Raw genomic sequence first — 225978 nt, forward strand, 5'->3', positions numbered from 1 at the left:
TCTGCGTCTCCCCAATCGGCAGGACCGAATAGAACCACGCCAAGACGAGCACGATACCCGGCTTCATCAGTTCGGAAGGCTGAAGCGTCATGAACCCGAGATTGAGCCAGCGCTGACTTCCGCCCCCGATCCCGCCGATCAGTTCGACGAGCACGAGCAGGAAGCACAAGCCGGCATAGACCGGTATTGCTAGCTTGCTGAACAACTCGCGCGGAAGGCGCGCGATGATCATGGCCACGACGAGGAAAACCCCGAAACGAAACAGGTGGGACAACGACCAGATCTCGAACCGTCCACCGGCTGCCGAATCAAGCACGGCGGCCCCGAAGCTGACCAGCGCTATCAGCGGCAGCAGGACGCTCCACGGCTGTCTGGCGATTGCTGCCGGAACATAGGCGCGAGGCATCATTGTCCTCCCGTACTTGCCACTGTGCCGGCGTTCGTGCCGGGAACGGCATTTGCAACAGCGGGAGCGGCGGCAGGCTTTGCAGTCACACCTGTAGGTTGCTCTGGCTCAGGGGCCGGTGCGGCGGCTTCAGTCTGTACGGTCTGCGGATCGCCTGCGGGTTTGCGACCCTGCTCGACGCGTTCCGTCAGGTCCTCATCGTCGGGGAGGGGCTTGGCGGTGGTTTCGCCATATCTTGCTGCGAAGGCATCGTAGCGCGCTGCCATGCGCTGTTGAACGTTGCCGCCCCACTGCTTCTCGAAGTCCTCGAGCACCGCCATGGCCTTGTCGGGTGCAAATATGTAGGTCATCACGTCTCGCGCGATCGGGTAGGCGGCACCAGAGCCGCCACCGTGTTCAATAACCACTGCGCAAGCGTATTTCGGTTTGTCGAATGGCGCAAAACAGATGAAGTGGCCGTGGTCCCGATACTTCCACGCACCGCTCTTGCCGTTGGCGATGTTGAGGCCGACGACCTGCGCGGTCCCGGTCTTTCCCGCAAGCAACACATTGTCGACCGGCAGGCGCGCCCGGCCCGCAGTCCCACGGCCGTTGACCACCTCGCTCATCGCCGAGTGAATATAATCGAGGTGTTCCTGCGAGAAGCCCATCGGCTTGGGCAACGGTGCGTTACGGTCCAGCAGCAGCCGTGGCATGACCTGCCGTCCCGAAGCTATGCGAGAGGCCATGATCGCCTGCTGCAGCGGATTGACCAGCATGTATCCCTGGCCGATCGTCGCGTTGACGGTGTCGTAGACCGCCCACTCCTTGCTGTACTTCTTGAGCTTCCATGCCGGGTCCGGCACCGTGCCATAGGACTGGCCGGGGTACGGCATCGGAAATTCCTGCCCAAGCCCGAGGCGGCGTGCCATCGCCGCGATCTTGTCCATGCCGATCTGCTGCGCGAAGTGGTAGAAGTACACGTCACACGACTGGTAGATGCCCTTGGCCATGTCGACAGAGCCATGGCCGCGCCTGTTCCAGCAATGGAACACGCGGTTGCCCACGCGAAGCCCGCCACTGCAACCGACGCTGGCATTAGGATCCAGTCCCGCCTCGAGAAACGACAGCGCGACCATCGGCTTGACCGTCGAGCCGGGGGGATAAAGCCCGCGCAGAACCTTGTTGCGCAGCGGCACGTGGTCGTCTTCGGACAGCATCTTCCATTCGATGCGTCCGATCCCGTCGGAGAAGCTGTTGGGGTCGAAGCACGGCATCGATGCCATGGCGAGGATGTCGCCGGTCTCGCAATCCATCACGACCACCGAGCCGGATTCCAGACCAATGCGGCGAGCAGCGTAATCCTGAAGTCCGGCGTTTATGGTAAGGGCGATAGGTTTGCCCGGCACATCCTCGCGCGTTCCCAGATCGCGCACGATCCGCCCCGAGGCCGTAGCCTCGACACGTCGTGCGCCCGGTACACCGCGCAACCGGAATTCAAAATGCTTTTCCAGCCCGTCCTTGCCGATCTTGAAGCCCGGCGTGATGAGCAGAGGATTGCGCTCTTTCTCGTAATCTTCCGCTGATGCTGCGCCAACGTAGCCAACGAGGTGCCCGACCGAGGCTCCTGCCGGATAGAAGCGCGAATAGCCGCGCTGCGGAATGACGCCGGGCAATTCGGGCAAGCGCACGCTGACAGCGGCGAATTTCTCCCAATCGAGGCTCGAAGCCACTTCGACAGGCTGGAAGCCGCGAGCCTTGTCCAGCTTGTCGCGGACATCGCGCACCTTGTCCGGTGGAAGCGCCAGAAGTCCCGCCAGCATGCTCATGGTCTTGTCGGGATCGGCGACGCGGTCGGGAATAAGATCGACGCGGAAATCCGCGCGATTGGCGGCGAGCGCCTTGCCGAAGCGGTCGAGCACCCAGCCGCGCCGTGGCGGGATCAACGTCAGGTTGACGCGGTTGCTTTCCGATGCCGCCTGGTACTTCTCGTTCTGCGCGACCGCGAGATAACCGAGCCGCGTGGCAAGCAGCAGGCCGACTCCGGTCTGCAACGACCCAAGCACGAATGTGCGCCGCTCGAACCGGTTGGTAAGGATCGCCGTGGTTACCGGCAACTTCTGCCGCATCGTCAAAGTCTCTTGAGCGGGATCAGGCGTACGCGATCCAGCAGGGCGACAACGCCGGTGACCACCGGATAGAGCGCGATTGAGACGAGAACCTGCGGAACGATGACCAGTGGCAAGGGATAGCCGGCGGCAATGCCGGCGAATGTCGCGCACAGCAGCAGATAAGTGGAGACCAGGGCCGATGCCGCAAGCCAATCCTGTGCAAAGCCACGCCAGAGAAATCGTTCGTCAAGCACTTCCATGGCCAGCATCGTTGCCGACCACAGCACAATTCCCGATCCGAACGGCTGGCCCGAGTAAAGATCGTCGAAGGCGCCGAGCGGAAGACCTGCCCAAACCGGAAACATCCCGGGCCTCACCATGCGCCAGGCGAGGAATACAAGATAGGCCAGCGGCGGCAAGACCGGCGCCGAGGCGATGATGGGCGAAAAGCTGGCCATCGATGCAAGCATCACCGTCGCCCACGGTAGTCCGCGAGCCACGGCAGGATGCGGAGCCCGGTTGATCCGCTTGCGCGCAATCTGCCCTGTTTCGGCGTCCAGTCCTGCGATCATCAAGGTGCCTCGGGCGCGGATTGCGCACCGGCCTTCTCACCCTGTTCCAATTGCTGGAGGGCCTGGGCGCTGTAAGCGGGCTCGACTATGACGAACTCGTTGTCAGCCGGATCGGCGGCGAGGTGTCCGGTCGCGCCATCGCGGTGCGGATCTGTCGCCACAGCAACCGGAATGCCGGGTGGATAGAGCCCGCCCGATCCCGATGTCACGAAAACGTCGCCCTTGCGCACCGGATTGATGCCCATGTTGATCAGGCGGATGTCGATACGCCCGTTGGAAGCGCCTTGCACGAAGGCGGCAAGCCCATCGCTGGCGCGTCTTACTGGAACCACATTGTCCGGATCGGTGACAAGCAGGACGCGCGCCGTGCTTGGGCCCGTTTCCACGACACGGCCGATCAGGCCCGAAGCGGCGCGGACCGGCAAACCCGGCTGGACGCCGCGCACGGCGCCTGCATCGATGATTGCAAAACGCCGCGTGCTAGACGCGGTTGATCCAATGAGGTGTGCGGTGGCCACGGGACGGCGGCCGGTGTCGACGATGCCGAGGAGCGCCTTCAGCCGGCGATTCTCTTCGCGCAGCGATTGCATGCTGATGGCCTGGGCGCGCGCTGCTTCCACTTCGCGACGCAGTTCGGCATTCTGGCGCCCGGCATTGAAGTAAGCGCCCACGGCGGCAAAGACTCCTTGGCTCGATTCCCTGGTCTGGGCGCCAGCCTTGCCCATCGGCCGCGCAACTTCAGCTGCGGCACTGCGGGCAAACGAGAACGCACCGGGGTTGATCAGCGATGTGACGAGCACGATCAGGCCGACCACGATGCCGGCAATGGCGATCACGTAGCCGGTGAAGATCCCGTACTGCGCCCTGCGCGAATAGCCCGGGCGCCGGTCCTGCGACCGCGCCATCCGTTCACCCCTTCAATCCGGCGCAGTTGCCTGCGCCGCGATGCAACACGCTTGCCTTGTTCGACCCGCCCAATGGCTCAAGCCGTCATCAACACGCCGCGATAGATGGGATCTTCCATCGCGCGGCCCGTTCCGAGCGCCACGCACGACAGCGGATCCTCGGCCACGCTAACGGGCAGGCCGGTTTCCTCACGCAGGTGCTCGTCAAGGCCGCTGATCAGCGCGCCGCCGCCGGTAAGCACGATGCCCTGGTCAACGATGTCCGCGGCAAGTTCCGGCGCGGTATTTTCAAGCGCGATGCGCACGCCCTCGACGATCGCGCCGATCGGTTCGGACAGCGCTTCGGCGATGTTCGCCTGCGTGATCGTGATTTCCTTGGGCACGCCGTTCACGAGGTCGCGCCCCTTGATGTGGATCGTTTCACCGATTCCGTCAGCCGGGGCCGTGGCGATGCCGTAATCCTTCTTGATTCGCTCTGCCGTAGCTTCGCCGATCAGCAGGTTGTGATGACGGCGCACGTAAGAGACGATCGCTTCGTCCATCTTGTCGCCGCCGACGCGAACCGAGGTCGTGTAGGCAAGACCGCGCAGCGACAGCACGGCAACTTCGGTGGTGCCGCCGCCGATGTCGACGACCATAGATCCGACCGGTTCGGTCACCGGCATGTCGGCGCCGATCGCTGCCGCCATCGGTTCGAGGATCAGGTAGACCTGGCTGGCGCCTGCATTGCTGGCAGCATCGCGGATAGCGCGGCGCTCGACGCTGGTGGAGCCCGAGGGCACGCAGATCACGATCTCGGGATAGCGCAGCAGGCTCTTCGACCCGTGCACCTTGCGGATGAAGTGCTTGATCATTTCTTCGGCCACTTCGATGTCGGCGATGACGCCGTCACGAAGCGGACGGATGGCCTCGATATTGTCGGGCGTCTTGCCCATCATCATCTTGGCATCGTCGCCCACGGCCTTGACCCGCTTGATGCCGTTGATCGTTTCGATGGCGACGACGGAAGGTTCGTTCAGCACAATGCCGCGATCCTGGACATAGACCAGCGTATTGGCTGTGCCGAGGTCGATCGCGATGTTCTGCGAACCGAATTTGAAGAATCGGGAAAAGATCGAAGCCATCAGGAAATCCGTGATAATCTGCGGTTTGGCGCACGGGCACACGCCAGACCCCTCCAGAATGAGCGCCCGAGAAGGCGGCTTCCTAGCAGGCGTTCCTGCCAAAGCCCATGGGTTTGTCCCTGTTTGGATGGATAACTTCACCGCTTTGTCTCGAAATAAGTCGGGTTCGGCGCTAGGCGTTGTCTTCCCATGAGAGTCATCCGCCGTCTTCCCGAAACACTGATCAATCGCATCGCTGCAGGCGAGGTGGTCGAACGTCCCGCAAGTGCCCTCAAGGAACTGGTCGAGAACGCGATCGACGCTGGTGCCAGCCATGTGCACGTGCGGCTGTCAGAGGGCGGCCTTGCCCTGATCGAAGTCTCGGATGACGGTTGCGGCATGCGTCCGGACGAGATCGAACTGGCCCTGGAACGCCACGCCACGTCCAAGCTTCCGGACGAGGCGATCGAGATGGTCGAAACCCTCGGGTTCCGTGGCGAAGCGCTTCCCTCGATCGCGTCGGTCGCCCGCGTCACCATCGAATCCCGACTGCAAGGCTCTGCCGAGGGCTGGAAGCGCGTCGTGGACAATGGCGCACTGGTTGCCGAAGGACCCGCCGCATTGCCGCCCGGCACACGCGTCCGCGTCGAGCATCTGTTCGAGAAGATCCCGGCGCGCCGCAAGTTCCTGCGCAGCCCCCGTTCCGAATGGGCCGCTGCCTCGGACGTGGTGCGACGGCTGGCCATGGCGCGCCCCGACCTTGGATTCACGCTGGAACATGACGGCCGGCGGGCGCTGCACGTTCAGGGCGGCGAAACGCTCGAGGCACGTGTAGCGCAGCTTGTGGCGCGCGAACTTGCCGGGAATTCGGTCGAGGTCGATCTATTCCGGGGTGACTATCATCTCACCGGTATTGCCGGCCTGCCGACCTACAATCGCGGCGTTGCCGATCACCAGTATCTCTTCGTCAACGGACGTCCGGTGAAGGACCGCCTTCTGATCGGTGCGGTGCGAGGGGCCTACGCCGACATGCTGGCGCGCGATCGCCATGCCGTGCTGGCGCTGTTCCTGCAGGTCCCGGCAAGCGAGGTCGATGTCAACGTCCACCCCGCCAAATCCGAAGTGCGTTTCCGCGATCCGGCGCTGGTACGTGGCATGGTTGTCTCTGGCCTGCGCCATGCGCTTTCCACCGGCGATCAGCGCAGCGCCCAGGCGCCGTCCGCCAGCGCCATGGCCGCATGGCAGTCTGAACCGATCACGCCAGCCCCGTCTTTTCCTGTCAACGCCCCGCAGGGGAGCATGTTCGCGCAGCAATGGCGGCCCGAAGGTCGCGTGTCGGAGGCAGGGCAGGCATGGCGTGGATACGAGCAGGCCATCATGGCGCCGCCGCAGGCACGTGCAGAAGTGGCAGCGGATGCGGTGGCCGACGCAGACCTCCATCCGTTGGGTGTCGCCCGAGGGCAGGTGGCAAACACCTATATTGTCGCCGAAGCGCAGGACGGCCTCGTCATCGTCGACCAGCACGCGGCGCACGAACGGCTCGTTCTGGAGCGCCTGCGTGCCGGCGGCGCAGGGCAGGGGACCGCACCTTCGCAGGCGCTGCTCATTCCCGAAGTCGTCGAACTGGAGGAAGTGGCCTGCGACCGCCTTGAAGAGGCTGCGCCAAAGCTGGCCGAATTCGGCCTGATGCTCGAACGCTTCGGACCCAACGCGATGCTCGTCCGCGCCGTTCCGGCAGCCCTGGCCAAGGGCGATCCCGCCAAGCTCGTCGCCGATGTGGCCGACGATCTTGCACACCATGGCGACGCGCTGCTCTTGGAAGAGAAGCTGGACCTTGTCCTTGCCACCATGGCCTGCCACGGCTCGGTGCGCGCGGGTCGCCAGCTATCGGTGGCGGAAATGAACGCCCTGCTGCGCGAGATGGAGGTCACTCCCCGTTCGGGCCAATGCAATCACGGCCGGCCGACCTGGGTCAAGCTGGCGCATGGCGACATAGAAAAGCTGTTCGGGAGAAAATGATGATCAGGCTGATGCTGCCCGTGACTGGGCTGAGCGTGCTTCTGGCGGCTTGCTCCGAAAAGGAGCCTACCGACGCCGAGGCGATTGCCGCGGTCAACGCAGCGCAGGATATGAAGCCGCCTGTCAAACCGCTCGATCTGCAGCCAATTCTCTATCCGGACATCACGCAGAACAAGCTTCACGGTGTGGGCTGTGCGTTCGTTGCCGATGGCGGCGGGCTGGGTGCAGTCCTGCTGGCGCAGGACAAGCGCGGGGTGATCAAGGTCGCTGAAAAGGTCGAGGTCCTTGCTCCCGATGCGGGCTCTGCAAAACTGCCGAAGGGGAGCTGGTCCCGCTACACCGGCAAGGCCTACGCCGTGACGCTGGCCGTGATCGGCGAGGTCAAGGCGGTGGGAGCAACCGACCAATTCAAGGGCAAGATGATCGTCACCGATGCGTTTGAGCGTCCGGCCTACGAAGCTACCGGCGACGTCCAGTGCAAGGCCATCTGACCAGTCAGACGTCGCGGACCCGGATCAGGCCGATGGACTTCATCGTCATCACCAAAGCGCCCTCCTGATTGAAGACCCGGATGTTCGAACGAAAGCTGCCCATCTCCGGCCGCGACGAACTGCGCTTCTTGTCGACGATTTCGGTCTCTACGCTAAGCGTGTCGCCGGGATAGACAGGCTTGAGCCAGCGGATTTCGTCGAGCCCGGGCGAACCAAGCCCGGCCTGCTTGCGCTCCTTCAGGTTCTCAACGAGCATTGCCATTGTCATGGCGCAGGTATGCCAGCCGCTTGCCGAAAGCCTGCCGAAATGCGTCTGCGCTGCAGCTTCGTCACTCAGATGAAACGGCTGCGGATCGTACTTGGAAGCAAAGTCGATGACTTCGTCACGCTCCACGGCATAGCTGCCGAAACGCTGGACAGTACCCGGCTCGATATCCTCGAAATACATCATGCAGGCATCGTTGCCTGCATGCACTGACAAGTCAATCGTCCGATTAAATACCCAGTGCGCGGAGCGTGCCGGGTTTGGGTGCGGGGTCGGGAATGATCCGGTAGCGCGCCGTGATCAGGCTGAACACGCCAAACAGCAGTAGCCCGACTGCAACCAGCGTGAAGGCTGTCCCCATGTCGCGAAGGTCGTTGATGGCGCCACCGAGCGAGACAACTTCGCTGCTGCGCCCGAACCACGCCGTTCGCAACAGCGACCAGCCGATCAACGTCATCACGACAGCCCGGGCCGCGTGTCCTGCGCGGCCGATCCAGCACGTTGCTGCAGGCGCATTGGACGAAATGTGCCGCATGAAACCGGCCGTCACGGCATTCTTTGCCTGCAGAACGGCGGCGACACACAGTCCTGCCCCGACAGCGCCCAGCGCCGTTTCGCCAAAAGGATAGGTCAATACGTTGGCTGCCATCTCGCTTGAACTGTCCTCGCCCGCATGGCGCGCGCCGGCAGCGATGCGGGTTGCTGTCCACGCCATGGCGATATGAACGATGGCGCTGGCAAAGTAGCCGAGGCGCTGCATGATGCCCTTCAACGACGAACCCTTGCGTTCAATGTCGAAGAAGGCCGCCGAGAGGCGATAGAGCGCATAGCCGACCAGACCCGCCGCTGCGATGTAGAGGACGATATATCCGCCCGGGATGGCATTCAGCACGCGAAACGAATCGCCAGCGCCATCGTCCACGCTCGACGTCCCGGCCGTCAGCGCAAGATAGCCCAGCAGCACGTAGACAAAACCCCGAGCTGCAAAGCCGAGCCTTGCCAGCAGGACCACATGTTCCGACTTGTCTACCACGTCATTCCTCTCTCATTGCGGAGGCGTAACGCACAGGCTGGCCGCTGGTGCCACGCCGTTCGATCAAGTCATCGCCGGCATGGTCAGCATCCACAATGTCATGCCGACCATGACGAAGTTTTCCGTCAGCGAGACGAAACCCAGCGGCACGCGGCCCGAGCCACCGACGCACGCGCACTTGAGCTCGCGCTTCTGCACATAGACTGCGTAGAACACCGAGACGCCGCCAATCGTACCGATGAAGAGTGCGATCGGGATGGAGAGCCAGGGCAGGGCGCGTCCCGCCATCAGCACCCCTGCCAGCGCCTCGCCGAAGGGATAGAGGTAGGCGTACGGCACCCAGCGCCGCGCAAGCAGATCATAGCCCAGAAACATCGTCGCGAACCGGTCGACATCCTGCAGCTTCAGCATAGCGAGCAGGGCCATTGCAAAGGCCACGAACCATTCTGCCGCCCTGATGGTGAAGGGCGAGCCGAAAACGGCGTGACTCACGGCCATGGCGAGAGCTGCAGCAATCGCAAAGACCGCAAGCACGGGCACATAGCTGACAGCATCGGGATCGGCGACCTCCAGGCCAAGATGCCGCCGTGTGTCGTCGTGCCCCCCGATGCGCTCGCCATCGATGAACACTTGCGGCGTCGTCTTGACGCCATGCTCCGCCTTGAAGGCGTCGGTTTCCTCGCGAGTGCGGAGCCAGTTGTCCTCCACCCGATAGCCCTTGCTCTCGAGCAGGTGTTTCACTTTCACGCCGTAGGGGCAAATGTGCTTGGGCATGACCATGCGGTACAGCGTGGCGGTGCGATCCGGTCTGGATGGACTTGTCATGCTATGACCTTTACCCTGCGTACCATGGTACGGAGTCAAGAGAAATGGCGATGACGATTTCCGGGCTCGCCCGCAGCGCGGGCGTCGGCGTGGAGACCGTACGCTTCTATCAACGCAAGGGTCTGCTGGATGATCCTCGCCCAAGTCAGAGCGGGCGGCAGGGGCAAAAGCATTATGGCGAGCAGGACGTGCGTCGGCTTCATTTTGTGCGCAGCGCGCAAGGCGCAGGCTTCACCCTTGCCGAGATTTCAGAACTGCTCGCGCTTGACGCAGGGCATGACCGTCTGCGCGCAAGGGAGATGGCTCGCACCCGCCTTGCCGCAATCGATCAGGAAATCGACCGCCTGGAAACAGCGCGACAGGCGTTGCGCAAGCTTGCGATGGAATGCGCCAAGGGCGATGCCGGGCCATGCCCGATCATCGCTGCCTTCGAAGCGCAGGGCCAGGTTTGACGGTCAGACGTTGAACTTGAAGTGCAGAACGTCGCCGTCCTTCACCACGTATTCCTTGCCTTCCTGACGCAGCTTGCCGGCATCGCGTGCCGCGCTTTCACCGCCTAGGCTGACGAAATCGTCAAAGGCGATCGTCTCGGCACGGATGAAGCCACGCTGCATGTCGGAGTGGATTTCCCCGGCCGCTTCCGGGGCCTTGGCGCCGAGATGCACGGTCCAGGCACGCGCTTCCTTCGGCCCGACGGTGAAGAAGGTGATGAGATGCAGAAGCTCGTACCCGGCGCGGATCACGCGCGCGAGGCCCGTTTCGTGCAGACCCATCTCCTCAAGGAACACCGAACGCTCCTCCGGGTCCATCCCGACAAGCTCGGATTCGATCGCGGCTGAAACGATCACGGCGTTGGCGCCTTCGGCCTTGGCCTTTTCAAACACCCGCGCCGAGAAGGCGTTGCCCTCTGCTGCGCTCTCTTCCTCGACGTTGCAGACGTAGAGCACCGGCTTTGCCGTGAGCAACTGGGCTTGTGCGAAGACGCGGGCTTCCTCGTCATCCCTGGGCTGCGTCAGACGGGCCGGTTTGCCCTCACGCAAGAGTTCCAGCGCCTGCCCAAGCACCGAAGCGATGATCTTGGATTCCTTATCGCCAGCCTTGGCCTTCTTCTCGGCCGCCGGCACCCGCTTCTCGAGGCTTTCGAGATCGGACAGCATCAGTTCGGTTTCGACTGTCTCGGCGTCGGAAATCGGATCGACCTTGTTGTCGACATGCTGGATGTCGTCGTTCTCGAAGCAGCGCAGTACGTGAACGATGGCATCGACTTCACGGATATTGCCGAGAAACTGGTTGCCCAGGCCTTCACCCTTCGATGCCCCCCGAACAAGGCCCGCAATGTCGACGAAGCCAAGCTGGGTAGGAATGATCTTCTGGCTTCCGGCGATCTTGGCCAGCGTATCGAGCCGCGGATCGGGCACACCGACGTTACCGACATTGGGCTCGATCGTGCAGAATGGATAGTTTGCTGCCTGCGCCGCCTGCGTCTCGGTCAGTGCGTTGAACAGCGTCGACTTGCCGACATTGGGAAGCCCGACGATCCCGCAACGAAAACCCATCTTCAAATCCTTGGACACGGCACGCGGCCCGAAAAAGGACGTGCAGCCTGCTTTACATCGACGGCGCGATGGTATGCTATCGTTTCAAGGTCAAGGGGAGAGTCCGGGTCTTGCAAAGGTACTTTGCAGTCATGCTGGCGTTTTGCCTGCTCTTTTCGGCGATGCCAGCCGAGGCGCGCGTCGGCGATGCCGGCAAGGTCAAGGTTACCACGCTGTCGACCATGCTGGCCGATGACGGCTTTGGCGAATGGGGCTATTCGGCGCTGGTTGAGGTCGACGGGCACAAGATCCTGTTCGATACCGGAGCGAGACCCGAAGTTGTCCTGCGCAATGCCGAAGAACTGGGGATCGACCTGTCGCAGGTCGAAGATGTCGTCATCAGCCATTTCCATGGAGACCATACTGGTGGGCTGCTGACCTTGCGGCGAGCCATGCTGGCGCGCAACCCAAGGGCACTGGCACGATTGCACGTCGGCGCCGGAATCTTTGAGCAGCGTTTCGCCAAGGGGATCGCTGCCAACAGTTTCATAGCGACCGCTGCGGCCTATCGCGAAACCGGTGCCGACATCATCGAACACGCAGGGCCAGTCGAAATTGCGCCAGGTGCCTGGTTCGGTGGCCCGGTCAGGCGCATCTATGACGAACGCAACGTAAGTCCCGGACTGTTCCTGCGACGCGACGGCACCGAGCTTGCGGACACCGTGCCCGAAGACAGTTCGCTGATCATTCCCACCGAGGAGGGAGCCGTGATCGTGACCGGCTGTGGACATGCCGGGATCATGAACATCGCCGAGCAGGCGCGCACGCTGACCGGCAGCCGGTCAATCCTGGCAGTAATCGGCGGCATTCACCTGTTTGACAGGCCTGACAGCGTCCTGGTCGAAACCGCAGCGAGGCTCAAGGGACTGCGCTACCTCCTCGGGGGGCATTGCACCGGTGTCGAAGTCACGGTCCGCCTGCGCGAACTGCTGGGCCTTGATCGGCATACAGCGGTGGTCGAGGCGGTTGGATCGACCTTCACACTCGGCATCGGCATCGATGCCAGGCGGATCGCCGGCTGGGCCGGATAAGGCAATTTTATCATTTCCTTAGGTGGTTGCGCGTAGGCAAGGGCACTCTTCCCGGAGTGTCCTGATGAGATTGCGCGCCCTGCTGCTGACTTTGCCGCTGCTCGTCACGGCATGCACTGATACCCCTGAGCAACGTGCAGCGCGCGCTCGCGAATCTTATGCTGCCCACGATTACCGCGCTGCCGAGGTCGATCTTGCGGCAGCCTTGCAGGTCGCGCCCGCAGACCCGGCGCTGCTGGAACTTCACGCGCGAAACGCCCTTGCGCTCGGTGATGGCATTGCCGCCGCAGCGTCGCTGGAGAAACTCCCGCAGAACCGGCGCCCGGCAGATTTCGCGCTGCTTGCGGGCGAGGCATCGCTCATGCGGGGCCTGCCGGACGAGGCTCTTGCTGCGCTCGGTCAGGAAAGATCGCCAGCCGCCCAGCGCATTCGCGCGCTGGCCTACCTCGCCAAGGATGATCGCACTGCAGCCGCGCAGGCGTTTGAACAGGGGACTGCCGGGATAGCCGATGCACGCCTGTTGGCAGATCATGCCCGATTCAGGCTCATGAACGGGGATTTGGGGCAAGCCCGCGCGCTCGCAGACCGCGCCCGCGCAGCCGATGCCGGCTCGCTTGATGCCTATCTTGCCGACGCCGAGGTCGCGACCGCGGAGGGGAGGCTGGCGCAGGCTCTGGCCGCTTACGACGCTGCCGCGAAGGGGTATCCCGGCAATCTCGCCGCGCTTTCGGGCAAGGCTGCCGTACTGGGCGATCTTGGCCGGAACGCGGAGATGGACAAGGTGCTTGCCGCGCTGGCCGACGTTCGTGGTGGTGGACAGGTTGCCTATCTTCAGGCGCGAGCCGCGGCTGCGCGCGGAGATTGGTCGGCTGTCCGCAGCATCCTCCAGGCCAACGAGAGCCAGTTGGCAGATCGCGAAGAGGCCAGCGTTCTCTATGCGCAGGCGCTGGTCAGGCTGAAGCAACCCGAACAGGCCCGCGCCCGGCTGCAGCCCTTGCTCACGCTCAATCCCCAAAGCGCGACGCTTCGCCGCGAACTGGCCAAGGCGCAACTGGCGGCAGGCGACGCAAGCGGCGCAACCGAGACGATGCGACCTTTTGCCGAGGTACGCACCGCCGATGCCGAGGACCTTCGCCTTCTGGCCACTGCCGCCGAGAAGTCGGGCGATCCCGAGGCGGCCATCCTTGCGCAGAAGGCGCGCTTTCCATCGCCACAGGCGCTCGCTGCGACCCTGGCGCAGGCAGACACCGCAATGCGGCAATCGAACTGGGGTGATGCCATTGCCGCCTATGAGCGCATTCTCGCCGTGACGGATGGCAAGAACCCATTGGTGCTCAATAACATGGCCTATGCGCAGGGGCAGTTGGGCAATACGGCCAAGGCACTGGATTTTGCCGAGAGGGCCTGGCGTGTCGCCCCGGCCGAGCCATCGGTGCTCGATACGCTGGGATGGCTGCTCGTGGAAAGCGGCAAGGACCGCGCCCGAGGCCTGCGTCTGCTGCAGGAAGCGGCGGGCAAGGCGCCCGCCAATGCCACGATCGCCAGGCACCTGCGAGCGGCGCAGCGGGGATGACAAAGGCGCGCCGATGGTCCCAGGCTCGTTGACCGAACCTGCGGGACTGTCGGCGGCACCTTTTCAGATGGCGATTGCCTGACGCTTTGCCGCGCGATTGCGGCGTGAAAGGGCAAGGCCGATCAGGCCCGCACCGAAGAGGCCGAGCATGCCCGGCTCCGGCACAGGTGTTCCGCCCGTGGAACCGCCGGTAGAACCCCCGCTTGTGCTGGTCATCGTGCCTGACCCACTTGCCGAGGTGATGCCGTGGACGCCCGAGATCGACTGGTAGCGGACGTAGAAGTCGCTCAGCGTCAGCGCGCTTACGGGTGCGGCGAAGCTCAGCGTGAAGGATCCCGTGCCGCTTTCGCCCATCAGCAATCCGCCACTGCCGCCACCAGCGCAGCTTCCGGTCGTGGCGTCCTTGAAGCAGACGTCGACGGTGCCGATCCCGTTGGGATAGGTCGACGAGAGCGTAGTGTAGGCAAAGGCGCCGGTGCTCGAAGCCGAAGTGATGTTGGGGTCAGTATTGAAAGCGAAGCTCGAAAGGCGAGAGCCGGTGACGGGCGATGTGCTCGTATTGGCGACGCTGTAGTCGACGGTGTAGTTATTGCCTGACACCCCCGTCAGCTTGAACGTCGTCGAGCCGGAAAGTCCGTCGATGGCAGTGCCGCCTGAAAATCCGTCGTAGTTCAATGAGAAGCTTGTGCCGATGTCGCCCGAGCCAAGCGTGATGGAATCTGCATAAGCTGGTGCAGCAAGCGCCATGGCGGCTCCGGCAGCAAGCGCGGAAATAACTTTGCTGATGGTCATCGTGACGCTCCTGCAAGACGGAAATTGGTTAACAGCAGCGTGGCAAAATCCGTGCCAAGTGCCGAATTCAGTCATTTGTAATCCTTAATGAAAGGGCGTTCGTAAACTTTCCCGACAACGATATCGTTTGCAGCCGAAACCGAATTTCACGAAAGATTCAGCGATCTAAGGCATAGCATTACGCCATGTGGAACTGTGCATCGACATCGTTGAGCCTGGCGCTTGTCCTAGCTCTTGCGGCGTGCGGCGACAGTGCGGCAGACAAGCTTGCCCGCGCGCGCCAGGAACTGGCCGACATGGAACTAGCCGCAGCCCGTGTCGATCTTGCCAGCGTCCTCGCCGAGAAGGGCGATGATCCTGCCCCGTTGCTGATGCTTGCCGAAGTGCAGCTGCGCCTTGGGGATGGCGATGGTGCAGCCGCGACTGCCGCGCGTCTTGAGCGTGTTGCGAAAACGCGGCCAGAGGTCCGGCAGATCAAGGCCGAAGCCGCCTTGCTGAAGGGGGATCCGACCACGGCGCTTGCGCTCGTGGGTGGTGACCAAGCCCCAGCGGCGCTTCGCATTCGTGCAAGCGCGCTCCTGGCCCTGGACGACAATGTCGGCGCGCTCGCTGCCTTGCGGCAGGGAGCAGCGAAGGGTGGTGACGCACGGCTCCTTGCCGACTACGCCCGCTTCCTGATCGATGCCGGCGATCTTGCCGGAGCCGATCAGCAGATCGCAGCGCTCCAAAAGGCCCGCCCCGACGATTTGGATGGCTATCTCCTGTCAGCCGACGTCGCGGCGCGGCGTGGACGCTACGATGCGGCGCACATGACGTTGGCGAAGGCAGCCGGTCGCTATCCACGCATTCCCGACCCGCTATTGGCGCGAGCGACCACCTATGATCTGCAAGGCAAGCTCGACGCAGCGGTCGCCATGACGGCAAAAGCTGCCGAACTGGCGCCTGATGACACACGCGTGCGTGATCTGCAGGTCCAGTTCGCCAGCATGAAGGGCGAATGGGAGAAGGTCCGCGCTCTGCTTTCTCGCCAGGAAAAGACATTCGATCCGATATCTGCCAACGGCTTGAGCTATGCCGAGGCGATGCTGCGGACGGGCCATCCGGAGCAGGCCCGCGCCATGTTCCACCGCGCGCTGACCCGTTCGCCCAACAATCCCTTCTCGCGCGTGATGCTGGCCGAGGCACAACTGGTCGTAGGTGATGCGGCGTCTGCCTACACCACCGTGCTTCCGCTTGCCCAAAGCGTTCTTGCTGGCCCGCGCGAAATTGAGATCGCCGCAAAGGCCGCAGAGGCGCTTAACCGCCCGGATACGGCAGCATGGCGAGCGCGGCTGGTCGCGGCGAACGAGGGCACGGCTGCAAAGCTGGCCGGAGAGGGGCAGGCGGCTCTTGCGCGGGAAGATTGGCAGGCCGCCGTGGCCGCTTACAGGCAACTGCTGCAACTGGGCGAGGATGCCGATGTTCACAAGCGCCTCGCGCTGGCGCTAAGCCATTCGGGTCAGCCCACCGAGGCTATCCGCTCAGCTGACCGGGCGCGCGCCTTGCGTCCGGATGATCCCGACACTGTCTATGTCGCCGGACTCGTCCGTGTGCGTGGCGGGCTTGATCGTACAACCGGGTTGGCCCTGTTGCGGCAGGCCACCGAGGCTGCGCCCGGAAACGTCGTGTTTCAGCGCAGCCTGGCAACGTATGGAGCGCAGGGAGGCGGCTGAGCCGCCGAGGGCTCAGGCGCGCGGCTTGGTCTTGCGCGAGCGGGCGTAGCCGACGCCGAGCAGGCCAAGTGCCATCATGCCAAGCATGCCCGGTTCCGGCACGGCCGTACCGCCTGATGTGGTCCCGCCAGATGTGGTGCCGCCCGTTGTGGTCGTCGTGCCACCAGTCGTGCCGCCCGTCGTTGTGCCGCCCGTTGTCGTGGTGGTCCCGCCCGTGGTGGTCGTTGTGCCGCCCGTCGTGGTCGTGCCACCGGTGGTGGTGCCGCCGCACAGGCTCGAGCCGCCGCTGTGGCCGCAGTTGCAGTAGTGCTTGTGGAACAGCGACCAGGTGGCGTGCGCAGGCGTGGCCGCTGCAAGACCGGTGGCAGCAGTAGCTGCAATCGCAAGAGCACGGATCTTCATACTAACCCCCTTTGGTTAAGTGAAATCTGCTCAAAGCTTAGCAAAGATGGTGCCAGATCAATGAAAACAATAACTTAGGCAGTTAACGTAAGTTTGGACAAGCAGCGCCTGTAAGGCTGGGCTACAATTTGCATTGCTGGACTATTGCCGCAGTGTCAGCGTTGCTGGCGCAGAGCCACATCGCTCATGAAGCGCACGTCGTCGCCAGCCGCCAACCTGTCGGCCTCGGAGGCAACAGCGCCCAGCATGTCGACAAGATCATCCTGCTCGGCCTTGGCGAAGGGGCCGAGTACGTAACCTGTCACCCGGTCCTTGTGCCCCGGGTGGCCGATGCCCAGGCGAACACGGCGAAAATCGGCTCCCAGATGCTGGTCGATTGAACGCAAGCCATTGTGACCCGCCGTGCCGCCGCCCTTCTTCACCTTGACCTTGAAAGGCGCGAGATCGAGCTCGTCATGATACACGGTCAACGCTTCAAGGCCCAGCTTGTAGAAGCGCATTGCCTCGCCCACTGCGCGGCCGCTTTCGTTCATGAACGTCGCCGGCTTTAGGAGCAGGACTTTCTGGTTGCCGATCCGCCCTTCCTGCAGCCAGCCCTGGAACTTCTTCTGCACCGGGCCAAAATTGTGCACCTCGGCAATCGTGTCGAGGGCCATGAAGCCGACGTTATGCCGATGAAGCGCATATTGCGGACCGGGATTTCCGAGGCCGACCCAGAGTTGCATCTTGCTGCTTTCCTTCTGTTGCGCGCTGTCGTTGGCGAAGGGGCGCCTTGCCAGATTGCCGCGCGCAAAAAAAGAACCCCTCCGGCTTTCGCTGGAAGGGCTGCTTTTTGCGCTCCTGCCGGGGCAGGTGCGACGAGACTATCAGCCTTCGGCTTCGGTCTTGGTCGTGTCGCCTTCTTCGCTCTTCAGCGAGGAAGGAGCAACGATCGTCGCGATGGTGAAGTCGCGGTCGGTGATCGCCGGCTTCACGCCGTTGGGCAGGGTCACCGCGCTGATGTGGATCGAATCGCCCACTTCGTAGCCCGAAACGTCGACGACGATGTCATCGGGGATCGAACCGGCGGCGCAGATCATTTCCAGCTCGTGGCGAACGATGTTGAGCACGCCGCCCTTCTTGAGGCCGGGCGACTTGTCTTCGTTCGCGAACACGACGGGCACGTTGACGTGCACTTCGGCGTTCTTCGAGACGCGCAGGAAGTCTGCGTGCAGCGGGCGGTCGGTCACCGGGTGGAAGGCTACGTCCTTGGGGAGGGTACGGACAGTCTTGCCGCCCACAGTGATCTCGACGATCGAGTTGAAGAAGTGGCCGGTGCCCAGCGCCTTGTTCAGCGCCTTTTCTTCGAGGTGGATCGCGACGGGTTCTTCATTGCCACCATAGATCACGGCGGGGGTGCGGCCTTCGCGACGCAGAACACGGGAGGCTCCCTTGCCTGCCCGATCGCGCGTCTCGGCCGACAGGTTAAGCGTTTCGCTCATGTGTCAGTACCTTCAGCTATGTTAAAACACGTTTCCTCCGCCACGCCTCCAGGGATGACCATGACAGGGAAGCGGCGGCCCTTAGCGGGTTTGCCGCAAAACGCAAGCTTTCAAGGCACGCGCCGGATCTGCCAACCCCGCGCCATCATCAGGCGTTGCAGGCTGTCGGAGCCCGCAAGATGCGCAGCGCCCACGGCCACGAAAGGGTGTGCGCCACTCTTGAGCATAGCGTCCAGTTGATCCGCCCAGGCCCGGTTGCGGTCGGTCAGCAGGGCTTGATGCAGGCCGGCATCGGCCAGGAAGCCAGCGTTCGCTTCTCGCGCTATGCCAAGATCATCGCCGCGCAACCATAGCGCCACCATGTCGGCTTCCTCGTCCTTGTCGCTGGCCGCCTCGAGGGTCACCTGTTCAAGCAGAACCTGCTGCTGCCGTGCAGGGAGGGCATCGAATATGCCGAACTGGCTGTGGATCGTCTCGAACCCGGCAACCGGTTTGCTGCCTGCCAGCCTGCGCAAGGCGGGTTCGGCACCGCTTGCCGGATCGGCGCCCGCCTTCTGCCCGGCAATCGCCGCAAGTTGCAGCGCCACCGCCCAGCTTTCGGTATCGGCAAAGTCGCCATCGTCGAGACCTAGCTTGCGATAGACCTGCGCCAGCTTTGCACGGTAGGGCGGCGCCAGGCGTTGCGAGGGTGGAGGCAGGCCTTCGGTTCCGGCAAGATCGGCCAGCGCATCGCCCGCCACCATCTGGTCAAGCGGTTCGGCAATTTCCAGCACCAGCCGGTCGGATCGTTCGAGCGCCTTGCTGATGGTGGGGCGAAGCCACTCGACCTGCGGGGGCAGGGCGTGAACGGTGCCAAGCATATAGCCGTGCACTGCTCCGGTGCCATCCTCGATCTGCCAGAGTGCCACGCGGGTCGCCTGTTCTGCCGGAGCCTTGCCCCTTTCGAGCCAGGCGAAGACCATGCCCAGCACCAGCGCCGGGACGACAGCCCATAACAGGCGCGGGACAAGGCGCTTCACGGCATTCATTGCACGCGGGTGGACGCCACGCCTTGCTGCTTGAGCACATCCTGCACGCTGTTCAGGCCGGCGAGATGCCCTGCGCCCACGGCGATGAAAACCGTGCCGGGCTGGTCCAGGCGCTTGCGTATCCATCCGGCCCAGTTGCGATTGCGCTGGTACAGCAGTGTTTCGGCCATTTCCGGATCGTCCATGTTCTCGTTCATCAGCTTGCCAAGGCCCTCGGGATCGCCCGTGCCCCACTCGTCGGTCATCGCGCCGATGATGGCAAAGCTCTTGTCGAAGTCGCGCACTGCCTCACCCAGAAACTTGAGCTGCGCCTCGCGCGGCAACTGATCGAACAGTCCCAGCTGGTAATCGATGGTTTCAAGCGCGCCGAGCTTCTTGCCCTTGGCCAAAGCGGCCTTGCGCAACACTGCTTCGGCTCCGGATTCCGCTCCATATCCCGCCATCGCGTATGGCATGACCCCAAGAGTGATGCCGGCAAGCCACGGTTCGAGCTGGTCGAATGCTTCGGCGGGAATCTTCAACCGGGCCAGCAATGCTTCGTAGGCGGTGCGATCCGTCTCGCTCATGAGCGAGCGCAATGTTTCCCCCTTGAGCAAACCTATCGCCATCACCGCCTTCTGCTGTTCGCCCGCCGCCTCGGGAATTTCCGTTACGAGTTCCGACGAACTGTCCAGCGCCTGCTGAAGCGGACCATCCAGCCAGGTCAGACCCTTGGGAAGGGCGTGGATCGTGCCGAACAGGTAGATCGTGGTGTCCTCGTCGGCCACCTTCCACAGTGCCGGCTTGACCTGCTTCGGCGCGGGGGCTGCCGCAGTCGCAGCAGGTGCCTGCGCGCTGCCAGATCCGGCGAAGGACAGAGCGGCGAGGGCAATCGTCGCGGCGAATGTACGAAAGGCGCGTTTCATCATCAGGCTCCTTTTGCCCGTGAACAGGTTGCAGGGAAATGAAGGTTTGAAGGTCAGGCTTCAGAGATGGCGCTGGCGAAACCAGATCGCGCCCCATATGGCCATGGTGGCCAGGTAGATCGTCATTCCATCAACCGCAGGCAGAAAGCCCCCGCGATTGCCCAGCCACCAGATCGGCGTCACGGCGCTGTAGAAGTAAAGCCCTGCCAAGGCCCCGGTGCGGTAGGATTGCTCCTCATGCTCGTCGATGTTGCGGTGCCAGAACCATGTGATCGGCGCGATGACGACCACGATAACGGCGATAAGCGCCGCAGCAACGCCAGAGGGCAGAGGCCCGGCGGCCATGTCGAACGGCTGTTCGGGCGCGTCGCTTGCGAAGCTCATCCACACCCCCATGAGCAGCCCGATCGCGGTTGCCACCACCGCGCTGATCGTCGCGCGACGGGCGCGGGGTGTGAGCGGGCCATTCTCGCGATAATACCGTCGCGCGCTCACCCAAGCGAACCAGAATGCAGCCAGCGTGAGGGCAGCGAACACGCCCATGATCACCCAGCCCGCCGGCTTGACCTGCTCTTCCTTGCCAAACGCATCGAACAGGCCGGCCGCAGCGCCGGAGAAGAACACGGCCGCCACCGTTGCGCCGAACATGCGCATGGCGAGCTTGCCGAGGCTCATGGCAGGCGGGTCGATCTGGTCGTCAGTCATGTTGGAAACCATCATCGAAGATCTCCTCGATACGAAGCTGGAACAGGCGCGCGATACGGAAGGCGAGGGGGAGCGAGGGATCGTGCTTGCCCGTCTCGATCGCGTTCACCGCCTGCCGCGAAACGTCGAGATGCAAGGCGAGGTCGGCCTGGCTCCATTGCCGCTCCGCACGCAAGACTCTCAACCGGTTGTTCATGTCATGGTGACCTGTCCATATGTCAGGTTATGCTGACAATATGTCGTGATTCGCTGACTGTGTCAAGAAGACCTGACAGAGGCGTGAAAACGGTGCTTCCCGGTTGATTTGGGCGGGCGCATCGGCCAAAGCCGCGCGACCATGGCCGATACTGATAAAGCACCACTCAGCCTGCAGGACATGATCCTGCGCCTTCATGCTTTCTGGAGTGAGCAGGGCTGCCTGATCCTCCAGCCCTATGACATGCGCATGGGGGCAGGGACCTTCCACACCGCGACCACGTTGCGCGCCCTGGGGCCGGAGCCATGGAACGCCGCTTTCGTGCAGCCCTGCCGCCGCCCGACCGACGGCCGCTACGGCGAAAACCCCAATCGCCTGCAGCACTACTACCAGTATCAGGTGATCCTGAAGCCGAGCCCCGAGAACCTGCAGGAACTCTACCTGCAGAGCCTCGTCGAGATCGGCATCGACCCGCTGGTGCACGATATCCGCTTCGTCGAGGATGACTGGGAATCCCCCACGCTGGGCGCATGGGGTCTTGGCTGGGAAGTCTGGTGCGATGGCATGGAAGTCACCCAGTTCACCTATTTCCAGCAGATGGGCGGCTTCGATTGCAAGCCCGTCGCGGGCGAGCTGACCTACGGCCTTGAGCGCCTCGCCATGTACATCCAGGGCGTCGACAACGTCTATGACCTGAAATTCAACAATCACGGCGTCAGCTACGGCGATGTGTTTCTCGAGAACGAGAAGCAGATGTCGAAGTGGAACTTCGAGGTCGCCGATACCGACAGTCTGTTCGAAGGCTTCCGCCGCGCCGAGGAAGAGTGCAAGCGCAGCCTCGATGCTGGCGTCCCCATCGCCGCCTATGAGCAGGCGATCGAGGCCAGCCACCTGTTCAACCTGCTGCAGGCCCGCGGCGTGATCTCGGTGCAGGAGCGCGCCAGCTACATGGGCCGCGTCCGCGATCTCGCGCGCGGCTCTTGCGAGGCCTACATGGAAAAGAACGCCGACCAATGGGCGGCCAAGTACCCGGAGTGGAGCAAGTGACCGATTTCCTTCTCGAACTGCGCAGCGAGGAAATCCCGGCCCGCATGCAGGCAGGCGCCCGCGCCGATCTCGAAAAGCTGTTCCGCAAGCAGCTTGACGCCGCTGGCCTCAAGGCGGGCGACATCACCGTCTGGTCCACCCCGCGCCGCCTGGCGCTGATCGCCCGCGACCTGCCACTGGCGACCGAGGCCGTGTCCGAGGAAACCAAGGGCCCGAAGACTTCCGCCCCCGAACAGGCCCTCGAAGGCTTCCTGCGCAAGACCGGCCTGACCAAGGACCAGCTGACCCAGCGCGATGGCGTCTGGTTCGCCGTTACCGAAAAGCCCGGCCGCGCGACGAAGGACGTGCTCGCCGAAGCCATCCCCGCCATCATCCGCGCCTTCCCCTGGCCCAAGAGCCAGCGCTGGGGCGCAGCCTCGCTCTCCACGGAATCCCTGCGCTGGGTGCGCCCGCTCTCGGGCATAGTCGCCATCCTCGGCGAAGATCTGGTAGAGTGCGAAATCAGCGGCGTGAAGTCCGGCTACGCCACGCGCGGCCATCGCTTCCACTGCCCCGGCGAAATCACCATCGGCAGCGCCAGCGACTACGCCGAAAAGCTGCGCGCCTGCCACGTCATCGTCGACCATGTCGAACGCGAGGCCATGGTGCGCGAGAAGGCCAAGGCCGCCGCTGAAGCCGCAGGGCTCGTGTTGGTCGAGGACGAAGGTCTGGTGATCGAGAACGCCGGCCTCACCGAGTGGCCGGTCCCGCTGCTAGGGCGCTTCGACGAAGCCTTCCTCGACGTGCCGCCCGAGGTCATCCAGCTCACCGCGCGCGTCAATCAGAAGTACTTCATCTGCCGCGATAGCGCCGGAAAGCTCGCCAACGCCTTCGTCTGCACCGCCAACATCGAAGCCAAGGACGGCGGCGCCGCCATAGTCGACGGCAACCGCAAGGTCCTCGCCGCGCGCCTGTCCGATGCCCGCTTCTTCTGGGAGCAGGACAAGAAGAAGCCACTCGCCGAGCAAGCCCAGAAGCTTTCCCGCATTACCTTCCACGAAAAGCTTGGAACAGTGGCGCAGCGTCATGAACGCTTCGTGTCGCTGGTCGATGATTTGCAGGGTCAGTTGAGTGCTTCGGTCCCCGCCGCGAAGCAGGCCGCGAGTATTCTAAAGTCGGACCTAGTGACTGAGATGGTTGGCGAGTTTCCTGAGCTCCAAGGTCTCATGGGGGGATATTATGCGGAGGCAGAGGGCCTGCCGCTTAACGTCGCCGAAGCCGTGCGCGATCACTACAAGCCCGCAGGGCAGGCTGATGCTGTGCCTTCCGAAGGGCCGTCGATTGTCACTGCGCTAATTGATAAAGTGGACGCGCTGGTCGGTTTCTTTGGTGCCGACCTCAAGCCCACCGGTTCGAAGGACCCGTTTGCGCTTCGTCGCGCAGCCCTCGGATCGATCCGCCTCATCACTGAGAACAACCTGCGTTTGTCACTCGGCCAATTGTTCAACGCAGCCGCTCAACTGTATCGAAATCAGTCCATTGCCGTCGAAAATGCGTCGGAGGACCTCCTTGCTTTCTTCGCCGACCGCCTCAAGGTCCAGCAACGCGAAGCCGGCGTCCGCCACGACCTTATCGACGCCGTGTTCGCGCTCGGCGGCGAGGACGATCTCGTCCGCCTGCTCGCCCGCGTCCATGCCCTGCAGGCTTTCGTCGGCACAGAGGATGGCACCAACCTGCTCGCAGGATACAAGCGCGCAGCCAACATCCTCAAGAAGGAAGGCTTCGCCGCCAACCCCAACGCCGGGTCGGAAGGCGAGGGCGTCGTCCCGCCCACCGGCGAGGAAGACCCGCTCGCGCTGGTCGATGATCCCGCGCTCGAAGGCGTCGCTGCGCAGTTCGCGCATCCCGAATGTAACTACGCCCGCGAACCTGCCGAGCAGGCACTGGTCGACGCGCTCAATTCTGCGGAACCGCAGGCGGCAGGCGCCGTTGCGGCAGAGGACTTCACTGCGGCCATGGCGGCGCTGGCGAGCCTGCGCGCTCCCATCGACGCGTTCTTTGATCAGGTGACCGTCAATGATGCGGACGCTAACAAGCGTTCCAGTCGCTTGGCGCTGCTTGACCGGTTCCGTGCTGCAGTGCACAAAGTTGCGGACTTTTCGCGCATAGAGGGCTAAGAGCGGGCCGACTCCGGGCCCGTTCCGGCAAGAACAGACTTACGCAGGGAGCCTCGTTGGCGGCATGAGCGCATACGTATTCCATTTCGGCGGCGGCGCATCGTCTTCGGACGCGCGGGCCAAGGACAAGACCATCGTCGGCGGCAAGGGCGCGAACCTTGCAGAAATGGCGGGCATCGGTCTGCCGGTGCCCCCGGGCTTCACCATTAGCACCGAAGTCTGCACGGCCTACAACGCCAGCGGTAAGACCTTTGACGAGCCCTTGCGTGCAGGCGTGGCCAATGGCGTTGCCCACATCGAAAAGGCTACCGGTCGCACCTTCGGCGATGCCACCAACCCGCTGCTCGTCTCGGTCCGCTCGGGCGCGCGCGTCTCGATGCCCGGCATGATGGACACCGTCCTCAACCTCGGCCTCAATGACCAGACTGTCGAGGGCCTTGCCGCAGGGTCAGGCGATCCGCGCTTTGCCTGGGACAGCTACCGCCGCTTCATCCAGATGTACTCCGACGTGGTGCTCGGCCTCGATCATCACCGGTTCGAGGACGCGCTGGAAATCGTCAAGGAAGACAACGGCTTCTTCAATGATGTTGAACTGGGCGCAGAGCACTGGCAGGCGCTCGTCGGCGAATACAAGGCCATCGTGGCAGACCAGCTTGGCCGCCCGTTCCCGCAGGACGTCCACGAACAGCTCTGGGGCGCGATCGGCGCCGTGTTCGATTCCTGGGAATCTGACCGCGCCAAGGTTTACCGCAAGCTCAACGACATCCCGCACGACTGGGGCACCGCCGTCAACGTGCAGGCCATGGTCTTTGGCAACATGGGCGATACCTCGGCCACTGGCGTCGCCTTCACCCGCGATCCTGCGACTGGCGAGAAGGCCTATTACGGCGAGTGGCTCGTCAATGCCCAGGGCGAGGACGTCGTCGCGGGCATCCGTACCCCGCAGTACCTGACGCTTGCCGCGCGCGAGCGGGCAGGGGCCAAGCCGCTGTCGATGGAAGAGGCGATGCCCGGCGCCTATGGTGAACTCGCTGCCGTGTTCGAGCTGCTGGAAAAGCACTATCGCGACATGCAGGACATCGAGTTCACTGTCGAGCAGGGCAAGTTGTGGATGTTGCAGACCCGCTCGGGCAAGCGCACTGCCAAGGCTGCGCTCAAGATGGCGGTGGACATGGTGGCTGAAGGCCTCATCGACGAGGCGACTGCCATCAAGCGCATCGATCCGATGGCGCTCGACCAGTTGCTGCACCCGACGCTCGATCCCAAGGCAGTGCGCGACGTGCTGACCAAGGGCCTTCCCGCATCGCCGGGCGCCGCTTCAGGCGCGGTGGTGTTCGACGCCGATACCGCACAGGCCCGCGCCGAGCGTGGCGATGCCGTCATCCTCGTCCGCGTCGAAACCTCGCCGGAAGACATCCACGGCATGCACGCGGCAAAGGGCATCCTCACCGCGCGCGGCGGCATGACCAGCCACGCTGCCGTGGTCGCCCGCGGCATGGGCCGTCCTTGCGTGTCGGGCGCATCGGGCGTGTCGATCGACATGGCCTCGCGTACCGCCCGCATCGGCAACCGCGACATCAAGGAAGGCGATGTCATCACCCTCGACGGTTCGAACGGTGACGTCATGGCTGGTCTCGTGCCCACCGTCGAACCGGAACTGGTCGGCGATTTCGGCACGCTGATGGTCTGGGCCGACAAGCATCGCCGCATGAAGGTGCGTACGAACGCCGAAACTCCGCTCGATTGCCAGGTCGCACGCCAGTTTGGCGCCGAAGGCATCGGCCTGTGCCGCACCGAGCACATGTTCTTCGAAGCGGGGCGCATCAGTGCCGTGCGCCAGATGATCCTCGCCGATGACGAAGCTGGCCGCCGCACGGCGCTGGCCAAGCTGCTGCCGGAACAGCGCAGCGACTTCCAGTCGATCTTCGAGGTCATGGCGGGCCTGCCCGTCACGATCCGCCTGCTCGATCCGCCGCTGCACGAATTCCTGCCCCACGCCGATGCCGAGTTTGCCGAGCTGGCCGAAGCCACCGGCCTTGGCGTCGAGCACCTCAAGCGTCGTGCCGGGGAACTCCACGAGTTCAACCCGATGCTCGGCCACCGCGGCTGCCGCCTCGGCATCACCTTCCCCGAAATCTACGAGATGCAGGCCCGCGCCATCTTCGAAGCGGCTTGCGACGTTGCCGACAAGAGCGGCGAGGCGCCGATCCCCGAGGTCATGATCCCGCTCGTCGCCACGCGCAAGGAACTCGAGATCCTGCGCGCGCTCGTCGATCGGGTCGCTGCGGACGTCTTCGCCGAGAAGGGCCGGACGCTGGAGTACATGGTCGGCACGATGATCGAACTGCCGCGCGCCGCGCTGATGGCGGGTGAGATTGCGCAAGAAGCCAAGTTCTTCTCGTTCGGCACCAACGATCTCACGCAGACGACGCTTGGCGTCAGCCGCGACGACGCCGCGCGCTTCCTCAACCCCTATGTCGATCAGGGCATCTACCCGCGCGATCCGTTCGTCAGCCTCGATATCGAGGGCGTCGGCCAACTCGTCGAACTGGCTGCCGAACGCGGCCGCAAGACGCGGCCCGACATCAAGCTCGGCATCTGCGGAGAGCATGGCGGCGATCCGGCCTCGATCGCTTTCTGCGAGAAGACCGGCCTCGATTACGTTTCCGCCAGCCCCTACCGTGTGCCCATTGCCCGTCTGGCCGCGGCACAGGCCGCATTGGGCTGATGACCTGCCTTGGCGTGTCTCCCCATGGGAGCACGCCAATGAGGCGCACCGGATTTCTGGCGGGCCGTTCAGAACTTGGGTGGCCGCAAGGGTTTTGCCCACCCGCTTAGAGTCAGGATCTCGAACCGTTCGGTCACCTTGCCATCCGCCTCGCGCCGCGCGTCGAAGGCTTCCATCGCCCGCGCAAGTGCCTTCCTGGCCAACGGCGCTCCCGGGTTCGCCAGCGCGTTGCCAAGCCCTTGCGCGCGAATGTCGGCGAGAAGACCTGAGAGTGATCTGAACCGCACTTGCAGCGCGTGGCTGTCGATCACCGGGTCGGCAAATCCGCAGCGCTGCAGCAACTGCCCTCCGGCGCGCACGTCGACTTGCGGGTGGATGCGGGGGGAAGGGCGCTCAGCATCGGCTTCCAGCATTATCGCGCGCAAGGTCTGCAGTGACCCAGCACCCATGAAGCTCGCGATCATCAAGCCGCCGTTGGCGAGTGCGCGTCGTAGGTGGACCAGCGCGCCGGGCAGGTCATTCACCGTATCGAGCGTGCCAAGGCTGGCGATGAAATCGAACGGCTCGGCAAAGGCATAGGGCGCCTCTTCGTTCAGCGGATCTGCGCCCAAGGCAGGGTCAACATTGATGACTGTGCACCCGGTGCTGCGCAGTTGCGCGGCAAGCGCTCCGCTCCAGTCGCCGATGATCAGCGCGCGAGCAGGCTCATGGCGCAGGAAGGACAGCCGCTCCAGCGAGTCCTCCACCATGTCGTCGAGGATGTATCGCGGCGCGTCTGGCATGGCCTGAAGCTTCGCCATGCGGCGTCGGACAGCATTGCGCCGGTTTGGAGCGAAAATTGTTGGGGGTGTACTCGCCATTTGAGGGCACTGCCCTGCTGCGGCGCGCTTGCCAAGAGGCGCAATCGTGCGAGGGTATGGCCATGCGACTGACATCGGCCCTTGCTCCCATTGTCGATTTCGTCTTCCCGCCGCGTTGTCCGCTGTGTGGAGACCCGGTCGCGATCCACGGCGGGCTGTGCCTGGGCTGCTGGGGCAAGCTGGTCGTGCCGTCGGGTACCTCCTGTACATTGTGCCAGCGGCCGATGGGCGAGGCGCATGGCGCCGAAGCGGAACTGGTTTGTGCGCCGTGCATGGCCGATCCGCCAAAGCACGCCGGCATCGCCGCTGCCACGCTCTACAACGAACCGTCGCGCCGACTCGTGCTCTCGCTCAAGCATGGCCGCCGGATCGGCCTAGTCCCGATGATGGCGCGGATGATGATAGCACGACTGCCGCCGCTGGAGGGTGAGTGGCAGGTTGTTCCGGTCCCGCTCCACCGCTGGCGATTGATGCAGCGCGGCTTCAACCAGTCGGCTATGCTTGCGCAAGCGATCGCACGCAGCACCGGACAGCATCTGCTGGTCGACGCGCTCGTGCGTACGAAAGCCACTCCCTCGCTCGGTGGATTGAACCGCAAGGCGCGCGCGCGCACGCTCTCGGGCGCGATCACTGCGGCGCCATCGCGGCTATCTCGCCTGGCGGGGGCCAACGTGCTGCTCGTCGACGATGTGATGACCAGCGGGGCGACGACGGGCGCCTGCATGACCGCTTTGCGAAAGGCCAAGGTAGCGCAGGTTCGCATCGCCTGCTTTGCGCGCGTCCTTGACGAAGCGCTTGACACTGCAGGCGCCAATGGTCCTGCAGATTTCACGTTGATGGAAGCCTGAGCGCAAAAAGGAAACGCCCGGAACGACAGTCCCGGGCGTCCTCGTGACGAATTTTCGCGGGCGTTGCGTGGCTCGCAATAACGACGACCCCCCAGTCGTCTCGCCTTGGTCCCTCAACATCCAGTTGACATCCCGCGCGGCCATTGAAGCCTGCTGCTGGGGATGCCATCTGGTCCCTCATCAAGTTTCCCTGAACGTTGGCGCTCGGTCCAGTGCCAAGCCTTTGTGGTGATTGCCACTTTGCCTGACAGTTCAGTTCGCGGTTCCCTCAAACCGCTGAGACTTCATCACCCATTCATGACCGCGACGGAAGCAAATAGTATGCGCAGGCGTGGATTTATCCATGCTGTGTGGTTATCCTGCAACAAAACCGCCATGTTTGGCGAAGGAAAGGTCATACGCTCTTGTCCCAGTCCGAAGATGCCGCCCGGCGCGAGCAGGGCGCTGAATTCCTGCCGCGCTTCGATGCCAACGGCCTGCTAACCGCCGTCGCCGTCGACCATCGTACCGGCGAGCTGCTGATGCTTGCCCACATGAACAGCCAAGCCATTGCGAAAACACAGGAAACCGGGTTCGCGCACTTCTTCTCTCGTTCGCGCGGAAAGCTTTGGATGAAAGGTGAAACGTCGGGCCACGTGCTGAAGATCATCGAGATCCGCGTGGATTGCGACCAGGACGCGCTTGAGTTGAGAGTCGAGCCCGCGGGTCCTGCATGCCACACCATGGCGCGCACCTGCTTCTATCGGCGACTGAACAAGGATCGCAATCTCGAGCGCATCGCTGATTGACGCTTACGTAAAGGTTAGTTAGCTTGTTGGCATGTCACAGCAAGCCGTCGCGATTCCGCCCGCATCCGAGCACACTGGCCATCTCGATCAGCCCGATGCCCTGAAGCGTGACCAGTTCACGATTTCCGATCTTTCAGGCGAATTCGGCGTAACCGCGCGTGCGCTCCGTTTTTACGAGGATGAAGGGCTGATCGCACCCGAGCGTGTGGGGCTTTCCCGTATCTACTCCAAGCGGGATCGTGCGCGCCTGGCGTGGATCATGCGGGCAAAGAACGTCGGGTTCAGCCTGGCCGAAATCCGCGACATGATCGATCTCTACGACATGGGAGATGGCCGCGCCGAACAGCGCCGCGTTACCATCGCCAAGTGTCGCGAACGGATCGAGAATCTGCGCCGCCAGCAGGCTGACATTGCTGCGACCATCGATGAACTGACCAGCTTCGTCGATCTCGTCATTGCCAAGGAGCGGTCCGAAGGCCGCAATCCTGACGTCTAAAGGGACAGGACAACATGCCGATCTACAACGCGCCCACCCGCGACACCCGTTTTGTCGTCAACGAACTGATCCGCCTCGAAAGCTACGGCAACCTGCCGGGCTTCGAAAGCGCGTCGCCGGACATGACCGATGCGATCATCGAGGAAGCCGGCCGCTTCGTTTCCGAAGTGATTGCGCCCCTCAATCTTTCCGGGGATCGGGAAGGCTGCACCCGTCATGCCGATGGCAGCGTGACGACGCCGACCGGGTTCAAGGATGCCTATCGCCAGTACGTCGAGGGTGGCTGGGGCACGCTTTCCGCGCCGGAGCAGTTCGGCGGGCAGGGGCTGCCGCACGTGATGGGCTTCATCATGGAAACCTTCCTCGCCACCGCCAACCAGGCGTTTGCGATGTATCCGGGCCTTGCCAATGGCGCGATCTCGGCGATAATCGCAAAGGGCTCGCCCGAACAGCAGGCCAAGTACCTGCCGAAGATGGTCACCGGCGAATGGCTCGGCACGATGAACCTGACCGAGCCGCACTGCGGCACCGACCTCGGCATGATCCGCACCCGCGCGGAGCCGCAGGCCGATGGGTCCTATGCCATCACCGGCACCAAGATCTTCATCTCGGCCGGCGACCATGACCTGACCGACAACATCATCCACCTCGTCCTTGCCAAGACGCCCGGCGCGCCGGAATCGAGCAAGGGCATCTCGCTGTTCATTGTCCCGAAGTTCATCGTCAATGACGATGGATCGCTCGGCGAGAAGAACGGGGTGACCGTCGGCTCCATCGAAGAGAAGATGGGGATCCACGGCAACGCCACCTGCGTCATGAACTACGATGGCGCCAAGGGCTGGCTGGTCGGCGAGGAGAACAGGGGCCTCGCCGCGATGTTTGTGATGATGAACGCGGCGCGCCTTGGCGTGGGCATGCAGGGGCTGGCGCAGGCCGAAGTCGCATACCAGAACGGCCTTGCCTATGCTCTCGACCGCCGTCAGGGCCGCGCGCTGACCGGGCCGGCCGATCCGCAGGCCAAGGCCGATCCGATCATCGTTCACCCCGACGTGCGCCGCATGCTTATGGACGCCAAGACCTTCATTGAAGGCATGCGTGCGCTTTGCCTGTGGGGTGCCCTGCAGGTTGATCTGTCGCACAAGGCGGCAACCGAAGAAGAGCGCCAGACCGCCGACGACCTGATCAGCCTGCTTACCCCGGTGATCAAGGGCTACGGCACTGACATGGGCTACAAGGTCGCTACCGACATGCAGCAGGTCTGGGGCGGCCACGGCTACATCGCCGAGAACGGCATGGACCAGTTCGTGCGCGATGCCCGTATTGCCATGATCTATGAAGGCACCAACGGCGTGCAGGCGATGGACCTCGTGGGCCGCAAGCTGGCGCTCAATGGCGGCCGCGCCATCCAGGCGTTCTTCGCGCTTGTCGATGCGGAATGCGCCGAGGAAACCGCCGACGAGACGGTCAAGCTGGTGGCCGAGCGCCTTGCCAAGGCCAATGGCGAACTCAAGGCCGCGACGATGTGGTTCATGCAGAACGCGATGGGCAATCCCAACAACCTCGGCGCAGGCGCCTATGCCTACATGACGCTGACCGGCATCGTGTCGCTCGGCCTGATGTGGCTGCGCATGGCGAAGGTCGCGGCTGCAGCGATCGCAGATGGCACTGAGGACAAGGCGTTCTACGAGGCCAAGCAAACCTGCGCTCGTCACTGGGCAACGCGCTACACCACAGAAGCCGGGGCGCTGCGCCGCCAAGTGGAAGCGGGAGGCGAGACGATCATGGCGCTGACGCCGGAGCAGCTCGCCATCGCCTGAAGCATGGCGGGTGAGGCGGCAGGGGAGGCGGCAACGCTTCCCCGGTCAGCCGAGCACTTCGTCAAGCAAGCCCAGCAATGCCGCCCAGCTTTGCCGGTCGGCGCTGGCTTCATAACCGATGGCGGCCATGCCGCGCGCGTCGCTGCCCGGGTCGGTGAATCCGTGTTTCACGCCGCTGTAGCTGTGGAAGTGCCAATTGGCGCCCGCAGCGTCCATTTCTTCCCAGAACGCCATTACTTGCGCACGCGGCACCATGGGATCGGCATCGCCATGGCAAACAAGAATGCGTGCCCTGACAGAGCCGGACTTGGCGGGGGCCTGCGTGTCGAGCAAGCCGTGAAAGCTTGCCGCCAGGACGAGATCGGCCCCGTCTCGCGCCAGTTCGAGCGCGGCTTGCCCGCCCATGCAATAGCCGACTGCGGCAACGGGCAGCCCTTGCGCTTCGGGCTGGGCGGTCAAGGCTGCTAGCCCTGCGTGCAGGCGCTGGCGGTAACCCTCGGCGCTCGCGCGCAAGGGCGCTGCAAGCTCTCGCGCGTGATCGAAATCGCGGACCTGCACGCCGTAGAAGTCCGCGATCAGCACCAGATAACCCGCCTGCGCCAGCATATGGGCGCGGCGGACCATCGGCGTGTTGCAGTTGGCGATCGTTGGCAGCACCAGCACGGCGGCGCGGGGCGCGCCCTCGGGCTTTACCAGAAAGCCGGTGAGGGCAACGTCACCGTCGGCGTAATCGACCTGTTCGACCGCCATTGCGGTTACTCCGGCAGGAAGTCCGGCACGGAGAGATACCGCTCGCCGGTATCATAGTTGAAGCCGAGCACGCGGCTGCCGGCAGGCAGGCTCTTTAGCTTCTGGGCAATCGCGGCAAGCGTTGCGCCCGAGGAAATGCCGACGAGGATGCCTTCCTTCGCCGCGCACTGGCGCGCCATCTCCTTGGCGTCGGCGGGATCGACGGTGATCGCGCCGTCGATCGACTGCGTGTGCAGATTGCCGGGAATGAAACCGGCGCCGATGCCTTGGATCGGGTGCGGGGCGGGCTGACCGCCGGAGATGACCGGCGAAAGCGTCGGCTCGACGGCATAGGCCTTCATCGCCGGCCAGTGCTTCTTCAGTTCTTCTGCACAACCCGTCAGGTGACCGCCGGTGCCCACGCCGGTGATCATCACATCGATCGGATCGCTGGCGAAGTCCTTGAGGATTTCCTGCGCTGTCGTGCGCACATGAACCGCGACGTTGGCCGGATTGTCGAACTGCTGGGGCATCCATGCGCCTTCGGTCGATTCGACCAGTTCCTTTGCCCGCTCGATCGCGCCCTTCATGCCCTTTTCACGCGGCGTCAGGTCGAACGTCGCGCCATAGGCGAGCATCAGGCGGCGCCGTTCGAGCGACATCGATTCGGGCATGACCAGCACCAGCTTGTAGCCCTTTACCGCCGCCGCCATGGCCAGGCCGATGCCGGTGTTGCCTGAAGTGGGCTCGACGATGGTGCCGCCGGGCTTGAGGCTGCCGTCAGCCTCTGCCGCCTCGATCATGGCGAGGCCGATCCTGTCCTTGATCGAGCCGCCGGGATTTGCGCGCTCGTTCTTCACCCATACCTCGTGGTCGGGAAACAGGCGGGACAGGCGAACATGCGGGGTGTTGCCGATAGTGGCTAGAATAGAATCCGCTTTCATGTCGCTTGCTCCTTTGGTGAAGGGATTGGTTGGAGTCTTGGGGGTAGCCTAGGCCTATCTGTATCGTGCTGCAAAGGTTCGCGCGTTCTTCAGTTCCGGGAAAAGGAAGAACCAGGCCGCGGTCACGGCAATCGCGCTGACCCCGCCGAAGATCACCGCGCCGACCGCGCCGATGAGCGCGGCCGCCACGCCGGACTGCATCTCGCCCAGTTCGTTGGAAGCCGAGATGGCAAGGCCGGAGATCGAGGACACGCGCCCGCGGACGTTGTCCGGGGTGTGCAACTGCACCAGCGTGCTGCGGATGAACACCGAGACCATGTCGCCCGCGCCAATGCCGACGAGCATCAGCAGCGAAAGGTAGTAGTTCGTCGACAGGCCGAAACCGATCGTGAAGAGGCCATAGAACACCACGCCCAGCAGCATCTTGTTGCCGACATTGTGCGTGATGGGGCGGCGCGCGAGTACCAGCGCGACAAGCGCCGCGCCAAGGCCAGGCATCGCGCGCATCAGCCCAAGGCCGTCGGCACCCACCGGCTGTCCATCGATGAACAGGATGTCCCGCGCGAAGACCGGCAGCAGGGCCGTCGCTCCGCCAAGCAAAACCGCAAACAGGTCGAGGGTCACGCAGCCCAGCAGGAACCGGTCGTTCCAGACGAAGGTCAGCCCTTCGAGGATCTGGCGCACCGGGTGCACTGCGCGGTTGCTCTCGGGCGGGGGCAACCGGCGAATGCCGAATATGCAGATCGCCGATAGGGCCAGAAGCCCAACCGCCGTCCAATAGGGCAGGGAAGGGTGCCCGGCGAAGAGCAGGCCGGCGATTGCAGGTCCGCCGACAGAGCCGGTCTGCCATGCCATCGAATTGATCGCCACGGCCTTGGGCATCAATTCTGCCGGAACGACATTGGGGGCGACTGACGACAAGGCCGGGCCGATGAAGACCCGCGCCGTCCCGTGCAGGGCACCCAGGCCGAACAGCAGCGGCAGGGACAGTGCCCCGCTGTAGGTGGCGATTGCCAGGGTAAGCGCCACGGTCATGTCGAGGCAGATCGAAAGTCCGGCCACGTTGCGGCGGTCGAACCGGTCGGCGACGACGCCGGCCACGGGGGTCAGCAGGAACAGCGGCAGAAATTGCGCAAGGCCAAGCAGGCCGAGCTGGAACGCTGCCTGCGCGATCGACATGCCGTACTGGCCGCGCGCAACGTCATAAAGCTGATAGCCGAGGATAACGACCATCCCCGACGTCGCCAGTACCGAAAAGAACCGCGACACCCAGAACCGGCGATAGTCCGGAATGGCGAGCGGTGTCGTCGGCAAGCGATCGGGCGAGAGCTGCGCTGCAGGGGGCGTGTCGTTCACGCCGCGCTCATAACCAGAGCGATGGGACCTTGCCAAGAAAGCAAAGTTTTATGCGATACAGGAAAGCACAGCGCATTGGCCGCGCGGCCGGTCAGTCGCTGCGCGGTTTCACCGTCGGCTGAAGCGCGCGGATCATCTTGTTGAAATCGTCGAGGCGGATGATCCGCTCGAACTGGAACCCGGCGCGGTCCCCGTCGGTCCAGACGAGAAAGGCCTCGATTCGCCCCACCACCGGCAGTCGCACGGTCACCCGCTCTCCGCGTCCAAGGTTGTCGACGTCAGTGGCCATGAAGCCCGTGGTCGAGACGTTGGCGAAATGCAGCATCACGTCGCCAAGCGCGCGATGTTCGCCGATGACCGGCAGATTTACGGGGTGCCTGGTCGAACGACGCAGGTCGGTGACCGAAAGCTGTGCTCCGCCGCGCATCGTTCCTCCTCGGCGCTAGAGTGACTATGCCGAAGGGTATATGTCCAAAATGGCGAACAATTCGTAAAGCCGGCGGCAAGTCCTTGCCGGAAGCGGCACGGACTTGCCGTTAGCAAGGCGGAAACTTCCCCGTTCCGGCAAAATCAGGCGCGGCGCAGAATCCCGTGCTTCTTCTTGCCCGAAGACACGCGAATTTCGTTCTGGCTGAGAGAGATAACGTGCGAATCGTCGGTGATTGCAACGCCTTCGACGCGCGCCCCACCGCCTGCGATGAGGCGCTTGGCCTCGCCACGGCTTGCCGCAAAGCCCAGCCCGGCCAGTGCGTCGACAAGACTCACCGTGTCGCCCGCAACCTCCAGAACGGGTAGGTCCTGCCCCAGCCCGCCACCGGCAAAGGTTGCAGCAGCAGTTGCCTCGGCCGCCTTTGCAGCCTCGTCGCCGCGAACAAGGCGGGTGACCTCGTTGGCCAGGACGACCTTGGCGGCATTGATCTCGCTGCCCTCGAGCGCTTCCAGCCGCACGATCTCGTCCAGCGGCAGGTCGGTGAACAGGCGCAGAAACTTGCCGACGTCGCGGTCGTCGGTGTTGCGCCAGAACTGCCAGAAGTCCCACGCGGGCAGGGCGTCCTCGTTGAGCCATACGGCGCCAGCGGCGGTCTTGCCCATCTTCTTGCCATCAGCCGTCGTCAGCAGCGGCGTCGTCAGGCCGAACACCTCGCGCCCATCCTTGCGGCGGGTGAGTTCGATGCCGTTGACGATATTGCCCCACTGGTCTGACCCGCCCATTTGCAGGCGCACATCCATCTCCTTGTTGAGATGGCGGAAGTCGTAGCCCTGCAGGATCATGTAGTTGAATTCGAGGAAGGTCATCGGCTGTTCGCGTTCCAGCCGCAGCTTGACCGAATCGAAGGTAAGCATGCGGTTTACGGTGAAGTGCGTGCCGACTTCCTGAAGCAGTTCGATATAGCCGAGCTTGCCGAGCCAGTCGTGGTTGTTGACCATCACCGCGTCAGTCGGGCCGTCACCGAACTTGAGCAGCTTGGCGAAGACCGTGAAGATCGAGGCGATGTTGTCCTCGATCGTCTGGTCCGAAAGCATCTTGCGGCTTTCGTCGCGGCCGGTCGGATCGCCGATACGCGTCGTACCACCGCCCATCAGCACCACCGGCTTGTGCCCGGCCTGCTGCAACCTGCGCAGCATCATGATCTGCACAAGACTGCCGACGTGAAGCGATGGCGCGGTGGCATCGAAGCCGATATAGCCCGGCACCACGCTCCCGGTCGCCAACTTGTCGAGCCCTTCGGCATCGGTAAGCTGGTGGATGTAGCCGCGCTCGTCGAGCATACGGAGGAGGGTGGACTGGTACTGGGTCATCGGTGCCTTCTTTCCTGTGGCGGCGCGCCTAGCACGGAGAACAGCGCTTGGAAACGTTCGAGCTTCATGCCCACCCGGCAACGCCGCCGCTTGCCGTAACCGGCCTTTCCGCCCGCTTCCTGACGGTGGACGGGCAATGGTCGACCTTGCGCTGGCGTGTCGAGGGCGCAGGCTCGTTGGTGCTGCCACCCTTTGCCGGGAAGGTGCGCAGCGATGGCCTGTGGCAGGCCACCTGCTTCGAACTGTTCGTGAAGCCCCGTGGCGGGCAGGGATACGCCGAATTCAACTTCTCGCCGTCCCAAGCCTGGGCCGCCTATGATTTCAGCGCCTATCGCGAGGGCATGACGGACCGACCTGTTCCACGCTCGCCAGTCTGCACACCGCGCCAGGGACAGTCCGTCCTCATCTTCGATGCCGCGCTGCCGACCGGCGCGCTTCCGGCTTTGCCCTTCGAATTCGGGCTGACTGCCGTGATCGAGGAGGAGGGCGGTCACAAGTCCTATTGGGCCATCGCCCACCGCCCGGATCGCCCAGACTTTCACCACGCATCTTGCTTCGCCGGCGCGCTTGAGGCACCGCGCGTTTCATGAAATTCGGTATCGACCGGCTGCTTGCCGACCCCGCCCTGAGGAAGCCGCTTGATGGCCAGCGCGTAGCGCTTGTCGCCCACCCTGCTTCCTTGACCGAAGGGCTGGTTCATTCGCTCGATGCGCTGATTGCGGCGGGCGTAAACGTAACGTCGGCGTTCGGGCCGCAGCACGGGCTGAAGGGCGACAAGCAGGACAACATGGTCGAGACCGCGGACGAACTCGATCCGCTTTATGGCATTCCGGTGTTCAGTCTTTATGGCGAAGTGCGCCGCCCGACCAGCCAGATGATGAGCACGGCCGACGTGTTCCTGTTCGACCTGCAGGATCTCGGCTGCCGCATCTACACCTTCGTCACCACGCTGCTCTACCTGCTCGAAGCGGCGCATGGCACCGGCAAGGCGGTGTGGGTACTTGACCGGCCCAATCCGGCGGGCCGTCCGGTTGAGGGCACCACTCTGCTTCCGGGCTGGGAAAGCTTTGTCGGCGCAGGCCCCATGCCGATGCGCCACGGCATGACTCTTGGCGAGATGGGCGCGTGGTTCGTCGATCACTTCAAGCTCGATGTCGATTACCGCGTTATCGCGATGGAAGGCTGGTCGCCTGATGCCGGCCCCGGCTTCGGCTGGCCTGAAGATCGCATCTGGGTAAATCCCTCGCCCAACGCCGCCAGTCTCAACATGGCGCGCGCCTATGCGGGCACCGTCATGATCGAAGGGGCGACATTGTCGGAAGGGCGTGGCACGACCCGGCCGCTTGAGGTGCTATTCGGCGCGCCAGACGTCGATGCCAAGGCCGTCCTTGCTGAAATGCAAAGCTTTGCGCCGCAATGGCTGCAGGGCTGCGCGATCCGCGAATGCTGGTTCGAGCCGACCTTCCACAAGCACGCAAAGACCCTGTGCAGCGCGCTGATGGTCCATGCCGAGGGTTCTTTCTACGACCACCACGCCTTCAGTCCGTGGCGGCTGCAGGCCCTGGCCTTCAAGGCGATCCGCCGGCTCTATCCTGACTACCCGATCTGGCGCGACTTCCCTTACGAGTACGTGTTCGACAAGCTCGCCATCGACGTGATCAACGGCGGCACGGCCTTGCGCGACTGGGTGGACGACATGGGCAGCAGCGCCGCCGACCTCGAAGCGATTGCCAGCGCAGACGAGGCCGCGTGGATCGACGAACGGCGCCGCTTCCTGCTCTACTGACCGTGCCCGATGCTGGTGCGGTTCAATGCTTCTTGCGCGTCAGTTCGCGCATTGCACCGTCCAGCCCTTCAAGCGTGAGAGGGTACATCGATCCGCCGATCAAGTCCTTGATCATCTTGGTCGATTGCGAATAGGTCCACTGCTTTTCCGGCACCGGATTGAGCCACACGGTTGCCGGATAAGTCTGCGCCATGCGGTGCATCCACACTGCGCCGGCTTCCTCGTTGAAGTGCTCGACGCTGCCGCCAGGATGGCTGATCTCGTAAGGGCTCATTGCCGCATCGCCGACGAAGACCACCTTGTAGTCGTGCCCGAACTTGTGGAGGATATCCCAGGTCTTGGTGCGGTCTGACCAGCGGCGCTTGTTGTCCTTCCAAACGCCTTCATACAGGCAGTTGTGGAAGTAGTAGAATTCCATGTTCTTGAATTCCGCCGTGGCGGCGCTGAACAGTTCCTCGACCAGCTTGATGAACGGGTCCATCGAGCCGCCGACATCCAGAAACAGCAGCAGCTTGACGGCGTTGCGCTTTTCCGGGCGCATCTTGATATCGAGCCAACCTTGCCTTGCGGTGCCCTCGATCGTGCCATCCAGATCGAGCTCGTCCGCCGCACCTTCGCGGGCAAAGCGGCGCAGGCGTCGCAGCGCCACCTTGATGTTGCGGGTGCCAAGTTCGCGCGTGTTGTCGAGATTGGCGAATTCCCGCTTTTCCCAGACCTTCAGCGCGCGCTTGTGCTTGCTCTCGCCGCCGATGCGGACACCTTCGGGATTGTAGCCGGAATTGCCGAACGGGCTGGTGCCCCCGGTGCCAATCCATTTGTTACCGCCCTGATGGCGCTTTTCCTGTTCCTCGAGCCGCTTTTTCAGCGTCTCCATGATCTCCTCCCACGAGCCGAGGGACTTGATCTTTTCCATCTCTTCTTCGGACAGGAACTTCTCGGCCACAGCCTTGAGCCAGTCTTCGGGGATGTCGACCGGGCGCTGGCCATAGTCGGTCAGCAGACCCTTGAAGACCTTGTTGAACACCTGGTCGAAGCGATCGAGCAGGCCTTCGTCCTTCACGAAGGTTGCACGGGACAGGTAATAGAACGCTTCGGGCGTCTGTTCGATCACGTCCTTGTCCAGTGCTTCGAGCAGCACGAGATGCTCCTTGAAGCTGGCCGGAATGCCGGCGGCACGCAATTCGTCGACGAAGTTGAAAAACACGGTTCGGCCGCTCCTGACTCTTAATCGGATGGTTAAGCGCTCGCGGGCGATGGAGCAAGCCCCCCGGAACGCCAATGCCTCGCCCGCATCGGGCCAATTAGCGGTTGAGCCGTGTTCTGGCACCGCTAAGCAGGGTAGAACATGGTTAAGGGGTGTTTACCATGAGTCGCTTGCGCGGGCCGTTTGGTGCACTCGCCGCAGTGTTCGTCCTGATCGGGCTTGGCCTGGCGGGCTGGTTGCTGCTTGCGCAGCCGGAGCGAGCAGAGGCGCAAGTCGCCGAAATTACCGAGCCTGTCGTCCAGCCCCTTCCAACCGCGCCGGCCAAGCCAGCCGGGCCGCCGCCGGTGACGGACGTCCTGCAATCAGGCACTCTGATCGTGATCAGCAAGGCAACGCAGCGAATGCACGTCTTCCGCGATGGCGAGATGTGGTCTGCCTCACCGGTTTCGACCGGGCGTCGCGGCCACTCCACGCCGGCGGGCGTATTCCCGATCCTCCAGAAGCGGGTCTATCATCGCTCCAACCTCTACAGCAACGCGCCGATGCCCTACATGCAGCGCCTGACCTGGAGCGGCATCGCGATCCATGCGGGGCATCTGCCGGGCTATCCTGCGTCGCACGGCTGCATCCGTGTGCCGCGCAGCTTTGCCAAGGCGCTGTTCGACTTGACGAGGGCCGATCGGACGACGGTGGTCGTCACCAATGATCCCGTCCGCTCGGGCGAGGAGGCGGTGACCCTGGCCCTGAACACGCAGGCAGCCCGGCCTGTGCTGCCTGCGGCGGCGCCCCCGCCGGTGCGACTGGCTGCTCAGGCTGGCCCTGGTGCCCTGACGACCGGACAGACCATTCAGCTTGCCGCTGCCCCCACGGCCTACGAAGCTGAAGCGCACTGGCAGCAACTCGTCGCGACCTATCCCGAACTCGGCGGCTTCCGGAAGGTCGTGGTTCCGGCGGTGGTTAATGCGCGGCAGGTCTACCGCCTGCGCGCCAGCGCTCCGGGCGCCCACGCCTATTGCAGCGCGCTGCGCCGCCGCGGGCAGGATTGCTTCAACGTGATCTGATCCCTCAGCCGGTCGGCGGCGGGGCAGGGGGTTGGCGGGGCCAGCTCTCGACCGTTGGATCTATCTGCGCCCAGCCCGGTGCGTCATCCGTCCAGATCACCGCCTCGGGTCGCAAGCCGTGGTTGGGGTCAAGAGCCCCGAACCGCACCGTCTTCAGGTGCATTCGCCCCGAACTTTGTCCGAAGATCTGTGTGCCGCACGAAGGGCAGAAGTGAAAGGTCAGCGTGTTGCCGCTGGCGGATTGCCACGTCCCGTGTGACAGCGTGCCGGCGATGGCGACATCCTCGGCGTTGAAGATGGCGTTGTTGGTCGGGCCTCCCGCCGCGATCTGCTGGCACTGACGGCACCAGCACTGCCGCGCGGCGACCGGTTCGCCCGAAATCTCCAGCCTGACCGAACCACAGGCACACCGTCCGCTATAAGCCATCGACCGACCTTCCTTTCCGCGCCAGCGCGATTGGGTATTGTTAGTGTTACATACAATTGTCTATGGTGCATCCACTCGGAGAGGATAAGACCATGACGCTCAAGCTTTACAGTTTCGGACCAGCCGCCAATTCGATGAAACCGCTGCTGACAGTCTTCGAAAAGGGCCTCGATGTCGAGAAGCATCGTCTCGATCCGGCAAAGTTCGAGCATCACACAGACTGGTTCAAGGCGATCAATCCGCGCGGGCAGGTGCCAGCACTTGTCGACGGCGAGAAGGTCGTGACCGAATCCACCGTGATCTGCGAATACCTCGAAGACGAGTACCCGACCGAGGTCTCGCTCCGTCCAGCCGACAGCTTTGGCCGCGCGCAGATGCGGATCTGGACCAAGTGGGTGGACGAATACTTCTGCTGGTGCGTCTCGACGATCGGTTGGCACCGCTATGTCGGCAACATGGTCAAGGGCCTGACCGATGCCGAGTTCGAAGCGAAGGTCGCCGCGATCCCCGTGGTCGAGCAACAGGTGAAGTGGCGTCGCGCCCGCGAGGGCTTCCCGCAGGACATGCTCGACGAGGAAATGCGCAAGATCGCCTATTCGGTGCGCAAGCTGGACGACCATCTGGCCGATCACGAATGGCTGGTACCGGGTCAGTACACGCTGGCCGACATCTGCAACTTCGCCATCGCCAACGGCATGCAGTTCGGCTTTGCTGAGCTGGTCAACAAGGACGACACGCCGCACCTTGTCCGCTGGATCGAGCAGATCAAGGCGCGCCCGGCCGTGCAGCAGATGTTCGCGCAGGTCGAACTCGAGCAGCTGGGCCGGCGCGACTGATGGAATGAAGCCCCCTCCCGCGCAGGAGGGGGTTATGACGATCAGTTGCCCGGACGTCGCGCCATGAAGGCCAGCTTTTCGAACAGCATGATGTCCTGCTCGTTCTTGAGCAGGGCGCCGTGCAGCGGTGGAATGGCCTTGGTCGGATCGCGGTTCTGCAGGACATCCAGAGGCATGTCCTCGTTCAGCAGCAGCTTGAGCCAGTCGAGCAATTCGGAGGTGCTGGGCTTCTTCTTCAGGCCCGGCACTTCGCGGATCTCGTAGAACACTTCCATGGCCTTGGTGACCAGCGTCTTCTGGATGCCGGGGAAGTGGACGTCGATGATCGCCTGCATCGTGTCGCGATCGGGGAACTTGATGTAATGGAAGAAGCAACGGCGGAGGAATGCGTCGGGCAGTTCCTTCTCGTTGTTCGAGGTGATGACGACGATCGGGCGTTCCTTCGCCTCGATGCGCTCCTGCGTCTCGTAGACGTCGAAGCTCATGCGATCGAGTTCCTGGAGCAGGTCATTCGGGAACTCGATGTCGGCCTTGTCGATCTCGTCGATAAGCAGCACCGGCAGCTTGGGCGCGGTAAAGGCTTCCCACAGCTTGCCCTTCTTGATGTAGTTGCTGATATCGTGAACGCGCTCATCGCCCAACTGGCCATCGCGCAGGCGAGCAACCGCATCGTATTCGTAGAGGCCCTGCTGCGCCTTGGTCGTGGACTTCACGTTCCATTCGATCAGCGGCGCGCCGACCGCCTTGGCGATTTCATGTGCCAGCACGGTCTTGCCAGTGCCGGGTTCGCCCTTGACCAGAAGCGGGCGGCGCAGCAGAACGGCAGCGTTCACTGCAACCTTGAGATCCTCGGTGGCGACGTAGTTGCTGGTGCCTTCAAAACGCATCGGCGGTTCCTGTTCTTAATCGTCTGGTTAAGCGATAGGGCGCTCCACGGACCTGTGCAAGAGGCTGCTTTACTGACGCACGCGTCATCATCCTTTCGCTCTGATGACACCTGCGTCAGAAATGGCCGGGGTAGCTGACACGGGCGTCACTTAATTCCGGTATCAAAATGTCGCTGCCAGGATTTGGTAGCTGGTCCCTGATTGCTACTGCGCCGGCCTGCGTGTAGGCGCGCGGCAGATGTTCTCGTGGCGCATGGATCCGGCAGGAAACGGCTATCAGGTATCGCCGCGCGAGCGGGCGGGATCGCTGGTCTTCGCCGCTGTTGCCAGTGCGCTGGTGTTCCTGATCATGTGGAAGATGGGCGCGGTCACCGGCTTTGGCGGTGGCGAGAGTTCGAGGCTGACCGCGATCGACCTGTCGTCTGAAGGACAGGAAGAGAAGAAGGCAGCGCAGCCGGAAAAGACCCAGAAAGACAAGGCGAAGTCACAGGAAGCGGCTGTCCCTGCGACTCCGGTTACCGCACCGCCACCCGTGCCCGTACCGGGGAAGGTCGAGTGGCCTGAAGGCTTCATCGAGCTTTCCCGCAATGACTATCTCGCGACGGACATAGCGAAGATGAAGCGCCGGGAATCGGGCGGGGGAGTCCCAAGCGCTGGCGGCAGCCCCGGCGATTCTGCCAGCGTTGGCCAAGGCCCGGGCGGTGTGCGTCTCTATGCCGCACAGTGGTATCGCGAACCGACCGATGCCGAGATCGGGCCTTACATGCCGCCGCGCCGCACGAACGGCGATTGGGCGATGATCGCCTGCAAGACGGTTGAGAAGTACCACGTCGAGGATTGCCAGGAATTGGGTGAAAGCCCGCCGGGATCAGGCCTTGCCCGCGCCATCCGGCAAGCAAGCTGGCAGTTCCTGGTGCGTCCGCCGCGCGTCAACGGCAAACCGCAGATCGGGGAATGGGTGCGGATTCGCTTTGATTTCCGAGCAAGGAAAGCAGATACAGCACTCGAAGATTAGGCTATTGGCTGGACGGCAGACCTAAGTTCTTTGCCATGAGTGCTGCGAGTTCAGGATCTGTCTTTGCGATGTGCTGGGTCATCGCGACCATGATTACCTGTTCGATCTGCTTGTCCATGCCGGGGGGAGAGTAGGCTACCCATTTCGCATCAATCTTCTGCTTTTCGGGATTGAGGGCGAAAAGGTTCTTGCCCGGGTCTGTCAGATAAAACCCTATCAGGGCCAGCTTGCTGCGCTCCGAGACTTCCGCCTGAAATCGACCTACCGTAGTCTTGTCGTCAGCAGCGAGATCCTGCGTGGTGGGGTTCTGCTCTGCCACGAGGGAGTTGATGACGCTCTGGTTAGAGCGCACGATCGTGATTTCGTCGAGAGCATTGCTGCCGATTGGCGAGCTCCAGAACTCGGCCGTGGTATTTGCATCCTCGACAGATAGATTCTTTCGGTAAAGGTTCGCCAGATCCTCCCGATAAAGCGGGATCGCCATGGTCATGGCATCTTTCATCAGCGGCTCCAAAGCTTCGACAATTGCCTGGTCGAGGCCTGGGAATTCCTCATTCAGGGAGGCCAGCTCCTTATCCTTCTCCATGACGGTCGCAACAGTGGCCGCGGCGAACGGCCTAGCCTGAGCAATCATTCGATCCTGCGCAACGAGCGCCGCTGCCAGCCGATCAAAGCCATCCGCCGGTCGGACCTGTACGGCATCGTTGGTTTGGGCAGCCGCCGTCGCGGAGGGGCCAATCGCGGTCAACGCCAGTATGACAGCCGCCGGCCAGGAGGACATGTTCACGCGTCGATCAATTCGGGATCGATCTCGCTTGCACGGTTCTGGATGAACATGAAGCGCTGGGCGGGATCGCGGCCCATCAGGCGGTCAACGAGTTCCTTCACCGCCGCGCGGCCCTCGTATTCCGGGGGGAGGGTGATGCGGATCAGGCTGCGGGTGGCAGGTGCCATGGTGGTTTCCCGCAACTGCTGCGGGTTCATTTCGCCGAGGCCCTTGAACCGGCCGACTTCGACCTTCTTGCCCTTGAACTTGGTCGCTTCCAGTTCGGCGCGGTGCGCGTCGTCCTTGGCGTAGGCCGAGGTGCTGCCGCTGGTCAGGCGGTAGAGCGGGGGCTGGGCAAGGTAAAGGTGCCCGCGCCGGACGAGTTCGGGCATCTCCTGGAAGAAGAACGTCATGAGCAGGGTGGCGATGTGCGCGCCGTCCACGTCTGCGTCGGTCATGATGATCACGCGGTCATAGCGCAGCGCATCGGGGTTGCAGTCCTTGCGCATGCCGCAACCCAACGCGAGCGCGAGATCGGCGATTTCCTGATTGGCGCGGATCTTGTCAGCCGTTGCGCTGGCGACATTGAGGATCTTGCCGCGGATCGGCAGAATCGCCTGCGTCTTGCGATCACGCGCCTGCTTGGCGCTGCCGCCTGCCGAGTCACCCTCTACGATGAAGAGTTCGGTCTCGCCTTCACCCTCGCCCGAGCAGTCGGTCAGCTTGCCGGGGAGGCGCAGCTTGCGGGCGTTGGTGGCGGTCTTGCGCTTGACCTCGCGCTCCGCCTTGCGGCGCAGACGCTCGTCCATGCGCTCCATCACCGCGCCAAGCAGCGCCTTGCCGCGCTCCATGTTGTCGGTGAGGAAGTGGTCAAAATGGTCGCGCACGGCCGCTTCGACCATGCGGGCGGCTTCGGGGCTGGTCAGGCGGTCCTTGGTCTGGCTCTGGAACTGGGGATCGCGTATGAAGACCGAGAGCATGATCTCGCTGCCGGTGATCATGTCCTCGGGCGCAATGTCCTTCGCCTTCTTCTGGCCGATCAGTTCGGCAAAGGCGCGGATGCCCTTCGTCAGCGCCGCGCGCAGGCCCTGTTCGTGGGTGCCGCCGTCAGGCGTGGGGATGGTGTTGCAGTACCAGCTGTAGGAACCGTCGGACCACAGCGGCCAGGCGATGGCCCATTCAACGCGGCCGTTTTCCTCGCCGTTCGGCCCGAGCGGGAAGTCCTGCCGTCCGGCGAAAGGCACCGAGGTTACGCATTCGCGGCCCGAGACCTGTTCGGCGAGGTGATCGGCAAGGCCGCCGGGGAACTGGAACACGGCTTCGGCGGGCACGTCTTCACTGACGAGCGAGGCGGCGCATTTCCAGCGAATCTCCACGCCCGCGAAAAGGTAGGCCTTGGAGCGGACCAGCCGGAACAGGCGGGCGGGCTTGAACTTCGCATCCTCACCGAAGATTTCGAGATCGGGCACGAACGTGACCTGCGTACCACGCCGGTTGGGTGCGTTGCCGACTTTCAGCAACTTGGTCGTCGGGTTTCCGCGCGAGAACTCCTGCGCGTAAAGCTCCTTGTTGCGGGCCACTTCGATGCGGGTGAGGCTGGACAGGGCATTGACCACCGAGACGCCGACGCCATGCAGGCCGCCGCTCGTGGCATAGGCCTTGCCAGAGAACTTGCCGCCCGAGTGCAGCGTCGTCAGGATGACCTCAAGCGCTGATTTTCCGGGATATTTCGGATGCTCATCGACCGGGATGCCACGCCCGTTGTCCGAGATCGTCAGCCGATTGCCCTCTTCGAGCATGACCTCGATGCGGTTGGCGTGACCGGCAACAGCCTCATCCATCGCGTTGTCGAGCACTTCGGCAGCAAGGTGGTGCAGCGCGCGCTCATCCGTGCCGCCGATGTACATGCCGGGGCGGCGGCGGACGGGTTCAAGGCCTTCGAGGACTTCGATGGCCGAGCCATCGTACGTTTCGGCAGCGCTGGTGGCGGGGAGCTTGTCGAAAAGGTCGTCGGACATGTGAACGGGTATAGAACACGAAGCCCGACACGCAAGCGCCCAAGCCGCCTTATCCGGCGTTTTAGGCGCGCGAAGGTGAAGGGCAGGTGAGCGGTAGGTGAGGCACAGGTCAGGCGCAGGCGGCCCGACCTGTGACGCAGGATTGGCTCAGAACCTGGCAGGTGCCGGAGACACCGTGGCAAATGTGCCTGCGCCAACCTCGCGCACTTCCATCGCCCGTTCCGCCATCCCGCTTGCCGTGAAGCGGAACACGCCATCGAGGCCGATGAACCCTTGCGGATCGTAGAGCTTGGCGGTGGGGAAAGTGGTGCCGGGCTTCCAGTTGCGCGCGACGTTAAGCGTCAGCAGGACGCTGTCATAGCCGAGCGTCGCCAACCGCGAGGGGGTGGCGCCGAAGCGGCCAGTGTAGGACTTCTCGAACTGACCGAAGCGCTGGTCCGAGACGGTGGCGAACCAGGCGCCGCGCATCGCGGCCGAGCGGGCAATCGCCCCATCGCCGCTCCACAGTTCGGTGCCAAGCAGCTTCACGCCCTTGCCGGCCAGTGGCCCCGCCTGCAGCGCGATGCGGCTGCCATCGGCAATGAGCAGGGCGTCAAACCGGCCCTTGTCCTTGGCGCGGCGCACGGCGCTGGCAACCGATGTGTTGCCGCGATCGTAAGTTTCGATGGCGGAAAGGGCGATGCCGTTGGCCTGCGCTGCCTGTGTCAGACCAGCCGTGGCGCGCTGGCCATAATCGCCGGTGGGGATGATCGCCGCGACCGACTTGATGCCGCGCGCCTTGGCAAAGCCGAGCACGCGGGCGATCGACTGTCCCGGTGCCTGGCCCATCACGAAGACATCGCGCGAGGCGACGGCGCTGTCGTTCGAATAGGTGATCATCGGCACCTTGGCGGGACGCGCCGCCGCTGCCACCTGCGTCACGTCGCTGGACAGAAGCGGCCCGAGAATCAGCTTGTTGCCATCGGCGATGGCGCGGGTTGCTGCAGCGCCGGCGCCAGTGGCGGTATCGTAGGTCGTGATGCGCATGTTGGCGGCGTTGGTATCGAGCAGCGCCATCGTCGCGGCATTGGCGATGGACTGCCCGACGGCGGCATTGGCACCGGTCATCGGCACCAGCAGCGCGACCCGGTGACGCCCTGCGTCGGTCGGCAGGACATTCGCATCCGGGCCCTTTTCGACCGGTTCGGTGACCGGCGTCGAACCCTTCGGGATGACCGCGCAACCGGCGAGCAGCGTCAGCGTGGCCGCAACGACCAGCCGGCGGGAATGGCGAAAACCGGTAAGACGTTCTTCGCCCTGGACTCTGTCGTTCATTCCCCGCGCACCCTCTTGTCGCTGTTCGCCCTTGTCGGACAATGCCGGCCGGTCCAATGACGATGCCATGGACACGCAACCCCTCACGCCCGGTCTGTATATTGTCGCGACCCCGATTGGCAATCTTGGTGACGTAACCCGTCGCGCGATAGACACGCTTGAGCGCTGCGCTGTGGTCGCTTGCGAGGATACCCGTGTGACCGGCAAGCTGTTGAATCTTTTAGGCCTGCACCGGCCGCTGCGGCGCTATGACGATCATGCAAGCGAGGCCGCGCGCGAGGCGCTGCTTGCCGAAATGGGCCATTCTCCGGTTGCGCTGGTATCCGATGCAGGCACGCCGCTGATCTCTGACCCGGGTTACCGTCTGGTGCGCGAGGCGCGGGCGCGCGGTATCACGGTGACCTCGATCCCCGGAGCGAGCGCGGTGGTGACCGCCCTTTCGATGGCGGGACTGCCAACTGATCGCTTCCTGTTCGCCGGGTTTCTGCCGGGAAAGGACAAGGCGCGAGCCGACGTGCTCGACGAGCTTTCGGCCGTGCGCGCGACGCTGGTGTTCTACGATACAGGGCCAAGGCTCGTGGCGTCGCTGGAGGCTATCGCGGAACGTTTGCCCGGACGAGAAGTGGCCGTGGCGCGCGAGTTGACCAAGTTGCACGAGGAATGTCGCGCGGGACCTGCGCAAGAGCTGGCAGCGCATTACGCGGCCAACCCCGCAAAGGGTGAGATCGTGTTGCTGATCGGTCCTCCCGGTGAAGCCGAGGCACCGACCGAGGATGTGATCGATGCAGACCTGCGCGCCGCGCTGGCCGAGATGTCGACATCGCAAGCTGCGGGCAAGGTGGCCAAGGCCCATGGGCTGGACCGAAAGGCGCTCTATGCGCGCGCAATGGCGCTGAAGGAATGAACAGGGCGCAGGCCGAACAGCAGGGGCGCAAGGCCGAGTGGCTGGCGGCCTGGTGGCTGCGGCTGCAGGGATGGCGCATCCTTGCGCAGCGCGTGAAGCTCAAGACGGGCGAAGTCGACCTTGTCGCGCGCAAGGCGCGGACAGTGGCATTCATCGAGGTGAAGTGGCGAAAGGACGCGTCGCAACTGGGGGCCGCGATAGACGCACACCGCTTGCGCAGGGTAGCCAGGGCGGCCGAGGCGATTGGCGCCAAGTACGCCCGACCGGGGGATGACCTGCAGATCGACGTGATCCTGATGGCGCCCGGCAAATGGCCGCGCCGGATCGCCAATGCCTGGCAGCCCGGCGCTTAAAAATGTTTCTTGGGTCGGATTGCCAAGGGTCGGCAACCCGGCGCCTGACGCGAGAAATTAGTGGGCGGGCTTGTGCTCTTCCTTATGCTCGCCATCCTTGTGCTCGTCGTGCTGCCCGTCGTGATGCTCGTCCTTCTTTTCGCCCTTGTGCTCGTCATGCGGGGCGCTGGTCGGATGCGGATCGGGATTGGCGATGCCCTGCGACGACCAGCCGAGAACGGCAATTCCAGCGACGGCGACGGTGAACAGCTTGCGCATCTTTGGCTCCTTGCGATGGGGACGGCGCCTCAATGGCGCGAGGCGAAAATGGTCGCACAAGCCACAATTCGGCTTTAAGGCGCAGCTTAGATAAACACCTGAGGATCAGTGCAAGCATGACTCTTCGCGTCGCGGTCCAGATGGACCCGCTCCACTCGATTAATATTGCTGGAGATTCCAGCTTTGCGCTGATGCTTTCGGCGCAGGAGCGCGGCCATGAGATTTACCATTACGACGTGGGATCGCTGACGCTTGACGAGGATGACCGCCTCATCGCGCACGCCCGTCCCGTAACGGTGCAGCGCGTGGTCGGCGATCACTACAAGGCGGGTGAAGTGCGCCGGCTGGACATTGGGCGCGACATCGACGTGGTGCTGATGCGCCAGGACCCGCCGTTCGACATGGGCTACATCACGGCAACGCACCTGCTCGAGCGGATCGAGGGCGAGGCGCTGGTCGTCAACAATCCGGTCAGCGTGCGGAACGCGCCTGAAAAGGTGATGGTGCTGGACTACCGGCGTTTCATGCCGCCAACGATCGTGACGCGATCGGTCGAGGAGGTGCGGCTGTTCCAGAAGAAGCACGGCGCCGTGGTGGTCAAGCCGATCCACGGCAACGGCGGCAAGGCGATCTTCCGGGTCGGCCCTGAAGGCGAGAACCTCGGTGCGCTGTTCGAAGTGTTCAACCAGACCTGGCCCGAACCGCACATGGTCCAGGCGTTTCTTCCCGAAGTGGCCAAGGGCGACAAGCGCATCGTGCTGGTCGATGGCGAGATTGCCGGTGCCATCAACCGCAAGCCGGGCGAGGGCGAGTTCCGCTCCAACCTTGCCGTTGGGGGCTATGCCGAAAAGACAGAACTGACCGCGCAGGAGCAGGAAATCTGTGCCGCTCTGGGGCCGGAGCTGAAGCGTCTCGGCCTGATCTTCGTCGGGATCGATGTGATCGGGGGCAAGTACCTGACCGAGATCAACGTGACATCTCCGACCGGGATCGTGGCCATCGACAAGTTCAACGGCACCGATACGCCGGGCATGATCTGGGACGCGATCGAGGGCCGCCTGTAAAAGCGCAAGCGGCCACAGGCGTTTTGGCAGGCGGCGGAGCCTTTGGCGGCCCGGATGCGTTACCCCTTCCATGAATGACTGGATCGTCCACCTGATCGAAGGCGGCGGCTATTGGGGCATCGCGTTCCTGATGGTCATCGAGAACGTGTTTCCCCCGATCCCATCGGAAGTCATCATGGGACTGGGCGGCATCGCGGTGGCGCGCGGGCGCATGGAGTTCTGGCCGCTGATGCTGGCGGGCACGGTGGGATCAACGCTTGGCAACTACTGCTGGTATCTGCTGGGGCGCAGCCTTGGCTATGAGCGGCTGCAGCCATTCGTGGACAGGTTCGGTCGCTGGCTGACGGTCGAGTGGCGCGATGTCGAAAAGATCGTGCATTTCTTTCGCCGGCATGGGCAATGGGTGGTGTTCGTGGTGCGGTTCGCGCCGTTCATGCGCACCATGATCTCGCTTCCTGCGGGACTGACGCGGATGGGGCATGTCCGCTTCCTGCTGTTCACTTTCGCCGGTGCGGCGATCTGGAATGCGATCCTCAGCGGTGCGGGGTTCTATCTCGGACGCAACTTCGGCGAGATCGAGAAATATACCGGGCCCATTGCCACGGCTACCCTCGCGATCGTGGCGATCGGCTATGTCTGGCGCATTCTCACGTGGAAGCCGCGCGGCCAATAGACGGGTTGACTACGCGGGGGCACCCGGCTCTTGTCTGGGTCACCAGCCCCGGGCTGGGCATATGTAAATTTATCTAACCAAAGGCATTATCAATGGCTGTCAAAGCGATGTGCATCGTGACGCGGAGCGAGGAAGGCCGGGGGGCCTATGCCGTGCGCATGGACAATGACGAGAACGTCTATTTTCCCCTGAGCGTGACCGATGCGCTGGAACTGGAAGAGTTTGACGAGGTCGAGGCCATCCTGGTGAAGAACGACCGGCCGGAACCCGCGTGGCGGGCGATACGCGCTCGATTGCCAGTGGAGGACTGACGTCCCGCGCATGAAAAAAGCCCCCGCAGTGCGAGGGCTTTTTGCTTTTGCTCAGGCGTCCTTGGCGAGCCAGTCTTCCAGCCACTTGATCGTGTAGTCGCCGGAAAGGAAATCGGGCTCTGACAGCAGGCGCTGGTGGAGCGGGATCGAGGTCTTGGGACCTTCGATGACCATCTCTTCAAGCGCGCGCTTCAGGCGCATGATGCAGCCTTCGCGGGTGCGGCCGTAGACGATCAGCTTGGCGATCATCGAGTCATAGTACGGCGGGATCTTGTACCCGGCATAAAGCCCGGAATCGACGCGGACGTGCATGCCGCCGGCTGCGTGATAGCTCTTCACCAGGCCGGGCGAGGGCGCGAAGGTGAAGGGGTCTTCCGCGTTGATCCGGCACTCGATGGCGTGGCCCTTGAACTCGATCTCGTCCTGGCTGACCGAAAGCGGCTTGCCATCGGCGATACGGATCTGTTCGCGGACAAGGTCGACGCCGGTGATCGCTTCGGTAACGGGATGTTCCACCTGCAGGCGGGTGTTCATCTCGATGAAGTAGAACTCGCCGTTTTCCCAGAGGAATTCGATCGTGCCGGCGCCGCGATAGCCCATGTCGGCCATGGCCTTGGCGACGATGCCGCCCATGCGGTTGCGCTCTTCGGTGGAGATGACCGGCGAGGGCGCCTCTTCCAGTACCTTCTGGTGGCGGCGCTGCAGCGAGCAGTCGCGCTCACCCAGATGGATCGCGTTGCCGTTGCCGTCGCCGAAGATCTGGAATTCGATGTGGCGGGGGTTGCCGAGATACTTCTCGATATAGACGGTGGCGTCACCGAAGGCGGCCTTGGCTTCGCTGCCCGCCTGCTGGATCAGCGTTTCGAGCTGTTCAGGGCTGTTGCAGACCTTCATGCCGCGACCACCGCCGCCCGATGCGGCCTTGATGATCACCGGATAGCCGGCCTTCTCGGCAATGGCCTTGGCTTCTTCGAGATCCGACACCGCACCGTCAGAACCCGGCACCAGCGGCAGGCCGAGGGCACCGGCCGTACGCTTGGCCTCGATCTTGTCGCCCATCGTACGGATGTGCTCGGGCTTGGGGCCGATCCAGGTGATGTCGTGCGCTTCGACGATCTCTGCAAACTTGGCGTTCTCGGAAAGAAAGCCGTAGCCGGGGTGGATCGCGTCGGCGTGGGTGATTTCCGCTGCCGAGATGATCGCCGCGACGTTGAGATAGCTGTCCTTGGCCGCCGGCGGGCCAATGCACACCGCATGGTCGGCAAGGCGCACGTGCATCGCGTCGGCGTCGGCGGTGGAGTGCACCGCGACCGTCTCGATACCCATTTCATGCGCGGCACGGTGGATGCGCAGCGCGATTTCGCCGCGGTTGGCGATAAGCAGGCGCTTGATGGCCATACCCTGCGCTCTTACGCGATCACGACCAGCGGCTGGTCGAATTCGACCGGCTGCGCGTTTTCGACCAGGATCGCCTTTACCACGCCGGCAGCGGGTGCGGTGATCGGATTCATCACCTTCATCGCCTCGATGATCAGCAGGGTTTCGCCTGCCTTCACGCTCTGCCCGACGCTGACGAAGTTGGCTGCGCCAGGCTCGGCTGCCAGGTAGCACGTGCCGACCATCGGCGACTTGATCGCGTCGGCATCGGCTGCCGGAGCGGCCACAGCTGCGGCGGCGGGCGCTGCTGCAGGTGCCGCGGCAACGGGGGCAGGCGCGGCAACGGCCACCGAGGCCATCGGCGCTGCCGTCAGCTGGCGGGCGACGCGGATCTTGCGTTCGCCATCTTCGACTTCGATTTCGGACAGGCCGGTTTCGGCCAGCAGCTCTGCCAGTTCGCGTACCAGCTTGCCGTCGATCGCCATGTTATCGGCCTTGTCGCCGCGTTCGTGACCCATTGGAATTTCCTCGCGGGGTATGAATTCAGACCGCGCGCCATGCCCCCAAGTCGGCGGACTGGCAAGTGGCAGCGGTCAGCGGAAGTGGAAAAACGCCTGTTTCAAAGGCGCGCGGCGGCCTCGAGCGCGACGATATAGCTGTTTGCACCGAAGCCGCATACCGTCCCTTGCGCGGCCATGCCGACATAGGAATGGTGGCGGAAGCCCTCGCGCTTGTGCGGATTGGACAGGTGGACCTCAATCACCGGGACCTTGATCGACTTGATCGCGTCATGGATGGCGACCGAGGTGTGGGTATAGGCGCCAGCGTTGAGCAGGACAGCCTTTACGCCTTCGGCTTGCGCCTCGTGCAGCCAGTCAACGAGGTGGCCTTCGTGGTTCGACTGGCGCATGTCGATCTCCAGGCCGAGCTCTCTGCCCCGATCCTCCAGCATTCCGGCGATATCGTCGAGAGTCTGCGATCCGTAGATCTCCGGCTCGCGCAGGCCGAGCAGGTTGAGGTTCGGACCGTTGAGCACGTAGATTGTCGCGCTGTCGGCCGTGGAATTTGACATGTTGGTTCCCCGATATGTGGGGACCCTGATAACCGTTGGGGCCGGTGGTGCAAGAGCGCGCGCACGATGCGGCGGTTGCCAGCGCTCAGTTGCCCGCGATCATCGGGGGAGGCGGAGCCTCGATGGTGTTCTCATAGATGGCACTGTCGGCCGAACCGTCGGTGACGCCGCCATCGACAGGTTCGCCGTAGTTATCCGGTCCGCCCGCCTCGGCAGGAGGCGGGGCGGAGCCGCCGGTGGCCGCCATGCTGAGCGCCTGCTGCGATCGCTTTTCGGCCGCGTCGACCTTGGCCTCGAGCGCGGCCAGACGCGCCTCGGTCTGCGGATCGGCGCTCTTGCCGCAGGCGCCGAGCGCTGCGCAGATTGCCAGAATGGCGAGCCTGGCGCCGCGGCGCTTGTGGCCCGCAAAGCCCGATCGTCCAATCGGGGCTATGTCCGACGTCGTTGTCATGCGCAGCGGTCTAGCATGCGGAAGTTACCAGAAAATAACCAAGATCGCGCCGCACTTCCTAGGGATCAGCGGTCACTGCCGCGGGCTTTGCCCCATTGGCGCGCAGCGGTGTAGCCGAGGTAACCAGTGCCGAACAGGGCGTAGAGCGGTTCGGGCAGGCCGTTGAGGTAGCCATTGATGCCCGACGCGATGTTGTGCGCGGCATCGGGGCGGAAGGCCGCGATCAGGCCCATCGGCAGCGACCACAGCAGCATGGCGTACATCACATAAAGGAATCCGGGCCGTGCGCGGCTGGTCCAGGGATCGGTGGACTGCGCTTCGGCGACGATGGCCGACATGCGGGTGCGCAACTGGTCGAGTTCCTGCGTACCTTCGAGCTTGAGGAGTTCGAGCTTGGCGCGATCGCGCGCGTCCTTATCCGGGATCACCTTGTCGATGATCGAGGAAATCGGAGATATCAGCGTTTCGAGAATACCCATCGCGTTCGTCCTTGCAGATGCGGAACGCACGCTGACATAACCATATCGGTTCGTGTAGGAAAACGGTTTCGGACGCAAAAAAGCCCGCCTGCGCCGTGGCGCTTGCGGGCTTCTTGATTGGTCGGGACGAGAGGATTCGAACCTCCGACCCCCACACCCCCAGCTCGCCTTTTGCACCCGCGAACGCGACCGATAAAGCATTAAAAAATCACAAAATATCTTGAGTCCCCTTACTTTTTTGGCATCATCGATCTTGCGCTGGTGGTGCATTTGTTCTATTTATGTTCCGTACCGTTTCGACATTTTGCACCACCAGTGCACCACCAGAAATGGGACGAGAATTAGAAGGCAGAACTGAAATGCGCATCAGCTTGACGCGGGACTTTGTCAAAAAGGTCCCGATCCCGGATCGGCCGGTTGACTACCGCGATACACGTCTCAAGGGCCTCATCTTGCGTGTCATGCCAACGGGCGTCAAGTCTTGGTATTGTGAGTATGCACGCGCCAAGCGGGTCTGGCTGGGACGGGTCGATGCGGTCGGGTATTCGGAGGCGTTCGAGGCGGCGCAGAAGATTCTGTCGGAGTTCTATCGGGGCATCGATCCGATCGAGGCTCGCAAGCCAGCACCTGATGTCCCCACATTGTGTGACTTCTTGGACGGTGACTATGCAATCTGGGCACGGGCCAATCAGCGGGCGCACGAGCAAAATCTTGGGAGGCTAAAGGCGACCTTCAAATCGCTCCTTGCCAAAAAAATGGATGCGATCTCGGCCTTGGATATTGAACGCTGGCGGGGAAAGCAGGTCGAACGTGGCCTCAGCCATCAAACGCTCAACCGAGATATCTCTTCGATCAAGGCCTGCTTCAACAGGGCGGTCGATTGGGAAATCCTGGACAGAAATCCTATCACGAAAGTGAAGAAGGCGAGGACCGACGATCGTGTGAAAGTGCGATTCCTGTCCGGCGAGGAGGAGGAGCGGCTACGGAATTCGCTTGACCAACGAGAAATACGCCGGCGTCAGGAGAGGGCTTCAGCCAATGCCTGGAGGATCGCGCGAGGCTATGAGCCGTTGCGAAACATGCATGAATTGCTGTTCACTGACCATTTGAAGCCCTTGGTCCTTTTGTCGATCAACACCGGGGCAAGACGAGGCGAACTTTTCGATTTGACTTGGGAAAACGTTGATTTGGACCGACGCTTGATGACCGTCAGTGGTATGACCGCTAAGTCGAAACGGACTCGACATATTCCACTCAATCGAGAGGCGACTTGGGTGTTGAAGGGCTGGCAAGAGCAGACCGAGAAGTCGAGCGGGCTTGTCTTCGTCAATGACGATGGGCAGCGTTTTGATCGAGCGAACACCTCGTGGAGAGGGCTGCTGAAGCAAGCGGAGATCGTGAACTTTCGTTGGCACGACATGCGCCATCACTTTGCATCCAGGCTCGTAATGGGCGGCGTAGATCTCAACACCGTGCGTGAGTTGCTTGGCCACAGCGATTACGACATGACGCTTCGTTACGCGCACTTGGCGCCTGAGCATAAAATGAAGGCGGTCGAAGTTTTGGACCGACAGGACCTTCATGTTGCTGCTTGATCATCCCAATGATCGAGACAAATGATGATCACGCAACCCTTCGGCCTAGTTCATCTGTACCGCCGCGCCTGTCCAGTCGACCACAAGTCGATCATACCCATGCTGCGCGCCTTCGACCGTCACTCGAGATCCAAGAAGATCCAAGTCCAAATCGAGGCGGTCCAAGATCCAAAGGTCGCCTGAATCAGTCAAAATGCTCGGCCCGTGCCCATCGTCGCTGAGTACGCCGCTCACGCGCATGCGTCGATTGTTGCCATTCCCGAACATCGAACTCACTTGGCTCCCCAGAACGAAAGGACGTTCCGCACGTAGGACGGGGTCTCACCGTTGAGCGGAATGCCGCCGGCGCGCTCGACGGCACCAGGCCCTGCATTATAGGCCGCGACCGCGAGATGGACGACTCCAAACTTGTCCAGCATCTGGCGCAGGTATTTGGCTGCGGCCCACAAGTTCGCACGCGGATCGAACCGATTGGACACCCCAAGCTCGCGCGCCGTCTTCGGCATCAGCTGACCAAGTCCCGCAGCGCCGGCACCGCTCACCGCGAATGGATTGTAGCGCGATTCTGTCCAGATCAGCGCATCGAGGAGCCCGGTGGGCAATCCATATTGCGCTTCGGCGGCATAAACGTGGGGCAGGTAGACAGCACGCCGAAAACTTGGCTGAGTTTCTGAAGCTTTCTTGATTTTGTGCGGCGTGGATGCACCCAGGCCGGTCGGCTGGTTTGGTCTCAGGGTAGACCCTGCAATCTGCACAGGCGCTTGCCAGACGCCGTGTGTCACGAGCTGGAAGTCTTCCGCCGATCCATCAACCCGGTAGCCGGCCGCTGCGCTTTCCGGCCGCATGGCAGCCAACTTTTCATTTTGGGCGAGGGCAGGCCTTCCCGCCAAAAGTGCCGCTGCCGTGAGCAGTTTCCCGATCGTTTTTTGCGCCATGTGCAATTCCTTCTCTGGCCGAATCGGAACGGAACATATATAGAACACAGTTTGTAGGAAAACCGATTGTCAGCGGCGCAGAGCGGAGGCTGCGCGGGTGGAGGCATGTCATGATGGAGATGCCTCATGTCCAAAGGTCACGGCCGCGATGCGCTCGAAACGCGTGCCAGGAAAATCGTTGAGCAACTGGGCGGGACTTGGTCGCGCTCAAAGGGTATGTGTTGCTGCCCGGCCCATGCCGATCGCACGCCCTCGCTCAGCATCACGCTCGGCAAGCGGGCGATCCTCGTCCACTGCTTTGCTGGCTGCACCAACGAAGCGGTCATGCAGGCCATGGCTAGGCTCGGGGTGCGGATCTCGGACCTGTTCAATGGACCTGGTGGCCCGATCGCGATCCAGCCGCGCGTTGACGTCACCGATCGCAATGCGTTTCGGCTATGGCTCGAAGCCTCGGCCTTGGCTGGCACACCGGCTGAGCGCTATCTCGCGGGACGGGGAATCGCCGTTTCATCGCCCGACTTGCGCTTCCATCCACGCATGCCGCTTGGACCCAAGGGCTCGGTGCGTTTCCTGCCCGCGATGGTCGCTGCGGTGCGCAACGATGCCGGCGTCCTGGCGCTGAACCGGACCTTCCTTGATCCAGAAAGCGACCGCCTCGCGTCGTTCGAGCAGCCCAAGCGCTCGCTTGGCAGCCCGGGCTCAGGCTCGGTGCGCCTTGCCTTTCCGCGCGGCGGGCGCCTTGGTCTTGCCGAAGGTGTAGAAACGGCGCTTTCGGCTATGCAGCTTTTTGGCATTCCCTGCTGGGCGACGCTTGGCAACGAGCGGTTCGGTTTGGTCACGATCCCGGAATCGGTGCGCGAGCTCCACTTGTTCGTCGACAACGATGCCGGAGGGCGGCTCGCCGAGGAGCGCGCGCGCGAAGTCCACGCCCGCGAAGGCCGCCGGATTGTCGCCCGGCCGCCGCCGGGACACGGTGACGACTGGAACGACGAGTTACTGCGCCGAATTCGCGCGGCCGCTTGAGCATCGCAGGAGAGGAAAGAGGTCTTGGGGCCTGGTGAGGCCCCGGAAGGACTTGGGCCTCGTCAGGAGGATCCCGATGTCCAACGCTTCACCCGCATTCGCCTTTCCCGTTCCCACCGAACCGCTGGTGCTCACCGCAGGGCGCGATCTCGCCGCCAGGCTGGCTGCCCGTCAGATCGTTTCGCGCACCGTGCTCAATACAGTTATGGCCGAACACTTCGGCGGCAGCGACGCTGCAGGCCGCTGGTCGGTGCGCGACGCACACGCCGCGCTCGAACTGGCCCAGGTGCTGTTGCTGCATGGAGCGGCATCGCTGACCGGCGACATGCCGACCAACGTCGCCGAGCGCGTCTTTGATCGCCTCGAAGCGCAGGTACCCAGCCAGACTACGCGCAGCGACGAGCAGATCGAATGGCAGCAGTTTGCAACGCCGCCGCGGCTTGCCTGGATTGCGGCGCGGGCCTGCGCGCTGTCAGCAGGTGACCAGATGCTCGAGCCCTCGGCCGGCACCGGAATGCTCGCGGTCTGGGCCTCGAAAGCTGGCGCGCGCCTGGCGCTCAATGAGATCTCGCCGCTTCGCCGAGAATGCCTGCAAGCCTTGTTTTCGGCGGAACCGGTGACTGGCCATGACGGCGAGCTGATCGACGAGCTGCTCGCAGCCGATGTCGCGCCGAGCGTGGTGCTGATGAACCCGCCCTATTCGCATGGGATCGGGCGCGGCCACGATGGGCGCACCGGCGCGCGGCACCTCCGCTCGGCCTGGAAGCGGCTGATCCCCGGTGGACGGCTTGTCGCGGTGATGCCCGAATGGTTCGATCTGCCGCGCTTCCTCCATGGCCTGGCCGGCCCGGTGGCGCTTCGTCTCAACGCCGCGATCGAGCGTGCTTTCGTCACGCAAGGCACTTCGATCACAACGCGGCTGTTGGTGCTCGACAAGGCCGAAGGCGGCGACAGTCCCGTCATCGCCAAGCCGACCAGCTTCGCCGAACTCTGCTTCCTGGTCGATGACTTGCCGGAGCGCGGATTGCAGGTCGACGAGCCAGCGGTGGCGACAAAGGCGTTCACGCCGCTTCGCCTCGTCGCGCCCGGCCGCAAGCCAGTCCCGCTCGCACCTTGCCAGGTTGCCGCACCGCCCGCAATTCAGCCGCTTGTCTACCAGGCGCTCACAACGCCTGCGCCGATTGCCGAGCAGGTCGGGCACTATCTCCCATACCGGCCGAGCCGCATCGCGATTGAAGGTGCGGCCGACCATCCAACCCCGCTGGTCGAATCCGTTGCGATGGGCTCGATCACCGCACCGGTGCCGCATGCCGTACCGCAACTGCCTGCGGACCTGATCGCCAAGGGCATTCTCTCGGCGGCGCAAGCCGAGACCCTGATCTATGCGGCGAGTGCGCACGCCCGCGATCTTTCCGGTCGCTACGAGCCCGAGGATAAGGGCTGCGCCTTGAAGGCGAGCGCCGAAGGCACTGCCTACCGCATGGGCTACTTCCTCGGTGACGGAACCGGGGCCGGAAAGGGACGGCAGGTCGCGGCAGTGATCCTCGACCGCTGGGTGCGAGGCGAGCGCCGTCACATCTGGATTTCCAAGAACGAAGCGCTGCTTGAAGATGCCCGACGCGATTGGTCGGCGCTTGGCGGCCTGCCGATCGACGTCCAGCCGCTCGGCCAATGGAAGCTGGGCGTGCCGGTCGGGATGCGCGAGGGCATCCTGTTCGTCACCTATCCGACGCTGCGTTCGGGCCGCAGCGATGCGACCCGGCTTGAGCAGATCCTCGATTGGGCGGGAGACAATTTCGACGGGGTGATCGTGTTCGATGAAGCCCACGCCATGGCCAATGCAGCGGGTGGCGAAGGCTCGCGCGGCAAGGTCAAGGGATCGGAGCAGGGCGTCGCCGGGGTGCGCCTGCAGAACCTGTTGCCGCGTGCCCGCGTTCTCTACGCGTCGGCCACCGGCGCCTCTGACGTCAACAATCTCGCCTATGCGACCCGGCTAGGTCTGTGGGGGCCGGAGACTGCATTCGCCAACCGCGAGGCCTTCGTCGCCGACATCCGTGACGGCGGGATTGCCGCGATGGAACTCGTGGCCCGGGACCTCAAGTCGCTTGGACTCTACACTGCACGGGCGCTGTCCTTCGCCCGGGTCGAATACGAGATCCTGGAGCATTGCCTGACTGCCGACCAGATCGCGGTCTACGATGCCTATGCCGAGGCCTGGGCGATCATCCACGCCAACTTGCGCGATGCGCTCGAAGCAACCCGGATCGTCGATCAGGACAGCGGCGACACCCTCAATTCCGGAGCCAAGGCGGCAGCGCTGTCGATTTTCGAAGGCACCAAGCAGCGCTTCTTTGCGCAATTGCTGCTCTCGATGAAATTGCCGAGCTTGCTCCCGGCGATCGAGGCCGCGCTTGCCGAAGGCAATGCCGTGGTGGTGCAGCTGGTCTCGACGGCTGAGGCGATGTTGGGACGCCGCCTTGCCGAACTGTCGGACGCCGAACGCGAGGCACTCGAGATCGACCTGTCTCCCCGCGAATACGTGATCGACTACCTCACCAAGAGTTTTCCGGTGCGGCTGATGGCGGTATTCACCGACGAGAATGGCAAGGCACGCTCCGAGCCCATGAGCGTCGATAGCGGGGCGCCGGTCCTGTGCCGTTCAGCGCTTGCCGCGCGCGACCGGATGATCGAACAGCTCTGTGCGCTCCCGCCGATTGCCATCGCGCTCGATGCGATCATCGAGCGGTTCGGAGTTGAACAGGTCGCTGAAGTGACCGGGCGAACACGCCGCCTGATCGTCGGCCGTGACGGATGTCAAAAGCTTCAGTCGCGCAGCCCGCGCGCCAATCTGGCCGAAACGCAAGACTTCATGGACGGATCCAAGAGCATCCTGGTGTTCTCCGATGCTGGGGGTACCGGACGCAGCTATCATGCCGATCTGGCCGCGAAGAACCAAGCGCGGCGTGTCCATTTCCTGCTCGAACCGGGCTGGCGCGCCGATGCGGCGATCCAGGGGCTCGGGCGGACCAACCGCACCAACCAGGCCTCGGCGCCGCTGTTCCGCCCGGTCACGACCGACGTACGGGGCGAACGCCGGTTCATCTCGACGATCGCCCGGCGTCTCGACAGCCTCGGCGCACTGACCCGCGGCCAGCGCCAGACGGGCGGACAGAACCTGTTCGATCCCGCCGACAATCTCGAAAGCAGCTACGCCAAGGAGGCGCTTCACCGCTGGTTCGGACTGCTGTTTACCGGAAAGCTCGAAGCGGTGACGCTAGCGCGGTTCGAGGACCTGACCGGTCTCAGCATCGAAGGTCCGGACGGATCGATGGCCGAGGATCTCCCGACGATCCAGCGCTGGCTCAACCGCATCCTCGCGCTGCCGATCGCGCTCCAGAACGGCATTTTTGACGAATTCCTCGGGCTGGTCGAAGCGCGGATCGATGCCGCCCGGCAAGCCGGCACGCTTGATCTCGGGGTCGAGACCATCGCGGTCGAGCATTTCGAGATGATCTCCGACACCTTGCTGCGCACCGACGCGATGTCGGGCGCAACGACGCACCTGCTCGAACTCGAGATAGCTCGCGCCTTGAAGCCGCTTTCCTTGGCCCGCCTGGAAGAACTCTACGGGTTGACTGAGAACCGCCAGCAATTCCTGCGCAACAGCCGTTCGGGCCGGGTCGGGCTGCTGGTCCCGGCGCGCAGCCTGATGGCCGACGACGGCACCCGGGTCTCGCGCTTCGAACTGGTCCGACCCTTGAAGCGCGGTCATCTGACCGCCGATCAACTCGAAGAAAGCAGCTGGGAGCCGATTGGCGCAGACGAGTTTCGTTGGTTGTGGAGCCAGGAGGTCGATGAGGCGGCTTCGAGCCCCAAGCGCGAACGGCTGCATCTGGCCACCGGGCTGCTGCTGCCAGTTTGGGACAAACTACCCTCTGATTTCGTCCGCGTCAGTCGGATTTCAGCACGCGACGGACGCTCGCTGCTTGGGCGCGAAGTGCCGCCTCACTGCATGCCCGAGCTCTGCCAGGCGCTCGGGGCAAAGGGTGATCCGGCCTTTTCAGCCGAGCAGATCGCCAGCTCTGTGCTGGCCTCCGGACGGCCGATGCCGATCAAGGCGCGCGAGCCGCTCACGCTGAAACGCAGCCTGGTGAACGGAGCGCAGCGACTTGAGCTTGCGGAATGGTCGGCGGCGCGGCTCGACTGGTACAAGGCCCAAGGCTGCTTCACCGAGATCATTCGTTACCAAACGCGATTGTTCGTTCCCTTGGGCGGAGCAAGCAGGGTTCTGGCTCTAATCAGCGAAAGCCCGAGCTAGTTCCCGGGTCTTGGCGATCGCGCCAGTTTCACGCCGAGTCTCCGGCCCGAAATTCGCCGAACCAGTCGCTTCCCTCCGACTTGGCCCTGCACCAGGTTCCCCACTCAGCATCGCACGAAGTTGCCCCCCAAGAGTCTTTTTGAGCGCCTCAATAAGGAGGTCGAGAGGCGGCCGATGTCATCGGCATCTTCCCCAACAGTGAAAGCATCATCCGCCTCGTCGGTGCAGTCCTGCCGGAACAGAATGATGAGTGGCAGCTCCAGCACCGCTACATGCAGATCGAGGGGATGACGGAGCTCAATTAACTCATGACCGAGGAGGAAGATCAGCACCTACAAATCACTGCAAAAGCGGCCTGACGATGACCCTTGGCGAGCGCCAAAATTACATCAGATCGACGGACGAGACCCGAAATTATGGGCTTTCTGCCTCGCCAATCCAAGACTCGTTGGCTGTTTTGGAGCTGGCGATATCACCGCTCGATGCGGTGTATTCGGCACACCTAGCTCTCATCATAACCGCGCCGTCAGTACTGCTGCTCCGGGACATGGAGAACAAGCCCGTCAAGCCGATCATCAAGCGTGATCTGGCAAGCGAGCCGACTTTCTTCCGTGGTCCCTTCGGCAAACTGAAGCAAATCGGCCTCCATGCTCCCATCGGAAAGGCATCCGACCCGGTCGATCCATGAGGGATCGACATGGACGTGACATGTAGCACAAGCGCATTGGCCACCACAATCGCCGTCGATTCCCGGAACATCGTTGAACAGTGCCGCTTCGCGCGCCGACATACCGGATGCGATTTCAACGGGAAACCGGCGACCATCATGGGCAACAAAGGTGACCTTGACCATAGAACTGCAACTTTCCCTTGGCGCGTAAATCAATGCGCGTGAAGTTTGACTGGCAGGCGGGTGATGCCGCGAACGAGATTGGAAAGCAGGCGCTCGGGCTCGCCAACGACCTCCACGAAGTGGAAGCGCTTCTGGATTTCCTCCCAGATGATCCGAAGCTGCAATTCGGCCAGGCGGTTGCCCATGCAGCGATGGATGCCATAGCCGAACGAAAGGTGTTGGCGCGGGTTCTTCCGGTCGATGATGAATTCTTCGGGCCGGTCGATCACCGTTTCGTCGCGGTTGCCCGAAAGATACCACATGACGACTTTGTCACCCTTGGCGATGCGCTTCCCGCCGATCTCGCTGTCTTCCAGCGCGGTTCGGCGCATGTGGGTGAGCGGGGTCTGCCAGCGGATGATTTCGGGAACCATATTGCCGATCAGGGCAGGGTCGCGCCGCAATTTGTCATACTGATCAGGATGCCGGTTCAGCGCCAGGACTCCTCCGCTGATCGAATTGCGGGTAGTGTCGTTTCCGCCCACGATCAGAAGCAGCAGGTTACCCAGGAATTCGAGGAACGGCATTTCGCGCGTGGCGGACGAATTCGCCATCATCGAAATCAGGTCGGTGCCCCCCGGCTGGTCGATTCGTTGCTCCCAGAGCCCTTTGAAATACATCGCACACTCGATCAGCTCGTCGCGGCGCTGTTCGAAGGAATCGACTATTCCCGCTCCAGGTATGGCGGTCGTGACGTCGGACCAGCGGGTCAGGCGGGCTCGCTCTTCCCAAGGGAAATCGAACAGGGTCGCCAGCGTCATCGTGGTCAGCTCGACCGAAACGCTTTTGACCCAGTCGATCTCCTCACCGACCGGCAACGAATCAAGAATTTCTCCGGCACGTTCGCGGATCACGGGCTCGAGCAGCAGCAGGTTCGAAGGCGCCACTGCCGGAGTGACCGCCTTGCGCTGCGCGTCATGCTTGGGCTGGTCCATGGCGATGAACATCTCAAGTTCGAGATTGCTCTGGTCGCTGTGCATGTCTTGGATCGCAATCCCGCCCAGCTTGGCTTCGGATGAATAGACCTTGTGATTGGTGTCGACCGCCATGATGTCGTTGTATCTGGTGATCGACCAGTAGGGGCCATAGGCGCTTTCGGCGCAGTAGTGGACCGGATCCTCACGTCGCAGCCGCTCGAAGAAGGTCCCGACCTTGTCGCTCTGGAACAGGCTGGGGCGAGCAACGTCGATTTCCGCAAGAGGGATGTCGGCAACAGCCCGGGCAAGCTCGGCACCGTCCAGTTCCTGCGGAATTGTTTGAGTGGTCATGGTCACCTCCCTCATCTCGGTCTGCTCTTGGGCTGGATTAAGGGCAGATCGCCGATTCGTCAATAAGTAGTATAAGAGTTTATCCAGAAACCTCCAGTGTATGGCAGTTTGTGCGGGAGCATTGACAGCATTTCGATTAATTCTTATCAGAGTTTGATGAAATCCAGCCCAAGCCCTGTCCTCCCAGCGGAGCCTGCCGCAAACTTTGGCCAGACCAAGGCCAAGCGCGCCCTGGTGCTAGCCCGCGAGATTGTCGAGGATATCGAGAGCAATGCGCAGGGACCGGGTGACCGGCTTCCCCACGAGGACGCCATGCTGGCGCGCTATGATGTGGCACGCGCCACGCTGCGCGAGGCTCTGCGTTTTCTCGAATTGCAGGGTGTGATTCATCTCACTCAGGGTCGGGGCGGTGGGCCGGTTATAACCCGTCCGCAGACAGCCGATTTCGCCAGTTCGATGGCGCTGATTCTGCAATTCATGGATACCGACCTTCGAGCCCTGCTCGAACTGCGCGAAGCGATTGCCCCGACGGTTGCGGCGCGGGCCGCGGAAATGGCCACCGTCGCCGATCTTGCTGCGCTCGAGGCTTGCCTCGCGCGGCTCGAGCGCGAGCGGGACGGTCCGGAATTCGAGGAAACCAATCGTCGGTTTCACGATCTGCTGGGCTGGGCCAGCGGAAACTCGACCTTCGGTCTGTTGGTCTCCGCTTTGCACCTGTTGACCCGCAGCATGTCGGAAGGTCTGGGCTATTCGGCGCAGGAGCGCGAAACCCAGTTGCGGTGCCTCGGTCGCGTGCTGCAAGCCGTGCGGATGCGCGATGCTGTGGGTGCCCGGCGCCAGATGGAACGGCTGACCGATGGATCGACCCAATATCTGGCAGAGCGTAGTCCTGCATTGCTCGCGCAAAAGGTCCGCTGGGGGAACGCAAACCGGGAAGCCTGAAGGGGAGAGAGACAATGGCCTTGACCAGCCGCATTTGTGATCTGCTGAATATCGAATACCCGATCGTCCTGGCCGGAATGGGTGGTGCAAGCGTTCCAGCGCTGGCGGCTGCGGTTTCCAATGCCGGTGGGCTAGGCGTTCTGGGCGCCGCAGCCTGCGCGCCAGAGCGACTGCGGGAATGGATCCGCCAAACCCGCGAACTGACCGATAAGCCGTTTGGGGTCGATACCCTGCTGCCGGCCTCTGTGCGCCTGGGCAAGTCCCCGCAAAGCGGTGCCGCGCCCGCCGATCCGATGGGGCTGGCGGCCGAATATCGCCAGTTCGCGGAGGATTTCATGGCCCGCGAAGGGCTGGTGAGGGCTGACGGCGAGGCGGCAAGGCGTGCGATTGGCGGACGCGATGCCGAGGGCGGCCCGCCGCTGTTCTCGAAGGAGTTCTTCGAAGCGCAGATGGAAGTGGTGATCGAGGAGAAGGTGCCGGTCTATGCCGCCGGCCTTGGCAATCCCGGCCCGTGGATGGACCGTCTCCATGCCAACGGTACGATCGTCATGGCCGTGGTCGGCAAGGTCAAGCACGCGCAGCAGGTGGTCGAAAGCGGAATCGACGTGATCGTCGCCCAAGGCCATGACGGTGGCGGACACAATTCACCGATCGGGACAATCTCGCTGATCCCGCAGGTGGTCGATGCTGTGGGCGACCGGGTGCCGGTGCTGGGCGCGGGCGGCATTTCCGACGGACGCGGGGTGGCCGCGGCCTTCATGCTGGGCGCGCAAGGGGCCTGGGTCGGCACCGCGTTCCTTGCCACCGAAGAAGCGGGCATCGAGGACTTCCAAAAAGAAGCGATCGTCGAGGGCGGAGATGCCGATACCGTGGTCAGCCGCTCGATTACCGGCAAGCCGGCGCGGATGATCCGCAACAAATGGGCCGACGCCTGGGTTGACGCGGGCAAGGAACCGTTGCCAATGCCTTATCAGTCGATGATTTCGGGCCCGGTCATGGCTGCCGGAATCGAGGCCAGGCGCAAGGATATCCTGCCCGGCTTCGCCGGACAGGGGATCGGTCTGATCCACGCGGTGCGCCCCGCCGCCGCAGTAATGGCCGATCTGGTTTCCGAAGCCGAACGTGCACTCGCGCTTGCCAGCCGTTTCCGGTGATCCAGGGGCGACGCGCATGACCGGATTTTCCGACAAAGCCGCAATAACCGGAATTGGCGAGACAGATTTCGTCAAGGGCACCGAACGCAGCGCGGTCGACATGATGCTGGAAGCCTCGCGCCGCGCGATCGCCGACGCGGGATTGAAGCCGGGCGATATCGACGGCATGATCCCGCCGCCGATTTATACGACGTCCGAGGAGTTGGCCGCCAACCTTGGGATCGATGTGCTGCGTTATGCCGCGACGGTCCACATGGGCGGTGCAAGTCCGACGACTGCGTTGCAAAACGCGGCCATGGCTATCGCCGCGGGCCTGTGCGACCATGTCCTTGTCACCCTTGGCTGGAACGGGTTCTCCGCGCTGCGCTCCAAGCCCGGCGCGCCGGCGACGCGGTCGATGAACATGACCACGCTGACCAACACGATCCAAGGCTATTATATCCCCTATGGGGTTTTTCTGCCGGTGCAGATGTATGCCTGGCTGGCGACACGTCACTCCCAACTGTTCGGGGTCGGACCAGAGGCGATGGGCGCGGTGGCGCTGGCCTGTCGCAAGCATGCCCAGCTAAACCCCAAGGCCTTCACCTGCGGTCGTCCACTCGACTGGGATACCTACGCCACATCACGCTGGATTTCTGAGCCATTCCGGCTTTACGACTGTTGCCTTGAAACCGACGGAGCCTGCGCGGTGGTGGTCTCGCGCATCGACAAGGCGCGTGACATGCCCCACGTGCCGGTGACGATTGCCGGGGCTGCGGAAGGGCACCCATATCCGGCCGACGACATTCCCTCGCGTCCCGATCCGTTCAAGATCGGGCTTTCCTACGCCGCTCCGAAAGCCTTCGAGATGGCCGGAGTTAGCCGTGAGAACATGGACTTCCTGCAGATCTACGACTGTTTCACCTACGTGGTGCTGCTGCAGCTGGAAGCTCTGGGTTACTGCGAGCCAGGAGGGCAACTCGATTTCGTCCGGGACGGACAAATTGAACTTGGTGGGCGCTATCCGCTAAACACTCACGGCGGGTTGCTCAGTGAGGCGCATGTCTGGGGCCTCAATCATGTGGTCGAGGCGGTCCGACAGCTGCGTCACGACTGCGGCGATCGGCAGGTCGAGAACGCCCAGACCGGCTTGGTCACGGGCTGGGGCGATCTGGGCGACGGCAGCATCGCCATCTTGCGGAGGTTCACATGAGCCACGATGCAGAACTTCCTCCCAAGCAGCGGCATGAGGCTCAACCCCCCCCTGCCAAGCCGCGTCCGCGTCCGCAGGACCCCGTAGAGCAGGAATTCTGGCGGCTGTGCCAGGATGGCCAGCTGCATTTCCAGCGTTGCTCCGCCTGCGGCACCTGGCGCCATCTGCCGCGCTACATGTGCGCCCGCTGCGGTTCTCCCGAGTTCGCCTGGGAGCCCAGCACCGGCAGGGGCACGTTGTTCACGTGGACCGTCACGCACCAGGCCCTACACCCGGCATTTGCCCACGAAATCCCGTTCATTGCGGCTGTAGTAGAGCTGGAGGAAGGGGTGCGCATGGCGACCCGGCTGATCGAATGCGCTCAGGACCGAGTCAAACTCGACATGCCGGTCGAACTGACCTTCGAGCCGCTGGGGGACGATTTTCGGCTGCCGGTGTTCCGGCCGACCGCGAGTGGAGAGCACGCGCCATGAACCTCGAATATGGCCCCGAATACGAGCGCTTCCGCGACGAAGTGCGCGATTTTCTCGCCCGCAATGGCAAGCGTGCGCCGGAATCGGCACAGCGTGCGGCGCGTCCGACGACCGACGCGGTCGCCTGGCAGAACCTGCTGCTGGAACATGGCTACACCGCGCGGACCATTCCGCGCGAATATGGCGGCTACGGCGCTGAGCCAGACATCCTTGAAGCGCGGATCATCGCCGAGGAATTTGCCCGTGCTTGCGTGCCTGGGGGGCTGTCCAACCAAGGCGTCTCGATGCTGGTTCCGACCCTGCTTGAACTCGGCACCGAGGAGCAGAAGCGCCGCTGGATCGAACCCACCCTGCGCGGTGAGATCGTCTGGTGCCAGGGCTATTCGGAACCCGGCGCGGGCTCGGATCTGGCCAGTCTGCGCACTAGCGCGCGCGAGGAAAACGGCCACTTCGTGATCAATGGACAGAAGATCTGGACCAGCACCGCGCGGCAGGCCGACATGATCTTCTGCCTGGTGCGGACCGAGACCGAGGCACCCAAGCACGCGGGCATTTCTTATCTGATCTTCTCGATGGACTTGCCGGGGATCGAGGTTCGCCCGCTCAAGACAATGACCGGGCACGCTGAATTCAACGAGACGTTCTTCACCGACGTGCGGGTGCCGGTCGATCAGATCGTCGGCCAGCGCGGCCAGGGCTGGTTCGTCGCCAATGCGACGCTCGGCCACGAGCGCGGGATGCTTGGCGATCCTGATGCGCTGGAAAACCGCCTGTTGGCGCTGATCAGGCTGATGCAGGAGGAGCAGATCGGGTCCGCTCGCGCTATTGACAATCCCGTGCTGCGCGACCGTCTTGTCGCTCTGCAGGCGGAAGTCGCGGCGATGAAATACAACGGGATGCGCGTGCTTTCGAACCAGCTTAAAGGTGAATCAGGGGGTATGGCAAAGCTGATTGTCAAGCTGCAGAGCTGCGAACTGGCACACCAGATTTCGGCCCTGGCGATCGACGCGATGGGCGAAATGGGCATCCTCTATGCCGAAAGCCCGCGTGAGCGCGAGGGTGGCGTCTGGCAATGGAACTATATGTTCCAGTTGGGGCTGATCATCGGCGGCGGTACCGCGCAGATCCAGAAGAACATCATCGCCGAACGCGGCCTCAACATGCCGCGCGAGCCGCGTCTTGCGCTGGACGCCGCCCAGAGCCGGAAGGAAGTCGCCTGATGGATTTCGGTCTTTCCCCGGAACAGGAAATGCTTAGGGACACGGTCGGGCGCTGCCTTGCGGAAACCTGCCCGCTCGATCATGTGCGCTCCTGCTCGGAAACAGGCAGCGCGGTCAGCGATCAGGTCATGGCTGCGCTACATGATATCGGGCTGACCGGTCTGTTGGTGCCCGAAGTGCATGGCGGGCTAGGGATGACGCTGCTCGATGCAGCGGTGGTGGCCGAGCAGCTTGGCCGGGCTGTTGCCCCTGCGCCGTTCCTGGCGCTCAGCGTGCTCGCCCCGCTGGCGCTGATGCTGGCGGGCTCGGCCGCGCAGCAGGCTGAATGGCTGCCCCGGATTGCTTCCGGCGCGGTACGCTTCGGCGTCGCGATCGCGGGCATCGTCGAGGAGCGCGACGGAGTGAGAGTCCGGGCCGACGGCGGCAGACTGACCGGCACCGCGCTGTTCGCGTTAGATTTTGCGGGGGCGGATTATTTCATTGTCGGCGATGTTTCGGGGAGGCTCCATCTGCTGGCCGCCGCATCGACCGGAGTCGAGCGGATCGCCTTGCAGACCATCGATACGACCCGAAGCATCGGCGAGTTGCGGCTGACCGGCGCAATCGCCGAACCCCTTGCCGACGATGGCGGCCTTGCGGCGCGGCGGCTGCGCGATGCCGGGCGGGTCTTGCTCGCGGCAGACAGTCTCGGGGCGGGCGAAGCGATGATCGAGAAGGCGGTCGCCTATGCCGGAGAGCGCGAGCAGTTCGGGCGGGTCATCGGCAGCTTCCAGGCGGTCAAGCATATGTGCGCAGAAATGGCCGCTCGGCACGAACCTTGCCGGGCGCTGGTGTGGTATGCCGCGCACGCCTTCGACACCAATCCCGAGGAGGCGGCGCTGGTGGCCTGCCACGCAAAATCGCTCACTGGCGAGGTTCACCGCTTCGTGGCGCGAACCGCGACGGAGGTGCACGGCGGGATGGGCTTTACCGACCTGCTTGGACTGCACTTCTGGTTCAAGCGGATCGGCTTCGACCGCCAAGTTCTTGGCGGGCCGGAGCGAGTAAGGTCCGACGCAGCGCAGCTACAGGGATTGACCGCAACGACATAGAACGACGGGTCGGGAGAGAAGAAGATGACCGATTGGAATTTCGGCGACATACTGGATGCGATCGAAGCGGCGCTTCCTCGCGATGCCCCGGCGCTGATCCACGGAGATCGGCGGATCAACTGGCCTGAAATGGCCGCGCGGTCCAACAATCTTGCCCGCGCGCTGCGTGCCAGGGGGCTTGAACCCGGGGCCAAGATTGCCTTCTACATGCGCAACCGGCCGGAATACGGCGAATCGATGGCCGCCTGTTTCAAGGCCCGGCTGACCCACGTCAATATCAACTACCGCTACAAACCGGACGAGGTGCTTTACATCTTCGATGATTCCGATGCCGAGGCGATTGTCTACAGCAGCGAATTCCGCGATTGCATTGTCGAATTGAAGGACCGGCTGGGGAAGGCCCGGATCTTTGTCGAAATCGGCGATCCGGCGGCGATCGCGCCGTTTGCCGAACCCTACGAGGCGTTGGCGGCGCAAGGCGACGGTTCGCCGCTGGGCATAGCCCGTTCGCCCGACGACATGCTGTTCATCTACACAGGTGGGACCACCGGCATGCCCAAGGGGGTGATGTGGCGCCACGATGACCTGCGGCGGGCGCAGCTCGATTCCGCCGGCCTGCTTGGTCCAGCGCCACACGACATGAACGAAACCGTCGCGATGATCCGTACTGACGGACCTGGCCGGGTGTTCCTCCCCGCTTGTCCGATGATGCATGGAACAGGTCTCCTCTCTGCCCTTGGCACGCTGATGGGGGGAGGCTGCATCGTAACGCTTGAGAACCCGTCGTTCGACGCCGACGAGTTATGGCGGGCTGTCGAGAAGCACCGGGTGCAGTCGGTCGCAATCGTCGGCGATGCTTTCGCCAAACCGCTGCTTGCTTCGCTCGACAACGCGCCGGGGCGTTACGACACCTCGAGCCTTATTTCGATCCTCTCGTCAGGGGTCATGTGGAGCCGCGAGGTCAAGGACGGGCTGATCCGGCACATTCCGCAGGTCGCGTTGATGGACGCCTTCGGCGCATCAGAGGGGCTTGGCTATGGCCTGTCGGTCACCACTGCACAAGGGTCCGTCCAGACCGCCAAGTTCGTGATCGGCGAGCATTGCGACGTGTTCGACGAAAGCGATGCAAAGGTGGAAGCCGGCAGCGGGATCCCTGGCTTCATTGCCCGCAAGGGTGCCATTCCAATGGGCTATTACAAGGATCCGGAAAAGTCTGCGAAAACGTTCCGGACGATCGGCGGCGTGCGCTACTCGATCCCCGGCGACTGGTGCCGGGTGGAGGCTGACGGCAGTCTGATACTGCTGGGCCGGGGCAGCGTCTGCATCAACACCGCCGGGGAAAAGGTCTATCCCGAAGAAGTCGAGGAAGTGCTCAAGACCCACCCATCCGTGGCTGATGCTCTCGTGGTTGGCGTGCCTGACGAGAAATGGGGCCAGGCCGTGACCGCAGTGGTCTGCATGGAGGATGGCGCCACGTTCGACCTGGAAGCACTCAAGGCCCATGTCCGCCGGCAGCTGGCCGGGTACAAGACCCCTAAGACAGTCTATCAAGCTGGTATCGCTCTGCGCGCGTCGAACGGCAAGGCTGACTACGCCGCAGTGAGAGACTTCGCGATAAGCCAGGGCGCAGCGGTGTGAGCGGCGGGTCAGTCGGTGACTGTGAGGCTCTGATCGTCGGTGCCGGCTTCAGCGGGGTCTATCTGCTTCACCGCCTGCGCGAGGCCGGCTTCGACGCCAGGTTGATCGACGCGGCCGAAGAGCCGGGTGGCATCTGGTACTGGAATTGCTACCCCGGCGCGCGCGTCGATTCGCAGGTTCCGCTGTACGAACTTTCGCTGCCCGAACTTTGGCGCGACTGGACATGGAGCGAACGCTATCCCGGATGGCGCGAGCTGCGCGGCTATTTCCGCCATGTCTGTGACCGGTTTGGGCTTTGGCCCCACATGACCATGGGGACCCGCATGGCGGGCGCCGAGTGGGATGAAGGACAGCGCAAGTGGCGGGTCACGACCGGAAGCGGCGAAACGATCACTGCGCGCTTTCTGCTGCCCTGTCTCGGGTTTGCCGCAAAGGCCTATGTGCCCGAAATCGCCGGACTGGAGACCTTTGCGGGCGAATGGCACCACACGGCCCACTGGCCGCAGCAAGGGCTGTCCATGGCCGGACGTAAGGTGGCAATCGTCGGCACCGGAGCCAGCGGTGTCCAGGTGGCGCAGGAAGCCGCAGCAGAAGCGGCTCAGGTCACCTTGCTACAGCGTACGCCGATTCTCGCGCTGCCGATGCGGCAGGAATCGTTGACTGTTGAACAGCAGGAGCGGGAGAAAGCAGATTACCCGGCGATCTTTGCCGCCCGTCTCCAGACTGGCGGTGGCTTCGATACAGGCAGAATCGACGCTTCGGCGCTCGAAGTCGACGAGGAAGAACGGCACCGTCTGTTCGAGCAGCAGTGGCAGGCCGGAGGTCTGCGTTTCTGGTACGCCAATTTCGCCGATCTGCTGACCGACGAGCGTGCCAACCGTCACGCCTACGATTTTTGGCGCGACAAGACCAGGGCGCGGATCGCCAATCCAGCCTTGCACGAGATACTGGCGCCGAGTGAGCCGCCGCACCCCTTTGGAACCAAGCGCCCTTCGCTCGAGCGGAACTATTACGAGATCTTTGGCCAGGACAATGTCACGCTGGTCGATCTCGCGCAGGCGCCGATTCAGCGGATCGTGCCCCAGGGGATCGAAACCGCCGATAGGTTGATCGAATGCGACCTGATCGTGTTCGCCACCGGCTTCGACGCCGGACGCGGCGGGCTGACGCAAATCGAGATCAGGGGGCGGGACGGTCGCAGCCTGACCACTGCCTGGCATGACGAGGTGACCGCCTATCTCGGCTATGCCGTACATGGATTTCCCAACATGGCCTATCTTTACGGACCGCTCAGTCCTTCGGGCTTTTCCAACGGCCCGACCGCGGCAGAAATCCAGGGCGATTGGGTCCGCGACCTTCTGGTGAAGCTGCGCGAAGACAACTTCACGCGTTTCGAGGCGGACATAGCCGCGGAGCGCGAATGGACCGAGAGCGTTGCAGCGATCGGGGCCATGACGCTCTTTCCCCGGGCAAAGTCCTGGTACATGGGCGACAACATTCCGGGCAAGCCGCGCCAGTTGCTCAATTATCCCAGTGTCGTTGGCTTCGCCATGATCTGCGATGAAGTGGCGGCGGACGGATACCGCGGCATCACGCTAGCATGAACGAGGAACCAAGACCGATGAACTTGGCCACATCCGACATTGCGCCGGAATGGGCGCCCGACCCGTCGGTCCTGCCAGCCTGGTTTATCGACGCCATGGCTGTTCCGCGCGAGGAAGGTTTCATAACCGTCGATGGCGTGCGTATGCACTACTTCCGATGGGGCAATCCGGCCGCGCCGCCGGTGCTGATGACTCATGGCTTCCTTTCGCACGCCCGCTGCTTCGCCTTTGTCGCCCCGTTTTTCGCCCACGATTACCACGTGGTCGCCTATGACCTCTCGGGCATGGGCGACAGTGACGTGCGCCCCGACTGCGACATGGCGGCGCGCGGACGCGAGATGGTCGGGTTTGCAGAAGCGTTGGGCCTTCTCGGCCATGCCCGCAAACCCATCGTGGTGACCCACAGTTTCGGCTCGGCAGTGGCGCTGGAGGCTCTCGAACTCGCCCCGGCCACTTTTGGCGGGGCGGTGATCTGCGACATGATGGTTCTGCGCCCGTCGGAACTGGAAAAGTACAGAAGCGATGGCCGTACCAGCCCTGGCTCCGGCGATCCCAACCGGCCTCATCGCCGCTATCCCGATTACCTGAACGCCCGCGCGCGGTATGTGCTGTCCCCGCCTCAGCCGGTGGCGGAACCGTTTCTGATGGATTACATGGCCTATCATGCGCTGCGCCGCGAAGGGACCAACTGGACCTGGAAGTTCTCACCGGCAGTGTTCAAGCGCGACAATTCACAACGCTTGTGGCTTGAGATTGGCCCTCGCCTGGTCGCTGCACCCGGTCGGAAGGCGATTATCCATGGCGAAAAGAGCCAGCTATTTACGCGGGATTCATGCCAGTACGTGCGTGAACTGGGCGGGGTGGACATCCCCATCATCGCGGTTCCCGAAGCCCGACATCATTTGATGCTCGATCAGCCCTTGGCCTTCACCGCTGCCTTGCGTGCGGTAATCGAAGGGTGGTCCAAAAGTGACTGATCGAAGCTACGGCGATGGCAAGAATACCTTCGAGAAGGATGGGCCGGTCCGGGATCAACTGAATTGCGATCGCGACCAAGAGTGTTGATGAAGCTAGAGCCAGGGAGACAGACATGACCGACGCACCTCAGATCCCCGACCCGAAACCCGCAGCGACGGTGCTTCTGGTCCGCGATAAGCCCGAATTCCAGGTGCTGATGGTCAAGCGCCACCACCAGATAGATTTTGCGTCGGGCGCCCTGGTTTTCCCCGGGGGAAAGACGCATGGCGGCGACACCGACGAGCGCTGGGCCGAGCATGCAATTGGATGGGATGAACTGGATCTGGTGCAGCGAACCTTGCGGATCGGAGCGATCCGCGAGGCGTTCGAGGAAACCGGAATTCTGCTGGCACAGACCGCCCAAGGCACGCCTTTTGAGGACCCGTGTGACGCATCGGTCCGAAGCGCGGTCGATGCTGGTCATGTCGCTTTCATCGATGTCGTTCGCGAGTTGGGTGTCCACCTCAGGCTGGACGAACTGGCTATCTTCGCCCGGTGGATTACCCCGACCATGATGCCCAAGCGGTTTGACACCTGGTTCTACGCGATGAGCGCTCCCGCGGGACAAGTGGCGGCGTGTGATGGGCGCGAGACTGTCGATGCGGAATGGATCTCGCCGTCAGAGGCGATCCGATTGGCAGCGGTGGGCGAGAGGACCATCATTTTTCCAACCTTGATGAACCTGAAGCTGCTCGCCGAGGCAGAAAGCGCGCAGGATTGCCTTTCGCGTGCGCGGAAACGCAGGCTGGTCACGGTGCTACCCGAGGTCTCGATCGAGAATGGCGAGCGTGTCCTGGTGATACCGCCCGACGCAGGCTATGGTCCCGTTTCGCAGCCGCTGAGGACGCTCGGTGCCTGACTCAGAGTAGACCTGCGGTGTTGACCTTCGCGTTCCGTCGAGGCCCGGTTTCAATCTTCTAGGTTCGAAGACATGATCGCGAGCATGTCCTTGACTGTGTCCGCCTGTTCTTCGGAAATCCCGGTCAGGACCCGTTCGTAGATCCTGTCGGCTGCCGTGCGCAGCGAAGGAAGAATTTCGATCGCCTTGGGAAGCAGGTGAAGCGCCCAGATTCTTCGGTTGCCTTCGGCGGAGCGCCGCTCGACGAAGGCGGCTTTTTCCAGCTGGTCGATCACGTGCCCGACACTGGCTCGTTCCATTTCGAGGTGCTTGGCCAGTTCGGTCTGGGTGAGGCCGGGGGTCCGGTAAATATATCCAAGCGCGCGCCACTGGGTGCGGGACAGGCCGAATTTGACTGTACTTGCGTCGAAGAGCTTGCGCAGCTTGCGCGGCACCTCCTCGAGCAAGAAAACGAGCTCGTCTGCCTCGGTGAGATAACCCTTGCCTGGCGCTGAATTTCCCATGGAAACGACAGCTAACGCATCTGGCAATGCATGAAAAGTCTTTACTGTAAAAAATATTACAGTAAGAGATAATCATGGTTGCTGATCTGACACTTTTTGGCCACTGTGGGCACAGAATCGCAGCCAGCGCCGAAGGTCCTGACGGGGGAATGCCGGTCTTGCTGGCGCACGGTGGTGGCCAGACGCGATGGTCATGGAAGAGTATTGCGAATCTCCTGGCGGAACACGGGTTTCGGGTGATTGCCCTCGACCTGCGCGGCCATGGCGATAGTGCATGGGCCACAGACGGGGCATATGCGATGGCCGACTTTGCTGGCGATTTGGCTGCCATTGCCAGCGCAATGGATCGCAAGCCTGCACTGGTTGGTGCTTCGCTGGGCGGCCTTGCGGGGATCTTGGCCGAAGGCGAACACGGCCCGAACCTATTTGCATCGCTAACTTTGGTCGATGTTACCCCGCAATTGGATGCTGGCGGTGTCGCGCGCGTGATAGGCTTTATGGCAGCCCATGCTGGCGAGGGGTTCGCCTCACCTGACGAAGCGGCGCGCGTGATTTCCGAATATATTCCCAATCGTCCAAGCCGCCGTGCTTCACCCGGCCTGGCGCGTTACCTGCGGCAAAAGGCGGATGGTCGCTATTACTGGCACTGGGACCCTGCGTTTGTGACTGGAGTCATGCGCCAGGACGAAGATCAAAGCGAGGATCGTGGCTATGGCAAGGTAGAACTCAGCGAAGCTGCGCGAAGGCTGACCCTTCCTGTTCATCTTGTCCGCGGTGGATCAAGCGATCTCGTCTCGCCGGAGGCCGTGGCCCATTTCCGCGAACTGGTTCCCCATGCAGAATACAGCAATATTGCAGATGCAACGCATATGGTCGTTGGCGATCAAAACGACCTCTTTGGCGAAACAGTCGTGGATTTCCTGATCCGCACCCATGCTCGAAAGGGGGGAGAATGACCGACAAGCCATCGTTTCCACAACTGGAGGCCTTGCGTGAATTGCTGCTCGTCGCCCCGTTCCATCGCTGGCTCGGGCTGGATATTGTCGCAGTGACCGCTGACGAGTTGATCCTCGAGATGCCGTGGCGGGATGAAATCGTCTCCAACCCGATGATCGGATCGGCGCACGGCGGTATCCTCTCCGCCCTGATCGATCTTACCGGACTCTATGCGATCAATGCACTGGGCGGCTCGGCACGCGCCACCGCCGACATGCGCGTCGATTTTCACCGCCCGGCGACCGCGGGTCCGCTCCGTGCGATCGGCAGAGTGGTCAAGCTCGGCAAGCAGTTAAGCGTCGCCGAGACCCGGATCGAGGACCCGGATGGGCGGTTGCTCGCCAGCGGCAGGGGGGCCTATGTCGCCTAACCGCCGACTGCTGCTGGCGGCCTCGGCGATCCTGGCGCTCGCTGCCTGCGTTCCGGTGCCAAAAACCGGCATAAGGCCGGTGATGCAGACCGCCGATAGCATCGGATCGGCGCAGACCCTTGCCGCGCGGGGTGACAGTGTCTGGCCGCCAGATCAGTGGTGGCGGCTTGCCGGCGATCCGCAACTTACGGCGCTGATCGAGGAAGGGCTGGCGAACTCCCCGCAGGTCGCCGTGGCCATGGCCCGGATCAGACGCGCCGAGGCCGAAGCACAGCGTGTCGGCGCGGGCCAGCTGCCCGCCATCGGTGTGGACGGCGAGGCCGGTGTCCGGCGGCAGAGCGGTAACACGGGTATTCCCGCCGAGTTCCTCCCCGATGGCTGGAAGGATTACGGTCAAGTCTCGCTGACTTTCGGCTTCGATCCCGATTTGTGGGGGCGCAATCGCGCCGCCCATGCCGCTGCAACTTCAGAAGCACGCGCGGCCGTGGTCGACGCGGCCCAGGCACGGCTTGTCCTTTCGGTTGCGATCACCGCCGCCTATGCCGAGCTTGGGCGTTACTACAGCGAGCGAGATATGGACGAGGCGCTCCTGGCCAATCGCCGCGCCACCCGCGATCTAATTGGACAGCGCGAGGGCAACGGGCTCGACAACCGCGTCAGCCTGCGCCGGGCCGATGCCGAAGTCGCGCGCGCTGAAGGCAATCTGGCCGCGGCCGATGAGAGCATCCGGCTGCGGCGCAATCAGCTGGCCGCGCTTGTTGGCGCGGGACCGGATCGCGGCCTGGCGATCACGCGTCCACTACCGATTCCTTCGACTCCTGCGGGTCTTCCCAAAGGCGTAACCACCGAACTGCTTGGCAGGCGTCCGGACATTGTTGCAGCCCGCGAACGGGTCGAAGCGGCTTCGAGCCGGGTCAAGGTAGCGCGCGCCGGGTTCTTCCCGTCGATAAACCTGCGCGCATTGATTGGTCTGCAGGCGATCGGCCTTGGCAATCTGATCGATACGTCTTCACAATTCGGGTCCGTTGGACCGGCGATCAGCCTGCCGATCTTCCAGGGCGGTGCCTTGCAAGCGCAATATGGCAGCGCCCAGGCCGGATATGACGAGGCTGTCGCCGTCTATAACCAGACGGTGATCAGCGCCTACCAGCAAGTCGCTGATGCGGTCACCCAGCGCGACGCCGCCGACAAACGGCTTGCCGCAGCCCGCTCTGCGCTGTCAGCAAACGAAGATGCACAGGCGTTGTTGCGAACGCGCTACGAGGCGGGGCTGGCGAGCTATCTTGACGTGCTTAACAGCCAAGCCGGTTTGCATGAGCTGCAACTCGCGGTGGTAGACCTCGAAATATACGAGCGCGGAGCGACCCTGGCGTTGATCCGGGCGCTTGGCGGCGGCTTCGGAACAGAGGCCAAGACATCCAAGGAACCGGCAGGATCATGAACGAAGCTACGAGCGAAACCCCTCCCGTCGATCCTGCCCTGTCGGACGCGAGAAAGGCCGCACGCAAGCTGTGGCTACGGCGACTTGCCGTGGTGCTGGCACTGATCGCGCTGGGCTGGGGCATCTGGTATGTGCTGGTCGCACGCAACTATGTCAGCACCGACAACGCCTATGTGAATGCGCAAATGGCGCAGGTGACACCGCTGATTGCCGCTCCCGCAGTCGAGGTTCTGGTCAAGGAAACCCAGCTGGTCAAAGCTGGTGACGTGCTCGTCAGGCTCGACCAGGCTAACGCTCGAATTGTTCTGGCGCAGGCAGACGCGGATTTGGCGGCAGCTCGCCGCCGCTTTCGCCAGACTCTTGCCAACAACACAGCGCTGGCTGCGCAAGTCGATACATCGAGTGCGGGCCTGGTGCAGGCGTTAGCGCAATACCGAATGGCATTGGCCGAACATGAAAAGGCAAAGATCGATCTACGCCGCAGAGAAACCGTTGCAGCCAGCGGAGCCGTCTCGGGCGAGGAAGTGACCCAGGCTCGCAAGGCTTACGCAACCACGCTCGCCGCACTTGACGCCGCACGCGGCGTGATTGCGCAAGCCGGATCGTCGAGGCGTGCGACCCAAGGCCAGTTTGCCGCCAACGATGCGCTGGTGCGCGGCCTGAGCGAAGATACCGATCCTGCCGTCCTGGCCGCAATGGCCAAGCGCGATGCTGCGCAGCTCGATCTCGACCGGACCGAAATCCGTGCGCCAATCGACGGCGTAGTCAGTCGCTTGCAGGTCCAGGTCGGGCAGCGCCTCAACCCGGGCCAGACGATCATGACAATTGTCCCGCTGGCCAATGTCTATGTCGACGCCAATTTCAAGGAAGGGCAGTTACACCGGGTGCGCCTTGGCATGCCCGTGACGTTGACCGCTGCCATCTATGGATCGAGCGTGACCTACCACGGCAGGGTTGCCGGCTTTTCCGGTGGCACCGGCTCGTCGATGGCGGTGATCCCGGCGCAGAATGCGACCGGCAACTGGATTAAGGTGGTCCAGCGACTGCCCGTTAGGATCGAGCTGAGACCTGACGAGTTGAAGCAACATCCTCTGCGGGTCGGCTTGTCGATGGACGTCGAAATCGACGTGTCGGGAGACTGAGCGCAGATGAACGGTGCTGCACAGGCTTCGGCAGGTTTTCCGCCTTCGCTTCGGCTCATCGCCGGGCTGACGCTGGCCTTTGCGAACTTCATGGTGATCCTCGACCTGACGATTGCCAACGTGTCGATTCCGAGCATCGCGGGCGGGCTCGGCGTCACTTTGGAACAGGGCGCCTGGGTCATTACCTCTTACGCGGTTGCGGAAGCGATCTGCGTACCCTTGACCGGATGGATCGCGGGACGGTTCGGGTCGGTTCAAACCTTTCTGTTCAGCATGGCTGGGTTCGGATTGTTCTCGCTGCTCTGTGGGCTGTCGGTTTCAATCGAAATGCTGGTTATTTGCCGCATCGGTCAAGGCATCTTCGGTGCCTTTCTGATGCCGATGTCGCAAACCTTGTTGTTGCGGGTCTTTCCACCTGAACAGCAGAACATTGCGATGGGAATGTGGGCGATGACCCTGCTCCTGGGCCCTGCGCTTGGACCGATCATCGGAGGCTGGCTGACCGACAACTGGTCCTGGCACTGGATATTCCTCATCAACGTGCCCATCGCTGTCCTCGCGGCTTTCGCTGGCGCTGTTCTGCTTCGCCGGGTCGAAACCGACCGTCAGGTGCTTCCGATCGATATTATCGGGCTCGTCCTGCTGGTGGTCTGGGTCGGCTGTCTGCAGATAATTCTCGACATTGGCCGCAACCATGACTGGTTCAGCGATCCACTGATCGTCGCCCTGGCGATCACGTCGGCCATCGCGTTTTTCATCTTTGTCGTCTGGGAACTCACCGAGGATCATCCGGTGGTCGACCTGCGCGTCTTGCGACACCGAGGGCTGAGCATCAGCCTTGCTGTCCTCGCGATTGGCTTCGGAGCCTATTTTGCCGGCTTCGTGATCATCCCCCAATGGCAACAGGCCTGGCTTGGCTACACCGCAACACAGGCCGGCTTTGCGTCGTCATTCACAGCTATCGGCGGGCTATTGACCGCGCCGATTGTCGTAATGCTGATGGCGCGCTCCGATCCCCGCGCCCTGGTTTCCGCTGGAATCGTTTGGCTGGCTGTTATTGGGCTGACTCGGACGTTTTGGACAAGCGACAGCGGTTTCTGGACGCTGACCCTACCGCAATTTTTCCTGGGGCTGGGCATGACGTTCTTCATGCTGCCGATCATCAACCTGACGCTGAGTACCGTGAACGAAGATGAGGTAGCATCTGCTGCCGGTCTTCAAAGCTTCATGCGCACGATAGCAACGGCTTTTGCCACTTCGGTTTCATTGACTTACTGGGGTGACACCCAACGCGCTGCGCGCAGCGATATCGTCGCCGTTTTGGAACCAGGCGCGGCGGGCGGATCAATTTCCGGGCTGGGCTTCTCGCCCGACGCGGTGCTTCAAATGTTCAGCAATATGGTTGAGGCGGAGGCTACGACACTGTCTGTAATTCATATCTTCTGGACGACATCCGCGATCTTGCTCATCGCTGCGGCCCTGATCTGGCTGGCACCGCGTCCTAAGCGAAGCGGAAGCATGTCGATGGGGCATTGACCCGGTGAGGTATACCGCACGGACATCTTCTGCCCCGACACAACTTTGGCAAAGATGACCGCCGTAAGTCAATGTTTCTATCGAGGCACGGTTTTGGGCGGTACGCGCATGGGCAGTTCGTAGGCAGCAGCTTTTATGAACGGAAGCTTAGCGAGGCATCCGTCCGCATCCGCTTGGACATAAGCGACGGATATCTGACAAAAGGAACAGAACAACAAATTGAGAGCTTGTTTTTCTTGGTGAAACCTAAGTGGATCGAACCCGCGTTTCGGCGGCGTGCGGGGCGCATTGCTGCCAGTTGCCACTTTGTAGCGCGTCGAGAACCTGGACGCCTGGTGGGCTTGCGGACACATCATCGCAAATAAGAGGGGAGGGAGCTTTGACCTGATTGAGCCATTGGGCGTCGATGGTCGATGCGCCGGGCTCGCATTCAGGAGTATTTCCCATGATCAAGACGATCCCGCTGAACAAGCTCGTTCAGTCCCCCCGAAATGTCCGTCGCCATGCCGATCCCGCAGCCGACGCCGAGCTCAAGGCGAGCATCGCCGCGCGCGGCCTGTTGCAGAACCTCATCGTTAGCCCCGGCACCAAGGGCAAATTCGAGGTCGAGGCCGGCGAACGCCGCCGCAAGGCCATGCTGGCGCTGGCAGAGGACAAGGTACTGTCCAAAGACCACGAGGTGACTTGCCTGGTTCTCGAGGACACCGCCGAGGGTGCGATCGAGACAAGCCTTGCCGAGAACTTCCACCGCTTGGCGATGAATCCCGCCGACGAGGCCCAGGCCTTTGTTGCGCTGATCGATGGGGGGGCCTCGGTCGAGGATGTCGCCCGCCGCTTCGGTCTTACCGTCCGCTTCGTCGAGGGCCGTTTGCGCCTTGCCAGACTGGCACCGGTTGTCTTCGCGGCGCTGGCCTCGGGTGAGATCACGCTCGACATGGCCAAGGCCTATGGCGCAACCTCGGACCAGGAGATCCAGGCGCGGGTCTTCGAGCAGATTTCTTCGGCCTACTATGCTCCCAATCCCGACTCGATCCGCCGCATGGTTCTCACGGGCACCGTGCGAGGCATTGACCCGCGCGCACGGCTCGTCGGGCGCGATGCCTATCTCGCTGCTGGCGGCCGGATCGAGCGCGAACTTTTCGATGACGAGGACAGTGAAGCCTGGGCCGATGTCGCGCTTCTCGAAGAGCTCGCTGCCGCGAAGATGGCAGAACAGGCAGAGGCGCTCGCTGCCGAGCAGGGGCTTGCCTGGGTCAAGCCGACCCTCGATCCCTACGCAAGCCACGACCTCGTCGAAGGCCTGGTTCGGCTCCCTGCCGAGCCCGCCCCGCTCACCGAAGCGGAACTCGCCCGGCTCGACGAGCTCGACACCTCTTACGACGAGCACGCAGCGGTTCTGGAGGACGAGAACAGCGCCGAGGAAGCGATCGCTGCAGCCGAAGCCGCGATCGCAGCGATCGAACGCGAATGCCAGGACATTCGCGCCCGCCCGCCAGTAATCTTACCCCAACTCAAGGCTGAGGCGGGGATGATCCTGGTGCTCTCGCGCGACGGCACTCCGGTTCTCCAGCCGGTGTTCTATGGCGAACGCCAGGTCGATCCGGCAGGTGATGACGATGGGATCGAGGTGGTCACCGACGAAGGCAGTGAAAGCCCGCGCCGCTCGGCATTGTCGAAGCGCCTCGTGGACGAGCTCGCGATGCAGCGCCGCGACGTTCTCGCGCTCCATGTTGCATCCGATCCGGCCCTCGCACTCGACCTGATGGTTTTCACGCTCGCCGACGCCGACACGCTCGACTACCGCGCGCGGGCCGCAACGACCTTGCGAGGCGGGGTGCCTTCCGGACCGATCACTGGGTTCGAGGCCAGGGACGCGGCGGCGAGTGCTTCGCTTGCCGAGTTCCGGTCGGGTCTCGACGAGCACTGGCGCGCTGGGGCCAGCGTTTCAGAGCGGTTCGAGCAGTTCCGTGCGCTTTCCGACGAAGCCCGTGCGGCCTGGCTCGGCCATGTCGTCGGGCGCTCGCTCGAAGCCAGTCTCAACATGGCAGGCGAACGCCGGATCGAGTTCCACGACCATCTCGGCAGTCAGATCGGGATTGATATGGCGGCGTGGTGGCGCCCGACCGCGGCGAACTACTTCGACCGCGTCTCGAAGGCGGTGATCCTTGACGCTCTGTCCGCCGTCGGCGGTCCGGGCCTCGCAAGCCGGTTCGCCTCGGTCAAGAAGGGTGACCTGGCTATGAGCGCCGAGCGCGTCTTTGCCGGGACCTACATCACCGAGGTCGAGGTGCGCGACCGCGCGCTGGCCTGGGTGCCGGAGGTCATGCGCTTTGCCGGTGCTGCGCCGGTCGAGGCCGAAAGGCTCGAGCCGCAGCTCACCGAGCCGACCGAGGACGCCGTGGCCGCCGGAGGCGCCAACGACGACGATCAGACCCCCCGCGAGCTGGCTGCCTGACCTCCTCCTGACAGGCAGACCACTCGTACACCAGAAGCGGTCCCTTGGCTTTGCGCTGGGGGGCCGCTTCCTTTGTTTTCCCTATTCATGTGGAAAAGCGCGGATTTGCCTTGGTTTGCGCTGCCAAACGCTCCTACCGAGCGCGCTCCGTTAAACGAAGGAACCACTTCACATGAACAATGCTGACCTCGCCGAGAAGATTGCCGAAGCAAATGGCCTGACCAAGGCCGACGCCCGCAAGGTCGTCGACGGCGTTTTTGCCGCGATTGCCGATGCCGCCGCGAGCGGCGACGAGATCGCGATCAATGGTTTTGGCAAGTTCAAGGTCAAGGCCAGCGCCGAGCGTGAAGGCCGCAACCCCTCGACCGGCGCGACCATCAAGATTGCTGCTTCGAAGAAGCTGGCGTTTGCGCCCGCCAAGGCGGTGAAGGATCGCCTTAACGGCTGATCTGTCTCGGCCCTGCGTCGCCGGTTTTCCGGTGCCGCAGGCCCGTCCGGCGCTGACATTTCAATCCAAGCGCCGATCTCAGAGAGGGGAGGGAGCCTGAGCCTGGGCGGACCTGACCGGCGGTTGTGTCGCCCGATTGGTCAGTCGTCCGGATCAGGAGACCCCTCATGGCCTATCGCAAGTCTTCGCAGGGCGGACTTTCGCCCGCGACCCGCATTACCCAGGAAATCATAACCCGCCTCGAAGCCGGGACCAAGCCGTGGATCCAGCCCTGGCGCGGGGTTCCGGTGTCACGACCCTTGCGCGCTTGCGGGATTCCCTATCGCGGCATGAACGTGTTCTGGCTTTGGATGGTCGCGGACATGTGCGGCTACGCCTCGCCCTACTGGATGACCTACAACCAGGCCAAGAGCCTTGGGGCGCAGGTCCGCAGGCACGAGAAGTCGACCATCGCGATCTTTTACAAGAGCTACACCAAGGAGGTGGAGGCCCCTGACACCGGCGAGAAGTCGGACGAAGCGCGCCGGGTGCTGAAGGCCTATCCGGTGTTCAATGCCGACCAGGTCGAGGGACTGCCCGAGCGGTTCCATCCAGCTGCCGCGCTCGATTTGGTCGAGCCTGAAGGCCGCGAGGCGGAACTCGACGCGTTCTTTGCGAGAATCCCGGTTAACCTTCGCCACCAGGGCGGTGAAGCCTATTACGAACCAACCCCTGACCGGGTCACGATGCCGCCTGAGCACCTGTTCGCCGGCTTCGACCACTACTATGCGACGCTTGCCCATGAACTGTCGCACTGGACCGGCCATTCCAGCCGCCTGAACCGCGACCTCAAGAACCGCTTCGGCACGGCGGCCTATGCAGCCGAAGAACTCGTCGCTGAGCTTTCGAGCGCGATGCTTGGGGCCGAGCTCGGGCTGCCGGTCACGCACCTCGATAGCCACGCGAGCTATATCGAACATTGGCTGAAGCTGCTGCGCGATGACGACCGCGCGATCCTTACCGCCGCCGCCAAGGCAGAGGAAGCCTCAAGCCTGCTGCTGAAGCTCGGCGGGCGCGCTCTGGCGGACGACGCGGCCGAGCCCGACGACATCGCACTCGCAGCCTGAAGGAGGAGATCATGGGCCGATCGGTCAGCTATCCCAGCGGTGCCCTTGTCGCTTTCACCGTGCTTGAGGTCGAAGACAAGGACGACTGGGAGTTCGAATACGAATGGCTGCGCGGCGATCTAGCCGAGCGCGCTGCCGCCGCCTTTCCCTCGCTTGCCCCGCACGAGGGCTGGCGCGGGCGCGAAGACCGGATCCTGATGCGCAACGCGTTCGCGGACTTCGGGGTTTCGGTTTATGGCAGCCTGGTCGCGGTCTGGATCGCCGAACGTGACGATGGCGCCTACTGGGACCTTGAATGGCGCACCGCCCGCTCTCCCCGCGCACAGCGCTGGCTTCGCCAGATCGCAGCACGCTTCGATGCGCTGTTCGGCGACTACGATTGCGTCGGCCACATGTCGAACGGGGAAGGCGTCTATCGCAAACGCGCGGCCTGAGGCCGGGCCGGTGCCAAGAGTGTCTGCATGGCACCCTCCTGATCTCAGCGGATCAGCGCAGCTTCTGGCTCCTGCCACGCGAGAGAGGCCCTGGGCCAGCCGGCGGCCCCCGCGCAACCCGGCTTGATCAGGCCCGTGTTGGCCGGTCCCTGACGGGCCTCGGCCTGCCCGCGCCAGCCTGACCAAGCGGGTTTCCCTGCGGTGCGCGTTGCCGCCCAAGACTGGCCCTGACGGGCTCTCGCTGGCGAAGCCAAGAGGCAAGCGTCGGCTGCACACCAGTCAGGAGGATACGTACATGCATACCAGCTTCACCGACCAGCTCGCCGGTCTCGATCTTGCCGGATTTTCGATTGGTCCTGCACCGCTGAACACCAGCGATTTTCCGGTCCGCGAAGCCGTGGTCCAGACGCTCGAAGCAGTCTGGTCCGATCTCTTTGCGCTGGTCTCCGGGACCGCGCTCGAAGCCGACGCCGAGGATCTGGGTTGGGCCTTCGTCAATCTCTTCCACCGTTCTGCCCACCGCAAGTCGACCGCGCTCGACCGCGCCACCGACGAAGTCCGCGCACTGGTCGCGACGGCCGATGGCTCCGAGATCCACACCTCCGAGCTCGAAACCCAGGTCGAGCGAGCGCAATGCGCCGAAGCCGCGATGCTGGCGCTCGAAGAGATGCGCGAGATCGCTGCTGGCCTCTACCTCAACGAGTTCGGTTCGTCCTGGAAGCCGGTCTCGAGCTCGCGCTTCAACCACGGCGCCATGCTCACCTCGGCGCTGGTCGAAGGGCGCGACTTCATGCGCGCCCGGGCTGAAGCCAAGCGCCGCGCGGCGATGCCCGCAGGCTCGCCGGTCGTGTTTGCCGGCGGACGCACGCGCCATGCCGACGAAGCCGATGCGATGACTTTCGCCAACAACGTTTGGGCCACGCTCGACAAAGTCCGCGACCGCGTCCCTGACATGGTCCTGATCCATGGCGGCGATACAAAGGGCGTCGACCGTCTCGCCTCATCCTGGGCCGAACGCCGCGGCATTGCTCAGGTGACCTTTTCGCTCGACATGCGGCTTGGCGCCCGTGCCGGGTTCAAGCGCAACGAGCGCATGCTGTCCCTCGACCCGCGCTACGTGGTCGCGTTTCCGGGCAATGGCGTCCTTGAACGCCTCGTGATCGAAGCCAAATCGCGGCGGATCACGGTCGTCGATCGCCGCGGTCCGCTCGGGACCAGCCCAAAGGCACAACCTGTATGAAGGCAGGCAAAAGAACGGCGGCATCAACAGATGCCGCCGCTTTGAAAGTCAGGATCTCTTTCGAGTCCTTCGGGTCGCAGGACATCGATAGGCCCGGTGGCCGATTCTATCCTTGTATGATTTCGCCATATTGCGAACGATTCCGAAATGGCACAGTCGCGCAGGCGTTCCTTACCCTAGCGCTCAGCCGTGGACCGTCTCGCTCCGTTCCAGCATCGCGACGAACTCGGCGATCTTGCGCGCACGGGTCTCAGGACGCTTCACGGCGCCGATCCGGTAGAGTACTGCATAGCGATTGGCACCGGTCAGCGTCGCGAAAAACGCTGCCGCCTTGGGGCTCTGATCAAGAGCTTCCCTGAGGTCAGCGGGGACTTCTATCTTGCTTGCCGGCGCATAGGCAGCCCCCCAGCGCCCGTCCGCCTTGGCCCTGTCGATCTCGGCCTGTCCGCGCGGCGTCATGCGCCCATCAGCGATCAATTCCAGCGCCCGCGTACGGTTGACCTCGGACCATTTGCTGCGCGCCTTGCGCGGAGTGAACCGGATGAGCCAGCTTTGCGCGTCGTACTTGTCGAGCTGCCCGTCGATCCAGCCGTGACACAGTGCGAGATCGATCGCTTCGGCCTTGCTCAGGCTTGCGATGCCGGCGCCCTTACGGGCGAACCGGAGCCAGGCCCCAGCCGCATCGCCGGGTTGCGCATCGAGCCAGTCGCCGAACCCTTGCGCGGTCTCGAACAGCAGTATCGGCAGACCTGATCTCATGTCGCTCATGGGCCGCAGCATAGGTCGCAACCGGTGCAAGGGAAGGCCCTTCGCACCAGCCTGTCGAAGCCTGCGCAACACAAGGCGACAGCCTCGGTCAAGGCAGATTCCACGGTTCGTTTGGCGCTGTCCGCGATCTCATCTTCGCTCCAGACCTTGCTCATTGCGTGATCGCCGCAGCGTACGGACAGGTGCTTGGTGATGCGCCTGCGGGATGGCGGATGGGTGCAGGAACGACCCGACATGGGCACGAACGATCGAGGTCAAAATCTCCAGAGCAGACACCCTGGACCACCCGGCTTCTTCGCGAACCGTCCCTTGAATCGGCCTTCGCCCAGACGCAACCCGCGGGACCTGTCCGGCCGTGTTGCCGCCCTATGGGCGGCTGCCCGCACCACCCGAACTGGCCCGGGGTTCCCCTACGGTGCGTCTCGCCGCTGGCCGCTTCTTCACTTGGGTTCGCAGCCGGGATGGTCCCGGATGCTCGTTCAGGAGAAGACCCATGACCAATCTCGTTATCCTCGTCGGCCGCATCGCTCGCGATCCCGAAACCCGCACCACGGGAGGCGGCACCAAGATCACCCAGGTGACCGTCGCGACCGACCGCCCGGCCCGCAAGGAAGGCAAGACCTTCAAGGACGAAAACGGCTACACGGTGAAGGACAGCGAATTCCACCGCGTGACCTGCTTCAACGGCCTCGGCGAGAACGTCGCCAAGTTCTGCACCAAGGGCCAGCTGGTGACCATCGAAGGGCGCATCCACTACACCCAGTGGGAAGACCAGAGCGGTGCCAAGCGCTACGGCTGCGAGATCATCGCCGACAAGGTCGATTTCCTCTCGAAGGGCAAGGCTGGCGGCAACGAAGCCGCACCCGACATCGACGAGGACTGACCGGTACCATTCGCCACAAGGCCCCGGCGGCGCAAGCCGCCGGGGCCTTCTTTTTGCTCTGTTTTCGGAGCGGCTGCGCGCGGGCATCGAACCCGCGCGCAGCCGGATCAAACAGGCATCAGGTAGACTTTGGCGTGGAGGCGAGGCGCTTGAGGCTTTCCTCGATCCCGAGCGCCATCGACTGGCGCATCAGCTGCCGCATCTGCGCCGGTTCGAGCACTTCAGCGCCGCATTCGAGCAGCACCTTGCCGAGTTCGGTCGCGGCGTCTTCGCGCAGCTTTGCTTCCTCGGCGGCGAGCTCCTCGCGTTGGCGTTGCACTTTCAAAAGCGCATCGCGTGCGCTCACTTTGGACCTGGCCATGGATCATCCTTTCGCTGGCCGTTGGTCCCCTCCTGCAGGCCGATGTGACAGGTCGCGCGCTTGTAGGAAAACGCTTTGTCGAGAGGCCGCACTATCTACGAGAGGGGGAAGGGCTCTCTCGCGAGAAGTCCGAGGGTGATGGAGGCTTTGGGGCCGCGTCAAGGACGACGGGGCCCCACCATTTTGCTCCAGGACCAAGGCCCTTCCACAAAATCGTGACCCCCATCGCCGCTTCGCGGCCGCGTGTTCCACGCGGTCCCTGACCCGTCCCGTCGCCCCCATCTTCTGCGCCCCTGATGCGAAGCATCGACCATCAGGAGACCTGCCATGATCGTATCTCAAGTCCTTGCCGCCACGCCGCTGCACTTTGACCAGGCTGCTTACCTAGCAGCGCTGGATCGGGCCCATGCGCGGTCCTACCACAGCTACTTCAACCAGTACGTCCTGACCGACGACGAAGCGGGGTTCATCACGGTCGACGAGGGCGATTACGGGGCACTGGCACCGCGCCTTTACGACCGGATCGTCGAGACCGTGCCGAGCAAACTCAGCGACGAAGACTGAAAACGAAAGCGAGGAGGGAGTCCGCTCAGGGCTTCCTCCTTTCTTTATGCTCGCAGCCCGTGTTGCATCCGGGATCACCTGCCGTCGTTTGCGTTTGCCAGGCTCCTACGCGCCGGTCTCCATCGCGTCGAACTCCTCGAGCCTGTCCGGGAGTTCGAGCAATTTCAGCGCGGCGGCAGTGATCGCTTCGGCCTGGGTCGGATAGGACTCCAACGAACTGATGGCGACACCGTCCGAGAAGCTGACAGTAGCCTGGAAACCATTGCCCTTTGGAGTCGCCGACAAGGTTACGCTCGCCATGGATTCGCTCCGCTCATGTCGAATTCAGTTCTACATCATATGCTAACCTGAGGCATCGCCCAATCTGTTTCCTGGCCCTGCAAACCGAGTTTCCGCATGGTGCGGCGGTCCGACCGGCATCTTGTTCAAAATTGTTTCTCAGCGTTTGAACCTGATTACCGGTACCGCACTTCGAAGTAGGGAACAGGGGGCACACCGTACGCCAGGCCTGGCAGGTTGGAGCAGCGTGCAAATCCGCCAATTCCAAGCTAGAATCGACCTCTCGTCACTTCGAAATCAGATTGATTTAACGGGATAAATGTAAATCACCTCAACTTGTAAGAGCGTGGAGGTGACGGAATTGTGCGGCGTTTATGTTCTTGACATGTTCTTTTGTGTGATGTAGCCCACAAACCAGCCTTGCGGGCGCAAACCAGGATCCAAGATCGAAGGATCCTGACAATGCCAAGACCAATATCCCTTCAAGTTTATGTCTCCCCCGAGCTTGCCGAGCAGGTTCGGGCCGCTGCTGAGGCCGACGGCCTCGCGGTCAGCGAATGGCTGCGCTCGCAGCTCAAGAAGGCGCTGGCAAACAGCCCTTCTGGGGCAAGCGATCGAGGCCTGCTCGACAAGCTCTATCGCCAGTCGCTGTTCGCCTTTGTCGGGCTCGATGCGCTGCTCTCGGGGCACCCCGATCATACCCTGCGCGAGCGTGCCCACACCGCCTGGAAAGCCCGCTGCAAGGAAGCCGGCATGGCCGTCGCCCCGACCAAGGGAGCCGCAAAATGAAGAAGAACCTCGTTGACTTCACCCGTGGCAGCCAGCTCCTAGGCCACTTCAGTTTCATGTTCGCAGCCGGCCTCAAAGGCCCGCTGATCATCGCGGCGATCATCGTGTCGTGGATGTCGTGGTGGATGCTGTCCACCGGGCTCACCGATCACGAAAGCTACCTCGTCTGGATGAAGCTCTACGCTGACCGCGAGCGCACCGCGATCTATGCATCGGGCCGCGAACTGCGCGGCAAGGTCAACGAAGCAGTCCAGACCGGTCTCAAGGCGAATGGCGAAATCGGCGAACCCTCGCTGCGCCTCCAGGTGCTGTCCCGGATCAACACCACGCAGGAAGAGCTGCGCCATGCTGCAACGTACCAGCCTGGCATGGTAGTCGAGGTCGAACGCGACAAACGCGCTCAAGGCCTCTCCAGGGGCATGTACACGGTCGTCGGGGTCGATGCCCGGCGCGAGCGGGTCGAGCTTGAGAACGAACGCGGCAAGCGGTTCGAGTTCCGCCCCGACAAGCTGCGACCTCAGGGCGAGCACGATGCCTTGCGGCTTTACGAGCGCAAGGAACTGTCGCTCCACGGTGGCGACCGCATCCGTTGGACCCATACCGACCACAAGCGCTGGTTGCTCAATGCCGATCAGGCGCGGATCACAGCGATCGATAAGGGCACGGTGCGGCTGACGACTTCAACCGGAATCGAGCATCAATTGGCCAAGGACGATCCGATGCTAGGGCGGCTCGATCTGGCCTATGCGCTCAACGCCCATATGGCCCAGGGCCTGACCTCGGATCGCGGGATCGCGGTGATGGACAGCCGCGAACGCAATCTCTCAAACCAGCAGATGTTCCTCGTCACGATCACCCGGTTGCGCGATGGCCTGACGCTCTACGTTAACAATGCCTCGCGGCTTGAGGCAGCGGTCGAGCGGAATACCGGCATGAAGCGTTCGGCACTCGAAGTGGCCGGGTTGCTGAGCGATGCTGCCGCAGCGGGGCAAGCCAAGGGCCAGGTTCCCGTTGCGGCTCCCGAGAAGCAGCCGCCCGAAAAGGATCGGTCGATTGTCAGGCCGTTCGAGATCGGGATCTGATCACAGCAGTGCTCAGTGCCGGGTTCCCGGTGCTTCCGCTCCAGTCTGGAGCTGTTCGATCCGCTTGGCGATCTCTTGCCAGGTGCGGATGCCTTCATCATCGCCCTTGAGCGCAAGCGCGCCGATCTGTTCGGCTATATGTAGAGCGGCCTTGTCACCGTGGGTCTTGAGCACTGTGCTGGCGCAGGCCCACAGTTCCCAAGCGCTTAGCGGCACCGGTGACCCCGCCAGTAGCGATCCCATCTGAGCACGGTCCCCGTTGCGACCATCGCGCAGGAGAGATCCTGGCCCGAAGGCAGCGTACACCAGCCGGCAGTGCGAGTTCCACCCGCAGAGCCTTCGGAAATACAGGTCATGGTTGGGCCGCGCACAACAACGTGGCCGGTGCGAAGCGTCCCGCGTGCGCCGCCGAACAAATCAACGAGCGCATCGCGGGCCTGGATTGCAGCGGCAGCAGGGCAGGGCTGATTGTCGCGACAGGTTCCGTCCATCTCGCGCGCTGCGATCCCGGCAATGCGGACGTGCGGGCCTTCGGCGCACCAGATCGGTCCATCGCCGTCATAGACATGGGTGGGGGTGCAGGTGAAAGTTTGGCCGGCGCTGACGACAGCGGCGGCAAGGGCAAGCAAGCTCATAGGCTCGTAGTTACTGCAACTTGCGCCCGAACCAAAGCACACGGCCGACGATGTTCACTGTCCGGCGATCGAGCCCGTTCCAGGTCGGGTAGGCGGGGTTGTCGCTTATCACCGAAACCTTGCGGCCCTGCGGTTCGATCGCAACGCGTTTGACCGCAAGGGTATCGTCCATGCGCAGGACATAGATCCCGTCGCGCAGCCGGGTCTGGTTGTCGCCAAGATCGACCAGCACGTCGTCGCCATCGCTCAGCGTTGGCTCCATCGAGTCCCCGCGCACCCCGATGATCGAAAGGCTCGGGCTCTTACTGGCGGTAAGTTTGCGCAGCCAATTGGGATCAAACCCGAACTGCGCACTCTTGGCTTCCATTTCGGCAAGGGCGCCATAACCGGCCGAAGCTTCGACATCGAGGATCGGCACCTGGACCAGATCGATCACCGGGCCCGAGCGCCGCGCCGGGCCGCCGAGCACCGCCTCATCCACGCCGAAGAATCGCGAGAGGATTGCGCGATCCCGCTCGTCGAGATGGCGCGGGCTGCCCTTGCGCATGAACTGCTGGATGTAAGAGACATTGCGGCCGAGCAGCCGCGAAATCCCTGAGTACGTGCATTTGCGCTCAAGGATCAACCGGTCCAGCGCTACCCGCGCTTCGTCCATCTCTGGGGCTTCCAAAACTGATTGCATAGGAAAATATCCTAGACTCTAGGAATGGCGTCCTATACGGAACAAAACAAGAACACAAGTCCTAAGTGAGTCGACGCCTATGGAGCTTCTGGATCAGATCGAGACCTACCTAGCGCAGCACCGGATGCCACCCAGCAAGTTCGGGAGGCTTGCGGTTGGCGATCCGAGGTTCGTTGAGGATCTCAGGGGAGGGCGGCTCCCACGAGCCAAGACCTGTGACCGGGTGCGATCCTATCTAGTTGAGAGGTCCGCCGCGAGTGCTCAACAGTTGCTTTCGCAGGGGACTCAGTCGCCAAGGTTTCCGAGCCATGCGAGCCCGCATTGATCGAGGAAATGTTAGACCTTGCGCAATTTATGTCCGCTCTCTTCGGCGATCTCGGCGCGATACTGTTCGTCCGCACTTTGCCACACAAGGGACATTGCTGGTCTCGCATAGGGTCTCAGCTACCGCCCATAAGCAAAACGAGGCCTATAGCTCTCGACGAGTGCAGCCTCCTCATCTTCGTCTTCGTCCGGCACTGCCGGAAGCTCCTCGCTTGAGAAAACTGTGAGTGTGAAGCCGTAACTTCCGAGCCCGATGATTTCCTCATCCAGTCGAATTCCGTCTGGCCCGTCGAACCACTCACTGAGTGTCGTTTCAGTATTGGACCGTCGTGCTTGCGCAACATTCAAGGGATCCGAATTGAACGCGCGCGTACCGGTGTCGGGAAGTAGGTCGTCTCTTCGGGGATAAGCGCGCGGCTTCAGCTGCTTAAAGCCATCGGATAGGAAGCTGTAGCAAACGCGCTCACCTCGGCTCACCACGACAGCCATCGGATAGGGACAGCATTCGGCGGCTCGAATTGCCGACGCAGTCAGCGAACACTCAGACTCAAGCGCTAAGCGTTCGACACCGACCAAGCCGACTTGGTTGTGGTCAAGCGCCCGACGCACCAGGCCGGTCGGCATGAGAAGACCGGACGAGAAATGATCAGCTTCGATCTCGATTGAGTTGCTGCCTTGGGTGAACCCCGCGCGTGAAATATGTACGGCGGCGTGCTTCATGATCTCCTCGGGATGACCCTCGAGAAAGAAGTGACCGAGCTCATGCCCGATCGTAAAGCGCTGGAAACCAGTGCTGGTGATGTTTGTGGCGTAGAAAATACCTACGCCGTGGTCTCCGAAGATGATGCCGCCACTCACACCGGCTTGGTCGGGCTTCTTCGCCTCGACAAGGATGTCTTCATTGGCTGCGATCCTGAAGGGATCAATCGGGAATGAAGTAAAGCCGTGTTCCTTCGCCTTGCGCTCGCCACATTTGCGAGCCCATTCGAGGCGAAACCTGCTCATTACTTTGCGTCTGATCGGCGCTTGGCCATGACTTCGATCATCATCTGGATGTGTTCGCGATCGGCGTCTGTTAAATTCTCCTCACCACGGAATGCCGTTGTCGCACCTTCCATGCTCTTCACTCTACCCAGCAGGTAGTCCGAACTCACATTGAGGGCTTGGGAGAGCGCGCGTACATTCGCGAACGACGGTTTGCGCCGATTGCGCTCGAAGTGTCCGATTGCTGCGGCCTGCAGACCGGATTTTTGCGCCAACTCAGCTTGGCTGAGTTTCCGTACTTCGCGGGCTGCAATCAGCCGCTCTCCAAACTGGTTTTCCTCTGATGGCATCCTTGACCTACGATGTAAACATAACTATATCTACGATATCGTAGGGAAAGTTGCGTCACTTTGGTGACGCTCATTTTTGCCCGAAATCCCTACGAATTCGTAGGTTCTGTTACGACGAATCGAGCGACTGGTCAACGGGGAAGGAGGTGAAAGTGATGGCAGGCAAGAAAAACTCCGAGGTAACCAGTGCCAAGGTTGCCTCTGCAGCGTCCAAAGTGCTGCGCGATCCGAAGTCGAGCAAAGCGGCTAAGTCTGCGGCAGCTTCGGCGCTGACGCAGCGTCCCAATAAGAAGAAGTAGCCACCGGCGGGTCGGGGCTAGCCCCCGACCCGCCATTTCCATGAAAGGAGGTCAATATGGCGAAACGCTATGTTAACTGCACCTGCAAGCACAGCCAAGGCGACATCACCGGAGTGTGCACAACGGGCAGTTCCGGTCGCCCGGCTCAAAGTCGGACGCGATCAGCGACATCGAAACCGGCCCCCACGAATGCTGAAAGGGCGGTCACTCTGTGAAACTCGTATCCCAATTCAAATCGTTCCTGACCGATACGGTGAATCTCAATCAGACCCGGCTCGACGCACTCGAGTCCAATGTCGAAGCCATCAAGAATTTCGTGCGCCAATGCGACTGGGATCCGAAGATCAAGTCGTTTTACCCGCAGGGTTCCTGGGCGCACGACACAATCATCAAGCCGGTAGATGGCGGCGAGTTCGATGCCGATCTGCTGGTGATGGTCGAGCCTGTCAAAGACTGGACGGCGGCCGACTACGTCAAGTCGCTGGGCAAGGCCTTTGCTGACAGTTCGACCTATGGAGACAAGTGCAAGACCTGGGACTATTGTGTGACGATCACTTATGCGGGCGATCGCAAGGTCGATATCGCGCCTTGCGTGCTTGGGCGACAGATTCCGGGGCGCCTCGAGGTCTGCAACAAGCCGCTGGACACGTTTGAGCGCTCTGAGCCGGTCGGCTATACCGAGTGGCTGAAGAAGCAGAATGGCTATTCGGGCGGGAACTCGTTCCGCAAGATTACTCGGCTCCTCAAATATCTGCGCGATATCAAGACTACTTTCACCTGCCCGTCGGTGCTGCTCACGACGCTTCTGGCGAGCCATATCCACTGGACCGATAAGGACTCGGATTCGTTCGCCAACGTGCCAACGACGCTTAAGACCGTTATGGGAAGGCTCGACGATTGGTTGCAGGCGAGACCCGCCAAACCGGTAATTGCCAATCCGCATCTTACCTCTGAGGATCTCGCCTCGTGTTGGTCGGAAGTGCAATATTCCAATTTTCGGAACTTCATCAACAAGTACCGAAAATGGATCGACGAGGCTTACGACGAGCCGGACCGGTCTGCCAGCATCACGGCCTGGCGTCGCATCTTCGGCGATGATTTTGCCAAGGGGGAGGAGGTTCTGGCGAAAGCGAGCGTGTCGGAGGGTACGTCATTGGTCGGCCGTTTGTTGGCGAGCACTGCAGCGCACCTTGACGAACTCGTCGATGCGGTGGCGAACTACGGCGTGCGCATCCTGCCGAGCGATTTTTTTGCACCACCGCACATGCACGCACCGCGTTGGCCTAGAGCCGAGACCTTCACGCGAAACGTGCAGGTGGTGGCGAAATGGTATGGCTCGAAAAGCGCCGCGAATGGGCGCCCGCTCCAAAGGGAAGAGGTGCTTCATCGGCATGGCGGGATCTGGTTTGACGTGACCGTCAATGGCGGACAAGAACTGCCGGCCGGTTACCGCGTCCAGTGGCGGATTACCAATACAGGCATTATGGCAATTGCACTCAATGCAGGACGCGGCGACTTCTATGCTCCGCAGAGCGGAAACCGAAGGTGGGAAGAATTGAGCTATCGTGGAGTCCACTTGGCGGAAGCATTCATTATCAGGAGGGGCGATGACAAGCTGGTGGGGCAGAGCGACCCGTTCCCGGTGATCATCGAATAGCGGGTGCTGACTTATGCAGAATCAAATCACCACCCACCAAAATGAGCCGCGGTTCTTGAAATTTCTTCGGGCGAGATCGGAGACTTACCGCGAGGCCAGTCACTGGCAGATTGCGCAATTTGTTCTCACCGTCATCACACCGTTGGTGGGAGCAGTCGTTGCAATTATGACACCGGATGCGAGGCCCTATGTTGCTGCAGCCGCCTTGGTGATCGCCATGCTGGATAGCTCGTTGATCGACCGCATTCAGAAGCAGAAACTGAAAACGGCCGCCCGCATCGCCGAACAATTCGACTGTGAACTATTGGAAATGGCTTGGAATCCCTATGCGGCCGGCAAGAAGGTAGAGCCTGAGGTTATCGAGGGCGCGGCCCTGCGTTGGCCCAATGGCGAGGCGAAACTGAAAGGGTGGTACCCTTCTGCGGTCGAACAAGTGCCCATCCACCTTGCTCGGATTATCTGCCAGCGCACCAATCTGTGGTATGATGGCACGCTTCGTGAGAAATATAGTTCGATCCTGCTCTGGTCCGCGATCGTTATTGCGATTCTTTTGTTTTCAGTAGGTTTTGCGGCTCAATTGAGCCTGATTGATTTTGTGGCCGTAGTAATAGCGCCCGTTACACCGGTATTTGGCTGGACGCTTCGCGAATTTTTTCGACAGCGGGATGCCGTTGAGGCTCTCAAGTTTGCAAGGGCCGAGGCCGAAGCGCTTTGGGCTGCTGCGCTGAATGGAGGATGCGAACCGTCGGAATGTGCTCGTCGTTCCCGAGAGTTTCAAAACACAATCTTTGCTCGACGTGCCAACAATCCTCTGATTTTTCCCAAAATCTATGACCGCCTTCGGTCAAGCTTGGAGATTCAGATGAACCGAGGCGCTGAGGCGTATGTGAACGAGCTGAAGGACGGTGGGTGACCGGACGGCGACCGGAATTGAGGTGGCTTTGAGATCCACAGATTTTTGAATCGCGTTCCGGTTTAGTTCTGGAATGAGAGCTAATTCTGATGCAGTCTCCGCACATGATTTTTGCCCATCAAACGCAGCTGGTTACGCTCGCTAACGTATCCGTTGGAAGTCTCGTTTTGGCATCTGGATATGACCAATCCAGTGTCGCGGCCCTGGTTTGCGAATTTGAGAACGAAAAGTGCCTCTTACGTGTTGGGCAGAATTGCCATGTATTCCAGGACAATTTTGGTTCCGACTTGCTGGATTTGGGCGCCGCAGTTGCGAAATTTGATCCTGGTAGTGCGGCTTCCAATGACGCCTTTCCGCGAAGCGGCGCGCTCTTGATCACAGCCGAAGGCCCCGGTGTATTTGAGGCAGCCGGACGAATTGGTTCTTCAGGTGGATACCTGACCTTATTGAACGGCGTCAGACAACATTTCTACCGATCGCGAGGAATTCCAACATTCTGCCGATGGGAACTGGGCATAGTGCGCGATAACGAGTTTGTCAGCGTGGCAATCTTTGACCTGACTCAAGATGCGTAAGATTCGTTAACAGGAGGATTCTTTTGTCCGACATCCCTTCGTCTGCAGAATTGACAAGTTTGGCCAGTCTGCTTTCGCCTGGGGTTATCATTCTGTGGGTCCGCAGTAGATTTAGGGACGCAAATCAATCTAAACTAGCCGATCAAGTCATTAGCTTTGCCCTGATTTCCGTTGCTTATCGAGCGGCTACCTATCCCCTCTTTCATGTTCAGGCAGGTTTAATTCTGCCTGAGTGGCTATGGCAGTTTTCGTTAAACTTTCTAGTGCCACTTGTGGTGGCTGCTGTACTTGTATTTTTTGATCGATCAGAGCAGTTTTATAAACTTACTCAAAAGCTTGGTCTGAGGCCAACTCATCACGAGCCGACCGCATGGGATTTTGCTTACCGGAGCCGGGGCCCTTCCTATTTATTGGTGCATCTGAATGATGGTTCGACGGTTGCTGGTGTTTGGGTTGAGGGTTCGTTTGCATCTTCGACGCCAGGCGATCGAGACTTGCTTGTCTCACAGCTCTGGACCGTTGATCCTAGTGGCTCTTGGCATTGTGTGAAGCCGCCGCGTGCAATGCTTATTTGTGGCGGATCAATCCGAATGGTCGAATTCATCGAAGGAGGCTAAGTGTGGAAAATCCGGAAAATAACAAGGCGGCCGGTCAAGTAATCCTGAAGAAGGGATACACCGCCCCCAAATCGCCGACGATGGCCAACGATGGGCATAGGCCTGCAAGTGGTCAACTTGGCGCTCCTCCAACATCAGGAAGCGTCGTGTCCAAGCCGCCTGTGAGCAAGAAAGACTAGTTGGCCGTTGGAGCAACGTAGATGAGCAAGATCAAAGGCGGAAGCGGATCCGGAACCGTCAGAGGAATCGCAGTTGGCGGCCCTAAAAAGGTCTTAGGGGGGTACCAAGGCCCGCGCGGAGGTCTTGGCACACCTCCGACAGGAAACGGCGGAGGTGGAGGATCCGGAGGAAGCGGCAACGGCGGGGGCTTTGGCTCGAACAAGAAATAATTCGACCAAAGATTTAAGGCCTCTTTGGGGGGCATTCAAAGTCACACGATATTTGAGCTGAGCGGGAATTCTCGAAGGTCGCACTCTGGCCTCGCAAGCTCGGACCAGGGTGCGGCGTTCTCGTCGCTGACCCGCAGGCACTCTTGCGGCTCTCCTTGCCGAACGCCGGCTGACGCCCAGTCCCGCGCGCCTGGCGTTCTGCTGCGTCGAGCCTTGCAAGGGTGCCGTCCTTTGCCGGCTCGCGGAGCGAGCCTGACGCACCGCAGTGTGTCCACCATCAGAGGGCAGCCTACCCCGCATTAGTAAGGGAGGGGAGGGCGCTTTGGATTGGCGCCGACGAATGCGACCGAACTCGAGTATTTTCAGCTTCTCGGCTCGGAAGTTTCTGCTATGTTCCAAAGGAGCAGATCAATGAACGCCATCATGACCGATTTCGACTTCAAGCGCGGTAGCGAACCAGTCCCCGAGAAATGGGAGGGATTTGCCGAGCTTGATCGCGCGCTGGCCGAGAACCGTCTAACCGAATACCGGATCAAGAAGGCTTGGGCTGATCCTTGGGCACGGGCTCTTGGCATTGGCGTTATCACCCTCTTCGTCGCGTTCGGCGTTTTCGTGGTCATCAATGACCTGATCATGGGCCACTAGGTTTCCACTCTTTCACTTCGTCTGCCGCTTCCGCGCTCGCGCCTTTGGCCCCGCCAGTGAGACCGTCAAGGCGTGATCGATCAACACTGATCCGCTGGCGACCCGCGCCCTGCTGCCCTACGACTTCGTCATGGAGTGTCGAAGGCGGGGGACTTTGCGGTAGGCCACCTGGCGCAGGGATGGCGCCTAGCGGGGCCGAGGCGCGCACGCTGGCGGGGGTGCTGATCGACGGGCTGCCAATCGGCGCAACAGGCGGAAGTACGAGATCGCTTTCGACCTCGGATTTAATTCTGCCAGCATAAGATTCGACGAACTTGCGCTGAAGTGCCTGGCCCTTGGGGCTAAGCTGGAAAGTCGTGTCATCAAACCGAACGTCACCGTAGTAATCGCGGTTGTTCTCGATCTCAGCCATTCCCCATTCGCGGTAAGTCTGGCTGAGGTTGAGATTTCCGGCAGCATTGCTGCCCGAGTAGAACGATGCCTGTTGTTCGAGGCGATTGCCGGTCTCTTCGGACCGGCGAGCCTCGAGCGAACTGGTCCTGGTCTCGGTAAGGGAAGCATTGAGTCCGCTTGCGGTCGAATGCACTCGGGAGTTGGTCGACGTGCTTACCGTGCGCAAGAACCCGTCGCGCGTCGTGGTCCAGTTGTGGCTGTCCGAGATCTGGCTAAGCGTCCCAGCAATTTTGTCCCGGTCCTCTGACGCGATCCCAATGTCGCTGTCCGTCCACGATTGATTACGACCACCTTTCAAACTTGCACCAGCGCTGAAAATACCAGAGTTGACTCCAGCGCCGCCGGATGCCTCCCCATTCAGGAACCAGGATGTCGTGATGTCGTCCGCAGCGCGGCGCGAAAGCCCGTATTTTTGCTGGAGGACGTTTGAGGCCTGATCGACTTCGCTGTAGGCGCTCTGCACGCTGTCGGAGCTCGACGTACCGCCGGCGTTCTCGATGCTCTGGCCGCTATTGGTCTGGTCGCGCAGCTCGCGGAACTGCGCGATCGAGCTGATCGTCGATTGCTGAGCAAGCGCACTCTTTGCCTGGCTGTTGGCATGGTAACCGCTTGCCATGGTCGAGAGGCGCGAGGAGAAGTCGCGGCCGAACGTAGGGGTGAACGGGTAGCTCGAATTCGGGAGCTGATCGTAGGCGGCCTCGGGATAGCTGGTGGTCTGGCTGCCGCTGTCGCTGATCGTGCGGGTCTGCGCCGCGCCATAGGTGAAGCTTGGCGTGATCGTCCCTTGCGCGAACTGGCGGGTCATCACGGTCGAGTTCTCGAGGCTGGTGTTGCCGAGCGCGACATTGCCGGTGCTCGCCTCGCGCGCGGCTTCCTCAGCTGCGTTCTGGCTCGGATTGAGATAGCTCGTGGCCTGGTGCGAGATCGCCATCGCTCCTTTGGCGACGCCGCCCGCGAGAAACGGCACCGACGCGATCAGATAGCCTGCAAGCAGCCCGATGTCGGAATTGACGTCGGCCATGCCGGTGAACGTCGCGAGGCTGAGGCCACCCGCTCCCGCGACAGCGGTCATGTCGGCGGCGCCTTTGACCATCAGTATCATGTGGAGGATCACAAACAGCGGTCCCCAGGCGGCAAGGTAGAAGAACCCGGTGACATAGCCCTTGAGCGCCAGCGGACCGGTCTTCGGCAGCAGAAACAGCGGAAACAGCACCGGAAACAGCGCGTAGAACAGCACGGTCAGCACGACATTGAGCAGCGGCACCCATTTCATCGCGGAGTTCGCGATCGAGGAATAGGTCCGCTCGGTCTGGATGTCGGCGCGGGTCTGGGCATAGACATCGACATTGCCTGCACCGCTCGCCCCGCTGAACCCATGCATCGCCTGGCCCATAGCGTTAATCGTCAGCGTCTGCTTGAACAGGTCGGTGGCGCTCGCCGAAACCCCGGTGAGGTACTGGTAGGCGACCGGCAAATCGGCAAACAGCTTGGCGTTGGCAATTGCTGCGGTCTGATTGGGGTAGAGCTGGCGACCAAACGCTGTGCCCATGGCGTCGATCAGCGATGTCCACTGCGCGTTCATTGCGTCATAGGCCTCGCGGCAGGTTAGAATCGTGGAGGTGACCTGGCCGCCGGCGTCGCGGGTGAGGAAGCGCTGGGCGCGGGCCTGGCTGCCGGGCGCGATCGTGGTCCAGATATCGCTGCTCTCGGCGAGCTGCTTCATCGAATAGCGACCGAGCAGCACATCGTAGAACACGCATTGGCGGAAATGTTCGTCGAGGTTCGCAGCGAACTCCGGATCGGAGACGCGAAGGGAGCGGGTCGCGTCATAGAGCCGTGCGCCGTAGATCATCCCGTTCTTCGAGTAGTTGAGATCGCCGGGCAGGCCGAACACGACCTCGGCCGAGCCGGTCAGGTAGTCGCCGACCTGGCTGGTGAAGCTCGCCATCAGCGCCAACCCAAGCGGCACGTTGCTGACATTGGCGGGCGCTAGGCTCGGGTTGAGCCGGTCGGTGATGTGCACGTCGGTGCGCGGCACCATCAGGCAGGTGTACATCAGCGTAGCGCCGAGGAACCAGTTGATCCAGGCGCGCCAGTCCTGGCCAAACGCCAGCGTGATCGCCGAGAGCGCCAGCCCCATGACCATCACGACCTGGAGCAGGCTCTTGTAACCGCCGCTACCGGTCCAGGCGGCAACCGCCTGGAACACGTTGACCAGATAGTCGCCGCCGCCAATCGTGAAGATCTCGAGCATGGGATTGGGTGCCTTCTTCGGCTTGAAGGAATGTCAGTGGGTGAGCGCGCGGGTCTGAAGGCCGCGCGACCAGTCGAGCGCGGCGGCCATGCCGGGCGACATTTGCGTCGCAAGCACGTTCTCAATGAACGCGGTCTTCTCTATTATCTGCAACACCGCATTGACCTTGAGGTGGGTGTTGGCCTGCCGGTCGGCGAGCGCCTGGCGGACGGTGTTCACTTGCCCCTGCCACATCGCGATCTTGGCTTCGTCGGCGCCGATAAAGCTCGACATCGAGCGCCCGGCTTCGCTGACGATCCGGTCGAGCACCGCGAACAGCAAGTCGACCGAGGCGAGCTCGGCAAGCGTTTCGCGATCATCGGTCGGCATGCCGCGCCCGTAGGCGGCCTGGACGGTGAGGATCTTGTAGAGCGGGACCGAGGAGACCTGGAGCAGCTCTTTCTGCGCTGCGGTGATCGGAGTGTCATCGCGGATCGCTTGCACCATCCCGTCGATCAGCGTGGAAACCCGGTGACGCAGCGATTTCGAGACGGGGAGGTTGAGGGAGCGGAACCCCGGATCGAGACATTTGTCGGTTTCGTCGCAGTGGAAGGTCAGGACATTGCCGTTCGATGTTCCATCGAGCAGCGAGGTGACGAGGGTCGAGGAGCTTTCGCCGACGATGGGCACGAACTTGCCCGGTTCGTCGTCCTTGGGCGGCACGTAGATGATCGTGCCCAGCAAGGTCATCGCGTATTCGGCAAGCTCCTGGTCGAGGGCGCCGTTCGGCGAGAAGAACGCCGACTTCTTGAGGATCGTCCAGGTGTAGTTGCGCGCCACGCCGGGATTGACGTCGTCGTATTTGCCCGCACCCGCCGCAGTGGTGCTGGTGCGCTGGCCGCGGGTGCCGCAGCCGTGCTTGGCGGCGGCGTAGTCGGTGAAAATCCCTTCGGAGTTGCCGATCGCCTCGCAGATCGCCTTGTCGGCAAGATCGCCCTTGGGCCAGATTCCGCCGACCAGGCCCTGGGCCAATTCGCACGAGTTGATGTTGAGGTTGTTCATGAGCTGGGCCTTCTGGCTGAACTCCTGCATGATCTTCGAACACTCGGGGCAGACCGTGTCGATCGCGAGGGAGAACGCGAACCCGACCGCGTTGTTGGCGACGGCTTTGAGCATCGCGACGATCTCGCTGGCATTGATGAAGCTGAAGGAGCCGGCGAAGATGTCGATCCCGCCGCAGCCAGCGCGGGCGCGCGGCAGCTGGAGGTTGGCGATGTTGGTCGTTTTCTGAGGGAAGCGCGTCCAGACATTGCCGAGGCTGTAGTAACCCGCCGACTGACCCTGGAACGCGGTTGGACCGTTGACCTGCGCTGCGCCCCCAACGTCATTGAGGAACGAGTCCATCGAACTACCGACATCGGCATGGAGCGAGGTCAGGGGGAGGGCGGCGGCGAGTAGCATCGCGACGATGCGTTTGAACCTAGTAGTCACGTCCGGCTTCCTTCGAGGTCAGGAGGTAGATGCGGTCCTGGAGTTCGTCGGCGCTCATCACGCCATATCCGATCGGGATCGCGCGCGCCGTGGCCGCGTCCCACAGGACGACGGCGGGGGTGATGCCCGGATCGAGCCCCATGCGTGCCCGCTGGTTGGTCTCGACCGTGTAGCGCGGGAAATGGCGCGAAGGCCCGCCGTCGGTCGACACTGCGCGAACGGTGATGTGCCAGGTCTGCGCGACGCTCTGGACGATCGGCGACATCACCTCGCAAGCCCCGCAGCTCTGTGCGAAGAAGTAGAACAGCCCGTAGCGCTCGGAGAACCGCAGCTTGTCGGTGAAGAGATCGCCGATCAGCCGCGCGCATTCGTGCGGCGCCCAGCGCGGCGGCATGTTGCGCACCGCAAAATGGCGCACGTCGAAGCGGTCGGGGTAGACCGCGCCGATCTCGGGCACGCCCTGTTTGTGGACGCCGGTCGCCCGGAACCGTTCGGTTCCAAGCTCGATCCGGTCTTCGCGCACCAGCAGCTCGATGTCGCGGCGGATCGCCTGATTGGCGATCGGATCATTGGGATTGTAGGGCACCGCATCGTCCTGCGGCGCGGTGGTTGGCGAGGTCAGGTCGTCGAGCAGCGCGATGAGATCGTGCGGTTCGTATTCGATCACGCCGAGGTTCAAGGACTTCAGCATCGCGATGAGTCCCTCGCGGGCGTGAGTGAGCTCTTCGTTGCTCACCGCCTTCGCTGCAGGCACGCCGAGCGAAATCACCACCTGGTGCGCGCGGGCGTGGAAGGGGGCGTCATTGGCGCCCGATGTCCAGACCATCGAATAGAGCTTCTTCGCGCGGTGGCGTGCGATCGCTTCGTAGACCCCGCCCTGTTCGTAGCGCGGTGCGAACCACGGGCCGACGATCCGGCTGATCCGCGGGCTGGCGAGATGGAGGATCTGCAGGCAGGAGCCCGCCGGCAGGCCTTCGGAGAAGAACGCGCCGAGGATTTCGCCAGTCCGCTCGTCAGCGCCGATCAGCGGGGTGACCCCGAGCACGAAGCCTTTCGAGCGGGCGTTGACGTAGAGCCGGCTCGTGGGATCGTAGACCCGGTATGGGAGCCAATCCGAGAGCATGTCGAGCATGAGCATGGGGCGGCCTGCCTCGACCTGCTCGGCATCGCCAAGCAGGCCTGCCAGCAGGCGTTCGCGCAGCGCCCCGAACGAAAGCGCCATCACTTGGGCTCCTTCTTGGGTGCAGCGTCTGCGGCCCGCTTGAGTGCCTTTGCCGCTTCGATCGCTGCCGCACTCGGCCAGGCACGCTTCATTTCCTCCAAAGGCCGGGGAGCCCGTCCATGCGGGGTGGGGGACATGTCGGACCCCCCGGCGGCCGACGGGGGCGCGTCGGCCTGGATCTCGCCGCCCGGGGAGGGGAGGACAAGCGGCGAGGAAGGGATGAAGGGATTGGTGGCTGCGGGATCACTGTCTTCGGGAGACAGCGGGGCGGGGTTCGCATTAGCGTCGACGTCGGTCTTGCGCGAAGCATCAGCGGCGCGGCGGGCCTGGTCCTTGAGCGCGTCGCGCAGTGCGCGCATCGTGCCCTTGGGCTCGGTCACTTTGCCGCCGCTGAGCTCGCCCGCCCAGCGCGCCGCCTCGACCACGGTCCAGACCGCAGCTTCGTCGTGCAGCGTGCCCGAGGTGTCGACGTGCGCCGGGAACACGACCTTCAGGGTGCGTTCTCCGGTCCGGGCGGTATCGGCCGCAGTTACAGCCACGCGCTGGCGAACTGCCGCGAGGTCGCTGCCTTCGGCCTTGATCAGTTCGCGGATCGCCTTGGCATCAACTTCGCTGAGGGGCTGGCAGCCAGCTCCATGTGTTCGACTGGCTTGCGCGCGGCACGAGAAATCGCCCGCGATGTTGGTGCCGAGATGGGTGCAGCCGGCGAGGCCGAGCGCGAGACTGAGGCTGGCGAAGACGAGCGGGATTGAGCGGTACATAAGCATTATCCTTGGGGTTGAGTGGGGGAGAGGAAGGCGCGCAGCGCGGCGGCGTCGCGGTAACCCTCGAGCACCGCGCCGTCGGACGGGCGGACGATCACCGGAGTGCCATTGAAGCCGTGGGCCTTGGCAAAGGCCTCGTTGGCATCGAGTCCGCGGGTGTCGCAAGGAGCCGGATTGGCGAGCGCGAGCCCGGAATAACCGCGCCCAACTGGTTGCCGTAGACGGTCGTGAACTCGCGCTGCGACAGGTTGCGATTGACCAGGCTGGCGGTCTCGATTGTCTCTGCGTCGCCTTCCTGATGCACTTTCTTCGCGTGATCGCTCCCGAAGATGATCCAGCTGGTGCCGACAAGGATCACGGTCGCGATTCCCGCAAGCAGCATCCGCTGGCGCTTGGCGGTGCGCTCGTTGAGCTGCCCGACGCTGCTTGGCTCGTGGCCCTCGCGCTCTGCGCCGGTCGCGCTCTTGCCGCCGCCCTCTGCCTGCTGTGATGCCTGATCAGTCATGACCCTGCTCCGCGTTCGGGCCGACGAGGTAGGCCGTGGTGGCAGCGCCGGGTTCGAGCGTGGGCCGGGCGATTGACACCGCGAGCGCACCTGCGCCTGCAAGATCCTTTTCGGCCACCGTCAGCGGCTTGGTTCCGCGGTTGGCGAGACGGATGACTTTCCCTGCGAGCGCCGCGCCGCGATATTCGGCGATCAGCTGGACTTCGAGCGCGCCGATCCGGCTTGGCAGCGCGGCAGGCTGGCTGATCTCGAAGCCTTCAATCGTCTGCTGGCCCGCCATGGCCTGAACGAGGCGGACAGCGGCTTCATCCTGTCCGGTCTGGCCCTCCCAGCGGCCCGCGTCGCCCTTGGCGAGTGCGGGGTTGGTGATGAACACCTGGGCGGCTTCGATCTTGTCGATCGAGCACGAGAACTTGTAGACGTAGCCCGCCTTGGTGGTGGCGAAGAAGCTGATCCGATTGGCGGCGAAAGTCTCGGGCACCGAGACATAGATGTCTCCGCGCACCGGCTCGTGGGTCACCGCGAAATCGTTGTAGGGATAGCCGCTCGAGATCTTCGAGACCGAGGCGAACTGGTCGCCGATCAGCGCGAAGCGGGTGAGCTCGCGCGCCGAGACCGAGCAGGCAACCGTGCCGCCGTCGGCGCTCTCCTTGAACTGGTCGGCTAGCGCCGGGCTGGCGAGCGCCAGCAGCGAGGCGGCGAGCGCAATTGCTGGGCCGCGCCGTTTGCAGCGAGAAGGCATCACTTGGACTCCTTGTTTGTGTCTTCGGTGGAAATCTGGACGAATCCGGAAAGGCCGAGGCGCAGGCCCTGGTAGGTCCAGCTGAAGCGGAACCGCCGCTCGTCGCTGCCGATTACTGTCGCGCCGACGAAGGTCTTGAGGGTGCCCTTGACCTCGGAGGTGAGGGCGGCGGGATCGACCTTGATCTCCTTGATCACGAAGGCCTGCGTGACGTCCGAGCCGCGCTGCTCCTCGACGATCTTCATCAGCTCGCCCTTGAGCGTGCCGTTTGCAGCGGGATCGGCGAGCTCGAGGATCTGGCTCATCCAGTAGTCGAGCCCTTCGGGGCTGCGGTTGAGCAGCATCAGCGCGGCATCGCGGGTGACGAACTCCATGTACTGCGCGGACACCCCCGCGCTCGACACGGTGAGCGGTGCGCGGACGGTCGGGACCAGCACGACCTCACGGTCGCGGGTCGCGGCGAAACCGCCGGCAACAACGAGGGCGACGGCCAAGCCCGCACTAGTCAGCGCGAACAGGTTGCGCTGCCTGAGCAGCGCCTGGCTGCGCTCGTGAGAAATCTGGACAAGCATGGTGTGTTTCCCCTCAGCCGGCGAGCAGTCGGCAGTGGGAGGGCGGCGTCATCTTGAGGCCGGTGAGACCTGCAGGCAGGTGCCAATAGGCGGCATGGATTATCCAGGCCCAACTGCGGCCTGCTTTGGCCTTGCGGAGCGCAAACCAGGCGGCGGAGCTGAGAATTATGCCGATAAAGACATGCTGCGCGAGGATCCCCCAGGTGAAGGGGAGGATCATCCCGGCGAACTCGTCGAGGGTCCAGAAGCCGATCAGCTCCGGGTCGTCGAGCCGCCGAGGAATGATGTACCGGTCGCTCATGATTGTTCCGCCCTCCCTTGGCTGACCGTCAGATGACCGCGGTGACCACCGAGGTGACGATCGGCACGCCGGTCCCGACGCCGATGCCGACCCCGACCGGGACCGCGATCTGCGCGAGGGTGAAGCGGCCCGAGGCAAGCCCGATCAGGCCGCCCGCAAGGCTGAGGACGGTGATGATCTTGCCGCCCGAACCTTCGAGGAAGTCGGTGAACTTCGCGAGGGCGGGCGCGAAGGTCGTGTCGGCGCCGGCATAGGCCGCACTGGCGGCAAGCGCGCCGATCGCGACCGGCAGGGCCAGGCTGGCAATCTTGCCGAGGCGGGTGCCGCGGCGAATGGAGGGGAGGGCGGTGGCAGTCATGAGAGGTATTCTCCGCTTGGGGGTTACAGCGTTCGTTCGCTGTATGTTCTTAATGCGGAGGTACGCGGCTGTAGGAAATGGGAAGCGTGTTCCTCGACCAAATTGGCAAATCAATTGTGGTTCCCGGTGGTCGGCCGTTGGCGCTTTGCGCGTTTCGAGGCCGGAAGCGCGCAGCCAATGCGCGACGAAGCGCGTCACCTGTGCACCAGCGCGCGAATCACGCGCACTGGTGCGCAGCCCGAGTCGGTTGTCCCGTTATGGAATTCCTATGAGTTCTGTGTTTGTTCTTTTTACTTTCCTACAGACTGCGCACGGGGCTAGCTCGATGCTTCTCTAGCGAGTCGAGCCCCCTTATGAGCCACGCTAATCTCGATCTCACTGCGCGGGTCGTCCGGCTGCTCGACCGTGCAGTCAAAGACAGTGGCAAGCCAGTTTCTGAAATCGCGCGCCTTGCCGAGATGAAGCGCGACAGCCTGCGCCGCTCTGTTGCCGGAGAGCGCGTCCCAACTTTGAGCGAAGTGTTGCGCATACTCGAAGCCTGCGAGCATGCCGGCGAGGAAACGCTGCTGCTTCTGCTTCTTGTCGGAGAGGATTTCGCGCTTTCATATCGGGGCTCGGCACCGGCTAGATTCCTGGGCGAGCTGTTCAAACGCGCCCCAGCCGAGATCATCGAGCAACTTGGTGAGCTTGCGAGCGAGCTCCGGCCACGTTGGGCCAACGGAACGGCCAAGCTTCTAGCCCGGACACTTGAGCAACATATTACGGATCTGAACCGCAGGGGCGATGCGATTGGAGATCGGATCGCCCACGGCTCACCGTGATCCTCACCCTATTGCGGACAAGGACCTGCACGATGTTGCTCTCCAGATTGGTTCGGTAGAAACACCATGACTATCCAGGAACTCCTCACCTGCCAGGAAGTGATGCAGCTAACCGGGATTCGGAGCCGAACGACCATTTGGCGGCGCATCCAGAGAGGCGCGTTCCCGGCTCCTTTGGACTTTGGATCCGGTCGCTTGCGGTGGAAGTCCATAGACATCTCTGACTGGGTCAATTCATTGCCAAAACGGCGATACTGAAACCGCCGCATCTCAAGTCCGTCCTGTGAACGCGCGCCGCAATCAGCGCTGCGCATTCAGCCTCGCAACTCACAAGATGGCTGCTGCACGGGCCGCTGGTTCAGCGGCCGACTTTGCATCCAGAAGGTGCAATTGGAGGGCCGTTAGGTCCGCCGCAGGAGGCCGGGCTGCCGGTTCCACCGATGCAAATGGTTGCAATTGGCTGCGCTTTGTTCCGCATGGTTGCACCACCAGTGCACCACCAGTGAAATTTCACCGCGCCATATGGGGCGAAAACAGCTGCTAAGTATTTGAAAAATTGGTCGGGACGAGAGGATTCGAACCTCCGACCCCCACACCCCCAGTGTGATGCGCTACCAGGCTGCGCTACGTCCCGACCGGAAGCGCGCCTATAGGCACCACTTTTCGTGATGGCAAGCGCCTGATTGGCGGGATGTGCAAAGTTCGCGGCGTGCTCGGCTGCAGCGGCTTCATTGCCTTGCCCCGGGCAACCTGCTAACCGCGCCGATCAAGCCAACCGGGCCCGGTTTCTTTGCGGAAATGCGATGTGTCCGGTTGTATTACCCAAGTCGCGATCCCAGAAACGGACCCATGATGCTTAGCACTCTTTCTGCCGCCGCCGCCAATGCCGGCCAACCGCCTGCCTGGATGAGCTTCCTGCCGCTGGTGGCAATGGGCTTCATTTTCTGGTTCCTGATCCTGCGGCCGCAGATGCGCCAGCAGAAGGAGCACAAGGCCAAGATCGCGGCGATGAAGAAGGGCGACATGGTTGTGACGGCCGGTGGCCTGATCGGGAAGGTGATCAAGCTCGACGACCATTACGCCGAACTGGAGCTTGGCCCCAATGTGAAGGTCAAGGCCGTGCGCGCGACGATCGGCGACATCGTGCCGCCCGCCGGCTCTGCGCCCGCCAACGACTGATCCTCTCCAGCAGAAAGCACTGCGCACATGCTTGATTTTCCGCGCTGGAAAGTAATCTGGCTCTGGTTGGTGACGATTGTCTGCGTTGCCGCGGCCATTCCCTCGCTTACCTCGACCATGGGCCTGACGTGGCCTTCGTCCTTGCCCGAGCCCAAGATCAACCTTGGCCTCGACCTTGCCGGCGGCAGCCACATCCTGCTCGAAGCCGACCCTTCGCAGGTGCGCCAGCAGCGCATCGAAGGCATGGAGGAATCGGTCCGCAACAAGCTGAAGCAGGATGGCGGCAATATCCGCATCAGCGACATCTCGAATCGCGATGGCGCACTGACCTTCGTCGTCGCCGATCCGTCGCAAGTCGATGCTGTTCGCGAAGCGGTCCTGCCGCTGACAAACGGTGCTGGTCTTACCGGACAGCGCGACTGGGACATCAACGTCGTCGACGGCAATCGCTTCGTGCTCAAGCCGACCGAGGCCGGGGTCAACCAGGCGGTGACCCAGGCAATGGATACGGCGGTCGAGGTGGTGCGCAAGCGCATCGACGCTCTCGGCACCAAGGAGCCGACGATCATCCGTTCGGGCCCGACGCGCATCGTCGTGCAGGTGCCGGGTCTGCAGGATCCGCAGGCGCTCAAGAACCTGCTGGGCCAGACCGCCAAGCTCGAATTCAAGCTGGTCGACACCTCGGCGCTGCCTTCGGACGTGGCGCAGGGGATCGCGCCTCCGGGCAGCGAGATCGTGCCGTTTGTCAGCCCCGCAGAAGGTGGCGGCGTGCCCTCGATCGCGGTGAAGCGCCTTGGCGGCATCCGCGGCGATCAGTTGACCAACGCGCAACAGACCAACAATCAGCAGACCAACGAACCGGTCGTCAACATCACTTTCAACACCGATGGTGGCGCCAAGTTCGCGAAGCTGACGACGCAGAACGTGGGCAAGCAGTTCGCTATCATTCTCGATGGCAAGGTCCTTTCGGCCCCGACGATCAACGAGCCGATCCTGGGCGGCAGCGCCATCATCTCTGGCCGCTTCACCACCGAAAGCGCCAATGCCCTGGCGATCTCGCTGCGTTCGGGCGCGCTGCCGGTTGACCTCAAGGTCGTGGAAGAGCGCACCGTGGGTCCCGATCTCGGCGCGGATTCGATCCGCAAGGGGATGATCGCGATGGGCGTCGGAACGCTGGCGCTGGCGATCTTCATCCTGGCGACCTACGGCCGCTTCGGCGTCTATGCGAACCTCGCCGTGATCATCAACGTCCTGATGATCCTCGGCATCATGGGCATCATCGGCACCACGCTGACTCTGCCGGGCATTGCCGGCTTCGTGCTGACAATCGGTGCTGCGGTCGATGCCAACGTGCTGATCAACGAGCGCATCCGCGAAGAGCGGCATCGTGGGCGCAAGGTCGTGCAGGCCGTGGAACTTGGCTACAAGGAAGCAAGCCGCGCTATCTTCGATGCCAACATCACCAACGTCATCGCGGCAGTGCTGATGTTCGCGTTCGGGTCCGGCCCGGTAAAGGGCTTCGCCGTCGTGCTGATGATCGGCATCGCCACATCGGTGTTCACCGCCGTGACGCTGACCCGCCTCTGGGTGGCGCAATGGCTGCGCCGTGCCCGCCCGACCGAAATTGCTCTTTGAGAGGAGGACGAATACCATGAAACTCCTCAAGCTCGTCCCCGACCATACCAACATCCACTTCCTCAAGTGGCGCGTGCCGTTCTACGTGATCAGTATCATCCTGATGGCGGCGTCATGGGGCCTGGTCCTGACCAAGGGGCTGAACCTCGGCGTTGACTTCATCGGTGGCCAGATGATCCGCGTGACCTTCGAGCGCAGCGCCGAAGCGCCTGTCGCCACGTTGCGCGAGGAAGTCGGCAAGCTTGGCTATGGTGAGCCGATCATCCAGCGCTATGGCAAGCCGAACGAGATCTCGATCCGCATGAAGCTGCCGGAAGGCGCCGGGCAGGAAGCGGCGCTGGCTGACAAGATGGCCCGCACCATCACGGCCGACATCAAGCAGAACCATGCTGATGCCCGCATCGATGGCGTCGATTCGGTCTCGGGCAAGGTGTCGAAGGAACTGGGCTGGGACGCGTTCAAGGCGCTCGGCCTCGCTTCGCTGGCGGTTGCGGCCTACATCTGGTTGCGGTTCGAATGGCAGTTCGGGGTGGGCGCACTGTTCGCGCTGGTCCACGACGTGACGTTGACGCTGGGCTTGTTCGCGATAACCGGCATGGAGTTCGACCTGAACATCGTGGCGGCCCTCCTGACGCTGATCGGCTATTCGCTGAACGATACGATCGTGGTCTATGACCGCATCCGCGAGAACATGAAGAAGTATCGCCGGATGCCGATGCCGGAGCTGCTCGACCTCTCTGTGAACGAGACGCTGCACCGCACGATCGTCACGTCGCTGTCGATGCTGATTACCCTTGTAGCGCTGCTGCTGCTTGGTCCCGATGTGATCTTCGGCTTTACCGCCGCGATCACGCTTGGCATCTTCGTCGGCACCTACAGCTCGATCTACATGGCGGCACCGATCCTGATCTGGCTGAAGGTCAACCCGAACAGCTTCGTTCCGACAGAAACAGCGCTCGAGAAGCAGGAGCGGATGGCGCGCGAAGGCGCCTGAGGCTTCTCGTCCGGAAGAAGATTGCGGCGGCGGAGCTTAGTGCTTCGCCGCCGCTTCTGCGTATATCCCGGCCAGTTCCACTGCATTTGCCTGCCAGCTGAAGCGTTCGGCAGTGGCGGCGACGGCATCCTGGCTCGGCGGGTCGCCAAGAAGATCGACGATGGCGCGGGCAATGTCCTCGCTCGTGCGCGCGACAATGCGGCCTGCGCTGGGTGACTGGACCACTTCGCGGGCGCCGCCGACATCGGGAATTACCACCGGCGTGCCGCACGCCAGCGCCTCTATCCAGGCGTTTGCCAGTCCTTCGCGCTCGGACGGCAAGACCATGGCGTCGGCCGCGCAGAGCAGATGGGGCAGGACATCGTGATCGACTGCGCCAAGAAACTGCACGCGGTTTGCAAGGCCGAGCTGATCGACCAGACGCCGCAGCGCAGGCTCGTCGGCTCCGGTGCCGGCAATCACCAGCCTGATGTCTTCAGGAAGCAGCGGCAGGGCGCGGATCGCCAGGGCCTGCCCCTTGATCGCCAGCAGCGCGCCGACGCACAGCAGCAGGCGACCCTCGGACCAGACCTGCACGCCTGGCAGGGCTGAGACCAACTGCCGAGCGGCAGCGCGATCGAGTGGCCGGAATCGCGTGCGATCAAGTCCGGTGTAGTGGACGCGGATTCGCTCTTCGGGCATGCCCATCGCGGCCATGTCACGCGCGAGAGCGCAGGAGACAGCGAGCAGCACCGAGGCTTGATGCGCGGCCGCGAGCATCTGGCGTCGGGCGAGGGATTTCTCGCCCCACAGATGAATGTCCGAGCCACGCGCCTTGATCGCGAGCGGCAGTCCCAGGGCTTGCGCCACTTTTGCCGCGGCAGGTCCATCGGGATAGAAGAACTGCGCATCGACCATGTCGAACGGTTGTTCGGCGTGAAGCTGGCGGGCGAGCGGCAGAATGGCGTGCGCAATCAGGGACGGGTTGATCGGGCCTGACAGGCCGGGCACGAGATGGAAGCGAGGGTGATGGACCGTGATCTCGCCCTGCAGTTCCACGCGCGGTATCGCCTTGAGCGCGGCATAGCGCTTGAGCGGCAGCGGCGGCTGGCCGATCGGATTGACGACAGTCACCTGCCAGTCCCCGCGTGCCGCCAGCGCTTCCATCTGGCGTGAAACGAAGCGACCGAACCCGGCCTTTCCCGGCGCGGGATACAGGGTCGAGATCGATAGCAGGCGCTTCACGTCAAAGCTTGCGCACGAGCATTTCGGCCACGCCCAGCCACGCCGGACGATCGATGATGACCTGGCGTTGTCCCACGCCCGGCGGCAGGAGGGCAACGCGCCCCTCGCGCCGGTCGATCAGGCGACCGAACGCGAAGCGGCCTCCCGGGCGGGGAGCAAGCACGTCGCGGTTGAAGGCACGTGCGAAATCTTCAGGGTCAATCTGCCGCAACCACACCTGGTCGCCAGCGCGATATTCACCGGCGCTGGCCTCGACCGCCATGGCCATGAGACGGGCCGAACCATCGAGCGTCACCGGCAGGATGGCATCCATAGGCTTGGCAAGAGCTTCAGCGCCTGCGGCAGCAAGACGCGCCACCATCCGGGCAGGGGCGTCTTCCTCGGCCTTGACCAGCAACTGCGGATCCACCCCCAGCGCAAGCCCGATCCGGTTCATCCAGGTGAGCGAAAGGCTGCGCGTGCCTGTTTCCAGGCGGCCGATGGTCTGCGCGGTGGTGGGAGGCGCACAGCGTGCGGCAACATCGGCCAGCGTCATGCCCTTTTGCCGCCGGATATCGCGGATTCTGTTGATCATGGCCCCGATCCTTTAACCGCAACGGTGTTTTTTTGCTTTCCTACAAAGTGACCGGCAAGGCAAGAGCATTGATGGTTCCTGAAATGTTCCGGTAAAGGGGGAAGTTTTCATGGCAAATCGGCAGCTTGTGACGCGCGAGATAACTCCCGAGGGTCCGCGGCGTGGTGGCGGCGTCCGACAGGGAGGCAGGACGGTAACGGTCAATCTGGCGGAAAGCCCGCTGACGTGGTTGCACGCGCGCGGTCACCTCAGCGACCGGCAGTTCGATGCCGGGGAGCGACTGCGCAGCGATTTCGAGCGCGCGCAGATCGCGCCGTCGATCACGATGCGTTGGGATGCCGTTCGGACGCCCAGCACCGCCGACCGCGCTCTTACCGCAGGCGAGGCCCAGATCGCGGCGCGCGCGCGCTTCGATGCAGCGATCGAGTACGCGGGCAAGGGCCTGTCCGACATACTCTGGCGCGTGGTGTGCGCTGGCGAGGGAGTGCCGGCGGCGGAGAAGGCGCTGGACTGGCCCGTACGTAGCGGCAAGCTCGTTCTTCGCATCGCGCTTGATCGGGTTGCCGACTTCTATCGGCTGTAGGCGTTCGTGACGAAGCATGTCCGATGGTAACGGTTGCAACAAAAGGCTTTGCCCGGGGCCAGTCGATCTGGCACCTCCCGCCATCCACATCACAAGGGAGTTGTTGCCAGATGCCCATCCTGCTCAGCCGCCGGACCTTTGCCGGCTCGGTCGGCGCGGCCACGGTCGCGGTTGCCATGCGTCCTGCCATGGCCTTTGCAGCGAGTGGTGAGGACGCAAGGCTCGATGCCCTGTTCACACGCATCTTCGACAGCCAGCTGCGGCTATCGCCGCAAAGCGCGACCTCGCTCGGTCTCGACAAGGGCGCGCTTGCCGGCTTGCGTTCGCAATTGACGGATTCGAGCCAGGCGGGGCTGGCGCGCTCGGTTGCCAATACCCGCAGCGCGCTGGCCGATCTTGCGCGCATCGATGAGTCGGCGCTTTCGCCGTCGATGAAGCTCAATCTTGACGTTGTGCGCTATCAGCTCGAGCGGCGGCTGGATGGTCCGACGCTGGGCGTCGATAGCCCGCAATCGCCCTATCGCATGACGCAGCGCTTCTGTGCCGCGTTCAATGTGCCCGACTTCCTCGATTCGACGCACCCGATCGAGAGCGCTGCGGACGCCGAGGCCTACCTGCTCCGCCTCTCGGCGCTGAGCAAGGCGATCGATGATGACATCGCGGTGCAACGCGAACAGGCTGGGCGCGGGATCGTGGCGCCGCAATGGTCGCTGGACCTTGCTTTGGTGCAGTTGCGCAAGCTGCGCACACCGGCTCCGGAAGATTCCTCGATGGTGGCGTCCCTTGTCCGCCGCACGGCAAAGAAGGGCATTTCCGGATCGTGGCAGCTGCGAGCCGAGGCGATCGTGCGCAATGCCATTTACCCGGCGATCGACCGCCAGATCGCTCTGATCGAGCAGTTGCGGCCACGCAGTTCGGCGGGTGACGGAGCGTGGCGCATCCCGCGTGGCGACGAGATCTATGCCGCGGCCTTGCGCCAGGCCACCACGACCGAGTTCAGCCCCGAGGAAGTCCACCGCATCGGGCTCGAACAGGTTGCCGAAATCTCGGCGCAACTTGACCTTGTGCTCAAGGCGGCGGGCCTGACGACCGGGACTGTCGGGGAGCGGCTGGCAGCGCTGAACACGCGACCGGAGCAACTCTATCCAGACAGCGCGCAGGGACGGGCTGACCTGATCGCCAGCCTCAACGCCGGTGTTGCCAAGATGAACGCGCTGCTGCCCCGGGCGTTCGCAACGCTGCCCGACCAGCCCCTCGACATTCGTGCAGTGCCGGTAGAGATTCAGGACGGCGCGGCAAACGGCTATTACTATTCGGCAACTCTGGATGGATCGCGTCCGGCGATCTACTGGATCAACCTGAAGGAAGTGTCTGACTGGCCGAAGTATTCGCTACCATCGCTGACGTATCACGAAGGGACTCCGGGCCATCATCTGCAGATCAGCCTGGCCCAGAAGTCGGACAACATTCCGCTGATCCGCAAGACCGGAGGCTTCTCGGCCTATTCCGAGGGCTGGGCGCTCTATTCCGAACAGGTTGCCGATGAGCTGGGTGCCTATGACGGGATCGAGAAGGCCGGCTATCTCCAGTCGTTCCTGTTCCGCGCGTCGCGTCTGGTGGTCGACACCGGACTTCACGCCAAGCGCTGGAGCCGCGAGAAGGCGACCGACTACATGGTTGCCACTACCGGTTTCACCCGGCCGCGCACCCAGCGCGAAGTCGAGCGGTACTGCACCAACATCGGCCAGGCATGCAGCTACAAGATGGGGCACATCGCCTGGTTGCGCGCGCGGGAAAAGGCGCAGAAGACCATGGGCGACAAGTTCGACATCAAGCAGTTCCACGAAGTGCTGCTTGATGGGGCGATGCCGCTTTCAATCCTCGAAAAGCGGATCGAGGAGCGGACGGCGGCGGCGATGAAAGCCTGAGACAGCGGAAATGCCCCCGCCTCGGCGGGGGCATTCAGCCGTTATCCCTCGGCAAGCTCTGCCAGTTCGAGCCAGCGTTCTTCCGCCGCGTCCTTTTCGGCGCGGACTTTCTCGAGGGCAGCCATCAGCGCATCGAACTTCTTCGGATCGCGCGCATAGAGATCGGGGTCAGCCAGTTGTGCCTCGCCCCGGGCAATGGCGGCGTCGAGCTCCTCTATCCGCTTGGGCAGCAACTCGTAATCGCGCTGGTCCTTGTAGGACAGCTTGCCCTTTTTTGCCGGTGGCGGAGGAGCGGCGGCAGCAGCATCGGCCTTGTCAGTGCTGGCCTTGGCAACCGGCTTGCCTGCCAGCCGCTGCTTTCTGATCTTCTCCCAATCGGCATAGCCGCCGGCGACGATGTCGACCTTGCCCGAACCGTCCATGCCAAGCGTGATCGTGACGGTGCGATCAAGAAAGTCACGGTCGTGGCTGACGATCAGCACGGTGCCGTCATAATCGGAGATGACTTCCTGCAGGAGGTCGAGCGTCTCGAGATCGAGGTCGTTGGTCGGCTCGTCGAGCACCAGAAGGTTCGAGAAGCGGGCGAATTCGCGTGCCAGCAGGAGGCGCGAGCGTTCGCCGCCCGAAAGCGTGCCGACGCGTGCCTCGACAAGGCCGGGATCGAACAGGAAGTCCTTGAGATAGCCCTGAATGTGCTTGCGCACCCCGCGCACGTCGATCCAGTCGCTGCCATCGGCAAGAACGTCGCGCACGCGCTTGTCCGGCGCCATGAGGCTGCGCTGCTGATCGATCATGATGCCTTGCAGCGTCTTGGCGAGCGTGATCGTGCCGCTGTCGGGTTCGAGTTCGCCGGTGAGCAGCTTGAGCAGCGTGGTCTTGCCCGCGCCGTTCGAACCGACCACGCCGATGCGGTCCTTGCGGGTGATGCGCAAGGTGAAGTCCTTGACGATCGGGCGGTCCCCGAACGACTTGTTCACGTGGTCGGCGACGATGACGGCCTTGCTCTTGGCATCGTCGCTGGAAATGGCGAGCTTCGCCGTGCCTTTCGGAGACAGCATGGCAGCACGCTGGGCGCGCATTTCGTAGAGCTTTTCGAGGCGGCCCATGTTGCGCTTGCGCCGTGCGGTGACGCCGCGTTCGAGCCAGTGCGCCTCGATCTTCAGCTTGGCATCAAGCTTGTCTGCCGCCCGGGCTTCTTCGGCATAGACCTGTTCCATCCACGCTTCGTAGCCGCCGAAGCCGATGTCCTTGCGGCGCAGACTGCCGCGGTCGAGCCAGAGCGTCGCCTTGGTCAGGCGTTCAAGGAAGGTACGGTCATGGCTGATCACGACGAAAGCGCCGCGATAGCGCTGCAGCCAGTCTTCCAGCCAATCGATCGCGGCAAGATCAAGGTGGTTGGTCGGTTCGTCGAGCAGGAGCAGATCGGGATCGCTTGCCAGGGCGCGGGACAGCGCGGCACGTCGGCGCTCACCGCCACTGGCGCTTTCAGCCTTGCGCGTCAGGTCGATGCCCAGTTGCCCGGCGATCGATTCCACCTCGTGCCGGGGCGGAGCGTCCTTGCCCGACAGCGCGAAATCCATCAGCGTATCGAAGCCGGTGAAGAACGGGTCCTGTTCCAGCGTGACGATCCGCGTGCCCGGCTGGATCGAGCGGATGCCCTTGTCGGCATCGACCTGCCCGCCAAGCAGCTTGAGCAGCGTGGTCTTCCCAGCGCCATTGCGCCCGATCAGCGCGAGCCGATCGCGCTGCTGGATATGGATGTCGAGGTCCTGAAAGAGCCAGCCATTGCCCTGGACGAGGCCGAGGCCTTCCCAGCTAAGTATCGGTGCCGCCATGGCCGCCCGCTTAGCCGCACCGTTGCGCCCGCGCAACGGCCTAGCCTTAACAGGAACACAGCCTCGCATTCACGACTTGTTCAATGGGTCGGGCTTAGGCATGCGCTCATCATGAAACGCGCTATTGCCTTCCTTGCCGCTTCGCTGGCCGTGCTTCCTGCGACCTCTCATGCGCAGCAGCGGCCCGACGAACAGAACGAGGCCCGCAAGGACCTTCGCGCGGGCAATGTGCGATCGCTGCGCGATATCGAACGGCGCGTGCTGCCCACCAAGCAAGGCATGCAGTACCTTGGCCCCGAGTACGATCCCGCAGCGATGGTGTATCGCCTGAAGTTCATTCGCGATGGCCGTGTGGTCTTTGTCGATGTCGATGCGCGAACCGGGCAGGTCATGGGCGAGAGCCGTTAAGCGGACGGTACGGTTAACCGGCGCTTTCTCGCCAGTTCCTTGACCGTTCAGGTTTCGCATCCCATCTAGCCCTCAAGTGATCGCGCCCGTGGCGCGCAGGCAAGGGGCAAGTGATGCGCATTCTGATCGTCGAGGACGAACCCACACTCGGCAAGCAGCTCAAGAACACGCTGGAACAGCACGGTTATGCGGTCGACCTTTCGGTCGATGGCGAGGACGGCCACTTCATGGGCTCGACCGAGGAATACGACGCGGTAATCCTTGACCTTGGCCTGCCCGAGATCGACGGTCTGACCGTGCTGGGCATGTGGCGCAAGGAGGGGCGCAAGTTCCCCGTGCTGGTGCTGACGGCGCGCGACAGCTGGTCGGACAAGGTGGCTGGCCTCGATGCCGGGGCCGACGATTACCTTGCCAAGCCGTTCCAGACCGAGGAACTGATCGCGCGCCTGCGCGCGCTGATCCGTCGTGCCTCGGGCAATTCCTCGTCGGAACTGATCGCAGGCGACGTGCGCCTGGATACGCGCTCGGGCCGCGTGACGCTGAACGGCGAGCCGGTGAAGCTGACCGCGCAGGAATACAAGCTCCTGTCCTATCTGCTGCACCATAAGGGCAAGGTCGTCAGCCGTACTGAACTGATCGAGCATATCTACGACCAAGATTTCGATCGCGATTCGAACACGATCGAGGTTTTCGTGACGCGCATCCGCAAGAAGCTGGGTCCGGACGTCATCACGACGATCCGCGGGCTTGGCTATAGCCTCGACGATCCTGCCGGACCCGGTCGCGGGTAACACACGCGGCTGACGGGTGACGCAGAACAACAGCAAGACCACGCCGCAGCCCGCGCCGCACACCGGCTCGCTGGCGCGGCGCATGCTGATGATTGCGGCGGCATGGATTTCGGTGCTGCTGGTCGGTGGCGGGCTTGCGCTCGACCAGACGCTGACCGGGCTCGTCACCCGCAATTTCGACGAACAGCTTGGCTACATGCTGACGGCGATGGTCGCTTCGGCCGAGATCGGGCCGGACGGCGAGATATTCTTCAATCGCTCCTTGGGCGACCAGCGTTTCCTCGAACCCAACAGCGGGCTCTACTGGCAGATTTCCGGGCAGGGGCACGAGGATTTCCCGTCGCGTTCGCTGTGGGACCGTTCGCTGCGCACCGATCTCGATGACAACTACGTCGAGCCGAAGATTGATGACAGCGACCAGTTCGAAGGTGAGCGCCTGCGCATCATCAAGCGTTCGGTCATCCTGCCGGGCAGCAATACCCTATGGGAATTCCAAGTTGCCGCGAGCCGAGGCGAGATCGATTCACAGATCCGGCGCATCCGTTCGATCCTGATCTGGTCGTTCCTGGCGCTCGGCCTTGGCCTTGTCGGCATGGCCGGTCTTCAGACCTACTACGGGCTCGGGCCCTTGCGCCGCGTTCGCAAGGCGATTGCCCGCATGCGCGAGGGCGAGGCCAGCCGCGTGACCGAGCCTTTGCCGCTGGAAGTGCAGCCACTGGTCATCGAATTGAACGGCCTTCTTGAACACTCGGAGCGGCAGGCCGAGGAAGCGCGCACCCACGCCGGCAACCTTGCCCATGCGCTGAAGACGCCGCTGACGGTGGTGATGAACGCGGCCACCGCGAAGGCGGATGACCTTTCCGACACGGTGATCCGCGAGGCGGCGGTGATGCGCCGTCAGGTCGACCATCATCTGGCAAGGGCGCGGGCGGTTGGCCGTCGCGCTGTCGGCATGTCACGCGCGCAAGTGTGGGAAAGCGCTCAGGCGGTGGAGCGCGCGGTGGTCAGGCTCTATCCGAATGTGCGCTTCGACATGGATGGAAACCGCACGGTCGAAGTGTCCATCGAACGGCAGGACCTAGACGAGATCCTCGGCAACCTGATCGAGAACGCCGCCAAGTACGGTGGCGGGTCGGTGTTCATCACCATCGATGCCGCGCCCACCGACCCGAAATTCTGCGAAATCTGGGTCGAGGACGATGGCATGGGCATTCCAGAAGAAGCCCGCACCCGAATCTTCGACCGTGGCGCGCGGCTGGACACCGGAAAGCCGGGCACCGGGCTGGGCCTTGCCATCGTGCGCGATGTTGCCGAAATCTACGGCGGCAGCGTGGATCTGCGCGAGAGCGAGGACTTGGGCGGGCTGTTGTCGGTGCTGCGCTTGCCGCGGTCTGCGGTGCACTCGCGATAGATTTAGGCTCTGGGATGTGCGTTGCGGTAGACGTCCAGTAGAGTTGCCGCATCGACTTGCGTGTAGATCTGTGTCGATGACAGGCTGGCATGGCCCAGCAGTTCCTGAAGCGAGCGCAAGTCTGCTCCGGCGCCCAGCAGATGCGTGGCGAAGGAATGCCGCAAGGCGTGCGGCGTGGCCGTAGCGGGCAGTCCGAGCGAGACCCGCGCCCGCGCGACGGCACGCTGGACCATGCCTTGCGCCAGCGGCCCGCCCTTGGCACCGCGGAACAGGGGCTCGTTCTTTGCCAGCGGCCAGGGACATTGCGCGGCATAGCTGGCGACGCCTTCGCGCACGATCGGCAATAGCGGGACGACTCGCTGGCGCCCACCCTTGCCGGTGATGACCATGCTCTCGCCCAGTGGCAGGACCGAGGCCGGCAGTGACAGCGCCTCGGCAATGCGCATGCCCGCGCCATAAAGCAGCAGCAGGACCGCGCGGTCCCGCGCTGCGATCCATTCAGCATCGGCGTCTTCTGCGACGGTTTCGGCAAGGTTGACCGCCTCGTCCGGAGTGACCGGCCGAGGCAGCCCTTTCTTGACGCGGGGGCCGCGCAGGCGGGGGCGGCTGGGATCGGCATGACCCGACTTCTCGCGCGCAAAGGCAATGAATGTCTTGAGCGCGGACAGTTCGCGTGCGGCCGAGACGTTGCCCAGACCGTCAGCGCGGCGAGCGGCGAGATGATTGCGCAAGGTGGCGGCATCGATGCATGCCAGCGAAGCCCAGTCCTGTTCGCCTTTGAGCGCGCGCAGCAGCCTTGCTGCGGTTGCGGCATAGGCGCGGACGGTATGGGGCGATCTGCGCCTGCCCAGCGCGAGATACTCGTTCCAAGCTTCGAGGATCTCCGCGATCGTCATGCGCTGACCAGCGAATCCGGTACGAGTTCGGCGAGCAGGGCCTCAAGCAGGGGGGCGCCTTGTTCGGTAACGCGCAGGAGAGGGCCGTCCTGGGCGAGATGGCCCAGGGTGAGGTACAAGTCACGCTTGGCTGGCGAGATCAGTTTGTCGCTCGTGTAGCCGAAGCGGGCGGCAAGCGCTTCAGGCTCGATCCCTTCAGTCAGGCGCAGGCCCATCAGCACGGCTTCCATGGCCTGATCGGCGCGGGGAAGCGGGCGTTCCTCGGCAATGCCATGCGCCTGTTCGGAAATGGCGCGCAGGAAATTCTCGGGCTTCTTGTGGCGTACGGTGGCGGTGCCGAGCCTGCGGCCATGAGCGCCCGGCCCGACGCCGACATAATCGTGATAGCGCCAGTAGGTGAGGTTATGGCGGCTTTCCTCGCCGGGGCGGGCGTGGTTGCTTGTCTCGTAAGCAGGCAGACCGGCGTCGCTCGTAAGCTCGCGCGTCAGGGTAAACAGGTCTGCCGACTGGTCGTCGTCAAGCGGGGTCAGCTTGCCTTCGCGGACCAGCGTGGCGAAGCGCGTGCCGGGCTCAATGGTCAACTGATAGAGGCTGAGGTGGCCAGTGCCGAAAGCTAAAGCGCGCTTCAGCTCGGCTTCCCATTTCGCGGCGCTCTGGTCCGGGCGGGCGTAGATCAGGTCGAAGCTGACCCGGCCGAAATGGCGCTGTGCAAGATCGAGCGCTGCAAGGCTTTCGTTGACGTCATGACGTCGGCCAAGGAATTTCAGTGTGTTGTCGTCAAGCGCCTGCAGGCCGAGCGAGACGCGGTTGATACCGGCTGCGGCAAGTGCGGCAAAATTCGCAGCCTCGACCGAGCTTGGGTTGGCCTCGAGCGTGATCTCGATATCGGGCGCGAAGCCCCACAACGCTTCGGCTTCACGCAGCAATGCCTCAACCAGCGCTGGCGGCATCAGCGAAGGCGTGCCGCCGCCAAAGAAGATCGACGAGAGTTTGCGGCCGGGGGTCAACTGCGCTTCATGACGCATGTCAGCGAGCAGCGCGGATTGCCACGCGGCCATGTCCGTCCGCTCGCGCACGTGGCTGTTGAAATCACAGTATGGGCACTTGGCGAGGCAGAATGGCCAGTGGATGTAGAGGGCGAGGGGCGCGGTCATTGCCTCGCCCCTAGCACTGAATCGCGCCTGCGCCTACGCAGGGGCGGAAGGGACGCTTTTCAGGAAAACTGGTCTGCTACCAGCTTGGCAAAGGCATCGGCGCGGTGGCTGATCTCGTGCTTTTCTGCCGGGTTCAGCTCGGCGAAGGTGCGGGTATCGCCCACAGGCACGAAGACCGGGTCGTAGCCGAAGCCCAGCTTGCCACGTGGCGGCCAGGTGAGCGTTCCGGGCGCGCGGCCTTCATAGACTACATGTTCGCCGTCCGGCCACGCAATGGCAAGGACGCAGGCGAAATGACAGTCGCGCGGCGTGTCTGGACCCAGTTCGGCCAGCTTGCCTTCCACCTTGCCCATGGCCATGTACCAGTCGCGGCAGGGTCCACCTTCGAAGACATCTGCCTCTGCCCAGTTGGCGGTATAGACGCCGGGGGCACCGCCAAGCGCATCGACGCAAAGACCCGAATCATCGGCAAGGGCAGGGATCTGCGATGCTTGCGCCGCAGCCTGCGCCTTGATCAGCGCGTTTTCAATGAACGTCGTGCCCGTCTCGGCCGGCTCGGGCAGGCCAAGTGCGCCAGCCGACAGGCACTCGATCCCGTAGGGTGCGAGCAGGGCCTGGATTTCCTTGAGCTTGCCGGCGTTGTGCGTGGCGATAACCAGCTTGCCGGTGCCGAGACGGGGCGAAGCCATCAGCCGCGAACCGCCTTTTCCTGCGCAGCGAAGATCTCGTTGCAGCCGATGCGCGCCAGGCGGAGGAGACGCAAAAGGCCCTCCTCGTCATAAGTTGCGCCTTCAGCGGTGGCCTGTGCCTCGGCGATCTTGCCGCCTTCGATCAGGACGAAGTTGGCATCGGCGTCGGCCGAGGAATCTTCGATATAGTCAAGATCGAGCACCGGCTGGCCATTGACGATGCCGCAGGAGATCGCGGCGACCTTTTCGGTCAGCGGATCTTCCTTGATCGCTCCGCTGTCCATCAGCTTCTGTACGGCGAGGCGCAGTGCGACCCATGCGCCCGAGATCGAGGCGGTGCGGGTGCCGCCATCGGCCTGGATCACGTCGCAGTCCAGAGTGATCTGGCGTTCGCCCAGCTTCTTGAGATCGGTGACGGCGCGCAAGGAGCGGCCGATCAGGCGCTGGATTTCCTGCGTGCGGCCCGACTGCTTGCCCTTGGCGGCTTCGCGGCTGCCGCGAGTGTGGGTGGCGCGCGGGAGCATCGAGTATTCCGCCGTTACCCAGCCTTCGCCCTTGCCGCGCAGGAACGGCGGCACGCGCTCTTCGACCGAGGCGGTGACGAGCACCTTGGTGTCGCCAAAGCAGATCAGCACCGAACCTTCGGCATGCTTGGTAAAGGCGGTTTCAATGACGATGGGGCGCATTTCATCGGGCGCACGGCCGGAAGGTCGCATGGATTTTCCCTCAAAAGTTTGGCCAGCCTCTGGCGCATCGGGCTTGAGCCTGCAAGAGCGTGGATTAGATTGTCACCATGCACGGCCCCAACCTTTCCGATCTGACCGACCGCGCACGCGAGATTTTCCGTCTCGTGGTGGAGGGTTACATCGCCAGCGGCCAGCCTATGGGGTCGAAGTCGCTTGCAGGGCCAGGCGGCGTCAATCTTTCGCCCGCGTCGATCCGCTCGGTGTTGCAGGAACTGCAGGACGCTGGGCTTCTTGCAGCGCCGCATACAAGTGCCGGGCGAATGCCGACCGAGGTTGGGCTGCGCCTGTTCGTTGACGGGATCATGCAGGTGGCCGAGCCGACTGTGGCGGAGCGCGCGCAGATCGAACGCGGCCTGGCGCATGGTGGGACTATCGAGAATGCGCTGGCGGCTGCGAGTTCGGCCTTGTCCGAACTTTCGGCAGGCGCGGCGGTGGTCATGGTCCCCAAGCGCGAGCCACGGCTGGTGCAGATATCCTTTGTGCCCTTGTCACCGGTGCGGGCGCTGGCCGTCCTGGTCAGCGAGGATGGCGGGATCGAGAACCGGGTGATCGACCTGCCCGAACCGGTAGGCGCGTCGGTGCTTGAGCAGGCGGGCAATTACCTGACGAGCCGCTTGCATGGCAGGACACTTGGCGAGGCATCGGGGCTGGTGCGCGCCGAGATTGCGGGCGGTCGCTCTGCGCTTGATACCGCAAGCGCTGACCTGGTTCAGCGCGGGCTGGTGGTGTGGACGCAGGATGCCGCAGCGCGTCCGGTGATGGTCGTGCGCGGGCAGGCCAACCTGCTCGATGAAGCAGCGCTCAGTGATATCGAACGCGTGCGCCAGCTTCTCGACGAACTGGAAAGCGCGGAGGCTATTGCGAGGGTGCTGGATGCGGCACGAGAGGCGCAGGCAACGCGGATCTTCATCGGTAGCGAGAACCGGCTGTTCTCGCTTTCGGGCTCGTCGGTTATCGCCTCGCCCTGGCGCGATAGCGAGGGCCGGGTGGTCGGCGTGGTTGGCGTGATCGGGCCAACGCGGTTGAATTATGCGCGCGTCGTCCCCATGGTTGATTTCACCGCCCAGACCCTGGGCAGATTCATCGGACAAGACGGATTTTCGAGAAAATGAGCGACAACGAGACGCGCCCCACTGACGCAGAAGTCGAGGCGGAACTGAAGGGTGTGCCCGAGGACATGGTCGACCAGCCATCTGCAAACGATGAAGCAGCCAAGCTCCGCGAGGAACTGGAGGCGGCCAAGCAGGACGTACTCTACGCCAAGGCCGAGACTCAGAACGTGCGCCGCCGCATGGAGAAGGACATCGCCGACGCGCGCGCCTATGCCGCGACCGGATTTGCCCGCGATATCCTGTCGGTGGCAGACAATCTTGCCCGTGCGCTGGGAACGATCCCGGCCGACTTGCGCGAGGACGACAAGTTCAAGAACCTTGTAGCAGGGCTTGAAGCCACGGGGCGTGAAATCGAGAAGGTGTTCGGCAATCACGGGATCACCCGGATCGCTGCAATGGGGCTGCCGCTCGACCCGCACCAGCACCAGGCGATGATCGAAATGCCTTCCGCCGATGCCGAGCCGGGCACGGTGATCTCGGAACTGCAGGCAGGCTACATGATCAAGGACCGCCTGCTGCGTCCAGCCATGGTCGCAGTCGCCAAGAAGCCGGACTGATCGCCAAAACGCCGCGCGCCCCTGCCGATTTGGGGGCGCGGCATTTCAGATTGTTGCCACGACAAACAGTTCGTCGCAGAATCAGGAACTTGATGCCGATTAATTCGTCAGTCCCGCAAACACGGAGACTCGACATATGCGCAAGATCATCATGGCATCGCTTATCTTTGGTTCGGCGGCAGCGCTCGGCGGTTGCGCCAGCAATTACGCGGGTGAAGGCGCGGCGGTCGGCGCGGCAGTAGGCGCAGGCATCGGCGTAGCGACCGGCGGCGACGTTGCCACGGGCGCAGCAATCGGCGGTGCTGTCGGCGCGGCTGGCGGTTCGCAGATCCGCAAGCGCGACAACCGCTGCTACCGCGTCGACAATTATGGTCGCGAATACGAAGTACGCTGCTGATCAGGACGGAACTACTTGCTTTGCTGGCTTTGTCATGGCCTTCTTCAGGCTTTGACAAAGCTGGCGAGATTTTTCCGCGACTTGGCCCAGTTGCTCACAAGTCAAAAGACGGGCAACTGGCGCGAGCCAGTCGGATTGGCGGACATTGATAAATGCCGCAATTGGCTTTGTGCCATCCATCAGAACAGTCAAAGCTCCATGAACGATATCGTTACGAATGACGATCAATCGTTCCGCATCATCGAGGGCTGCGTGCAGGAGTTTTCGTTGTTCCTTCGAGAAAACAGAACTTGCAGGCACATCGCGTAAGCGATTTATCCGTTGTGATATAAGCTCGTTCTCGTAACCTTTCGCAAGCACATCAGCTATTTGACCTAGCGCCTGTTCAAGTTCGACAAAGGCGTTGATGCATTTGCTCCGCTCGAGGTGAAGTTTAAGGTCGAAGGATAAGGCGTTCATGCTGTGATCGTGCCGTTTAGTTCTCAACTATTCGTAAACGGAACAAGCGCCTCGAGCTTTGGTAGGGGCGGGGCGGCCGGAGACGGTGCGCCCCGTTTTGCCATGAACCAGTGGCGGACGATTTCTGCCTGTTGTTCGATGCCGTAGCGGTCGAACGGCTGACCTTCGCGATAGGTGTAGGAATAGCGGCAGAAGGGGTGACGCATCAAAGGTAGCCACCAGCGGCCCCGTTGCTGGCTCTGCCAGACGTGAACCATTTCGTGCACGAACAACCCTTGGGCGCCGAGTGACGCCCTGCCGAAGTCTTCGCAGTAATCGGGACCGTGCGGCGTGAAATGGATGTGGCCCATGGGGGCCATCACGGTCGCGGCTGGCTGAAACGGAAACCACTTGCGCCTGCGGATGCGCACCAACGACAGGTCGATGGCAGTTCCGAAAACATCGAGCGCAAGTGCACGCTCCGCAGCGGTGAGGGAGCGCTCGCCACCGGGGGCGCAGCGCTCCGTCATCATCTTCACATCTTGCTCATGTCGTGGCCGCTCATGTCATGGTCGGCCATCCCGCTTCCCGCGAGCGTTTCGACGCGTGCGGGAACGCTGACCTTGTCGCCGTTGTCGAGCGTTACGGTGAGTTCGCTGTTCGTGCCCGCTTTCAGAGTGTCTTCAACGTCGAACAGCATGACATGCATGCCGCCCGGCTTGAATTGTACGCTCTTGCCAGCCTCGAGCGGCACGTCCTTGACCTGCTGCATCTTCGACACGCCGCCAGTGGTGACGGTTTCGTGCATTTCTGCCCGGCCCGTCCCTTCGACATAGACAGAGACGAGCTTGCGCGGAGCGCCGCTGCCCTGAGAGACCGTGAAGTAGGCGGCGCCCGGGCTTCCCGGCACTGCAGGCAGGCGTATCATGGCATCGGTGACGACGACGCCGGGCGCACTTTCGGGACCGCTGACTGCAGCCTCGCTTGCCTGGCCCGTAGGTTCTGCCGCCTTTTGCCCGCAGGCAGAGACGGTGAACGCGAGAGCGGAAAGTCCAATGATTGCAAGCGTGCGCATGAAAGGCGACTCCTGATGCCAGTATGGGTCAGGACCTAAGCGCGAGGAGGCCTTGTGCCAAGAAGAAGCGCACCTATATCGCCCTCAATCGAGCCGCACATGGCGGTCTGCCCGGCAGGGGGATCGCTTTCCCACGCGGTGTCTTGATTGGAAGGAACTGGGGAACTCATGGCTAAAGTTATCGGCATCGACCTTGGCACGACCAACAGCTGCGTTGCTGTGATGGACGGGGGCACGCCCAAGGTCATTGAAAACTCGGAGGGTGCGCGCACCACGCCGTCGATCGTCGCATTCACCAAGGATGGTGAACGCCTGATCGGCCAGCCGGCCAAGCGCCAGGCTGTCACCAACCCGGACAACACGATTTTTGCGGTCAAGCGCCTGATCGGCCGCCGCTTTGACGATCCGCTGACCCAGAAGGACACGGAACTCGTCCCTTACACGATCACCAAGGGCAAGAATGGCGATGCCTGGGTCAAGGCCGGTGGCCAGGACTACAGCCCGTCGCAGATTTCCGCCTTCACCCTGCAGAAGATGAAGGAAACCGCCGAGGCCTATCTCGGCGAGACTGTGACGCAGGCCGTGATCACCGTGCCGGCCTACTTCAACGACGCGCAGCGCCAGGCGACCAAGGACGCCGGTCAGATCGCGGGTCTTGAAGTGCTGCGCATCATCAATGAGCCGACCGCAGCAGCGCTGGCCTATGGCCTCGACAAGCAGGACGGCAAGACGATCGCGGTCTATGACCTTGGCGGCGGCACCTTCGACATCTCCGTGCTGGAAATCGGCGACGGCGTGTTCGAGGTGAAGTCGACCAACGGTGACACCTTCCTTGGTGGCGAAGACTTCGACACTGTCGTGGTCGAGTACCTGGCCGACAAGTTCAAGGCCAAGGAAAACATGGACCTGCGCGGCGACAAGCTTGCCCTGCAGCGCCTCAAGGAAGCTGCAGAGAAGGCCAAGATCGAGCTGTCGTCTGCCCAGACGACCGAGATCAACCTGCCGTTCATCACCGCCCGCATGGAAGGTGGTTCGACCACCCCGCTCCATCTGGTGGAGACGATTACGCGCGCCGATCTCGAAAAGCTGGTTGCAGGCTTGATCCAGCGCACGCTCGATCCTTGCAAGAAGGCACTGGCTGACGCCGGACTTTCGGCCAAGGATATCGACGACGTCGTGCTCGTTGGCGGCATGACCCGCATGCCCAAGGTCCGCGAAGTCGTGAAGGACTTCTTCGGCAAGGACCCGCACACCGGCGTGAATCCGGACGAAGTCGTTGCCATGGGTGCGGCGATCCAGGCCGGCGTTCTGCAGGGCGACGTCAAGGACGTGCTGCTTCTCGACGTGACCCCGCTTTCGCTGGGTATCGAGACGCTGGGCGGCATCATGACCAAGATGATCGACCGCAACACCACGATCCCGACCAAGAAGAGCCAGGTCTATTCGACTGCCGAGGACAATCAGCAGGCGGTGACGATCCGGGTCTTCCAGGGCGAGCGCGAAATGGCGCAGGACAACAAGCTCCTCGGCCAGTTCGACCTCGTCGGCATTCCGCCCGCACGGCGCGGTGTGCCGCAGATCGAGGTGACGTTCGACATCGACGCCAACGGCATCGTGAACGTGAGCGCGAAGGACAAGGGCACCGGCAAGGAACAGCAGATCCGTATTCAGGCATCTGGTGGTCTTTCGGACGCGGACATCGACCAGATGGTTCGCGATGCCGAGAAGTTTGCCGAAGAGGACAAGAAGCGTCGTGCCGAGGCGGAAGCCAAGAACAACGCCGAAAGCCTCATCCACGCGACCGAGCGCCAGCTTGAGGAAAATGGCGACAAGATCGACGCATCGTTGAAGGCCGAGATCGAAGCCGCCATTGCCGAAGCCAAGACGGCTGTCGAAGGCGGCAACCCGGACGACATGACTGCCAAGACCCAGGCCCTGACCGAAAAGGCCATGAAGATGGGCCAGGCGATCTACGAGAAGGAGCAGGCTGCTGCTTCGTCGCCGGGCGCAGAAGCGCCGAAGGCCGATGACGATGTGGTCGATGCCGAGTTCTCGGAAGTCGACGACAACAAGTGATGTTGCGATGAAACCGGCCCGCCGCTTGCGTGAATGCGCTGGCGGCGGGTCTTCGCGTTAGGGAAGCGCAATGTCGGTCGAGATCGATTTCTACGAGTTGCTCGAAGTGGAGCGGACTGCGGACGAGAAGGTCCTCAAGTCTGCATACCGAAAACTGGCCATGAAGTTCCATCCGGATAAGAATCCGGGTTGTGCGGAGAGCGAGGCCAAGTTCAAGCAGATCAACGAGGCATACGCCTGCCTGTCCGATCCGCAGAAGCGTGCGGCCTATGATCGCTATGGCCATGCTGCATTCCAGCAAGGTGCAGGCGGTGGCCAGGGCGGCTTTGGTGGCGGGGATTTCGGCGATATCGGTGATATCTTCGAGACCATCTTCGGCGGGGCATTCGGCGGTGGTGGCCGGCAACAGGCACGGCGCGGGGCAGACTTGCGCTACGATCTCGAGATCAGCCTGGAAGATGCCTTCCACGGCAAGGACACCGAGATCGCGGTAGAGGTCTCCCAGAAGTGCGATCCCTGCGGCGGTTCGGGCGCGACGCCCGGCACTTCGGCGCGGCGCTGCAACCTGTGCGGCGGGCATGGCAAGGTGCGGGCGCAGCAGGGCTTCTTCATGGTGGAGCGGGCCTGTCCGAACTGCCACGGCCGTGGTGAGGTTATCGAGAGCCCCTGCAAGAGCTGTCGCGGTGAAGGCCGGGTCGACGCCGAACAGCGTCTGCAGGTCAATATTCCGGCCGGTGTCGATACTGGCACGCGCATCAGGCTGGCGGGCAAGGGTGAGGCCGGACCGTTCGGCGCGCCCCCGGGTGACCTTTACCTGTTCCTGCATATCCAGCGCCACAAGGTGTTCGAGCGCGAGGGCACGACGCTGCTGACGCGCTGCCCGATCAGCTTCACGACCGCTGCTCTTGGCGGCGAGATCGAGATACCCGGCCTCGATGGCAGGGTTCACGCAATCGAGATTCCGGCGGGAATCCAGTCGGGCAAGCAACTGCGCAAGCGTGGCGCCGGCATGCCGGTGCTGCAGGGGCGCGGGGTAGGCGATCTTGTGGTGGAGATCCACGTCGAGACTCCGACCAAGCTTTCTGCGCGGCAGAAGGAAATCCTGCGCGAGTTTCAGGCAACCGAGACGGGCGAGGAATGCCCGCAATCGAAGGGATTCTTCGAGCGCATCAAGGACGCCTGGACTGACCTAACGGAATAGGTTTGTTCGCCAGGCGCAGTCAGTCAGCTAGGCCTCAGCGTCATGCGAAGGCCGTGACGACCTCGGCGCGAACCCGGTCGACCAGACCGGGTTCCGCTACGAGTCGGCCCTGTTCCTCATCGAGTACGGCGAGAAACGCATCCCGCTTGAAGGCGGCAATCTTCTCGGGTTCCAAGGCGGGCTCGACGGTCGAGCAGATCAGGTCGATCATGCGTTCTGCCCCGTGGAGACGGCCCCAGAGATAGTCGTTCTCGCGATAAGCGCGGCTGAAGAACGCGCCGAAGTTGAAGAACTCGACGCCCCGCAGGCACGCGAATGTCCCGCCCTTGCGGATCGAGAGAGCATCGTCAGGCGAGATGCGATCGACCTTCACCGGGTCAAATTCGCCCATACCTTCGCCTTGCAGCAGCGGCAGGGTGGCAATGTCGTAGAACGGAAAGCCAAGATAGGCGTGCAGGAATCGCCGGCGCAGCGGCTTGTCCATGCTTTCGAGAGCGGCCACGAGCATGGCGTCCACCTGCAGGTCCAGGCTCACGAGATCGCGTCTTGCCGCGATGGCTGCAAGCACCGCGCCGGGGTCGGCAAGCGCCAGGGCGGCACTTTCGGCGAAGCCTGGACCCAGCCCCTCTGCTGTCTCGCGCCCCTGATAGAGCGCCTGGGCGCGATAGACTACATCGCGTGCGGCATCACGCGCGGCGGGATCGATACCTTCGCTGTTTTCCCATTCATGGGTGAGCCGCCGTGCGAGAAGCTTGAGCCTGCGGATCCGGAATGCGATGTCATGGGTGCGGAAGAAGGTGATGGCCTTGTCGGTTGCACCGCCGCGCAAGGCGGACAGGCGGTCCAGCCCACTTTCGGCAAGATGGGTCCACAGGGCCGTCTCGATCTGCCCGGCTGCGGCGACGTGCGGTGCGGCTTCGTGGACCAGGTTGGCAAGCTCGCTGACGATCCCGGCCAGCTTCGTCTGCGCATAGCCATGGAAGGCAAATCCCGCCTGCTCGGCCGATGCCTGCTGCGCCTTGTTGCGCCAGGTCGTCAGTCGCTTCTGATTGGGATGATCGAAGAACAGGGTCCAGCCGAACAGTGATTCCACCGTTTCCTCGATCTCCGGTCGCAAGGCTTCGACAATCGTGCGCAAGCGGAGGCGCTGGCGAGACTGGGTTTCAAGTGCCTCCAGGTTGTCTCGAATGGGCTGCTCACGCGGGATCGACGAAAGCGAGCCGAATATGGCCGAAAAGAAACCGATGGTGCGCCCCCCCTTCGGTGCGATCCGCATGTGATCGGGGCTGGGGTCGACATAGACGAAGCGCCGGTCGACCTCGCGACGGGCAGGGCGGTCGCGCAACACGCCGATCGCCTGGGCGAAGGGACGGTTGACCAATACCGCGCCGTCTACCAGAGCGACGCTGCCAAGGTCGCCCCGCTTCCAGTGGCTCGGCATGATGCGGGCAAAGAAGCTCTCGCGGCGCGGCCATGACGCTCCACGCTCATCGACGAGTTCGTCAATCTCTTCGACGAGGAGCGGCGGGAAGGCACCGGGAAAGCTGGCTGTCGAGCGCGCGGCAAGAACGAGTTCGGGCATGGCCGCCAGTTCTCGCTCGCCATGGCGGCTGACCGTGCGGCGAAAGCCGATAGACAGGCGATGTTCGCTCTCGACGACCGTTTCGGGGCTGTGAAGGCGCAGTTCCTCAAGGTGGCCGTTGAAATCAGTTGCCGTGACGAGAAGATCGATTGGGTGCCCCTCGGGCAAGAGCGGATCGCCCATCGGAGTCCGCGCCATGGCCTCAAGTGCATCGGCAATCATCCGCGAAAAGCCGATGCCACTGAACGGCGGGGCGAACCAGCGCGCGCGGATAAGGCGTGAAACCTTGCGTCGTACTTCCGATCGCGTTTCGGGTGCAACCGTACTGCTGACGACGTTGCCCGGCCGTTTCAGGACGAACCAGACCAGCGGCTGCGCCCAGAATTTGGCAAAACGGCTCCATGGCTTGGCATCGGGATCGAGCAACACGTCGATATCGGCGCGTTCGAGCCACATGGCGGTGAGGGGTTCCAGGCTCTGCCCTGTGGCGACAGCCTGCGCCAGGAAAACCCCGTTTATGCCGCCTGCGCTGGCACCGGAAACGATGTCGGGCAGAATGCGCAGGCGCAAGTCGCGGGTCAGTGCGATCTCTTCAAGAAGTTGCAGGTAGACCGCCTCAACCCCAGCAGGCTGCGGTTCATCAGGGCAGTGAAAAGCCCGGCTGGCGCGTGTGGCGCGCCATAGTTCCTTGGTCACCCCGTGCATGTAGACGGCAAGACTGATGCCACCGTAGCACACCAGCGCCAGTCGCAGTTCCTTCTGCCTCATGCGCTCTACTGTGACATGCAACGCGAGTGTCGGCCAGAGGGACGGGGGTAATAGCTACAGTCCGGAAACATGAAAGGAACGTCATGTTTGATCGAACGTTGCAGGCACAATTCATATTTATGGGGAAGCTCAATGGTCGAAGAACGTGTCGTCGAGGTCAGGGAGCCCACTGGCTCCACGCATACTCACACAACGGTTTACGAAGACCGTCCGCGCAGCAGCGGTAGCGGCTGGGTGATTGCCGTGATCCTGCTCGTCGCACTGCTTGTCGGCGGATACTTCGTGCTGCAGATGTCAAACAGCCGGGCGAGCCGTGACAGCGCGATCGAACGCGCAGCTGATAACGTGGGAACCGCCGCCAAGAACGTTGGCGATGCCGCAAAGGACGTCGCCAACGGGAATTGAGCATAAGGCATTCTTGTAAAGGCCGCCGACAACGCAAATTTGTCGGTGGCTTTTTCTTATTTGAAATCAAGTACATGGATTGTCGTGGCGGCAACTGACATGGTGTCAGGGTAACCGACAATTTACGGTTTGGCCCGTAAGCCCCTGGCGAGGGGGCTATTCCGCGCCCCGCAGGGGTGACGAGCGCCGAATCGATGATCCGCCTGTTCAAGCATTATATTCCTCATTCGGTCCTGCTTCTGGGCCTTCTGGATTTTGTCCTGCTGATTGCTGCGGGCGAACTCGGCTGGCAGTTGCGGGCACACCAGATCGACATCGATCCGGGCGTCGTGCCTCTGCGCGTCACACCGCTGCTGCTTTTCGCGATCCTTGTGCAGATGGCCATGATCGCCGTCGGGGTCTATGGCTCGGACGCGCTGCGGTCGATGCGTTACGCCACGGCGCGTCTTCTCGTTGCCGTGAGCCTTGGCATCATTGCCTTGTCGGTAGTCTACTTCCTGCTTCCCGGCCGGACGCTGTGGCGCTCCAACCTGCTGTACGCCATGTTCCTCTCGATGGGGTTTCTCGTCGCGATCCGCCTGCTGCTGGGCGGTTTGCTCGGAACGTCGGCATTTCGCCGGCGCGTTCTTGTGCTGGGCGCAGGCGCCCGCGCCGACCGCCTGCGCAAATTGGGCGAGCGGCCGGAAGCAGGCTTTGCCATAGTCGGCTACATCGGCATGAGCGATGCGGCCCCGGTCGTCGTCGAGGCGATCCACCGCGATGCGATCAACAACCTGACTCGGTACGTTGAGAATCTCGGCGTCAGCGAAGTCGTTCTTGCGCTTGAGGAAAGGCGCAACGCCTTGCCCCTGAAGGATCTGCTGCGGATCAAGACGACAGGTGTTCACGTCAATGATTTCTCGACCTTCGTCGAGCGCGAGACCGGCAGGGTCGATCTCGATACGGTAAACCCGAGCTGGCTCATCTTTTCCGACGGATTTTCCTCGGGTCGGGCACTTTCGAGCGCGGCAAAGCGGATATTCGATGTCTCTGCCAGCCTCTTGCTGCTGGTGATGACCTTGCCCGTCATCGTCATCTTCGCGCTGCTGGTAAAGCTGGACAGCCGTGGTCCGGCCTTCTTTCGGCAAACGCGCGTCGGGCTCTATGGACAGACCTTCGACGTGATCAAGCTGCGTTCGATGCGTCTGGATGCCGAGGTCAACGGGGCGCAATTCGCCCAGCAGAACGACCCTCGCGTTACCCGCATCGGTCGCTTCATCCGCAAGGTGCGGATCGATGAGTTGCCGCAGACATGGAGCGTGCTCAAGGGCGAGATGAGCTTCGTCGGTCCGCGTCCGGAGCGGCCGGAGTTCGTAGCCGATCTTGAAGACAAGCTGCCTTATTATGCCGAGCGACACATGGTAAAGCCGGGCATCACCGGCTGGGCACAGATCAATTACCCCTATGGCGCCTCGATCGAGGATTCCCGGCACAAGCTCGAATACGACCTGTATTACGCCAAGAACTACACGCCGTTTCTTGATCTGCTTATCCTGCTCCAGACCTTGCGCGTGGTCTTGTGGCACGAGGGTGCAAGGTGAAAAGCCCGCTGACCTGGGAAGGCTTCGGCCAACTTGCCTTCGTCGCATCTGCATTCGCGTTCCTGCTCTTGGTCGGGTGGCGTTGGGATCGCATGCGGCGCGAGAAGCAAGCTGGCGGGCGCGCCGAGATCCTTGCCTTCGGGCTGACATCGGCCTGGGCGCTGGTCGTTGCAGGAACCGGGCACTCCACACTGATAGGGCAGTTTTTCGAGACCTTGCGCAGCCTTGGCTGGATGACGCTGACTTATGTGCTGTTCACCCGCGATGGGCGGCACACCACGGTCGCACCGATAAGGCCGGTGATCGTGGCACTGGTATTCGTCGAACTGCTGCAGCCGGTGCTGTTGCTGCTCAACCTGCAGTACGGACAATTCTCCGCAGCCAAAGCGATGATATTCCAGTGCGCTGTCATGTTCCGTCTGCTTGTGGCGACGGGATCGCTGGTGCTTGTGCACAATCTCTATGTCGGTGCGACTGCGCACCAGCGAACCGCGCTGCGCTGGACCTGCGGTGCGCTCGCCGTGATCTGGGGATACGATCTCAATCTCTACACGATCGCCTACCTTTCCCGCAGCCTGCCGACCGAATTGGCGGCCATGCGCGGTATTGCGCAGTTGATCGCCGCTGGGCTGCTTGCCATCGGGGCAATGCGGGGCCGGTCGGCCCTGCGCTTCTCACCGTCGCGCGCTGTAGCGTTCCAGTCGCTCTCGTTGCTGGTGATCGGTGCCTACCTCATCGTCATGGTCGGAGCCGCGCAATCGCTCGCCTGGCTCGGCGGCAATGCCAGCCAGCTTGTGCAATTGGGCTTCATCTTCGTATCGAGTGTGGCCATCGTCGCAGTGATGCCTTCGGGGCGCGTTCGCGGCTGGCTGAAGGTTATGCTCGCCAAGCACTTCTTCCAGCACCGCTATGATTATCGCGCCGAGTGGTTGCGTTTCACCCGGACGATTGGCCGCGCAGGGCTGCACGCTTCTTCGCTGCATGAGCGAGTCGTCCAATCCGTGGCCGACATTACCGACAGTGTATCGGGCCTCCTGCTCGAGCCGGGGGAGGGTGGGGAGATGGTCCTTGCAGCACGCTGGCAATGGCCGACTGTAGACGTTCCGGCCCAGGCACTGACGTTGGCGCAAGTGGCCTTCTTCGAAAAGCGCGGTTTCATTGTGGATCTCGACGAACTGAGGGCAGGCGTCGACCACCAGGGCGAAAGCCGGGCCGTGCCGAAATGGCTGATCGAAGAGCACAACGCCTGGGCAATCGTTCCACTCCTTCATTTCGACCGGATGGTCGGCCTTGTTGTGCTTGGACGCCCGCAGTTGGCGCGAAAACTGGACTGGGAGGATTTCGACCTCTTGCGTGTCGTCGGGATGCAGTTGGCCAGCTATCTGGCGGAGCAGGCCGGTCAATCGGCGTTGCTGGAAACAAGCCGGTTCGACGAATTCAACCGCCGCATGGCGTTTGTGATGCACGATATCAAGAATCTGGCGAGCCAGCTCAGCCTGCTGTCGCGCAACGCCGAGCGTCATGCCGAGAACCCCGAGTTTCGCGCCGACATGCTCATCACCCTGCGCAATTCGGCGGACAAGTTGCATGCCTTGCTGACCCGGCTTTCGCGGTATGGCGGCGCGGGGGCAGACAAGGTGGAGGATGTCGATGCCAGCGAAATCATTCGTGGGATTGCGGCCCGCTACAACGCGCTCGATGCGCTGCAGGTCCATGTAACGCACGATGCGCCTTGCCGCGTGATGGCAAACCGCGAAGCGCTCGAGCAGGTGTTGCTCCATCTCGTGCAGAACGCGATCGATGCCAGCAGTGAAGGAATGTCGGTGTTTCTCCAGACAAGCGTCGACGGCCTCTACGGCTGCATCGAAGTGATCGACACCGGCAGCGGGATGAGCGCAGACTTCATTCGCATGCGCTTGTTCAAGCCGTTTGTTTCAACCAAGCAGGGTGGTTTCGGCATCGGCGCATATGAGGCGCGCGAAACTGTCAGGGCCATGCGCGGCAAGCTGGACGTCGAAAGCCGGGAGGGTCTCGGCAGCCGGTTTACTGTCCGCCTGCCACTGGCCTCGGCGCAATCGCTCATGAATTCGATTGATGCGGGCGCGGACCCGCAAGGGAAAAAGGTAGCATGATGACCGAGCTGAAGCCCGAACAGTCCAGGCCCGGACAGTTCAAGGCCGGAAATGGGAGATCCGAACAGCGGCCCGTCCTGCTGATCGTCGAAGACGACCCCGGCCTCCAGGCGCAGCTCAAATGGGCTTACGAAGACTTCGACGTAGTCATCGCAGGGGATCGATCAGCCGCGCTCACCCTGCTTCGCTCGGAAGAACCGGCGGTCGTCACGCTCGATCTGGGTCTGCCACCTGATCCCGACGGTACGACCGAGGGCTTTGCCGTGCTCGACGAGATCATGGCCTTGCGGCCGCAGACCAAGGTCATTGTCGCCAGCGGCCATGGGGCCCGCGAATCCGCTCTCAAGGCCATCGCCAAGGGCGCCTATGATTTCTACCAGAAGCCGGTGGACATCGATGCGCTGGGGCTGATCGTGCGGCGCGCACTGCACCTTTCCCGGATCGAAGCCGAGAACCGCAGCCTGGCGACACGATCCAGCGAGGATAACAAGGTGCTCGGGCGGATGATCACGGCTGCCCCCGAAATGATCAAGGTCGCCCGCACGATCGAGCGGGTGGCCAATACCAATGTTTCGGTCATGCTGCTGGGCGCGAGCGGTACCGGCAAGGAGCTTCTGGCGCGCGGCTTGCACGACGCATCCGGACGGGCGCGCGGAGAATTCGTGGCAATCAATTGTGCAGCCATTCCGGAAAACCTGCTCGAAAGCGAACTGTTCGGCCATGAGAAGGGTGCTTTCACCGGTGCGGTGAAGACGACCGAAGGAAAGATCGAGCAGGCCAGTGGGGGCACGCTTTTCCTGGACGAGGTCGGCGACATCCCGCTGCAGCTTCAGGTAAAGCTGTTGCGATTCCTGCAGGAAAGGACAATCGAGCGGATCGGCGGCCGGCGCTCGATCGAGGTCGACACCCGCATTGTTTGCGCAACGCACCAGAACCTTGAGGCGATGATCGGGGAAGGGCGCTTCCGCGAGGACCTTTACTATCGGCTTGCGGAAATCGTCATACGCATTCCCGGCCTCGCCGAACGACCGGGTGATGCCACGCTGCTGGCGAAGACCTTTGCCATGCGGTTTGCAAAGGAAATGAATCCGCAGGTCAAGGGGCTGGCACCCGATGCCCTTGCCGCGATTGATGGATGGAACTGGCCCGGCAACGTGCGAGAACTGGAGAATCGTGTGAAGCGCGCGGTGATCATGGCCGATGGCAAGCTGATCACCGCAGCTGACCTCGATCTGCCACAGGGAACGGAACAAGAGGATTCACCCCTCAACCTCAAGACAGCGCGCGAGGCGACGGATCGCAAGGTGATCCGGCACGCGCTTGCTCGTAGCGAGGGTAATATCTCCAGCACTGCACGGCTGCTCGGGATCAGCCGGCCAACGCTCTATGATCTGCTCAAGCAATACGATCTCCACGGCTAGGGCTCTTGCCGCTGCGGTCCTGCTGACACTGTTCTCGGCCGGAACGGTGCGCGGCGATGCGCCGCGGGACCTGCTGGCGGAAGCCCGGACCGCGCTGGATCGTGGCGATGCCGTTTCGGCCGAAGTAAGGTTGCGCTCCGCCCTGAAGAGCGGTGTGCCAGCCGATGCTGTCCGGGCAAGTCTGGGGCAGGCGTTGCTTGAGCAAGGCAATCTGGGAGCGGCGCGCGAGATCCTCTACGCGGGCGACTTCGCTCCAACCAGCGCCGCGGAGGGGTGGCACCAGCGTGGCCGCCTGGAGCTTGCAGAAGGACGGCTTCCGGAAGCCGGGCTCGCCTTCGACAGGTCTTATCGACTTGCACCTGATGATGCCGGCCTGTGGACTGACATTGCCCGCTTGCGCTTCACCGGTGGCGAGCAGGCGCAGGCGATCGAAGCTGCCGAGCGTGCCGTGAAACTTGGCCCGCGCGATCCTCGGGCGCTGGAAATGCGCGGCCTGCTGGTGCGCGAGCAGTTCGGACTTGTCGCGGCGCTTCCCTGGTTCGAAGCTGGCCTGCGATCTGCTCCCGAGGATGTGAGCCTGCTCGGTGAATATGCGGCGACGCTCGGCGAGCTGGGGCACTACCGGGCCATGCTGGTCGTGTGCCGCAAGTTGGCGAAGATCGATCCAGCAAACGTGCGAGCGCTGTACCTGCAGGCGGTACTTGCCGCCCGTGCGGGCCAGACAACGCTTGCCCGCAAGATCCTGCTCTCTACCAAGGGCGCCCTGCGCGACATGCCTGCGGCGCTGCTGCTGAACGGTGTTCTTGAATATCGCGCAGGCAACGCCAACCTTGCCGTCGGCTTTCTTGACCGTCTCGTGCGCATGCAGCCCGACAATATGCAGGCGCGCATGCTGCTGGCCAGGGCGCTGGTTCGCCAGCGGCTCTCTGCCGAAGCGGTCGAGGTGTTGCAGGACTGGGCGCCGCGCGATTTCGCGCCGCGCTACATGGTGCAGACAATGGGCATGGCCCTTGCGCAGCTTGGTCGCAAGCAGGACGCAACTCGCTATTTCGAGCGCGTGAGATCAGATCCTACGGAGATAACAGGCGTCTTGCCGGCCGGCCAGGCGGTCGGCGTGCTCGCGCTGAGCTATGCTGAACGTCCGAATATTGCCGCGACAACCGTGCCCTACCTGCGTGGCCTGCTCGATACCGGCGATGCCGGGCGCGCCGTCGCTGTGGCGCAGCAATTGCAGCGCGCCAACCCGGGAACGGCCGAAGCATGGCTTCTGTTTGGCGATGCAAGGCTCCTCGATGGCGATCACCTGGGAGCTCTGGATGCTTACGGCCGTGCCGCGCTGATCCGCTTCAATTGGCCGACGTTGCGCCGGCTCGATCAGGCAATGAGGCTTGCTGGCCGGCCGGCCGAAGCCAATGCCTTGGTCGCGCGCTATCTGATGCAGAACCCCGGCAACCCGCAGGCGCTCAAGCTGCTTGCTGCAGGGCGTGTCGAAGCAGGTAACGAGAAGGGCGCGACAGCGATCGAGACAGTTCTCGTCGAGCGTGGTCTGCGCAATCCGTCATGAACTGCGCGCTCGACAGTCGCGCATTGCCAGCCTAATCATTTTCAATCGAACGATTAAAAATGGAGGCGGAGCATGGCGGGTGCGCTCGACGGGTTGACGGTACTGGAATTCGCAGGGATCGGCCCCGGACCCTTCGCCTGCATGATGCTTGCCGACCATGGTGCGCGCGTCATCCGGATCGATCGTCCCGCCAAGGGTGACCGTGTCGGAGACAGCGGCAATCGCGACATCCTCAATCGCAACCGCGAACGGATCGAACTCGACCTCAAGGATCCTGCCGCAATTGCCCGGGTCCGGGAAATGGTCAAGCAGGCAGATGTCATCGTCGAAGGATATCGGCCCGGAGTCATGGAAAAGCTTGGTCTCGGGCCGGATGTGCTGCTCGCCGACAATCCCAAGCTGGTTTTCGGCCGGATGACCGGATGGGGGCAAGATGGGCCGATGGCTCCGCTTGCCGGGCACGACATCAACTATATCGCTCTGTCAGGTGCGTTGCACAGCTTTGGGAAGGCCGGCGGAAAGCCGCAATTTCCGGTCAACCTTGTCGGCGACTTTGGCGGCGGTGGCATGCTCATGGCGTTCGGCGTCATGACAGCCGTCTTCTCTGCCCAGCGCACTGGCAAAGGACAGGTGGTTGACTGCGCGATGGTTGACGGCGCCGCCATTCTTTCGGCGATGACCTATACCTTCCTCGGGCTTGGCCGCTGGAAGGACGAGCGCGGCGTCAACCTGCTGGATGGCGGGGCACATTTCTATGACACCTATGAAACCAGTGACGGCAAGTACGTGTCCATCGGGTCGATCGAGCCGCAGTTCTATGCGCTGCTCCTGGAAAAGACCGGCCTGACAAACGATACCGCTTTCGCCCCGCAGATGGATCCACGCGTCTGGCCGGACCTGAAGGAGCGGCTGACGACGCTGTTCCTAACCAAGACTCGCGACGAATGGTGCGCAATCATGGATGGCACCGACATCTGCTTTGCTCCGGTGCTCAGTCTGCGCGAGGCTCCGACACACCCGCACAATGTGGCGCGCGAGACCTTTGTCGAAGACGAGGGAATGATCATGCCTGCGCCCGCGCCGCGGTTCCTCGGCACACCCGCGCCACGGCCATCGCTGGCCGGGCGGGGCTGAGCGCGGTCAATCGGCGCGGACGGCTGCGTCCAGTTCCGCGTCGGGGTATTTGCGCTTGTGGCGGATCGACCACCACAGCGACAAGCCGATAAGCGCCGCACCGATCAGGCCGGTGACGGTCTCGGGAATGTGGAACCGCGCCGACAGGATCATGATAGCGGCGAGCGCGATGATCGCCCAGAAAGCGCCGTGTTCGAGATAGCGATATTCCGAAAGCGTGCCCTTCTGCACCAGCATGATGGTCATCGAACGGACGAACATCGCACCGATCGACAGGCCGAGCGCGATAATCACCATGTTGTTCGACAGGGCAAAGGCCCCGATCACGCCGTCGAAGCTGAATGAGGCATCGAGCACGTTGAGGTAGAGAAAGCCGCCAAGGCCGGAGCGCACGACAACCCCTGCTGCCTTCTGCGCCTCATCGCGCATTTCGAGAACGGTGCCAAGCGCCTCGACGCCGATGAAGGTGACGAGTCCCAGCACGCCCGCGACGAGGAAGGTCATCCCTTCGTCCTCGGGCAGCAGGAACGTCATGCCGTAGAGCGCCAGCAGCAGCAGCGCGATTTCAGCGGCCTTGATATTGGAGACGACGGCAAGCTTTTCCTCGACCCACTTGATCCAGTGGACCTCCTTTTCACCATCGAAGAAGAACGAAAGTCCGACCATGGCAAGGAACGCGCCGCCGAAACCGGCAATGCCGACATGGGCGCTGCTGACGATCTCCTCGTACCGCTTGGGGTCATTCAGCGAAAGCTTAAGCGCCTCTACCGGCCCGAGCCCCGCCGCGATCGCGACGATTGCCAAAGGGAAGACGATGCGCATGCCGAACACGGCAATGACCATGCCCCAGGTGAGGAACCGCTTCTGCCAGATGTCGTCCATGTCTTCGAGCACGGCAGCGTTGACCACCGCGTTGTCGAACGACAGCGACACTTCGAGGATCGACAGGACCACCACGATCCACACCAGCGACATCGTGCCGCTGGCCGTGCCTGTCTGCATCCAGCCGTATGCAACGGCCAGTGCGAGGCACACGAGCGTGAATAGGATCGAACCCTTGTAGAAACGAAGCAAGCTGATTTCCCCTATTGAGCCCTGCAGCGCTTACTTGGGCTGGTAAGTCTGTTCAATGCCGGGGAACGCACGAGAGCGCACTTCGGCTGCATAGGCTGCAGCCGCAGTGGAAATCGTGTCGGCAATGTTCTCGTATTTCTTCACGAAGCGCGGCACGCGTTCGAACATGCCGAGCATGTCTTCCGTCACCAGCACCTGACCGTCGCATTGTGCCGAAGCGCCGATGCCGATGGTCGGGCAGGGCACGGCTTTCGTGATCGCCACGGCAATCGGTTCGACCACGCCCTCGATCACGATGGCAAAAGCACCCGCTTCAGCCAGGGACTGCGCATCGCCAACGATCTTGGCAGCTTCGGCCTCGCTGCGTCCGCGCGCGTTGTAGCCCCCGAGGACGTTCACAGCTTGCGGCGTCAGGCCGACATGGCCCATCACTGGAATGCCGCGCTTGGTGAGGAACGCGACCGTCTCGGCCATGGCTGCCCCACCTTCGAGCTTCACCGCCGCGCAGCCAGTTTCCTTGAGCAGTCGCGAGGCGCTCTCGAATGCTTGCTGCGGCGATGCTTCGTAGGAGCCGAACGGCATGTCGACCACGACGGCTGCGTGGTAGGAGCCGCGCACCACGGCTGCGCCGTGCGCGGCCATCATGTCGAGCGTGACCGGCACCGAAGAGGGCAGGCCATAGATCACCTGGCCCAGCGAATCCCCCACGAGCAGCAGGTCGCAATGGGCGTCGAGCAACTGCGCCTGCCGCGCTGTGTAGGCGGTCAGCATGACCACCGGCTCGGCCGTCACACCATCCTTCTTGCGCTGGCGGATTGCCGGAATCGTCAACCGCTTCATCGGTGCAGGGGTAGGGTTCGCGCGACTGGTAGCGGTGTCGAGCTGGAAGGTCGTGGACATCGTTGCGCATCCTCTCAAGCGGGCAGATGCTTCTACTTGCTTGTCGAAAACCCGCAAGGTGGCCCGGCGCGCAGGCAATCTTTGATGCAAGGCTGGGGAAAAATGGCTTGCGCGATAGGCCGTTCCCGCTAGCGTTGCGGCGCATAACCTGGTTTCCGGCGCAACCGTTTTGGTTTCAGGCACCGGACCAAGGCGGGAGAATTTCATGTTCGGTCGCGTCAAACCGCTCGACGCCATTCTAGCAACTGCTGAAAAGAAATCGTTGCATCGCTCGCTGGGCCCGGTCCAGCTTACCCTTCTCGGCGTCGGCGCCATCATCGGCACCGGCATCTTCGTGCTGACGGCCGAAGCCGCGCAGAAGGCTGGCCCCGGCATGATCTGGAGCTTTGTCATCGCCGGCTTCGTCTGCGCGGTGGCGGCACTGTGCTATTCGGAATTGGCCTCGATGGTGCCGGTTTCGGGTTCGGCCTATACCTACACCTACGCGGTGATGGGCGAACTGCTGGCATGGATGGTCGGTTGGGCGCTGATTCTCGAATACGCGGTGGCAGCCTCTGCCGTCTGCGTGGGCTGGTCAGGCTACTTCGTCGGGCTTTTGCGAGATTACGTGGGGCTTGAGATACCGCAAGCGCTGGCCAACGGGCCGTTTGCGGGTGGCGTGGTCAACCTGCCGGCGCTGGTGATCGGCCTGCTCGTGACTTGGCTGCTGATGATCGGCACCTCGGAAAGCGCCAAGGTCAACGCCGTGCTCGTCGCGATCAAGGTCGGCGCGCTGACACTGTTTGTCTTTGCCACGGTCAAGTACCTGAACAACGGGCCGAACTTCACCCCGTTCACCCCGAACGGCTGGGGCATCATCGGCGTTGGCGGCGCAGCGGCCTCGATCTTCTTTGCCTATGTCGGCTTTGACGCGGTCTCGACTGCGGCCGAGGAAACCAAGAACCCGCAGCGCAACGTGCCGATCGGCCTGATCGGCAGCCTTGCGATCTGCACGGTGTTCTACATCCTGGTTGCTGGCGGCGCGATCGGCGCGATCGGCGCGCAGCCTGTGGTCGGCCCAGCCGGCGAGGTTCTCGCTCCGGGTTCCACGGCGCTGGCAGAGCAGTGCTCCTCACTGCTTGCCTTGGGCAAGGAACCGCTTGCCTGTTCGAAGGAAGCGCTGGCGCACGTCCTCAAGGAAATCGGCTGGACCAAGCTGGGTGGCGTTATCGGCCTTGCTGCCGGTCTTGCTCTGCCTTCGGTCATTCTGATGATGCTGTTCGGCCAGACCCGCATCTTCTTCGTGATGGCGCGCGATGGCCTGCTGCCTGAAAAGCTTGCCACCATTCACCCCAAGTGGAAGACGCCGCACATCGTCACCGGCATTACCGGTGTTTTCGTCGCTGCTGCCGCTGCCTTCCTGCCGGTGGGCAAGCTGGCCGACATCTCGAACTCGGGCACGCTGTTCGCGTTCTTCATGGTCGCCATCGCGGTGCTCGTGCTGCGCCGGACCGAGCCGAACCGTCATCGCCCGTTCCGCACGCCGCTGATCTGGGTGACGGCGCCTCTCGCCATTGTCGGGACCTTCGCGCTTTATCTGCTGCTGCCGTTCGATGCGAAGATGGTGCTCCCGGTGTGGGGGGCGCTCGGCCTGGTGATCTATTTCGGCTACAGCCGCAGCCGCAGCCATGTTGGTCGTGGTCTGGTCGAAGTGCACGAGGAAGACGCCGACGTGCCGCCGCAGCCGGTGCCGCCGATCAACTGATCGAGGCAAGTTGGCAAAGAACAAGGGCCGCTCCTTTCGGGGCGGCCCTTTTCGTTCGGCTATATGCCAAAGCCTTACAGCTTGGTGTCGGTGTATCCGCCCTTGACGTCGTTGGTGACATCCATGCCAAGCGCCATCTTGGCCGTGCCGATGATGCCGAGGTCACCCGCCCAGATCGAAGCGTCACCAAGGTTCATGCGCATGAACAACAGGTTGGGAGCGTCCTTGCCGCCCGGAAACCAGGCCTCGACGAAGTTGTTCCAGTGCTTTTCCAGCACGGCACGGTCGGTTTCCTCGACCAGCACGCCATGGAAACGCGCGAAGACGTCATGGCCCTTGGAAGAGAACGTTGCGGTGGCACCGCCCATTGTGGCGAAGCGGTTGTCGCGGCTGGTGAAGAACCAGATCGCGCTGTTGGCGTCCTTGTCGAGCCGCGCGGTCATCGGCGCGGCCGAATCCGGATCGTCGTCAAGCTGAAGCATGACGTAAGGCGACGAGGACATCGCCTTCCAGAATTTTTCGCGGAGTTCTTCGGGGTTGCCCTGATCGTACTTCATAGCAGCAATGTCCTTTGCTTGTCGGCAGTTGCCTGATGAACGGAACCGAGCGGGTGAGGTTCCCCCCAGCTTTTTCCCCAAGGCTGTGCACATAAGGGAAAGGAAGCACGGATTGCGCGTTCCAAAAAATAGAACATAATAGGAACAAAGGAACGAATCGCATGATCGAACACACCCCTATCCGCGATCCTGTCGCGCTGGCTCCAGGCCTTGTGCGCGGTATCGGCGCATCCGACAGGACGCCCCGCTGGACACCGGGACTGGCGCTTGATTGCCCTCATGCCGAACTGTTTGCACCGGCCCGCGATGCCAGCGGGGCGGGTATGGCGCTGGCGCTTGCACGCGATGCCCTTCGCCAGCAACAGGCAGCTGCGGCGCCCGACCAGCGTCCCTTCCTCTGGGTGCAGGACAAGGCTGCATTGCGACTGTCGGGGCGGCCTTACCTGCCGGGTTTGCCCGCAGACTTGCGCCATCGCCTCATCCACGTAGCCGCTGCGACGCCCGAGGATGCCCTGTTCGCCCTGGAAGAAGGCCTGCGCTGCCGCGATCTCGCTTTCGTCATCGGTGAACTGGCAGGCAATCCCCGCGCGCTTGATTTCACCGCTTCGCGCCGCCTCAGCCTTGCGGCGGAGAAGCATGGGCTTCCGCTCTGGCTGGTCCGGCTCGACGCCCGGCGTGATCTCGGTGCAGCGCGAATGCGGTGGGAAGTCGCACCCGCACCTTCGCCACGTCCGCGCTGGAACGGTCATGCCCCCGGCAAACCGTCATGGCGCGCCGATCTTTTTCGAGCACACACCTTTCACCCCGGACAATGGACCTTGCGCGATGACGACGCTCTCCTCGTCGCCGAACCTGCTCTCCCAGAATCCCGGACGCCGGATCATGGCGATCTGGTGCACGGATCTGGCGATCGATCGCTGGCGACTGGCTGAAGGTCTCGCACGGGGCGAGGGGATCGATGCTGCCCCGCTCGCGCTGATCGAAGACACTGCACATGGTCCGCGCATTGCCGCAGCCAATGCGGCTGCCCTTGCCGCCGGCACCGCCCCGTCGATGCGGCTCACCGATGCGCGCACGCTCTGTCCAGCGCTTGCGGTCCGCCCCGCCGATGCCGCAGGTGATCTCGCCTTTCTGGAGAACCTTGCCCTGTGGGCACAACGCTGGGGGCCGTGGAGCGCGCTTGATCCGCCAGACGGTCTGCTCGTGGATACCAGCGGTGTGGCTCACCTGTTCGGCGGCGAGCGCGCGCTGATCGGCGATGTGCTGGGCTTGCTGGACAAGCGCGGCCTTGTCGCCCGCGCCGCACTTGCCCCCACGGCGGGCGCGGCCTGGGCGCTGGCGCGTTACGGGCCTGTGGCCGCGATCCAGCCTGCTGAAGCCGATCCACGCACCTTTCTCGCCGATCTGCCCGTTGCTGCATTGCGCCTCGATGCCGATGTGATCCTGCTTTTGCGCCGCCTGGGCCTGAAGCGCCTGGGCCAGATCGAGGGACTCACGCGCGAGAACCTTGCCCGCCGCTTCCGCAATCATCGCTCGGCAGCGGCAAATCCCCTGTTGCGGCTCGACCAGATCCTCGGCCTGCGGCCCGAGCCGCTGCTGCCAGTCGTCGGCGTGCCGGCTCCTATGGTCCAACGCCGGTTGATGGAACCGATCCGCCATCGCACCTTGCTCGATCAGGTAGTTGAAGATCTTGCCACCGACATGGCCCGCCTGCTCGAAGGACTGGGGCAGGGCGCGCGCCGTCTCGAGCTGGGGATGTGGAAGGTCGATGGCGAAGTCGTGGTGCGTCGGCTCGAAATGGCCGTCGCCTCACGCGATCCTGCGCATATCTGCCGCCTGTTCGCCGCGCGGCTCGATGATCTCGATGCCGGGTTCGGCATAGAACTCGTGCGTCTTCGTGCGTCCTGGGCCGAGCCCTTGCAGCTGTCCCAGGCCGATCTCGATGCGGCAGCCGAGCGCCATGGTACCAGCCTTGCCGCCTGCATCGACCGCTTGACTGTCCGCCTTGGTCCGGAAGCGGTACGGCGCCCCGTCGCGCATGGCAGCCACCTGCCTGAGCGCGCCCAGCGCTGGCAGCCGCCATTGGATGACTTGCCATCTTCACAAGAAGAATTGCATTTCCATCACAGGCCTATGAAACTGCTGGATAAACCTGAATCGGTTGCGGTGATATACGAGACGCCTGACGGTCTCCCGCGGCAGTTTCAATGGCGCGGCCAGCTGCATAAGGTTGCGCGTGCCGAAGGGCCTGAGCGCGTTGCGCCCGAATGGTGGCGCGAACGCTCCACCGTGCGTTTGCGCGATTACTACAGGATCGAGGACGAAGCCGGGCGGCGCTACTGGATCTACCGCCATGGCATGATCGGCGACGGGCGCGGTGGAGCCCCTGAATGGTTCATCCAGGGGCTCTTTGCATGAGAGATCAGACTGCCGGTGCGACGATGGTCTGCGCAGTCAGCGTATCAATGACTTCCTGCGGCATCGTTTCGGCAGGGCGGCCAGACAGGAAATCGAGCAGGTCATTGGTCAGCCGCTCGGTCTGCGTGGCAAACACGCCGTGCGGTTCGCCATCATATTCGATGAGCGTGGAATGCGGCACTGCCTTGGCCACCGCGCGCCCCGTCGCCTCGATTGGCACTGTGGCGTCCGAAGTACCATGGATGACAAGTGTAGGTACCCGGAACGAGGCAAGATCACCGCGGAAGTCGGTGGTGGCAAAGGCCTTGGCGGCGAGCAACGTCGGCCGCAGGCCCGCTTGCATGGCAGTGGCCCACGAAAGCTTCAGCGTCTCGTCGCTTACTGGCTTGCTCAGCATGCCCACGCCGTAAAAATCGCGGAAGAAGCCGGTGAAGAACTTTGCGCGATCCTCCAGCATGCCATCGGTCATTTCATCGAAGGTCGATTGCGGCACGCCTTCCGGGTTGTCGTCGGTCTTGAGCATGTAGGGCACGACCGAGGACACCAGCGCCACTCGTGAAACACCGCGTCCCCCATGCCGCGACATGTAGCGCGCGATCTCGCCGCCGCCCATCGAGAAGCCGACAAGGGCTGCGTTGTCGCTTGCATTCATTGCCGTCATGACGTCAGCCAGATCATCGGCAAAGGTATCGTAGTCATAGCCCTCTGAAGGCTGATCGGAACGCCCGAACCCGCGCCGGTCATAGGCAATGGCACGAAAGCCTGCATCGGCCAGCGCATTGCTCACCGGGTCCCAGCTGTCGCCCGACAGCGGCCAGCCGTGGATCAGCACCACCAGCGGGCCATCGCCCCACGACTTCGCAAATAGACGGGTCCCGTCGCGGGTCTCGATCATCGTCATCAAACTGTCTCCTCAGGCCCCACCCGTGTGACTTGCCAACGGCTCGTCCCGTTTCGCGTTCCTTCTCCCCGCCTGTCCACAGGTACGGGCTGGCGCATGGCATGCAAAGAACATATAAAGAACACATGTCGCAGCTTACTGTTCTTGAACGCCTCGAAATTCTGGCTGATGCTGCCAAGTACGATGCCTCCTGCGCCTCGTCGGGCACCACCAAGCGCAACAGCAAGGGTGGCAAAGGTATCGGATCGACCGAGGGCATGGGCATCTGCCACGCCTATGCGCCTGATGGTCGCTGCATCTCGCTGCTGAAGATCCTGCTGACCAACCATTGCGTGTTCGATTGCCATTACTGCGTGAACCGCAAGAGCTCGAACACCCGCCGCGCGCGCTTCACGCCGCAAGAGGTGGTGGACCTGACGCTGTCGTTCTATCGCCGCAACTATATCGAAGGTCTGTTCCTTTCTTCCGGCATCGTAAAAAGCTCCAGCCATACCATGGAGCAGTTGATAGAAGTTGCTCGTATCTTGCGGGAAGAACATGATTTTCGCGGCTATATCCACCTCAAGACTATCCCCGAGGCCGATCCCGAACTGGTTGCGCAGGCCGGGCTTTACGCTGACCGCGTCTCGATCAACGTCGAACTGCCAACGGTCGCCGGCCTTACCCGTCTCGCGCCTGACAAGTCAGCACCGCAGATCGAAGGTGCGATGGGATCGCTGAAAGAAGCGATCGTCGAGGCCAAGGACGCCCGCAAGCGCTTCCGCCATGCGCCGAAGTTCGCTCCCGCCGGCCAGTCCACGCAGATGATCGTCGGCGCCGATGCCGCTACCGATGCCGATATCGTCGGCCGGGCCAGCACGCTTTATGATCGCTTCCGCCTGCGCCGCGTCTATTACTCAGCCTTCAGCCCGATCCCTGATGCCAGTGCGGTCCTGCCGCTGAAGCGACCACCCTTGATGCGTGAACACCGGCTCTACCAGTCCGACTGGTTGATGCGCTTCTACGGTTTTGCGCCGCATGAGGTGCAGCAAGCTGCGGGTAGCGACGGCATGCTCCCTCTTGATGTCGATCCAAAGCTGGCTTGGGCGCTGCGCTTTCGTGGCGACTTCCCGGTCGATGTCAATCGGGCCCCGCGCGAGAAACTGCTGCGTGTGCCGGGGCTGGGGGTGAAGGCTGTCAACGCGCTCGTTGCCGCACGCCGCCAGCGCCGTCTGCGCCTTGCCGATGTTGGCAAGCTTACCGTCTCCATTGCCAAAGTGCGCCCATTCATCGTCACCGAGGACTGGCGTCCGATCATGCTGACCGACCGGGTGGATCTGCAAACCCTGCTGGTCCCTGCGGCCAAACCTGCGCAGATGGAACTCTTTGCATGAAGCCGTTCCGCGACATGCGGCTGTCCGGCGCTTTCCGCATCGAGCTAGCCGCTCCGGACGATTTCGAAGGTTGGCGCGATGCTGCCCGCCGCATGGTCCGTGCCGATGTGCCGCCGGACCGCATCACTTGGGAATCCCCGGCGGACCAAGGGGCGGACCTGTTTGCGCATGGCGGTCGCCGCCTGCCATCGCCGCCTGCCGATGCTCCGCAACCGCGCGTTTCCAGAGACTTTCTGCAGCTTGCGCAAAGCGTGATCCTGCATTCTGATTCCAAACGATTTTCTCTTCTCTATCGCGTGTTGTGGCGCCTGCAGTCATGCCCCCGACTGATGGAGGACAAGGCTGATGCCGACGTCCGTTCGATGGAGGATCTGGCGCGGCAGGTGCGGCGCGACATTCACAAGATGCGCGCCTTCGTCCGTTTCCGCAGCATGGAGGACGAAGGGATGGAGCGCTACGTGGCGTGGTTTGAGCCTGAGCACCATATCTTGCGCGCCAATGCCGGGTTTTTTGTACGCCGCTTCACCACGATGCAGTGGTCGATCCTTACCCCGCGCGGCACTCTGCATTGGGATGGCACAGCGCTGCAGGAAGGTCCGCCAGCGACCCGTGCCGATGCGCCCTCGGGTGATCCGGTCGAGGTACTATGGCGCAAGTATTATGCATCGATCTTCAACCCGGCGCGTTTGAAGGTCGGGGCGATGCTCAAGGAAATGCCCCGAAAGTACTGGAAGAACATGCCAGAAGCGGCACTCATTCCCGAGCTGATCGCAGGAGCGCAGGCACGCGAGGCACAGATGGTGAAGGCGGGCGAACACGACTTCGGCGATCGGCCGCAGAGTCTCGGTGCAATTGGCGAGGCGATTCTGGCCTGCCGCCGGTGCGAGATCGGCTGCAATGGCACGCGCGCAGTCATGGGCGAGGGGCCGTCTTCCGCGCCGCTGATGATCGTGGGAGAACAGCCTGGTGACAGCGAGGAGGAGCAGGGTCGCCCGTTCGTCGGCCCGGCAGGTCGCCTGCTGCACTCCCATCTCGAGGAAGCAGGCATTTCGGACGAGCGCACCTATGTCACCAACGCCGTAAAGCACTTCAAGTTCGTGCCCCGTGGCAAGCGTCGCCTGCACCAGAACCCGACGGCCAAGGAAATCGATGTGTGCCGGTGGTGGCTCGATGGCGAGCGGGTCATGGTCAAACCCCATCTTGTGCTTGCCTTGGGCGCAAGCGCGGCGCGCAGCCTTCTGGGCAAGACGGTAAGCGTGCAGAAGGTGCGGGGGGAGCCGCAAATGCTCGATGATGGCAGCGAGCTTTGGATCACCACGCATCCGAGCTACCTTTTGCGCCTGCAGGACAATGGGCGCGCAGAAGAAGAAATCAAGTTCGCCAACGACTTGCGCAAGGTAGCTGCCAGGCTTGCGGAACTTTCCGGCGCTGACTGATGCCCGAGCCTGCGCTGACGCCACCGCGGCGCCACGTCACACCTTCTGAAGGCAGGCCACCGCCGCCAGCGGCTTTTGTCGAACTTGGATTGGCCACCTGCTTTTCATTCCTGCGAGGCGCATCCGACGCGCGGGACCTGATCCTTGCGGCGCAGGCTCTGGGCTATGATGCGCTGGGCATTGCCGATGCCAACACCTTGGCTGGGGTGGTGCGCCTTCACACCGATGCAGAGGCGGTGAACATCCGCCCGATCATCGGATGCCGGATCGAAACGGTGGAAGGACTGGCATTCCTTGCCTATCCGCAAGATCGCGGAGCCTATGGCCGCTTGTGTCGCCTGATCTCGACGGGGCGGATGCAGACCCTCACAGGGGAGTGGCAAGCCAAGGGTGTCTGCCAGATCGATCTGGCAATGCTGGCGGAGCATGCTGAAGGCTTGCGCCTTGTCCTTGTTCCACCTGCCGATCTGGATCAGACATTTGCGTTGGAAACCGAAAGCAATGTCTATGCTTTTCTACGGGGGGAGGCAGCGGTTGCTCCACCGGTTTCCAACAGCATATCCCTGTCTTTTCCAGATCTTCTCCCCCGTCTTGTCCACAGTTTGCCGAGCATGCGTCATGTCGCTGCAAGCTACCTCTACGTTGGCGATGACATTGCCCGCATCGAGCGCCTGAACGCGCTGGCGCGGAGCAGCGGCCTTGGCCTGCTTGCGACCAATGAAGTGCTTTACGCCACGCCTGCACGCCGCCCGCTTCAGGATGTGATGACGGCCATCCGCCACAAGACGACTGTCGCAAAGGCGGGGCATTTGCTTGAACCCAACGCTGAACGGCATCTCAAGTCACCGGAAGAGATGGTCCGGCTGTTCGAACGTTGGCCCGATGCGATTGCGGCGACGCGCCAAGTGGCGGACTCCTGCCGGTTCAATCTCAGGGAACTGCGCTATGAGTATCCCGAGGAGATTTGCCCCGAAGGCCACGATCCGCAATCCTGGCTTGAGATGCAGACCTGGGAAGGGGCACGTGGTCGCTATTGCGGAGACGTGCCGGATGGCGTTGCCGAAACCTTGCGACGCGAACTTGAACTCATCGGGAAGCTGGATCTCGCAACCTACTTCCTGACTATCAAGGATATTGTTGATTTCGCGCGCAATTGTGATCCGCCGATCCTTTGCCAGGGACGTGGGTCAGCAGCCAACTCTGCAGTATGCTACTGCCTGGGCATCACCGCCGTCGATCCCGCAAAGCACGCCCTGCTCTTTGACCGTTTCATTTCCGAGGAGCGCAAGGAGCCCCCGGATATCGACGTCGATTTCGAGCATGAGCGGCGCGAAGAGGTCATTCAGTATATCTATCGCCGCTTCGGCCGAGCGCGAGCGGGGCTTTGCGCCACGGTCATCCATTATCGCCCGCGCATGGCGATCCGCGAAGTGGGCAAGGCGATGGGCCTTTCCGAGGACGTAACCGGCGCACTGGCGCGCACCGTCTGGGGTAGCTGGGGTACCGAAGTTGGGGAGCGGAACGTCAATGAAAGTGGCTTGGATGGCACCGATCCCTATCTCCGGCGGGTTATCACCATTGCTCAGCAAATGATTGGAATGCCTCGCCATCTCTCGCAGCATGTTGGGGGGTTCATCCTTACTCAGGGGCCTCTGACGGAGACAGTGCCGATAGGCAACGGCGCGATGGCCGATCGCAGCTTCATCGAATGGGACAAGGATGACATCGAGGCGCTCGGCATTCTCAAGGTCGATGTGCTGGCGCTCGGCATGCTCACCTGCATTCGCAAGTGCCTCGATCTGCTTGGCGCGCATCATGGACGGGACCTGACGCTGGCCACGGTCCCGCGTGAAGACCCGGCGGTCTACGATATGCTGTGCAAGGGTGATTCTCTTGGCGTGTTCCAGGTGGAAAGCCGGGCGCAGATGAACATGCTGCCGCGCTTGCGGCCGCGGCAGTTCTACGATCTCGTGATTCAGGTGGCCATCGTTCGTCCCGGCCCGATCCAGGGCGACATGGTCCATCCCTATCTGAAGCGGCGACGAGGGGAGGAGAAGGTCGAGATCCCCGCACCTGGCCCCGAACATGGCCCGGCAGATGAACTGAGTTCGATCCTCAACCGCACGCTGGGAGTGCCGATCTTCCAGGAGCAGGCGATGAAGATCGCGCTCGATGCGGCAAAATTCTCCAGCAAGGATGCCAACCGCCTGCGCAAGGCCATGGCGACCTTTCGTTCGCGCGGGATGGTGCACGAACTCGAGGATCTGATGGTCGGCCGCATGGTTCAGCGCGGCTACGATCCCGACTTCGCCGCGCGCTGTTTCAACCAGATCAAGGGCTTTGGCGAATACGGCTTTCCCGAGAGCCACGCCGCCAGCTTCGCTCATCTCGTCTACGTTTCGTCCTGGCTGAAGTGCCACTATCCCGCAGCATTCGCCTGCGCCTTGCTGAACTCGCAGCCGATGGGCTTTTATGCACCTGCCCAGATCGTGCGCGATGCAGCCCAGCATGGCGTGCCCGTACTGCCTGTCGATGTGAACCATTCGGATTGGGACTGTACGCTGGAGCAGGGCGGGCGTGCCCTCCGGCTCGGTCTGCGGCAGATTGACGGCTTCCCTGAGCACGCAGCCGCCATGCTGGTCGCGGCAAGGAGCGAGGGTGGGGCGTTCGGGGATGCGGCAAGTCTCAAGGAGCGGGCAGGGCTGTCACCTGCGCTGGTAGAGCGGCTTGCAGCCGCCGATGCTCTGGGATCGCTCGGTCTCTCGCGCAGGCAGGCGCTATGGGACGCGCGCAGCCTCGTCGCGCCGAAGGAACTGCCGCTGTTTGCCGCCATGACGTCACGCTCGGAGGGGGAAGAGCGCAGCCGCGCCATCTTGCCGATGATGCCCTTGTCCGAGGAGGTCGTTGCCGATTACCAGACGCATCGCCTGTCGTTGAAAGCCCACCCCATGGCATTCCTGCGACCGATGCTGGGGGAGCGTGGCTTTGTGCGCGCGGCAGATCTCAGAAACCACAAGTTTCGCGCCATGGTGCAGGTGGCCGGAGTGGTGCTGGTGCGCCAGCGCCCCGGCAGCGCAAAGGGCGTCTGCTTCATCACGCTCGAGGACGAGACCGGCGTGGTCAACCTGGTGATCTGGCCTGATCTCATGGAGAAGCAGCGCAAGGTCATCATGGGCTCCCGGCTCATGGAAGTGCGCGGGCGTGTGGAGTACGATGACGAGGTCATCCACGTCATCGCCATGCACCTGACCGACGCCAGTGTCAGCCTTGATGGACTTTCCGATGCCGACAGGCTGGTGCCGCCGATTGCGCGGGCTGACGAGTGCAACCGGCCAATCCCCGAAAGAGCCGGACCCGGTGCCCGCACGCACCCGCGTGACGTGCGGATCATCCCCAGGTCACGTGACTTTCACTAGGTCCGAAGCCGCTCGATTCCCTGGGCCAGCGCGACGTAGAGCTTGCCCATGTCGGAGGACAGCAACGTAACGCCCAGAGCGTTACCATCCCGTGTCGAAAGCAACTGGCGCAACATCGACTCGAAGTCATGGATGTAGCGGTTTACGTGTTCGCGGAATTCGCTCTCGGCTTCGTAATGTGCCTGCACAGCTTTGGCTTCGGCGTTTTCGAGCAACGTTACGGCACGACGGGTGAAGATCCCGCGGTCGCCACGCAGATACGATGCCCACGCGGTTTCCGACACGTCCGTCGACATCGCCTTTGCAATGTCGATTGCCGAGGAATTCAGCGATTCCGTGATCAGCGCAGCACGACGGGCAAAATCGTTGTCTACCTGCTCTTCGGCCTTTTCACGCACGCGACCGACGCGCGCTTCAAGATTGCCGGCCAGTTCATCGACCTTGGTCAACTGGTCACGCATCTGGATCGCAGTATCGCGACTTGCTGCCGCAGCAGCGTCGATTGCTTCTTCAAGCCTGCCGACAAGTTCGGCGGCGCGGCCCTGAAGCACTTTTGCAATTGCCGCGTTGCTCTGCTCGGCAAGGCGAGCGGCAAGCGCTTCAACCTCGCCAGCGGTGCTTTCACGCAAGGCATTCCCTGTTTCCGCCGCAGACTGCGACAGCTTGCCGATCGCACCGGACAGGCTCTCTTCGATGGCTGCCGAAAGAGCAGCGCTTTCGTTGCGGGTCTGGGCCAGCGTTTCACGCAAGGCAGACAGCCGCGCTTCGTGCTCTGCGGCATTGGCGGCGAGGCTCTTCTGCGCCTTGGCAAGCTCCTTCAGCGTATCTGCCACTTCGCTGCGTGCGGTGCCGACATTTTCGGCCAGCGTACGGCCGCCATCGCCCGCTTCGCGCAAGGTGTCGCGCAGGGTGAAGATGCGATCTTCCAGACCCTTCAGGCCGGCTTCTGTGCTGCGCAGGGCTTCGGGAATCTGGGTGCGCGTATGATCTCCGCCAGCCTGAATCAATTCAAGCAAGCGCACGGCCGACACGGTCAGTTCGCCAATCTGCAGGTCGGTGCCTGACAGGGCATGGCGCATTTCACCGAGTCGTCCGTTCAGATCGGCCATGGCGCGGTCGACGATCGAGGCCGTCTCCGCCCCTTGCTGCCCCGAACTTGCCAGCACTTGCGAGAACGCGCTGACTTTCTGCCCGATCTCCTCGCACCGCTCGGCCAGCCGCTGTGCTTCGGCAAGTTGCGTTCGGCGCTGCGCATCGATCGCCTGATCCAACTCTGCAAGCTTGACTGCCAGTGCTTCTGCTGCGTCTGCAGCAGCACTTTCCATGGCAGCGCGGCGATCGGCAATGGCGCCGTCGATCTCGGCAAGCCTGTGCTCGAGTGCATTTCGCTGCTCGGAAACACTAGCCTCGGTCGCGGCGCGCCGGCGCGACAGCTGATCGTCCACTTCGCGCCCCTGTGCCTCAAGCAAGGCTGTCAATGAACGGGCTGCATCCTCGAACCGTGCCAGACGGCTGGCGGCGTCGGCAAGCAGCGCTTCGTGGTCCTCGCCCAGCCGTGACATGACGGCACGCATGACCTCGCCATGCGCGGAAGAACGTTCCTCCCATTGGGAAAGTGCCGCCCGCTCGGCCGCTGCATGATCGTCGGCTTGTCTTGCGCTCTGGGTGGCAAGCGCCTCGAAGCGGCCCTCCGCAATGGTGGCAAGCGTCTCTGAGGCAATTGCAAGACTGTCGATCGCGGCATTCACGCGATCGCGGAACGAACCCACCTGGCGCTCGCTTGCGAGTCCGAACTCGTTCAGACGCTGGAAGCCGGAAACAAGCTCTTCAAGCTGCAGGTGCGCTGTGCGCCCAGCGTTGCCGATGTTGTTCGTCACGTCCTTGGCGGAATTGGCGATCACCGGCAGCTGGCCGCGCAACTTCTCCATATTGTCGAGAGCGGCGGCCGAAACGGTCTGTATCCTGTCGATCTGGGCACCATTCTGGCCCACGAGCTCGGCAAGGCGCGCGCTGCTGTCGCCCAGTCGCTCGACCGCCACGCGACCGAGCGAATCGAGATCGCGGCTTTGCGCGGCAATGAAATCCCGGGCGAGCGAAAGCTCGGTGTTTACTGATTGCAGGCGAAGTTCGAGCCGTTGCGACTCGACAGAAAGCGCATTTGCCATTTCCGCAAAGCGCCGCCCCTCACGCCTGCTCGTGCGCAGGCCCAACGAGAGTACCGCCAGGACCAGCACCACCGGCATCGACCACTGCGTGATCCACCACGCCCATTGGTCTGCGCTGATCGGCTGGCTTTGTCGCAGAATGACCAGCCAGACGAAGAGACCCGTCCAAGTGGCAATGACCAGGCCGGCACCGGCTGGCGCGATCCAGTTGCGCTTGTACGGAGCGGGCTCGCTCCATTCCTGGGCGCGCCATTGCGGTTCGGGCCTTGCGCCGCTTTCCCCGCTGGCGCCATGGTCGTCCGCCTGTTCGCGCGTCAGGGGCTCGCCCTGCGCAGTGGTTTCCGCTGCACCGTGTTCGGCGCTTCCGATTGGAATGATCCGTCGTCCCCCGTTCATGTGGGTGATATATCACGATTTGCGAAAAGCCATAAACCCTGCCTTAACGTTTCGGCGCATAGCCTTGTCGCATGGCCTACGAAGGTGCCTCTCTCGATGCCAACCTCGCCGCTGCTGCAGGACACGATCCCGAGCTTGTGCGGGAATTGCGCGCCGCCTTTCTCGAAAGTGCGACCTTGCAGGTAGACCTGTTGGGCAGGTCCAGATGCGATGGAAACTGGCAGGTTGCCGCAATGAGGCTCAAGGGTCTTGCCGCAAGCTTCCATGCCGACGGTCTGCTTCTCCTGGCAGAGGAGGCCCTTGAGGGCGTACCGGGAGATCCAGCGATCATCCGGCGTCTGCACACCATGCTTGGCGATCTCGCGATAAGCTGACGGACGAACCGACCGATAGGGCGTTGCCTGCCATTGCAACCGGCGACAAGTTGTCTCGCTGTCTTGGCAGTGCTGCCTACAGTCCCTACCATGCCCGCGACAGGAGATTTGGCCTTGCGGGTCGCAATACTATCGTTGATCGAACCTGCTGGCGAGGCAGGAGGCCTGCGCGGTTACCTGCCCATCGGCGGGCGATCGCTGTTGCGGCATCAGATCGGTCTGGCGCTGTCGCTCGGAGCAAAGCGGATCGTTGTCGTCGCCGAAGGCATCAGCGGCGCCCTCGTGTCCCTTCAGCACGTTGCGGAATCGGGTGGCGCCCAGTTTCACGTCATAGCGACTGCACGCGCGCTCGTGCCGCTGGTTGCACCCGAGGACGATGTGATTGTTCTGGGTGATGGTCTGCTGGTGTTGCCGACAGACTTCACCAGACTGATCGAGAGCGGGCCTGCGGTGCTGACCTTGCCAGTCGAGACGGCACTGGCGCTTGGCTACGAACGGATCGATATCAACCATGCCAGTGCAGGGGCCATGCGCTTGCCCGGGCGGATTGCGGCGGGGCTGGCCGAACTCCCGGCGGAATGGCATGTCCATTCCGCGCTGCTGCGTCTGGCGGTTCAGGCGCAGGTGCCAATGCGTTCCGTACCGGCGAACATGCTTGATGACGGGCGGTGGTCAATCGTGCGGACCGAAGCCGAGGCGCTCCCGGCGGAGCGGCGCTGGCTTGGGCTTCATACCCGCCCCACCGCTGATGAAAGCCTCGCTCCCGGGTCGAGACTGGGCTTGTTCCTGGTCCGCCGATATGGCCCTGCAATCCTCCATGCCGGCACTCGCCCGGCGATCGTGCTGATCGCTGCGGTCGTCGTCGGGCTGCTTGGCGTCGGTTCCGGCTGGCTTGGCCATGACGTGGCCGGCTTCCTGCTGCTGGGTGCTGCCTGGCTGATCGAGCGGTTTGCGAGCGTGCTGGCGAAAGTGGAGCGGGATTCGCTCCTTTCTTCCGGCATTGCGCGGCAAGGCTCGGAGATCTTCACCCTGCTGATAGACTTGGGGTTCGTGTCGATCGCGGCGTGGCGCAGCGACTTGCCTGCAGTGCCCGGGGTGCCGCCGGGGGCAACAGCCTTCGCGCCATTGCTTTTCGTCGGGGGCACGCGCCTTGTGCGACTTGCCTTGTCCGGACGCCGTTGGGCCGGCCTGCTCGACGACCGTCTGTTGCTTGGCCTCGGCCTCGCGATTGCAAGCGTCCTGTTGCCGTTCGACGTTGCCTTGGGCCTTGCTGTCCTTGCCTTGTTCGGCACCTGCCTGTTCACGCTGCAGTTTGCGGCGGGCGGGGCGGGCAAGCGGGATCAAGCCGCTGAAAGGCTGTCCTCGTCGCACTCGGGAGAGGGTTCGCCTAACTCCCGGTTAACCAGTGGGCGGTAAGAGCTTGGCATGGTATTGACGGCACGCGGCACCTTGGGCTTGGAAACGATCGAGACGCTTCTGCGTGATGATCTGCGGCATGCGGATCAGGCGATGGTGCACATGGGTCCGATCCTGCGCCACTTGCTGCAGAACGACGACAGTTCGATCTTCAACGACGAGATTGTTGCGCGGGTGCGCGGGATGCTGGCAGACCTCGCGCGCCAGCTTGTTCAGGCGCTCGGGGAATCCGCCGGACATCAGGACGCGGCAGCATGGGCGCGTCAAGCAGGGCCTGGCCTTTCCGACATGCTCGGTGCCAACCAGGCATTGCTGGCGCATCTCCACATGCTCGCAATCGAATGGCAGCTTTGCGAACGCATGCAGGGACGGCTGGGCATCGATCCTGTCCTGACTCCGTTGCTGCAGGATATCATCGCTGCAGCCGACCCCGATCTTGCCGCAAGAGGCATGAACCTCCTCGCCGCGCAGGCACGCTTCGGCCAGTCGATCCGCCGCATGCAGCTTCCCCTGCTCGAACTGCCGGGCGACCTTCACCACATCGCCCTGGTCACGATGCAGGCCTATGTCTCAGAAGATCCAGTGGGCGAAGAGGCGGCGCAGAATGCTGAGCGCTTGCTTCGCCAAAGCCGCGCCCGTCACGAATCTCGGCTTGAACTGCTGACGCATTCAGTCGGCGCCTTGGGGAGCGACAGGATCAGGACGCTCGATCTCCAACATGCCGGCGTTGCGCTGTTTCTGACCGGTCTGGCGATCAACGCCATGTTGACCAGAGAGATGGCAGTCATGTGCACGACGGATAGCCAGATGCCGCGGCTGGCGCTTTCGCTTGCTGCATCCGGACTGGGGCGTGAAGGCATCGCCATCACCTTTGCTGCCTTGCACCCCGACATCGCCCTGCCTGACGGTCTCGAAATGCTGGGCGCGGATCGTGCTGCCGGCATCCTCGAGTTGTCCGAGCGAAGCGGTAACTGAGATGGTGGCCGCGGGGCCGATACGCGCCCGGAGCGATGGCGCGGACCGTCTCGTTGAGGCGGATGAGATGCTTGCCGCCCTGCAGGTGCGCCTTGGCGGCAGTTATCCCGGCCTTGTCGCTATTCCTTCCCTGCTGGCTGTCGTGCGTCGCGCGCGCGTCAGCGGAGCCCGGCTCGATGCGCATCTGACGGTCGAAGACGCGGGGCAGCCCTTCGTGTTCGACGCATCCGTCTGTCCTGACGCGGACGGTACGGAAATTACCATTTCGGGCTGGCAACTGGCATCGCAAGCCTGGGACGGTGCGGAAAAGGACAGCGCCGACGAAGCTTTGCTGCGACAGCTGGCCGAAGCGCATGTCGTGCTTGATCGCGAACAGCGCATAATCGCCGGCTCGACCTTCGGCGGTGATCTCGCGCAGTTCGAGCAGGATTTGCGTGGCGGGTTCGGTCGTTACTGGACCGACGTCGTGTCGCTTGAGGGCAGCAGCCATCGCCAGCCGCTGCACTGGCGGCTGCTCGACGGAGTGGGACTGCGCGTACCGGGTTCGCACAGGACGTGGCGCGCATGTATCCTGCCACTGAAGGGCGGGGGCTTCGAATTGCTGCTGATTGCCGAAACCGTGCTCGCAGCTTCAGCGGACGAAGTGCAGTCCGGACCGCCGGCGCCTGTCTCTTCAGCCGGTGATTTCAAGGGCCTCCTTGGCCAGCGCCTCGCTCCTGCCTTGCGATTGCCGCTCAACCGCATCGTCGCTAACAGTGAATCGATCCGTACGCGCCTGGCTGGCCCGCTCGATCCGCAATATGTCGGCTATGCCGCCGACATCGCGCAAGCGGGGAGGCACCTTCTCTCACTGGTCGAGGATCTGGCAGATCTCGATACCGTGGAAGAGGAAAGCTTCCAGCCGGCAGTGGACGACATCGATCTGGTCGATTGCGCACGCCGGGCTGCAGGTATCCTGGGTATGCGCGCTCAGGAGAAGCACATTGCGCTCGTGCTTCCCGATGCGGCGATAACAGCGCCGGCCTGTGCCGAATTTCGCCGGGTCTTGCAGATATTGCTCAATCTGATCGGCAACGCCCTGCGGTACTCGCCGCAGGATACCACCGTGCGGGTCGAGGCAGGATCGGCGTCCGATCACGCCTGGATCTCAGTCATCGACGAGGGTGAGGGTATTCCGCCAAACCAGGTCGAGCAAGTGTTCGAAAAGTTCGAGCGTCTTGGACGCAGCGGCGACGGCGGCAGTGGCCTGGGCCTCTATATCTCCCGAAAGCTTGCCCGCGCGATGGGTGGCGAGCTTTCGGTAACTGCAGCGGATAACGGTGGCGCCCGCTTCACGCTGACGCTTCCCCTGCGGGGCGAGGACAAGCGCTCTGCGATCGGCTGATCGCGCTCTAAGGAACTAAGGGCGTTTGCCCGCACGCCAAAGCGCGAATACGCCGAGCAGCATCAGGCCAATCCCGATGTATGCCCACTGTGTCTGCGCGAGCATGAAGCTCGAGGCGGGCCACATGATCAGGCCAAGGCCCTGACCGGTCCACAACCCGCCCATGAGCAGGGCGACGATGCCGAAAATTCTCAAAACAGTCGTCATCGTCGCCCTCTCGTTTGCCTGTTGGCCGCTTAACGGTTGCTCAACGGCACATAGTCGCGCTGGGTCGGGCCGGTGTAAAGCTGGCGCGGACGACCGATCTTCTGGCCAGGATCGCTGATCATTTCATTCCACTGCGCCACCCAGCCGACAGTGCGGGCAAGGGCGAAGAGCACGGTGAACATCGTGGTCGGGAAGCCGATCGCATTCAGGATGATGCCCGAATAGAAGTCGACGTTCGGGAACAGCTTCTTCTCGATGAAGTAGGGATCGTTGAGCGCGATCTCTTCAAGGCGAAGTGCGGTTTCGAACAGCGGATCATTGACCTTGAGCGCGTCGAACACCTCGCGCACGGTCGACTGCATGACAGTCGCGCGCGGATCGTAGTTCTTGTAGACGCGATGGCCGAAGCCCATGAGGCGGAACGGATCGTTCTTGTCCTTCGCACGCTCAATATAGTGCGGGATCTTGTCGGGAGTCCCGATCTCCTTGAGCATGTTGAGCGCGGCCTCGTTCGCGCCGCCATGGGCAGGGCCCCACAGGCAGGCGATGCCCGCGGCGATGCAGGCGAACGGGTTGGCGCCCGAAGAGCCGGCAAGGCGCACGGTCGAGGTCGAAGCGTTCTGCTCGTGATCGGCATGGAGGATGAAGATGCGGTCCATCGCCTTTTCAACGGCAGGGATCACTTCATATTCCTCGGCCGGAACCCCGAAGGTCATCTTCAGGAAGTTGCCGGTATAGGACAGCTTGTTGTCCGGGTAGACGAAAGGCTGGCCGACCGAATACTTGTAGGCCATCGCAGCGATCGTCGGCATCTTGGCGATCAGGCGGTGCGAGCTAATCTTGCGATGGTTGGGATCGGCGATGTCGGTGCTGTCGTGATAGAACGCCGAAAGCGCGCCGACCACGCCGCACATGATGGCCATGGGGTGTGCGTCACGGCGGAAGCCGCGATAGAACGTGGCAAGCTGTTCGTGCAGCATTGTGTGCCGCGTGATCGTGCGGCTGAAATCTGCCAGTTCCTGGCTGCTCGGCAATTCGCCGTTCAGGAGCAGGTAGCTCACTTCCATGAACGACGAATGCTCGGCCAACTGGCCGATCGGATAGCCACGGTGAAGAAGAACGCCTTCGTCGCCATCGATATAGGTGATCGCGGAATCGCAGCTCGCCGTCGAGGTGAAGCCCGGATCGTAGGTGAACATGCCGGTCTGGCCATAGAGCTTGCGGATGTCGATGACGTCCGGCCCGATCGTGCCGCTCTTGACCGGCATTTCGATGGTCTTGCCATCCGCGGTCAAAGAAGCCTGATTATCGCTCACGCCTAAGCCCTCCTGTTTCTTGTGTCTTTCCAGATACCTGCTCGTGGTCAAGCCGCCTGATCGCGAATGCGCGCAAGCGACTCGTCCTTGCCGAGCAAGGCCAATACGTCGAAAATTCCCGGCGAGGTAGTCTGTCCCGTCAGGCTCGCGCGCAACGGTTGGGCAATCTTGCCCAAGCCTATCCCAAGCTCCTCGGCCATTTGCTTTACCGTGGCCTCGAGGCCCTCGGTTGTCCAGACGTTTTCGCCATCCAGACGCTCGGCCACTTTGGCCAGGATCGCGCGCGCATCTTCCGTCAGCAGTGCTGCAGCCTTCTCTGCCATCGCCAAGGGACGCTGCGCAATCAGGAACAACGCCCCTGCCGAAAGCTCGTTGAGATCTGCAGCCCGTACCTTCAGGACCGGCATCGCGCGGGTCAGCAGGTCGAGATCGCTGTCCGCGTCGAAAGCCGGCTCGGACTTGGCCACGCGCGGAGCGACCAGCGTCGCGAGCCGCGCATCGTCGGCTTCGCGAAGGTAGTGACCGTTGAGATTGAGCAGCTTCTTGAGATCGAAGCGCGACGCACCCTTGTTGACGTCTGCGATGTCGAACCATTCGACCGCCTGCTCGCGGCTGATGATCTCCTCGTCGCCGTGTCCCCAGCCCAGCCGCAGCAGGTAGTTGAAGACGGCTTCGGGCAACAGGCCCATCTCGTCACGATAGGCATCCACGCCCAGCGCGCCGTGGCGCTTGGACAGCTTTGCACCGTCGGCGCCGTGAATCAGCGGAATGTGCGCATAGATCGGGTCGGGCCAGCCACCCTCGATCGCATCCATGGCGCGCACGATCACCAGTTGGCGGAACGCGTTGTTGATGTGGTCATCGCCGCGGACAACGTGCGTGACGCCCATGTCATGGTCATCGACGACCACGGCAAGCATGTAGGTCGGCGTTCCGTCCGAACGCAGCACGATGAAATCATCAAGCTCGCTGTTCTGGACCGTGATAGAGCCCTGCACGCGGTCGGGGATGGTGGTTTCGCCTTCGCGCGGGGATTTCATGCGCACGACGTAGGACTGATCGGCAGGCCACTGGTCGGGCGTGGCATCGCGCCACTCGCTGTCGATGCGGAACGGGCGCCGTTCGGCCTGCGCCTTCTCGCGCCTTGCCGCGAGCTCCTCCTGGGTCAGGTAGCAGCGATAGGCATGGCCGGCGTCGAGCATCTGGTGAGCGACTTGCGCATGACGATCCGACCGTGCGAACTGGAACACGGGCGCCTCGTCACCGCCGAGGCCCAGCCAGTTCAGCCCGTCGAAGATCGCTTCGATAGCGGCATCGGTCGATCGCGCGCGGTCGGTATCCTCGATGCGCAGCAGGTACTTGCCGCCGTTGTGTCGGGCGTAGAGCCAGTTGAACAGCGCGGTGCGCGCGCCGCCAATATGCAGGAAACCGGTGGGTGAGGGGGCGAAGCGGGTTACGACCGGAGCATTTGCCGGTGATCCTGCAGAAACGGTGTCAGTGGCGCTTGCCATTGGCCGCGCTTTCCTTTGCTTTGATTGCCATGGCGTCCCCGGCAGCAGATGGACCTGCGGCAGATTATCCCGCCGCCGATGCCGGCTCTGTCCCGGTCGGACGCGCGCGGCATTGGGGCATCCGCGCCCGATTGTCCAGTATGGTTACGGCGGTCGAGACATTCCTCGATGCCCATCCCTTCGAAAGGGGATTGTGGCTCGTCGTTGCCTTCGCCGCAGGGATCGTGGCGTGGCTTGCCTTGCCGACGGCGACGGACTGGATCGCCTTCATCGCGCTCAGTGGCGGACTTGCGATTATCGCGATCGCGCTGGTGCCCGAACGCCGCTGGCCACACCTGCGCCTGGCCCTGTTCGGCCTTGGTGCCATGGCTGCCGCCGGCTCCGGCACGATCTGGGCTCGCTCGGCATTGGTTGGGCAGCCGGGGATTGACCGCCCGGTCGTGCTGACGATCGAGGGCAAATTGCTCGAACGGCGGGAAGAACCTGCAAAGGACAGGGTCAGGCTCGTGCTGCTCGCCCGGCTCACAGCCTCGCCGCAGCCAGTGCGCGTCAGAGTGAACCTGCCATCCACGCGCGATGACGCCTCTCTCGTCGAAGGTTCAATCGTCCGCTTGCGTGCACGACTGATGCCTCCGGCACCGCCGGTCCTCCCTGGCGCCTACGATTTCGCACGCGCCGCCTGGTTCGACGGGCTTGCCGCTTCAGGTTCAGTGTTGGGCAATGTCGTGGTGGTCCGCAAGGCAGGGGGGGAAACCACCGTCAGGAAAGTGCAGCGGCTGCTTGCCGTCCACGTGCGATCACAGCTTTCCGGAGCACCCGGCGCCATTGCGGCGGCGTTTGCCAGTGGAGATCGCGGCGCCATCGCCACGGCAGATGAAGATGCCATGCGCGACGCGGGATTGACCCACCTGCTCTCGATCAGCGGCCTGCACGTCAGCGCGTTGGTAGGCGCTGTCTATTTCATCGTCTCGCGCCTGCTGGCGGCATTTCCCTGGATCGCCCTGCGGATTCGCGTTCCGCTAGCTGCTGCGCTGGCAGGGGCGTTGGGTGGCATCGGCTACACAATCCTGACCGGCGCCGAGGTGCCGACGGTCCGCTCCTGCATAGGCGCACTGCTGGTCCTGGTTGCGCTGGCGCTTGGGCGCGACCCCCTGTCGTTGCGCATGGTCGCGGTCGGCGCGCTGATCGTTCTGGTCTTCTGGCCTGAAGCGGTATTCGGGCCGAGCTTCCAGATGAGCTTCGCTGCCGTTGTCGCGATCGTGGCCTTCCATTCCTCTGCGCCGGCACGCGGCTTTCTGGCTGGCGACAAACATGGTGCGATGATCGGTCTCGCTCGCTCACTGCTGCTGCTTCTGGCGACTGGCGTCGTCATCGAGACGGCGCTGATGCCGATCGGACTGTTTCACTTCCACCGCGCGGGCGTCTACGGATCGTTGGCCAACGTCTTTGCCATCCCGTTGACGACTTTCGTGACGATGCCTCTGATTGGCGTCGCCTTGATCCTGGACCTCGCAGGCGTCGGAGCGCCCGCATGGTGGCTGGTCGGCAAAAGCCTCGAAGTTCTCCTGTGGATCGCGCTCTTCGTTGCAACCAAGCCGGGCGCGGTGACTGCCCTTCCTGCATTTTCGCCGGTGTCTTTCGTCACCTTTGTAATGGGGATGCTCTGGCTCGCACTATGGTCGGGCAGGGTGCGTGCGTGGGGCGCCCTGCCGGCTCTCGCTGGCGTCGCGGCGATGATTGCAACACCAGCGCCGGACATACTGGTAACCGGGGATGGACAACACGTCGGGATCACCGGACAGGATCAGGACCTTATCCTTCTGCGGATGGGGCGCGGCGATTACATTCGCGATAACCTGCTCGAGATTGCGGGGATCAAGGACAATGCACGAGCGATCGACACCTGGCCGGGAGCCCGGTGTTCACCCGATTTCTGCGTGGCACGGGTGTACAGGAAAGGCAGAAGGTTTGCCGTCCTGCTATCGCGCAGCCGCGCCTATATCGACGAATTGGCCCTCGCTTCGGCATGTGAACGCGTCGACATCGTCATCTCGGACCGGCGGTTGCCTTTTTCCTGCCGCCCCCGCATCCTCAAGGCAGACCGTTCCCTGCTGGAAAGAACGGGCGGGCTCGCCATCTATCTTAAAACCGGTCAAGTGCGATCGGTTGCCGGGGGGCAAGGCCACCACGGCTGGTATCGCTGGCCTTCGACCGAGCATGGAAGCAGCCGGCAATCGCAGGGGATCGCGCCGGACATGCCAAAAACGGCAAACTGGCCCAAAACAAAGAAATCGGGCGCACCAAGGACCGCCTGACCCCCGCTGCGCCCGAATGGATTGGGCCATAACTGCCTGACGCCATGGGGCGTCAGTGATAGCGCCGCAGCAGCCCTGCAAGCTTGCCCTGGACGGCGACCTCGTCAGGACGATAGAACTGCGGGTCGTAAGCGGCGTTGGCCGGATCAAGGCGGATCATGCCCTTTTCCCGGTGAAGATACTTGAGCGTCGCTTCCTCGCCGCGGACCAGAGCGACGACGATCTCGCCGTCACGGGCCGTGTCCGTCTTGCGGACGAGAGCATAATCGCCATCGAAAATGCCGGCTTCGACCATCGAGTCACCCGAAACTTCAAGCGCGTAATGTTCACCCGCCCCAAGAAGCGCCGCAGGTACAGGAAGGGTTGCAGCCGTTTCCATGGCCTCGATCGGCATGCCGGCGGCAATCTTGCCGTGCAATGGAAGCTCAATGACATCGTTGGCGGGAGTTGGTGCGACCAGGGGGCGCGTGCCTGGCTTCAAGGCGGCGATGCCCGAGGGCTGCGCAACTTCAGCAGGGGCGGCCGCGCTCTTCTTCGCAAGGGCGCTGTCAGGCTGACGCAGCACTTCCAATGCGCGGGCGCGGTTAGGAAGCCGCCGGATAAAGCCCCGTTCCTCCAGCGCCGAAATCAGCCGGTGGACGCCAGACTTCGACTTCAGGTCGAGCGCTTCCTTCATCTCCTCGAAAGAAGGAGAAATGCCGGACTCTTCCAGGCGGACCTGAATGAAAGTGAGCAGTTCGTGCTGCTTGCGCGTCAACATTGGCGGTTCTCCGCAGGTGAACGAATGCGGAACGGATAAGCAACCAATTGCGACTCGTCAAGCGAATCCGCCGTTTTCGAGCAGGTAGATTGAAACTCGGTCGCCGACTGTCCTTGCCGGTGCGCCAGCTTCGCGCAGGACAAGCACATTGGCGCGCGCCAAAGGCGAAAGTGCGCCAGAATCCTGAAGGGAATCAAGCGTTACCTGATTACCGTTCCAGTAACCCCGAAGGAACTCGGTGCGCCCACCGCCCTTGGGCATCGGCGTAGCCAGGACGGATTGCAGCGGCTGGGGCAAGGGGACTGCCGCACCCGATGCCGCCCTCAGCAGTGGCAGCATGAACAGATGGGCCGTGACGAAGGCAGACGCGGGGTTCCCCGGCAAGCCCAACACTAGCTGCTGCCCGCGGGTTGCCACCAGCAGGGGTTTTCCGGGCTTGATCGCCACCCGCCAGAAGTCGAGCGATGCACCGATCGCCATGAGCGACGGCCGGACAAGGTCATGATCTCCCACCGAGGCGCCGCCACTGGTCACAATCACGTCAGCGTCCTCGGCATTCTCCAGTGCAGCGGTCAGCGCGCCAAGCTGGTCTGCAACGGGCCCCACATGACGAATGTCCACCGGCAAACTTGCGGCCATTGCGCAAAGCATCGGTCCATTGCTCGCCGGCAACTGGTGATGAGCGGTGGTCTGGCCGGGCGGCACAAGTTCATCGCCGCTGTCGATGACCGTGAGCTTCACGCGGCGATGCACAGGCAGATGCGCGTGACCGGCAGCAATGGCGAGGGCGATCTGCGCTGGCCCAATCCGCGTGCCTGCGGCAATCAACTCATCGTGCTCGGCAAAATCCATGCCGAGAGGGCGGATGTGACGTGGTGCGTGAAGTATCGCGTCTGCATTGACCGACACTTTGTCGCCATCGCGCTGTGCGTCTTCCTGCAGGACGACGGTATCGGCCCCTTGGGGCACTATCGCGCCTGTGCTGATCCGCGCAGCCTCACCAATCCCGATGACGCCGGAGAAGGGCCGGCCCGCGGCACTTTCTCCGATGACTTTCCAGGGGCCGGGGGCGTCGCTGCTGCGCAGGGCGTAGCCATCCATGGCGGAAAGCGGTGCCGCTGGCTGTGTCCTTCGTGCCAGGAGCGGCTCGGCAAGGAACTGGCCCAGGCATTCGCCAACCGAACGATGCTCGACCGGGAGGCGCGGGGCAAGCGCCAGCAATCGCACCTGGGCTTCTGCCAGTTGCAGTGGGGGCGTTTTCACTCGCCTTCCGCCGCACGCCAGAGGCCGGACTTTCCGCCTCGCTTCTCGATCAGCCTGACCGACTGGATCACCATGCCCTTGTCGAGAGCCTTGGCCATGTCATACACGGTCAACAGCGCGACGGTCACCGCCGTCAGCGCTTCCATCTCCACGCCCGTCCGGCCAGTCAGGCTCGCCGTTGCGGTGCAGACAATGCGCTGATCGCCAAATGCGAAGTCGATATTGACCGCATCGAGAGCCAGCGGATGGCACAGCGGGATGAGATCGCCTGTCTTCTTTGCGGCCAGTATGCCGGCAATTCGCGCAGGGCCGAGCACGTCACCCTTGGGAGCGTTGCCCGCCCGGATTGCCTCGAGCGTTTCGGCACGCATCGATATCGCCCCTTCGGCGATGGCAACGCGCTGCGTTTCGGGCTTGCCCCCGACATCCACCATGCGGGCGGTTCCGGCGCTATCGAGATGGGTCAGGTCATTCATCCCGAGGCCTCGTCGCAAGTGTGGGCAGCATACATGCAGAAGAGCGCTACGCTCCCTTGCTGGCCACCATTGCGGGGCCAGTGGGTTTGCGCCGCGATGGCCGACACGACCTGGCTATCCCTGCAGCAACGCCCGCGTCGCCGCTTCGACATCGGGCTGGCGCATCAGGCTTTCGCCGACAAGAAAAGTGCGCGCGCCGCAGCTTGAAAGCCGCAACAGGTCGGCGTGCGCATTGATGCCGCTTTCGGCAACAAGGAGCGTGCCTTCAGGCGCGAGAGGCGCAAGGCGCTCGGTGTTGCCGAGATCCGTCACGAAACGCTTGAGGTCGCGGTTGTTGATGCCGATCAGGCGCGAACGCAACCGCGATGCGCGCTCCATTTCGGCCTCGTCATGCACCTCGACGAGAGCGTCCATGCCCAGTTCCAGCGCAGCGGCTTCGATTTCGGCCATCTGCTGGTCGGAGAGCGCCGCTACGATGATCAGGATCGCGTCTGCGCCGATTGCGCGCGCTTCGGCGCATTGCCACGGATCGACCATGAAGTCCTTGCGGATGACCGGCAATTCACAAGCGGCCCGTGCCTCGACGAGGTAGTCCTCATGGCCCTGAAAATAGGGTGCGTCGGTGAGGACGGAAAGGCAGGTCGCGCCCCCGGCCGCATAGGCGCGGGCGTGGTCCGCCGGACGGAAGTCAGGGCGGATCAGACCCTTCGAGGGACTGGCCTTCTTGATCTCGGCAATCAGGGCAAACCCGTCGGCAGACTTCCTGCGCAAGGCGGCCTCGAAGCCGCGCGGCGCGGTTTGCCGGCCTGTGCGCGAGGCGAGTTCCTGCACGGGAAATTGGGCCTTGCGCGCCGCGACTTCATCACGCTTGGTATTGCAGATTTCGGTGAGCTTGTCGGTCATGGTCCTCACCCTTTGCCGCCCGCTTCGCGGGAAGTCGAGAGGCGTGTTGCAACATTGTCGTGCCGCAGGCGATCGGGCGAAATCACTTCAGCGCCGCGATCCAGCAATTGAGCAGCGCGTTGGCCAGGCCCTTGTCGATCGCTTCGGCGGCCTCCTCGATGCCATCGCGCCAATCCTCGACTTCGCCCGCAATGATCAGCGCGGCGGCGGCATTGAACAGGACGGCATCGCGATAGGGGCCTTCCTCGCCCTGCAGCAGGGCACGCAAGGCCTTTGCATTGTAGGACGCATCTCCGCCGCGCAGCGCTTCAACGGGGGCATTGGGCAGGCCTGCCTGGGTCGGATTGATCCGGCGCATCTGCACTTCGCCGTCGCGTACATCGGCCAATTCGTTGCCGCCGGCCAGGCTGAGCTCGTCGAGGCCCTCGTCGCCCGAGATGACCATGCTGTGGTCGGTGCCAAGCCGGCGGATGGCTTCGGCATAGATCGGGACGTAGGCCGGCCGTGCGATGCCGACGAGTTGTCGCCGCACGCCGGCCGGATTGGCAAGCGGGCCCATCAGGTTGAAGATCGTCCGCCGGCCCAGCGCCTTGCGGATCGGCATGATCCGGCCCATCGAGGGATGGTGGCGCGCGGCAAAGAGGAAGCAGATGCCAAGGTCGCCAAGCGTGTATTCGGCGGTCTCTGCCGCGCGATCGAGGTCGAGGCCGAGTGCTTCGAGCGTATCGGCGGCACCGGCCTTCGAACTGGCGGCGCGATTGCCGTGCTTTGCCACAGGTACGCCGCAAGCGGCAACGACGAGGCTGACCGCCGTGGAAACATTCAGCGTATGGTGTCCGTCGCCACCGGTACCGCACACATCGATGGCATTGGCTGGCGCACTGATCGGTATCATCCGGGCGCGCATGGCCCGGGCCGCGCCCGCGATCTCGCTGGCCGTTTCGCCGCGGTCCGAAAGATCGGTCAGGAACTGCGCGATGGCCGCGTCGGAAACGGAGCCATCGAGGATCGCGGCAAATGCGGCTTCGGCTTCTGCTTCATCGAGCGGATGCGTGACGTCAGGCAGGATCATGCGGGCAGCGGGTTGGTCTTGATACCACACAGCTTGAGGAAGTTCGCGACCATTGCGTGGCCATGCTCGGTGGCGATGCTTTCGGGGTGGAACTGCACGCCGTGGATCGGCAGCGAGGTGTGGCGAAAGCCCATGACGTGCGTATCGTCGGAATGGGCGTTGACGGTGAGGCAGTCGGGAATATCGGTCACGATCAGCGAGTGATAGCGCGTGGCGATGAAGGGCGAGGGCAGGCCCTCGAAAACGCCGGTGCCGTCATGGGTGACCGGCGAGGTCTTCCCATGCATCAACCCGCCGCGCACGACCTTGCCGCCGAAGTACTGCCCGATCGACTGGTGCCCGAGGCACACGCCAAGCAGCGGCACGTTCGCATCCGCCGCCGCGCCAACGAGATCGAGGCTGACACCCGCCTCGTTGGGCGTGCACGGACCGGGCGAAAGCAGGAACCCCTGCGCGCCCGTCTTGATCGCCTGATCGGCGGTAAGCGCATCGTTGCGCACGACCTCAACTTCCGCGCCCATCTCCATCAGGTAATGGACGAGGTTCCAGGTGAAGCTGTCGTAGTTGTCGATGACTAGGATCATATCAGACCTTCGATAGCCCCCGTTTCAGCCCGGCGGTAGCGAGGCATTGCTTGAGATCAGTCAAAATTTCTTCGCCTAGCTGTGCCTTGGGAAGGCAAAAGAAGGTAATGCTTGTCTTTTCCAGCACGAGTAGACGCTCACTTTCCATCCAGCTTTTCAAATGGGACCAAGGGAGGTTGGAGGTCTCGAACTCTCCCTCAGCGCTCATTCCTTGCGCATCGAAGCTGAACGCATACGGCGCGCTTGCCGATGGTTGTTCGGCATAGAGCTTCCGTGCACTGCGTGGGATGCACCACAGCAACCAAAGGCGTATTCCAACGTACGCGCAAAGTCCGACCGTCAACCCCATGATCAGGCAAACAAACAACGTCTGCATGGTGAGGCCGTTATCCGCAACTTCTCCGAACGAGATGATCACCGCGTAAAGGATGGCGGTCAAAGCGATGAAGCGAGCAGAAGCAGCAACAGTCCATCTGCTACGAATTCGCAATCGGTTAGCTTCGAGGTAGTCCTCATAGCTCATGGTGATGGTGACTTTTCGGCTCACTGACCATACCCTGGCTCACTCGCAACCCGCACGGCCTCTCGCGCCGCTGCAAACAATGCGCCGGACTTAAGTTCGCACTCGCGCTGCTCGTATTCGGGGTTGCTGTCGGCGACGATGCCGGCGCCTGCCTGCGCATGGAGAACGCCGTCCTTGATCACGCCGGTGCGCAGAACGATGCAACTGTCGACCGAGCCGTCGGGCGCGAAATAGCCGACGCCGCCCGCATAGGCGCCGCGTGTTTCGGGCTCGAGTTCGGCGATGATCTCGCAGGCACGCACCTTGGGTGCACCGCTGACGGTCCCGGCAGGGAAACCGGCGAAAAGCGCGTCCACGCTGTCGGCTCGCGCCGTGTCGAGCTGGCCAACCACGTTCGAGACGATGTGCATGACGTGGCTGTAACGTTCGACAGTGTAGCTTTCCGTCACCCTTACCGTGCCGGCTTTCGCTACGCGACCGACGTCATTGCGGCCAAGGTCAAGCAGCATCAGGTGTTCTGCGCGTTCCTTTGGATCGGCAAGCAGCGATTCCTCGTTGGCGCGGTCTTCTTCTGCCGTCTTGCCGCGCGGGCGCGTACCGGCGATGGGACGGATAGTTACCTCGCCATCGCGGATGCGGACCAGGATTTCCGGGCTTGATCCTGTCAATGCAAAGCCCGGCATGTCGAGGAAGTAGAGGAACGGCGAGGGGTTGATGCGACGCAGTGCGCGGTAGAGCGCGATCGGCGGCAGCGGGAAGGGCGCGGTGAAGCGCTGTGCCAGCACGACCTGAAAGATATCGCCCGCTTCGATGTAATCCTTCGCTCGGGTGACCATCTTCGCATAATCTGCCGCCGGCATGACCGGCTGCGGGGCAACGTTAACTGTTTCGGGCAAACGCACGTCGCTGGGCACCGGGTCGGACAGCTTGCGCAGGGCATTGTCGATCCGCTCGGCTGCCGCTTCCAGCAGCCTTTCAGGCGTCCCGCCTTCGGCCCAGACCGGAGCAATCGCAAAGAGTTCGTCGGAAAGGCGATCGAAAACCAGGACGACGGTGGGACGGGTGAACAGCATGTCTGGCAAGACAAGCTCGCTTTGCTGCGCGCGCGGCAGCTTTTCGACAAGACCGATCGTTTCGTATCCGAAATAGCCGACAAGGCAGGCCAGCGCCGAGGGCAGGGCGGCAGGCACGTCGATGCGGCATGAGGCAACCAGTGCCCGCAATTCATCGAGCGCATTGCCCGGTAGCCCGGCAAAGGACGTGCGGTTGAACTGCCAGGCCCGATTGATCTGCGCAGCGTCGCCGGTTGCCCGGAAGACGAGGTCCGGATCTATCCCGAGCAGGCTGTAGCGCCCACGAACTTCACCGCCCTGAACCGACTCCAGCAGAAAATCTCCGCGGCCCGGCTCCATCAGCTTGAGCGCGGCACCGACCGGCGTTTCGGTATCGACGATCAGCTTGCGCCACACCAGCGCGGACTTCCCGGCGGAAAGCTGGCTTAGCGCTGCCTCGTGATTATCGGGAAGCGCGGATTCGGTCTGGGCGAGCAGGGACGTCATGCTGTTGCTGTCTTGGCTTTCGGGCTTTTGACCTACTGGGCGTTCGAACCGGTCAACTGGTTGCGGACCGCACGGATACCGGCTTCATTGCGTTCGACACCGACGTCCTTGCGGATCGCGAGGCGGAGTTGCTCGGCATATTCGCCGCCAACCGTTTCGGACATCTCACGCGCCACTTGCGTGAAGATCGGATCACCGCGCTTCACTTCGCCGAGATTGATCTCCTTAAGGTTGACCACATACCAGCCGGCCTTGTCGGGTCCTTCCAAGCGCTTCGTGGAATTCTTTGCCATGGCAAAGAGCAGCGCCAGCGGCGGCGGGACCTTGTCCTGCATCTGGTTCAGCGCCTGGCGGGGGAGATCGACGGGCTGCACCGGGGGCAACGCCGCACCAGCGGCTTTCATGGCATCGGCTACCGAGGCGCCCTTGCCAAGCGCGGCAAGGATCTTGTCAGCAGCGGCGCGTGCCTTTTCCGAACCCTGGCGCACGGCCCAGTCCCGCGCGACAGTTGCGCGGATCTGGTCGAGCGGCGCCGCGGTGGCTGCCGTCAACTGGCCAACGTCATAGATCGCGAACTTTTCGCCGGGCTTGATCTCGGCAAGCTGTGCTTCGCCTTCGCGCTCCATGGCAAAGGCGGCAGGGACGAGCGGAGCCAGCTCAGGCGCGATCTTTTCGCCGGCCTTTCCGAACACGCTGCCGTCGGCAACCAGCGATTGGGTCGAGGCGACGGTCAGCCCGAGCGATTTGGCGATATCGGCAAGGCCTGTTCCATTGTCGATCTGCTGTTCGACTTGCGCTGCCACGTCGGACAAGGCCGCCCGGCGCTTTTCCAGCGTAAGCGCTGCCGTGATTTCACCACGTGCCTGATCGAGCGTCTTGCCGGGGTTGCGCTTGATCGCGTCAACCTTGACGACGTGCCAGCCCAGGCCGGATTTTGCCGGCGTGGCCAGTGCGCCGGACGCGGCTGCAAAGGCAGCGTCGGACACGGACTTCGACGTCTGGTTGGCGAGGTTGTCGCGGGTCTGATCGGTCAGCTTGCTTGCGACCAGACCCTTGGTGCGGGCGACCGCATCGAGCGATCCACTGGTGCCGGCTTCAGCTGCCAGCGCCTTGGCGGCGGCTTCCGTGGGCACGATGATCTGCGTGATCGAGCGCTGCTCCGAAGGCGCATAGACTGCAGAATTGAGCTTGTAGCGATTGGCGATCTCGGCTTCCGTCGGCGCTGCCACCGTCTTCAGCGAGGCTTCCTCGACGATGACGTAACGGATCGTCCGCCGCTCGGGCTGCATGTAGCGAGCCTTGTTGGCGTTGTAGAAGGCGCCAAGCGTGGCGGCATCGGGCGGCGAGGCCGGTGCGAATGCCAGCGACGGCACCGAGATGATCGAGCCGACGCGCCGCTCGGTCAGCAGGGCAGAGTAGCGCTGCACGGCTTCGCCCGCCATCTGCGCACCGAACGCAGCGGGAAGAAGGAGCTGGCGGGCGATCAGGCCCTGGCCCAGGTCCTTGCGAACCTGCCGGTCATCGAGCCCGCGCTGGGCGAGGAGCTGTTCGTACGCGCTCTGGCTGAACTTGCCATCAGGCCCCTGGAAGGCCGGGATCTTCACAATTTCGCTGTCGATCAGGCGATTGCTCGAGGACATGCCATGGTCCTGCGCCCATTCGCCCATGGCGAGGCGATCGGTAAGTCCGCCGAGCACCGTGTCGAGACCACCGGCGTCGAGGAACTGCTTCATCGTCAAGCCGGGCTGCTTCTGGCGCTCCTGCTCGAATGCATTGGTCACCGCCTTGCCCAGTTCGGCCGTGCCAAGCCGCTCGGAGCCGACCTTCGCGGCGCGATCGCCTCCGGCAACTCCGCCAAATCCGCTGCCGGTGACATCGGCGCTGGCAAAGGCCAGAGCGATCAGTCCAAGGAATACCAGCGCAATGGCAATGCCGATGCGCGACTTGAGGAAGGAGCGAAAGAAACCGAGCATTTGCGGGTGTGCGTCTCTTTTCGGGGCGTCCGGAACCATGGGAGCGGAGGCCTGTTTGTCAATCGCGCGCAGCCTTAGGAGCCAAACACGTTTATCGCAATGCCTGCCTGAACCGACGCGACAGAGACTGGGAGGTTCGCGTCACGGGAACTGCGGCATTTTTCAGGAAATGCGATCAGGCGTTTTGCAAAACTGCGTCGGCTTTGATAGCCGCCGCGACAAGGCTGCCCGGGTGCGGCCCACAACATGTGATGATTCAGGGTAATTGCAGGGGAAATGGCCAAGATGCCAAACCGTCCGTACGTAGTCGGAAACTGGAAGATGAACGGAAGCCGCGCCATGTTGGCCGAAGCTCGCGCCATTGACCGGGCAGCGGGGCGTTATCCCGACGTGCAGGTGGCGCTGGCGCCGCCCTTCACCATGATCGGCGCCATCCGCGAGGCCGTTTCGGCCATGGGTGTGGGCGGGCAGGATTGCCACTTCCAGGCCAAGGGTGCGCACACCGGCGATGTCTCGGCGTCGATGCTGGTCGATAGCGGAGCCGACTTCGTGATTCTGGGGCACAGCGAACGCCGCAAGGATCATGGCGAGAGCGATCAACTGGTCCGGGCAAAGGCTGAAGCAGCGGTCGCTGCGGGTCTTGGCGTGATCGTGTGTGTCGGCGAGACGCTGGAAGAGCGTGACGCTGGCGGAGCCGAAAGCGTGGTATCGGGTCAGGTCGACGGCTCGCTTCCGCAAGGCGAGAACATCGGTGATGCTGTTGCTGGAGGCAGGGTCTCAGTGGCGTACGAGCCGGTCTGGGCGATTGGCACGGGCCGCGTTGCCGACGTTCCGGATGTGGTGGCCATGCACGCCGCGATCCGGGCCCGTATCATCGCTCTTTACGGTGAGAACGGCCAGAAGGTGCGCATCCTTTATGGTGGCTCGGTGAATGCCGGCAATGCCGCCGACCTGCTTTCAGCCGCCGGTGTGGATGGCGCGCTGGTCGGGGGGGCAAGTCTGACGGCTGATGCGTTCCTGCCGATCATCGCGGCGGCGGGCAACGGCGAGGCCTGACGTGCGTCAGGCTGAAGGTCAGCCATAGGTCGGACCCAGGTCAGCCCCAGGTGGGAACAAGGTCCTGGCTGTCCGGCGCAAGGCTCAGCGGGTGAAACGGCGGGTTGCTTCTGCGTCGTCGCGCGCCTACATGGCCGGAAAGTTCCAGACGCTCTTGCGTCGAAGGTAGAGATTTCATGTCGCTGTTCATCTTCCTCACCGTAGTCCAGGCGATCGTCGCGGCGCTGCTTGTCGTCGTGATTCTCATGCAGAAGTCCGAAGGTGGCGGCCTTGGCGTGGGCGGAAGTCCGGCGGGCTTCATGTCTGCACGCGGTGCAGCCGATTTCATGACGCGGGCGACAACCGTCCTTGCAAGCCTGTTCGTTCTGCTCAGCATCGCCCTTGCGGCGCTTGCCGTCGGAACGACGTCGGGTCGCGAGATCGATACGTCGCTGCAGCGCAACACTCCGGTGCAGAACGCGCCTGCGGCCGATCCGCTGGCGCCTGCGCAGGCTCCGGCCGGGCAGCAGGCTCCGGCGGCACCTGCCGCTGCTCCGGCAAACGATCCGCTCAAGGGAGCGGCCGGACAGTAATTCCACTAACGACGAGGCGTCGTGCCACCCGCGGCCGCATGGTCGTGGGGTGGCTTTCGCTTTGCCGGAAAATCGCAGGCTGTGGATTGCGGCGAAGATTGCAGCCGTAACCGCTTGCCTATGTGCAACCTCTGACGCTAAGGCCCGAATCCCATGGCGCGGTACATTTTTATCACCGGCGGCGTGGTCTCCTCGCTCGGCAAAGGACTCATGGCAGCAAGCCTCGCGGCGCTGCTTCAGGCGCGCGGCTATCGCGTGCGCATCCGCAAGTTCGACCCCTACCTCAATGTCGATCCGGGCACGATGAGCCCGTATCAGCACGGCGAGGTCTATGTCACCGATGACGGGGCCGAGACCGATCTCGATCTGGGGCACTACGAACGCTTCACCGGCGTATCGGCCCGACAGGCCGACAACATCACTTCGGGTCGCATCTATCGCGACATCATCGCCAAGGAGCGCCGCGGCGACTATCTTGGCGCCACCGTGCAGGTGATCCCGCACGTGACCGACGCGATCAAGGACTTCGCGCAGGCCGAGACCGAGGACCTGGATTTCGTGTTGTGCGAGATCGGCGGTACGGTTGGTGACATCGAGGGCCTGCCGTTCATCGAGGCGCTGCGCCAGATGCACAACGAGCTCGATCGCGACCAGACCTGCTTCGTGCACGTGACTCTGGTGCCCTACATTGCGGCGGCAGGCGAACTGAAGACCAAGCCGACCCAGCATTCGGTACGCGAGCTGACCGGGCTGGGCATCCAGCCCGACATCCTGCTCTGCCGCTGCGAAAAGCCGCTTCCCGAAAGCGAGCGCGCAAAGATCGCCCAGTTCTGCAACGTCCGCAAATCTGCCGTCATTCCCGCCCTCGATGCCAAGAGCATCTATGCAGTGCCACTGCAGTATCACGCCGAAGGTCTGGACAGCGAAGTCCTGCGCCACTTCGGTCTGACGGCGCCTGCGCCCGACCTTTCGCGCTGGGATGACATCGTTGATCGTCACCAAAATCCCGAAGGCGAGGTGACGATTGGCGTGGTCGGCAAGTACGTCGGCCTGCAGGATGCCTACAAGTCGCTCAACGAAGCGCTTGTCCACGGCGGCATGGCCAACCGGGTCAAGGTTCGGATCAAGTGGCTCGACGCGGAACTGTTCGAGCAGGACGACGCGGAAATCGCGGCGCACCTTGAGCCGATGCACGGCATTCTCGTGCCCGGTGGCTTCGGCGAGCGCGGGACGGAAGGCAAGATTGCCTCGGTCCGTTTCGCCCGCGAGCGTGGTGTCCCGTTCTTTGGCATTTGCCTCGGAATGCAGATGGCGTGCATCGAAGGCGCGCGCAATACCGCTGGCATCGCCAACGCATCGTCGACCGAGTTCGGCCCGACCGACGAGCCGGTGGTTGGCATCATCACCGAATGGATGACGTCCGAAGGGCTGGAAAAGCGGTCCGAAGGTGGTGACCTTGGCGGGACAATGCGCCTTGGAGCCTATGATGCCAAGCTCGCCGGCAACAGCCATGTCGCCAACCTCTATGGTGCGAGCGAGATCAGCGAACGTCACCGCCATCGCTACGAGGTGAACGTTGCCTACAAGGACCGTCTCGAGAAGGGCGGACTGGTCTTCTCGGGCATGTCGCCCGACGGGCTCCTGCCAGAGATTGTCGAGCGTCCGGACCATCCGTGGTTCATCGGCGTGCAGTTCCATCCGGAACTCAAGAGCCGTCCGTTCGAGCCTCATCCCCTGTTTGCCGGCTTCATTGCCGCTGCAGTCAAGCAGGCCCGTCTGGTTTAAGACACGTTAAAGGGGCTGGTCAGCACCCGGTTTCCTTGATTATCTGCGGGCTGGATCTGCTTCGCGGATAATCGGGGGGACGACAATGGATGCTGCCAAGCTGGCCGAAGCGTTGACGGCGCATAGTCTGTTCGCCGATTGCGAGCAGGGAGAGTTGTCCGATATCATCGCCCGCGGGCAGGTGCGCCAATTCAAGCCGGGTCAGGAGCTCATGGCCCAGGGCGAGGAGGGCAAGACCCTCTATATCGTCCTCAAGGGACTCGCCCGGGTCAGCATGGTTGCTGCCAATGGGCGCGAGATCATACTCGATTATGCCGAGCCCGGACATGTGCTGGGCGAGATCGCGTTTCTCGATGGCGGCGATCGCACGGCGACGGTCGAGGCGATCGAACCTGTCGAGGCTCTGGTGCTGACGCGAGGCGCGTTTGCCGACATCATCGAGAAGCACAAGGGCTTGTCGCTGCGCCTGCTCAAGGCGATGGCGCGGCGCCTGCGCCAGAACAATGCCGTGATCGAGGCAGACCGCGCCTATACGTCTGGCCCCCGGCTTGCGCGTTTCCTGCTGCGCTTGATGATGAGCGATGCTGCCGATGCAACAAACCAGTTGAAGCTGGCGCTAAGCCAGGGGGAACTGGGCAACTTCGCCGGCATGTCGCGCGAGCAGATCAATCGCCAGCTTTCGGCCTGGGCCGATAACGGGATCGTGGCGCTCAAGAGTGGGCGGGTGACCATCCTCGATAGAGAAGCTCTGGTCGATGTGGCCGAGGCCTGGTGAAATGAGGCGCTGAAACGAAAAGGGGCGGACCGTGCGGTCCGCCCCCGTTCAGCCGTTCGGTGGAATGCGTCAGGCAGCGGCGGTCGTATCGCCGTCGATCACCTTGAGCGCGGTCTGTCCGCCGATCAGCACTTTCTTGGGCTTCATCGCCTCGGGCACTTCGCGCACGAGGTCGATCGTGAGCAAGCCGTCGGCAAGGTCAGCTGCCTCGACGCGGACGAAATCAGCCAGCTCGAAGCGGCGTTCGAACCCGCGATTGGCGATGCCGACATGGAGATACTCGCGCTCTTGCGGATCAGGGCGCTGGCCCTTGACCACGAGCAGGTTCTGCTGGGCGGTAATGTCGATATCCTCGGCCTTGAAGCCGGCGACTGCAAGCGTGATGCGATAGGCATCTTCGCCGCTACGCTCGATGTTGAAGGGAGGGTAGTTGTCACCTCCATTGGCGCGGGCCTGGCGTTCGAGCAGGTCGAACAGGCGGTCAAAGCCCACGGTGGTGCGGCGATAGGGAGTGAAGTCAAAACGGTTCATGGCAATATCCTCGATAAGAGCAATCTGCACTTGCCTTCGCGAGCCCGGAACCCGGCGCCCGCATCAGCGGTTTTCATTCTCAATCGTGATCATGCCCGACTTGCGGCGCATGACACGAAAATCCATGTGTGGTAGCCGAAACCGCATTTCAAGACCTGATCGAGGAAGCTGATGTCGAACACTCCCAAGGTAGAAATCTACACCAAGTGGGGCTGCCCTTATTGCTCGCGCGCCAAGCAGCTGCTCGACACCAAGGGCGTGGCTTACGAAGAATTCGATGTGACGATGGGCGGGCCAAAGAAGGCCGAAATGCTCGATCGGGCACCGGGCCACACTACCGTTCCCTCAATCTTCATTGATGGCATGCACATCGGCGGTTCGGATGATCTTGCCTCGCTCAATGCGCAGGGCAAGCTGGACATGCTGCTCGGCAAGTGAGTTCGAGGCAGGAATCCGCACCGGTCAAGGTCGCGCTGTTCCAGATGACCAGCGGGATCGACCCGCTGGCCAATGCCGCTGCAATCGCAGCGTCAGCCCACATGGCCGTCGATGCCGGGGCTGCCATGCTCTTCACGCCGGAGATGTGCGGGTTGCTGGACAGGGACCGCGCGCGGGCGTCGCGCCATGTCCTGGCCGAGCCGGACAATCCTGTGCTCGCACAGGCGCGCCAAACTGCGCGCGATCTGAAGATCTGGATCGATCTGGGATCGCTGGCGATCCTGCGCGAGGATGGCAAGTGGGCCAATCGCGGCTTCGTGATAGATGCCGATGGAGCGATCGCCGCCCGCTATGACAAGATCCACATGTTCGACGTTGACCTCGCAACGGGCGAGACCTGGCGCGAATCCTCGGCCTATACCCCCGGCGATCAGGTCGTGGCGGTCGACACGCCGGTCGGGAGGCTTGGCATGGCGATCTGCTACGACATACGGTTTCCCGCGCTTTTCGAGGAACTGGGGCGCCTGCGCTGCGATGCGATCCGCATTCCGGCGGCCTTCACCGTACCCACAGGAAAGGCCCATTGGCATCTCATGCAACGCGCGCGCGCGGTCGAGGCAAGTGCGTGGGTCATCTCCGCTGCGCAGGGCGGCAACCATGCAGATGGACGCGAGACGTATGGTCACTCGCTCGTTGTCGATCCGTGGGGCGAAGTCGCCTACGACGGTGGCGAGGGGGCGTCGCTTGGCTTTGCCATGATCGATCATGCCCGAACGGGCGATGTCAGGCGGCAGCTTCCCAGTCTTGCCAACAAGCGCGAAATCCCTAGATCGGCGTCATGATTGTCTTCGATCTGCAATGTCAGTCTGGCGGCCATCGCTTCGAGGGCTGGTTCCGATCGTCCGAGGATTTCGACGGGCAGTCCTCGCGCGGACTGGTGTCGTGCCCGGCGTGCGGATCGGCCGAGATCGCCAAGGCAGTCATGGCGCCGAATGTCGGACGCAAGGGCAACCAGATGCCGGTGATGGCCAAGCCCGTCGATGCGCCGGCGCAGGCCATGGCGAATGCGCCCCTGCCGCCGGAAGCCGCAGCATTGCTCAAGGCAGTAGCGGCCATGCAGGCAGAGGCGATCAAGAGCTCAACCTGGGTGGGCGAAAAGTTTGCCGACGATGCCCGCGCGATGCACTATGGCGAGAAGGAACCGGGAGCCATTCACGGTCGCGCGACAGTTGATGAGGCGCGCGGCCTCGTTGAAGAGGGCATCGCGGTGGCGCCTCTGCTGATTCCGGTCGTCCCGCCTGAAGAGGCGAACTGAAAGTCCGTTGCCAGAGCGACCGTGCCTGCCTAAAGGAAGCGCGGGCGCCCGTAGCTCAGCAGGATAGAGCACCAGATTCCTAATCTGGGGGCCATGGGTTCGAATCCCGTCGGGCGCACCAATTCCAAAGCAATTGGTCGCCCTGGGCCTAAAAGTGAGTTCGAACTTTGTTCGAACGGGCGCACCACTTGCACCGCATTGCAGATAAACCGCTCGCCGCAAGACCGGTTCATTGCTGCTTGAACTGCCTCCTGAATTATGATTCAGTCTGGCCATGCAGACACGTCGCGCGCCGCTCCTTCCCAAAGACAGTTTGACCCAGTCGCTGGCGCTGATTGCGCTGCTGTTAATGGGGGCTGTCGGCATTGCCGGACCAAGCGGACTGCTTGCCTGGGGCGAGAACGCCCGCCTGCTCGAGCAGCGCGAAGCCGAAATCGCCCAGCTATCAGCCGAGCGGGATCGCGTGCGCAACCGCGTCGATCTGCTCGATCCGCGCCACGCCGATCCTGATTTGGTGGGCGAACTGTTGCGCAGCAACCTGAATGTCGCGCATCCCGATGAAGTGGTCATGCCGGTTACCAAGTGAGCAAGCTTGTGCGCGTCCGGAACTTCCGGGGCTGAAAAGCGTAGCCCGGTCATGGGGGGCAATGCTTTGAGCGAAGCGCAAGACGATCCGGCAGGCACGTGCGAAGGCGAGCCTGCGTCATTCACAGGTGAATCCGAGACCGTGTGGCGCTATGCCATGGCGACGCGCGCGCATGCCGTGGTCGATGCGGCAGACTACTTTTCCCTGATGCGCGATGCGATGTTGCAGGCCGAGCAGCGCATCATGCTGATCGGATGGGACTTCGACACGCGGATCGTCATCGGCAGTGGGCGGCGCTGGTGGAACCTGCCACGTCGCGAAGTCGCGCCAGCCCGACTAGGACCGTTCGTCCTCTGGCTGGCCAATCGCCGCAAGCGCATAGACGTGCGCATCCTGAAGTGGAACTTTGGCGCCCTGAAGGCCGTCTTCCGCGGCTCGATGATGCTCGACCTGTTGCGATGGTGGCGGCATTCGCGCATCATTTTCAAGCTCGACAGTGCGCACCCGATCGGTTGCAGTCATCATCAGAAGATCGCCGTGATCGACGATCGTTTTGCCGTATGCGGCGGGATCGACATGGCCGGGGATCGCTGGGATACCCGGGAGCACCTCGACGACGATCCGCGCCGCCGGCGGCCCGGCGGCAAGCTCTATGGGCCGTGGCACGATTGCACGATGCTGCTCGAGGGCGAGGCGGCGGCAAGGCTGGGCGAGTTCGGTCGCCAGCGCTGGGAGCAGGCGGGGGGCACCCCGTTCGAACCGTGCCAACCCCAGGATGCGTCGCCCTGGCCTAGCACGGTCGAGGCGGAATTTCGCGACGTCGAAGTGGGGATTGCGCGCACGCGCTCGCATTACGCCAAGGCCTGCGAGGTGCGCGAGATCGAGGCTCTGTTCCTGGAACAGATCGCGCGTGCGAGGAAATTCATCTATTTCGAGAACCAGTATTTCGCCTCGCGGAAGATCGCCGAGGCGATAGTCAAGCGCGTTTCCGAGCCTGACCCGCCGGAGATCGTGCTGATCAATCCCGAAAGTTCCGACGGCTGGCTTGAGCAGGCGGCAATGGATGGTGCGCGGATCCGGCTGGTCCGGGCAATCGAGGCCGCCGACCACCGCAAGCGCTTCTCGGTCTGGCATCCTTTTACCGCTGGGGGGACGCCCATTTACGTCCATTCCAAGCTGACCATCGTCGATGACGAAATCCTACGGATAGGGTCGGCCAATCTCAACAATCGCTCGATGGGACTCGACAGCGAGTGCGATGTGTTCATCGACTGCGCGCGCCCCGCCAATGGTCATTGCGGAGACGCGATCAGGCGGCTGCGGCTCTCGTTGCTTGGTGAGCATTGCGATATGCCGGTTGACGCGGTAGCGCAGCAACTCGATCGGCACGGGAGCATGGCCGCGATGATTGCGGCAGCTCCCGCGACGGGGAAACGGCTGAAGCCTTTCGTACCGCACGAGTTGAGCGATGCGGAGAAGGCCTTGGCCGACAACGAGGTACTGGATCCCGAGCGGCCGGAGGAGATGCTTTCCTTCTATCGCAAGGGTCTGTTCCGCAGCCGCATGATCTGGCGGCGTGCGTTGAAAAGGAACGGCAATGAGCAGTCTGGTGGGGCCCGATGAAGACGATGATCTGGCCCGGGGGAAGATTTTCGTGCCCGATGACGTTCAGGACGCCATCCGCACGCTGATTCGCTGGTCGGGGGATGACCCTGCGCGCGAAGGTCTGCTCGATACCCCCAAGCGCGTCGCCCGTGCATGGAAGGAATACTGCCTCGGCTATGGCGAAGATCCGGCCAGCCACCTTGCTCGCCAGTTCGAGGAAGTTGGCGGCTACGACGAGATCGTGCTGCTTAAGGACATTCCGTTCCAGAGCCACTGCGAGCACCACATGGCGCCGATCATCGGCAAGGCGGCGATTGCCTATCTGCCACGGCACAAGGTTGTCGGCATTTCCAAGCTGGCGCGCGTGCTGCACGGCTTTGCCCGGCGCCTGCAGATCCAGGAGCGCCTGACCGCAGAGGTGGCGCAGTGCATCTGGGACAATCTGAAGCCGCATGGCGTTGCCGTGGTTATCGAAGCCAGTCATGCCTGCATGACTGCGCGCGGAGTACGTACGCCTGGCGTGGGCATGGTGACCAGCCGGATGATGGGGACTTTCCTCGACGACACGCGAAGCCGCAAGGAAGTGCTGAGCCTGATGGGCTATTGATCTGACGGTCAGCAAACAAACATTACAGTACAGCAGGTTGGTTGCACATCTTTGCGGTTCTACCTTGTCGTTCGTCACCGGAGATAAGCCGGGACGATCGCAGGAGACAGGAACATGAAGATATTCGCATTTGCGGGTCTGGCTGTGGGGCTGGCGTTCAGCGTCCCCGCAGCGGCGATCGAGCATTCGACCATCATCGAGCATCCCGCTGGGCCGATCACCGCCGATTACACCGGCGCGACCCGGGTTGAGATGAAGCAGGTTGGCACTGCCGGCGGGGCTGGGCGGACTTCATCGCTCAAGTGCCAGTGGTCGATCTCGCTGTCGGTCGAACGCAGCGCACAAGTGGGCGCAAGCCTGCAGGCAAGACGGTCCATGGTGCGCGATGAGGTGCTGACCGGATCATCGCCGGGATGGTGTTCGGAGCGAGGCAACGGCATCGACAAGATCGTTGAAGCGCGGCGGGACACGCTGCGCAGTGCCATGATGGCGATGGTTGCGCAGGATCGCGATGTGATCCTCGTTGAAGCAGAAGGTGCCCGCGCAAGTCAGCGCAAGGGCTGAGGAGACAAGAAGACATGACCGGTATCCACCGCCGCCTCTGGCTGGCACTCGTCGGCGCGAGCGCTGCTGCTTTCGCGTCACAGGCTCAGGCACAGTCGGTGGATGCCGGGGTTGAGGGAACGACCGACGAGGTGCGCCGGGGCCTGAGCTGGAGCGACGGTGAGATTTCCGGCTCGGCCGATGCCCGCGTTGGATTCGGCGGTTTCGATGCCGGCGTGCGCGTGGCGATGTTGCGCCAGTCCGATCGCCATGCCGATGCCGATGCGGTTGCCGACCTTACGCTGGGGAAGGATTGGGAGGCAGGGGCCTTCACGGTGCGGACCGAAGCCATCGGCCACGTCTTCACCAACGCCGACAGCAACATGAACTATGGCGAACTGGGCCTGGGCGCGCGCTATTCGATCGGGCCGCTGCAACTGGGCACGATGGCCTGGTATGCGCCCAAGCAGGAAAACATCGGCGGTGACAACCTGCACCTGCGCGCGACCGCCGATGCCGGCCTTCCCGGATTCCCGGTCTCGGTATTCGCTGCACTGGGCTATACCACCGGCGACACGCGTGATTTCCGTTCGGCGCGATTGCGCCCGGCGGGCGATTACACCGATTGGAAGATCGGTGCGGAATATTCGATGTTTCCGCTCACGATCGGCGTCGATTACGTCGGCACGGACATCAACACCGACGCTGTCTCGCTTTCGCCATTTGCCGACCTGAAGCATGCTGGAGATCGTGTGCTGGCAAGGGTGCGCGTCTCGTTCTGATCCGCCCGGATAAAGAAAGCCCCCGCGGTTGCAGGGGCTTTCCGGACTTCTGAACCTTTGGTCCCCGCCGCCAGCGGCGATGGGGCGGAATGGATCAGATGTTCTCGATCATGTGTTCGGCCGAGCTGACCTTGAAGTCGCCCGGAGCTTCGACGAACAGCTGCTCGACGACGCCATCGTTGACGACCATCGAGAAGCGCTGACCGCGCTTGCCCAGGCCGAATCCGGTGCCGTCCATGGTGAGGCCAAGAGCTTCGGCGAGGTCGCCGTTGCCGTCAGCCAGCATGGTCACGTCGCTCGAACCCGAAGCTGCGCCCCATGCCTTCATCACGAAGGGATCGTTGACTGCGGTGCAGGCGATCTCGTCGATGCCCTTGGCCTTCAGATCGGAGGCCTTTTCAACGTAGCCTGGCAGGTGCTTGGCCGAGCAGGTGGGGGTGAATGCACCGGGGACCGAGAACAGCGCAACGCGCTTGCCCTTGAAGTAGTCCGAAGACTGCACGGCTTCGGGACCTTCAGCGGTCGCCTTGACGATCTTGACGTCAGGCAGCTTGTCACCAACAGCGATTGTCATCCCCATCTTCCTTTCGATTGGCCGGGCGAGGGCGCCCGGACGAGTATGGCGGGATGGATATAGGGGCGGCGCGGTGGTCTGCAACAGCGTGCCGATGCGGTAATCCCCAATGGCGATATAAAGACATCTTTATATTAAGTTTGCAGACAGGGGCAGGGCACGCTATGGGGCCGGCAGAAGCGCGCCGGTACAGTGGTCTGCCGCGCAGATGATTTTTCAGGAGAAACGCTCGTGGCCAGCGTGCTTGACGCCAAGAACGACTATGTGATCGCCGACATCGGCCTTGCCGATTTCGGTCGCGCCGAAATCAAGATTGCCGAAACCGAAATGCCGGGTCTCATGGCCCTGCGCGAGGAATTCGGCGCGTCGCAGCCGCTCAAGGGCGCCCGCATCACCGGCTCGTTGCACATGACGATCCAGACCGCAGTGCTGATCGAGACGCTCGTTGCCCTCGGCGCCGAAGTGCGCTGGGCCACTTGCAACATCTTCTCGACCCAGGACCACGCCGCTGCCGCCATCGCCGCTGCCGGCATCCCGGTCTTCGCGATCAAGGGCGAAACACTCGCAGAATACTGGGACTACGTCGGCTCGATCTTCGACTGGGGTGACGATATCACCGCCAACATGATCCTTGACGACGGCGGCGACGCCACGATGTTCGCGCTGTGGGGCGCGCGCGTCGAAGCCGGCGAGAAGCTTTTCGAGCCTTCGAACGCCGAGGAAATCGAGTTCGTCCGCGCGCTCAACGCCTTTCTCAAGAAGAAGCCGGGCTATCTCACGCAGTCGGTCAAGAACATCAAGGGCGTCTCGGAAGAGACGACCACCGGTGTCCACCGCCTGTACCAAATCGCCAAGGACGGCAAGCTGCCGTTCCCTGCGATCAACGTGAACGACAGCGTCACCAAGTCGAAGTTCGACAACCTCTATGGCTGCAAGGAATCGCTGGTCGACGCGATCCGTCGCGCAACCGACGTGATGCTCGCCGGCAAGGTTGCCTGCGTTGCCGGCTTCGGCGATGTCGGCAAGGGTTCGGCTGCCTCGCTGCGCCAGGGCGGCGCGCGCGTGATGGTCACCGAAGTCGATCCGATCTGCGCGCTGCAGGCGGCGATGGAAGGCTATGAAGTCGTCACGATGGAAGAAGCGGTCAAGCGCTGCGACATCTTCGTGACCGCGACCGGCAACGAGGACGTGATCACCGCCGAGCACATGAAGGCGATGAAGCCGATGTCGATCGTCTGCAACATCGGCCACTTCGACAGCGAAATCCAGATCGCCGCGCTCGACAACTACAACTGGACCGAAGTGAAGCCGGGCACCGACCTTGTCGAGTTCCCCGACGGCAAGCAGATCATCATCCTTGCCAAGGGTCGCCTCGTGAACCTGGGCTGCGCCACCGGCCACCCGAGCTTCGTGATGTCTGCCAGCTTCACCAACCAGACGCTGGCGCAGATCGAGCTTTTCACCAAGGCCGAGAACTACAAGAACGACGTTTACGTGCTGCCCAAGCACCTCGACGAAAAGGTGGCTGCGCTTCACCTTGAGAAGCTGGGCGTGCAACTGACCAAGCTGAGCAAGAAGCAGGCCGACTACATCGGCGTGCCCGAAGCCGGTCCGTTCAAGCCGGATCACTACCGCTACTGATCGGGTAACGCACGGCAGAAGAATTGGGCGGCGCGGGAAACTGCGCCGCCTTTTTCTTGGGCGAGCCGATGTCCCGTTTGCAATTCACCGCATTGTAATTCCCGGGTCCACGCCGTAGCGATGACGCGATGCCGTTGCTGAACCAGACCGCCATGATCGCTATCGGCCTGCTGCTTGCCGTCTGGACGGTGGGGGCGGCTTGGCTGGTTATTGATGCGCGGCGTCGCGCGCGCAAGGGCGAGGCGGTTCAGCGCCAAGCGCGCAGACTGGCGCGCATGGTCGACGAATCGCCGGCGCTGCCGCTTCTGGTGCGTGCCGATGGCCGCATCGAAGGGCCGGCGCGCCTTGCCGGCTGGCTAGGGCTGGATGCGATGCCCGGCTATCTTTCGGAACTCGACAGCGATGGTCGCGGGCTTGACGAAATCCAGCTCGCACGCCTCTCGGATGCCGTGCGACGGGCGCAGAAGACCGGGGCACCCTTCCGCATGGGGTTGAAGCCCCGTGGAGGCAGCCGAAACCTGGCGGCGCAAGGCCACCTTGCCGATCCGCAGGTATCCCCGGGCGGGGCGGCACTGGTCTGGTTTTTCGACTTCTCGGAAAGCGAGGACGAGCTGGTGCGGCTCCGCGAGGAGACGGGGCAGGTCAAGGCGGACTTCGCCGGGCTTTCCGGCCTGATCGAAGCGGCGCCCTTGCCGATGTGGTTTCGCGGGCCGGATCTGAAGCTGCGGCTGGTCAACAGCGCCTATGTTCGCGCGGTTGGCGCCCCCAACGCCGACGCGGTGATCGCCCAGGGCATAGAGCTGATCGAGCCGGTCGATGGCAAGAGCGCTGCGCAAGTCGCAAGGCAGGCGCAATCTCGCAAGGTCCCGGTCGAGCGCTCGCTGCTGGCCACGATCAAGGGACAGCGCCGCGCCGTTCGCGTGACCGACCTGCCGCTGGGCGAGGAAGGCATTGCGGGGTACGTAGTGGACATCGAGGAAATGGAGGAACTGATCCGCCAGTTCCGCCGCTTCCGCGAGGCGCAGCGCGAGATGCTTGATACGCTCTCGGCAGGGATCGCGCAGTTTGACGAGAAGCGGAACCTGGTTTTCGCCAACCAGCCGTTCCTGCGCATCTTCGGCGTACCGCAGGCGTGGGTGGTGGATACCCCGCCGTTCGACCGCGTGATTGACCGGATGCGCGATGCCGGGCGCCTGCCCGAGGTGCGCGATTTCCCCGAATGGCGGCGCGAGCGGCAGGCGTGGTTCCTTTCGCGCGTGCCGATGGAGGAATCCTGGCACCTTTCGGACGGCACGCATCTGCGCGTGGTGGGCCAGCCCATGCCCGATGGCGGTCTGCTGATGATCTTCGAGGATCGTACCGAGCAACTGCAACTTTCGGCCACGCGCGACACCTTGTTACGCACCCGCACCGCGACCTTCGACAACCTGTTCGAATCGCTCGCGGTGTTCGCACCCGATGGCAAGCTGCAGCTCTGGAACCGCCGCTTCGCCGAAGACTGGGGCCTTGAGGACGAATTCCTGACGACGCATCCGCGCGTCGATGTCCTGTTGAACAAGCTGGCGGGGCAGCTCAAGCGGCCGGCCCAAATCGGCACGATCGCGCAGGTGATTCAGGGGGCAACGCTGGAGCGCAAGCAACGCGGCGGCAGGCTGGCGCTGGCCGATGGACGGCATCTTGCCCTGGCGGGCGTGCCGCTGCCCGATGGAAACGGCATGCTGACCGTGCTCGACATCACCGACAGTCAGAAGGCGGAAGCCGCGCTGCGCGAACGCAACGCCGCGCTGGTCGAGGCCGACGCGGTCAAGACGCGCTTCATCGCCAACATGAGCTATGAGTTCCGCACCCCGCTGACCTCGATCGGAGGCTTCGCCGAACTTCTGCAAAGCGGGATCGCGGGCGAGTTGACCGAGCAACAGAACGAGTATGTCGCCGCCATCCTGTCGTCGGTCGAACGGCTTGGCGAGCAGATCGAGAACGTGCTGGACCTGTCGCAGAGCGAAGCGGGCACGCTGCCTCTCGCGCAGGACCCCGTGGAAATCTTCCCGCTCCTGACCGAAGTGGTGACCGATCGTGCCGACAGGCTGGCCGCTGCGGGGCTTTCGCTGGATTTGCGTGGTGACAAGTCGGCAGGCACGGTCAAGGGCGACGCCCGTCGTCTGCGCCGCGCATTCGGCCAGTTGGTCGACAATGCCATTGCCGCAACGCCCGAAGGCGGACGCATCCTGGTCGAGACCGGGCGGCGCAAGACTGGCGGAGTGCAGGTCGTGGTGTCGGACAATGGCCGGGGCATGGAACCTGCCGTGCTGGCGCGCGCGATGGAGGGCCTCAAGGTCAGCGCCGATGGCAAGACCGTGGAGCGACGCCAGGGTCTGGGCCTGCCCCTGGTGCGGCAACTGGTGGAGGCCCATGGCGGAACGCTGGAACTGATGTCGGAACCTGGCCTTGGCACCAGTGCCATCGCGGTGCTGCCATGATCGTCGATTTGCCGGACCATGCCGCATCGGCCGCGCTGGCGGCGCGTATTGCCGCCGACTTGCGCGCCGGGGATGTCGTCGCGCTCTCGGGCGGACTTGGCGCTGGCAAGACCACCCTGGCGCGCAGCATCGTGGCAGCGCTGGGCTATCAGGGCGAGGTGCCAAGCCCAAGCTTCGCGATCATCGAAACCTACGATCCGCCTGCGGTCCGCCTGCCGCTTGTCCATGCCGATTTCTATCGTCTGGAAGACCCGGCGGAAGCAGACGAGATCGGGCTTGACGATTACCGCTTTGGCGCAGCCATGCTGGCGGAATGGCCTGATCACGCCGGCGGATTTACGCATGAGCCGGGCTGCCTCTCGATCGTGCTGGAATCCACGGAAAATGGCAGGCGGGCCATTGTAACGCCGGGGCGCGATTGGCTAGAGCGAGGTTCATGGACCTGACCATTCCCCCGGGCGCGGACGCTTTCCTCACGCAGGCAGGCTGGGGCGGCGCCACGATCGAACCTCTTCCGGGGGACGCATCGTTCCGCCGCTACTTCCGCATCCGCCGTTCGAACGGCAACGCCATGCTGATGCATGCGCCGCCGCCGACCGAGGACCCGGAGCCGTTTCTGCGTTCTGCCAAATGGCTAGATGCCAATGGCATGCGCGCGCCGCATGTGCTGGCCGAAGATGCGGAACAGGGTTTTGTCCTGCTCGAGGACTTCGGTGAAATCCGCATGCGCGAGTACCTCGACGCCTGGCCGCAGGACGAGGACGAAGTCTATCGGCGCGCGATCGATGCCCTGCTGCAATTGCGCAAGCTGCCGCCGGGCCCGTTTACCGGCTACACGCTCGCCGAATACCAGCGCGAAGCCAAGCTCTTTATCGACTGGTTTGTGCCGGCGCGGCAGCTTTACGTGGACAGCCGCACCTGGGCCAACGCCTGGGAGCAGGTCCTCATGCGTCTGTTGCCGCGCCAGCGCCCCGGCGTCACCGTGCTGCGCGATTACCACGCCGAGAACATCATGTTGCTTGGTGGACTCGACAAGCAGGGCCTGCTCGATTTCCAGGACGCGCTGGTTGGCCATCCAGCCTATGATCTTGTCTCGTTGCTGCAGGACGCCCGGCGGGAAGTATCGCCCGACCTCGAACAGCGCATGCTGGCCTACTATTGCGAGCGCAGCGGCGAGGGCGACGAATTTCTGGCCGACTACGCCGTGCTCGGCGCGCAGCGCAACGCCAAGATCGTCGGCATCTTCGTCCGCCTGTGGAAGCGTGACGGAAAGCCGCGATATCTTGATTACATTCCGCGCGTCTGGGCCCTGATGGAACGGGATCTGGCCCATCCTGCGCTAGCCCCCGTCGCCGAATGGTTTGAAGCCAACATCCCGGCAGATTTGCGCGCGGCACTGGGAGGCCGGTTCGAGGCATGAGCAGACCGCTTGCCAGCGATGTTGCGATGGTTCTTTCCGCAGGCCTCGGCAAGCGGATGCGTCCACTTACCGCATCGCGCCCAAAGCCGCTGGTGCAGGTTGCCGGGAAGCCGCTGATCGACCACGCGCTTGACAAGCTGCAAGAGGCTGGCGTCTCGCGCGTGGTCGTCAACGTGCACTACCTTGCCGACGCGATGGAGGCCTATCTTTCGCGACGCACTGCGCCTGAAATCACGATCTCCGACGAGCGCGACGAGTTGCTGGAAACGGGGGGCGGCATGGCCAGGGCGCTGCCGCTGATCGGGACGGACCCGTTCTTCTGCCTCAATTCCGACAACATATGGCTTGACGGGCCGCGCAATGTCTTCGCGCATCTTTCGGACCATTGGGACGCCGGGAAGATGGACGCGCTGCTGCTGCTGGTGCCGCATGCCCGCGCATTCAATTACCGCGGCAAGGGCGATTTTCACATGGATGCGCTGGGGCGCATATCCCGCCGCCGCACCGGACGGGTCGCGCCCTTCATCTACAGCGGCATCCAGATCGTCTCGCATCGCCTCTTGCGCGATTGCCCGGAAGGACGCTTCGGCACGATGGTGCTGTGGCAGCGCGCGATGGAGGAAGGGCGGCTCTATGGGCTGTCGCACCTGGGTTTATGGTACGAAGTGGGCGAACCGCAGATGATCGCCCCGACCGAGGCCGCGCTGCAGCGCGATTGAGATGACCGCAGGCTCCCATCGTCCGCGGGTCTGGTCGATCGCGGCGCATCGGGGCTTTGCCGATGCCCTCGTCGCCGGCCTGATCCCGCGCTATCGCGAAGACCGTTTTGGCCTTGCGCGGCTCACGCTGCTCCTGCCCAGCCAGCGCGCGATACGCACCGTTACCGAAGCGTTCGTTCGCGCGAGCGGCCATGGCCTCCTGCTGCCGCGCATGGCCGTCGTGGGCGATCTCGACCTTGACGAAACGCTTGGCCCCCTGCTCGACCCGATCGGTGCGGGCACGGACATTCCCGAGGCCGTGGACCCGGTCTATCGCCTGCTGCAACTTGGTACGCTTCTTCGCGCCGAACTGGCTGACGAGGCACCGGGCGAAGCGGCGTTGCTGCGCCAGGCGCGCGGCATTGCCCAAGGCATCGACCGCCTGCTGGTTGAAGGCGTACAGCCGCAGGACATGCTTTCCGAAGACGTGCTGGGCTTGTCGTCAGAACTTTCCGAGCATTGGCGCGAGAGCACGCGCCTGTTCGCGTCGGTGTTCTTCAAGTGGCAGGATCATCTGGCCGGGATCGGCAGGATCGACGCGCCGGAGCGGCGGAACCGGTTGCTTGCCCATGCGGCACAGGTCTGGAGTGAGCGGCCCCCGGCAAGGCCGATCGTTGCGGCGGGCGTCACTTCGGCCTCACCGGCAGTCGCGCGGCTGCTGCGGGTGGTTGCAGAACTGCCGGATGGCGGTGTGATCCTCCCCGATCTCGACATGGGGCTTGAGCCAGAGGTCTGGGATGCTCTGGGATCAGCAGGCGGGCCCGATGGCGCGGTGTTCGAGCGGGGCGATGTCGTCACGCACCCGCAGTATCATCTCAAGCTGTTGCTCAACCGGATGGGCATTGCCCGAGGCGAGGTCGAGCCTTGGCACCGCTCGGGCATGTCACCCGCGCCGCCGGAGCGCAGCCGCGCGATCTCCAACCTGTTCCTGCCGCCCGAGGCAAGCGCGGCCTGGGTTTCGCTGGAGGCGCGTCAGCGCCGGTTGTCGGGCGTTCGCGTGATGGAAAGCGCGACGCCGGAAGAAGAGGCACAGGCTATCGCCGTGCTGGTGCGCGAGGCGCTGGCCGAGCCCGAACGCCGCGTTGCCGTGATCACGCCTGATCGCAGCCTTGCCTCGCGGGTGGTGGCGCATCTCGGGCGCTGGAACATCGGTGCCGACGACACCGCAGGACGCCCGCTGCCGCAGACAGCGGCGGGTCGTGTCCTGCTCCAGCTTGCCGAAGTGGTGGCCGAACGCGCGGCGCCCGTCGCGGTGCTGGCGTTGCTCGGCCATCCGCTCGTCAGGCCGGGAGAAGGCCGGGCGATCTGGCTGGAGCGGGTTCGCCAGTTGGACCTGGCCCTGCGCGGACCACGTCCCGGTCCCGGCCTCGCGGCGATGCGTGGCAAGGCCGAGGAATTTGACCGGCGCTACCCCGGCTTGGCCGATTGGTGGTCCCGCGTCGAAGATCTGCTGTTCCCCATTCTCGCGCTTGAAGGCGCGGTCCCGCTCGATGCCGTGCTGGTCGCGTTGGCCGAGGCGGGTGAGGCACTGTGCGGACAAGGTCTTTGGGGGCAGGCAGATGGCCGCTGCCTTGCACAGTTCGTGGAACGCTGGCGCGAAGCGGCGACCGAAGTGCCGGTCCTTGTCGATTGCGAAGACTTGCCTGCGCTGCTGCGCGATGCCATGGAGGAAGTCTCGGTGCGGCCGCCTTACGGTGGCCATCCGCGGCTGGCGATCTACGGCCTGCTTGAAGCGCGCATGAGCCGCGCAGATCTGGTGATCTGCGGCGGGCTGACCGAGGGTAGCTGGCCGGGTACTCCCGCACCGGATCCCTTGCTCGCTCCGGCAATCCTTCGCGCACTCGGCATTCCTGGCGCGGATTTCCGCATCGGCCTTTCGGCACACGATCTTGCTGCGGCGCTTGGCGCACCTGAAGTGATCTTGAGCCATGCCCATCGCGATGCCACCGGGCCGGTCATCCCGTCGCGCTTCGTGCTGCGCATTCATGCCATGCTGGGGGAGAATGTCCGTCGCGAGGGGCGGGCAGTCGCACTGGCCAAGGCGCTTGCCGACGCTGCTCCGGCGCCGCCGCATCCCCGGCCGCATCCGATGCCGAGCGCAGAGCAGCGGCGCGTGCCGATTGCCGTGACCGCGCTCGACCGCCTGCGCGGCGATCCGTACCAGTTCTATGCGTCGGCAATTCTCAGTCTGCGCAGCCTTGACCCGGTCGACGCAGACCCGACGCCGGCATGGAAGGGCACGGCGGTCCACGACGTCCTCAAGGCCTGGCACGAGGCGGGCGGCAAGCCCGGGGAACTGGCACCGCTGGCGGAGCGCATGTTCGATGAAATGAGCGCGCACCCGTTCATGCGCGCGATGTGGAAGCCTCGGCTGATCGATGCGCTGCTTTGGATCGAGGAAGAGACCGATCGTCTTGCGGGCGAAGGGCGCGAAGTGCTGGCGGTCGAGCGCAAGGGCGAGATCGTGGTCGACGGCATCCGCATCCATGGCCGTGCCGACCGCATCGATATGCTGGCGGACGGGACGCTGGCCGTGGTCGACTACAAGACCGGAATGCCGCCGTCCGGCAAGATGGTGGCGCAAGGCTATGCGCTGCAACTTGGGCTGATCGGCATGATCGCCGCGCAGGGCGGCATGGAAGGTGTTTCCGGCGATCCGGCGAAGTTCGAGTACTGGTCCTTGGGCCGCAATGTCGAGCGCGGGTTCGGCTACATGAAATCGCCTGTCAAGGAGAGCGCGCGCCAATCCGGCTTGCCGCTCGAGGATTTCATGCCGGAAACCGAGCGATATCTGCGCGAGGCAATCGCGCGCTGGCTGCTGGGCAGCGAGCCATTCACGGCGCGGCTCAATCCCGATCTGCCCGGATACAGTGATTTCGACCAGTTGATGCGGCTTGACGAATGGCAGGGCCGGGAAGGCGAAGGTTCGGTAAGCGAAGGCGCAGGTGAGGGGGAGGTATGAGCAAGGTTTACCCTCTCAAGGACAACCAGGCGCACGCCGTCCATCCCCAGCGCACGGTCTGGCTTTCGGCTTCGGCAGGCACGGGCAAGACCCAGGTGCTTTCCGCCCGCGTGCTGCGGCTTCTGCTGCAGGACGGCGTCGAGCCGGAGCAGATTCTGTGCCTGACCTTCACCAAGGCCGGCGCTGCCGAAATGGCGACGCGCGTCAATGAAGTGCTGGCAAGCTGGGTGCGCATGCCGGACATCGACCTTGCCGGTCAGTTGAAGGCAATCGGCGCGCCGTTCGGGCCCGAGACAATCGCCCGCGCGCGCAGCCGCTTTGCCGCGGTGCTGGATTGTGCGGGCGGGGGCCTGATGATTGAGACGATCCACGCCTTCTGTCAGTGGCTGCTGGCCTCGTTCCCGGTGGAAGCGGGGTTGCGGCCCGGCACACGGGCGATGGAGGATCGCGATCGCGCGCTTCTGGTGCGGCAGGTCCTGGCCGAACTGCTGGTCGAGGCGCAGGAGCACGGCGACGAGGCGCTGGTCGACAACCTCGCCGTCCTTTCGCGCCGGATGAGCGAGGACCAGGTCGAAAGCTTCCTGCTGCGTTGCGCCGGTGCGCTGGACCTCTGGCAGGGGGCGGGTGCATGGCAGCCACCACTGCGCCCGCGGATCAACCGCATTATCGGTCTGGGTGAGGACGACGGTCCCGACAGTCTGGCGGCGATGTGCGGAGACGATCTGTTCGATTGTCAGTCGGTGCGGCGCTGCATGGAGATGAATGCGGCGTGGGGCACCAAGGGCGGCATCGAGACAGCCAACGCGCTGGGCGATTGGCTGGCCGCATCGCCGGAGCAACGGCTGGCAAGCTTCGCCGCGCTGAAAGGCGCTTTCCTGACCGCCAAGGACGAGCCGCGTTCGACCAGCAATATCGAGAAGAAGCAGCCCGACTATCCGGAATATGCTGCGCGCGTCATCGGGTGCATCGAGGCGGTGAAGGCGCACAAGGCGCAGATCGATCTGGCGGACCTGCTTGATACCGCGCTTTCCGTGGGGCGGCGCTTCGCTCTGGCGTGGGACGCCGCCAAGGCGCGCGAGGGCTTCATCGATTTCGATGACCAGATCCGCACCGCAGCCGAGCTGCTTACCAAGCGCACCAGCGCGGAATGGATCCGCTTCAAGCTGGACCGGCGCTTCGATCACATCCTTGTCGACGAAGCGCAGGATACCAATGCCTCGCAATGGGAGATCGTGCTGGAAGGTCTGGTGTCGGACTTCTTCACCGGCGAGGGACAGCGCGGGCCCGCCGTGCGTACGCTGTTCGTGGTGGGCGATTACAAGCAGGCGATTTTCGGTTTTCAGGGCACCAGCCCCGAGAACTTCGCGCAGGCGAGCCATCGCGTCAGGGAGCAGCTTCAGCAGGTTTCCGAGATTCTGGGCGATCCTGACCGCAAATTGCTTGAACTTGGACTTGGGCAGTCGTTCCGCACCGCGCGGCCGATCCTCGATTTCGTCGATGCCGCTATCGATCACGTCGGGTGGGACCGTCTCGGACTTGATCGCAAGCCCGAGCGACATGTCGGCCTCGACATACCCGGCACGGTCGGCCTGTGGCAGGTCGTGGGCGACGATGTGGCCGACGAGGGTGAAGAGGGTGAGGGCGAAGAAGGCGGCGAGAGCTGGCTTTCGCGCCCCGATCGCAAACTGGCCGACCAGATCGCCCTGCAGGTAAAGGGATGGATCGACAGCGGCTTTCCGCTGGGCAAGGCGGGACGCAACGCCGATGCGGGCGACGTGATGATTCTTGTGCGCAAGCGCAAGGAGCTGGCCGGCCTTATCGTGGCGCGGCTTCATGCGCGCGGTGTGCCGGTGGCGGGCGTCGACAGGTTGCGGCTTGGCGCGCCGCTGGCGGTCAAGGATCTCGTCGCCGCGCTGCGCTTTGCGGTTCAACCGCTCGACGACCTCAATTTGGCCGGCCTGCTGGTCTCTCCGCTGATCGGATGGTCGCAGGAGGACCTGCTCGAGCACGGCTATCGCAAGCAGGGTGTGCGGCTCTGGGACTGGCTGCGCCAGAACGAGGGACCCGCAACGTTCGCGACGATGGAGCAGCTGCGCAGCCTGTTGACGCGCGCCGATTTCGATCCGCCACAAGTGCTGCTGCATTGGCTGCTGGTCGGGCCGTGGGACGCCCGGCGCAAGCTGGTGGCAAGGTTGGGGCGCGAGGCCAACGATCCGATCGACGAATTGCTCAATGCGGCGATGGCCTTTTCAAGCGCCAATGTGCCCAGCCTGATTGGCTTCCTGCAGTGGTTTGACGCAGGCGAGGGCGAATTGAAGCGTGAGGCCGGCAAGGCCGACGGGCTGGTGCGCGTCATGACGGTGCACGGATCGAAGGGCTTGCAGGCGCCCATCGTGATCCTGGCGGACGCAGCCGACGATCCCGATCTGTCACCGCCGCGCGGGCTGGAACTGGCGGAGAACATCCTTGGCACGCTGCGCAAGGTGCCGCTTCCCTCGCTACGCAAGGAGGAGAAGGCACCGGCTGTGCTGCAAGCCGAGGCCGAAGCGAAGCGTGCCGAGCGCGAGGAGCATTGGCGGTTGCTCTACGTGGCGATGACGCGTGCCGAGGAGGCGCTGTTCATTGCCGGAGCAAAGGGCAAGCGCCGCCGCAAGATTGGCGGCGAGTTGCCCGAAGACAGCTGGTATGCACAGCTTGAGCCGCTGTTCGATGCCGACTGGCGCGATGATGCGTTGTGGGGCGCCATGAAGCTGATCGGCGGTCCGCCGGTGCTCAAGGCGGTGCAGGCTCGCCCTGCGGCGGCCACTGCCATGGAGCTGCCAGACCTGTTGCTGACCAGCATCGGGCCCGAACCCCGGCCACCCCGACCGCTGGCGCCATCTTCGCTGGGCGAGGACGATGCGCCTGATCCTCCGGCACCCCCCGGTCCCTTTGCGATGCTCGCCGCGCGGCGTGGGGTGTTGCTCCACCGCCTGATCGAGCGGCTGCCCGAACTGCCGCCTGAGCAGCGCGGTGAGGCAGCTCTGGCGTGGCTGGCGCGCGCCGGTGACGAGTTCGAACTGGCTGAACGGCAGAGCATGGCGCAGTCAGCGCTGAAGGTTCTCGAGCAGCCGGGATGGAGCGATGTTTTCGGTCCTGATTCCCTTGCCGAAGTGCCGCTGGCTGCGGTTGTCGGCGGACGCGTGGTCAGCGGCACTGTGGATCGACTGGTGATCGCGGGTGACCGCATCCGCATTGTCGATTTCAAGACAGCCCGGCGCCCGCCTGCATCGCTTGCAGAAATTCCGCCTGCCTATATCCGCCAGATGGCGGCCTATGTCGCCGCGCTCGAGGCCATCCATCCGGGACTGCCGGTCGAGGCGGCGCTGCTTTATACGCATACGCCCGAACTATTCGTGCTGCCTCCGGATCTGATCGAGCCGCAAAAGCTGCGCCTTGCCGCGGTTCAGGATTCCTTGTCCGGCTGATCGGTTGCGCACTGGCGCCAAGCATCTAGATTGCATTCAACCAAACAGGAGTTTCAAGCGATGTCGACCAAGGCCGTTTCCGACGCCACATTTGCCACCGAAGTGCTGGGCAGCAGCAAGCCCGTGCTCGTCGATTTCTGGGCTGACTGGTGCGGCCCGTGCAAGATGATCGCCCCGGCGCTCGAGGAAATCTCGGAAGAGCTCGCCGACAAGGTGGAGATCGCCAAGGTCGACATCATGGAGAATACCGACATTGCCAGCCAGTTCGGCGTGCAGTCGATCCCGCTGCTGATCCTGTTCAAGGATGGCAAGCCCGTCGCCCAGAAGTTGGGCGCGGCCCCCAAGAGCCAGCTAAAGGGCTGGCTTGAAAGCGTTCTCTGATCCAGCAATTGCCCCCGCGAAAGCGGGGGTTCTTGTATCAGGAGGGCATGCGGGCCAAGCGCTCGGCCAGTTCGTCGAACAGCTTTGGGCTGGCGGCGCCAATCAGGCCCGGCTCAAGATGCCGGTCGACGCGATAGGCTGAACCGTCCGGGCGCGCAGCCTTGCCGCCCGACTCGTTGAGGAACAGCACGCCTGCCGCGTGGTCCCACGCCAGCGTCTTCTCGAACAGCGAGACATCATTCTGGCCAAGCGCGATGCGCGGATACTGCTCAGCTGCGCAACGCGGGATATCCACCAGCGTGTAGTGCGGAGCGATATGCTCAAGCAGCGCGGCGCGCTTTGCCTTGTCGACGAAGACCAGCGAAATGGCGGCGATGGGCTTGTCCCTGCCGCTACCTTGCGCCGTCAGGCGTTCGCCTCCCACCCAGGCGCCCTGGCCGCGATGGGCGGTGCACAGGCGGTCGTTGAGCGGATCGTAGATCCAGCCGGCGACGGTGTCGCCCTTTTCTGCCAGCGCGATCAGGATGCCGAACGGCGGTTTGCCCACCGCATAATTGTTGGTGCCATCGAGGGGGTCGATGATCCAGCACAGCTTGTTGGACAGGCGCTCGAAAATGGCTGGATCGGCGTGCGCCGCCTCTTCACCGACGATGGCCGCTTCCGGCAGGATCTTCGCCAGCCCTTCGGCCAGCATGACCTCGCTCTCGGTGTCGGCGATGGTCACGACATCGTCTGCCGCCTTGTTGCTGACTTCGTCGCTGCCCAGACGCTGATAGTGCTTGAGCAGCGTCTTCTCGGCCGTATCGCGCATCAACGCGGCGACGGCGCTGTCGAGGGCGCGGCTCAAGAGCGGTAGTCCGCGTTGATCGAGATGTAGCCGTGGGTGAGATCGCAGGTCCATACCGTGGCCGATCCCCCGCCAAGGCCGAGGTCAACTTCGATGGAGATCTCGCGTCCCTTCAGGTGGGTCGCAACAGGGCCTTCATTGTATTCCGCGAGCGGCTGGCCATCGCGCGCCGCCCAAGTGCCGCCAAAGCCGATCGACAGCCGATCGCGATCTGCCGGTTCCCCCGCCTTGCCGACCGCCATGACGACACGGCCCCAATTCGCGTCCTCACCGGCGATGGCAGTCTTGACCAGCGGCGAGTTGGCGATGGCGAGACCGACCTTGCGCGCGCTTTCATCGGACACCGCGCCGGTGACCGACACTGCGATGAACTTCTGCGCACCTTCGCCGTCTTTTACGACCAGATGGGCAAGCTGGCGGCAAATGTCCTCGATTGCCGCAGCAAAGGCATGGGCACCAGGGCTGTCGAAGCTGCTCAGCGCTGCGTTTCCGGCCTTGCCGGTGGCGAAGGCCAGCACGGTGTCGCTGGTCGACGTGTCGCTGTCGACGGTGATGCACGAGAAGGTGCGCCGGTTTGCGGCAGACAGGCATTCCTGCAGGAACGCCGGGCTGACGGCGGCATCGGTGAAGACATAGCCGAGCATCGTTGCCATGTCAGGCGCGATCATGCCGCTGCCCTTGATGATGGCGCTGAAGGTGACCCGGACGTCGCCGATCATGGCCGAGGCCGTGGCCCCCTTGGCAAAGGTGTCGGTCGTGCCGATGGTGCGGGCAGCGTCTTCCCACGAGCATTCCTGCGCCTGCAGTGCGGCCTCGATCCCGGCGCGGGCCTTGTCCTTGGGCAGGGGCACGCCGATCACGCCGGTGGAGGATACGAACACTTCCTCGCGGGCGCAGCCGAGATGTGCGGCGACCTGTTCCATGATCTGTTCAACCGCCTCGCGCCCGCGATATCCGGTGAAAGCGTTGGAATTGCCGGCATTGACGACAAGCGCGCGCGCCTTGCCGACTGAAGCATTTTCGCGTCCGATTTCGACCTCGGACGAACAGCAGACGTTGCGGGTGAATACGCCGGCCACGGCCGTGCCTTCCGCCAGTTCCACATAGGTAAGGTCACAACGGCCCCAGTCTTTGTAGCCTGCGCGGGCGATGCGAGGCGAGACGCCGGCGATGGCGGGCAGCGCGGGGAAGGGCGAGGCGAGCGGGGAGACGGCTTCGGACATGCCTCAAGCGCCTAGCGCGCGCGGGCATTCTCTTCAACCGCCGGAATTTCTGCCCATGGGAACGCGACGGGCAGTTGTGTTTTCGTGATGGACGAATGCGCGATCAATCCCTATCTCGTTGCGCGATGCGCATGCTGCTCGTCCTTCTGGCCATGATTACGGGCCTTTCCTTGCCCGAGATGGCGCTTGCCGTCTCGCGGGCGGAAGTGGCGGACAGTGGCATTGCGGCAGCGCCCACGGCATCTGCCGAACAGCGCCAGCAGCGTTGCGTCTGCCGCGGCGGCAGCGTTCCGCAGAAGCGGACGCCATCGCGCCGCAAGACGGTGTGGCTGCCAGCACCGGCGCTGGCAACGGCCTCTGCGATCTTTCTGAGCGACCGCCCGCTCGAATAGCGCGCGTCCGCGCATACCCTTTCCGGCTTTCCATTCGCCACGTGTGCCGCGCAAGCTTGCGCGGCACGGTCCGTGTTACCGTTTCTACAGGATAAATTCGCCCTATGCTCGGCTCCATCGCCAAGGCCCTCTTCGGCTCGTCCAACGACCGCTACGTCAAGTCACTCGACAAGGTGGTGCGCCAGATCGCCGCTTTCGAACCCCACCTCCAGGCTCTGTCAGACGAGGAACTAGCGGCGCAGACGCCCAAGTTTCGCGACATGCTGGCCAACGGCAGCACGCTGGACGACATCCTGCCCGAAGCCTTCGCCACCGTGCGCGAGGCATCGACGCGCGCGCTGGGCATGCGCCACTTCGACGTGCAGATGATCGGCGGCATCGTGCTCCATCGCGGTGAGATCGCCGAAATGCGCACGGGCGAGGGCAAGACGCTGGTTGCGACGCTCGCGGTCTATCTCAATGCGCTGGAGGGCAAGGGCGTCCACGTCGTCACCGTGAACGACTACCTCGCCCGCCGCGACGCCGAGACGATGGGTGTGCTCTACAAGTTCCTTGGCCTGACGGTTGGCGTGATCGTGCCGAACCTCAACGAGGAGCAGCGGCGCGAAGCCTATGAATCGGACATCACCTACGCGACGAACAACGAGCTTGGCTTCGATTACCTGCGCGACAACATGAAGCACGAGCGGAGCCAGATGGTGCACCGCCCGTTCAACTTCGCCATCGTCGACGAGGTGGACTCGATCCTGATCGACGAGGCGCGCACTCCGCTGATCATTTCCGGTCCGACCGACGACAAGAGCGACCTCTACATTTCGGTCGACGCGGTGGTGAAGCAGATCAGCCCCGACCTGTACGAGGCCGACGAAAAGACGAAGAACATCACGCTTACGGAAGACGGCGTGGAATGGGTCGAGCGCGCGTTCGAGGAAGCAGGCCTGCTGGTCGGCTCGAACCTCTACGACGTCGAGAACACGATGGTCGTCCATCATCTCGACCAGGCGCTCAAGGCCAATGTCATGTTCAAGCGTGACATCGACTACATCGTCAAGGACGACAAGATCGTCATCATCGACGAGTTCACCGGACGCATGATGGACGGTCGGCGGTGGTCGAACGGCCTGCACCAGGCGGTCGAGGCCAAGGAAGGCGTGCGGATCGAGCCCGAGAACCAGACGATGGCCTCGATCACGTTCCAGAACTACTTCCGCATGTATCCGAAGATTTCGGGCATGACCGGCACGGCAGCGACCGAGGCACCCGAGTTCTTCGACATCTACAAGATGAACGTCGTCTCGATCCCCACCAACGTGCCGGTGCAGCGCATCGACGACGAGGACGAGTTCTACAAGAACACGATGGACAAGTTCGCGGCGATCGCGAAGCTGATCCGCGAGCGCTACGAGAACGGCCAGCCCGTTCTGGTCGGCACGGTGTCGATCGAGAAGTCCGAGCTGCTTTCGGAGTTCCTCCAGAAGGAAGGCGTGAAGCACAATGTGCTCAACGCCCGCTTCCACGAGATGGAGGCGCACATCGTGGCGCAGGCCGGGCGGCTCGGGGCGGTGACCATCGCCACCAACATGGCTGGCCGCGGCACCGACATCCAGCTTGGCGGCAATGTCGAATTCCGCATCGAGGATGAATTGCGCGATCTGCCCGAGGGGCCGGAACGCGATGCCGGGATCGCCCGGATCAAGGCCGAAGTGGCCGAGGAAAAGGCCAAGGTGCTCGCTGCCGGCGGCCTGTGCGTGATCGGTACGGAGCGCCACGAAAGCCGCCGCATCGACAACCAGCTGCGCGGCCGTTCCGGCCGTCAGGGCGATCCGGGCATGAGCAAGTTCTATCTCTGCCTCGAGGATGACCTGCTGCGCATCTTCGGGCCGGACACGCTCTTTGCCAAGATGATGAACAACAACCTTGCCGATGGCGAGGCGATCGGTTCCAAGTGGCTTTCGAAGGCGATCGAGACCGCGCAGAAGAAGGTCGAGGCGCGCAACTACGACATTCGCAAGCAGGTCGTCGAATACGACGACGTGATGAACGACCAGCGCAAGGTCATCTACGAGCAGCGCGCCGACATCATGGATGCCGAGGCCGTCGGCGATGTCGTGACCGACATGCGCCACGACACTGTGAATGCCGTCGTCGGCGATGCCTGCCCTCCGGGTTCGTACCCTGAACAGTGGGACGTCGAGGGGCTGAAGGCGCGCGTCCGCGACATCCTCGGTATCGAGATCCCGCTCGAGGACTGGATGCAGGAAGAGGCGATCGAGCCCGAGACCATCGAGGAGCGCATTCAGGGCCTTGCCGATGCGCACATGGATACGAAGGTCACCGAGGTCGACGCCAGCGCATGGCGCAGCCTCGAGAAGTCGATCCTGCTCGAGCGGCTCGATCACCACTGGAAGGAGCACCTCGCCACGCTCGACGCGCTGCGCCAGGTCGTATTCCTGCGCGCCTACGCCCAGAAGACGCCGATCAACGAATACAAGCAGGAAGCCTTCGGCCTGTTCGAGAAGATGCTCGACGCGATCCGCGAGGACGTGACCCGCATTCTGATGACCAGCGAGATTCGCCTGCGGCCGGTCGAGGATTTCCAGCTTCCCGAACTGCCGGACTTCCTCACCAGCCATATCGATCCGTTCACCGGTGAAAACGATGCAGCACCGCTCGCACCGGCTCCGGCGACTTTCGGTGCATTCTCACCCCAGTCCGGTGCCGGACTGAGCCTGGCCGATGCGGGTGTCGATCCCTACGCTGGGCAGGGCATCAGTCGCAACGCTCCGTGCCCTTGCGGGTCGGGCCAGAAGTACAAGCACTGCCACGGGGTAGCCGCCTGAGGATGCGGCCCCACCCGATCGAACGCCGAGAGGGTGGGGTAAAACCTTAACCATTTGAACGCGATATGCCTTTTGTTATTGTGCAAATCGCCGTGCATTGCGATTGCGTCGCCAGCCAAATTGGCGCAGAGATGAAAAGAAGATAAAAAGAACAGATCGGGCCGCGTCGTGACTTAATCCGGCGGGGGCTTAGCAAATGAGTTCGAGTTTCAGGGAGAAGCGCAGGTTCCTGCAGGGTGCGGCAAGCATTGCAGTCTGGTCTTCAACCTTCCTTTCGCAAGGTGTCCTTGCGCAGACCCAAGCCGGTGTCCCATTGTCCCGCGACGAGCTGCGGGGAATTACGAACCAGGCACCGACTGCGGCGCCTCGTCTTTCGATAGCCGGCGGTGTCGAACGGTCGCCGTGCGCGTTGGACGATCCTGCTTATGCCGACATAAAGGTCACCATTAACGAGGTGTCGTTCAACGGGCTCAAGGAAATAGCGCCCGGCGAACTGGACGCAACCTGGCGCCCGCTCGCCAATGCGCCGCAACCAATTTCGGCCCTGTGCGAGATCCGCGACGCAGCCGGCACGATCCTGCGCAACAAGGGGTATCTCGCCGCTGTGCAAGTACCGACCCAGCGGATCGAGAACGGCCAGGTTCGCATGGAGGTCATTTACGCCCGCGTCTCGACTGTCCGTGCAAGGGGGGAAACCCGCGGTGCCGAGGCCAAGCTGGAACAGTACCTCAATGCACTGACGCGAGACGAGGTGTTCAACCAGCGGCGAGCTGAGCGTTACCTTCTGCTGGCGCGGGACCTTCCGGGCTACAACGTGCAATTGACTCTCAAACCTGCCGGCACGGGGCCAGGCGATCTCGTGGCAGAGGTCAGCGTCTTGCGCGCGCCATATGCGGTTGACCTGACGGTTCAGAATCTTGCCTCGAAAGAGACAGGCCGCTTTGGAGGGCAGATACGGGCACAGTTCTTCGGGCTTACCGGCCTCGGCGATGCCACGTCGCTGTCCTATTACACCACATCCGATTTTTCCGAGCAGCACATCCTGCAAGGCAGTCATGAGTTCCGGCCGAGCGGCAGCGGGTTGATCGTGGGCGGACAGGTTACCCATGCCTGGACCAAACCCGATATTGCCGGGTTGCCCGCAAACGTTTCGTTGTCGGCGCGCACGCTCTACGCCAGTCTTTACGCCAGATACCCGGTGCGCCGCTCGCTTGCCGGCAACGTGTGGCTGAGCGGTGGCTTCGATCTTGTGAACCAGGACGTCCAGTTGATCGCCCCTCTCACACGCGACCGGATCCGAGTGGGCTGGGCCAAGCTCGATCATGATGCGATCGATTCGAAGCACGCCCAACCGCGCTGGCGCTACGCATCCTCGCTGGAATTGCGGCAGGGTCTTGCCTTTCTAGACGCCACTCGGGGATGCACCGGGCTGGCTTGTGCGTCGACCGTGCCCACCAGCCGCGCCGATGGCTCTCGCACTGCCACCGTCATTCGCTGGCAGAGCGAGTACGAGCGGAGCGTGGGACGAGCGTCATTCGTGCTTTCGCCCCGCGCGCAGTATGCTTTCAAGCCGTTGTTCAGCTTCGAGGAGTTTTCGGCTGGCAACTTCACCGTCGGGCGCGGATACGATCCGGGTGAACTGATCGGCGATGATGCAGTCGGTATTGCTGGCGAAGTGCGCGGACCGCGCCTGCCAGTCGGGAGCAGTCGCAGCATCAGGGTTCAGCCTTTCGTCTTCGGTGACATGGCGTGGGTCTGGAACAAGGATGTTCCCGGCAACGACCGGCTGACGTCGCTGGGCGGGGGTGTGCGCTCCGAGATCGGTTCACGCTTCCGGCTCGAGGGAACCCTGGCCGTGCCGCTTGAAAAGGTCGGCCTGCAAGCCAGCCGCTCCAAGCCGCGATTCCTCATGACTTTGACCACGCGACTGCTTCCGTGGAGGGCCTTCTGATGCGCTACCAGCTTCCGATCACGCGCAAGCAAATGCTGTCAGCTTCCGGGCTTGCCCTGGCGACCGCACTTGTGGCCGCGGGTCCTGCTCTGCGCGCGCAGTCGTTCCAGGGCACGCCCGTATCGACGTTCGGCAATGTGAGCATCTTTGCAACGCTTTCTGCCACCGACGTTACCGTTTCGAGTCCCAGCGCCGTGATCAACTGGGTGCCGAACGACACGAACACTACCGGCGGGCCGATCAACTTTCAGCCGACCGGGACGACCGCGACCTTCCGCAACAATCCTGACCTGACGAGCGATTTTACGGTTCTCAACCGTATCGTGCCTTCGGGATCGACGCGCGCGATCCAGTTCAACGGCAATGTCGTTTCGCGTCTGCAAACGCAGGCGGGGCAAGTCGCTGGTGGCACGGTCTTCTTCTACAGTCCCGGCGGCATCCTTATCGGAAGCAGTGGTGCTTTCGACGTCGGAAATCTGGTCCTGACAACGTCGGATCTGGCCTATGACGCGTCCGGCAACTTTGGCAGCAACGGACAGTACGTCTTCCAGCAGGCAACCGTTGCCGGCGCGCAGGTATCATTGGCGCCAGGGGCGCAGATCACCGCGACGACGGATGGCTCGTACGTTGCGATGGTTGCGCCCTATGTCAGCAACGCCGGAACCATCAGCGTCAATGGCTCGGCTGCCCTGGTTGCAGCCGATGCCGCCTCGATCCAGTTCTCGCCCAATGGCCTGTTCAACATCCAGATCGATTCCGGCAGCAGCGCCTCGGGCATTGCCGTATTGAATTCCGGCTCGATCGGCGGCCCGGCAGCATCGAACGTCACCCAGTTCCATCGCATCTATATGGTTGCAGTGCCAAAGAACGATGCGCTGACGATGCTGATCGGTGCTGGAAGTTCGCTCGGGTTCGACGTGGCGGGTGCCGCCGACGTTGTCGGAAACGCCATTGTGCTGTCCGGTGGCAAGGACATTATCGCCGGTGAGGCTGCACCCAAAGCCTCGAATGGCGCAGGCACAGGCCTCGTCAATATCCAGGGCAGCGATGCCGATGTCACATCCAGTTTCCGATCGGCTTCGACCGGGGTCACACAGTTCTTCTCTTCATCCAGCGCTGGTCTCGATTTCGCTTCGGACGTCGCAATAAGGGGGGGAACCGGCGGTCCGTCCCTGCTGCTTTCACAAGCGAACGGGGTGATCACGATTGGCGGCGACCTCACCGTCGATACGTCAGTTGCCGGAGAAGATCCTGCAGTGAGCGCGCAGGGCGGGCAAAGTATCCTGTCAGCGTCTTCGGGCAGCATTTCGGTTCTGGGCAACGTGACACTGATCGCCGAAGGCGTGGGGGCGCAATCTACCAGCAACGGTGGCGCCGCAGGGGCTGGCCTTGGCGGGTTGGCGGAAGTTTCCGCTACCGACGGCGGTAACATTACAATCGGCGGATCAACCTTGCTCCAAGCCCGCGGCATCGGCGGGGCTGGCGACGGGGTTGCCGGTGGCAGCGGGCAGGGCGGTACTGCGCAGGTTACGGCGTTCAACGCCGATGCCTCGATAACGATCGATGGCAACCTCGATCTGGTCTCGTCTGGTATCGGCCAAATCGGCACTGTCGGCGGAGCCGGGCGTGGCGGGGCGACCTCGGTCATGAGCACCGGCACGTCGCAGATAAGTATTGCCGGCGCGTCTACGTTCTCGGCCACGGGGTTTGGCAGCACTGGAACCGTGTCCGGCGGTGACGGGAGTGGCGGTTCGATGGGCATTGTCGCCTCGAACGACGCGGCGATCACCCTGCATAATGTGGAAGCCGTTGTTGACGGGTCGGCGGGATCGGGTCCGGTAACCGCTGGCGCAGCCTTTGGCGGCCTTGGTCTGGTTCGGGCCAACCTCACGTCGAGCACGGTTGCGGGAGGACCGGGCACTGCGCGGGTTGGCATTAACGGCGATCTGCTCGTCAGTGCCAGAGCGCTGGGTGGTGCTGCAACGGCTGCAGGCGGAACCGACGCGGCCATCCAGGGCGGATCAGTCGTTATAGATGCGTCCACGGGCAACCGGGTGGACGCAGCAGGGCAGGTCAGCATCGATGCCAGCGCATTTGGCTTGAGCGGCTATAGCAACACCAACACTGCGCTTGGCGGGATCGTGACGGTACGCGGCAGTTCGGGCGGAACGGTTGCTCTCTCGGGCGGCTTCACGGCAGATGCCGATGCGTTCGGAGGCGTGGGGCTCGGCGCTGCAGCTGGCGGCAATGCCACGGGCGGCACCATCAATGTCACCACCAACGGCGGTTCGGTGCAACTCACCGGGGCAGTCCAGACCGGCGCGGAAGCCTTGGGCGGACTGCAGTCTGGTGGTGGATCGGCAGGTTCCGGCCAAGGCGGCACCAACCTGTTCACGTCCAATAACCTCGGGCAACTCCTCATCAATGGCAGCGTTTCGGCTGTCGTCAGCGGTATTGGAGGAACCACGGATGGCGCAGGACAAGGTGGCGCCGGAATCGGCGGGGCAATCCAGATTTCCTCGAGCGTCGGATCGGTCGGGAGCATCAGCGGCAATGTGAACCTTGTCGCCAACGGCCTTGGCGGCGGAGGGCAGGGCGTGCTGACCGGCGGCCTTGGCCGTGCGGGTGACATTTCGATCCGGGCATTCGGCAACGCTGGTTCTGGCGGCTTGAGCTTCGGCTCTGCGCTGAGCCTGACCGCCAGCGGAACGGGAGGCGAAAGTTCCGGCAGCGCAGGGACCGGCGGCAATGGTATTGGCGGTACGGTCACGATGCTTGCTGACGGCGCGCTCGTCCTGATCAGCGAAAGCCTCTCGCTGAACTCGGTCGCAACGGGTGGCAACGGATTTGCCAATGGCGGTGCGGCGTTTGGCGTCAATGGTAGCGTGGAAGCTCGCAACGCCGGATCGATCGGTGCGCAAGGGGGCATTTCGCTCGACTTTGGCAGCCGCGGCGGATCGAGCCTTGGCACAGGTTCCGGCGGCGCGGCTAGTGGCGCCAACGTCACCCTGGCTGCCAATAGTGGCGAGCTGACGAGTGCGCAGGCGATCAGCATCTTCGCCGGGACTGCCGGCGGTGCCGTGCTCTCTGGCACTGGCAGCGGCGGCGCGGCGACGGCAAACGTTGTCACGGTCACGACATCGGGCAACGGAAATATCTCTTCAGCTTTTGGTCTGAATATCAGCGGCGCCGGTGTTGGCGGAAATAGCAGCGGCGGTCTGGCTGGAAGCGGCAGCGGAGCAACCGCTCGGCTCAATCTCAGCGGCGGGCAAGTCAATGCTGGCAGCCTGCTTGTCGACGTGAGCGGCATTGGCGGACAAGGAAACCTCGGCGGGGGCGCAGGCTCGGGCGGATCGGTGAGCGGCAACATCGCCGCAACCAGTCTGACGATTGGCACTTCGTCGCAGATATTCGCGGGGGGCTTCGGCGGCTCCAACACCAGCAACAGCGGCAGCGGCGCGGCTGGAGCTGGCACGGGCGGCACGGTTGCCCTGAGCTTCTCGCGCAGTACGGCGAGCCTTGGATCAGGCGAAGGCGTCGTAATCGATGCCAGCGGCTATGCCGACCAAGGCGGACCCGCACAGGGCATTGGCGGTAGCGTCTCGATCACTGCGGCCGCTTCCACAGTCGGTACGACGGGTTTGCTGAGAATCTCAGCCATTGGCGGCGGGAGCGCGGGCAAGAACGGAACGGCAGGTGGCGTTGGCAAGGGCGGGTCGATCTCGCTTTCTGCCCTGGGCGATTCCCAAGGGGCGAGCGCCATCAACGCCGATATCCTTTCGCTCAATTCCGACGGAATCGGGGGAGTCGGCTCGCGTTCGCTGGTAGTTGGCATCGACAGCGGGGCAGGTGGCGCAGCAGAGGGCGGAAGCATTTCGCTTGCCGCTGCGGTCGATGGCGGCACCATCTCTGCCGGGAGCCTGTTCGTCAGTGCACGGGGCTTTGCCGAGAGCGGCGGAGCGGGTTTCCGCAACCCGGACACCGGCGCGGGCAAGGGCGGCCAGGGCGGAGCGGCGAAGGGCGGCGTAATCATTCTCGGTTCGTTGGCGGCGACTGGTGGTTCGGGCTCTGGAGGGTACGCGCTTGGCGCCGCGGAGTTTGATGCCGGCGCGCGCGGCGGGTTCGGCGGAGACGGCGACGATGGCTTCGTGCCGGGGCAGGCTGGCGACGGTGGCACCGCGATGGGCGGTTCGATCCAGATGCAATTCGATCAGGGTGGCAGTGCGATCAGTGTCACCGAAACCCTGGCGTTGCGCGTCGATGCGGTCGGCGGCAGCAGCGGGATCTGCGGTGCGGGGTGCTTTGGTGCAGGCGCCACCGCCACAGGCGGGACGATAAGCTTCGGGTCCGGAGGGCTGAGCACCGGCAATACCATTACTCTTGGTGAACTGTCGCTTTCCGCCATCGCTACTGGAGGCGGGAGCTTCTCGCCCACGGGTGGAAATGCAACTGGCGGCGGCGCGTTCTTCCGCATTGGTTCCGGCACCACCTTTGCTGCTGGCGTCGTTTCGATCACGACCGACGCGTTTGGTAGCGATCAGTTCGCCGGCGGTACGGGCGGATCTGCGACAGGCGGCAATTCATCGTTCATTGCTTCCGGCACGGGGACTGCAACGATCGACGGCACGCTCACGCTCATGTCCACGGGGCAGGGCGGGAACGGCCGTGACATTGGCGGAATAGGCGGTGCCGGCACAGGCGGCACGAGCCGGCTCTATAGTGACGGCGGCCGCATTGCGATCGGCGGCGGAGCAGTGATCGCTGCCAGCGGCTTTGGCGGTCAAGGCGATCAGAACTCTGCGGCCGGGACGGGCGGAACGGGCACCGGCGGAACGGCCCTTGTCACGGTCGGAACCCCGGATGTGATCGGCAACCTTGGCCGCATCGACTTGGGCGCGCTGACGCAGGTCGTGGCGGAAGGCACGGGCGGGGATTCCGGGACCGGCGGTCTGGGACTGGGCGGCTTTGCAGGAATCTCTGCGCGGCAGGGTAATCTCTCGCTCGATCTGTTGCTTGCTTCAGCCTCGGCGTCCGGCGGTTATGGGCAATTTGGCGGAGCAGGGGGCGAGGCGCAGGGCGGCCGCATCGAGGTCTTTGCGAACAGTGCCGTGGAAGGCGCAAGCCAAGTCACCATCAATACGCTTGTCGCTGACGCTTCGGCATCTGGTGGCTTCGGCGGAGATGCCGGACGGACTGCCAGCGGTACCAGTGCCGGCGGTTCGGGTGGAATGGCAACGGGTGGCTCGATCGCGATTTTCGGCACGGCTGGCAACGGCACGATGCAGGTCGGATCCATCACTGCCAGCGCCGACGGTCTTGGCGGCGGCGGCGGGGCCGGCAGCGTGGGCGGCAACGGCGGTCGGGGCCTTGGCGGCTCGATCCAGGCTGGCACGGCCAGCGGGATCGACACTGGAACAATCAATGCGGGATCGGCCACGTACGGCTCGATCCAGATCACTGCATCGGGACGCGGCGGCACCGGTGGCGCTGGAGATGCCCTGACCGGCACAGGCGGAAATGGCGGCGACGCAACCGGTGGCGGCGCGCTGCTGCTGGTTCGTGGCAGCCCGGTTAGCGTCGCGGGCGCAGCCTCGTTCGAAGGTTCAGCGTTTGGTGGCTCTGCGGGGACCGGAAGTGCATCCGGTCTTGGCGGGAATGCCGAAATTCTGGCCAAGGAAACCGCCACGCAAATCGTTGGCGCCGAACTGGTCGTGACAAACCGGTTCCAGCAACCACTGCAACGCGGCGCGCTGACTGCGCCCGGATCGCTCACGTTCACCGCGCAAGCCGTCGGGGGCGATGGTTCCACGATAGGCACTTCGCTCATGCGCGGTGCGGGCGTGGACATGCAGGTCGTGAACAGCAGCGTGAGTGCCGGCAGCTTGTCGTTCACTGCAGATGCCGCTGCCGCTGACCTAGTATCAGCGCCGGGCATCATCTCCCTGGTCAATTCGACGGCCACGATCGCTGATGCATTTACTCTCGTGACGCCCGGTCGGATCTCGCTGAGTCTCGATCAGGCGAACCTGACGGCATCCAGCGTGTCGATTTCTGCCAGTGATTGGGTACTGCCAAGCTCTGCGCCAGTGGCGATCGGCACGCTTTCCGGCACGAACCAGCTAAGTCTCGCCTCGGGGAACGACCTCGTCGGTTATGCGAACCTGTCGAGCCAGGGATCGCTCAGCTTGCAAGCGTTGGGTCGGATCGATTTCGGTTCTCTTTTCGCCCTCGGCGCAATCGACGTGGCGGCAGGCGGCACACTGACTCTGGGCAATGTCCAGAGCGGCGACGCGATCGATCTCGATGCGCAAGGGGCGGTGGTTGCGGGCAACCTTGTCGCGGCGACGTCCGTTTCGGTTGGGTCGGGCGGCAGCGTGACGCTGGGCAACATCGCTGCGGGCACAGGAACGCCTTCAGGCGGCAACGGTGATCTCTATTCGGTGGGCATCCGTGCGGCAGGAGATGTCCGGACAGGCACGATCTTCGCTGCCTCGGACATCGGCATTGCCACTCCCGGCGCTCTGACGACGGGTAGCCTGCGCGGCTACGACGCGCTGTTGCTGGCAGGCGGCAACGTCACCATCGACAGCACGGCGATGGTCAACCGCGTACTCGTCGCCAATGCCACGATGGCAAGCCTCGGCGAGACCGCGACCGGCTTCGACAAGGAGCTTGTCTTCGCAGCGCCAGCACAGGCCACGGGTGGGTCGGTGACGATTGCCAATACGGCAACCGCCGCCTCGTTGCGGATCGCTGCGGGCACGGCCATTGGCACGGGCAGTATCACTGCAACCGGCCCCGTCGGTTTGAGCAGCAGTGGCAACCAGACCTTGGGGAGCGTGAATGCCGGTTTCGGTAGGATTGAGCTCGTCTCACAATCCGGCAGTGTCACCGCGACAAATCTGTTTACTGGCAGCGACATTCTCGTGTCTGCAGGGGCCGGGCTTGCCCTGGGATCGATCCGGGGTCGCGATGTCGCGCTGCTGTCGGGCGGGAACGTCACGGTGCAGTCCGTGCTGGCAGGAGCGGTTTTCGACCCGCAAACCAGCCAGATCACCGACGCAGTCGGGCGACTACTGATCGGCAACACGACGATGCTGCCAGCGACGGCCATGCCCGGATCAATCGACTTTGCCACTCTCCTGACGGCCACGCCAATCCGGTCCGGAGGCAATGTCACGATCTCAGGCGGAGCGATCGTTGGCAGATTGCGGGCCGCAGCGAGCGGGGATTTCACAGGCGGCGGCATCCGTGCGTTTGGCGGGATCGAGGTCGAATCCGGCGGTCTCGTCACTGTTGCGCAGCGCTGGGGTGCGACGGAAGTGCAGATCGTGTCAGCAGACCTCGCCATCATCGACAACGGGACTGCAACAGGCGCGACCGGGCAGCAGATACTTTCGGGGATACGCACGAGCGAGACCGGAACGGTAGACCTCATTTCGAACTCCGCACGCACTGCGCTGATCGGTGATGGCCTGACGGGCAGCGGTTACGCCCTGAGCGCTGCGGAGATCGGGCTCGTCTCGACCGGCAGGTTGCTCATCGCCGCGGTGGATCAGGCTGCCAATCCTACGGACATGCTGGTCGGAAACCTTACCCTGAGTGCTGGAGGCGCCATAGGCGCATCCGTTGCTGCGGGGACAACCGGGCGGGTGATCTTCGCATCGGGCAATCTGCAATCGCAGACCCAGGGCGGTGCGATCCGCGTGGTGGGAACGATCAACGGGACGGGCTTTGGCCAGGGCAACGTGCTCGAGTTCACGACCGGCCGGTTCGAACTTGATGCAGGAACCGGGGCAATCAACCTCACCTCTGCTGCGCAGCCTGGCACAGCCAGTGCGCTTGGCGGCATTGTCGAAATCAACGCGTCCAATATCCACGTGGCCAGTGCTGCCATTCTCGACAGGCTCGCGGCAGATCCCTTCTACGTCGGACGAATCGCCGACCTGAATGCACCGGCAGTGACGCAGCGACCTGAGGGCGTATTGCGCGCCCTTGGTCTCGACCTTTCCCCGACCGGCACACTCTACATACAGAACACGGGTACCGCCCTGAACCCTGCCGGGTTCTTCTCCGATCTTGCCTTTACCGATGTGAACGCGCCCGCAGGGGCCGCACCGGGTTCCCTTTCGGTTATCGTCAACGGAGCTTTCCAGACGCCCAGCGGCAATGTGACTGGAACTGCGGCACACGATCTGGTCGTCAACGATCCAGCGACGGACCTCACGGCGTTCAGCGCTGACAGCCAGCTTAACGGCTGCGCGTTCAACCTGAAAGCGTGCACCATGGTCAGGGAGGGGGCCGACCCGGTCGCATCGATCGCCAGCCAGATCGCGATCATCGCAACGTCCACGCTCGGCAGCACGCCTGCCTTTGTCGAAGAACCGGCGGGACCAGGTGCTGATCCAGACACCAACGATCCGGCGCAGGAGCAACAGCAAGAGCAGGCCTCTGAAAGCGAGGCGACTGCCTCCTCCCCGATCGCGCCGCCGCCCCAACTGATCGATAGCAGTCCCCTGGACACCTCCAACCAGATCGAACAGCCGGTCTCGGGCAGCGGCAACCCCGCGCTGATCGGATCGGTCGTCAACGAAACCAGCGTGGAAGGAGACGTCCAGTGAACGCGCACAGCAAAACATCTCTCGCTTTTGCTCTGATCGCGCCACTGCTGGCATCGACCGTTATTCCGGCAATGGCAGCTGACAAGAGCCAGCCGCTTTCGGTCCGCAACTCGTTCCGCGTCGGCTCATCAGGCGTGACCTGCACGGCGCAAAACGCTCCGGCCGACAAGCGGTTGGACGGGCTTTTCGATCGCTCCTACCGCCTGAGCTGTCGCGACGCGGCGGGCGCCGTGGGAAGCCTTATCGCAGTGCGGCGTGATGTGGCAACGGGGGCCGAACCGACCGGGCTTCCGGGGGTTACGCTCTCCTGCGGTGATGAGGGGGCAGTGAACATCGAGGCGATTGGCCGGGTACGGGCTGTCAACTGTCGCGATCAATCGGCAAATGTCGAATACAAGCGCTATGCGCTGCGCCGTGGCAGAACGACATATTTCGTCGAGGGTCTTGCAGGTTACGATCCGGCTTTGCGCCTCGCGCTGGCAAGTGTGGTTGCAGATACACCGCTCACCGGAGAAATTCGGGTTGCCACAACCGAGGTTTCCGATCCTGCCGCTTTTGCCCGCGTTCAGGCCGGCCAGCTCGACCGGCTTGGCGCGCGCGACGAGGGTTATCTGCGCAACAATGGCGGCCGATTTGCAGAATCGTCAGAATTCTTCGAGGCCATTGCGACGCGCGATCGGAACACCGGGGCGTCAGGTCTGGCCGAAGCTCTCGCCAATCAGGGATTGCAACAATCCAACCTCGGCAACTTCACCGCAGCAGACCGCCTTCTGAGTGAAGCCACTTCAGCGCTCTCTCGCGGCGATGGCGTGACGCAGCGGCTAATCCGAAATTACCGCGCGATCAATCGGCTCAACCAGCGCAAGCCGGTTACAGCTCTCAAGGATCTGGCGACGCCGGTTGTCGCCATCGGCGATTCGTTCGATCGCGGCAGCCTGCAGGCTGGTGTCATCAACATGCCCCTTGCCGAGCAGATCAACCGCGAGAGCAGCGGATTGAAGCGCCTGGGCGCAGTCGATCTCGGGCTTTCGGACATTGAACGCGCAGAAATCCTTGATGCGCAAGCAGACGCGCTGAAGGCTACTGCAGCACGTCTGCAAGGGCGGTACGATGTCGCAGTGGCGGGGTTCGAAGCGGCCGGCCGGCGGCTTGAGGCCGTGCGAGGCGGGCGCGTGGCATCAGCCGGGTGGTTGCGTTCGGAAATCCAGATCGAGCTAGCTCTCCTTGCCGAGGCGCAAGGACGCAAGGGAGACAGCGACGCTGCTTTCGATCGCGCGATTTCGCTAATCGAGAGCGCGTTTCCCCAATCGCCCGCCCTGCTGGCAGCGAAGGCGCGCAAGGCCGCATGGCTGGCGCGGTCCGGAGATGATGCAGGCGCGCTCGCGCTGTACCAGCTGGTGGTGAAGGACAGTGCGAGCGTGCCTGATGCAGGCACGACGCTGCGCGACCTGCTTGGCCCTTATTTCGGGTTGCTGGCAAGAGCGGGCGGGGACAACGCCGCCGCAGCGATCTTTGCCGCATCGCAGGTACTACAACGCCCTGGCGTCGCGCAGACGCAGGCCGTGCTTGCCCGGCAAATGTCCGAAGGCAATGACGAGGCCGCCGCTCTTTTCCGCCTGTCCCTGACCAGAACCCGCGACATCGCACGAACCGAGCTTACGGTTGAGCAACTGGCAGCGGTACAGGCACCAGATGAGCGACAGGTCGAAGCGCTCAAGGCGGCGCAGGACAACCTCGCCTCGCTCCGGCGCGACCAGACTGCTTTGGTAAGCAAGCTGGCAGCCTATCCTCGCTACAACGTGCTTGCGCCGCGAAGTGTCGAGCTTGCAGAATTGCAGCAGGCGCTGAAAGCCGGCGAATCCTATTACAAGCTGATGATCATCGGCAATCGGGTCTATGGCCTGTTCGCCACCTCCGGAACGGCGCGGGTGCTCGACCTCGGCCTTGATCCAGACGATATGTCCAGGCAGGTTCAGGAGATTCGTGACAGCATCGTCAAGGTAGAGAACGGAAGACAGGTCAACTATCCGTTCGATCTCGAGAAATCGCGCGCGCTCTACAAGCAGCTGTTCGGCCAGGTCGAAGACCTCTTGCCTGCAACCCGCCACCTCGTCTTCGAACCCGATGGTGCGATGCTGCAGCTCCCACCGACCGTACTGGTGACGGCAGACGAGGGGATCGCGGCATATCGCAAGAGGCTCGAAAGCCCCGATGCCGATGACTTCGATTTCACCGGCGTTGCCTGGCTTGGGCGGGGAAGGGAAGTGTCGATCGCGGTAAGCCCGCGAGGTTTTCTCGACATTCGCAAGCTTGCAGCTTCGACAGCGCCGCGAAACTATCTTGGCTTGGGACACAACGCCAAGCCAGGCGTGAGGCCCGTTGCCGCCGTGGCCGATCAGTGCGATTGGCCACTGGCAACCTGGCAAAATCCGATCTCGGCCGATGAGCTGTTCTTCGCCCAGCAAAAGCTTGGCCAGGGCGGCAGTGCGGTCCGAACCGACGCGCAGTTCAGTGACAGCGCATTGCTCGCCGACAATGATCTCGACAAGTACCGGGTCGTCCATTTCGCAACGCACGGGCTGGTAACGGCACCGCGGCCCGATTGCCCGGCGAGGCCTGCTCTGGTGACGAGTTTCGGTGACTTCGGCTCGGACGGCCTGTTAACCTTTCGCGAGATTTTCGATCTGCGTCTGAATGCTGACCTGGTGATCCTGTCCGCGTGCGACACCGCTGGCGTGGCTACGGTCGCAGCGAGTCGCGAGGCGGGGGTCACCACGGGCGGCAACTACGCACTGGACGGGCTGGTCCGTGCCTTCGTTGGTGCGGGCGCGCGTTCAGTGATTGCCAGCCATTGGCCGGTGCCTGACGACTTCGATGCGACCAAGCGCCTGATCGGCGGAGTCATCGACTCAACGGCTGGGCAGGAACTCGCAGCCGCGCTTGAAGGTGCGCAGGAGAAGCTGATGGACGATCCCAACACCTCCCACCCATTCTACTGGGCCGCTTTCGTCATTGTCGGCGACGGAGCAAAGCCGCTGGTTGCGGGCAATCAGGTGGCGGCCCCTGCGAATCCGATCGCACGATAGATAGTTGGTAGCAGCGTCAGGCCTGCTTCTGCGCCGATTGCGGTTCTGGCTGGATGGACAACTTATGCGAATCCAGCCAGGCTGGTCCGACATGTGCGGCGCGCGATACTGAAAGACCGATCCCGGACACAGAGCGACGCGACGCTCACGCGTCCTGACGCCCGACGGAAATTATCGATGTTGCAATGGTCGCGGTGCTGCAGCGACGACGCCGATCGGGCCTGTCGCGACATGCCGCGCAGGAAATCAGGTCTTTGTTCTTTAAGAAGAAAGTGGCTCCCTGAGTAGGATTCGAACCTACGGCCGCTCGATTAACAGTCGAGAGCTCTACCGCTGAGCTATCAGGGAGCAGCCCCAGTTCCCCGGGGCAGGAGCGCGCTAATAACAGGCGTTTCCGGTTTGGCAAGCACCTGTTTCGAGATTTTTATTCACACCATGAATTGCTCGGCAAAGATGCGGTCCTCAAGGCTCTGTCCGCGGTCGAACATCAGCGTCAGGCGATGTTCGGGCCAGACCTTCACGCGCACTTCGCGCACATCGCGCACCTCCTTCTGGTCTGCCACCACCAGAACCGGCCGCTTCACTGATTCGAGGGCCTTGAACACGATTTCATAAGTGTCGGGCAGTATCGCTCCGCGCCAGCGGCGGGGGCGGAACGGGCTGATCGGGGTGAGCGCGAGCATGTTCGAGGACAGCGGCAGTATCGGCCCGTTGGCAGACAGGTTGTAGGCCGTCGAACCGGCTGGCGTTGCCACCAGCACGCCGTCGCAGGCGAGCTCGGGCATGCGCACCTTGCCGTTGACGCTGACCTCCAGCTTGGCGGTCTGCCGCGTCTCGCGCAGGATCGATACTTCATTGATGGCGCAAACGGAGTGCTCTTCGCCGGAATTCGTTACAGCCGTCATGCGCAGCGGCGAAACGGTGATCTCGGTCGCCTTTGCCAGACGGTCCTCGATGCTCCGGCTCGACCGATACTTGTTCATCAGGAAGCCGACGGTGCCGAGGTTCAGGCCGAAGGCTGGCACGACGTGATCGATATCGAGCATGGTATGCAGCGTTTGCAGCATGAATCCGTCGCCGCCGATCACGACGGCGGCGTCAGCCTCTTCAAGCCTGACCCAATCGCGGGTGCTGCTGAGAGCTTCGCATGCCTCCTGCGCGCGTTCGCTGGGAGAGGCGAGCAGGGCGAGACGGGCAAATTCCGGCATTGTTCTGTTCAGGCCCCGATCACGTGCTGCACTAGATGTGATTGGGGAGATATGGACCTGTGCACTTGTGCGCAATGCACAAAAGCGAGGGGCCTTGTCTGCCGCCCCATCGCGGGAACGCTTTGGCAATAATGCAATGCTACCGAGATCGGATGCGCAACCCTACGCCATCGACAGTCGCTGAATCCGAGAGGGATGCCCTGACCGGACTGCCCGGAATGGCCACCGCGCGTAACTGGCTGGCACGGCACGAGCACGGTTTTGTCCATGCCATGCTGCTGGGCTTTCATCGCCTCCGATCTGTCAATCTCGCCTACGGTCAGTCCGGTGGCGATCTGGCGCTGGCAGAGATAGCGCGGCGCATTGCTGGCTTCGCGGACGATGAACTGGGCGGCGAATCGCTGGTGGCACGCGTCGGGGGCGGCGAATTTCTTGTGGCTTGCGATAGCACGATCAGCCGTGAGCGTTGGCAGTGGCTTGCCGAAGCGCTGGTCCGGCGTATTTCGCGCAGCCTGCCGATGCGCGGCGATGTCCTGCATCTTGCCCCTCGCGCCGCCTTGCTGCGCGGAATGCCCGGGGAGACCGGCACCGCGCTGATCGACAGGCTCGACCAGGCGCTGGAGTCGCTGCAGCAGCAGGCTGGACGCCGGATCATCTGGGCGGACGGGACGCATCGTGCACGCGGGCGAAGCGCCGCGCGTCTCGAGGCAGATCTTATTGGCGCGATGGCGCGCGACGAGATCGGAATCGTCTTCCAGCCGCAATATCGGGTGGACGACGGTAGACTTACCGGCGTCGAGGCGCTCGCCCGGTGGGATCATCCCCAACTCGGAAGGATGGGCGCCGAGACGCTGTTCGCGATCGCCGAACGCGGCGATCACGTGGCGCAGCTCTCGCGGCACATTGCCGCCAAGGCGCTGTCCCTGGCGAGGGACTGGCCTGATCTTGCGGTCTCGCTGAACGTGACCGCCGAGGATCTTGCGAACGACGCGTTCGCGGCGGACTTTCGAGCGCTGCTGGCCAGTTCCGGCTTCCGCCCGCACCGATTGACGCTGGAAGTCACCGAACACGCGCTTGTCTCCGATTTCGCCCGCTCGGCTGAGGCGCTGGCCGAACTTGCGGCCGACGGAGTGCGCATAGCCCTCGACGATTTCGGCACAGGTTATGCGAACTTCCGGACGCTCAAGGCCCTGCCGCTCGATACGATCAAGCTCGATGCCTCGCTCCTGCACGAGGCAGACAGCGACATGCGCGATCGGGCCATCCTTACCGCCATTGTCGCGATGGCGCGGGCCCTGAGCCTCAAGGTCGTGTGCGAGGGGGTCGAGCGCGAAAGCCAGCTTGCCGTGCTGCAAGAGGAAGGATGCGACACCTTCCAAGGCTTCCTCCGGTCGGGTCCGATCGGCGCCGCACAGGTGACCGCTCTTCTCTAGGCCGCCTTTTTCGCTCGCTTCACGATTGCCGCCAGACCCTTGGTCAGTTGCACGAGGCCGTTGAGCCGTCCTTCCGCCGTGCCCCACGCGCGCGTGATCACCAGCTTGTTGTCTGGGCGCAGCTTGGCAACACCATTCAACCGTTCGACGTATCCGATAAGGCCGACCGGGTCCGGGAAGGTATCCTTGTGGAAACTGACCAGCGCTCCCTTGGGGCCGACGTCGATCTTGGCGATGTTGGCAGCGATTGCCTGCCGCTTGACCTCGATCAGGCGCAGCAGGTTCTGCGTCGGGCCGGGCAGGGGGCCGAAACGGTCGATCATCTCGGCGGCGAGCGCTTCGACGGCGTCGGGCCCCTCGGCATCGTTCATGCGGCGGTAAAGCGCCATGCGCACGGCGAGGTCTGGAACGTAGTCCTCGGGGATCATGATCGGCGCGTCGAGCGTGATCTGGGGGCTCAGCGCCTCGCGTTCGCGTGCGAGGCCGATGTCGCCGGCCTTGGCAGCAAGGATCGCGTCCTCGAGCATCGACTGATAGAGTTCGAAGCCGACTTCCTTGATGTGGCCCGACTGTTCGTCGCCCAGGAGGTTTCCTGCCCCGCGAATGTCGAGGTCATGGCTGGCAAGCTGGAAACCTGCGCCCAGGCTGTCGAGATCGCCAAGGACCTTGAGGCGCTTTTCTGCAACTTCCGACAGGGCCATGTCCTCTGCCACCGTCAGATAGGCGTATGCGCGGATCTTGCCGCGTCCAACCCGACCGCGCAGCTGGTAAAGCTGGGCAAGGCCGAAGCGGTCGGCGCGGTGGATCACGATGGTATTGGCCGAAGGAATGTCGATGCCGCTTTCGACAATTGTCGTCGATAGCAGGACCTCGTATTTCTTCTCGTAGAACGCGCCCATGCGGTCCTCGACCTCTGTGGGGCTCATCTGGCCATGCGCTGTCACGAAGCGTACCTCGGGCACGTTGAGGCGCAGCCAGTCTTCCAACCCGGGCATGTCGGCAATGCGCGGCACGACGATGAAGCTTTGTCCGCCGCGCTGGTGTTCGCGCAGCAGGGCCTCGCGCATGACCATGTCGTCCCACGGCATCACGTAAGTGCGCACGGCAAGGCGATCGACCGGCGGGGTCTGGATGGTGGACAGTTCGCGCAGGCCCGACATTGCCATCTGGAGCGTGCGCGGGATCGGCGTGGCCGTGAGCGTGAGGACGTGAACGTCCGCCTTCAGTTCCTTGAGCTTCTCCTTGTGCGTCACGCCAAAGCGCTGCTCCTCGTCGACGATGACGAGGCCAAGTCGCTTGAACTCGACCGACTTGGACAGGAGTGCGTGCGTGCCGATGACGATATCGACCTTGCCGCTGGCCAGCCCCGCCTTGGTTTCGGCAGCTTCCTTGGTCGGCACAAGGCGTGAGAGGCGACCGATCTCCAGCGGGAAGCCGTTGAAGCGTTCGACGAAGTTTGAATAGTGCTGTCGCGCCAGCAATGTGGTCGGTGCGATGACTGCCACCTGCACCCCCTGC

Annotated in this window: 204 protein-coding genes, 3 tRNA genes and 4 pseudogenes (2 of these 211 only partly in view); 116 read left to right on the plus strand and 95 right to left on the minus strand. The window is 63.1% G+C overall.

The annotated features are described in order from the left end of the window. The 5 genes from rodA to B9A23_RS00320 form a co-directional block, all read right to left on the minus strand. Nucleotides 1–406: the 5' portion of a rod shape-determining protein RodA gene (rodA, locus tag B9A23_RS00300; protein WP_084277448.1), read on the minus strand. The gene continues 710 nt to the left of window position 1, outside the view; 406 of the gene's 1116 nt are visible here — the first part of the coding sequence; its start codon is at nt 404–406; the stop codon falls past the left edge of the window. Further along, complete coding sequence (gene mrdA, locus B9A23_RS00305; protein ID WP_084276703.1) at nt 406–2514, minus strand: penicillin-binding protein 2; 2109 nt, start codon at nt 2512–2514, stop codon at nt 406–408. The genes rodA and mrdA overlap by 1 nt, the downstream gene beginning before the upstream one ends. Before the next feature lie 2 nt (nt 2515–2516). Next, nucleotides 2517–3068, minus strand: a complete 552-nt coding sequence (locus B9A23_RS00310; protein ID WP_084276704.1) for a rod shape-determining protein MreD — start codon at nt 3066–3068, stop codon at nt 2517–2519. Next, nucleotides 3068–3973, minus strand: coding sequence for a rod shape-determining protein MreC (gene mreC / locus B9A23_RS00315; protein ID WP_084276705.1), 906 nt, complete (start codon nt 3971–3973; stop codon nt 3068–3070). The genes B9A23_RS00310 and mreC overlap by 1 nt, the downstream gene beginning before the upstream one ends. A 77-nt stretch (nt 3974–4050) precedes the next feature. Then, the gene (locus B9A23_RS00320) at nt 4051–5097 is read right to left on the minus strand and encodes a rod shape-determining protein (RefSeq protein WP_084276706.1); all 1047 of its coding nucleotides are present in this window, start codon (nt 5095–5097) and stop codon (nt 4051–4053) included. Between the two features lie 189 nt (nt 5098–5286). Between B9A23_RS00320 and mutL the strand changes: the two genes are divergently transcribed. After that, a complete protein-coding gene (gene mutL / locus B9A23_RS00325) occupies nt 5287–7095 on the plus strand; it encodes a DNA mismatch repair endonuclease MutL (protein ID WP_084276707.1) in 1809 nt (602 codons plus the stop codon). Beyond that, nucleotides 7095–7586 (plus strand): hypothetical protein, encoded by a 492-nt coding sequence (locus tag B9A23_RS00330; RefSeq protein WP_139797266.1) that lies wholly within the window; start codon nt 7095–7097, stop codon nt 7584–7586. Before mutL ends, B9A23_RS00330 begins: the two co-directional genes overlap by 1 nt. A gap of 4 nt (nt 7587–7590) precedes the next feature. On the opposite strand, the gene B9A23_RS00335 is transcribed toward B9A23_RS00330, so the two are convergent. From B9A23_RS00335 to B9A23_RS00345, 3 genes are all read right to left on the minus strand, one after another. Continuing rightward, nucleotides 7591–8037 (minus strand): MaoC family dehydratase, encoded by a 447-nt coding sequence (locus B9A23_RS00335; protein ID WP_084277449.1) that lies wholly within the window; start codon nt 8035–8037, stop codon nt 7591–7593. 43 nt (nt 8038–8080) lie between these two features. Further along, nucleotides 8081–8884 (minus strand): DUF1206 domain-containing protein, encoded by an 804-nt coding sequence (locus B9A23_RS00340; protein ID WP_084276709.1) that lies wholly within the window; start codon nt 8882–8884, stop codon nt 8081–8083. A 63-nt stretch (nt 8885–8947) separates the two neighbouring features. Next, a complete protein-coding gene (locus B9A23_RS00345) occupies nt 8948–9709 on the minus strand; it encodes a MauE/DoxX family redox-associated membrane protein (RefSeq protein WP_084276710.1) in 762 nt (253 codons plus the stop codon). Between the two features lie 44 nt (nt 9710–9753). Here B9A23_RS00345 and B9A23_RS00350 point away from each other — a divergent pair, with 44 nt between their 5' ends. Next, complete coding sequence (locus B9A23_RS00350) at nt 9754–10161, plus strand: MerR family transcriptional regulator (protein WP_084276711.1); 408 nt, start codon at nt 9754–9756, stop codon at nt 10159–10161. A gap of 3 nt (nt 10162–10164) precedes the next feature. Here the strand turns inward: B9A23_RS00350 and ychF are convergent, their stop codons facing one another. Beyond that, a complete protein-coding gene (gene ychF / locus B9A23_RS00355; RefSeq protein WP_084276712.1) occupies nt 10165–11265 on the minus strand; it encodes a redox-regulated ATPase YchF in 1101 nt (366 codons plus the stop codon). 131 nt (nt 11266–11396) lie between these two features. On the opposite strand from ychF, the gene B9A23_RS00360 reads away from it, so the two are divergent. Both B9A23_RS00360 and B9A23_RS00365 read left to right on the plus strand, forming a co-directional pair. Next, complete coding sequence (locus B9A23_RS00360) at nt 11397–12335, plus strand: MBL fold metallo-hydrolase (protein ID WP_176217827.1); 939 nt, start codon at nt 11397–11399, stop codon at nt 12333–12335. Nucleotides 12336–12399: 64 nt separating this feature from the next. Further along, nucleotides 12400–13908 carry a tetratricopeptide repeat protein gene (locus B9A23_RS00365; RefSeq protein ID WP_084276714.1) on the plus strand — a complete coding sequence of 503 codons (1509 nt, stop codon included), beginning with the start codon at nt 12400–12402 and terminating at the stop codon, nt 13906–13908. Between the two features lie 63 nt (nt 13909–13971). Here the strand turns inward: B9A23_RS00365 and B9A23_RS00370 are convergent, their stop codons facing one another. Beyond that, on the minus strand, nt 13972–14700 hold the full coding sequence (locus B9A23_RS00370; protein ID WP_084276715.1) for a cistern family PEP-CTERM protein: 729 nt from the start codon (nt 14698–14700) through the stop codon (nt 13972–13974). Nucleotides 14701–14909: 209 nt separating this feature from the next. Here B9A23_RS00370 and B9A23_RS00375 point away from each other — a divergent pair, with 209 nt between their 5' ends. Beyond that, nucleotides 14910–16412 (plus strand): tetratricopeptide repeat protein, encoded by a 1503-nt coding sequence (locus B9A23_RS00375; RefSeq protein WP_176217828.1) that lies wholly within the window; start codon nt 14910–14912, stop codon nt 16410–16412. A 12-nt stretch (nt 16413–16424) separates the two neighbouring features. Here the strand turns inward: B9A23_RS00375 and B9A23_RS00380 are convergent, their stop codons facing one another. The 7 genes from B9A23_RS00380 to B9A23_RS00410 all read right to left on the minus strand — a co-directional run bounded on the left by B9A23_RS00380 (nt 16425) and on the right by B9A23_RS00410 (nt 21129). Continuing rightward, entirely contained in the window at nt 16425–16814 is a 390-nt protein-coding gene (locus B9A23_RS00380; RefSeq protein ID WP_084276717.1) for a PEP-CTERM sorting domain-containing protein, read from the minus strand. Nucleotides 16815–16969: 155 nt separating this feature from the next. Beyond that, nucleotides 16970–17539 carry an aminoacyl-tRNA hydrolase gene (gene pth, locus B9A23_RS00385; RefSeq protein WP_084276718.1) on the minus strand — a complete coding sequence of 190 codons (570 nt, stop codon included), beginning with the start codon at nt 17537–17539 and terminating at the stop codon, nt 16970–16972. A gap of 141 nt (nt 17540–17680) precedes the next feature. After that, a complete protein-coding gene (locus tag B9A23_RS00390) occupies nt 17681–18295 on the minus strand; it encodes a 50S ribosomal protein L25/general stress protein Ctc (RefSeq protein WP_084276719.1) in 615 nt (204 codons plus the stop codon). A 110-nt stretch (nt 18296–18405) separates the two neighbouring features. After that, nucleotides 18406–19314, minus strand: a complete 909-nt coding sequence (locus tag B9A23_RS00395) for a TraB/GumN family protein (protein ID WP_254894903.1) — start codon at nt 19312–19314, stop codon at nt 18406–18408. A 5-nt stretch (nt 19315–19319) separates the two neighbouring features. Beyond that, nucleotides 19320–20228, minus strand: coding sequence for a TraB/GumN family protein (locus B9A23_RS00400; protein WP_084277450.1), 909 nt, complete (start codon nt 20226–20228; stop codon nt 19320–19322). A gap of 60 nt (nt 20229–20288) precedes the next feature. Beyond that, complete coding sequence (locus tag B9A23_RS00405) at nt 20289–20948, minus strand: hypothetical protein (protein WP_139797268.1); 660 nt, start codon at nt 20946–20948, stop codon at nt 20289–20291. Beyond that, nucleotides 20926–21129 (minus strand): helix-turn-helix transcriptional regulator, encoded by a 204-nt coding sequence (locus B9A23_RS00410; protein ID WP_084276722.1) that lies wholly within the window; start codon nt 21127–21129, stop codon nt 20926–20928. Before B9A23_RS00410 ends, B9A23_RS00405 begins: the two co-directional genes overlap by 23 nt. A 141-nt stretch (nt 21130–21270) precedes the next feature. On the opposite strand from B9A23_RS00410, the gene B9A23_RS00415 reads away from it, so the two are divergent. The 3 genes from B9A23_RS00415 to ppdK all read left to right on the plus strand — a co-directional run bounded on the left by B9A23_RS00415 (nt 21271) and on the right by ppdK (nt 27060). Further along, the gene (locus B9A23_RS00415) at nt 21271–22176 is read left to right on the plus strand and encodes a glycine--tRNA ligase subunit alpha (protein ID WP_084277451.1); all 906 of its coding nucleotides are present in this window, start codon (nt 21271–21273) and stop codon (nt 22174–22176) included. Continuing rightward, on the plus strand, nt 22173–24332 hold the full coding sequence (glyS, locus tag B9A23_RS00420) for a glycine--tRNA ligase subunit beta (protein WP_217806568.1): 2160 nt from the start codon (nt 22173–22175) through the stop codon (nt 24330–24332). The genes B9A23_RS00415 and glyS overlap by 4 nt, the downstream gene beginning before the upstream one ends. A 64-nt stretch (nt 24333–24396) precedes the next feature. Further along, on the plus strand, nt 24397–27060 hold the full coding sequence (ppdK, locus tag B9A23_RS00425; protein WP_084276724.1) for a pyruvate, phosphate dikinase: 2664 nt from the start codon (nt 24397–24399) through the stop codon (nt 27058–27060). A 68-nt stretch (nt 27061–27128) separates the two neighbouring features. On the opposite strand, the gene B9A23_RS00430 is transcribed toward ppdK, so the two are convergent. Next, nucleotides 27129–27920, minus strand: a complete 792-nt coding sequence (locus B9A23_RS00430; RefSeq protein WP_084276725.1) for a methyltransferase domain-containing protein — start codon at nt 27918–27920, stop codon at nt 27129–27131. A gap of 62 nt (nt 27921–27982) precedes the next feature. Here B9A23_RS00430 and B9A23_RS00435 point away from each other — a divergent pair, with 62 nt between their 5' ends. The 4 genes from B9A23_RS00435 to B9A23_RS00450 all read left to right on the plus strand — a co-directional run bounded on the left by B9A23_RS00435 (nt 27983) and on the right by B9A23_RS00450 (nt 31869). Next, nucleotides 27983–28768 carry a ComF family protein gene (locus B9A23_RS00435; protein ID WP_084277452.1) on the plus strand — a complete coding sequence of 262 codons (786 nt, stop codon included), beginning with the start codon at nt 27983–27985 and terminating at the stop codon, nt 28766–28768. Between the two features lie 404 nt (nt 28769–29172). Continuing rightward, nucleotides 29173–29556 carry a phosphoribosyl-AMP cyclohydrolase gene (hisI, locus tag B9A23_RS00440; RefSeq protein ID WP_084276726.1) on the plus strand — a complete coding sequence of 128 codons (384 nt, stop codon included), beginning with the start codon at nt 29173–29175 and terminating at the stop codon, nt 29554–29556. A gap of 31 nt (nt 29557–29587) precedes the next feature. Next, a complete protein-coding gene (locus B9A23_RS00445; RefSeq protein WP_084276727.1) occupies nt 29588–30052 on the plus strand; it encodes a MerR family transcriptional regulator in 465 nt (154 codons plus the stop codon). Nucleotides 30053–30066: 14 nt separating this feature from the next. Then, a complete protein-coding gene (locus B9A23_RS00450) occupies nt 30067–31869 on the plus strand; it encodes an acyl-CoA dehydrogenase C-terminal domain-containing protein (RefSeq protein WP_084276728.1) in 1803 nt (600 codons plus the stop codon). Nucleotides 31870–31914: 45 nt separating this feature from the next. Here the strand turns inward: B9A23_RS00450 and B9A23_RS00455 are convergent, their stop codons facing one another. The 5 genes from B9A23_RS00455 to tyrS form a co-directional block, all read right to left on the minus strand. Further along, nucleotides 31915–32619 carry a dienelactone hydrolase family protein gene (locus B9A23_RS00455; RefSeq protein ID WP_084276729.1) on the minus strand — a complete coding sequence of 235 codons (705 nt, stop codon included), beginning with the start codon at nt 32617–32619 and terminating at the stop codon, nt 31915–31917. A gap of 5 nt (nt 32620–32624) precedes the next feature. Further along, nucleotides 32625–33542, minus strand: coding sequence for a cysteine synthase A (cysK, locus tag B9A23_RS00460; protein WP_084276730.1), 918 nt, complete (start codon nt 33540–33542; stop codon nt 32625–32627). 54 nt (nt 33543–33596) lie between these two features. After that, the gene (locus B9A23_RS00465; RefSeq protein ID WP_254894904.1) at nt 33597–34898 is read right to left on the minus strand and encodes an MFS transporter; all 1302 of its coding nucleotides are present in this window, start codon (nt 34896–34898) and stop codon (nt 33597–33599) included. A gap of 91 nt (nt 34899–34989) precedes the next feature. Further along, nucleotides 34990–35325 (minus strand): PilZ domain-containing protein, encoded by a 336-nt coding sequence (locus tag B9A23_RS00470; RefSeq protein WP_084276732.1) that lies wholly within the window; start codon nt 35323–35325, stop codon nt 34990–34992. Between the two features lie 143 nt (nt 35326–35468). After that, nucleotides 35469–36698, minus strand: coding sequence for a tyrosine--tRNA ligase (gene tyrS, locus B9A23_RS00475; RefSeq protein WP_084276733.1), 1230 nt, complete (start codon nt 36696–36698; stop codon nt 35469–35471). Nucleotides 36699–36745: 47 nt separating this feature from the next. Here tyrS and B9A23_RS00480 point away from each other — a divergent pair, with 47 nt between their 5' ends. Next, the gene (locus tag B9A23_RS00480; RefSeq protein ID WP_084276734.1) at nt 36746–37288 is read left to right on the plus strand and encodes a DOMON-like domain-containing protein; all 543 of its coding nucleotides are present in this window, start codon (nt 36746–36748) and stop codon (nt 37286–37288) included. Next, entirely contained in the window at nt 37285–38484 is a 1200-nt protein-coding gene (locus tag B9A23_RS00485; protein WP_084276735.1) for an exo-beta-N-acetylmuramidase NamZ family protein, read from the plus strand. The genes B9A23_RS00480 and B9A23_RS00485 overlap by 4 nt, the downstream gene beginning before the upstream one ends. A gap of 22 nt (nt 38485–38506) precedes the next feature. Here B9A23_RS00485 and B9A23_RS00490 read toward each other — a convergent pair whose 3' ends face one another. Continuing rightward, nucleotides 38507–39688: a vWA domain-containing protein gene (locus B9A23_RS00490; protein ID WP_084276736.1), complete on the minus strand. Its 1182-nt coding sequence runs from the start codon at nt 39686–39688 to the stop codon at nt 38507–38509. A 161-nt stretch (nt 39689–39849) separates the two neighbouring features. Here B9A23_RS00490 and B9A23_RS00495 point away from each other — a divergent pair, with 161 nt between their 5' ends. After that, on the plus strand, nt 39850–40749 hold the full coding sequence (locus tag B9A23_RS00495) for a L,D-transpeptidase family protein (protein WP_084276737.1): 900 nt from the start codon (nt 39850–39852) through the stop codon (nt 40747–40749). A 4-nt stretch (nt 40750–40753) separates the two neighbouring features. Here B9A23_RS00495 and B9A23_RS00500 read toward each other — a convergent pair whose 3' ends face one another. Further along, a complete protein-coding gene (locus B9A23_RS00500) occupies nt 40754–41176 on the minus strand; it encodes a GFA family protein (protein WP_084276738.1) in 423 nt (140 codons plus the stop codon). 92 nt (nt 41177–41268) lie between these two features. Here B9A23_RS00500 and B9A23_RS00505 point away from each other — a divergent pair, with 92 nt between their 5' ends. After that, nucleotides 41269–42012 carry a glutathione S-transferase family protein gene (locus B9A23_RS00505; RefSeq protein WP_254894905.1) on the plus strand — a complete coding sequence of 248 codons (744 nt, stop codon included), beginning with the start codon at nt 41269–41271 and terminating at the stop codon, nt 42010–42012. Nucleotides 42013–42053: 41 nt separating this feature from the next. On the opposite strand, the gene B9A23_RS00510 is transcribed toward B9A23_RS00505, so the two are convergent. Then, nucleotides 42054–42899 (minus strand): AAA family ATPase, encoded by an 846-nt coding sequence (locus B9A23_RS00510; protein WP_084276740.1) that lies wholly within the window; start codon nt 42897–42899, stop codon nt 42054–42056. A 238-nt stretch (nt 42900–43137) separates the two neighbouring features. On the opposite strand from B9A23_RS00510, the gene B9A23_RS00515 reads away from it, so the two are divergent. Beyond that, nucleotides 43138–43914, plus strand: a complete 777-nt coding sequence (locus B9A23_RS00515; RefSeq protein WP_084276741.1) for a hypothetical protein — start codon at nt 43138–43140, stop codon at nt 43912–43914. Nucleotide 43915: 1 nt separating this feature from the next. Here the strand turns inward: B9A23_RS00515 and B9A23_RS00520 are convergent, their stop codons facing one another. The 3 genes from B9A23_RS00520 to B9A23_RS00530 all read right to left on the minus strand — a co-directional run bounded on the left by B9A23_RS00520 (nt 43916) and on the right by B9A23_RS00530 (nt 48012). Next, nucleotides 43916–44695, minus strand: coding sequence for a DUF2059 domain-containing protein (locus B9A23_RS00520; RefSeq protein WP_084276742.1), 780 nt, complete (start codon nt 44693–44695; stop codon nt 43916–43918). 2 nt (nt 44696–44697) lie between these two features. Next, nucleotides 44698–46698 (minus strand): DNA topoisomerase IV subunit B, encoded by a 2001-nt coding sequence (gene parE, locus B9A23_RS00525; protein WP_084276743.1) that lies wholly within the window; start codon nt 46696–46698, stop codon nt 44698–44700. Nucleotides 46699–46845: 147 nt separating this feature from the next. Further along, nucleotides 46846–48012, minus strand: a complete 1167-nt coding sequence (locus B9A23_RS00530) for a penicillin-binding protein activator (RefSeq protein ID WP_084277453.1) — start codon at nt 48010–48012, stop codon at nt 46846–46848. Nucleotides 48013–48079: 67 nt separating this feature from the next. On the opposite strand from B9A23_RS00530, the gene rsmI reads away from it, so the two are divergent. Further along, on the plus strand, nt 48080–48916 hold the full coding sequence (rsmI, locus tag B9A23_RS00535) for a 16S rRNA (cytidine(1402)-2'-O)-methyltransferase (RefSeq protein ID WP_084276744.1): 837 nt from the start codon (nt 48080–48082) through the stop codon (nt 48914–48916). Further along, a complete protein-coding gene (locus tag B9A23_RS00540; RefSeq protein ID WP_084276745.1) occupies nt 48913–49269 on the plus strand; it encodes a YraN family protein in 357 nt (118 codons plus the stop codon). Before rsmI ends, B9A23_RS00540 begins: the two co-directional genes overlap by 4 nt. 57 nt (nt 49270–49326) lie before the next feature. Here B9A23_RS00540 and B9A23_RS00545 read toward each other — a convergent pair whose 3' ends face one another. After that, complete coding sequence (locus B9A23_RS00545) at nt 49327–49527, minus strand: hypothetical protein (protein ID WP_084276746.1); 201 nt, start codon at nt 49525–49527, stop codon at nt 49327–49329. 116 nt (nt 49528–49643) lie between these two features. Between B9A23_RS00545 and gshB the strand changes: the two genes are divergently transcribed. From gshB to B9A23_RS00560, 3 genes are all read left to right on the plus strand, one after another. Further along, nucleotides 49644–50591, plus strand: a complete 948-nt coding sequence (gene gshB / locus B9A23_RS00550; RefSeq protein WP_084276747.1) for a glutathione synthase — start codon at nt 49644–49646, stop codon at nt 50589–50591. Nucleotides 50592–50661: 70 nt separating this feature from the next. Beyond that, entirely contained in the window at nt 50662–51264 is a 603-nt protein-coding gene (locus tag B9A23_RS00555) for a DedA family protein (RefSeq protein WP_084276748.1), read from the plus strand. Between the two features lie 92 nt (nt 51265–51356). Then, a complete protein-coding gene (locus B9A23_RS00560; protein ID WP_084276749.1) occupies nt 51357–51575 on the plus strand; it encodes a hypothetical protein in 219 nt (72 codons plus the stop codon). A 51-nt stretch (nt 51576–51626) separates the two neighbouring features. Here B9A23_RS00560 and accC read toward each other — a convergent pair whose 3' ends face one another. From accC to B9A23_RS00585, 5 genes are all read right to left on the minus strand, one after another. Further along, on the minus strand, nt 51627–52973 hold the full coding sequence (accC, locus tag B9A23_RS00565) for an acetyl-CoA carboxylase biotin carboxylase subunit (protein ID WP_084276750.1): 1347 nt from the start codon (nt 52971–52973) through the stop codon (nt 51627–51629). Nucleotides 52974–52984: 11 nt separating this feature from the next. After that, the gene (gene accB / locus B9A23_RS00570) at nt 52985–53470 is read right to left on the minus strand and encodes an acetyl-CoA carboxylase biotin carboxyl carrier protein (RefSeq protein ID WP_084276751.1); all 486 of its coding nucleotides are present in this window, start codon (nt 53468–53470) and stop codon (nt 52985–52987) included. A gap of 101 nt (nt 53471–53571) precedes the next feature. Next, complete coding sequence (gene aroQ / locus B9A23_RS00575; RefSeq protein ID WP_084276752.1) at nt 53572–54024, minus strand: type II 3-dehydroquinate dehydratase; 453 nt, start codon at nt 54022–54024, stop codon at nt 53572–53574. Between the two features lie 85 nt (nt 54025–54109). Further along, nucleotides 54110–54475, minus strand: coding sequence for a hypothetical protein (locus tag B9A23_RS00580; protein WP_084276753.1), 366 nt, complete (start codon nt 54473–54475; stop codon nt 54110–54112). A gap of 65 nt (nt 54476–54540) precedes the next feature. Beyond that, nucleotides 54541–54954 (minus strand): holin family protein, encoded by a 414-nt coding sequence (locus B9A23_RS00585; RefSeq protein WP_084276754.1) that lies wholly within the window; start codon nt 54952–54954, stop codon nt 54541–54543. Nucleotides 54955–55235: 281 nt separating this feature from the next. Between B9A23_RS00585 and B9A23_RS00590 the strand changes: the two genes are divergently transcribed. Continuing rightward, entirely contained in the window at nt 55236–56549 is a 1314-nt protein-coding gene (locus tag B9A23_RS00590) for a tyrosine-type recombinase/integrase (protein WP_084276755.1), read from the plus strand. A 45-nt stretch (nt 56550–56594) separates the two neighbouring features. On the opposite strand, the gene B9A23_RS23485 is transcribed toward B9A23_RS00590, so the two are convergent. Together B9A23_RS23485 and B9A23_RS00600 are read right to left on the minus strand one after the other, a co-directional pair. Further along, complete coding sequence (locus B9A23_RS23485; RefSeq protein WP_084276756.1) at nt 56595–56816, minus strand: DUF5818 domain-containing protein; 222 nt, start codon at nt 56814–56816, stop codon at nt 56595–56597. Nucleotides 56817–56821: 5 nt separating this feature from the next. Then, nucleotides 56822–57394, minus strand: a complete 573-nt coding sequence (locus B9A23_RS00600) for a lytic transglycosylase domain-containing protein (protein WP_139797300.1) — start codon at nt 57392–57394, stop codon at nt 56822–56824. 216 nt (nt 57395–57610) lie between these two features. On the opposite strand from B9A23_RS00600, the gene B9A23_RS00605 reads away from it, so the two are divergent. The 3 genes and pseudogenes from B9A23_RS00605 to B9A23_RS00615 all read left to right on the plus strand — a co-directional run. Next, nucleotides 57611–58507 carry a DUF7146 domain-containing protein gene (locus tag B9A23_RS00605; RefSeq protein WP_084276758.1) on the plus strand — a complete coding sequence of 299 codons (897 nt, stop codon included), beginning with the start codon at nt 57611–57613 and terminating at the stop codon, nt 58505–58507. A 76-nt stretch (nt 58508–58583) separates the two neighbouring features. Beyond that, nucleotides 58584–62825, plus strand: coding sequence for a strawberry notch-like NTP hydrolase domain-containing protein (locus B9A23_RS00610; protein ID WP_084276759.1), 4242 nt, complete (start codon nt 58584–58586; stop codon nt 62823–62825). Nucleotides 62826–62921: 96 nt separating this feature from the next. Continuing rightward, a pseudogene (locus tag B9A23_RS00615) lies at nt 62922–63130 on the plus strand (transposase); the annotation flags it as partial. A 221-nt stretch (nt 63131–63351) separates the two neighbouring features. Here B9A23_RS00615 and B9A23_RS00620 read toward each other — a convergent pair. Together B9A23_RS00620 and B9A23_RS00625 are read right to left on the minus strand one after the other, a co-directional pair. Further along, nucleotides 63352–63678: a 2Fe-2S iron-sulfur cluster-binding protein gene (locus tag B9A23_RS00620; RefSeq protein ID WP_084276760.1), complete on the minus strand. Its 327-nt coding sequence runs from the start codon at nt 63676–63678 to the stop codon at nt 63352–63354. Nucleotides 63679–63707: 29 nt separating this feature from the next. Continuing rightward, the gene (locus B9A23_RS00625; RefSeq protein ID WP_084277454.1) at nt 63708–64985 is read right to left on the minus strand and encodes a cytochrome P450; all 1278 of its coding nucleotides are present in this window, start codon (nt 64983–64985) and stop codon (nt 63708–63710) included. A gap of 156 nt (nt 64986–65141) precedes the next feature. Between B9A23_RS00625 and B9A23_RS00630 the strand changes: the two genes are divergently transcribed. The 10 genes from B9A23_RS00630 to B9A23_RS00675 all read left to right on the plus strand — a co-directional run bounded on the left by B9A23_RS00630 (nt 65142) and on the right by B9A23_RS00675 (nt 76175). Next, nucleotides 65142–65927 (plus strand): FadR/GntR family transcriptional regulator, encoded by a 786-nt coding sequence (locus tag B9A23_RS00630; protein ID WP_084276761.1) that lies wholly within the window; start codon nt 65142–65144, stop codon nt 65925–65927. A 14-nt stretch (nt 65928–65941) separates the two neighbouring features. Beyond that, a complete protein-coding gene (locus tag B9A23_RS00635) occupies nt 65942–67081 on the plus strand; it encodes an NAD(P)H-dependent flavin oxidoreductase (RefSeq protein WP_084276762.1) in 1140 nt (379 codons plus the stop codon). Between the two features lie 16 nt (nt 67082–67097). After that, nucleotides 67098–68273, plus strand: coding sequence for a thiolase C-terminal domain-containing protein (locus tag B9A23_RS00640; RefSeq protein WP_084276763.1), 1176 nt, complete (start codon nt 67098–67100; stop codon nt 68271–68273). Beyond that, on the plus strand, nt 68270–68746 hold the full coding sequence (locus B9A23_RS00645) for a Zn-ribbon domain-containing OB-fold protein (protein WP_084276764.1): 477 nt from the start codon (nt 68270–68272) through the stop codon (nt 68744–68746). The genes B9A23_RS00640 and B9A23_RS00645 overlap by 4 nt, the downstream gene beginning before the upstream one ends. Beyond that, a complete protein-coding gene (locus tag B9A23_RS00650; protein ID WP_084276765.1) occupies nt 68743–69966 on the plus strand; it encodes an acyl-CoA dehydrogenase family protein in 1224 nt (407 codons plus the stop codon). The genes B9A23_RS00645 and B9A23_RS00650 overlap by 4 nt, the downstream gene beginning before the upstream one ends. Further along, entirely contained in the window at nt 69966–71057 is a 1092-nt protein-coding gene (locus tag B9A23_RS00655; protein WP_084276766.1) for an acyl-CoA dehydrogenase family protein, read from the plus strand. The genes B9A23_RS00650 and B9A23_RS00655 overlap by 1 nt, the downstream gene beginning before the upstream one ends. A gap of 24 nt (nt 71058–71081) precedes the next feature. Further along, nucleotides 71082–72695 carry an acyl-CoA synthetase gene (locus B9A23_RS00660; RefSeq protein WP_084276767.1) on the plus strand — a complete coding sequence of 538 codons (1614 nt, stop codon included), beginning with the start codon at nt 71082–71084 and terminating at the stop codon, nt 72693–72695. Then, entirely contained in the window at nt 72692–74299 is a 1608-nt protein-coding gene (locus B9A23_RS00665) for a flavin-containing monooxygenase (RefSeq protein ID WP_084276768.1), read from the plus strand. The genes B9A23_RS00660 and B9A23_RS00665 overlap by 4 nt, the downstream gene beginning before the upstream one ends. A gap of 17 nt (nt 74300–74316) precedes the next feature. Then, nucleotides 74317–75276, plus strand: a complete 960-nt coding sequence (locus tag B9A23_RS00670; protein ID WP_254894906.1) for an alpha/beta fold hydrolase — start codon at nt 74317–74319, stop codon at nt 75274–75276. A gap of 113 nt (nt 75277–75389) precedes the next feature. Continuing rightward, nucleotides 75390–76175 (plus strand): NUDIX hydrolase, encoded by a 786-nt coding sequence (locus tag B9A23_RS00675; protein ID WP_084276770.1) that lies wholly within the window; start codon nt 75390–75392, stop codon nt 76173–76175. Between the two features lie 50 nt (nt 76176–76225). Here the strand turns inward: B9A23_RS00675 and B9A23_RS00680 are convergent, their stop codons facing one another. Beyond that, the gene (locus tag B9A23_RS00680) at nt 76226–76678 is read right to left on the minus strand and encodes a MarR family winged helix-turn-helix transcriptional regulator (protein WP_084276771.1); all 453 of its coding nucleotides are present in this window, start codon (nt 76676–76678) and stop codon (nt 76226–76228) included. A 74-nt stretch (nt 76679–76752) separates the two neighbouring features. On the opposite strand from B9A23_RS00680, the gene B9A23_RS00685 reads away from it, so the two are divergent. The 10 genes from B9A23_RS00685 (at nt 76753) to B9A23_RS00730 (ending at nt 87846) form a co-directional block, all read left to right on the plus strand. Next, a complete protein-coding gene (locus B9A23_RS00685) occupies nt 76753–77634 on the plus strand; it encodes an alpha/beta fold hydrolase (protein WP_084276772.1) in 882 nt (293 codons plus the stop codon). Then, nucleotides 77631–78044, plus strand: coding sequence for a hotdog fold thioesterase (locus B9A23_RS00690; protein ID WP_084276773.1), 414 nt, complete (start codon nt 77631–77633; stop codon nt 78042–78044). The genes B9A23_RS00685 and B9A23_RS00690 overlap by 4 nt, the downstream gene beginning before the upstream one ends. Continuing rightward, nucleotides 78034–79485: an efflux transporter outer membrane subunit gene (locus B9A23_RS00695; RefSeq protein WP_084276774.1), complete on the plus strand. Its 1452-nt coding sequence runs from the start codon at nt 78034–78036 to the stop codon at nt 79483–79485. Before B9A23_RS00690 ends, B9A23_RS00695 begins: the two co-directional genes overlap by 11 nt. Then, nucleotides 79482–80627, plus strand: coding sequence for an EmrA/EmrK family multidrug efflux transporter periplasmic adaptor subunit (locus B9A23_RS00700; RefSeq protein WP_084276775.1), 1146 nt, complete (start codon nt 79482–79484; stop codon nt 80625–80627). The genes B9A23_RS00695 and B9A23_RS00700 overlap by 4 nt, the downstream gene beginning before the upstream one ends. Before the next feature lie 6 nt (nt 80628–80633). Next, complete coding sequence (locus tag B9A23_RS00705; RefSeq protein WP_084276776.1) at nt 80634–82163, plus strand: DHA2 family efflux MFS transporter permease subunit; 1530 nt, start codon at nt 80634–80636, stop codon at nt 82161–82163. A gap of 445 nt (nt 82164–82608) precedes the next feature. Beyond that, the gene (locus B9A23_RS00710; RefSeq protein ID WP_084276777.1) at nt 82609–84618 is read left to right on the plus strand and encodes a ParB/RepB/Spo0J family partition protein; all 2010 of its coding nucleotides are present in this window, start codon (nt 82609–82611) and stop codon (nt 84616–84618) included. A gap of 172 nt (nt 84619–84790) precedes the next feature. Continuing rightward, a complete protein-coding gene (locus tag B9A23_RS00715; protein WP_084276778.1) occupies nt 84791–85066 on the plus strand; it encodes an HU family DNA-binding protein in 276 nt (91 codons plus the stop codon). 167 nt (nt 85067–85233) lie between these two features. Next, nucleotides 85234–86172, plus strand: coding sequence for an ArdC family protein (locus tag B9A23_RS00720; RefSeq protein WP_084276779.1), 939 nt, complete (start codon nt 85234–85236; stop codon nt 86170–86172). An 11-nt stretch (nt 86173–86183) separates the two neighbouring features. Next, entirely contained in the window at nt 86184–86606 is a 423-nt protein-coding gene (locus B9A23_RS00725; RefSeq protein WP_084276780.1) for a hypothetical protein, read from the plus strand. 295 nt (nt 86607–86901) lie between these two features. Beyond that, the gene (locus B9A23_RS00730; RefSeq protein ID WP_084276781.1) at nt 86902–87846 is read left to right on the plus strand and encodes a DUF2493 domain-containing protein; all 945 of its coding nucleotides are present in this window, start codon (nt 86902–86904) and stop codon (nt 87844–87846) included. A gap of 183 nt (nt 87847–88029) precedes the next feature. Here the strand turns inward: B9A23_RS00730 and B9A23_RS00735 are convergent, their stop codons facing one another. Beyond that, entirely contained in the window at nt 88030–88614 is a 585-nt protein-coding gene (locus tag B9A23_RS00735; protein ID WP_084277455.1) for a YdeI/OmpD-associated family protein, read from the minus strand. Between the two features lie 493 nt (nt 88615–89107). Between B9A23_RS00735 and B9A23_RS00740 the strand changes: the two genes are divergently transcribed. Further along, nucleotides 89108–89497 (plus strand): single-stranded DNA-binding protein, encoded by a 390-nt coding sequence (locus tag B9A23_RS00740; protein ID WP_084276782.1) that lies wholly within the window; start codon nt 89108–89110, stop codon nt 89495–89497. A gap of 118 nt (nt 89498–89615) precedes the next feature. Here B9A23_RS00740 and B9A23_RS00745 read toward each other — a convergent pair whose 3' ends face one another. Continuing rightward, entirely contained in the window at nt 89616–89858 is a 243-nt protein-coding gene (locus B9A23_RS00745; protein ID WP_084276783.1) for a DUF6437 family protein, read from the minus strand. A 327-nt stretch (nt 89859–90185) separates the two neighbouring features. Here B9A23_RS00745 and B9A23_RS00750 point away from each other — a divergent pair, with 327 nt between their 5' ends. Continuing rightward, nucleotides 90186–90422, plus strand: a complete 237-nt coding sequence (locus B9A23_RS00750; protein ID WP_084276784.1) for a hypothetical protein — start codon at nt 90186–90188, stop codon at nt 90420–90422. Between the two features lie 105 nt (nt 90423–90527). On the opposite strand, the gene B9A23_RS00755 is transcribed toward B9A23_RS00750, so the two are convergent. Continuing rightward, on the minus strand, nt 90528–90722 hold the full coding sequence (locus B9A23_RS00755) for a hypothetical protein (RefSeq protein WP_084276785.1): 195 nt from the start codon (nt 90720–90722) through the stop codon (nt 90528–90530). Nucleotides 90723–91163: 441 nt separating this feature from the next. On the opposite strand from B9A23_RS00755, the gene B9A23_RS00760 reads away from it, so the two are divergent. Together B9A23_RS00760 and B9A23_RS23155 are read left to right on the plus strand one after the other, a co-directional pair. Further along, a complete protein-coding gene (locus tag B9A23_RS00760; RefSeq protein ID WP_084276786.1) occupies nt 91164–91490 on the plus strand; it encodes a hypothetical protein in 327 nt (108 codons plus the stop codon). Further along, nucleotides 91487–92572 carry a hypothetical protein gene (locus tag B9A23_RS23155; RefSeq protein WP_139797269.1) on the plus strand — a complete coding sequence of 362 codons (1086 nt, stop codon included), beginning with the start codon at nt 91487–91489 and terminating at the stop codon, nt 92570–92572. Before B9A23_RS00760 ends, B9A23_RS23155 begins: the two co-directional genes overlap by 4 nt. Nucleotides 92573–92584: 12 nt before the next feature. Here B9A23_RS23155 and B9A23_RS00770 read toward each other — a convergent pair whose 3' ends face one another. From B9A23_RS00770 to B9A23_RS00795, 5 genes are all read right to left on the minus strand, one after another. After that, entirely contained in the window at nt 92585–92788 is a 204-nt protein-coding gene (locus B9A23_RS00770; RefSeq protein ID WP_254894907.1) for a DUF6961 family protein, read from the minus strand. Next, nucleotides 92779–93207: a hypothetical protein gene (locus B9A23_RS00775; RefSeq protein WP_084276788.1), complete on the minus strand. Its 429-nt coding sequence runs from the start codon at nt 93205–93207 to the stop codon at nt 92779–92781. Before B9A23_RS00775 ends, B9A23_RS00770 begins: the two co-directional genes overlap by 10 nt. A 10-nt stretch (nt 93208–93217) precedes the next feature. Further along, on the minus strand, nt 93218–93862 hold the full coding sequence (locus B9A23_RS00780) for a S24 family peptidase (RefSeq protein WP_084276790.1): 645 nt from the start codon (nt 93860–93862) through the stop codon (nt 93218–93220). A gap of 471 nt (nt 93863–94333) precedes the next feature. After that, the gene (locus tag B9A23_RS00790; protein WP_084276794.1) at nt 94334–95218 is read right to left on the minus strand and encodes an ImmA/IrrE family metallo-endopeptidase; all 885 of its coding nucleotides are present in this window, start codon (nt 95216–95218) and stop codon (nt 94334–94336) included. Further along, a complete protein-coding gene (locus B9A23_RS00795; protein WP_084276796.1) occupies nt 95218–95547 on the minus strand; it encodes a helix-turn-helix domain-containing protein in 330 nt (109 codons plus the stop codon). Before B9A23_RS00795 ends, B9A23_RS00790 begins: the two co-directional genes overlap by 1 nt. A 155-nt stretch (nt 95548–95702) precedes the next feature. Between B9A23_RS00795 and B9A23_RS22635 the strand changes: the two genes are divergently transcribed. From B9A23_RS22635 to B9A23_RS00815, 6 genes are all read left to right on the plus strand, one after another. Then, nucleotides 95703–95846, plus strand: a complete 144-nt coding sequence (locus B9A23_RS22635; protein ID WP_176217829.1) for a hypothetical protein — start codon at nt 95703–95705, stop codon at nt 95844–95846. A 211-nt stretch (nt 95847–96057) separates the two neighbouring features. Then, nucleotides 96058–97503 (plus strand): SMODS domain-containing nucleotidyltransferase, encoded by a 1446-nt coding sequence (locus B9A23_RS00800; RefSeq protein WP_084276797.1) that lies wholly within the window; start codon nt 96058–96060, stop codon nt 97501–97503. 13 nt (nt 97504–97516) lie between these two features. After that, complete coding sequence (locus B9A23_RS00805) at nt 97517–98416, plus strand: S-4TM family putative pore-forming effector (protein ID WP_084276799.1); 900 nt, start codon at nt 97517–97519, stop codon at nt 98414–98416. Between the two features lie 89 nt (nt 98417–98505). Beyond that, nucleotides 98506–98991 carry a hypothetical protein gene (locus B9A23_RS22110; protein WP_217806569.1) on the plus strand — a complete coding sequence of 162 codons (486 nt, stop codon included), beginning with the start codon at nt 98506–98508 and terminating at the stop codon, nt 98989–98991. A 23-nt stretch (nt 98992–99014) separates the two neighbouring features. After that, the gene (locus B9A23_RS22115) at nt 99015–99608 is read left to right on the plus strand and encodes a DUF6338 family protein (protein ID WP_139797271.1); all 594 of its coding nucleotides are present in this window, start codon (nt 99015–99017) and stop codon (nt 99606–99608) included. 800 nt (nt 99609–100408) lie between these two features. After that, nucleotides 100409–100642 carry a hypothetical protein gene (locus B9A23_RS00815; RefSeq protein WP_084276802.1) on the plus strand — a complete coding sequence of 78 codons (234 nt, stop codon included), beginning with the start codon at nt 100409–100411 and terminating at the stop codon, nt 100640–100642. Here the strand turns inward: B9A23_RS00815 and B9A23_RS00820 are convergent. The 11 genes and pseudogenes from B9A23_RS00820 to B9A23_RS00860 form a co-directional block, all read right to left on the minus strand. Beyond that, nucleotides 100629–103349, minus strand: coding sequence for a conjugal transfer protein TraG N-terminal domain-containing protein (locus tag B9A23_RS00820; RefSeq protein ID WP_084276804.1), 2721 nt, complete (start codon nt 103347–103349; stop codon nt 100629–100631). The two genes, B9A23_RS00815 and B9A23_RS00820, sit on opposite strands and share 14 nt — an antisense overlap. Before the next feature lie 33 nt (nt 103350–103382). After that, complete coding sequence (locus tag B9A23_RS00825; RefSeq protein ID WP_084276806.1) at nt 103383–104789, minus strand: conjugal transfer protein TraH; 1407 nt, start codon at nt 104787–104789, stop codon at nt 103383–103385. A 19-nt stretch (nt 104790–104808) separates the two neighbouring features. Further along, nucleotides 104809–105141: pseudogene (gene traF / locus B9A23_RS23165) on the minus strand (conjugal transfer protein TraF); the annotation flags it as partial. After that, nucleotides 105129–106041, minus strand: a pseudogene (locus tag B9A23_RS22125) (conjugal transfer protein TraC); the annotation flags it as partial. The pseudogenes B9A23_RS22125 and traF, both read right to left, overlap by 13 nt. Continuing rightward, nucleotides 106041–106802, minus strand: coding sequence for a TraV family lipoprotein (locus B9A23_RS00835; protein WP_084276807.1), 762 nt, complete (start codon nt 106800–106802; stop codon nt 106041–106043). The gene B9A23_RS00835 and the pseudogene B9A23_RS22125, both read right to left, overlap by 1 nt. A gap of 5 nt (nt 106803–106807) precedes the next feature. Then, nucleotides 106808–106978: pseudogene (locus B9A23_RS23170) on the minus strand (DsbC family protein); the annotation flags it as partial. Further along, the gene (locus B9A23_RS22130) at nt 106900–107310 is read right to left on the minus strand and encodes a hypothetical protein (RefSeq protein ID WP_139797272.1); all 411 of its coding nucleotides are present in this window, start codon (nt 107308–107310) and stop codon (nt 106900–106902) included. The pseudogene B9A23_RS23170 and the gene B9A23_RS22130, both read right to left, overlap by 79 nt. Then, a complete protein-coding gene (locus B9A23_RS00845; protein WP_084276809.1) occupies nt 107303–108052 on the minus strand; it encodes a type-F conjugative transfer system secretin TraK in 750 nt (249 codons plus the stop codon). The genes B9A23_RS22130 and B9A23_RS00845 overlap by 8 nt, the downstream gene beginning before the upstream one ends. After that, a complete protein-coding gene (locus tag B9A23_RS00850) occupies nt 108052–108624 on the minus strand; it encodes a type IV conjugative transfer system protein TraE (RefSeq protein WP_084276811.1) in 573 nt (190 codons plus the stop codon). Before B9A23_RS00850 ends, B9A23_RS00845 begins: the two co-directional genes overlap by 1 nt. A 13-nt stretch (nt 108625–108637) precedes the next feature. Further along, nucleotides 108638–108925, minus strand: coding sequence for a type IV conjugative transfer system protein TraL (traL, locus tag B9A23_RS00855; protein ID WP_084276813.1), 288 nt, complete (start codon nt 108923–108925; stop codon nt 108638–108640). Nucleotides 108926–108953: 28 nt separating this feature from the next. Next, complete coding sequence (locus tag B9A23_RS00860; protein ID WP_084276814.1) at nt 108954–109283, minus strand: hypothetical protein; 330 nt, start codon at nt 109281–109283, stop codon at nt 108954–108956. 353 nt (nt 109284–109636) lie between these two features. Here B9A23_RS00860 and B9A23_RS00865 point away from each other — a divergent pair, with 353 nt between their 5' ends. Further along, nucleotides 109637–110104: a hypothetical protein gene (locus tag B9A23_RS00865; RefSeq protein ID WP_084276816.1), complete on the plus strand. Its 468-nt coding sequence runs from the start codon at nt 109637–109639 to the stop codon at nt 110102–110104. A 66-nt stretch (nt 110105–110170) separates the two neighbouring features. Then, nucleotides 110171–110362, plus strand: coding sequence for a helix-turn-helix transcriptional regulator (locus tag B9A23_RS00870; RefSeq protein ID WP_084276818.1), 192 nt, complete (start codon nt 110171–110173; stop codon nt 110360–110362). A gap of 299 nt (nt 110363–110661) precedes the next feature. Here the strand turns inward: B9A23_RS00870 and B9A23_RS00875 are convergent. Continuing rightward, nucleotides 110662–110738, minus strand: a tRNA-Pro gene (locus B9A23_RS00875). 215 nt (nt 110739–110953) lie between these two features. Here B9A23_RS00875 and yajC point away from each other — a divergent pair. Genes yajC through secF form a run of 3 tightly spaced genes read left to right on the plus strand, consistent with a single transcriptional unit; the run spans nt 110954 to nt 113912 of the window. After that, nucleotides 110954–111283 carry a preprotein translocase subunit YajC gene (gene yajC / locus B9A23_RS00880; RefSeq protein WP_084276820.1) on the plus strand — a complete coding sequence of 110 codons (330 nt, stop codon included), beginning with the start codon at nt 110954–110956 and terminating at the stop codon, nt 111281–111283. Nucleotides 111284–111310: 27 nt separating this feature from the next. Continuing rightward, nucleotides 111311–112918, plus strand: a complete 1608-nt coding sequence (gene secD, locus B9A23_RS00885) for a protein translocase subunit SecD (RefSeq protein ID WP_084276821.1) — start codon at nt 111311–111313, stop codon at nt 112916–112918. A 16-nt stretch (nt 112919–112934) separates the two neighbouring features. Then, a complete protein-coding gene (gene secF / locus B9A23_RS00890; protein ID WP_084276822.1) occupies nt 112935–113912 on the plus strand; it encodes a protein translocase subunit SecF in 978 nt (325 codons plus the stop codon). Nucleotides 113913–113948: 36 nt separating this feature from the next. Here secF and B9A23_RS00895 read toward each other — a convergent pair whose 3' ends face one another. Continuing rightward, entirely contained in the window at nt 113949–115136 is a 1188-nt protein-coding gene (locus B9A23_RS00895; protein ID WP_084276823.1) for a glycosyltransferase, read from the minus strand. Between the two features lies 1 nt (nt 115137). After that, a complete protein-coding gene (locus B9A23_RS00900) occupies nt 115138–115710 on the minus strand; it encodes a helix-turn-helix domain-containing protein (RefSeq protein WP_084276825.1) in 573 nt (190 codons plus the stop codon). Between the two features lie 109 nt (nt 115711–115819). On the opposite strand from B9A23_RS00900, the gene B9A23_RS00905 reads away from it, so the two are divergent. After that, a complete protein-coding gene (locus B9A23_RS00905; RefSeq protein ID WP_084276827.1) occupies nt 115820–116293 on the plus strand; it encodes a DUF6456 domain-containing protein in 474 nt (157 codons plus the stop codon). A 110-nt stretch (nt 116294–116403) separates the two neighbouring features. Next, nucleotides 116404–118221, plus strand: a complete 1818-nt coding sequence (locus B9A23_RS00910) for a DUF885 domain-containing protein (protein ID WP_084276829.1) — start codon at nt 116404–116406, stop codon at nt 118219–118221. Between the two features lie 41 nt (nt 118222–118262). On the opposite strand, the gene B9A23_RS00915 is transcribed toward B9A23_RS00910, so the two are convergent. After that, nucleotides 118263–120056 carry an ABC-F family ATP-binding cassette domain-containing protein gene (locus B9A23_RS00915; RefSeq protein WP_084276830.1) on the minus strand — a complete coding sequence of 598 codons (1794 nt, stop codon included), beginning with the start codon at nt 120054–120056 and terminating at the stop codon, nt 118263–118265. A 111-nt stretch (nt 120057–120167) separates the two neighbouring features. On the opposite strand from B9A23_RS00915, the gene B9A23_RS00920 reads away from it, so the two are divergent. The 3 genes from B9A23_RS00920 to B9A23_RS00930 all read left to right on the plus strand — a co-directional run bounded on the left by B9A23_RS00920 (nt 120168) and on the right by B9A23_RS00930 (nt 122666). Then, complete coding sequence (locus B9A23_RS00920; protein WP_084276832.1) at nt 120168–120464, plus strand: PepSY domain-containing protein; 297 nt, start codon at nt 120168–120170, stop codon at nt 120462–120464. 113 nt (nt 120465–120577) lie between these two features. Continuing rightward, nucleotides 120578–121255, plus strand: coding sequence for a response regulator transcription factor (locus tag B9A23_RS00925; RefSeq protein WP_084276834.1), 678 nt, complete (start codon nt 120578–120580; stop codon nt 121253–121255). Nucleotides 121256–121337: 82 nt separating this feature from the next. Beyond that, nucleotides 121338–122666 carry a sensor histidine kinase gene (locus tag B9A23_RS00930; RefSeq protein ID WP_254894955.1) on the plus strand — a complete coding sequence of 443 codons (1329 nt, stop codon included), beginning with the start codon at nt 121338–121340 and terminating at the stop codon, nt 122664–122666. A gap of 2 nt (nt 122667–122668) precedes the next feature. Here B9A23_RS00930 and B9A23_RS00935 read toward each other — a convergent pair whose 3' ends face one another. The 4 genes from B9A23_RS00935 to rph are packed head-to-tail and all read right to left on the minus strand — an operon-like array spanning nt 122669 to nt 126121. Further along, nucleotides 122669–123562, minus strand: coding sequence for a tyrosine recombinase XerC (locus B9A23_RS00935; protein WP_084276838.1), 894 nt, complete (start codon nt 123560–123562; stop codon nt 122669–122671). Continuing rightward, a complete protein-coding gene (hemW, locus tag B9A23_RS00940) occupies nt 123559–124716 on the minus strand; it encodes a radical SAM family heme chaperone HemW (RefSeq protein ID WP_084276840.1) in 1158 nt (385 codons plus the stop codon). Before hemW ends, B9A23_RS00935 begins: the two co-directional genes overlap by 4 nt. 59 nt (nt 124717–124775) lie before the next feature. Beyond that, entirely contained in the window at nt 124776–125405 is a 630-nt protein-coding gene (rdgB, locus tag B9A23_RS00945) for an RdgB/HAM1 family non-canonical purine NTP pyrophosphatase (protein WP_084276841.1), read from the minus strand. Beyond that, nucleotides 125405–126121 (minus strand): ribonuclease PH, encoded by a 717-nt coding sequence (gene rph, locus B9A23_RS00950; RefSeq protein WP_084276843.1) that lies wholly within the window; start codon nt 126119–126121, stop codon nt 125405–125407. The genes rdgB and rph overlap by 1 nt, the downstream gene beginning before the upstream one ends. A gap of 77 nt (nt 126122–126198) precedes the next feature. Here rph and hrcA point away from each other — a divergent pair, with 77 nt between their 5' ends. The 3 genes from hrcA (at nt 126199) to B9A23_RS00965 (ending at nt 128217) form a co-directional block, all read left to right on the plus strand. After that, entirely contained in the window at nt 126199–127263 is a 1065-nt protein-coding gene (gene hrcA / locus B9A23_RS00955) for a heat-inducible transcriptional repressor HrcA (protein ID WP_084276845.1), read from the plus strand. Continuing rightward, complete coding sequence (grpE, locus tag B9A23_RS00960; RefSeq protein WP_084276847.1) at nt 127260–127820, plus strand: nucleotide exchange factor GrpE; 561 nt, start codon at nt 127260–127262, stop codon at nt 127818–127820. Before hrcA ends, grpE begins: the two co-directional genes overlap by 4 nt. 136 nt (nt 127821–127956) lie before the next feature. Continuing rightward, a complete protein-coding gene (locus B9A23_RS00965; protein WP_084276849.1) occupies nt 127957–128217 on the plus strand; it encodes a glycine zipper domain-containing protein in 261 nt (86 codons plus the stop codon). Here the strand turns inward: B9A23_RS00965 and B9A23_RS22135 are convergent, their stop codons facing one another. The 3 genes from B9A23_RS22135 to B9A23_RS00980 are packed head-to-tail and all read right to left on the minus strand — an operon-like array spanning nt 128218 to nt 129730. Next, the gene (locus tag B9A23_RS22135; RefSeq protein ID WP_139797273.1) at nt 128218–128676 is read right to left on the minus strand and encodes a hypothetical protein; all 459 of its coding nucleotides are present in this window, start codon (nt 128674–128676) and stop codon (nt 128218–128220) included. It abuts the gene before it with no gap. A gap of 23 nt (nt 128677–128699) precedes the next feature. Then, nucleotides 128700–129185, minus strand: coding sequence for a vgr related protein (locus tag B9A23_RS00975; RefSeq protein ID WP_084277457.1), 486 nt, complete (start codon nt 129183–129185; stop codon nt 128700–128702). 5 nt (nt 129186–129190) lie between these two features. Next, nucleotides 129191–129730, minus strand: coding sequence for a copper chaperone PCu(A)C (locus B9A23_RS00980; RefSeq protein ID WP_084276853.1), 540 nt, complete (start codon nt 129728–129730; stop codon nt 129191–129193). Between the two features lie 168 nt (nt 129731–129898). Here B9A23_RS00980 and dnaK point away from each other — a divergent pair, with 168 nt between their 5' ends. Further along, nucleotides 129899–131806, plus strand: a complete 1908-nt coding sequence (gene dnaK, locus B9A23_RS00985; protein WP_084276855.1) for a molecular chaperone DnaK — start codon at nt 129899–129901, stop codon at nt 131804–131806. 70 nt (nt 131807–131876) lie between these two features. Next, nucleotides 131877–133007 carry a molecular chaperone DnaJ gene (dnaJ, locus tag B9A23_RS00990; RefSeq protein WP_084276857.1) on the plus strand — a complete coding sequence of 377 codons (1131 nt, stop codon included), beginning with the start codon at nt 131877–131879 and terminating at the stop codon, nt 133005–133007. 40 nt (nt 133008–133047) lie between these two features. On the opposite strand, the gene B9A23_RS00995 is transcribed toward dnaJ, so the two are convergent. Further along, nucleotides 133048–135357, minus strand: coding sequence for a patatin-like protein (locus tag B9A23_RS00995; RefSeq protein ID WP_084276859.1), 2310 nt, complete (start codon nt 135355–135357; stop codon nt 133048–133050). Between the two features lie 132 nt (nt 135358–135489). On the opposite strand from B9A23_RS00995, the gene B9A23_RS01000 reads away from it, so the two are divergent. From B9A23_RS01000 to B9A23_RS01025, 6 genes are all read left to right on the plus strand, one after another. Beyond that, nucleotides 135490–135762: a hypothetical protein gene (locus B9A23_RS01000; RefSeq protein ID WP_084276860.1), complete on the plus strand. Its 273-nt coding sequence runs from the start codon at nt 135490–135492 to the stop codon at nt 135760–135762. A gap of 194 nt (nt 135763–135956) precedes the next feature. Continuing rightward, nucleotides 135957–137342, plus strand: a complete 1386-nt coding sequence (locus B9A23_RS01005; protein ID WP_084277458.1) for a TIGR03013 family XrtA/PEP-CTERM system glycosyltransferase — start codon at nt 135957–135959, stop codon at nt 137340–137342. Further along, on the plus strand, nt 137339–139474 hold the full coding sequence (gene prsK, locus B9A23_RS01010; RefSeq protein WP_084276862.1) for an XrtA/PEP-CTERM system histidine kinase PrsK: 2136 nt from the start codon (nt 137339–137341) through the stop codon (nt 139472–139474). Before B9A23_RS01005 ends, prsK begins: the two co-directional genes overlap by 4 nt. Next, the gene (gene prsR / locus B9A23_RS01015; protein ID WP_254894956.1) at nt 139474–140895 is read left to right on the plus strand and encodes a PEP-CTERM-box response regulator transcription factor; all 1422 of its coding nucleotides are present in this window, start codon (nt 139474–139476) and stop codon (nt 140893–140895) included. Before prsK ends, prsR begins: the two co-directional genes overlap by 1 nt. Beyond that, on the plus strand, nt 140861–142459 hold the full coding sequence (locus B9A23_RS01020) for a tetratricopeptide repeat protein (RefSeq protein ID WP_084276863.1): 1599 nt from the start codon (nt 140861–140863) through the stop codon (nt 142457–142459). Before prsR ends, B9A23_RS01020 begins: the two co-directional genes overlap by 35 nt. Before the next feature lie 72 nt (nt 142460–142531). After that, nucleotides 142532–143593: a CaiB/BaiF CoA transferase family protein gene (locus B9A23_RS01025; RefSeq protein ID WP_084276864.1), complete on the plus strand. Its 1062-nt coding sequence runs from the start codon at nt 142532–142534 to the stop codon at nt 143591–143593. Between the two features lie 6 nt (nt 143594–143599). Here the strand turns inward: B9A23_RS01025 and B9A23_RS01030 are convergent, their stop codons facing one another. Beyond that, on the minus strand, nt 143600–144667 hold the full coding sequence (locus B9A23_RS01030; RefSeq protein WP_084276866.1) for a DUF475 domain-containing protein: 1068 nt from the start codon (nt 144665–144667) through the stop codon (nt 143600–143602). Nucleotides 144668–144697: 30 nt separating this feature from the next. Beyond that, nucleotides 144698–145567, minus strand: coding sequence for a 3-methyl-2-oxobutanoate hydroxymethyltransferase (panB, locus tag B9A23_RS01035; RefSeq protein WP_084276868.1), 870 nt, complete (start codon nt 145565–145567; stop codon nt 144698–144700). A gap of 205 nt (nt 145568–145772) precedes the next feature. Between panB and B9A23_RS01040 the strand changes: the two genes are divergently transcribed. Beyond that, nucleotides 145773–147311, plus strand: a complete 1539-nt coding sequence (locus B9A23_RS01040; protein WP_084276870.1) for an amino acid permease — start codon at nt 145773–145775, stop codon at nt 147309–147311. Between the two features lie 74 nt (nt 147312–147385). Here the strand turns inward: B9A23_RS01040 and B9A23_RS01045 are convergent, their stop codons facing one another. Then, the gene (locus tag B9A23_RS01045) at nt 147386–147868 is read right to left on the minus strand and encodes a pyridoxamine 5'-phosphate oxidase family protein (protein WP_084276872.1); all 483 of its coding nucleotides are present in this window, start codon (nt 147866–147868) and stop codon (nt 147386–147388) included. 161 nt (nt 147869–148029) lie between these two features. Here B9A23_RS01045 and B9A23_RS01050 point away from each other — a divergent pair, with 161 nt between their 5' ends. Then, nucleotides 148030–148800: a hypothetical protein gene (locus B9A23_RS01050; protein ID WP_084276874.1), complete on the plus strand. Its 771-nt coding sequence runs from the start codon at nt 148030–148032 to the stop codon at nt 148798–148800. Further along, the gene (locus B9A23_RS01055; protein ID WP_084276876.1) at nt 148694–150286 is read left to right on the plus strand and encodes a DUF6504 family protein; all 1593 of its coding nucleotides are present in this window, start codon (nt 148694–148696) and stop codon (nt 150284–150286) included. Before B9A23_RS01050 ends, B9A23_RS01055 begins: the two co-directional genes overlap by 107 nt. A 4-nt stretch (nt 150287–150290) precedes the next feature. On the opposite strand, the gene B9A23_RS01060 is transcribed toward B9A23_RS01055, so the two are convergent. After that, nucleotides 150291–151187, minus strand: a complete 897-nt coding sequence (locus B9A23_RS01060; RefSeq protein ID WP_084276878.1) for an alpha/beta fold hydrolase — start codon at nt 151185–151187, stop codon at nt 150291–150293. 125 nt (nt 151188–151312) lie between these two features. Between B9A23_RS01060 and B9A23_RS01065 the strand changes: the two genes are divergently transcribed. From B9A23_RS01065 to B9A23_RS01075, 3 genes are read left to right on the plus strand one after another with little or no spacing between them, the layout of a single operon-like run. Further along, nucleotides 151313–152560 (plus strand): putative DNA modification/repair radical SAM protein, encoded by a 1248-nt coding sequence (locus B9A23_RS01065; protein ID WP_084276880.1) that lies wholly within the window; start codon nt 151313–151315, stop codon nt 152558–152560. Next, nucleotides 152557–153996 carry a UdgX family uracil-DNA binding protein gene (locus tag B9A23_RS01070; RefSeq protein ID WP_176217830.1) on the plus strand — a complete coding sequence of 480 codons (1440 nt, stop codon included), beginning with the start codon at nt 152557–152559 and terminating at the stop codon, nt 153994–153996. The genes B9A23_RS01065 and B9A23_RS01070 overlap by 4 nt, the downstream gene beginning before the upstream one ends. Next, nucleotides 153996–157412, plus strand: a complete 3417-nt coding sequence (locus B9A23_RS01075) for an error-prone DNA polymerase (RefSeq protein WP_084276882.1) — start codon at nt 153996–153998, stop codon at nt 157410–157412. Before B9A23_RS01070 ends, B9A23_RS01075 begins: the two co-directional genes overlap by 1 nt. Here B9A23_RS01075 and B9A23_RS01080 read toward each other — a convergent pair. Beyond that, entirely contained in the window at nt 157409–159973 is a 2565-nt protein-coding gene (locus tag B9A23_RS01080; protein WP_084276884.1) for a coiled-coil domain-containing protein, read from the minus strand. The two genes, B9A23_RS01075 and B9A23_RS01080, sit on opposite strands and share 4 nt — an antisense overlap. Before the next feature lie 71 nt (nt 159974–160044). Here B9A23_RS01080 and B9A23_RS01085 point away from each other — a divergent pair, with 71 nt between their 5' ends. From B9A23_RS01085 to B9A23_RS01100, 4 genes are all read left to right on the plus strand, one after another. Beyond that, nucleotides 160045–160347, plus strand: coding sequence for an Hpt domain-containing protein (locus B9A23_RS01085; RefSeq protein WP_084276886.1), 303 nt, complete (start codon nt 160045–160047; stop codon nt 160345–160347). Nucleotides 160348–160482: 135 nt separating this feature from the next. Beyond that, complete coding sequence (locus B9A23_RS01090) at nt 160483–161763, plus strand: glycosyltransferase family protein (protein WP_176217831.1); 1281 nt, start codon at nt 160483–160485, stop codon at nt 161761–161763. 9 nt (nt 161764–161772) lie between these two features. Next, nucleotides 161773–162738: a hypothetical protein gene (locus B9A23_RS01095; protein WP_084276888.1), complete on the plus strand. Its 966-nt coding sequence runs from the start codon at nt 161773–161775 to the stop codon at nt 162736–162738. Nucleotides 162739–162805: 67 nt separating this feature from the next. Next, on the plus strand, nt 162806–164122 hold the full coding sequence (locus B9A23_RS01100) for an ATP-binding protein (RefSeq protein WP_254894908.1): 1317 nt from the start codon (nt 162806–162808) through the stop codon (nt 164120–164122). Between the two features lie 15 nt (nt 164123–164137). Here the strand turns inward: B9A23_RS01100 and B9A23_RS01105 are convergent, their stop codons facing one another. The 3 genes from B9A23_RS01105 to gltX are packed head-to-tail and all read right to left on the minus strand — an operon-like array spanning nt 164138 to nt 167156. Then, a complete protein-coding gene (locus B9A23_RS01105) occupies nt 164138–164329 on the minus strand; it encodes a hypothetical protein (protein ID WP_084276892.1) in 192 nt (63 codons plus the stop codon). Between the two features lie 29 nt (nt 164330–164358). Continuing rightward, nucleotides 164359–165645 (minus strand): citrate synthase, encoded by a 1287-nt coding sequence (locus tag B9A23_RS01110; protein ID WP_084277461.1) that lies wholly within the window; start codon nt 165643–165645, stop codon nt 164359–164361. A gap of 47 nt (nt 165646–165692) precedes the next feature. After that, nucleotides 165693–167156, minus strand: a complete 1464-nt coding sequence (gene gltX / locus B9A23_RS01115) for a glutamate--tRNA ligase (RefSeq protein ID WP_084276894.1) — start codon at nt 167154–167156, stop codon at nt 165693–165695. Nucleotides 167157–167185: 29 nt separating this feature from the next. Between gltX and B9A23_RS01120 the strand changes: the two genes are divergently transcribed. Beyond that, nucleotides 167186–169471, plus strand: a complete 2286-nt coding sequence (locus B9A23_RS01120; RefSeq protein WP_084277462.1) for a ComEC/Rec2 family competence protein — start codon at nt 167186–167188, stop codon at nt 169469–169471. Nucleotides 169472–169523: 52 nt separating this feature from the next. Here the strand turns inward: B9A23_RS01120 and lexA are convergent, their stop codons facing one another. The 9 genes from lexA to B9A23_RS01165 all read right to left on the minus strand — a co-directional run bounded on the left by lexA (nt 169524) and on the right by B9A23_RS01165 (nt 178584). Continuing rightward, a complete protein-coding gene (gene lexA / locus B9A23_RS01125) occupies nt 169524–170231 on the minus strand; it encodes a transcriptional repressor LexA (RefSeq protein WP_084276896.1) in 708 nt (235 codons plus the stop codon). 57 nt (nt 170232–170288) lie between these two features. Next, nucleotides 170289–171494 (minus strand): molybdopterin molybdotransferase MoeA, encoded by a 1206-nt coding sequence (locus tag B9A23_RS01130; RefSeq protein WP_084276898.1) that lies wholly within the window; start codon nt 171492–171494, stop codon nt 170289–170291. Continuing rightward, nucleotides 171491–171970 (minus strand): cyclic pyranopterin monophosphate synthase MoaC, encoded by a 480-nt coding sequence (moaC, locus tag B9A23_RS01135; protein ID WP_084276900.1) that lies wholly within the window; start codon nt 171968–171970, stop codon nt 171491–171493. The genes B9A23_RS01130 and moaC overlap by 4 nt, the downstream gene beginning before the upstream one ends. A gap of 114 nt (nt 171971–172084) precedes the next feature. Then, nucleotides 172085–172873 (minus strand): indole-3-glycerol phosphate synthase TrpC, encoded by a 789-nt coding sequence (gene trpC / locus B9A23_RS01140; protein ID WP_084276902.1) that lies wholly within the window; start codon nt 172871–172873, stop codon nt 172085–172087. Between the two features lie 82 nt (nt 172874–172955). Next, entirely contained in the window at nt 172956–173945 is a 990-nt protein-coding gene (gene trpD, locus B9A23_RS01145; RefSeq protein WP_084276904.1) for an anthranilate phosphoribosyltransferase, read from the minus strand. Next, the gene (locus B9A23_RS01150; protein ID WP_084276906.1) at nt 173942–174529 is read right to left on the minus strand and encodes an anthranilate synthase component II; all 588 of its coding nucleotides are present in this window, start codon (nt 174527–174529) and stop codon (nt 173942–173944) included. The genes trpD and B9A23_RS01150 overlap by 4 nt, the downstream gene beginning before the upstream one ends. Before the next feature lies 1 nt (nt 174530). Then, nucleotides 174531–175076 carry a YcxB family protein gene (locus B9A23_RS01155; RefSeq protein WP_084276908.1) on the minus strand — a complete coding sequence of 182 codons (546 nt, stop codon included), beginning with the start codon at nt 175074–175076 and terminating at the stop codon, nt 174531–174533. Further along, a complete protein-coding gene (gene trpE, locus B9A23_RS01160) occupies nt 175073–176611 on the minus strand; it encodes an anthranilate synthase component I (RefSeq protein WP_084276909.1) in 1539 nt (512 codons plus the stop codon). The genes B9A23_RS01155 and trpE overlap by 4 nt, the downstream gene beginning before the upstream one ends. 32 nt (nt 176612–176643) lie before the next feature. After that, nucleotides 176644–178584: a peptidylprolyl isomerase gene (locus B9A23_RS01165; protein ID WP_084276911.1), complete on the minus strand. Its 1941-nt coding sequence runs from the start codon at nt 178582–178584 to the stop codon at nt 176644–176646. Nucleotides 178585–178869: 285 nt separating this feature from the next. On the opposite strand from B9A23_RS01165, the gene tpiA reads away from it, so the two are divergent. The 4 genes from tpiA (at nt 178870) to B9A23_RS01185 (ending at nt 182772) form a co-directional block, all read left to right on the plus strand. After that, nucleotides 178870–179640 (plus strand): triose-phosphate isomerase, encoded by a 771-nt coding sequence (tpiA, locus tag B9A23_RS01170; protein WP_084277463.1) that lies wholly within the window; start codon nt 178870–178872, stop codon nt 179638–179640. A 182-nt stretch (nt 179641–179822) separates the two neighbouring features. Beyond that, nucleotides 179823–180212, plus strand: coding sequence for a preprotein translocase subunit SecG (gene secG / locus B9A23_RS01175; protein WP_084277464.1), 390 nt, complete (start codon nt 179823–179825; stop codon nt 180210–180212). 153 nt (nt 180213–180365) lie between these two features. Further along, the gene (locus tag B9A23_RS01180) at nt 180366–181997 is read left to right on the plus strand and encodes a CTP synthase (protein WP_084276913.1); all 1632 of its coding nucleotides are present in this window, start codon (nt 180366–180368) and stop codon (nt 181995–181997) included. An 85-nt stretch (nt 181998–182082) separates the two neighbouring features. Then, nucleotides 182083–182772, plus strand: coding sequence for a Crp/Fnr family transcriptional regulator (locus B9A23_RS01185; protein ID WP_084276915.1), 690 nt, complete (start codon nt 182083–182085; stop codon nt 182770–182772). A 69-nt stretch (nt 182773–182841) separates the two neighbouring features. Here the strand turns inward: B9A23_RS01185 and B9A23_RS01190 are convergent, their stop codons facing one another. Continuing rightward, nucleotides 182842–183303 carry an Hsp20 family protein gene (locus B9A23_RS01190; protein WP_084277465.1) on the minus strand — a complete coding sequence of 154 codons (462 nt, stop codon included), beginning with the start codon at nt 183301–183303 and terminating at the stop codon, nt 182842–182844. Nucleotides 183304–183474: 171 nt separating this feature from the next. Here B9A23_RS01190 and grxC point away from each other — a divergent pair, with 171 nt between their 5' ends. The 9 genes from grxC to B9A23_RS01235 all read left to right on the plus strand — a co-directional run bounded on the left by grxC (nt 183475) and on the right by B9A23_RS01235 (nt 189179). After that, the gene (gene grxC, locus B9A23_RS01195; RefSeq protein ID WP_084276917.1) at nt 183475–183741 is read left to right on the plus strand and encodes a glutaredoxin 3; all 267 of its coding nucleotides are present in this window, start codon (nt 183475–183477) and stop codon (nt 183739–183741) included. Then, nucleotides 183738–184583: a carbon-nitrogen hydrolase family protein gene (locus tag B9A23_RS01200; RefSeq protein WP_254894909.1), complete on the plus strand. Its 846-nt coding sequence runs from the start codon at nt 183738–183740 to the stop codon at nt 184581–184583. The genes grxC and B9A23_RS01200 overlap by 4 nt, the downstream gene beginning before the upstream one ends. After that, complete coding sequence (locus B9A23_RS01205) at nt 184580–185056, plus strand: DUF1178 family protein (RefSeq protein WP_084276919.1); 477 nt, start codon at nt 184580–184582, stop codon at nt 185054–185056. The genes B9A23_RS01200 and B9A23_RS01205 overlap by 4 nt, the downstream gene beginning before the upstream one ends. 44 nt (nt 185057–185100) lie before the next feature. Next, nucleotides 185101–185177 (plus strand) — tRNA-Arg (locus B9A23_RS01210). A gap of 153 nt (nt 185178–185330) precedes the next feature. Then, nucleotides 185331–185642 carry an FtsB family cell division protein gene (locus B9A23_RS01215; protein WP_084276921.1) on the plus strand — a complete coding sequence of 104 codons (312 nt, stop codon included), beginning with the start codon at nt 185331–185333 and terminating at the stop codon, nt 185640–185642. Nucleotides 185643–185708: 66 nt separating this feature from the next. After that, the gene (locus tag B9A23_RS01220) at nt 185709–187265 is read left to right on the plus strand and encodes a phospholipase D-like domain-containing protein (RefSeq protein WP_254894910.1); all 1557 of its coding nucleotides are present in this window, start codon (nt 185709–185711) and stop codon (nt 187263–187265) included. Continuing rightward, a complete protein-coding gene (gene folE, locus B9A23_RS01225) occupies nt 187240–187854 on the plus strand; it encodes a GTP cyclohydrolase I FolE (protein WP_084276925.1) in 615 nt (204 codons plus the stop codon). Before B9A23_RS01220 ends, folE begins: the two co-directional genes overlap by 26 nt. Before the next feature lie 114 nt (nt 187855–187968). Then, on the plus strand, nt 187969–188418 hold the full coding sequence (locus tag B9A23_RS01230; RefSeq protein ID WP_084276926.1) for a hypothetical protein: 450 nt from the start codon (nt 187969–187971) through the stop codon (nt 188416–188418). 14 nt (nt 188419–188432) lie between these two features. Continuing rightward, entirely contained in the window at nt 188433–189179 is a 747-nt protein-coding gene (locus tag B9A23_RS01235) for a TorF family putative porin (protein ID WP_084276928.1), read from the plus strand. Between the two features lie 94 nt (nt 189180–189273). Here B9A23_RS01235 and B9A23_RS01240 read toward each other — a convergent pair whose 3' ends face one another. Then, a complete protein-coding gene (locus B9A23_RS01240; protein WP_084276930.1) occupies nt 189274–189753 on the minus strand; it encodes a peroxiredoxin in 480 nt (159 codons plus the stop codon). A 231-nt stretch (nt 189754–189984) separates the two neighbouring features. Between B9A23_RS01240 and ahcY the strand changes: the two genes are divergently transcribed. From ahcY to trxA, 8 genes are all read left to right on the plus strand, one after another. Beyond that, nucleotides 189985–191394, plus strand: coding sequence for an adenosylhomocysteinase (gene ahcY, locus B9A23_RS01245; protein WP_139797274.1), 1410 nt, complete (start codon nt 189985–189987; stop codon nt 191392–191394). A 128-nt stretch (nt 191395–191522) separates the two neighbouring features. Beyond that, nucleotides 191523–193871 (plus strand): sensor histidine kinase, encoded by a 2349-nt coding sequence (locus tag B9A23_RS01250; RefSeq protein ID WP_084276934.1) that lies wholly within the window; start codon nt 191523–191525, stop codon nt 193869–193871. Continuing rightward, complete coding sequence (gene tsaE, locus B9A23_RS01255; RefSeq protein WP_084276936.1) at nt 193868–194317, plus strand: tRNA (adenosine(37)-N6)-threonylcarbamoyltransferase complex ATPase subunit type 1 TsaE; 450 nt, start codon at nt 193868–193870, stop codon at nt 194315–194317. The genes B9A23_RS01250 and tsaE overlap by 4 nt, the downstream gene beginning before the upstream one ends. Next, complete coding sequence (locus tag B9A23_RS01260) at nt 194308–195291, plus strand: aminoglycoside phosphotransferase family protein (protein WP_084276938.1); 984 nt, start codon at nt 194308–194310, stop codon at nt 195289–195291. Before tsaE ends, B9A23_RS01260 begins: the two co-directional genes overlap by 10 nt. Next, entirely contained in the window at nt 195288–196010 is a 723-nt protein-coding gene (locus B9A23_RS01265; protein WP_084276940.1) for a nucleotidyltransferase family protein, read from the plus strand. The genes B9A23_RS01260 and B9A23_RS01265 overlap by 4 nt, the downstream gene beginning before the upstream one ends. Nucleotide 196011: 1 nt before the next feature. Further along, nucleotides 196012–199011 carry a PD-(D/E)XK nuclease family protein gene (locus B9A23_RS01270; protein ID WP_084276942.1) on the plus strand — a complete coding sequence of 1000 codons (3000 nt, stop codon included), beginning with the start codon at nt 196012–196014 and terminating at the stop codon, nt 199009–199011. Then, a complete protein-coding gene (gene addA / locus B9A23_RS01275) occupies nt 199008–202478 on the plus strand; it encodes a double-strand break repair helicase AddA (protein ID WP_084276944.1) in 3471 nt (1156 codons plus the stop codon). The genes B9A23_RS01270 and addA overlap by 4 nt, the downstream gene beginning before the upstream one ends. Nucleotides 202479–202508: 30 nt before the next feature. Continuing rightward, nucleotides 202509–202859, plus strand: a complete 351-nt coding sequence (gene trxA, locus B9A23_RS01280; protein ID WP_254894911.1) for a thioredoxin — start codon at nt 202509–202511, stop codon at nt 202857–202859. A gap of 37 nt (nt 202860–202896) precedes the next feature. Here the strand turns inward: trxA and B9A23_RS01285 are convergent, their stop codons facing one another. Together B9A23_RS01285 and argJ are read right to left on the minus strand one after the other, a co-directional pair. Beyond that, the gene (locus B9A23_RS01285) at nt 202897–203670 is read right to left on the minus strand and encodes an inositol monophosphatase family protein (RefSeq protein ID WP_254894957.1); all 774 of its coding nucleotides are present in this window, start codon (nt 203668–203670) and stop codon (nt 202897–202899) included. 32 nt (nt 203671–203702) lie between these two features. Then, entirely contained in the window at nt 203703–204929 is a 1227-nt protein-coding gene (argJ, locus tag B9A23_RS01290; protein WP_084276949.1) for a bifunctional glutamate N-acetyltransferase/amino-acid acetyltransferase ArgJ, read from the minus strand. 131 nt (nt 204930–205060) lie between these two features. Here argJ and B9A23_RS01295 point away from each other — a divergent pair, with 131 nt between their 5' ends. The 5 genes from B9A23_RS01295 to B9A23_RS01315 all read left to right on the plus strand — a co-directional run bounded on the left by B9A23_RS01295 (nt 205061) and on the right by B9A23_RS01315 (nt 221819). After that, nucleotides 205061–205321 carry a hypothetical protein gene (locus B9A23_RS01295; RefSeq protein ID WP_139797275.1) on the plus strand — a complete coding sequence of 87 codons (261 nt, stop codon included), beginning with the start codon at nt 205061–205063 and terminating at the stop codon, nt 205319–205321. 104 nt (nt 205322–205425) lie between these two features. Beyond that, a complete protein-coding gene (secA, locus tag B9A23_RS01300; RefSeq protein WP_084276953.1) occupies nt 205426–208161 on the plus strand; it encodes a preprotein translocase subunit SecA in 2736 nt (911 codons plus the stop codon). Nucleotides 208162–208570: 409 nt separating this feature from the next. Next, complete coding sequence (locus tag B9A23_RS01305; RefSeq protein ID WP_254894912.1) at nt 208571–210112, plus strand: ShlB/FhaC/HecB family hemolysin secretion/activation protein; 1542 nt, start codon at nt 208571–208573, stop codon at nt 210110–210112. Then, the gene (locus B9A23_RS01310; protein ID WP_139797276.1) at nt 210112–218733 is read left to right on the plus strand and encodes a beta strand repeat-containing protein; all 8622 of its coding nucleotides are present in this window, start codon (nt 210112–210114) and stop codon (nt 218731–218733) included. The genes B9A23_RS01305 and B9A23_RS01310 overlap by 1 nt, the downstream gene beginning before the upstream one ends. Continuing rightward, nucleotides 218730–221819, plus strand: a complete 3090-nt coding sequence (locus tag B9A23_RS01315) for a CHAT domain-containing protein (RefSeq protein ID WP_254894913.1) — start codon at nt 218730–218732, stop codon at nt 221817–221819. Before B9A23_RS01310 ends, B9A23_RS01315 begins: the two co-directional genes overlap by 4 nt. A 273-nt stretch (nt 221820–222092) precedes the next feature. Here B9A23_RS01315 and B9A23_RS01320 read toward each other — a convergent pair. Together B9A23_RS01320 and B9A23_RS01325 are read right to left on the minus strand one after the other, a co-directional pair. Next, nucleotides 222093–222167: transfer RNA gene (locus B9A23_RS01320), tRNA-Asn, on the minus strand. 80 nt (nt 222168–222247) lie between these two features. Next, the gene (locus tag B9A23_RS01325) at nt 222248–223027 is read right to left on the minus strand and encodes an NAD kinase (protein ID WP_176217832.1); all 780 of its coding nucleotides are present in this window, start codon (nt 223025–223027) and stop codon (nt 222248–222250) included. Between the two features lie 152 nt (nt 223028–223179). On the opposite strand from B9A23_RS01325, the gene B9A23_RS01330 reads away from it, so the two are divergent. Then, nucleotides 223180–224460 carry a bifunctional diguanylate cyclase/phosphodiesterase gene (locus B9A23_RS01330; protein WP_084276960.1) on the plus strand — a complete coding sequence of 427 codons (1281 nt, stop codon included), beginning with the start codon at nt 223180–223182 and terminating at the stop codon, nt 224458–224460. Here B9A23_RS01330 and mfd read toward each other — a convergent pair. Continuing rightward, nucleotides 224457–225978: the 3' end of a transcription-repair coupling factor gene (gene mfd / locus B9A23_RS01335; RefSeq protein WP_084276962.1), read on the minus strand. It continues 1973 nt past the right edge of the window; 1522 of the gene's 3495 nt are visible here — the last part of the coding sequence; its start codon lies beyond the right edge, outside the window; its stop codon occupies nt 224457–224459. The two genes, B9A23_RS01330 and mfd, sit on opposite strands and share 4 nt — an antisense overlap.

Origin of the sequence: Novosphingobium sp. B1 (assembly GCF_900176395.1) — a bacterium.
In the GTDB taxonomy this organism is placed as follows: Bacteria; Pseudomonadota; Alphaproteobacteria; order Sphingomonadales; family Sphingomonadaceae; genus Novosphingobium.

What these genes read in the sequence shown, in the direction of transcription:
- mrdA (WP_084276703.1), bottom strand. Translation starts at nt 2,514, where the DNA reads ATGCGGCAGAAGTTGCCGGTAACCACGGCGATCCTTACCAACCGGTTC.
- B9A23_RS00310 (WP_084276704.1), bottom strand. Translation starts at nt 3,068, where the DNA reads ATGATCGCAGGACTGGACGCCGAAACAGGGCAGATTGCGCGCAAGCGG.
- mreC (WP_084276705.1), bottom strand. Translation starts at nt 3,973, where the DNA reads ATGGCGCGGTCGCAGGACCGGCGCCCGGGCTATTCGCGCAGGGCGCAG.
- B9A23_RS00320 (WP_084276706.1), bottom strand. Translation starts at nt 5,097, where the DNA reads ATGGCTTCGATCTTTTCCCGATTCTTCAAATTCGGTTCGCAGAACATC.
- mutL (WP_084276707.1), top strand. Translation starts at nt 5,287, where the DNA reads ATGAGAGTCATCCGCCGTCTTCCCGAAACACTGATCAATCGCATCGCT.
- B9A23_RS00330 (WP_139797266.1), top strand. Translation starts at nt 7,095, where the DNA reads ATGATCAGGCTGATGCTGCCCGTGACTGGGCTGAGCGTGCTTCTGGCG.
- B9A23_RS00335 (WP_084277449.1), bottom strand. Translation starts at nt 8,037, where the DNA reads ATGATGTATTTCGAGGATATCGAGCCGGGTACTGTCCAGCGTTTCGGC.
- B9A23_RS00345 (WP_084276710.1), bottom strand. Translation starts at nt 9,709, where the DNA reads ATGACAAGTCCATCCAGACCGGATCGCACCGCCACGCTGTACCGCATG.
- B9A23_RS00350 (WP_084276711.1), top strand. Translation starts at nt 9,754, where the DNA reads ATGGCGATGACGATTTCCGGGCTCGCCCGCAGCGCGGGCGTCGGCGTG.
- ychF (WP_084276712.1), bottom strand. Translation starts at nt 11,265, where the DNA reads ATGGGTTTTCGTTGCGGGATCGTCGGGCTTCCCAATGTCGGCAAGTCG.
- B9A23_RS00360 (WP_176217827.1), top strand. Translation starts at nt 11,397, where the DNA reads ATGCTGGCGTTTTGCCTGCTCTTTTCGGCGATGCCAGCCGAGGCGCGC.
- B9A23_RS00365 (WP_084276714.1), top strand. Translation starts at nt 12,400, where the DNA reads ATGAGATTGCGCGCCCTGCTGCTGACTTTGCCGCTGCTCGTCACGGCA.
- B9A23_RS00370 (WP_084276715.1), bottom strand. Translation starts at nt 14,700, where the DNA reads ATGACCATCAGCAAAGTTATTTCCGCGCTTGCTGCCGGAGCCGCCATG.
- B9A23_RS00380 (WP_084276717.1), bottom strand. Translation starts at nt 16,814, where the DNA reads ATGAAGATCCGTGCTCTTGCGATTGCAGCTACTGCTGCCACCGGTCTT.
- pth (WP_084276718.1), bottom strand. Translation starts at nt 17,539, where the DNA reads ATGCAACTCTGGGTCGGCCTCGGAAATCCCGGTCCGCAATATGCGCTT.
- B9A23_RS00390 (WP_084276719.1), bottom strand. Translation starts at nt 18,295, where the DNA reads ATGAGCGAAACGCTTAACCTGTCGGCCGAGACGCGCGATCGGGCAGGC.
- B9A23_RS00400 (WP_084277450.1), bottom strand. Translation starts at nt 20,228, where the DNA reads ATGAAACGCGCCTTTCGTACATTCGCCGCGACGATTGCCCTCGCCGCT.
- B9A23_RS00405 (WP_139797268.1), bottom strand. Translation starts at nt 20,948, where the DNA reads ATGATGGTTTCCAACATGACTGACGACCAGATCGACCCGCCTGCCATG.
- B9A23_RS00410 (WP_084276722.1), bottom strand. Translation starts at nt 21,129, where the DNA reads ATGAACAACCGGTTGAGAGTCTTGCGTGCGGAGCGGCAATGGAGCCAG.
- B9A23_RS00415 (WP_084277451.1), top strand. Translation starts at nt 21,271, where the DNA reads ATGGCCGATACTGATAAAGCACCACTCAGCCTGCAGGACATGATCCTG.
- ppdK (WP_084276724.1), top strand. Translation starts at nt 24,397, where the DNA reads ATGAGCGCATACGTATTCCATTTCGGCGGCGGCGCATCGTCTTCGGAC.
- B9A23_RS00430 (WP_084276725.1), bottom strand. Translation starts at nt 27,920, where the DNA reads ATGGCGAGTACACCCCCAACAATTTTCGCTCCAAACCGGCGCAATGCT.
- B9A23_RS00435 (WP_084277452.1), top strand. Translation starts at nt 27,983, where the DNA reads ATGCGACTGACATCGGCCCTTGCTCCCATTGTCGATTTCGTCTTCCCG.
- B9A23_RS00445 (WP_084276727.1), top strand. Translation starts at nt 29,588, where the DNA reads ATGTCACAGCAAGCCGTCGCGATTCCGCCCGCATCCGAGCACACTGGC.
- B9A23_RS00450 (WP_084276728.1), top strand. Translation starts at nt 30,067, where the DNA reads ATGCCGATCTACAACGCGCCCACCCGCGACACCCGTTTTGTCGTCAAC.
- B9A23_RS00455 (WP_084276729.1), bottom strand. Translation starts at nt 32,619, where the DNA reads ATGGCGGTCGAACAGGTCGATTACGCCGACGGTGACGTTGCCCTCACC.
- cysK (WP_084276730.1), bottom strand. Translation starts at nt 33,542, where the DNA reads ATGAAAGCGGATTCTATTCTAGCCACTATCGGCAACACCCCGCATGTT.
- B9A23_RS00470 (WP_084276732.1), bottom strand. Translation starts at nt 35,325, where the DNA reads ATGCGCGGCGGAGCACAGCTTTCGGTCACCGACCTGCGTCGTTCGACC.
- tyrS (WP_084276733.1), bottom strand. Translation starts at nt 36,698, where the DNA reads ATGACCCAGTACCAGTCCACCCTCCTCCGTATGCTCGACGAGCGCGGC.
- B9A23_RS00485 (WP_084276735.1), top strand. Translation starts at nt 37,285, where the DNA reads ATGAAATTCGGTATCGACCGGCTGCTTGCCGACCCCGCCCTGAGGAAG.
- B9A23_RS00495 (WP_084276737.1), top strand. Translation starts at nt 39,850, where the DNA reads ATGAGTCGCTTGCGCGGGCCGTTTGGTGCACTCGCCGCAGTGTTCGTC.
- B9A23_RS00500 (WP_084276738.1), bottom strand. Translation starts at nt 41,176, where the DNA reads ATGGCTTATAGCGGACGGTGTGCCTGTGGTTCGGTCAGGCTGGAGATT.
- B9A23_RS00505 (WP_254894905.1), top strand. Translation starts at nt 41,269, where the DNA reads ATGACGCTCAAGCTTTACAGTTTCGGACCAGCCGCCAATTCGATGAAA.
- B9A23_RS00510 (WP_084276740.1), bottom strand. Translation starts at nt 42,899, where the DNA reads ATGCGTTTTGAAGGCACCAGCAACTACGTCGCCACCGAGGATCTCAAG.
- B9A23_RS00515 (WP_084276741.1), top strand. Translation starts at nt 43,138, where the DNA reads ATGTTCTCGTGGCGCATGGATCCGGCAGGAAACGGCTATCAGGTATCG.
- B9A23_RS00520 (WP_084276742.1), bottom strand. Translation starts at nt 44,695, where the DNA reads ATGTCCTCCTGGCCGGCGGCTGTCATACTGGCGTTGACCGCGATTGGC.
- parE (WP_084276743.1), bottom strand. Translation starts at nt 46,698, where the DNA reads ATGTCCGACGACCTTTTCGACAAGCTCCCCGCCACCAGCGCTGCCGAA.
- B9A23_RS00530 (WP_084277453.1), bottom strand. Translation starts at nt 48,012, where the DNA reads ATGAACGACAGAGTCCAGGGCGAAGAACGTCTTACCGGTTTTCGCCAT.
- rsmI (WP_084276744.1), top strand. Translation starts at nt 48,080, where the DNA reads ATGGACACGCAACCCCTCACGCCCGGTCTGTATATTGTCGCGACCCCG.
- B9A23_RS00540 (WP_084276745.1), top strand. Translation starts at nt 48,913, where the DNA reads ATGAACAGGGCGCAGGCCGAACAGCAGGGGCGCAAGGCCGAGTGGCTG.
- B9A23_RS00545 (WP_084276746.1), bottom strand. Translation starts at nt 49,527, where the DNA reads ATGCGCAAGCTGTTCACCGTCGCCGTCGCTGGAATTGCCGTTCTCGGC.
- gshB (WP_084276747.1), top strand. Translation starts at nt 49,644, where the DNA reads ATGACTCTTCGCGTCGCGGTCCAGATGGACCCGCTCCACTCGATTAAT.
- B9A23_RS00555 (WP_084276748.1), top strand. Translation starts at nt 50,662, where the DNA reads ATGAATGACTGGATCGTCCACCTGATCGAAGGCGGCGGCTATTGGGGC.
- B9A23_RS00560 (WP_084276749.1), top strand. Translation starts at nt 51,357, where the DNA reads ATGGCTGTCAAAGCGATGTGCATCGTGACGCGGAGCGAGGAAGGCCGG.
- accC (WP_084276750.1), bottom strand. Translation starts at nt 52,973, where the DNA reads ATGGCCATCAAGCGCCTGCTTATCGCCAACCGCGGCGAAATCGCGCTG.
- accB (WP_084276751.1), bottom strand. Translation starts at nt 53,470, where the DNA reads ATGGGTCACGAACGCGGCGACAAGGCCGATAACATGGCGATCGACGGC.
- aroQ (WP_084276752.1), bottom strand. Translation starts at nt 54,024, where the DNA reads ATGTCAAATTCCACGGCCGACAGCGCGACAATCTACGTGCTCAACGGT.
- B9A23_RS00580 (WP_084276753.1), bottom strand. Translation starts at nt 54,475, where the DNA reads ATGACAACGACGTCGGACATAGCCCCGATTGGACGATCGGGCTTTGCG.
- B9A23_RS00585 (WP_084276754.1), bottom strand. Translation starts at nt 54,954, where the DNA reads ATGGGTATTCTCGAAACGCTGATATCTCCGATTTCCTCGATCATCGAC.
- B9A23_RS00590 (WP_084276755.1), top strand. Translation starts at nt 55,236, where the DNA reads ATGTTCCGTACCGTTTCGACATTTTGCACCACCAGTGCACCACCAGAA.
- B9A23_RS23485 (WP_084276756.1), bottom strand. Translation starts at nt 56,816, where the DNA reads ATGTTCGGGAATGGCAACAATCGACGCATGCGCGTGAGCGGCGTACTC.
- B9A23_RS00600 (WP_139797300.1), bottom strand. Translation starts at nt 57,394, where the DNA reads ATGCGGCCGGAAAGCGCAGCGGCCGGCTACCGGGTTGATGGATCGGCG.
- B9A23_RS00605 (WP_084276758.1), top strand. Translation starts at nt 57,611, where the DNA reads ATGTCCAAAGGTCACGGCCGCGATGCGCTCGAAACGCGTGCCAGGAAA.
- B9A23_RS00610 (WP_084276759.1), top strand. Translation starts at nt 58,584, where the DNA reads ATGTCCAACGCTTCACCCGCATTCGCCTTTCCCGTTCCCACCGAACCG.
- B9A23_RS00620 (WP_084276760.1), bottom strand. Translation starts at nt 63,678, where the DNA reads ATGGTCAAGGTCACCTTTGTTGCCCATGATGGTCGCCGGTTTCCCGTT.
- B9A23_RS00625 (WP_084277454.1), bottom strand. Translation starts at nt 64,985, where the DNA reads ATGACCACTCAAACAATTCCGCAGGAACTGGACGGTGCCGAGCTTGCC.
- B9A23_RS00630 (WP_084276761.1), top strand. Translation starts at nt 65,142, where the DNA reads ATGAAATCCAGCCCAAGCCCTGTCCTCCCAGCGGAGCCTGCCGCAAAC.
- B9A23_RS00635 (WP_084276762.1), top strand. Translation starts at nt 65,942, where the DNA reads ATGGCCTTGACCAGCCGCATTTGTGATCTGCTGAATATCGAATACCCG.
- B9A23_RS00640 (WP_084276763.1), top strand. Translation starts at nt 67,098, where the DNA reads ATGACCGGATTTTCCGACAAAGCCGCAATAACCGGAATTGGCGAGACA.
- B9A23_RS00645 (WP_084276764.1), top strand. Translation starts at nt 68,270, where the DNA reads ATGAGCCACGATGCAGAACTTCCTCCCAAGCAGCGGCATGAGGCTCAA.
- B9A23_RS00650 (WP_084276765.1), top strand. Translation starts at nt 68,743, where the DNA reads ATGAACCTCGAATATGGCCCCGAATACGAGCGCTTCCGCGACGAAGTG.
- B9A23_RS00655 (WP_084276766.1), top strand. Translation starts at nt 69,966, where the DNA reads ATGGATTTCGGTCTTTCCCCGGAACAGGAAATGCTTAGGGACACGGTC.
- B9A23_RS00660 (WP_084276767.1), top strand. Translation starts at nt 71,082, where the DNA reads ATGACCGATTGGAATTTCGGCGACATACTGGATGCGATCGAAGCGGCG.
- B9A23_RS00670 (WP_254894906.1), top strand. Translation starts at nt 74,317, where the DNA reads ATGAACTTGGCCACATCCGACATTGCGCCGGAATGGGCGCCCGACCCG.
- B9A23_RS00675 (WP_084276770.1), top strand. Translation starts at nt 75,390, where the DNA reads ATGACCGACGCACCTCAGATCCCCGACCCGAAACCCGCAGCGACGGTG.
- B9A23_RS00680 (WP_084276771.1), bottom strand. Translation starts at nt 76,678, where the DNA reads ATGGGAAATTCAGCGCCAGGCAAGGGTTATCTCACCGAGGCAGACGAG.
- B9A23_RS00685 (WP_084276772.1), top strand. Translation starts at nt 76,753, where the DNA reads ATGGTTGCTGATCTGACACTTTTTGGCCACTGTGGGCACAGAATCGCA.
- B9A23_RS00690 (WP_084276773.1), top strand. Translation starts at nt 77,631, where the DNA reads ATGACCGACAAGCCATCGTTTCCACAACTGGAGGCCTTGCGTGAATTG.
- B9A23_RS00695 (WP_084276774.1), top strand. Translation starts at nt 78,034, where the DNA reads ATGTCGCCTAACCGCCGACTGCTGCTGGCGGCCTCGGCGATCCTGGCG.
- B9A23_RS00700 (WP_084276775.1), top strand. Translation starts at nt 79,482, where the DNA reads ATGAACGAAGCTACGAGCGAAACCCCTCCCGTCGATCCTGCCCTGTCG.
- B9A23_RS00705 (WP_084276776.1), top strand. Translation starts at nt 80,634, where the DNA reads ATGAACGGTGCTGCACAGGCTTCGGCAGGTTTTCCGCCTTCGCTTCGG.
- B9A23_RS00710 (WP_084276777.1), top strand. Translation starts at nt 82,609, where the DNA reads ATGATCAAGACGATCCCGCTGAACAAGCTCGTTCAGTCCCCCCGAAAT.
- B9A23_RS00715 (WP_084276778.1), top strand. Translation starts at nt 84,791, where the DNA reads ATGAACAATGCTGACCTCGCCGAGAAGATTGCCGAAGCAAATGGCCTG.
- B9A23_RS00720 (WP_084276779.1), top strand. Translation starts at nt 85,234, where the DNA reads ATGGCCTATCGCAAGTCTTCGCAGGGCGGACTTTCGCCCGCGACCCGC.
- B9A23_RS00725 (WP_084276780.1), top strand. Translation starts at nt 86,184, where the DNA reads ATGGGCCGATCGGTCAGCTATCCCAGCGGTGCCCTTGTCGCTTTCACC.
- B9A23_RS00730 (WP_084276781.1), top strand. Translation starts at nt 86,902, where the DNA reads ATGCATACCAGCTTCACCGACCAGCTCGCCGGTCTCGATCTTGCCGGA.
- B9A23_RS00735 (WP_084277455.1), bottom strand. Translation starts at nt 88,614, where the DNA reads ATGAGCGACATGAGATCAGGTCTGCCGATACTGCTGTTCGAGACCGCG.
- B9A23_RS00740 (WP_084276782.1), top strand. Translation starts at nt 89,108, where the DNA reads ATGACCAATCTCGTTATCCTCGTCGGCCGCATCGCTCGCGATCCCGAA.
- B9A23_RS00745 (WP_084276783.1), bottom strand. Translation starts at nt 89,858, where the DNA reads ATGGCCAGGTCCAAAGTGAGCGCACGCGATGCGCTTTTGAAAGTGCAA.
- B9A23_RS00750 (WP_084276784.1), top strand. Translation starts at nt 90,186, where the DNA reads ATGATCGTATCTCAAGTCCTTGCCGCCACGCCGCTGCACTTTGACCAG.
- B9A23_RS00755 (WP_084276785.1), bottom strand. Translation starts at nt 90,722, where the DNA reads ATGGCGAGCGTAACCTTGTCGGCGACTCCAAAGGGCAATGGTTTCCAG.
- B9A23_RS00760 (WP_084276786.1), top strand. Translation starts at nt 91,164, where the DNA reads ATGCCAAGACCAATATCCCTTCAAGTTTATGTCTCCCCCGAGCTTGCC.
- B9A23_RS23155 (WP_139797269.1), top strand. Translation starts at nt 91,487, where the DNA reads ATGAAGAAGAACCTCGTTGACTTCACCCGTGGCAGCCAGCTCCTAGGC.
- B9A23_RS00775 (WP_084276788.1), bottom strand. Translation starts at nt 93,207, where the DNA reads ATGAGCTTGCTTGCCCTTGCCGCCGCTGTCGTCAGCGCCGGCCAAACT.
- B9A23_RS00780 (WP_084276790.1), bottom strand. Translation starts at nt 93,862, where the DNA reads ATGGACGAAGCGCGGGTAGCGCTGGACCGGTTGATCCTTGAGCGCAAA.
- B9A23_RS00790 (WP_084276794.1), bottom strand. Translation starts at nt 95,218, where the DNA reads ATGAGCAGGTTTCGCCTCGAATGGGCTCGCAAATGTGGCGAGCGCAAG.
- B9A23_RS00795 (WP_084276796.1), bottom strand. Translation starts at nt 95,547, where the DNA reads ATGCCATCAGAGGAAAACCAGTTTGGAGAGCGGCTGATTGCAGCCCGC.
- B9A23_RS22635 (WP_176217829.1), top strand. Translation starts at nt 95,703, where the DNA reads ATGGCAGGCAAGAAAAACTCCGAGGTAACCAGTGCCAAGGTTGCCTCT.
- B9A23_RS00805 (WP_084276799.1), top strand. Translation starts at nt 97,517, where the DNA reads ATGCAGAATCAAATCACCACCCACCAAAATGAGCCGCGGTTCTTGAAA.
- B9A23_RS22110 (WP_217806569.1), top strand. Translation starts at nt 98,506, where the DNA reads ATGCAGTCTCCGCACATGATTTTTGCCCATCAAACGCAGCTGGTTACG.
- B9A23_RS00815 (WP_084276802.1), top strand. Translation starts at nt 100,409, where the DNA reads ATGAACGCCATCATGACCGATTTCGACTTCAAGCGCGGTAGCGAACCA.
- B9A23_RS00820 (WP_084276804.1), bottom strand. Translation starts at nt 103,349, where the DNA reads ATGCTCGAGATCTTCACGATTGGCGGCGGCGACTATCTGGTCAACGTG.
- B9A23_RS00825 (WP_084276806.1), bottom strand. Translation starts at nt 104,789, where the DNA reads ATGCTACTCGCCGCCGCCCTCCCCCTGACCTCGCTCCATGCCGATGTC.
- B9A23_RS00835 (WP_084276807.1), bottom strand. Translation starts at nt 106,802, where the DNA reads ATGTACCGCTCAATCCCGCTCGTCTTCGCCAGCCTCAGTCTCGCGCTC.
- B9A23_RS22130 (WP_139797272.1), bottom strand. Translation starts at nt 107,310, where the DNA reads ATGACTGATCAGGCATCACAGCAGGCAGAGGGCGGCGGCAAGAGCGCG.
- B9A23_RS00845 (WP_084276809.1), bottom strand. Translation starts at nt 108,052, where the DNA reads ATGCCTTCTCGCTGCAAACGGCGCGGCCCAGCAATTGCGCTCGCCGCC.
- B9A23_RS00850 (WP_084276811.1), bottom strand. Translation starts at nt 108,624, where the DNA reads ATGCTTGTCCAGATTTCTCACGAGCGCAGCCAGGCGCTGCTCAGGCAG.
- traL (WP_084276813.1), bottom strand. Translation starts at nt 108,925, where the DNA reads ATGAGCGACCGGTACATCATTCCTCGGCGGCTCGACGACCCGGAGCTG.
- B9A23_RS00860 (WP_084276814.1), bottom strand. Translation starts at nt 109,283, where the DNA reads ATGACTGCCACCGCCCTCCCCTCCATTCGCCGCGGCACCCGCCTCGGC.
- B9A23_RS00865 (WP_084276816.1), top strand. Translation starts at nt 109,637, where the DNA reads ATGAGCCACGCTAATCTCGATCTCACTGCGCGGGTCGTCCGGCTGCTC.
- B9A23_RS00870 (WP_084276818.1), top strand. Translation starts at nt 110,171, where the DNA reads ATGACTATCCAGGAACTCCTCACCTGCCAGGAAGTGATGCAGCTAACC.
- yajC (WP_084276820.1), top strand. Translation starts at nt 110,954, where the DNA reads ATGATGCTTAGCACTCTTTCTGCCGCCGCCGCCAATGCCGGCCAACCG.
- secD (WP_084276821.1), top strand. Translation starts at nt 111,311, where the DNA reads ATGCTTGATTTTCCGCGCTGGAAAGTAATCTGGCTCTGGTTGGTGACG.
- secF (WP_084276822.1), top strand. Translation starts at nt 112,935, where the DNA reads ATGAAACTCCTCAAGCTCGTCCCCGACCATACCAACATCCACTTCCTC.
- B9A23_RS00900 (WP_084276825.1), bottom strand. Translation starts at nt 115,710, where the DNA reads ATGATCAACAGAATCCGCGATATCCGGCGGCAAAAGGGCATGACGCTG.
- B9A23_RS00905 (WP_084276827.1), top strand. Translation starts at nt 115,820, where the DNA reads ATGGCAAATCGGCAGCTTGTGACGCGCGAGATAACTCCCGAGGGTCCG.
- B9A23_RS00910 (WP_084276829.1), top strand. Translation starts at nt 116,404, where the DNA reads ATGCCCATCCTGCTCAGCCGCCGGACCTTTGCCGGCTCGGTCGGCGCG.
- B9A23_RS00915 (WP_084276830.1), bottom strand. Translation starts at nt 120,056, where the DNA reads ATGGCGGCACCGATACTTAGCTGGGAAGGCCTCGGCCTCGTCCAGGGC.
- B9A23_RS00920 (WP_084276832.1), top strand. Translation starts at nt 120,168, where the DNA reads ATGAAACGCGCTATTGCCTTCCTTGCCGCTTCGCTGGCCGTGCTTCCT.
- B9A23_RS00925 (WP_084276834.1), top strand. Translation starts at nt 120,578, where the DNA reads ATGCGCATTCTGATCGTCGAGGACGAACCCACACTCGGCAAGCAGCTC.
- B9A23_RS00930 (WP_254894955.1), top strand. Translation starts at nt 121,338, where the DNA reads ATGCTGATGATTGCGGCGGCATGGATTTCGGTGCTGCTGGTCGGTGGC.
- B9A23_RS00935 (WP_084276838.1), bottom strand. Translation starts at nt 123,562, where the DNA reads ATGACGATCGCGGAGATCCTCGAAGCTTGGAACGAGTATCTCGCGCTG.
- hemW (WP_084276840.1), bottom strand. Translation starts at nt 124,716, where the DNA reads ATGACCGCGCCCCTCGCCCTCTACATCCACTGGCCATTCTGCCTCGCC.
- rdgB (WP_084276841.1), bottom strand. Translation starts at nt 125,405, where the DNA reads ATGGCTTCGCCCCGTCTCGGCACCGGCAAGCTGGTTATCGCCACGCAC.
- rph (WP_084276843.1), bottom strand. Translation starts at nt 126,121, where the DNA reads ATGCGACCTTCCGGCCGTGCGCCCGATGAAATGCGCCCCATCGTCATT.
- hrcA (WP_084276845.1), top strand. Translation starts at nt 126,199, where the DNA reads ATGCACGGCCCCAACCTTTCCGATCTGACCGACCGCGCACGCGAGATT.
- grpE (WP_084276847.1), top strand. Translation starts at nt 127,260, where the DNA reads ATGAGCGACAACGAGACGCGCCCCACTGACGCAGAAGTCGAGGCGGAA.
- B9A23_RS00965 (WP_084276849.1), top strand. Translation starts at nt 127,957, where the DNA reads ATGCGCAAGATCATCATGGCATCGCTTATCTTTGGTTCGGCGGCAGCG.
- B9A23_RS22135 (WP_139797273.1), bottom strand. Translation starts at nt 128,676, where the DNA reads ATGAACGCCTTATCCTTCGACCTTAAACTTCACCTCGAGCGGAGCAAA.
- B9A23_RS00975 (WP_084277457.1), bottom strand. Translation starts at nt 129,185, where the DNA reads ATGACGGAGCGCTGCGCCCCCGGTGGCGAGCGCTCCCTCACCGCTGCG.
- B9A23_RS00980 (WP_084276853.1), bottom strand. Translation starts at nt 129,730, where the DNA reads ATGCGCACGCTTGCAATCATTGGACTTTCCGCTCTCGCGTTCACCGTC.
- dnaK (WP_084276855.1), top strand. Translation starts at nt 129,899, where the DNA reads ATGGCTAAAGTTATCGGCATCGACCTTGGCACGACCAACAGCTGCGTT.
- dnaJ (WP_084276857.1), top strand. Translation starts at nt 131,877, where the DNA reads ATGTCGGTCGAGATCGATTTCTACGAGTTGCTCGAAGTGGAGCGGACT.
- B9A23_RS00995 (WP_084276859.1), bottom strand. Translation starts at nt 135,357, where the DNA reads ATGAGGCAGAAGGAACTGCGACTGGCGCTGGTGTGCTACGGTGGCATC.
- B9A23_RS01000 (WP_084276860.1), top strand. Translation starts at nt 135,490, where the DNA reads ATGGTCGAAGAACGTGTCGTCGAGGTCAGGGAGCCCACTGGCTCCACG.
- B9A23_RS01005 (WP_084277458.1), top strand. Translation starts at nt 135,957, where the DNA reads ATGATCCGCCTGTTCAAGCATTATATTCCTCATTCGGTCCTGCTTCTG.
- prsR (WP_254894956.1), top strand. Translation starts at nt 139,474, where the DNA reads ATGACCGAGCTGAAGCCCGAACAGTCCAGGCCCGGACAGTTCAAGGCC.
- B9A23_RS01020 (WP_084276863.1), top strand. Translation starts at nt 140,861, where the DNA reads ATGATCTGCTCAAGCAATACGATCTCCACGGCTAGGGCTCTTGCCGCT.
- B9A23_RS01025 (WP_084276864.1), top strand. Translation starts at nt 142,532, where the DNA reads ATGGCGGGTGCGCTCGACGGGTTGACGGTACTGGAATTCGCAGGGATC.
- panB (WP_084276868.1), bottom strand. Translation starts at nt 145,567, where the DNA reads ATGTCCACGACCTTCCAGCTCGACACCGCTACCAGTCGCGCGAACCCT.
- B9A23_RS01040 (WP_084276870.1), top strand. Translation starts at nt 145,773, where the DNA reads ATGTTCGGTCGCGTCAAACCGCTCGACGCCATTCTAGCAACTGCTGAA.
- B9A23_RS01045 (WP_084276872.1), bottom strand. Translation starts at nt 147,868, where the DNA reads ATGAAGTACGATCAGGGCAACCCCGAAGAACTCCGCGAAAAATTCTGG.
- B9A23_RS01050 (WP_084276874.1), top strand. Translation starts at nt 148,030, where the DNA reads ATGATCGAACACACCCCTATCCGCGATCCTGTCGCGCTGGCTCCAGGC.
- B9A23_RS01055 (WP_084276876.1), top strand. Translation starts at nt 148,694, where the DNA reads ATGACGACGCTCTCCTCGTCGCCGAACCTGCTCTCCCAGAATCCCGGA.
- B9A23_RS01060 (WP_084276878.1), bottom strand. Translation starts at nt 151,187, where the DNA reads ATGACGATGATCGAGACCCGCGACGGGACCCGTCTATTTGCGAAGTCG.
- B9A23_RS01065 (WP_084276880.1), top strand. Translation starts at nt 151,313, where the DNA reads ATGTCGCAGCTTACTGTTCTTGAACGCCTCGAAATTCTGGCTGATGCT.
- B9A23_RS01070 (WP_176217830.1), top strand. Translation starts at nt 152,557, where the DNA reads ATGAAGCCGTTCCGCGACATGCGGCTGTCCGGCGCTTTCCGCATCGAG.
- B9A23_RS01075 (WP_084276882.1), top strand. Translation starts at nt 153,996, where the DNA reads ATGCCCGAGCCTGCGCTGACGCCACCGCGGCGCCACGTCACACCTTCT.
- B9A23_RS01080 (WP_084276884.1), bottom strand. Translation starts at nt 159,973, where the DNA reads ATGAACGGGGGACGACGGATCATTCCAATCGGAAGCGCCGAACACGGT.
- B9A23_RS01085 (WP_084276886.1), top strand. Translation starts at nt 160,045, where the DNA reads ATGGCCTACGAAGGTGCCTCTCTCGATGCCAACCTCGCCGCTGCTGCA.
- B9A23_RS01095 (WP_084276888.1), top strand. Translation starts at nt 161,773, where the DNA reads ATGGTATTGACGGCACGCGGCACCTTGGGCTTGGAAACGATCGAGACG.
- B9A23_RS01100 (WP_254894908.1), top strand. Translation starts at nt 162,806, where the DNA reads ATGCTTGCCGCCCTGCAGGTGCGCCTTGGCGGCAGTTATCCCGGCCTT.
- B9A23_RS01105 (WP_084276892.1), bottom strand. Translation starts at nt 164,329, where the DNA reads ATGACGACTGTTTTGAGAATTTTCGGCATCGTCGCCCTGCTCATGGGC.
- gltX (WP_084276894.1), bottom strand. Translation starts at nt 167,156, where the DNA reads ATGGCAAGCGCCACTGACACCGTTTCTGCAGGATCACCGGCAAATGCT.
- B9A23_RS01120 (WP_084277462.1), top strand. Translation starts at nt 167,186, where the DNA reads ATGGCGTCCCCGGCAGCAGATGGACCTGCGGCAGATTATCCCGCCGCC.
- lexA (WP_084276896.1), bottom strand. Translation starts at nt 170,231, where the DNA reads ATGTTGACGCGCAAGCAGCACGAACTGCTCACTTTCATTCAGGTCCGC.
- moaC (WP_084276900.1), bottom strand. Translation starts at nt 171,970, where the DNA reads ATGAATGACCTGACCCATCTCGATAGCGCCGGAACCGCCCGCATGGTG.
- trpC (WP_084276902.1), bottom strand. Translation starts at nt 172,873, where the DNA reads ATGACCGACAAGCTCACCGAAATCTGCAATACCAAGCGTGATGAAGTC.
- trpD (WP_084276904.1), bottom strand. Translation starts at nt 173,945, where the DNA reads ATGATCCTGCCTGACGTCACGCATCCGCTCGATGAAGCAGAAGCCGAA.
- B9A23_RS01150 (WP_084276906.1), bottom strand. Translation starts at nt 174,529, where the DNA reads ATGATCCTAGTCATCGACAACTACGACAGCTTCACCTGGAACCTCGTC.
- trpE (WP_084276909.1), bottom strand. Translation starts at nt 176,611, where the DNA reads ATGACGTCCCTGCTCGCCCAGACCGAATCCGCGCTTCCCGATAATCAC.
- B9A23_RS01165 (WP_084276911.1), bottom strand. Translation starts at nt 178,584, where the DNA reads ATGCTCGGTTTCTTTCGCTCCTTCCTCAAGTCGCGCATCGGCATTGCC.
- tpiA (WP_084277463.1), top strand. Translation starts at nt 178,870, where the DNA reads ATGCCAAACCGTCCGTACGTAGTCGGAAACTGGAAGATGAACGGAAGC.
- B9A23_RS01180 (WP_084276913.1), top strand. Translation starts at nt 180,366, where the DNA reads ATGGCGCGGTACATTTTTATCACCGGCGGCGTGGTCTCCTCGCTCGGC.
- B9A23_RS01185 (WP_084276915.1), top strand. Translation starts at nt 182,083, where the DNA reads ATGGATGCTGCCAAGCTGGCCGAAGCGTTGACGGCGCATAGTCTGTTC.
- B9A23_RS01190 (WP_084277465.1), bottom strand. Translation starts at nt 183,303, where the DNA reads ATGAACCGTTTTGACTTCACTCCCTATCGCCGCACCACCGTGGGCTTT.
- grxC (WP_084276917.1), top strand. Translation starts at nt 183,475, where the DNA reads ATGTCGAACACTCCCAAGGTAGAAATCTACACCAAGTGGGGCTGCCCT.
- B9A23_RS01205 (WP_084276919.1), top strand. Translation starts at nt 184,580, where the DNA reads ATGATTGTCTTCGATCTGCAATGTCAGTCTGGCGGCCATCGCTTCGAG.
- B9A23_RS01215 (WP_084276921.1), top strand. Translation starts at nt 185,331, where the DNA reads ATGCAGACACGTCGCGCGCCGCTCCTTCCCAAAGACAGTTTGACCCAG.
- folE (WP_084276925.1), top strand. Translation starts at nt 187,240, where the DNA reads ATGAGCAGTCTGGTGGGGCCCGATGAAGACGATGATCTGGCCCGGGGG.
- B9A23_RS01230 (WP_084276926.1), top strand. Translation starts at nt 187,969, where the DNA reads ATGAAGATATTCGCATTTGCGGGTCTGGCTGTGGGGCTGGCGTTCAGC.
- B9A23_RS01235 (WP_084276928.1), top strand. Translation starts at nt 188,433, where the DNA reads ATGACCGGTATCCACCGCCGCCTCTGGCTGGCACTCGTCGGCGCGAGC.
- B9A23_RS01240 (WP_084276930.1), bottom strand. Translation starts at nt 189,753, where the DNA reads ATGACAATCGCTGTTGGTGACAAGCTGCCTGACGTCAAGATCGTCAAG.
- B9A23_RS01250 (WP_084276934.1), top strand. Translation starts at nt 191,523, where the DNA reads ATGCCGTTGCTGAACCAGACCGCCATGATCGCTATCGGCCTGCTGCTT.
- tsaE (WP_084276936.1), top strand. Translation starts at nt 193,868, where the DNA reads ATGATCGTCGATTTGCCGGACCATGCCGCATCGGCCGCGCTGGCGGCG.
- B9A23_RS01260 (WP_084276938.1), top strand. Translation starts at nt 194,308, where the DNA reads ATGGACCTGACCATTCCCCCGGGCGCGGACGCTTTCCTCACGCAGGCA.
- B9A23_RS01265 (WP_084276940.1), top strand. Translation starts at nt 195,288, where the DNA reads ATGAGCAGACCGCTTGCCAGCGATGTTGCGATGGTTCTTTCCGCAGGC.
- B9A23_RS01270 (WP_084276942.1), top strand. Translation starts at nt 196,012, where the DNA reads ATGACCGCAGGCTCCCATCGTCCGCGGGTCTGGTCGATCGCGGCGCAT.
- addA (WP_084276944.1), top strand. Translation starts at nt 199,008, where the DNA reads ATGAGCAAGGTTTACCCTCTCAAGGACAACCAGGCGCACGCCGTCCAT.
- B9A23_RS01285 (WP_254894957.1), bottom strand. Translation starts at nt 203,670, where the DNA reads ATGCGCGATACGGCCGAGAAGACGCTGCTCAAGCACTATCAGCGTCTG.
- argJ (WP_084276949.1), bottom strand. Translation starts at nt 204,929, where the DNA reads ATGTCCGAAGCCGTCTCCCCGCTCGCCTCGCCCTTCCCCGCGCTGCCC.
- B9A23_RS01295 (WP_139797275.1), top strand. Translation starts at nt 205,061, where the DNA reads ATGCTGCTCGTCCTTCTGGCCATGATTACGGGCCTTTCCTTGCCCGAG.
- secA (WP_084276953.1), top strand. Translation starts at nt 205,426, where the DNA reads ATGCTCGGCTCCATCGCCAAGGCCCTCTTCGGCTCGTCCAACGACCGC.
- B9A23_RS01310 (WP_139797276.1), top strand. Translation starts at nt 210,112, where the DNA reads ATGCGCTACCAGCTTCCGATCACGCGCAAGCAAATGCTGTCAGCTTCC.
- B9A23_RS01325 (WP_176217832.1), bottom strand. Translation starts at nt 223,027, where the DNA reads ATGCCGGAATTTGCCCGTCTCGCCCTGCTCGCCTCTCCCAGCGAACGC.
- B9A23_RS01330 (WP_084276960.1), top strand. Translation starts at nt 223,180, where the DNA reads ATGCGCAACCCTACGCCATCGACAGTCGCTGAATCCGAGAGGGATGCC.